Source organism: Bacteroidota bacterium, assembly GCA_013360915.1.
Classification (GTDB): Bacteria; Bacteroidota; JABWAT01; order JABWAT01; family JABWAT01; genus JABWAT01.
Genome location: JABWAT010000003.1, coordinates 1 through 204,839 on the forward strand (window position 1 = coordinate 1; position 204,839 = coordinate 204,839).

Below are 204,839 nucleotides of genomic sequence, written 5' to 3' on the forward strand. Positions count from 1 at the left end.
ATCATGAGAGCGTTGTGCTCTTCACATACAAAGGTCCGGACTTTGGTACAACCGGTCTTTTCAGGATGGTATCGGTCTGTAACAGGTTGTAACGGGGAGAGAGGGAGACGGGCTGGTAATTTTCGCTTTTCATACCAAGCGAAGATGGGTTTCTTTATTCTCTTTTTCTACTTACCCCCCAAGACCTGGGCGATGTGCATCTGGGTTTCTGCTTAAATGAGCATATAATTAACGGTTTGCATATATGTGCAATAACAGATTAGAATTACGTACCTTATCGCTTAGCATAAGGTCTTTTAGAGGCACCGACATTCGATTTACCACTTCACTTGCAATTGAAACATAAACGCTGTTGTAAGCCGTACTTCTCATTCCACGTCACTGAAACTTCTAACTCCAATCCTTGTTGTCCCATTAGTTTCTGGTATATGTATTGGACTTGGAACTTCAGTCGAGTTGAACTCTTGTTTCTGTTTCGAGCAGATTTTTCTAAAGTCGCATTCCTCACATTTACCATTACTTGGTCTCATAGGAAATTCTCCGTCAAGAATTCGATTAACAGCCCACTCTATATTTTGAATAGCAGATTCAATAGCTTCATCTGTAATCGGAACATTTACTCTATTTGGTACCTCTTCCGTATTTGGTGCTTTTAGTAAATGAACCGAACCTGTTTTCGCATTCTCTCCTAAAACTATGTCTGCTGCATAAGCATAAAGCTGAACTTGCAATGAGAGATTTATCCAGAAAAAGGGATTTAACTGTCCCTCAGGAAAATCCATTGACTTGAAATCTATTACTCTTGCTTCTAAAATATTTCCATCATTATCCTCTCGTAATAGTAAATCGATTGAACCTGTAATTAATGCTTTATCAGCTTTTAACTCAAAACGCTGCTCTAATGATCGGCTTTGCACAAAATCTTCTGGATAACCTTCTGCATAATTACCTACTAAAAGTTTTGAGGCATTTCTGGCTCTTTCATAAGGTCCTTCTCTTTCAGGATCTCTTGATGGAAACACATGTTTTAAATGAAAAACATCCTCAGCAATTTCTTCAGCTTCTTCTCGTGTCGGTGCAGTATTTGAAAAAAGTTGATGAGTCCTATTAATAGCAGTATGAGTAGTTAATCCATAACCAAATAACTCAGGTACAGCAGGACTGTAGCCGTAAATTTTACGAAATTTATACTTCATCGGACACTCTAAATAGTCCTTAATTTCTGTAAAACTTGTAGGCATTGACTCTTCGTCTATACGAGGGCGTTGTTCTACTCTCTCTATATTATCGGGTAAATTGTTTAAGTCAGTAACTATTGCAGGGTTATTAAGTCCTTGGATTCTCAGCTTATACGGACTAGGTCTTTTTTCGGTGGTTAGACCTGGTTGAATTTTACTGCCAGTTATATATAAAAATCTTTCTGCTCTAGTCAATGCGGTGTAAAATAATCTTGCTTCACCTGAATTATTGCTCTGATACAAGCCTCTGTTCAAGGCATTTTGAATTAGGTTAATCGGTAACCAGCCTCGATAACCTCGGTTGTCTCCTGGGAATCTTCTATTAACAACATCAATAATAAATACCACTGGGAATTCAAGCCCTTTCATTTTATGGACTGTCGAAATTGTAACCGCATCAGGTCTCGACATAAGCTCTACTTGGGTTGTATCATATCCAGATTCGGCTACATTTTCGAGAAAATTTAACACACTTTGGTATCTATGGCCAGTATCAATACTTACAAACACCTTTTCAACATCCAAAATAATTCCACTGAACACACCCAAATCACGCATTACTTGTTCTTGATTCTGAAACTGTGTAGTTGAAACTCTAAATGCTTCTAATAATTCATGAACTAATAATTGAGGATAGACCTTTCTTCTAGCTCCGCCAATTGGTCTATGAATTTGGTTATTCCAATCAGCTAAAATTTCTAAAAATCGATTTAAATCAGCATTTGGGAAGACGGGTAATATATTCGAATTGAAAAAATTTATTGCTTCTCTTCGTGGATATCCGGGAGACCTTAAAAGCCCCATTGAATCTCTAAGTGTTCTTGCATGAAGTCTTTCAAAAATTGACCCTTCTGCTTCGATTAGGTAATTAATATCAGCATCTGTAAGCGCATTAGTGTATTCTCGATGATATGGTGCACCACCATTTCGAGTACCACCTTGCACTGAACGCATCAATATTGCAATGTCAGATTTAGAAAGACCTCTTTCTGACCCGTCAGTTTCTATGTATTTAGTTCCAAGCAATTGATTTATTCGGTTAGCAATCCACTCAGCTTCATCTTGCTTAGTGTCAAACCAAAGGTTTCCGAAGTGCTGAATATTCCCATCGGAGTTTGAAACTGGTGCTTTATCAATTCTTGCAGTACTTAGTTCAAGCTGAATAAATCTGTCTGATGTGGAGACTATAGTACTTGTGCTTCTAAAGTTTGTAGATAGGGTATGGGTAGAGCAATTTGGGTATCTCTGGTCAAAATCAATTATGTTTCGAACATCTGCACCTCTCCAACCATAAATGGATTGATCATCGTCACCTACTACAAATAAAGAATTGAGGCGGCTGTATAATCCCCTGATTAAACGTTCTTGGGAAATATTAACATCTTGATACTCATCAACCATTAGATGCATGGCATTTTCCAGTGCTGCATTTATTTCTGGATTATTATTTTCTAGTGCTTCAACAACCAATCGAATCATTAAAGAGAAGTCAATGTATTGGTCAGAGTTTAATCTATTACCTATATTTTTAAGGCAAGAACCCAATGAGACATCTTCTAATTCAATTTCATCAAGAGATAACATTTCATCATTAGCCATCTTCCAAGCATTCGAGACTTCAGCAATGGTCTGGAACATTCTAGCATTTCTAGTATCTGCTAAAATGTTCAATCCTAATTCATAATATCTTGACAGCAAAAACAACTTCAATCGGTTCTCATCAAGTACTTCATATTGCCGATATTTCGCATTCATGGAGCCTAAAAGATTTTGGCAAAAAGCATGTATTGTTCCTATGTACATTGCTCCAACTAAAGCCACAGGTAGTCCAGCTTTTTCAAGGGCAGATGCAACTCGTCTTTTTATAGATTCAGCGGCTTTTTCTGTAAAAGTAAACGCAATTACGCTCTCTGGCTTTGCACCTTCATGAATTAGTCTGGCGATTCTGAAGGACAGAGTCCTTGATTTTCCTGATCCAGCACAAGCCAAACATAAAATTTCATTTGTGTCATCAATAACAGCATTGTATTGGTCATCAGTTAATGATAAATCAATAGCGGAATAAGTGTCTCTGAAAAGTGGCATTTAAAAATTCTTTTGTTGAAGGTGAGTCAGAATGTGTGATTTGATATTCTCAGCTTGGATTTTACTGAACTCAGGTGGTAATGCATTCCCAATCATCAATGCAATTTTTGTCCTCGGAGCATCAATTGGAAACTTATATGTCTTTGGGAATGATTGAAGCATGGAAGCTTCTCTGGCTGAAATACATCTATCTTGCTCTGGATGAAGAAAGCGACCTTTGGAAGGGTTTAAACAACCACCCGTGATTGTTGTCGAAAAATCATCCCATCTCAACCGACCATATACGTCATTAAAACCTACATTTTCTTTTTGATGACATTTTAATTGCCGGTCTTTACCTAAATCTTTCCTACTCCCACCATTTTTGGGAATATCTTTAATCAAATTCAATATTTCATCTGAGTGATTAGGAAAAATCTGATGTAATGGGTCTTTTGAGTTCTCAGGTTTTGGGAGTTTACCTATAACTTGCCTAACAGTTTTTTTCTTTTTTGTTGGTTCTGCAATTTTTAACGGTGCTAATCTAGAACCAACTAATACCAATCTTTTTCTGCTTTGAGGCACACCGTAGTCTTTAATGTTAACTATTTTCCAATCTGGTTTATAGTATCCTGCTTTTTCTAATTCTTTGAGTGCGGATTTAAATGATTTGTCAAGTGCTAAACCGGGCACATTTTCCATCATGAAAGTGTAAGGTTTTAATTCTTTCACAAATCGTACAAACTCATTAATTAGCTGATTTCTTTCGTCTTCAACAGGTTCTGGCTTATTAAGCCTTCGTATTGAACTGAATCCCTGACAAGGTGGGCAACCAGCAAGTAAATGAATCGTTTTGTTGCCAAGTTCTTTCTTAACATTCTTAGTTGAAATGTTTCTAATATCGTCAGTAATGACTTTGGTCTTTTTATGATTCAGTTTATAAGCCTTTGATGCAAGCTCATCAATTTCAAAAGCAAGCTGTGTCTGGAAACCAGCCTTGTGAAGTCCTTCGGTCAGTCCTCCAACTCCACTAAATAAATCTATTGATATCAATTTCATATGTCGAATATCGGTTTTTCTAATATGGCTTACGTTTTACGTATTGGCGATGGTGGGGCATTTGGAAAACGTCAGCCCAACACTTGCACAAATACCCAATTGAAATACAAATGTTGAATGTGCAACTGTCAGCCCCACTATTGCCAATACGATGTTAGCACTTGTTTTTATCATTTTGTTTCTGGATACCACCAGCCTTCGTGTTTACGTTTATATTCTTTCCCTCGGTCGTCGATAATTACAATCTCACAGACAAAAGGACTTTCCAAATAGTCTGCATTTCCTAAATGTGGTCTTGTTTGTTTTAAATCAAATTCTTTTGTCATTGTCGCTGAACTCACAAAGTCCATTGTCGAGCCGCTATTTTCAACTAATGTTGGAAACCATTTATTCCAATGCTCTATAGATTGCTTGATTTGGTTAGTTAAAAGTTCAGTTGGTTCGGCTATGTTCTTTAAAATGTCAACTGTCAATTTACAGCAATTAGTCTTGCGAGCCTGTTTTAATAAGTGTCCCATAAAATAGTCTTCATTTATGTAGTTCATTAAACTAATAAATGAATGTCCGAAGTTGTGAGAAACACTTTTTAAAGGTTTATGACTTGTCATTTCGTGATTTTTTATGGCCAAATAAATTCTTTCGCTTTTGGACTTTCTGGGTCAAACCATTCATCAGCAATTTCTTGAAAAATTGGTTGTCCTTTTTTGTCGGTTCTTGTTTGAATTAAATCCCCGACAGGTGCACCGTGTAAATATCTCAGTCGTCCAGTTGAGTCGAACTTAATCTTTCCGTCATTAAGCAACGCATCAAATTTTGGCCAATTCTTGATATTGTCTTTCGTTATTCTAATTCTGTCCATTGTTTATTGGTGTCGCTCTAAAATTGGTGCTAACGTTTTGCAGCTACCCGAAGGGCGGGACTATTACCACAAAACTTGATTTGAAAAACTAATGTTTGATTAACCACAAAACTGTCTTTGGAACACGAAACCCCGCCTTTTGGGTAGGTGCTGTTATGCCTAGTTATTTTATAGTTCATTGTACTTTTTGTTCGACCCTTTGCTTTTGTCTACTAGGTATTTTAAATCATTCTTATTCACTTTATTTTTTACAGCACTTTCAATGTCTATTCCAAATTCGTCACTGATATATGTGAGAAAAATAAAAATGTCGGCTATTTCGTCAGCGATTTTTTCTTTTGGAATTAGATTTATTTCTTGTTCATTTTTCCATAAAAACAATTCATTAAGTTCAGCAACTTCAATACCTAGTCCTAACAATAGGTCTTTTATTTTATGAAACTGTTTCCAATCTCTTTTTTGCCTAAATTCTATAATCAAGGCTTTTAACTCATTAATATTATTACTCATTTCTAAATTCAAATTTTTTAGACTTTAGCGCTTCTTTTGAAGGGTGTAGATTAATATTTTCTGGTAAACGAATTGTTGTCCCATTAAGTTTTTGATAGTATTCAGATTTTACTTCTGGGCTAATGTGAATTTTAAATGACTCATCAATATACAACAATCCATTGTCGTATAATTTATGTAAATCTACTCTAAGTAATAAACCATTTTTAACGTGATTTGAATTTTCGTCAAAATATGGTTGAATATGAGCCGCTTCAAGTAATTCAGGTGTTGTTTCATTTGTAATGCAGCATTTGTTTGAATATGCAGTTGTTATAATTGCTCTGAAATTTCCTTGACCCTTTCGTTCAGTTACAAGTCTTGATTTTTTTAGTTTTTCTAGTGTGGTCGGTAAAAGTTCAAATTCTTTTACCATTGATTCTGTAGCAATTTCAAGTGGATCATTTTCATTGTAGTACTTTATTTTTACAATGAATCTTGAAAAATCAATCTCATAGTTGTCTAAATCCAAAAATTTGTCATCATCATAATAGACAGCATTTGTTAATACTATACAACCAATTTCGGAATCTGTTACACTTCTTTCGTCTGAACTGTTGGAGGCTTTATACTTATCTAATCGGTCAATTAAATCCTGTTTACTTGTACAACCATTTTTGAAGCCGTATTTATTCCAAGCGTCATTAACAGACATATTTTTATACTCAACAAATTGACCATAACCACCAATTTTTCTTATTGGTGATTTCAACATAAAGTACAATTTGTCGCCACTAGCAAGGCGAGAAACATTCCATGGTGTTGGTGTCCAAAAATTAATTTCCGAATTCAATCCTTCGGTTCGGAGGAACTTAAACCATTCTATATCAGTCGGTGAAATTGCAAACATTGTCGTTTTTTATAATTAGGCATAACTCGTTTATAGCTCTCTAAAACATTCCCCAATCCGACTAATTTAGATGGCTATGGGAATGTTTAAGCCGTTCACTCACAGTAGATCAGTTTTTTCCAGAAGCCTACGAAATGAATGTCTATCCTCATGGATCGTCTGTCAAACGTATTTGTCTTTCCCGGGCATCTCATTAACTCATTTTTAACCAACCGTTAAAGTAACAGACCCTGTTCACTTTTTCAAGAGGGTTTGCAACGTGCGTCGTTTGGTAACAAACCGGTAACAGGCGGGCAGGAAAGGAAGGGGAACCGGTGAGAGTAAGAACCCTCACCGGGTGGGTAAGTGATCAGCGGCCGGAAGTGAGGCTCCCTTCCGGCTGGCAGAAGGGGTTACCGAAGCTGGTAAATTCGGGTCGAGGTGCCCGGTATTTTAATTTTCATGTTTCCGGGCAGGGTTTCTTCCCCGCCGTTCATGAGGTCGAACAGACTGGCAAAGGGGGCGGTGTCTGGTTTAATCATGGACAGATCGAGCTCCTTCGAGAGAAAGGCCGTGTTCACCACCACCAGAATCCGGTCATTGCCCGATTCCCGTAAGTACCAGTACAGATCGCCCTTCGGCGGATACTGAACGGTTTTGCCTTTGGTCAGCGCCGGGTGGTTCTTGCGCAGACTGATCAGCTTTTGGGTGTAATTGAAGATCCGGTTTTCCTGCTCGGTCCGTCCGGAGGCCGAAAAAGCATTTCGTTTATCCGACTTCCATCCACCGGGGAAATCCTCCCGGATGGTTCCGTGATCGGGTCCGCCATACAGCCCCAGTTCGGTTCCGTAGTAAATCGAGGGAACACCGCGCACGGTGAACAGAACCGACAGCGCCATCAGGAATTTATCCACATCCTTATCGGCCTGATACATGAGACGTTCCACATCGTGATTATCGAGAAACGTGAGCAGACGGTTCGGCTCGGGGTACAAAAAGTCCTGGGTGAGGGCATGGTACAGCGGCTTGGGACTTTTTTCATACGCCACCAGCCGTTTGGCCGCTCCGTAAAAGCCGAAATCGGTAACCGATTCCATGTGGGTGTCGATGGGAGACAGCGGATTTCCACCCTGGAAGACCGATACATAAACGGGATTTTCAATCCAGACTTCACCCACGATGGTGAGAGTGGGATACTCACGCTTCATGGCCTGATTCCACGCCGATTGATAGTCGAGGTAGGCATACGGATAGGTGTCTTCCCGGATGCCGTGCAGACCGGCAAACTCCACCCACCAGATGGTGTTCTGAATCAGGTAGTTGGCCATGAACGGATTCCGCTGATTCATGTCGGGCATGTAGGGAGAAAACCATCCCTGCTGTTCCACATTCCGTGACTGAACGTCGCCGTAACGGTCCACCAGATTTTCCTTCTGATGGATGGGTTTCAGATAACCCGCCTTTGAACCGTGAATCCAATCCTTAAACGGCAGATCATTCATCCACCAGTGTTCAATCCCGATGTGATTGTTCACGTGATCCACAATGATTTTCATATCCCGTTTACGGGCTTCATCGACCAGTTGCCGGTACTGGTCATTGGTTCCGTAGCGCGGGTCGATTTTATAAAAGTCGGTGGCGGCATACCCGTGATAGCTGATTTTTCCGCGGTTTTCCACCAGCGGATTGATCCAGACGGCGGTGACGCCAAGTTCCTTCATGTAATCCAGGTTGTTGATAATCCCCTGAATGTCTCCGCCATGGCGTCCGAAAGGATCTTTCCGGTCCACGCCTTCCAGCAGACCTTCCACCTGATCGTTGGAAGGATCGCCGTTGGCAAACCGGTCGGGGGTGATCAGATACACCACATCTTCACTGTTAAAGCCGGTGTAGCGCTTTTCGGGGCTTTCCCGTTTCCACAGTTCATAGTCGATGGTCACCGGTTTCTGACCCGGCTTGGTGATTTTGAACTGATACGTGCCGGGTTTAAGCGAATCGGCAATGCCGATATCGACAAACAGGTAGTTCGGGCTGTCGGCCGGGTGCACCTTCTGAACCGTCAGTCCGGGATGTGAGCTGGTTACCTCACTGCCTGCCAGGTCTTTTCCGTGAATGAGCAGCTGCAGCGGAGCCCATTTCATCCCGACCCACCAGTTCAGCGGCTCCACGCGCGAAACCGATGGTTGATTCGCCAGCAGGGAAGTGGCTGTCAGCAGTGCAAAAAGGAGAGAGGTGGTTTTCACGTGTGGTCCTTCCTTACAAAGGGGTTTACATCCGTTCGGGTGCCTGAATGCCCAGAATCCTGAATCCGTTGGCCAGCACAATCCGGGTGGCTTCGCACAATGCTAACCGTGCATCGGACAGATCCGGTTCCACCCCGATCACATAGTTCGAATGATAGAACTTATGGAATTGGGTGGCCACATCGTTCAGATAGGTGATGAGACGGTGCGGTTCGCCCGAGGTGGCGGTCATGAGAACGGTATCGGGAAACTGAAGCAGCAAACGAATCAGATCCAGTTCATCCGCATTTCCGAGCGGTGACAACTCCCGGCCGGTTTCCCAGCGGTGAAGACCGGCTTCGGCCGCCTTCCGGATAATGCCCGAAATACGGGCGTGTGCATACTGCAGGTAGAAAACCGGATTTTCGTCGGTCTCTTTCCTGGCCAGTTCCAGATCGAAATTCAGGTGCGAGCCCATGCTGCGCATCAGGAAGAAGAACCGCACCACATCGGGACCCACTTCATCGGTGAGCCAGTCGAGCGTGATAAAATTGGCCTTCCGTGTGCTCATTTTGATGATTTCATCTCCCTGAGTCACGGTAACAAACTGGTGGATCAATACCCGGATCCGGTCGGCATCGTAGCCGAGAATTTTCAGCGCCAGCAGCACATCGGGGTAGGTGGCAATGTGATCCGATCCGAACAGATCGATGACCAGATCAAATCCCCGTTCAAATTTCTGAATGTGGTAGGCGATGTCAGGCAGCCGGTAGGTGGGTTCGCCGGTGCTTTTCACCAGCACTTTATCCTGCTCGTTCCCGAAATCGGTGGTTTTAAACCAGACCGCCCCATCCTTGTCGTAAATGACGCCCTTGTCGCGCAGGCGCTGAAGGGTGGAATCGACATGACCGTTCTCGTACAGCGAATTTTCGTTGTAGTACACATCATGACCGATCCCGAGACGGGTGCATGAATTCCGGATGTCTTCAAAAATGACTTTTTCAGCCCGGTCTTTAAACGGGGTCACATCGTCTGATGACCGCAGACTGTCGCCATGATCCTGAATTATTCCGGCCGCAATGTCTTTGATGTACTCACCCTGGTAGTAATCGTCGGGGAAGGAAATGGTTTCACCCAGCAGTTCCAGGTAGCGCAGGCGGACCGAATCACCCAGCACCCGCATCTGGCGGCCGGCGTTGTTAAAATAATATTCACGGATGACTTCATAGCCAATCCACTGCATCAGGTTGGCAAGGGTATCTCCCAGCACCGCCTGGCGGCCGTGTCCGATGGTGAGCGGTCCGGTCGGGTTGGCCGATACAAACTCGACCATCGCCTTTTTACCGGCACCCACGTTGTGACGGCCATAGGCGTTCCCTGCCTGTAGCAAGTCGTTTAATTGGCGGAAATAAAAGGCAGGTTTCAGGCGGAAATTGATAAAACCAGGTCCGGCAATCTCGGGCTGATCCAATTCAGCAGACGGAATCTCCATGGCGGCGACCATTTCACGAGCCACCAGTTGCGGATTCTTCTTCTCTCTTTTTGCAATGGTAAACGCACAATTGGTCGACCAGTCGCCGTGTGCCGGGTTGTTCGGCACTTCAAAATGGACATCTCCCGGCTGATAGGCATAGCCGGTCTTCTTCAGCGCCGCCGTGACCAGATCGGACAGAAATGCTTTCACGACTGGCTCCCGGATGGAGTGATCTTAATACCCGATACCGTGTCCTCCACGCGTTCATAAGGGGCATCGGCCCATAACCGGTCCAGACCGTAGAAATCACGCGCATCCTTATAAAACACGTGAACCACCACATCGACATAGTCGAGAAGAACCCACTTCAGATTGGAATACCCTTCGGTGTGCCACGGTTCCCATCCGGCTGCCGTCAGGCTGGCATCCACCGAATCGGCAATGGCTTTCACCTGCGGATCGGATCCGGCGGTGCAAACCACAAAAAAATCGGTGATATCGGTAAGGCCTTTCAGGTGGATGATTTTTACATCTTCGGCCTTTTTATCCAGCGCAGCGGTGGCTGCTTTCAGGGCAAATTCATGGGCAACCGATACACTATCGGTTCTTTTTTGTTTCTTACTGGTTTTGATCATTCTTACTTTTTATTAAATGGGGTGAGCGACTTGAAGTCTTTGCCGATGACCACGGTCAGGTCGGCATAATATTCCCAGCTGACCTGGGTGAGTATACGGGCGGCCGGCAGTCCGAGACCATCGGCCAGCTTTTTAGCAGCAGCTTTATCGCCGATCCGGTCAATCACCACCGATTCAGCCACGTTGAACGAGGAATAATTCCCCTTATCAATCACATCGAATCCCTGCTGGCGTAAAAACGCCACCACCTGATCGGTTACCTTCGGAACCCCGTTGCCATTGAGCACCTGAATCTGAATGACCAGTTTCGGATCGATTTTTTCGGGATCCAGATCGGATGGCTGAGGAGGCTGGGTACTGAAATTCACGATCAGCATGATGATAAAAATCAGCGACAGGCTTCCCAGCACGCCGATAATGATCATCAGGGATTTGGATTGAGGTGGTTCAGGAAGAAGCGGTTCGTTCCCGGTTGGGTTCTGAATGGAGTCGTCTGGTCCGGTCATTAAAACCCATTCCAGGGAGAGTCATGCAGCCAGGAGGAGCCAAATCGGCTGTATCCGAACGGGCGGTCCCACCAGCCGGCATATCCGGCAGGAATCTGGTGATATCCAAATTGAACCGTGGTCGAAGCAGAAGGTTTCCAGGTCAGCGAGAGATTTTTGAGATACACCTGTGCGACTGAACCGGAGTAGGCGGCCGCCTGTGAACCAAACGGATCATGCATCACGCCGACATCCATTCTGAGCCAGACAGGTGAGTTGAACTGATACAGCATGGTTCCGGTGTATTCACCACCCGATACGGACCGTCCGCCACCCGACATCCACGACAGACTGTAAGAATGGTGCAGATCGAGGCGGGAGAGATCGATCACCGGCGGGCGCGATGCCTGGCTGAACAGCGACGGTCCGGTCATCACCGGGGCCGGTCTGGCCATCTGCGCAGAGACCACCGGGGCCATCAGCAGAAGTGAAATCAGAAATACCGGAATTTTCATAGATGGAATTTACGAATCAGGTCCCCGTTTTTCAATTTGCCGACCGGGGAACCGACTCAGGGCTTGCCGAAGTTCACCACCCGGAAGTGGAAGCGGTCCTGCTGACGTTCATCATCGAGACGGTATTTTCTCAGCTCGGGATGCGTGGCCAGAAATTTCCTGAATCCGGCATCCTTCGAGGCTTTCACTGCCAGCAGGGAATCGACGGGAACGCCGGCCCGGATGGCGAACAGATATTGATTGGCCTCGGCCAGCGTCATGATGTCGGCCGGTTCCTTCACCTGAATCACCTGATCGGGTACGGTGGGATGCCACATGCGGCTCTGTGTCTGAACCACCCGGTAATCCATGGCCTTTCCGGTTTCAGGGCCTGTGGCCGTCAGCACCGGTAAACCGGGGAAAATCAGACGAACCCCACGGACGGTCAGCTCATCCACCGGGACCAGCGCATACACCGGCAATTCCCTGCTCACCTGAACGCGGTCGGTAAACTCGGGTAAGGTGATCACCATGGTGGCTGTTGCACGATCGTCGGGACGGCTGAACATCGCAGCCAGGTCCGATTTCAGTTCGGCAGTCTTCTTTGCTCCCAGCCGGGAAACCACCCATTCCTCCATCAGTTCGCGCATCCGGAATACATCCGGATCGAGAAGCAGACGACCATCCTGATCGATCAGCAGGGCCCGGGCCAGAACCGCGGTGACTGAATCCACCTGGCTGAGACCGGCCGCATCCAGACCGGCGCGGCTCAGTCTGTCCTCCATTTTTGATGAAGTGATGGCGGGGATGGCGGGTGAACTGTAGAGAACCATGGAGGGTTCGCCCTGTTCACTGATAAAAAATCCGATCTGTTCGGTGGCCGATCCCAGGACCGGGGCTTTTCCCGTAGACCAGAATTCCCACAAACCGGCATGAGTCGGTTCGCCGGGTAAAAAGCGATTGGCGGGGACCGGGTGTACAGCCACCGGTTCGGGAACCGGCGCTTTTGTGCCACCGGCAAACCAGATCAGTCCGGCGGTTACCAGAACGGTGGCGGCGGCAGCCCAGCCCAGGGTAGTCCGGTTGCTTCCGGCGCGCTGTCTTCTTTCCAGTTTGTCGCTGATCTGGCTGTAGAGATAGGGGTTTTTCGGCAACCGCGAGGCCGGACCGTCCTTGACACCCAGACGGACCGTTTCAATAAAAGTCACGTAGTCCCGGCACGCACGGCAGGTTTCCAGATGAGCAGTCAGATCGGGGTCCGGCCGGGAACCCTGACCATCGGCCAGTGAGCCGAGACGCTCGGCATACGATTTACAGGGAATCATCTTCTTCATGATCGGCCGGTGACCAATAAGGTGCCAGAATGTCTTTCAGGGCCAGTCGTGCACGGTTCAGCCGTGATTTGACAGTCCCCAGTTCCAGATTTAGGACCTGAGCAATTTCCTCATAGGACAGGTCATCAAAATCGCGCAGGATGATAATGGTCCGGTGTTTTTCCGGCAGGCGCGAGAGGCCCCACTGGACCAGCTTTGTCCGTTCGCCGGCAATCACCGCCGAATCGGTTTTCAATTCGGGGTTGATCGGATCCAGTTCCATTTTTTCAAGGCTGAAAAACCGGCGGATCCGGCGTTTTCTGATTTCATCGCGGCAATGATTCACGGCAATGCGGTAAATCCAGGTTCCCAGATTCGACCGGTGTTCAAAGTGCCGGATGGAGGAATACACTTTAATAAAGATATCCTGAACCACATCATCGAGTGTATCGGGATCTGACAGAATGGAATAGACCAATCCCCGTACTTTTTCCTGGTATTGTTTCACCAGTCGCTGAAAAGCAAGGCGGTCGCCAGACTGACAGGCAATGGCCAGTTCGTAGTCCGGGGTGGCTGTCATGATCACCGGTGGTTCCAGTGCAGCCGCTCTCGTGTTGCTCATTTCATCGGTCTCCTGACTGTTCAAGTCTGCTCCTTCTGACGTCATGGATGGTTGACAGTTCCAGGGGTTATACCGGATTTCATGAGAAAGGTTTCTTAAGCAGGTTGTTTGAGCAGGTCACGCAGGGCGGGTTCCAGAGAACTGAATCTGAATGAATAGCCGGTTCCGAGGGCTTTTGCCGGTCTTACCCGCTGACTGGCGGTCAGAATCACAGCGGCCTCGCCCAGCAGAATCCGCAGGGCAAAGGCGGGCACGGGAAGCCAGGAGGGACGGCCAAGCACCCGGCCGAGGACCGAGGCAAATTCCTTAAACGGGACCGGTTCCGGGGCGGCAGCATTCAGCGGACCCGACACAGAGGGATTGTCAATGGCGTGAAAGATCAATCCGGTTTCATCTTCGACATGAATCCACGGAACATACTGCGTTCCCGGCAGAACCGGTCCGCCTGCAAAGAGTCTGAAAGGAGTCAGCAAGCTGGCCAACGCACCCGAGGCGGTATCCAGCACCACTCCCGTCCGCAAAACCACAGTCCTGATTCCGGACTTTTCGGCCGTCATGGCCAGCGATTCCCAGGCACCCGCCAATCCCGCCAGAAAGTCCTTCCCAGCCGGAGCTTCCTCATCGAGCCACAGAGGCCCCTGATCGCCATAAATCCCAACCGCCGATCCATTGATAAAGACGGCTGGTTTACTTTTCGCCAGTTTCATGGCCTCGACCAGCACCGAAGTGGTTTTCAGGCGGCTCTCAAGCAATTCCTTCTTATATGAAGGGCTCCAGCGTTTTCCAATCACCGAGGCACCGGTCAGATTAATCACGGCCGCGGCGCCCTCTATCTCCTGCGCCCAGGCATCCTTTGCCGACAGGGTCCAGGTTACCCACCTGACTTTTCCGGAAGGCCGGGGAGTGCGGCTGAGGCCAACAACTTCATATCCCAACCCGACCGCCTGCGCAGCCAACGCAGACCCGATGGCACCCGAGGCACCGGCGATCACCAGTTTTTTCAATGTGCGCTCCTTCACTTATTAAGGCTGGAATTTAATGTTACACCCATTTATCGTGGGTTGAATCACAAACGGCTTCAGAAAATATCCCGACTTTTGTTCCCTGAATCCCCAACGTCCCCGGGAAATAAAAACTGGATAAGACCATGCGAGATCTCATTGTTTCTGCCATCTTCTTTCTGTTCTCGGCCATTCTGCTTGTGGCCTATGATTCCTCTGAAAAGAAATCTTCAACCGATTCTTCCCGGTCGGTGGCTCAATCCACTAAAGAAAACAGACTTTCCAACTGATTGATTCCGGTTCAGACTCCCCGATCGGAGTGTGGCCACAGTATTTTGTGCAGCTGAAGCTGAAACCGGACCGGAATTCCGCTCTCAGCCACCCAGCCGGCCAGTTCAGCCGGATCCTGTTCTCCAAAGACCGGTGAAACCAGTACCGTCCATCGGGTCAGGTTCAGCGCTGAAACCCGTTCCAGGATCCAGTCGAAATCGGGTCGCCCGCTCACCACAAATTTAATTTCATCCCACGGAGCCAGATCCTGCACCAGTAAGTAGTCGTTGTGTTTCATCATGCCGCTGGAAGGCGTTTTAAAATCGACAATCTTGCGCACTTCACGCGGAACCCGGTTAATGGGCAGACTTCCCGAGGTTTCCAGCAGGACTTCATACCCTTTTTCGAGCAGAACCGTCATTAACCGGTACACCCCATCCTGCAGAAGGGGCTCGCCGCCGGTGATTTCGACCAGCTGGCAGGGAAAGGCCGCTATCTGATCCAGAATCTGGTCCAGTGACCGGTCATCGCCTTCATAAAAAGCATACTCCGTGTCACAGTAGGTGCACCGCAAGTGGCATTCCGTGAGCCGGATAAAAATACAGGGGCGGCCCACATGGGTGCTCTCGCCCTGAATGCTGTAATAAATTTCGTTTACTTTGAGCACGTCACGGCCACCGGATTTTCAGTTTACGTTTGGCTTCTTCCGCTGCTTTCTTTGCCGCTTCTTCTGCCTGTTTTTTGGCTGCTTCGGTGGCAGTATCGACCTGCTTCTGAACTTCCTGCTTCACTTCTTCGGTCTTTTTGGTAATTTCCTCATTGATTTTCTGACCGACGGCTTTGGCAGCCCGCAAGGCGGTCTTTTTCGGATCCGGTTTGATGGTCGGACTCAGGAACGTTCCTCCCACCAGCAGATCCACAATCACGCGGTTCTTGCTGTCAGTCACCGACTGATTGACCAGTTTGCCATATTCCGACCCGTTCAGGCCATCAGACATGCCGGGCGGAAGGAACAAGGTGACCTCATAATTGATGCTCTGATCCAAAGCCTGCCAGCCAGAGGCCTGAATTTCGGTGGAACCGGCGGTGGTATTCAGTCCATTCACGAACAGTTTTCCTTCCTTAATCTCCAGCCCGGTCTGGAAATTGGCGAGTTCCAGACGGTTCAGTTCAGGCGACTGAAGAAAGGTGGCGATGGCCGATTGAATTGGGTGCCCGGCCAGCACACCGGTCGGGATCCCGGCCGTTCCAAGAGCCGTCACCGAATTCAGCACCGGCGCAAGGGAATCGTTCAGGGCACCCTTTACGCCTAAATCACCCGACAGCGTCCCATCGAGGTAAGGACTCAATTTAACATAGGATTCAATAACCGGGAACGTGGTCAGGGCTTCATCGCTGTTCAGCCGGTCAACCCGGAAGGAAAAATCATAATCGGCGCCCATGGGTGCCTTTAATCCGATCAATCCTTCCAGAGAAATGGTTCCGCCCATAAAGGTGGCGCGGGTTCCGCTCAGCCGGATGGTCTGATCCCGGATGGTCAGCGTGGAGGTAATGCCGGTTGCCTTGATATCGAGATACCTGAACTCCCCGATTTTTGCAGAGAAGGTCGCCACAAACGCTGGCAGGACCGGCACCCTGAGTCTGGCTGTATCGGCCGGAACCGGCTGAACCTCTTCGGCCGGGGCTGCCGACAGATCGACAAAGTCACCCACCACCAGTTTTTCAGACACCAGAGATCCGTTCAGGGTTGGAATCAGCGGCTGACCTTCCGGTTTCAGAACAAATCCCAAATAGTTTTCCACCTTTGAATTCAGCAACACATCACTTTCCCCGATCCGGACCTGAAAGTTCTTCAGTTCTGCCACCGACTTGTTGATATCGAACCGTCCGTTCAGTTCACGGATGGCGCCGGGCAGATACCCCTTCTGATCAATTTTCAGATTGTTAAAAATCACCGATCCCGAGCCGTTCAGTTTTTTGGGATCCAGGGCCGGGCCTTCTATCTGAAACGACGATTGAATGGTTCCGGCCAGATCCAGTGAATCGCCCAGCGGATAAAAGGATTTGATGTCGGCGGTGTTGAGGTTTGCATTCACCCCGATTTTCACAACCGGTTCGGTAAAATTTTTCACCGAGGCATTCACGTCAAAGCGGCTGCCCGCCACGGCCCCAAGTACCTTCAGGGTGTCGAGGTTGTTTTCGGTTCCGGCCAGCAGCACATTCAGACCAGACAGGGAAGCCGGAAAGCCGGCATACTGAATGCTTCCATTCCTGAGATCAAGCCGGTAAGTGACCTGCGGAATGGCTGACCCACCGGCCAGTCCGTTCACGGTTGCCCGGAAGGAAAACGAACCACCGGCCGTCACCGAAGCGGCTTCCTTCACCAGACTGACGGGAACCAGCGAAAGCAGGGGTTTCAGTCCGATTTCTCCGGTTTCAACCACCAGATCCGTCATCCAGGTGGAATCACTCACCGATCTGACTGATCCGCTCAGATTCACATCCATGTCGTTTAACCGGAAGGCCGACCGGGAAATGGTCACCGACTTGCCATCGAGGGTTGCAGTGAGATCCTGATCCAGGGTCAGCGAAATCTGATCGGCCACCGTACCGGCTGCCAGTGAGGCGGAAAGGGATCCGACCGACAGCAGGTGTGCCAGATGAATGGCCTCCTCTTTCAGATCCAGCGACAGATCATAATCGAGGTGTTTCACCGTTACCGAGGTTTTTTCTTTCAGGTCCTCATAGACCAGACGAGCGTTTCTGATCTGCACCGATTCCAGACGGATGGCCGGAGGGGCCGCTTTCACGGTATCGGCCGGAACTGGTTCCGGAGCCACCGAGTCGGCTGCAGCGGGAATCATGGATGAGAAGTTGAACTGACCATCGGGATGACGGATAACCTGAACGGTGAGCCCTTCCAGAAGCAGTTCCTCGACCACCACCTCACCCGAAATCAGCGCCCAGACATCGACATTCACCCGGAATTCGTTCAGAGAAACAAACGGACCGGCTCCAAAGACCGGATCTTCTGAAAGTGACACTTCCTTTAAAACCACTTCAACGGTTGGGAAGACATCCAGCCCTGCTTTTCCGACCGACAAGGTTCTTCCGGTTTGTTCTTCCACCACAGGAACCACGGCTGTGCGGATTGCTTCCTCGGTCACCATCAGTTTCAGGGCTCCCAGCAACAGAGCCACCAAAACCACCGGGATCGCAACCAGTATCAGGATCCATTTTATTACAGGTTTCATTGATCAACTTCTCCCTATTCAGGTAAAAAACAAAAATACCCGATTCCCGTCTTCTTTTCCCGTTTTAAACTCACAATCCAACGGGCATCCGCGCCTGATTTGGAAGAAATGGAACCGGTGTAGTAACTTGCTTCCACAAAAAGACCCTCATGATGATACAGGACTATTCCCGTTACACACCAGATGACCAACTGGTGTGGACCACGCTTTACAACCGGCAACTGGCTCAGCTGCCAGGCCTGGCCTCTTCAGCCTTTCTCAACGGAATCCGCTCCATCGGATTTGAATCCGACGTGATTCCACGTTTTTCTCACATCAATGACGCTCTGGGGTCATCCACCGGATGGAAGATCTATGCAGTTCCCGGGCTGATTCCGAACAAGGAATTTTTTGAAGCCCTGCTGGAGTGCCGGTTTCCTGCAACCACGTGGTTCCGCCGGCCCGACCAGTTGAATTATCTTGAAGAACCCGACATGTTCCACGATGTGTTTGGTCATGTTCCGTTGTTAACCAACCACGATTTCTGCCGGTTCCTCTCGGGCCTGGCTCAAATCGCCCTGCGGCACATTGACGACGACCTGGCCATTGAACTGATTTCGAGGCTGTATTGGTACACGGTGGAATTCGGGCTGATTATGGAAGGATCCGAACTGAAAATTTACGGTTCGGGTATCTTATCATCGGCCGGAGAAAGTCAGTATTGTGTGGGACCGGTTCCGGTGCGCGTTCCTTTCGGGGTGCGGGAGATCATGGAAACCCCCTACATCAAGGACCGGTATCAGGAAAAGTATTGGGTGATTCAGTCCTATGCCCAGCTTTATGAATCCGTTCCTCTGGTCGAGCGGGAACTCGAAAACCTGCTCGCCCACCAACAGACGGCCAGGTAACAGGTTTCATTCCGTCAGAAAAAAATCAGGGCTTTTCGAGAACGGATCCGTTGGCCTTGTCTGCTTTGAGCAGCAGGATCGAAAAGACCAGCCCGAGAACTCCCAGACTTGCAAACATCAGCATGCTGGCTGTGTAGCTATGTGTGGAATCGCGTAAGTAGCCGTTGAGAAACGGAAACAGGGCCAGACCAATATTCTGAATGAATGTGGTGATTCCGAAGGCGGTGCCGGTGTAATCGCGTTTCACAATCAACGCAATGGATGGCCACATGGCCGCCGGAACCAGTACAAAGGCTCCTCCCAGCAGCACCATGGGAAAAACCGGATTCATATCAGTCAGCGCAAGCAACAGGTAAGCAGGAATCATCAGCAAGCTTCCCACAATCATGATGCTGGCGCGTTTCCCCACCCGGTCCAGAATGGTTCCCGCAAAGGGAGCAAAGACCATCGAGGCAAAAATGATCAGGGACGACATGCCGCCAGCCGTTGAGAACATGTGGAAGAAGGAACTGAAGACCTGTGAAATGAAGGAACCGTCGGTATCGGCCACCCTCGGATATCCGTATTTATCCACAAAGAAATCGGTTGAAAGGGCGGTGAAGGGAAAAACCGCCGAGTAAAACAGCACACAGAGAATGGCGATGTACCAGAAGGAAGATCCAAAGTGTTTCACTTCGCTGATGACGATTTTATCACCGGCCCCTTCTTCTTTCAGATTCAGGACTTTTTCGGCCCGGGCATCCATGAACATGTAGATCAGGTTCGATACCAATGACATCACACAGAACAAGGCTGCAGCAAACAGGGCAAAGTACGCGCCGCCAAATTCACTGGCGATCAGTTCACCGGTGTTAAAAGAAAACATGGTTCCCAGCCGGCTGATGGTCAGGGCCACCCCGAAGGAAAGCGCCAGTTCCTTGCCTTTGAACCAGCGGGCCAGCATGGCACTTTGCACCACCACCAATGGTTCAGCTCCTGCGCCAAACACCAACCGGCCGGCAATCAGGCCGGTGACCGAATCGGAAAGGGCAATGATCACACTTCCCAGCACCACAATGGCCGAAAAGATGAGGCTGGCTTTTCGTGTCCCGAGGTAATCGATCACGAATCCTGAAATGAGAACGGCGATGATCGCCGAGATGCTGTAAGCGGTGTAGAAGAACCCGACGGTGCTGCGGTCGGCACCCATCTCTTCAATCAGGCGGGGGGCAATGGCACCGATGATGTCATAGGCAAAATAACTGCCAAAGGTGATGGCAGAAATGAAAATCAGTCCGATGAAACGATACGAATTCCCGGCTGGATTTAAAAATCCGGTGGTGGATGTCATGCCTGTTGCCCTCCTGAAGAAGCGGTCAAAGATAACGGCCCCAGCCGGAGGGCGCAATGCAGGTCACCCGATCATCGCCACAGACCATCCGGACCAGGAGTTACCGGGTGTGGTGAACCAGAACGGGAAGATGAATCTGCCGGATGATTGATTCGGTGGTGCTCCCCAGCAGAACCTTGCTTAATCCGGCCCGGCCATGAGTCGTCATGGCAACCAGTTCGGGTTTCAGATCCTGAATCGCCTGAAGAATTCCTTCAACCGGATCGGTGGCCCTTGTTTCAATCCACTGAACCGTCGAACCGGTTCCGGCCAGTTCGCTTAACCAGCGGTTTTTAACATCGGGATCGGGTGCATCAAGGAATCCGGCCTCCAGCGAATCCACCGCCAGAATGGTCGTTTCGGAAGGAAAAGCCTCTGTCACCGCCTTCACCAAGGGAAAGACCAGAAACGAAGCCGGACTGTAATCGGTGGTGACCAGAATACGGGAAGGCGGAAAATGAGGGACACTGTCCGGATCCCGCATGACAATCATGGGAACCTGGGTAATCCGGATCAATCGTTCCATGGTGGAGCCCAGGAAAAATTTCTCGACCACCCCGTGGGTATGGGCCGCCAGAATGATCAGGTCGGTGCCATTTTCATTTGCCTCGCGTGCAATCTGATCGGCTGCCTTGCCTGCACGAAGACGGAAGGTGAGTTTTTTCCGCTGATCACTGGTGAGGGTCCCTGCAATTTTTTCGAATTCGGCCTGAGCCCAGTCGTTGATTTCCTTTTCCAGTTCAGGAAAGGTCACCACGCCAAAGGGATAGGAGGAACTGCCGAAGGGAAGACTGGTCAGTTCATTCACATACAGGACCGTCAGTGAGGCACCGGGTTGTGCGGCGACGGAGAGGGCGTACCGGATGACCGGCGCTGATTGGGATGAAAAATCGACCGGAACCAGCAATTTATTGATTGATTTCATGTTTCCTCCGTATTTTTTCGGTCCGGGAGCTTTCCACCTTTCCGGGTGATACACTCAGGCTCCGGAATGACTGCAATTCTTACTGCCTCAATTTATACAAACCACCGGTCACAGACCATTAATAAATCGTTATTTTTCAGGAATCCATCAACATGAGTACACAGGATAAGCCCCAGAATTCCCTCAACATTGAATTGGGAGAAAAAGAAGCAGAAGGAATCTATTCCAATCTGGCCATTATCAGTCATTCACCGGCTGAATTTGTCATCGATTTCACACGGGTGGTTCCGGGGGTTCCGAAAGCAAAAGTTTACTCCCGTATCATCATGACTCCGTCTCATGCAAAAATGCTTCTCAATGCCCTGCGGGAAAATATCGGAAAGTACGAACAGGTGTTCGGTGATATTCCCGTTCATGGCGCCCCCGATCCTGTCTCTGGCTCACACGGACGCTGGCAGGCCTGATCAGGTGAAGACCATCACACCGGCCTGAGGGAAACTCTCCCTGGTTTCGGTCTGTCGGGCTCAGTCTGTATATTGCGACCTGATGGAGGATATGGCTTCTTTTTTGCTCAGATCCCGGATCATCCAATGAACATTTTTTCGGAGATTGTTTTCTGTTCACTTTTAATGAAATAAAAAAGCCCATCCGCTGGATCGGTATTCTGGTGGCAGGCTCGGTCAGCCTTGCCTGTGACCTGAAGGAACCGGTGGGACCTACCTGGACGCTGAAAGGGGCTGCGCCTCTTTTCAACGGTGAATTCGGTGTGGCCGAAATGCTTGAATCGGCCGATTCCTCTATCCGCACAGAAAATCAGCGGATATTCTGGGTGAAATCCCTCGACCTCAATCGCACCGAACTATCCGATTCAGTTAAAGTGGATGACCGGTCCATCCGTGGCACTCAACTGCTGGATTCACTATCGCTCGATCAGTTCAAATCTGACACTCTTTCACTCAAAGGAACCGACCTGAACGCCAACCTCCAGCCGGGTACCATCAACCTGTCAACTCAGGTCACCTTTTCGAAGAACAACCTGGGTTTTTCCGGTCTGGATAATTTCGAGTATGGCATTTTCAATCCGGATCAGTCTATTTCTTTTTTTATCCGGAATACGTTCCCTTTCAACATTATTCTGACGTCGCTGACCCTTTCAAACGGCAGCGGACCCAATCCCACGTTTTTCTCCCGCACCGATACCCTCAGAATCCTGCCCGGCAGAACCCGTCAACTGTCCATTGCCATTGGCGGAAAGCGGATACAGAGCAATCTTAAGCTTGATATTGCCGGCCGGACCAATGCTCCCGGTGTGGTAACCATCGATCCCGAGGACGGATTGGAATTTTTCATCAATGGTGATGATCTCTATGTCACCGAGGCCCGCGGACGTTTCAAAACGCCCGAGTATAAATCGGAAAGAGTAACCGATGTGGGAATGGAAGATTTTCAGCCTTCTCTAATCCGGGTAGGTGCCGGTCGGATGAAGTACCGGATCAATAATCAATCTGCCATTACCGGTACCATTTTCATTACCATACCCGAAATGAAAAAAGGAACCACTGCTTTTACCGAATCCATCAATTTTCCCGGAAATGCGGTTGATACCGGCAGTTTTGTTCTCACTGGTTTTGACATCCGTCCCGATGGGTTTCCGCTCACCCCTGTCATCAGGACCCAGATCACCTATCAATTAAATACCGGTACTTCCTTCGTCACCCTGAAGGAAACCGACAGCATCGGCTATCAGTTTACCATCAGTGGCATTGAACCGGTGTATCTGGAAGGAAACTTCAATGAGAGGGCCACTTTTTCCGGATTTGATACCACGACCATCAAATGGCCACAGGATCTGAGGGATATTTCGCTTGAATTTGATGAAGCCTCTATTGTCGCGTCCATAAACAACAGCATTGGTCTGAAAGCGGAAGTGACGCCCCGGATTATCTTCACCCGTCCCTCGGGTCAGGATGATAGTCTCATGTTTTCCTCTGGTACCTTCCCGATTAAGATTGATGCGGCCACACCAGGAATACGGGTTCAGAAAACAGTGAAGTCTCTTGAACTGGCCGATGTATTGAATTTTAACCAGGTTCTGAATGCCAAACCAACACAGGTCCGGTATGGCGTGGATGCTGTGGGTGCCAGGGGAAGTAATCAGTCTGGATTTTTATATGACACCAGTTCTGTCAGCGGAAGCCTGAAAATAAAAATGCCCCTCCGCTTCAAATCGACCACCGGTTATGAAAAGGACACGCTGGCGGCTCTTGATATCCATTCAGTGAAGGGATTGCAGGAAGCCCTTCTGAGAACCGAATACAAGAACCGTCTTCCTTACAGCGTTTCCTACTCTCTTACTTTTACAGATAAGGATACGATTCCTCTGTTCAGACTTCCTGACGACAATACAGCCAATTCCTTTGTTCTCGGAGCCGCCCCTGTTGCGGCTGACAGTCCGACCCAAAAGGGAGGATATGCCATTGGGTACACCCAATCGGTATTACCAACCTCTCTTACTCATGAGCAGATACAGAAAATGGAACAGGCTGCCTTTGTCAGAATCGTTCTGAGACTGACCACCACAGCCGAAAGTGGTCCATCGGCCGGATACAGTGAAGTGCGGGAGGATGATCATTTGATTTTACGGGTTTCCGGACAGATGAAGTATAAGGTGAACGACGAATGAAACGAATTCTCATTGCTCTTTCCGTGGTCGTCGCCGTTCCGGTTTTTGCTCAAACCGGCATGCATCCTGTCTCTGCACGAAACATGGCACTCGCCGGCAGTGCCGGTATTACCATGAAGGGATGGGAAGCCGTCGGTATTAATCCCGCAGCCCTTGGACAGTATGAAGCCAGTCGTTATGTGATCGGGATTGCCCCGGCCGGAGGAATGGTCGGCAACACCAACCTGAACATTGATTTTTACAACACCTACTTTACCGGAGAGACCGTCAACGGGAAAAAGGTCCGGTATGATCTGGACAAGGGAAGCCGGAAAAAGGAGTTCCTTTCCAATTTCGACCCGGATAACACTGTTTTTGCCTCGGGAGCCGTGCAGGTTCTCGCTTTTTCGATGGATTATGCGCCCTGGGGATCCTTTGCCGTTACCTGGGGATACAAGGGAGAGGGTCACGCCCTGCTGACTCGCGGACTTTTTGACCGGATGCTGAATGGCGTGGAACCAGGCGGATCCTATGATCTGAGTGGCATGGGAGGCGAGGCGCAGATCCGTTCTGAATTTGCACTCAATTACAGCCGCTCTGTTGACGAGTGGGTAAAAATTCCCTACCTGAGCAAGCTATCTGCAGGTGCTGCGCTAAAGATTGAAAACGGGGTTACGTATCTGTCCGTTGAGAACGCCAGTCACTCCCTTTCTGTGGATCCTGAAACCAGCGAATACACCCATTCCTTTGTCTACGAAATCCGTGGAGCAGGGAATAATGATTTTTCGCGTCTGATCGATCAGACATTGGTGGATGATGAGATGCTTCCTTTCATTTCGCCCAATGCCGGATTCGGTCTGGGACTCGACCTGGGAGTCGCGGGCGAGGTGGCCGGGTGGCCGGTTTTTCTGTCTGTGACCGATATCGGCTACATCGATTGGGATAAAAACGCCACCCTGCTGACCGATAAAGAAACCATTGTTTTCACCCCGGGCTACACCAACGATGACGGAAACACCGGCAGTACTTTCGAAGTAGACACGCTGAAATCCACTTACGAGCCCATCCGGCGCAAAACATCCTTTACGTCCTACCTTCCCACGACTTTACGGATGGGAACCCGTGTGTCTCTGAACCAGTTTGCCCTGATCACAGAATACCAGAAGCAATGGAACATACCGGGTGAATTTATTGCCTACGCCGGGTATCAGCAGGGATTGAATGAAGGACCTGGAAACTCGTACATTCCACAGCTTTCTCTTGGTCTGGAATGGACGTTAAAGGGATGGTATGCCCGGCTCGGACAAGCCTTTGGGGCACGGGACGGCTATAACTTCGGACTCGGCGGTGGTTACAGTCATCCCCGGTTCAGGATCGATGCCGGAAGCGCCTATTTTCATCACCTGTTCACCGGCGACAGCCGTACCCGGCTGAGTGCCGCGATTACCAGCCAGATCTTCTTCTGATCAGGTCCGGTCCACGGCCCAAAGCATGTAAAGACCAAACAGGAAAAAGGTCACGTTGGCCACCCAGGCTGCAACCAATGGCGGGAAATCGCCGGCATAACCCATGGTTTCTGCCACCTTCGACAAAGCCAGGTAGACAAAGCAGATCAGCAGAGCCAGACCGAATTCAATGGCCAGACCCCCACGTTTCTTTCTGGAACTGAGCGGAACGCCAAACAGGACCACCACCAGGCAGGCAAACGGAAAACTGATTTTTGAATAATAGGTCACCAGATATTTATCCAGTTCGGTGAACCCCGCCCGTTTCTGCGACTCTATGTAATCATCCAGATCGGTAAAGGTCATCAGACTCAGGTTCCGGTAGTCATTCAACAGGTCACGCGGCTTGAAATTCAGGGCCAGATTGGTGACCAGCAAAAAGGATGAATCCCTCTCTCCTTTACTGAAATCCCTGAAAATTCCATTCTCGAGCACCCATTTCCGGGTGGTGTCATTCCAGATCAGTGAGCGCGCATCCCACCGGCGAAGCAGCTGAGGGCCGTCAAAATCCAGAATGGAAACTGTGTATCCCCGGTTCAGCGACCCATCATACCACCCGATACTGATCATCCGGTTTTCTGAGTCCTGGCGGATCAGATTGGCTGTCTGCCCCGAGGTGGTGTACTTTCCCAACTCCTGTGTTTCGAACTCGGCTTTCAGTTTATTGGCGCGCGGCACAATCCAACCGGAAAACCAGATCTGAAACAACATCACCGTCAGAGCAGTGACCATAAACGGCATGAGAATGCGGAGGGTTGAAATCCCCCCTGCCTTCATGGCGGTGATTTCCATCAGTCCCGTCAATCTGCCAACGGTAAAAAGAGAGGCGAGCAGCAGGGCAACCGGAATCATCAGACTGACGATTTCGGGCAGGAAATACAGATAGTACGTGGCGATCTTTCCCGCTGAAATATTGAAATCGACAAACTTGCCCAGATTTTCAATCAGGTCGATGATGATAAAAATGACCGCAAAGGCCAGAAGCGAAAACAGAATGGCCAGTAAAAACTGGCGGATCATATAGGAATCAAGCAGCCGGATCAGAAGAAACTCCTTTCCGCCGGGTTATCAAGGCCTTCAGACCAGCCCCGACCGCCTTCCAGTCGGGAAGACGCACCAGTTCAGACTCTGCAATCATGGCACGGATCAGCCAGATACCGATCAGAAGGGTGATCACATTGGCGCTCCACATGGCCACCACGGGAGGAACCACGCCACGATCGGCCAGTTTCTCGCCGCCGAGCAGGAAGATCCAGTAAATGAGGAAAAAGGCGAGACTGAGTCCGGCCCCTGCACCCACCCCTCCGCGTTTGGCCTGAATGCCCAGCGGAACCCCCACGAAGACAAACACCAGACAGGCAAGCGGAAGTGAGTACTTTTTATGGATCTCCACCAGATAATTATTGATGTCCTCGAGCAGCGATTCGCGGGTAACGGCTTCGGAATCGATATAATTCTGTAAGCGGTTTTGAACATTCAGGGCCTGATAGGTGGACACGCGGCGCTCGGCCAGGGAGAGACCAGCAAAGACCACCGACGTGGTGTCAGTTTCAATTAACCGGAACGTACCGGCCGAATCGGGCCGGATGGTGTACGGAGCACCGGAAGGTCCGGGACGGTTTCCGGGAAGAATGCCCGGTCCAGCCACTGTTTCTCCTGAAATCAGCAAGCTGGCCTGATCAATGATGCGCTGCCGGCTTTTCTCGAGCAGAACCCCCAGCGAATCGGTAACCTGGCGCATGGTGGCAATGGACATTTCTCGGTTACCCCGTGAATAACTTCCCTCGGTGGATCGCTCGAATCCGAATCCGGTTGCATCGAACAGCACTTTCTGCACACGAAATTCGACAACCCGGTAATCACCGAAGCTGACATAGTCAATTTCGTTCGACTCTCCGTTGTGCAGGGTCATGATCATGTTCCGCATGTCTTCAGAATAAGTGAAATACGCCCATTCGGCGGTGATGGTCTGCTGACGGATGGAACTGGTATAATCAAAAATGGTGACATCGTAAAGAAGGCCGGTTTCCTGGTTCACCCGGCGGGCATGGATGGAATAACCGGCAATCAGATCGGAAAACCGGCCTGGTTCAATTTCGAAAATGGGCTTTTTATTCCGGATGTCTCTGAACAGGGTTTTTGCTTTGTAATTGGCATCGGGCAGAATGGAGTCATTGAACCAGAACATCACGCCCGAAACCAGCCCGCCCAGAATCAGAACGGGAAGCATCAGCCGGAGGGGATGAACGCCGGCCGCTTTCAGTGCGGTGATTTCATGGTCCCCCGACATTTTCCCGAAAACCATCAGAATGGCAATCAGAACAGCCATTGGAACGGCCAGGACCAGCATCCATGCCAGATTCAGACCTATCAGTTCGACCAGAACAGAAAAACCGAGTCCCTTCCCAACCAGGCGGTCGAGGTATTTCATCAGGAACTGAAGCAGGAAAATGAACATGATGGTCAGGACCGAAAAGAAAAACGGTCCTGCCAGCCTGCTCATGATATGCCGGTAAATCCGAAGACCGGTCACCGCTGTGGTATCTCCTTAACCGGACGAAGCAGCAACCAGAGTCCGGTCAGAATAAACGGAACCGAAAGCCATTGACCCAGGGTAAGCCAGTCGGCCGTGAAGGCGGCCTGTTCAGGTTTAAAGGATTCAAGTACCAGACGGGCGCCGAAAACGGTGACCAGAAACCATCCGAATAAGCGGCCCGGAAGGCGGCCGACCGAGGTTCGGTAATACGCCAGTATCAGTCCGGCAAAAATGATGAGGTAAGCAAACGCTTCATACAACTGAACCGGATGTCTCGGAATGGAATCCACCCTGAGGAAAATGACTCCGAATGATCCATCGGTCGGGTGTCCGTAAATTTCGCTGTTGAAAAAGTTACCCATCCGGATGAAGAATCCGGCAAGGGCGACCACAATCACCACCCTGTCCACCAGCCAGAGAAAGGTGATCCCCGGTGTGCGGCGGGCAAACCACCACAGACCAAGCAGGATACCAATGGCAGCGCCATGGCTGGCCAGACCGCCTTCCCAAACCTTCAGAATCTCGATGGGGTGTGACAGATAATATCCCGGATCGTAAAAAAGGGTATGTCCCAGCCGGGCGCCTACGATGGTTGAAATCATCAGAACCAGCAGAATGGGGTCCATGATGCTTTCTGGTTTCTTTTCTGAAACCACCATGTTTTTCAGAAGATAAAAGCCAATTCCGAAGGACAGAACAAACATGAGACTGTACCACCGGATATCGAAGGGACCGATGGAAACCAGAACCGGAGACGCAGACCATTCAAACATGCAGAAACCTATTTAATAATGATGGAAGGCCAGTTAAAGCGTTTTTCGAGAACACGGTAGCCGGCAATGACTGTCACTGCTGCGGCAACACCCAGCACGGCCCCTCCCAGAAGATCACCGGGATAGTGGACCCCGACATAGGTCCGGGATAAACTGACTGTCATGGCAATCAGGAAATAAAAAATCCAACCGCGGGGAACCAGCCAGGTGAAAAAGGCTGCTGCCGCAAAGAAGTTGGTGGCGTGGGAGGATGGAAAGGAGTAGGACTTGGTACGGGGAACCAGCAGATTCACGTCTTCAAGAGCATTGGATGGACGGATTCTTTCCACGGTCGGTTTAATCAGAGACGAACTGACCTGATCACCGGCCGTGATAATCACCGCAATCAGCAGCAAACTCCAGAGTCCATGATACAGCTTTTGCCGCACGTAAACCACCACCAGCGCAACCACCACCAGCGCCCAAACCGGAAACCAGGTGGTCCGGTCGGTGATCAGTGGCATCAGCCAGTCGAAGAACGGATTGCTCATGCCATGATTGATGGCATAAAACATCCACGTATCTGCAGATTGAAAAAAGTCGGTCATGAAAGGACTCCCGGGGGGCAAAGGTAACAGTCACCGGTCATAAAATCATATGTGGTCCGGCAGGGTTCCGTTTGGGTTAAAAAAAAACAGTCCGCCGGAGACCCGACGGACTGCAATCGCAATCAAACGGAAGGAAGTAATCGAGGCAGGAAAGAGTTATTTGGAAGACTTGAGTTCTTTTTCAGCCTGCAGCCAGTCGGATACTTCATCTCCGGGTTGGCCGCCGCGACTGAGGAAAATTTCATACGCCCGTTCTGCAATCTGCGCGGCCGTCACGGTTTTTTTTGCGGCCGGTTTCTTTACTGTTGCGGTGGCTTTTGCCGCAGCTGGCTTTTTTTCAGCCGCTGGCTTGGTTGCAGCAGATTTGTTGGTTGCAGTCTTTTTCGGTTCAGCTTTAACCGGTTTTTCGGCCGGTGTTGTTTTTGCTTTTGCCATTTTTGCCATTCCCCTTGTGCTTAAATGGAAGCGTTTCTACTAACAAAAGTCGTGATATCTGGCTGTTTTGTCAACTCTTTTTTGTAAAATTCGTGTTAAGAAGTGGAAAGGCTTTTATTGAAGCCCATTGCAAGGACAGATCGGAAGGGGGTTTTTGGGGGTCCGGTTAACTGTTGATGATGTGCCGGTTAACCGAATGGGCAACCAGAATACAATAATCCTGAATAACATGAATGCCTTCCCGGGTGAGGGTTTCGGCCACCGCATCATTCCGGATTCCCTGCTGAAACCACACCACCGGTGGCCGTGGTGTCATGGACAGAAGATCGGGAACATGGCCCGGCAGGTGTGCCGGTGCACGAAAGATATCCACGATATCGACCGGATGAGGAATGTCGGCAAGGGTCGCATACACCGGTCTTCCCTGAATGCGGGTACCGGCCACCCGCGGATTCACGCCAACCACCTGGTAGCCCTTATCCATCAGAAACCGGAAAATCTCATTTGAAACTTCATCCGGGTCGGGTTTCACTCCCAGAACGGCGATGGTTCTGGCTGTTTTCAGTATGGTTCCTTCGTTGGTCAGATCTATCATCATGGAATCCGGACTTGGTATCATCATAAAAAGGTTTCGCGTCTGAAAAGCGTGTCAGACCAGATGATACAACGAAGTAAGACGGATGGGAATTCCCTCGAGCACTTTCAGCTCCATGCCGGTCCGGTCGAGCGGATCGAGACGATGGACAAATTCCACTTCCGGGATGACGTGGCGGGCCTGCCGGGCAAAATCGAGCAGGCCCGTGAAAGAGACGCCCTCTTCCTTCAGTCTCATCAGAACCTGATAGTCCGATGGAGTCAGCGTTGGCAGAATAACCGAAAGACGATCCACCAGACCCGTAAGGTCATCCAGAAAATTCCGGTCATGAAGAAGAAATCCGTGCCCGTTGGTAACCACGCGGACGGGCAAACCCTGTTCTCTGAAAAGACGTGCCAGGGTCATCAGGTCGTGAAGCCGGATAAAGGGTTCACCAGGTCCGGCAAATACCACTTCGGACAGGCCGGTCAGATCGGGAAGGGCCGCCAGTACCTCACTGACCGATGGTTCGTGATCCAGCCGGGTTTCATACCCATGAAGAATGGTGTCGGAGGACCGGTCACAGAAAATGCAGTTAGCTGTGCAGCGATTGGTCAGGTTGATATACAGGCGTTTCCCGATGGTAAAGGCAATCGCGGGTTTGGGCCCCGTTCCGATACCGAACAGGGAATGAACCGAGGTTCCCACGTTCCGGTTAATGTCACCCGGGGTTAAATCAAGAACCGAGGCCATGTGTTCAATGGTTGCGGTAATCATGGCTGGTTCGTTCCGCTTTCCCCGGTAGGGAACCGGGGCCAGAAAAGGTGCATCGGTTTCTGTCAGAAGCCGGTTGATGGGAATCAGCGGCAACAGGTGGCGCAGGGTCGAGTTTTTATACGTGACATTTCCGGCAAAGCTGATGTAAAAACCCGGATTCGCCAGCGCTTCCCTCAGAACGGCCTCATTGCCGCTGAAGCAATGGAAAATGCCCCTCAGTCCCGAACCTCGGTAGTCGCGGATGATATCAAGAAGGTCTTCGTCAGATTGCCGGTTGTGAAGAATAACCGGTTTGTTCAGTTCCAGAGCCAGCTGAATCTGCTGATGCAGCAGACGCTTCTGCTTTTCTTTATAGGTGATGTCCCAGTAATAATCCAGACCGATTTCACCAACGGCAACCATGGAAGGGTGATCCAGCAGGTGCCTCAGGTTTTCTGAAAGCGTTTCCTCGTCGATTTCGGCCACATCGGTCGGATGGATTCCCGCAGCGCCATACACGCCGGCATGTTCCCCGACCAGATCACGCACCTTTAAACTGGTCTCCAGATTGGTTCCCGGAACGATTATGGTTTCCACTCCGGCCAGCCGCGCACGTTCAAGAAGATCGGGAACCGGTTCGGCAAAATCTTCCCAGTACAGGTGGGCATGGGTGTCGGTGGCAGGCCAGGTGCTCATGGGGTTGAAAATACACCTTTCCCATCAGGAACCCTACCAGAACCCTGTTCTGGCCACCCTGCTATCCACAGCCATGAATAACCTGTGGATAACTTGTGACGAAAATCGACCCGGGTAACAATCCTGCTGGTATCTCATTGAAGATCAATGGAATTATGAACCCGGCATGAACCACAGGTTAAATCGTAAGTCTATTATTTACAACAACTTATCTCCCGCTCACCTAAAAGAGTCCTTTTAGTTGCTTTTTACAGGAAGCCTTCTTCAGTCCCGGCACCTGCCGGTTGGAAAATTGTGGATAACCCGGCTTGTTCCACAGTTGCTTCCATTTTTTTACGGACTGAAAAATCGAAAAGCAGGGGACAAATCCGTTATATTTGCCTGATTTTTTAAAAACGGGGAACGCCAGTGCCCAGACGTACCGATCTCACCTCAATATTACTCCTTGGAAGCGGCCCGATTGTTATTGGTCAGGGCTGCGAATTTGATTACTCGGGCACCCAGGCCTGTACCGTTCTGAAGCGGGAAGGATTCCGGGTGATTCTGGTGAACAGCAATCCGGCCACCATCATGACCGATCCCGAATTTGCCGATGCCACTTATATTGAACCTCTGACTGCCGATTTTGTCGAAAAAATCATCGAAAAGGAACGGCCTTCAGCCATACTTCCCACGATGGGGGGGCAGACCGCCCTTAATCTGGCTGTGGAACTGGCCGAGTCGGGTGTTCTTGACCGTTACGGTGTTCAATTGATCGGTGCCAACCTGAAGGCCATCAAGAAGGCCGAAAACCGGTCAGAGTTCACCCGCGCCATGGCCAATTGCGGGGTGGAAACCATTCGTGGAAAATTTGCTTACACCATGGCTGAGGCCCTTCAGATTGTCGAGGAAATCGGATTTCCGACCATTATCCGCCCCTCCTTCACACTCGGCGGAAGCGGCGGCGGCATTGCCTACAACATGGAGGAATTCCAGGAAATCGTTCACCGGGGACTTACACTGTCACCTACCTCGGAAGTGCTGATTGAAGAATCAGTCATCGGCTGGAAGGAATACGAACTCGAGGTCATGCGTGACCGCCGGGACAATGTTGTGATCGTCTGTTCCATCGAAAATGTCGATCCCATGGGAGTTCACACCGGTGATTCCATTACAGTTGCCCCGGCCCAGACCCTTACCGACAAGGAATATGAAGTGCTCCGCGATTATTCCATCCGGATCATCCGTGAAATCGGAGTGGAAACCGGCGGGTCCAACATCCAGTTCGCCGTGAATCCGGCCAATGGAGCCGTCAGGGTCATCGAAATGAATCCGCGGGTTTCCCGGTCCTCGGCTCTGGCTTCTAAGGCGACCGGTTTTCCCATCGCGAAAATTGCTGCCCGTCTGGCGGTGGGTTATACCCTCGATGAAATCCTGAATGACATCACCCGGAAAACACCCGCCTGTTTTGAGCCCACCATCGATTACACCGTGGTGAAAATTCCACGGTGGGATTTCGAAAAATTCAAATCGGTACGGCAACGGCTGGGAATCCAGATGCAATCGGTCGGAGAAGTCATGTCCTTCGGACGGACGTTTAAAGAGGCGCTTCAGAAGGCGCTCCGTTCCCTCGAAACCGGACGCCATGGTCTGGGTGCCGATGGCAAAGATGTGGTGGATATTCTGTCGCTGACGGCCCGTGAAAAGGATTTGTTCCTGAATGAACTGAAGGAAAAACTGTCGGTTCCCAACCCGCAGCGTTTGTTCTACGTTCGTTATGCACTGCTGCTTGATTTTTCCATTGCCGACATCCACCGCATAACCGGGATTGACCCCTGGTTCTTACATCAGATGTCTGAAATCGTTGAAGTTGAAAAGGCCCTTCTGTCGCTGAGCACCGGGAACCCTGCCCGCTGAAACCGGTACAACCGGAAAACCAAGGAGCACACATGAAACACGCACTTGTCCTGATCACCCTCATCAGTCTGCCGCTGACTGCGCCAGCCCAGCAGGCTGTTTCCACCGATAAAGACCGGCAGTCGGTATCGGTTACCATCTATAATAACCATATGGGAGTGGTTCGCGAAAACCGAACCCTGAACCTGCCAAAGGGAATATCTAACCTTCGGTATGAGGATGTGGCGAGCGGTATTGTCCCTCAGACCGTACGTGTGAAATCCACCGATTCAAAAGCCCCATTGTTGGTTTTCGAACAGAATTATGAGTTTGATCTCATTTCCTCCTCCCGGCTGATGGATAAATACATCGGGAAAAAGGTGAAGGTTTTCCGTCAGACAGGTGATGGAAAGGAGGAACTTGTCGACGCAACCCTGATCGCCAACAACGATGGCCCCGTATACCAGATCGGTAATGAAATTTCCCTCGGCCTTCCCGGCCGGGTGGTAGTTTCAACCATACCCGATAATTTGTATTCGAAACCCACGCTGATATGGAAATTGAATACCGAGTCAGCCGGTAAAGTGCCGGTGGAAGTTTCCTATCAGACCAACGGTATGAGCTGGTCTGCCGATTATGTACTGGTTTTAACCCAGGATGAAAAAAAACTGGACATGACCAGCTGGGTAACGCTTACTAACGAGTCGGGTACCCGTTTCGATAACGTCACCCTGCAGTTGGTAGCCGGTGAAGTGAAACGGGCAACACGCTCTTATAATCGTAGGAATGAAACGGCTTATGTGATGAAGGACGGTCTTGTAGTTTCAGCCCCTGCTTTTGAACAGGAAAATCTTTCCGATTACTATCTGTACACCCTCGATCAGCCCACCGATCTGGGGATGAATCAGACCAAACAGGTCCAGTTGTTTTCGGCAGATGGCATGGAGGTGACCAAGCGGTTCATTGTGCGGGACCTGAATCTGTACAGCGGCACCGACAGTCCCACCACACCGGCCATGGTTTCCTATGAATTTGACAACACCAGTAAGAATCAACTGGGCCGGCCGCTCCCGCAGGGAACGTTGCGCCTGTTCAAGGCAGACAGTAAAGGGCGCCAGCAATTGCTGGGCGAAGATATCATCCGGCATACACCCGATAAAGAAACCGTGAAATTTTCGGTAGGAAGTGCCTTCGATGTGGTTGCTTCTGGCAGGCAGATCAGCGTCGAAAACTTCCGGATTGGAAGCGGTCAGGTTGCTTCTTATGAAGTGTCCCTCCGTAACCGCAAAACAGAACCCGTGACCATCCGGTATTACGCACCGGTGGGAGGTGACTGGAAAATCACCAATTCCTCACACAAGTTTACCCGCGAAAGTTCTTCTGCCGCCTGGACCGATGTGCCGGTCGCTGCGGGTGAGGAAGTCACCGTCACCTTTTCAGTAGAAATTAAATATCAGTGAGCATGATCAGCAAAGACCTTCTTCAGAAAGCCAAGGCCTACGGATTCAGCGACAAGCAGATTGCTGTCCTGACCGGAAAAACCGAACTCGCCATCCGGGATGAACGGAAACAACACGGTATCATCCCCGGTTTCAAGTCGGTGGATACCTGTGCGGCCGAATTTGAGGCGCAGACTCCCTATTTCTATTCGACCTACGATGGAAACAATGAGCCGACCGCCAGTAAGAAAAAGAAGGTGATCATTCTGGGTGGCGGTCCGAACCGGATCGGACAGGGTATCGAGTTTGACTATTGCTGTGTTCACGCCGTCTTCGCCCTGAAGGAAAAAGGGTACGAAGCCATCATGATCAATTGCAACCCTGAAACGGTCTCGACCGATTATGACACCACCGACCGGTTGTACTTCGAGCCTCTCACCTTCGAGGATGTCATGAACATCATCGATTTCGAAAAGCCCGATGGAGTGATTGTAACGTTTGGCGGTCAGACACCGCTGAAACTGGCCCAGCGGCTTTATGATGCCGGAACGCCGATACTTGGGACCACCCCTGCCGGGATTGCGCTTGCGGAAGACCGCCAGCAATTCGGTGACCTGATCGACCGGCTGGGCATTCCTGTTCCAGCCTGGGGTACCGCCTTTTCCTTTGCCGAAGCCTCAGTTATTGCTGAACGGATCGGATATCCCGTTCTGGTGCGGCCTTCCTTCGTTCTTGGCGGACGGGCCATGCAGATTGTCCACTCGACCAATGAACTCGAAAATTACATGAAAATGGCCATCGAGGTCAGCGGTGAGCATCCGGTACTGATCGACCGGTTTCTCGAAAATGCCATCGAGTTCGATGTGGATGCTGTCTGTGATGGAGAAACCGTTTATATCGGCGGAATACTTGAACACATCGAGGAAGCCGGCATTCACTCGGGAGATTCCACTTCGGTACTACCGCCGCAGTTTGCCACTCAGAAACTGGATGTCATCCGGGATTACACCGAACGGATTGCCAAAGCCCTTCAGGTGGTGGGTCCGCTTAACATTCAGTTTGCCCAGCAGGGTGATCAGGTCTTCATTCTTGAAGTGAATCCGCGTGCCAGCCGTACGGTCCCGTTTGTATCGAAATCGACCGGGGTTCCTCTTGCAAAAGTGTCAGCGCGGGTCATGACCGGGGAAAAACTGAAGGACATGAAACTGCCTCCCTTCACCTACCGGGGATATGTGTCGGTGAAATCATCGGTGTTCCCGTTCAGCAAGTTTCCCAATGCCGGTGTGTTTTTAGGACCCGAGATGAGATCAACCGGTGAAGTCATGGGTATTTCGCCCAACTTTGGCGGGGCTTTTGCCAAATCTCAGCTGAGTGCCGGAAACCGGCTTCCCAAAAAAGGAAACGTGTTTATTTCGGTGAACAACCGCGACAAGGGTGACCGGCTTCTGCAGGCCATTGATGGTCTGGCCCGGTTCGGATTCAATCTGAAAGCCACAGCGGGCACCGCCAATTATCTGCGTTCACATGGGTACGAGGTGGAAACGGTTTATAAAGTGAATGAAGGCCGTCCCGACATTGTGGACATGATTAAAAACGGGGAGATTGCCATGGTGATCAATACCCCCCTCGGTGCCTCCTCCCGTTTTGATGAAAACGCCATCGGGTCTGCAGCCATTCTGCACAAAGTGCCGGTGATCACCACCATCAGCGGAGCGCAGGCCGCCGTGAAGGGAATCTACCGGACCCTCGAGGAAAACTGGGTGGTTCGTTCCATTCAGGATTATTACAGGGACTTTCAATCCGTATAAACTGAATTGAAAAAAATCCGGAAAAACTCTACTTTTCGGATGTCCTGAGGTCATTGAGGTTTTCTATGAAACTCCTTTTCCGCTTACTGGTTCTGTTTCCGGCCTTTCTGTATTTATCCTGCACAGAGGAAACCTTACTCAGAGACGATGATGACGTCATCATTACCCGGCAGGATTCCCCGTTACCACTCAGACCCGGGAATGGAATCGCGGTCATGGCCTTATCGGTTCTGTCTCCGGGAAGCGATTCAATTCAGTTTCTGAGCGGGAATTTTTCGTCGTATAACGATCCTGGTTTTAAAGAAATCCACACCGTTTACTCACCCGGAACCTACACGTTTAGTTATAACAGGGAGACCCAGATACCATCCAGTCAGCTGTCCAGGCTGGAACAAATCAGTTTCACACTCAGAAACGTAACGGTAGGGGAACACACTCTGCCCGTCCCAAATTACCAAATCCAATTTGGGGTGTTTATCCGCAACAAGGGCGTTATTCAGACTTATCGATATGCCAGAATTTATTCTGGTTCCACCATAACCATTTACGAGCACAATCAGGCTGAGCGATATATAAAAGCCTCGTTCGAAATCCGCTGCGGTGAGGTATTTCCGGGGGAAACATTACCCCGCCAGTATCACTTGCGCTCAGGTGTATTTAAGCTCTTCTTCTGATAACACACCGGCCTTTCCTGGTCTTACCTCTCAGAAAACTTTTCACTACCTTCAGTCTGGAGCCATAAATGATGGTTTTAGAGCTGGTGGAGAGTGATGCGAACAATCTGTGTTTTTCTCGGCTTACTGGGTATGTTTTTCCTGACGGCCTGCTCTCAGAATCTGTCGCTCGATGACCGGGAGGAAAACGGAACGGTCAGCGGTGTTCCTGCCACCCGTACCGGGGAAGGAACCATGGGAGCCGTTGTGGACGGGAAACGCTGGGTGGCCGGATTCTACTCACCACTTGCCAATTATGCTGCTTCTGCATCATCCACTTCTGCGGGACTGACAGTCACCGGAATCAGAGAGACCATCCTTCAGAATGGAACACAGATCATCGAAACCATCCGGTTGTATGTGAATCCGCAGGGACCGGGCACCTGGCCGATCACCACCGGGGCTGCCTCCTTTAACCGGGTTGAAACGGTTCCGGGATCAAACGGATCTTCTACCAATACAACCTTCCTGGTTCCGGATGGCCAATCAGGTACCCTGACCATTACCCGGTATGATCCTCAGTTGAAGATACTGTCGGGAAGCTTCCAATTTACTGCCTCACATGTTTTCAACGGACAGATCAGCACCATTGACGTGGACCACGGAATTTTTGATGTGATGATCAGATAACCCCGGAAGAAGCCGTCCTTCCCATTTTTATCCACTTGCGAACATCGGGACCAATTCGTACTTTTTTTTGGTCGGAACAAAATCTCTGACTCATCGTATGCCCGGGATACTTATGAAAACACTACACCTTTTCTCAATCCTGTTAATCTGCGTTCCTTTGGTTTCCTGTGACGAAGGGTCTTCATTCGGGTCGTCTGAACCAACCAAGCGAGCCATCGGATCGGGAACCTTCAAGGCCACCATCGGGTCAGAGGCCTGGTCTTCCGAGGCCGGATCTCCCTATATCTACGGCGCACTCGCCAATGACTGGCTGCTCCTCTCGGGTCAATCGGCTGATACAGTCGGTTCAGTGATTACCAAAAAGAAAATTTCCCTGTACATCCGCTTCCCAAAGACCGGAGCCTTAACGGTCGGACCGGAAACCAGTAATGTTTATGCATTGGTGACCATCTCGGAGGGATCTTCCACCCGGTATTATATGTCTGCCAGCACCAATTCAGGAACGATCACACTTACCAAGCTGGATTCCAATATCCGGTCAGCCATCGGGACCTTTTCGATTGTGGTCGTAGCAGATGGCAATCTCAGCGGGGAAAAACTCACCATCACCAATGGGTCTTTCGACATGGCCTTTCAACCCTATGCCAGTAAACTGGCGCCCATTGAATAACCCCTTCTGATGCTTTCTGAGCTCCGGACGCCAATCAGCACCTGAACAAGCCGGATTGCTCCGACCGAAACATAATCCATTTCTCTGAACTTTCCGGTGCCTTCTGACGGATTGGGATTTGATTTACTTCACAAAAACAACAAAGCACATGAAGATCTGTTAATCCTGTTTTTTGTTTTTACCAGACATGAATATCTTTAACCACCTAACCAACCGGAGAGAACTATGAAAAAATTACTTTGGCTTCCAATTTTGTTACTCAGCTTTGGTCTGACATCCTGCGAAGAATCAACCTCCTCGGACGATGACAACGGCGGAGGCGGAGGAACACAAATCGGAGCAGGGGTAGTTTCGGCCAAAATCGGGTCGGAAAGCTGGACATCTAACTCTGGCGCCTCCTATGCCTATGCTGCTTACAACAACGAATGGCTTGTCATTTATGGTCAATCCTACAAGGTCGAAGGGACCACCGTAAAGCAGAAACAGATATCCCTGTCCATCTATCAGCCCAAGACCGGAACTCGCTCCGTTGGGGTTGAAACCGGGACTGTGTATGCCACCTTAACCGTCACCGAAGGATCCAACACGAAAATCTATGTTTCTTATAAGGAAAATTCGGGTACCATCAACATGACCAAATGGGATACTTCCGGAAAAATCGCTTCGGGTACCTTCTCATTTGACGCCACCGAAGGCGGCGATCCGAACGGAACGGTCATCAGCGTAACCAACGGGTCTTTCGACGTCAAATACAATCAGTTCACCAAGAAATAACCTTTCGGAGGCCGGTTCGCCGGCCTCTTTCATTATTCCCCCTTTTCCCGAGAACGGATAGCCTGTTTCCCGTGTTTGATGAATAAACTTCTTCATTAACAGGAATTCATTGCTTATGAACACATCAAAAACAGCCCTGATCACGGGTGCCTCCGGCGGCATCGGGCTTGAACTCGCCCGGGTCCATGCCTCCAAGGGTGACCATCTGGTTCTGGTGGCACGCAGTGCCGACCGTCTTTCGGCCCTTAAATCGGAACTTGAACAAAGATGGAAGGTCAGGGTGACCTTTTTTGCAACCGATCTGTCTTTACCAGATGCGGCCCGGACGATTTATAATGAACTAAAAAATCAATCCATTTCTGTTGATTATCTGATCAACAATGCCGGTTTTGGAGAGTTTGGGTTTTTCCATGAAACCAATTGGGAACGGGAGGAAAAGATGATTCAGCTGAACATCACCACACTCACCCAGTTCACCAAGCTATTTTTAAAAGACATGGTGGCCCGCGGATCGGGACGGATTATGAATGTGGCCTCCACAGCTGCGTTTCAGCCGGGACCGACCATGGCGGTGTATTATGCCACCAAGGCCTATGTGCTCCACTTTTCAGAGGCGGTGAATAATGAGGTCCGCGACAAGGGAGTAACCGTCACTGCGCTCTGCCCGGGTCCGACAGAAAGCGGGTTCCAGGAGGCAGCCTCATTGAAGGGAAGCCGTCTGGTCAGCCTGCGTCGGTTTCCATCGTCGGAATCGGTTGCAAAGTATGGTTATAAAGCCATGATGAAAGGCAAAGCCGTTGCCATACATGGCGGACTGAATGTCCTGCTTACCTTCACGGTCCGGTTAACTCCGCGCTGGCTGATTGTCAGGCTGATCCGTTTTGTACAAGGCAAATCCACCTGAGCTCCGGACCCTGGCTTTTCCTTTGCTTTCATAAACGATTTCGCCATTTTCGGTCATGGCCCGTTTAATCTCTCAATATGTCTGTCAGTCCTGTGGGTCGGTGACCCCGAAATGGATGGGAAAATGCCCCGATTGCGGGGAATGGAACACCCTGCTTGAAGAGGTGGTCGAATCCGGCACGAAGAAGAAAACCGATTCCGCTCACCTTCATCGCCAGCCAGCCACTGCATCGGGTGGCCCGCAGCCACTGAAGTCCATCCGGTCGGTGGAAGGTGATCGCGTCCAAACCCATTTCGCCGAGTTTAACCGCGTCATGGGCGGCGGCATCATGTCGGGAAGCCTCAATCTCATCGGAGGCGATCCCGGAATCGGTAAATCCACTCTAATGATGCAAATGACCGGCTCCCTTCCCGGGGGCACAGGTCCGGTGTTGTATGTATCTGCTGAAGAGTCGGTTTTTCAGATCAAAAACCGTGCTGAACGGCTTGGTGTTGATCCCGACAACCTGTTTTTACTGGCCGAAACCAACTTGTCCCAGATTCTGGATCAATGCCGCAAACTGAATCCCGCCCTTCTGATCATCGATTCCATTCAAACTGTTTACCTGCCCGATCTGGCCAGTGCACCGGGGAGTGTTTCACAGGTGCGGGAGTGTGCTGCTGCCATCCTGACCATGGCCAAATCGGCAGGAATCACCACGTTTCTGACGGGTCATGTCACCAAGGATGGAAATCTGGCCGGACCCCGGGTACTCGAACATCTGGTCGATACGGTCCTCCAGTTCGAAGGAGACCGGAACCATCAGTTCCGGATTCTGCGTGCCCTTAAAAACCGGTATGGAAGCACCAATGAAATCGGGGTGTTTGATATGGGTCCCCGCGGTCTCACCGAAATACCCAATCCGGCCTCCTGGTTTATCTCGGAATTCAGCCGGGGAATTCCCGGGTCGGTTATCGGTGTGACCATGGAAGGCACGCGACCTCTTCTTGTGGAAATTCAATCATTGGTTACCCCCTGCAATTATGGCTTTGCGCAGCGAAACGCCAACGGTCTCGATTCCCGCCGGCTGACGATGCTGATTGCAGTCCTTGAAAAACGTCTGGGCATTCCGCTTGGAACCCAGGATATCTTCCTGAATGTGGCCAGCGGATTCCGTCTGGAAGATCCCGGTGTTGATCTGGCCGTCTGTGCAGCCATCCTGTCCTCGTTCCGCGAGTGGCCGGTGGCGCGTCAGGTCTGTCTGATTGGGGAAGTCGGTCTGGGCGGAGAGATACGGCCGGTGGCGAATCTGGATCAGCGTCTTCAGGAGGCGAGAAAGCTGGGATTCAGGCATTTGCTCACTTCACCGGGCCACTCACAAACCGAGGGTGTGGTAACCATTCATTCCATCAACGATTTATACCAGTCGCTGGATGGTTTCCTGGAACCCCTGATCTGAGAGGAATATGAAACAGATTGTCATTTCCGCTCCCGGAGGCCCCGAAGTCATTCAGTTGACGGATGCACCGGTTCCGCTTGCGGGTCCGGGTGAGGTCATGATTAAAGTCAAAGCCTCTTCCATCAATCATCTCGATATCTGGGTCCGGAAAGGCCTTCCCAGAACTCCATACCCGATTGTCCCGGGATGTGATGCTGCTGGTGTGGTGGAGGCAGTGGGTCCGGGAATCACTCATTTCAAATCGGGGGATCGTGTTTTCATTTCTCCCGGGACCAGTTGCGGCGTCTGTGAGTCCTGCAGGAACGGGATGGACAACTACTGCCGGCAGTACCACATCAGGGGAGAATCCACCCAGGGTGCTCACCGGGAGTATCTGACCGCACCGGTTCAGGATGTCTATCCGCTTCCCGACACCGTCTCTTTCGAGGAAGCAGCGGCTGCCACGCTGACCTATCTGACCGCTTGGCAAATGCTGGTCAGAAAGGGCCAGATTCAACCGGGTCAAACCTTGTTTGTCTGGGGAGCCGGGTCGGGAGTGGGAACGGCCGCCATCCAGCTGGCGAAACTCTACGGGGCCCGGGTGCTTGCAGTTGCTGCAACCGACGGGAAACGACAACGCGCTCTGGGCATTGGCGCCGATGCCGTTTATGATTCACGGGCCAGCGATATCGTTCAATGGGTAAAATCCCAGACCGGTAAATCGGGCGTGGATCTGGTTTTTGAACACACGGGAAAAATCACCCTTCCCGACAGCATTGCCATGACCCGATATGGCGGGACCATCGTTACCTGTGGAGCCACAACGGGATGGGATGCCGCAATCGATCTGAGACACATTTTCTTTCGCCAGCTTTCTCTGCTCGGTTCCACCATGGGTCCCAAGGCCGTCCTTCCCGACCTTGTTCAGCTCATCGCCGAACGGAAACTGAATCCGTGCATCGATTCAATTTACCCGCTGAGTCAGGTTCGCGAGGCCCAGGAACGAGCCGATTCCGGCCAGCAATTCGGGAAAGTGGTGATTCAGATCTGAGGGGACGGGCCAATTCTGAATACCACCATGGTGCAGTCATCACCCGGCGGATGACCTTCGCAATGACTGCTCAGGGCACCAATAATCCGTAGACAAAGATCCGATGCCGACAGTTGCCGCGTCGCCTCGCGGTGAAGCACCGATTCCACTCCCTGCAATCCAAACTCGGGTCCGTTCAGGGGTGCCGCATCGGTAATCCCATCGGAAACCAGAACCCAGTAATCACCCGGTTCGGCTGGTTCTGACAATGTTTCCAGCAATTCTTCAAACCGATCGGATCCGGCCATTCCAAGCGCCAGTCCCGACGGAATGTAGCGGTGAATGGTCTGATCGGATGCTTTCCAGCGCAGAATAGGTAAATGACCTGCTCTGCAGGCCTCTATCTGACCGGTGGATGGTTTATACTGAAGCGCTGCCAGTGTGATGAAGGATTTGCGGTTATCGGTAAAGGACAGCCGGTTGGCCTGGCAGAACAGGTCCTTCAGTGACAAGCCCGGCAGAGATACCGAGGCTGACAGAATTCCCTGGAGCCGGGTCATGATCAGACCAGCAGACACCCCTTTTCCAGCCACATCACCGAGCAAACCGATCAGGGAGTCGTTTTCAGGAACTGGTCTCAGGAAGTCATAATAATCACCGCCAACGGTACTGGCAGGCAGATAAAAACCGGCTACATCCAGACCAGGAACCACGGGAACGTGGTCGGGTAAAAGTGCCTGCTGAATATCCCGTGCCAGATCCAGTTCCCGCCTGAGCTGTTCACCCTGTATGGTTTCCTCGGTCAACCGTGCGTTTTCAATGGCCACAGCAGCAGTCCGGCCCAGCGATTCAGCAAACTCGATGTCAGCTGCATTCAGCCAGGCTTCCGAGCGTTTCTCTCCCAATGCGGCCAATCCAATCAACCGGTCTTTTACAATCAGGGGAACCAATAAATGTACCGACGAGGGGAACCATTGCCTGCCACCGGCCACCTGAACGGGAGCGACAGGGTGGCGGATGGGTTCCCTGCCAACCAGCAAATCATTGGGACTGAGCATCCCGGCAGGGATATCAGCTGACTGACCGCTTTTTGCTGCCAGCTGAAGCAGATCACCCCGAAGAATGTAAAGGCAGGCCGATTTTACCCTGAGAACATTTACATAATCTTCGGTCACAATCGAAGCCAGCCTGTCCACCTGCAACTGACCGGTAATCCGAGCCGAAAAGTCGTTAAATGCCTGGTTATAATTGATTTCATCTTTAAAAAACCAGCGGGCCATCTGCCCCCTGATCAGCTTTCCCGCCCACCAGACCACCAGGAAAATGACCACACCGCCCAGAATGAAAAATGGTCTTTCCGAAAAACCAGGTCTCGGCTGCGGATCAAACCGGATTTCCAACGTGGTAGGGGACCATCTGAAGGACATTCCATTCAGCTCAACATTGGTCACGAGATGTGCCAGCGTATAAAAACCAATAATCAGCCCGATCACGATGACCGTCATTAAAAGATAGTACTGGATGTTCCTCCGAAGAATCCGGTCAATACCAAACACACGTCCGCGAACAATGAGAATGGCGTATGTTAAGGGTACTGCAGCAGTCAGGAACAAGGCAAAAAAGACCGGTGCCCCAAACGGACCGCCCGCCAGAAAAATAAATGTCAGAACCAGTCCGAAGAGTGACCAGGCCACGGCCATCATCCGGCTGGTGAATTTGTCCATTGCCGTCGCAGAAAGGACCGAATTAAACACAATGTAGCTGATCACCACGGCCACAAAGAGGATTCTGACTGTCAGATCCACCGACTGAAAGCTGAACAGGATCATGCTGATTACCGATAACGAGATTCCGATCAGGTAATTGATCCGGTGAACACGCTTGAATTTTTTATCAGGAACCATCCACAGTTCAGCATGAACCAGCATGGGCAATCCGGTGAAAAGCAGGACGATGGACCACTGTCCCGGCAGAGGAGTATTCAGGGTAAAAGCGGCGCTGATCGAAAAAGAAAGGAGGATAAAACCCCCCGAAAACAACACAGCTCCCAAATGCGCAGGTGCCTGATAAATCACAAACAGACCAACCATCAGACAAAGGACAAACGTGATGGATACCGCCACCAGCTGAATGGGAATGCCGAAACTGACCGCCTTTACATACAAAGTCATCGGGATTCCATTACGGAGTACCCCATACTCCATAACGGTTCCTGGTGGATTTGATTTGAGGATCCGGTCTGCTTCCTGGGAGTTTCTGAAGGTTTTTCCGTTGATGCTCACAAGAACATCGCCCACCTTCATGCCGGCACGGTCACTGGCTCCGTTTTTAAATACAGCAATGACCACCACCCGGCCTTTGTCATCGCGGAAGAGATTTTCGTCGGTGCCGGTCTGGGCAATATTCCCAACCTCCAGTCCAAGCATGTTGAAAAGGAAAAAGGCCAGAACCGACAGCAGCACCGGAAAGAACCAACGGAACCTGCCGGTCAGCCAGGAGAACCAGGCAGGTGTCTGCATCGGTTCATCTGCAAGCGATCTCACTTAACAAACACCACTTTCTGTACCAGTGAACGGTTTCCGGCAGTGACTCTGATCCAGTACAACCCTGAGGACAATCCATCACCGGGAATGGTCATGGATGACCACCCGGCAGGCACTACTCCCGCATCGCGTTGCCAGACCACCCGCCCAAGAACATCGGTTAATGAGACGGTCACCTGCGAGGCCATTGGCAGACCGATTGGCAACACCGTTGCCGGATTGAACGGATTCGGGTAAGCGGGTTTCAGCATAAACTGCGTGGGGCGGCTATCCTCATCAGCGGATACCCAGGCTGTCACTGTTAATTCGATCGGAATTCTCACTTCCGGATTATTTTCTGAGTTGTTCACAATGACCAGCGTATCGTAGATGACGGGATAAGATCCTCCCACTTTTTCGACCTGAGAGGCATCGGCAGTCAGAGTCAGTTCAAGATTTCCGCCAAAGGGAATTTCGGCCGGGAATGCCGGTTCGACTGAGAAGGCCGGATGGGTAAGGGTGGCGGATGAAATCACCATCTTGTTCCGACCCGCCTCAGAAATAATCAGCTTGCGCTCACGAATGGTTGTTTCGGGTATTTCAATCAACAATGAATCCTTGTTTACCGAAATCAACGGTCCGGAAGTGAAGACGCAATCATCATCAAACTCACCAGTTTCAATATCAATCGGGCATGAACGATACGGTCCCCCGGCGAGTGTCGAGAAATCCGGATTGAATCCCAGATTTTTATAGGTATCGGCCGTGCCGACCACAAAGCCAGGGACAGACACATTTGAGAAATAGGCATTGGCCGACAGGATGAAAGCAAAGGCAGAAACCAGCCCCGGATCGGACGGACCCAAAACCGATCGACTGATGGCGATCTCAACCCCCTTCTTTTTTACACCTGCATTGTTAAAGGCATAACGGAAGGACCGATCGGGGATGGAGGCATGTGCTACGGGACCCGCAACAGCCACCGATCCATCAAGCGGAGCCCCATTGGCAGCCAGCGCCAGAATGCCGCCAACCGGGGTGTTGGTTCCCTGATAGCTTGCGAACGTAATCACCGCCTTTTGTGAGACGGCCAGAATGGAAAAGGCCAGGTCGGTTTCCATGTCCATCTTATATTTTTCGGAAGTGGCAGACAGAGTTGAATCACCCACTTGCAAAAAATGGCCGGCCCCTTTCACGTTGCCGATCTGGGTTCCTGCCGGCGCGCCCTCCCAGGCCTCTGTATTCAGAATCAGCCCCATTCCATCTCCGTTTGGATTGGATGGATCCAACACTCCTTCTATGCCGATATAGAGAGAATCATCCGTCCAGCCGAGATACAGGGCCCTCACATCTTTCCCAGGACCAAAGCCAGCGTTTTCATTCTGTTTATTGGCTATCAACCGGTACCAGGGCTCAGAGAAATCGCCATCCACCGTGAAGGATGCAATAACAGGACGCTTTTCGATGGTAAATGGCACTTCCATCAGGTTGTCCGCGGGCTGAGCATCTCCCGCAACAGTTACCGAAACCACGGCTGTATAACTTCCTTCGGTCAGCCCCTTGACGGCAGAAAACCGCACAGACCGGAAATCCTCACCAGGCACCTTGCTCAGCACAACCTGCTCCTGCCGGACCTGAGTACCTGATTTTTTAATCGTCAGGGTGACGGGCAGATTGGTGGCTGTAAAAGTCCCCTGGTTTTCAATGCGTGCAGACACCAAAACGGAATCATCTTCGAAAAAGGACTTATTCAATCCCTCCACCGATAACACAGCCGCGTCGGTCACAAAGGGTTTTTCAAAGTCGGTGGGCACCCAGATGTGGTAACTGTTGGCCTTGGTCTTGATCAGCACGCGGTTGTCATTATAGACCTGCAGGGTATCGGATGAATTTCCGGTAATATCATAAAGCTTTTTATTACCCCAGTCAAAGGCGGTAACCCATACTTCAATCGGCCATTGGCTTGAATTATTCATGGCGAAAATGACACCGGTTTTCCCGCCGATTCCATATCGCCGCATCACATACACCCGTTTGGGATCTTCTGTTGAATTCCCCGGCCAGTAAACATCGTTGCGTGCCGTCAGAATTTCATGCGAACCCGATACATAGGTTTTGCGGATGGCCATGAGTTTATTGATTTCATCCCGCAGACCATACCAGTAATAGTCCCTCCACCAGACACAGGCGTAACCCGGATGAGTGAGCAGGTGTGAGTAAATCATGGGTTTGTGACCAATCACCGGTGAATGTCCGTCTCCGGTCGGATTTCCCTGATAGTCCAGACGGTCGAAATCGTGGTTATCGACAAAAGTCACGACTCTGGTTCCCGATACACCCTGATTAACCAGGCCCCGGCCATTCAGATTTCTGACATCATAATTGTGTCCTGCATCGGACCACTCCTTATATCCGAACCTCAGATTAAAATCAAAAACCGATGCAGAGGCCTGTGAACCGGTCATTTTACTCAACCAATCTTTCAGCCGGCCTGCATCGCCATCATACAATTCGCCCACCGAAAATTTGCCCTTCATGGATCCATAATCCAGCCATTTCTTCAGGTAGTCCCAGTGAATTCCCTTTACGAAATCGAACCGGTAGCCATCCAGTCCAAGCCGTTGGGTCAGCCAATCTCCCCAGACCATCAGACTGTCACCCATCGGAAGCGGATTTCCGTGCCAGTCGTGAAGGGCATTGTCATACGCAAACGTGTTCCGGTAAAACTCGAAATAACCCCACTGAGACCCGAAAAAGTCGAAGGTATTATCCGGATTGATGGATCCGTTCGGAAACACATACTGGGCCCCCTGCCCCTTCTGACTGGAAACCCGTCCCGAGCCATTGCTCAGCGGAAAGGCGGTGAAGGTGACCCGCTGTGGCGGATTCAGGGTGCTATCCATGAAGGAATACAACGATCCGTCCCATCCGGCCGGATAGTAATTGATATAGGGATTGATTTCTGAACTTCCTCCCGACCGGTGGTTCAGTACGATGTCTGCATACACTTCAACGCCATTTTCATGCAGTCGGTCTACCGCATTTTTTAGCTGGGTGTAGCTCCCGTACCGGGTTGGTATGTAGGCCCCGAATCCCGAGGTCTGATCACCTCCGCGGGAATCAAATTCACCCAGGTCATAATAATCGTAAGGAGTGTAACCCACATCGGCACTGCCGGCATTTCCCTTGCTTAAGGGAGGTAACCAAACCGATTTGATGCCGGCCCGGGCCATTTGCGGAGCGCGCAAGGCTAGGGAGTCATACCAGGTTCCGCCGGGATAGGTATTCCAGTAGAAACCCTGCAACATGGTCGGATCCTGTGCAAATACAGGTGAGGCGATCAGTAAACTGATCAGTAGCGATTTGATCTTCATGGGAATTACCCTCTTCATCAGGCTGTTTAAGTTAATAATAGGAAACACCATTGTCTATAAAAACAAGACTCTGCCTTATTTCCGGTCCGTTTTGTTTATCAACGGAAGAATACCGACCCGGCCAAAGAAGACTTCATGCGTTCCTGTTCCGACCGGACAAAAGGTGGTGTCGGTGTTAAATGTCAGTGTATTATTCGGTCGGAAGCCCTTCCTTCTGCCGTAACAACGAATGAATGGTTCCTGTTTTTCGTTGACACCAAACTATCTTCGGACCTATTTTTGTATCACCATAGCGGATTTCCGCCAGAAAGAGACCAGATGAACATTACCCTGAAACGATTGAATGACCATTACCTGATGGAGGCAACCAATGAAACCGGTAACTCCATCCAGATGGATGCCGGACCGGGAATCGGTGGACAGGGTCTGGCTCCGCGACCGATGGAAGTGATGATCATGGCCATGGGCGGTTGCAGCACCATCGACATTGTCAGCATTCTGAAAAAAGGCCGTCAGCCGGTCGGTCAGGTGGAAGTCCGGTTAAATGCTGAAAGGGAAGCGGGCAAGGAACCGTCTCTTTTTCAAACCATTCACGCACATTATGTCATTCATGGGGCCGTGGATCCGGCTCAGGCAAAGCGTGCGGTGGACCTGTCACTGGAAAAATATTGTTCGGTGGCCAAGACTCTCGAGAAAACGGCCACAATCACCTGGTCCTTCGAAGTGGTAGCCTGATGAAACCACATTTTGAAACACGCGCCATCCGGCAGCAGACAGAACGCAGCTCCAACCGGGAACATTCAGTACCCGTTTACATGACCTCCTCGTTTGTGTTTGAAGATGCCGAACAAGCACGTGCGCTGTTTGCTGAAGAAGTTCAGGGAAACATTTATACGCGTTTTTCTAATCCGAATAACACCGAACTGATTTCAAAAATCTGCGAACTGGAACAGGCCGAGGACGGTTTGGCTGTGGCCTCGGGTATGTCGGCCATATTCACCACTCTCGGCGCTCTCCTGAAGCAGGGAGACCATATTCTGGCCTCAAAAGCCCTGTTCGGTTCCTCTCATCAGATTCTGAATCAGCTGCTTCCCAAATGGGGAATAACCACCACGTATGTGTCGCTGACCGAACCGGACAGCTGGTCTGCAGCCCTGACCCCTTCCAGCCGGCTGTTTCTTGTGGAAACGCCATCGAATCCCGGACTTGAACTGGTCGATCTGGAAAAACTCGCCACCTTCTGCAAATCCAATGCGCTGATCTCGGTGGTGGATAATTGCTTTGCAACACCATACCTGCAGCAACCGATTACCCTTGGAATTGATCTGGTCACCCATTCTGCCACCAAATTCATTGATGGTCAGGGACGTGCCATTGGCGGTCTGATTGCCGGAAGAGCCGATCTTATGAAAGACATCCGGTTCTTTGCCAGGCACACAGGGCCTTCCCTGTCTCCCTTTAATGCGTGGTTGTTTTCGAAAAGTCTCGAGACCCTGGCCATCAGAATGGACCGTCATTGCCAGTCGGCCATGACCATTGCCCGGCAACTCGAATTGGACCGGTCTGTTGAGCGTGTGATCTATCCCTTTCTCGATTCGCACCCCCAGAGCGACCTGGCCAGACGGCAGATGAAACTCGGGGGCGGAATTGTTTCTTTCATTCTCCGGGGCGGCTTACCAGCCGGACAGCAGTTTCTGAATCATCTGAAGATGATATCCCATACTGCCAATCTGGGTGATACACGAACCACCGCCACCCATCCGGCCTCCACCACTCATTCCAAACTTTCAGAAGCCGACCGTCTGGCCGTGGGCATTACTCCCGGTCTCATCAGAATTTCGGTCGGACTTGAACACCCGGATGATATTGCCGCTGATCTGTTTCAGGCACTCGGATCAATTGATCCATCATTATAAAACGCACACTCATTTGAGAGGTTATCATGGCTCCTTCCTGCCCAGTCGATCTTAAAACAGTCAATCAGACGGTGGTCCGCCTGAACGCACTCCAGATTTCAGTGATTACCATCGCCGGCCTGATTTCCGGGTGGTACGCACTTTTTCTTTTTCTTGCTGCCGATTTCGCCCTCCGCATTTCCGGTTGGAATCAGTGGTCTCCCGTGAGGTGGATCAGCTATCAGCTGGTTAACCGGCTTCAATTGCCCGACCAACCCGTGGACCGGGCCCCCAAACGGTTTGCCGCTTCGGTTGGCCTGCTCTTCTCGATCAGCATCGGTCTGACTGGTCTGGCTGGCTTGGAATGGACGGCTCTGGTACTTGGAATAGTCCTTTTGGTCTGTGCCTTGCTGGAAGCGCTTGTCAATTTTTGTGTGGGCTGCTGGGTCTATATGATGCTTATCCGGCTGCGTTTGATCCGGAATGTCACCAATCGGTCACCGGAGCCTGCCTGAGCTCTGAAGGGGTCTTCTGATGACCCGCTTTTTTTCTTTTGCCAAACCCGCGATCCCGGTTTTCTAAGTGAGGTTTTTCTTTCTCGGTGCATGTAAATTCTTATTAAAACGCGATAACAGCCATGCTTGTCCGTTTTTGTGATTTATCTAACACCGGAGTGGAATTGTAAAAAGAATTTTGTATTTTCGCGTACCGGGTCGAACTATGTGGTGAAATATGAAATATTTTTTAAGAATTCTTCCGATCTGTCTGGCCTTTGCCGGATGTGATTACGACATCGAAAAGTCCATTGCCGAATTGCAGGAGCAGAACGTCCGGTTTTATCCAACGATTATCCGGTCAGACAACCAGTTGCTGGTCGACAATACTTCTGCAAAGAGCCATATTGAAACCCTTCGGGAAAAGTACAAAATCTACGCAGTTCTTGATCAATCTTACTGGACCTGGGATGTTATGCCCGAGGCCAATCAGGAACAGACCTTTGCTGCCGGCAAGAAATTTCTTTCCAGTGTGATTAAAGCCGATAACATCGGTGAAGGACAAGCCGTCCTGCTCGAAATCCTGGTTAAATCCCATGATCACAAGGTAAAGGTTAACGGGATTAACGTGTACCGTATTAACAAGGACGGCTCCGATGCCGGATCAGTGGCCCTGTCTCCCAAGCACCCGCTTCTGAGCACCGCCAACCTGGTCGAACCAACCGACACTCCCGAATCGCGCAAGCGACTCGCTGTTAAAGCGGTTGATCTGCTTTTCAGCCTTTAACCACAGCCCCTTTTTAAAACAGAAGCCGGAAGCAGCCCTTCCGGCTTTTTTATTTTCTCCAAATCGGATGGAGGATCAGGTCTCCTTTTTGAATAAAATCGCCCCGATCAATACCTTTGCAGGTTATTTATGGGACGGGAATGAAGGACGAAATGAAAGGCCGGGTCTATTTCGAGACCTATGGCTGTCAGATGAATTTTAATGACACCGAGCTGGTGGCTGGTATTCTGGCCAAAGACCAGTATGAGGTAACCGCCGACATCAATGATGCCGACCTGATTTTTATCAATACCTGTTCGATCAGGGAACATGCCGAGCAGCGCGTGTTTTCCCGTCTGGCCAATATGCGCACGCTGAAACGTCAAAAGGGAAAAGAGTTGGTTATCGGTGTGATGGGCTGCATGGCAGAACGTCTTAAAAAACGACTGATTGAACAGGAAAAGCTGGTCGATGTGGTCGTTGGTCCGGATGCCTACCGTGATGTTCCCCGTCTGATTGAAATGGCGAAACTGGGTGAAAAGGCCATCAACACCCTTCTCTCTCTCGAGGAAACCTACGAAGACCTGACTCCGCTGAGAAGCGAAGGGGTTTCTGCCTGGCTCACCGTAATGCGTGGCTGTGATAACTTCTGCACTTTTTGTGTCGTCCCTTATACCCGCGGCCGCGAACGAAGCCGGTCCATCGAATCGGTGGTTTCCGAAATCAAGGCCATTTCTCAGGAAGGATTGATCAGGGACATCACGCTCCTTGGCCAGAACGTGAATTCATACAATGATAACGGTCGACCTTTTGCCGATCTTCTGGTTGCGGCCGCTTCGGTGGATCCGGCCATCAGAATCCGGTTTGCCACTTCCCATCCCAAGGATTTTTCCGATGAAGTGCTGACGGCGATCAGGGATCACCACAACCTGTGCAATTACATTCACATTCCGTTTCAGGCCGGATCCGACTCGATTCTGTCTGCTATGAACCGCACCTATACCCGGACGGAGTATCTTGAACTGATCGATAAGATGAAAAGCATCATTCCGGGTGTCTCTCTTTCCACCGACGTGATGGTTGGATTTCCCGGCGAAACCGATGCGGACTATGAGGACACGCTCGACATCATGAGAAAAGTCCGGTTCGATACTGCCTTTATGTTCAAGTACTCTCCGCGCGAGGGAACCAAGGCCTGGAAATTTGGCGACACGGTTCCAGAGGAAGTGAAGGCAGAGCGTCTGCAGAATCTGATTGACTTGCAGGAGCGGATCAGTTATGAAAACAACCAGGCTCGGATTGGCGGCAACGAAGAGGTCCTGGTTGAAGGTCCTGCCCCACGTGGCGAAGGGTTTCTCAGGGGAAAGACCGACACCAACATTAAATGTGTTTTTCCCGGCGAGCCTGGTATGAAACCGGGAGATTACGTCCGCGTCAGAATTACATCCGGATCGGGGCACACCCTGAAGGGAGAAGTCATCCGGGAAGAACTAATACATGCGTAACACACCGTTTTTTCCGGTTTATCTTCTGGCGGTCTTCCTTGCATTACCTGCCTTTACCGGTTTTACCCAAACCGACACGGTTCACATTCGTCCACTGGTTGAATTGATCGATCTGGGTCGTTCCGGTGAAGTGAAAGTGATTCTTCCAACCCTGACGGCCGATCATCCGGCCGACCCGGGAATCCGGTTTCTGAATGCGGTTTTCGATCCCGATGCAGACCGTGCTGTCCAGGTTTTCAGGGAGGTGGTCCGTGATTTTCCATCTACCTATGCTGGCGAAGCTTCCGCCCGGCGGCTGGTCTTATACTATACCATTACCGGAAATCAGACTGAACAAAACCGTTACCGAGAATACTTGAAGAGCAGAGGATTGCCCGCCGAGGCAACCGCAGTCCGTCCCGTCAGTGTGGCAACCCCGGCACCGGCCAAGGCAAAGACCCCAGTCAAGGGTAAGGATCCGGTACCTGTAAAAGCTGATCCGGTACCCCCTCCCGTTGTTTCTGCACCGCCCGCCGAAAAATCAGACCCGCTCCCCACTGTGAATCCAAAGGGACATTTCTTTATTCAGGTGGGAGCATTTGCTCTTCAGAACCAGGCCAACAAGGGCCTGAAAGATGCTGAAAAGGCTGGTTTTAAGGGGAAGGTGAAAAAGGAAATCACCAACAATCGCATTTACTATAAAGTCAGGCTCGGCCCGTATGATACACAGGCCGCTGCCCGTCAAGTCTTACCCGCCATATCCAAAAAACTTGGATTAAACGGATTTGTCGTAGAAGAATAGCAGCCGGGATTCCGGTTACCATTCTTCCCGACATGGAAAGGTTCTTATGATCTCGGTTGACGAAATCAAAGCCCGGTTCGATATCATCGGGCAATCTGCAAAACTGCACGACATTCTGAAAGTGATCCCCCAGGTGGCGCGCACCGATATTTCGGTTCTGGTCACAGGTGAGAGCGGCACCGGTAAGGAAGTGATCGCCCATGCCATTCATGGACTCTCGGGCCGGGCCAGTGAAAAGCTGCTGATTGTCAATTGCGGCGCCATTCCTGAGGGCATCCTTGAATCTGAACTGTTCGGGCATGAAAAGGGTGCCTTTACCGGGGCAATCGAAGCTCGGAAGGGTTATTTCGAACTTGCGAACAACGGAACCCTTTTCCTCGATGAAATCGGTGACATGCCTTTGGGTGTTCAGGTAAAAATTCTCAGGGTCCTCGAAAGTGGTGAGTATATGCGGGTGGGCGGGGCGTCTGTCAAGCGAACCGATGTACGCATCATTGCTGCCACAAACAAAGACCTGCTTCACGAAGTACAATCCCGACGGTTCCGCGAGGACCTTTATTACCGGCTGAAGGCCGTTCAGCTGCATCTGCCGGCCCTTCATGAACGCCGCGAGGACATTCCCCTGTTATTCCGGTCTTTCTGGCAGGAGTTTGCCAGACGGTATAATATCACGCCCGCCGGAATCACCCCAGAGGCCGTCACTCTGCTGGTGAATTATCATTGGCCGGGAAACATCAGGGAATTACGGAATCTGACCGAAAGCCTTCTGGTGCTCGATGGCAGCCGTCCTGTGGACGAGACCGTGATCAGACGTTACCTGACCACTCAATCTGCACCTTCCATGTCGCGGCTTCCGGTGGTCACCGACCGGCATCAGCCAGAAAAAATCGAAATTGAATATCTGTACCGGATGATGGCCGACCTGAAAACCGAATTGATGGATATCAAAAACCTTCTCAGGCATCTTACCCTTACCGCACAGGCTCCCGCACCGGTTGGGACTCCCCTGATGGTGGATCCGTTTCCGGGGAAATTGTTACCTGCGTCGGCCTCATCGGGAGGCTTCGCTGATTACCAGCTGGAACGGGACCATGACCAGGCCGATGACAAGGAGGATCCGACCCTTTCCCTTTCTGATCTGGAGCGGCGTGCCGTTGAGGATGCGTTAAACCGGCATCAGGGAAACCGGCGGAAGGCAGCAGAGGAGCTTCAGATTTCTGAACGGACGCTGTACCGAAAAATCAAGGAATACGGTCTGGACCACTGAGGTAAAAAAAAATCCCGGTCTGGCCGGGATTTTTTTTACATCCACATTCTGATCGATGCCAGCGACCACTGATACAGAGGTTGCCAGTACAACCCGAGCAGGATGGTGGGGACTGCAAGGGCCAGGGTAAGAACAAGTGCGGGCAACGGAATGGACACCGGCTGATCATTGTTTTCAAGCGGTGCCTTCAGGAACATCATCTTAGCAATTTTGAAATAATAAAAGGCCGATATCACCGAGTTCACTACTGCAACAATGGCCAGCCAGAAGTACAGATTTCCCTCCTGAAGAACGGCCACAAACAGCAGGAATTTCCCTGCAAAGCCAACCGTGCCGGGAATTCCAACCAGAGAGGCCAGAAAAATCACCATGGATACACCAAGTACCGGATTCCGGTAACCGAATCCCTTCCAATCCTCCATGTCATAGGATCCGACCGAATCTCCGATGAGCATGGCCACATAGAAAACGCCCAGGTTCATGATCATGTAATAGGCCAGGTAGAATAACATGGCCGCCTGACCCGAGTCGGTCAGCAGGATGACACCCATGAGAATGTAACCGGCGTGGGCAATGGACGAATAGGCCAGAAGGCGTTTTACATTGAGCTGCCACAAGGCAGTAAGGTTTCCAAGGGACATGGTCAGAACAGCCATGGAACCCAGAATGGTGACCCAATCAACTGTCAGAATGGCGGTGTAACCATCCTCGGTATCATATCCGAAAAAGGCGGTCTTAAAAAACCGGAGGAGCAGGGCAAATCCGGCCGCTTTGGGAGCCACCGACAGAAAGGCGGCCACTGGCGTCGGTGCCCCTTCATAGGCATCGGGGGACCAGAAGTGGAAAGGAACCGCAGCAATTTTGAAGCCCAATCCGGCCAGAATCATCAGGGCAGCCAGGGTAAGGGTTACGGGATCAATTATTGATTCGGGACTCCGGAAATAATCATTGATTCCGGTAAAGGACAACGTTCCGGTCATGCCATAGAACAGAGAAATCCCATACAGCATAATCCCGCTGGAAACAGCGCCATAGATGACGTATTTAAGTCCCGCTTCATTGGAGGCCCGGTTTTCCTTCAGGTAAGAAACCAGCACGTAGGAAGACAGGGAAACCAATTCCATGGAAACAACCATCATCAGCAGGTTGGTTGCCCCGGACATAAGCATCAGACCCAGAACGAGGCCGATCAGAACCATCATGAATTCGCCGATACGGCGATTGTTTCGTTCCAGCTCGGCTGAATGGAGGGTTGCATAGGCTGTGATAATACCGGCGATCAGGAAAATGGCCTTGAAAAAGACCGCATACTCATCCACCGCAATCATATCAGCAAAAACCGGCATGGGGAACAGAGCCTGTGCCGGAAGCAGGACCAGGGCAGCCAGAAAAACGAGAATGGTTGCCCAGACCGTCACCTTATGGCTGTTGCGAGGAAGAACCACATCGAGGACCAGGACCAGCATGAGACCAACCGCCACCGTCAGTTCAGGACGAAGTACCAGGGTGTGGGAAACGAGTGTCTGAATCAGCGCATCAATTGACATAAATGGTAAGATCCCTTACAGTTTGGTCATGGAAGATCCAGCCGACCGAACCCAATCATTGAGTTGATTGACCGAAGCCGACATCAGATCGGTGACGAAGGAAGGCCAGACGCCAACCAGCAATATTGCAACAGCCAGCGTGACCAGCATGGTGGTTTCACGTGAGGACAAGTCCGAAAAGCCTGCATAGTCTTCTTTTACCGGACCTGTGTAGACACGCTGATAAGCCCACAGATAATAAATAGCGGTGATCAGCATCCCCAGGGTGGAGACCATGGCCAGATTCCGTGTTACGGGATCGCTGTAGCTGCCCATAAAGACCAGCGCCTCTGCCACAAATCCGCTGAGGGCCGGCAGTCCGAGTGAGGCCATAAAGGCAAACAAGGCGAAGCCGGTGTAACGGGGCATTGGTTTTCCAAGACCACCAAATCCATCAATATCGCGGTGATGAGCGCGATCATAAACCACACCAACCACCAGGAAGAGCATGGCGGAAATCAGTCCATGTGAAAACATTTGCAAAACCGCGCCTGTCATCCCCTCGGTGGTCAGGGAAGCCATTCCGAGCAGAACAAAACCCATGTGGGAAACCGAGGAATATGCAATCAGCTTTTTCAGATCGGTCTGTCCCATGGCAGCCAGGGCACCGTACAAAATGTTGATCACGCCGAGAAATCCGATGGTCCAGGCATACATCACCACCTGATCGGGAAAAAACGGAAAGGCCACGCGGGCAAGTCCGTAGGTTCCCATTTTAAGCAGAATACCAGCCAGAATCACAGAAATCGGAGTCGGGGCTTCCACGTGGGCATCGGGAAGCCAGGTGTGAAACGGAACCATTGGTATTTTGACGGCAAAACCGATAAACATGAGAACGAATGCGGCTGTCCTCCAGGATTCCACCGTCAGCAGGCTGCCGGGAAGAAGGTTGGCCGGATCCATCATGGTGATCATGTTGAATGTGTGAATCTGAAGGGATGGATGGGCATCGGGGTTAACCGCTGTACCGAAGTAGAACAGAATCACCACAAGAAGCATGAGCAGGGAACCGATGAAGGTGTACAGGAAAAACTTGATGGCGGCATATTCCCGGCGGGGACCTCCCCAGATTCCGATGAGGAAGTACATGGGGATGAGCATCATTTCCCAGAACAGGTAGAACAGAAAGAAGTCGAGAGCAACAAAAACCCCTGTCATGGCGGCTACCAGGATCAGGTAGGAAATAAAGTATCCCTTGATGTGTTTGGTAATCGACCAGGATGAAATCACACCAACAAATCCGATCAGGGCCGACATTATCAGCAGGGTAACGGAAAGTCCGTCGATGCCAAGGGTATAATTGATCTGAAGGAACCCGTAACTTCCGGCATAAACCGAAATCCACTGATAATTCTCCACAAACTGATAGGTGGAGGCATCATTCACCCCAACCCGGGTCAGGTCAAAGCCAGCCAGAATCCAGCCAACCAGAATCAATTGAAGACCGGTAGCGACCAGAGAGGTCCACCGGAACACGGCCACCTGGGTTTTCGGAATGAAAACCAGCAGAAGGGCTACAATGAGCGGAATAAAAATGAGCAGACTAAGCATGTAAAATCCGGCGTCTTATGACAAAATACCCTTCATGACAAAAAAGATGACCAGACCCGTCAGGGCCAGGGCCACGTAGGTCTGAACACGGCCCGACTGGAACTTCCGGGTTACCAGGCCAGCAAAACCGGCCACTATACCCGCCAGGTTAACCAGCATATCAATGACGAACGTATCGAAGAAGGCAGAAACCTTGGCCAACAGAATGTTTCCCCGGATGACGGTTACTTCATACACTTCATCAAAGTACCATTTGTTCAGGGAAAAGCGGTATAACGGGCCCAGTTTATCAGCCAGTTTATCTGGATCCACTGCCTTTTTCATATACATCAGCCAGGCAATCACCAGTCCGGTCAGGGCCAGGAGAACAGAGGAAATAACGGTGGTCCAGTGAACATGATGAGTGGCCTCCTGCAGCTGAGCCAGCCAACCAGTCCCATCCACAGCGGGAACCACCGAAACAGGCGTTACGATGAGGGACATGAACCAGCCGGTTGCCCCGTCAAGCGGATTCAGGCTGAAAACCGGGAAAAGCGACATGACAGAGAGAACCACAAGAGGAATCCACATAACCGGTGGCACCTCATGAGCATGATCATACAATTTCTGGTTCCTGGGTTCACCAAAAAAGACCATGAAAACCTGACGACCCATGTAAAAGGCAGTGAGCAGAGCCGCTGCAAGACCAAAACCGGGGACGATAAATGCCCACGAACCCGTCAGTTCCGCCCAGGCCAGTCCACCGGCCAGAATCGCATCTTTGGAAAGAAATCCGGTGAACAAAGGAAGGCCTGCCAGAGCTGCGGTGGCAACCAGATAGGTTGCAAAAGTGATGGGCAATTTTTTCCGGAGACCCCCCATCTGACGGATATCCTGCTCGTGATGGAGGGCATGAATGATGGCTCCCGATCCTAAAAAGAGACAGGCTTTGAAAAACGCATGAGTAAACAGGTGGAACAGAGCCGCGCTGTAGGCACCAACCCCCAGTCCCATGATCATGTAACCCAGCTGAGAAACCGTGGAGTAGGCCAGAATCCGTTTAATATCATTCTGGGTCAGCGCCATGGTTGCGGCCATAAAGGCAGTGAATCCGCCGACCACTGCAATGACGATCTGGGCATCCGGGGTCAGAATCGGGAATATTCTTCCGACAAAGTACACACCTGCAGCCACCATCGTTGCGGCGTGGATCAATGCAGAAACCGGCGTGGGGCCTTCCATGGCATCTGGCAGCCAGACATGCAGAGGAAACTGAGCCGATTTGCCCACGGCACCCAGAAACAAAAGCACACCGCCGGCGGTCAGCCAGAACTCTCCGAGTCCGAAACGACCAGCCTGAATGTTGGCAGCAATTTCTGAAAGGTTGACGGTTTGAAACTGGCTCCAGAGAATCAGAATCCCCAGCCACATACCGATATCGCCAATCCGGTTGGTAACAAAGGCCTTCGTTGAGGCCGCAGCAGCTTCGGGTTTTTTATACCAGAAACCAATGAGCAGGTAGGATGAAAGACCAACCAGTTCCCAGCTCATGTACATGGTGAAAAGATTATCGGAAAGAACAATTCCCAACATGGAAAAGGTAAACAGTCCCAGATAGGCGAAATAGGTTCCGTACCGTTCTTCCCCGTGCATGTATCCGATCGAATACAAGTGAACAAGGAAAGAGATAAGGGTTACCATGGTCAGGGTCAGCGCCGAGAGGTTATCGACCAGAACGCCGATGGAAAGTGACCACTCCGGACCCAGTGACAGCCAGGTAAAAGCGGCGGAATAAGAGAGGTCAGGATGTCCTTCTGAAAGGAAATGAACCGACACGGCCAGAGAAAGCAGAAAGGCGATACCCAGCAGGGCCGTGGACAGCCAGTCACCCTGACGTGGAAGCACCCGCTGACCGGCGATCAAAAGGCCATAACTTACCAGAGGCAGCACCAGAACCAGCAGTGAAAGGGACAGAATTATGGAGTCAGTCATTCAGTTATTCCTTCAGCTGATCAATCTCGTCAAGGTTGACGGTACGGTAGTTGGCATACACATTCAGAATAATAGCAAGGGCAATGGCGGCTTCTGCAGCAGCCAGCAGGATGATAAAGATGGCCATCATCTGCCCATCCAGATTCGAGTTAAACCGGGAAAAGGCCACCAGATTAATGTTGGCCGCATTCAGAATCAGTTCGATTCCCATCAGGACCACCACCGTATTCCGGCGGGTCATCACTCCAAAAACACCGAGGGAAAACAGCACGGCACTCAGAGTGAGAAAATGTTGTAAGGTAAGTGATTCCATACCGGTCTATTTTTCCTCCGTTTCAGGACGGTCTTTACGTGCAATGTAGGAGGCGCCGATAACCGCAATCAGCAGAACAATTGCAATCACCTCAAAAGGCAGAATGTAATCGGTGATTCCCAGGTAGCCCAGTCTTTCAACCGTGGTATTCCAGGCAGCGGGAGGAGCCTCGGTCCAGACGCCAGAGATCCACACCACATACAGCAGACTCAGAAGAACCACCAGGGCAACCAGCAATCCCGGAATAAAATTGAAGACATCTGTTTTCAGGCTCATCATGGTGATTTTATTGGTCAGCATCACCCCGAACAGCAGCAGTGTCAGGATTCCGCCCACATAGACCATGATCTGGGTAACCGCCAGAAAGTCGGCATTCAGGATGACGTAAATTCCGGCCACCCCAAGGAAGGTCGCCAGCAGAGAAAAGGCGGAGTAAATGATATTTTTCGAAAAAACAGTGGCGGTGGCGGAAACCACGATCAGGACGGCAAAAAACCAGAATATCGCGGTGATCATGCTTTTCCTCCTGCCGGGTCGGCCGGGGGGGCCGGTTTTGCTGCAGCAGCGGCCGCAGCAGCAGCCTTTTTGGCAGCCTGTTCTGCATTCCAGGCCTCGAGCTCGGCTTTCTTTTCTGCAATCTGTTCCGGTGTATGATTACTGAACTGATAGATGTGATCGCGGAAATCGTAGGCAGAGTAATCGTAAACCTTGGTCATCGTCAGACATTCGGTAGGGCACGGCCAGGTACAGAGTCCGCAAAACATACACTTCGACATATCAATGTCGAATTTCTCGACCCACAGACGTTTCTTCTGTGTTTCCTTAACCGTTTCCACATCCTTATCAAGGCGTTTGAAGGACACGATTTCGATGCAGCTGACCGGACAGGCATTGGCACACTGGTTACATCCGATGCAATCATCGAAATGATTGTGAAGCCGGTACCGGCCGGTATCGGGTACCGGTATGGATTTCTTCGGATACTCGATGGTTACAATATGTCCGGGCTGAACCATTTCCTTTGCTGTCAGACCCAGTCCGATCAGCGTGGTTTTCACTCCCCGTACGATATCAGAAAAATATCCCATTCACCCCTCTTCTCTCAATTCAGAATAAAAATTTCCCAGGCTGCCTGACCAATCAGACAGGCAAAGGAAATGGGAATCAGTACCTTCCAGCACAGATACATGAGCTGATCCACCCGGAACCGCGGAAGGGTCCAGCGAAGCCAGATCTGCAGGAATACAAAAAACAGCGATTTGGTAATCATCCAGAAAATGCCCCAGACCGGTCCCGGATTGGTTCCCCACGGGGTCAGCCAGCCGCCGAGGAACAGCGACACTGCAATACCCGAAACAATAAACATGTTACCATACTCGGCCAGGAAAAACATGGCGAATTTCATTCCTGAGTATTCGGTATGATAACCGGCCACCAATTCCGATTCGGCCTCTGGCAAATCGAAGGGAGTCCGGTTCACTTCGGCAAGCGAGGCGATCAGATAAATGATGAACGCAACAAAAAGGAAAGGAGAGGACCAGAAATGACCAAACCACCACCCGGTCTGATCGGAAACAATGGTGGTCATATTCAGTGAACCCACAGCCACCACGGCGGTTAGGACGGCCAGTCCGGCGGGAATTTCATAGGAAACAATCTGAGCCGTTGAACGGACTGCACCGTAAAGCGACCATTTGTTATTTGAGCCCCAGCCAGCCATCAGCAGACCGGCCACCACCAGCGAACTGATGGCCAGGATATAGAAAATGCCCACATTCAGGTCGGCCCCCACAAATCCATCGGACCAGGGAAGGGCTGCCAATGCAGAATATGTACCTACAAAAACCAGGATCGGCGCCACCACGAACAGTATTTTGTCGGCCGCTTTCGGGACAATGTCTTCTTTCTGAATCAGTTTCAGAATATCAGCCGTGGTCTGGAACAGACCAAAAGGCCCTGTTTCAACCGGACCCATTCGATTCTGAATCACAGCCGAAATTTTCCGCTCGGCATAAACCGCCATCAGGGCAAAGACAATCAGAAACAAAAGAGGAAGCACGGCTGCCACAATGGGAATCAGCAGACTATCGGGCGCCAGCCCAAGCCACTCGTTCAGGGCCTGAAGATTCAGGGTATATTTAACCAGATCATGCATAGAATAAATTGATTATCGGTTAGCGGTCCACTTCACCCAATACAATATCAATGGAACCAAGGATTGCCACGATATCGGACACCATGATTCCCTTAGACAAGGCCGGCAGCACCGCCAGATTGACAAAACAGGGTGATTTTACTTTTACCCTGAATGGCTTGGTTCCCCCGTCGGAAATAATATAAAAACCAAGCTCTCCTCTCGGATTTTCAGCCCGTACATAGACTTCGCCGACCGGTGGTTTAATTCGCCGGGGAACCGCTGCCTGCACATCGCTTGTATCGTCAACAGGGAATTTGTCAATGGCCTGTTCAATGATTCTCAGCGACTGTTCAATTTCGAGGGCTCTGATGTGATACCGGTCCCAGCAATCGCCGACCTTCCCCATTTCACCATGGCCAACGGGAATCTCGAATTCAAATTCGGGATAGATGGAATATGGATCGTTTTTCCGGAGATCCCACTTCACACCCGATCCGCGCAGAACGGGACCGGTGCAGTTGTAATTAATCGCAACCTCGGCAGGAAGCACACCCACGTAGGCGGTCCGGTTAATGAAAATGTGGTTTCCGGTCAGAAGCGTATTCAGATCCTTCATCTTGGGCCGGAAGTACCGGATAAAGTCTGAAATTTTCTGCTGGAATCCGGCAGGAAAATCACGGGCCACTCCACCGGGCCACATATAATTGTATAACATCCGGGCGCCGGTGAGTTCCTCGAACAGATTCAGGATGATTTCCCGGTCACGGAATGTCCAGAGAAATGGTGTGACGGCCCCGATATCGGCACCAAAGGTTCCGATGGCCACCAGATGAGAAGCAATTCTCTGTAATTCTGCGGTGATCACCCGGATAAACTCGACTTTCCGGGGAACCTCGATGGACATCAGTTTTTCAACACCCAGCACGAAGGCATGGTTGTTGTTCATAGAGGCCAGGTAATCCAACCTGTCGGTAAACGGGATTATCATGGGATAGGTCAGTTCTTCACCATGCTTTTCAAAACACCGGTGCAGATAGCCGATATGCGGGGTGATGCGTTTCACCACTTCACCATCGGTGACCAGTTCCAACCGCAAAACCCCGTGTGTCGACGGGTGTTGCGGACCCATATTCATGATCATTTCTTCAGTGTGCAGGTGATGCACGGACTGATTCTCACTCATGCTGGTTCTTGACCTCAGTTGAAATTAAAAGGGAACCCTGATCCCGTGATAGTATTCCTGCGTCTGGTAATCCTTCCTTAACGGATGTCCTTCCCAATCATCGGGAAGCAGGATCCGGCGCAGATCCGGATGAAACTCAAAACGGATTCCGTACAGATCAAAAGCTTCGCGCTCGTGCCAGTTTGCGGCTTTATAGATGTGTTCAATGGTCGGGACGGACGGATTTTCCCTCGGCAGCATCACCTTCACCACCAGCCAGTGCCCGTGGGTCATGCTGGTCAGGTGATAAACCACACCCAGATCTTTCCCTGCGCCATAATCCACACCAGAGAGACAGGCCAGTGAATCAAAGGCCAGATCTTTCTCATCTCTGAGAAAATAGAGAATATCTTCAATCCAGAGCGGATCAACCTGAATCCATGGCTGCAGACCCGTTTCGTCGGTTTTCAGAATCCGGGAAGCAATTTCACCGGAAGCCAGCCGTTCAAAAATTTCAGACGGTTTCATTTTTTTTCACCAGGGACTGGTTTCTGATTTTTTCCTGCAGAAGCATGAGTCCGCCGATCAGCGCTTCGGGCCGGGGAGGACAACCGGGAATATACACATCGACCGGAATGACTCTGCTGACACTTTTCACCACATGGTATCCGTGCTGCCAGTAAGGACCACCCGAATTGGAACAGGAACCCATTGAAATCACATACTTCGGTTCTGGCATCTGTTCATACAGCCGCTTCACGCGTTCGGCCATTTTAAACGTCACCGTTCCGGCCACAATCATGACGTCTGATTGCCGGGGAGACGGGCGGGGAATAATTCCGAACCGGTCGAGATCGTAATTGGATGCCATGGTGGCCATCATTTCGATGGCGCAGCAGGCCAGACCAAATCCCATGGGCCACATGGATGACAGACGGGCCCAGTTGAGCACGTTCTCGGCGCTGGTAATAACCACGCCACCCTGATCAAATTGTTTATCCAGCAATCCCATCGGGCGCTCCTTCCTCTCTGCCTGCTGATGCCTGCTCCTGCTGACGAAGCTGACGTGCTTTGATTTCCTTTCCTTCCAGAGTTGGAATCACGGGTTTAGGCCGGACCCAGTCCAGATCTCCTTTGGACCATTCGTAAAGCATTCCCACTACCAGAATCCCCATGAAAATGAATCCGGTTACAAAACCGTAAACTCCAAACGACTGATAGACCGTCGCCCAGGGAAACAGGAAAATGACTTCCACATCGAACAGAATGAAGATAAGGGCCACCACATAAAACCGGATGTTGAACTGAACCCAGGAAGAACCGACCGGTTCCTCGCCGCATTCATAAGAAGTCAGTTTTTCCGGTGTAGGCTTGTGTGGCCGGATTAAACGGGAAGTGAGAAAACCGATTACCACAAAAAGGAAACCGGTGATCATAAAGATCAGAACATAACCAAACTGTGAAATTTCCATGGCGGGCTGTATTAGTCGGATTCGGTTAGCTGGTGATGAGCGTGCCGGAATTCCTGTTGGGATGGATCACTTTTAATGAAATCCATGGTCTGGTGAAGTGCATCAATGAATTTATCAAAATCTTCCTGATAGAGGAAAACCTTGTGTTTTTCATAGTCGGTTTCGCCGACCCTCTTGCTTTCAGTGATGGTGATATATTGTTCGGAAGACTTGGTTGATTTGACGTCGAAAAAGTAAGTTCTCTTTCCGGCGCGAACCCGTTGGGTATACAATTCGGTGCGGTTTTCCACTGCTTCTCCTCCCGGCTGATGCGCAACACACGGCGTTTTTGGGCGCTCAAAATTACGTGTATACCCGGGAAAATCAAACCGGACCATATACTCCAATAAACTTTTAATTCGCCCGCAGGAGCAGGAGGAAGCAATCAGCGGCCGAGTTTCAGCCGGAAGGTGGCCACGACCTGGGCCGGATCGAGGGGATCGGTGAGTGTCACCAGACGGCGTGGTAACCGTCCGAGTTTTCGGACCTCGGGCAAATCGGCTTTCCTGACGACCATGGCCAGAACCGCCCTGGTATTGTGGTCGATGATGTGTTTTGCCAGGTCCATAAAAGAATCACCGGTAACGGAGTAATTAAAAAGAATGCCATCAATCCAGTCGGCATACTCCTGAAGGAAACCGGTCGATTCCGGAGTCATGTCCATGGCGATGAATGAAAAATCATCACCCAGATGGCCTTTCAACTCGGTTTCAAGCGCCGCTTCTTTTCCAAAAAGTACCAGCATTTTTCTCATACCAGCCAATGGTTGCAAGAGTTATGCCAGTGCCCCCTGAAGCGGTTTCCTTACGATTGGCCCGATCTGAGAGTTACCTTTTTTCCGTTTGTTACCTTTCTTCCTCCAGAATCTGATTGGCCGTTTCCCTGATCAGCCTGCAGGCCGCCACGATGTGTCTTTCGGAGACGCGGGATTGGCCAGGCACCAGGCGCAGAATCAAACGGCCCTCCAACCGCGTGTGTGTGAAATACAACTGCCCGCTGCCATTCACCCGGTTCATGAGCTTTTCACTCAGCCGGTCATTTTCCTCCGGACGGTCCACACCGGAGGGCTCCCACCGGAAGGGAACCAGATTAAACCGGACCGGCATCACCACACGAAAGTCGGGTTGTGATCCGACCCACTCCGCAATCTGTTTTCCCAGCAACAGATGACCCCGCAGATAAGAACGGATTCCGCTGGCTCCGTAGGATCTCAGGACCATCCAAAGTTTCAGGGATCTGAAACGCCTTCCAAGCTGAACCGACCAGTCAGAATAATTCCGGGCTGTGCCATGAACCGGGGTCCGCAGATAGTCGGGAATCACCGACAGAGAATGGACCAGATGTTCAGCATCCCGGACCAGCAGCACCGAACAGTCAAAATTGGTCAGCATCCATTTGTGCGGATTAAAAACAAAACTGTCAGCCCGGTCCAGACCCGTCTTCATCCAGCCAAACTCGGGCAACGCAAGCAAACTTCCTGCATACGCTGCATCGACATGCAGCCAGAGATTTTCGCGTCTGCAGATGGTTGCAATGGCATCTACCGGATCCACCGCCATGATCCCCGTGGTCCCGATGGTTGCCACCACAGCCAGCGGCACTTTCCCCGCCTTCCGGTCTTCCGCCACCATTTCCTCAAGTGCCCGTGGGTCCATTTCATAGCGTTCATTGGTGGCGACCTTCCGGAATCCGTCTGAACCAATCCCTGCCAGCCGGACCGCCTTTTCTGCCGATGAATGGGTCTGTGAAGTTCCGTAAACGACCATCCGCTGGCCCGAAAAGCCGTTCTGATTCACAGACTCAGCCTTTTCTCTGGCAGCAATCAGGGCAGCCAGCGTGGAGGATGAGGCTGAATCCTGAATCACCCCCTCCCACTCATCCGGAAATCCAAACCAGTTTCTGATCCAGTTGATAACGGTGGTTTCAAGTTCAGTGGCGGCCGGTGAAGTATCCCATAGCATGCATTGGGCTCCAAGGGTGGCGGTAATCATTTCGGCCAGTACCGAGGGATAGCTGGTATTGGCCGGAAAGTAGGCCATGAACATCGGATGTTGCCAATGAGTCATTCCGGGAAGCAGATGATCACGGAAGTCGGCAAAAACCGAATCGAAAGAATCACCCTCTTCCGGAACGGTGCCTGGGAATCTGCTGGCAATGTCACCCGGCTTCAGACCCACAGGCTTTACCGGGAGCGATTCGATGGTTTCATAATAATCGGCCATCCAGTCGGCCAGCTGATGGGCGTGTTTTCTGAATTCGTCGTTTGTCATGACTTTCCTTCACTCTGAGGATCTGAAAATTAACCGAACCGACAGGAAAGGACAACCCGTCCTTCTGAAAAGAAGCTCTGGAAGCAGCAGAAGAATGGGAATGGGCTTCAGAAAGGAAATCGAAAAAGGGCAGAAAAGCTGGAATCGCGGGGGTGGGGAAAAAACCGGCTCCCTTCCGGCTTAAGCGAAAGGGAGCCATTCGGTTCGGTCAGTAGCCGTCTTCGACTGCATAGCCACGAACAGCCGCGTAGTCTTTCAGTTTGTCAAAAAGCATTTTCCGGCCACGGTGCAGACGGCTGCGAACGGTTCCCACCGGACAGCCAACCATATCGGCGATTTCCTCATACGTCTGTCCTTCCATGTCACATAAGATCACTACTGTTCGGAAATCGGGGGGCAGGGATTGCAAGGCACGGGTGACATCGTCATCCAGAAGGTCTCCAAACAACTGATCTTCCAGATTGTTCGGATCCACCGACTCATCACGGACCGAGTTGAAGTAATCCTTCACCTCATCATAATCAATCTTATTCGGCTCCTTAGCCATCTTCCGGTACTTGTTGATGAAGGAATTCTTCAGAATCCGGAACAGCCAGGCTTTCATGTTTGTGCCTTTTTCGAAGCTGTCGTAAAACCGGTAGGCTTTGAGCATGGTTTCCTGAACCAGATCACGAGCATCCTCTTCATCTGCCGTCAGACGCAGAGCAAAATTGTACAAAGCCGGGGTATAGGGAACCACCACCGCTTCAAAATCGCGTTGTTTTCCCATCCAGTTGTCTGTTGTCAGTGTTGCCAGTACAGGGGCCATGGTCCCTCCTTCAGGACGTTTCGTTCAAAACGTTCACAAGATGTTCAAACTATACATTTTTGTCAAGATTGCCGTTGGCCGTTAAGTTAAATTAACTCAGAAAAAGCGGTTCTGCTGGAACTTTTTGCGCAAAACAGACAATCCGCGGACTTTTGGTTAAATTATTTAATGAATTGTTGACGATTTCCTGACTTTTTTAAAGACGGTTCTGCTTGTTCCGGTGTTCCGCTGATTCCGATTGATTTCGGGGTAAAAAAAAAGTTACTTCGTTCCGGTTACCGGGTTTAACAGCGTTCACCCGACGATGAGGTTTTTGTTTGGCCCTTCTTTCCAACCTGCACTGGTTCAGGGTTCCTGAGTTTTCCTCGGCTGATGATCAGCGCCGGGCACGGATTATTTTCTACTTCAGTGTGGTGATTATCCTGGCCTCCGTGATTCCGGGCATCCATAATTATATCAGGAAAAGCTACGCCACTGCCATTGTCCTGTTTTCCTTTCCGCTTTTCATCAGTTTTGCCGTTTTTTTTCTTTATCTGAAACGACTGGCACTTGCCGCCCATGCCCTCTCCTATGGATTGCTCGTTTTTGCCTTTCTGCTGGTGGTGACCGGTGAGGGCATCTACGATATTTCGGTCCTCACTTACCCGGCTTGTCTGATTGTCGGTGGATTGATTCTTTCAAACCGGGCCTTTTTCGTCTATCTCCTGGTGGCTCTTTTCAGCGTCTGGGGGTTCTGGATGCTCGAAATCAATGGTTACCTGCTTACCAAATTCGCAAACAAGGTCACCATAACCAGTCTGATCGACGTCTGGATTATTCTCATCGTGGTCGGATTGGCCATCCGGTTTTATATACGGGATATCGACCGGGCCTTTTCACGCCTGAGGGAGCAAGAGGAGCAGCTACGTGAGTCGGAATCCAGGTTCAGAATGCTGTTTGAACGTTCACCCGATGTGATCATGCTGGTAGATTCTGATCACCGGATTCTTCTGATGAACCGCGGGGATACCAACTCCATAACGGGTTCCCTGCTGACGGATTGGGTTCATCCTGATCACCGCGAAGCGCTCATCCGCCAGCTGTCGAGTGGCCGGGCTGTGTCTCTTGAAGCTCAGAGCATCCGCAACCAGTGGTATCGGCTGCGGCTTCAGCCCATGGGAAGTCCATCGGAAAGTATACTCATTATTGCCACGGATATTTCAGAAACCCGTCGCCTGCTTGCCGAACGCGAACAACTCGAAACTCAGTTCCGGCAGGCCCAGAAACTGGAAAGTCTCGGACAACTCGCCGGAGGCATTTCTCATGATTTTAATAACCTGCTTTCGGTTATTATTACCCACGCCGACGGCCTGGACCGGTTCCGTGATCAGCCGGAAAAGCTGAAGACCAAAACAGAGGCCATCCTGAAAGCAGCCGACCGGGGGGCGGCTCTCGTCAGACAGATTCTGACCTTTGCCCGCAAATCGGATCTGAAGCTCACCGATACCAACCTGAATTCACTCGTTCTTGAAATTGTTCATTTACTTGAAGAGACCTTTCCAAAAACCATTGCCATCCGGATTGCCGAAGACCCCACACTTCCCATTCTGAAAACCGATTCAAATCAGATCCACCAGGTACTGATGAACCTGTGTGTCAATGCCCGCGATGCCATGAGCGGATCAGGAACACTGTCCATTGAAACCAGACATGTTCAGGCCACCCCGCCCGGCGGAACCCTGACTTCCTGTGCCCTGCTGACGATTTCAGATACCGGATCCGGAATGCCGGCCGAGGTCAGACAACGGATATTTGAACCGTTTTTTACCACCAAAGCCAGAGACAAAGGCACCGGACTCGGGTTGGCCGTTGTATATGGCATCGTCAAGGCTCATCAGGGATGGATTGAAGTGGATTCTGCTGAAGGCCACGGCACCACCTTTCGTATCTTTTTACCGGCCCCGACCGGACAGCAGGGCTCTGAAGGAGTGCGTGAAGCCGGAAGACAAACCTCAGATGACTGGAAAGGAAAACGGATTTTACTGGCCGAAGCAGATTCAGATCTGCGGATCGTACAGGAAGGAGCCCTTTCCGAAAAAGGGGCGAGGGTCGTAACCACGGGGAATGGCCAGGATGCATTGACTCTGTACAGCACCAGCCGCGAGCCCATTGACCTGGTGATGACGAATTATAACCTGCCCGGACTTTCGGGGTTGGAACTGATCCGGCAAATCAGACTGCTGAATCCCGACCAGACCATTCTTCTATCTACGGGAACCACCGACAACGAGGTTTATGTGCAGGTGGCCGATAACCACATTCCGGTGCTACTGAAACCATTCAGCCCACTGAAGCTCATCACCACCATCGATGGGTTGTTTCAGGCTCCTTCTTCAGACTCTCCTGCCAGCTGACGGTACAACTCCAGATACTTCCCGGCCGATCGTTCCCAGGAAAAATCGGCGGTCATGCCATTGGTCTGAATCTGTCGCCATTCACCCGGATTGTAATAGACCAGCAAGGCACGCCGGATTGCATCGAGCAAGGCCTCGGGGTGCGGATTGCTGAAGGAAAATCCGTTCCCGTTCTTCTTACCTGAAAGCAGAGATTCACCCCAGTCGATGATGGTATCGGCAAGTCCGCCCGTTTTTCTGACAATGGGAACCGTGCCGTAACGCAGGCTGTAAATCTGATTCAATCCGCAGGGCTCATACAACGATGGCATCAGAAATACATCAGAGGCTGCTTCAATCAGGTGAGACAGCTGATTATCATAACCCAGGTGAACCGATAACTTTTCTGGATACTGGTACTGAAAATCCTTGAACCGTTTTTCAATACCCGGATCCCCGCTGCCCAGAATAATCATCTGAAGGTTCATGGTCATGAGCTGCGGCATGAGTTTTTCGACCAGATGAAATCCTTTTTGGGAAACCATCCGTGATATCATACCGATGAGCGGAACGCCTGGCTGGGCTGGTAACCGCACCATTTCCTGCAGTTCCTTCTTGATCTGCTGTTTGCGGTCCAGGGTGCTCAGCGTGTAATTGACGGGTAAAAGAGGGTCAATGGCGGGATCCCAGATATCATAATCGGCCCCATTCAGAATGCCGACCAAATCGGGTTTCCGCACCTGGAGAATGCCATCGAATCCGGAACCGAATTCGGGAGTCAGGATTTCCTGAGCATAAGTCTCGCTGACAGTGGTGATTTTATCAGCATTCAGCAATCCGACCTTCAGAAAGCTGAACATGCCATAAAACTCATAATCACCGCCCGGATAGAAATGATCGTAGCTCAGGCCCGCTTTATTTACGGTCTCGGAACCAAACTTTCCTGGGTAGCCGATGTTATGAATGGTCAGAACCGAACGGGTCTCTGCAAAAAAAGGATCGTTGGCATACTTCGTCTTCAGATAAAGTGGCAACAAACCCGTGGGCCAGTCGTTGGCATGGATGATGTCAGGCTTCCATTTCAGCCGCTTCATCATTTCCATCACACCCATGTTGAACACAATAAACCGTTCGTTTTCATCAGGATCATTGGTATAGATCCACCGGTTATCGTGAGCGTGTGCGCAGTAAATAAAATTCACTTTGACCGTGGTTCCCGGCAGGGTCCCCTGGTACAGGTGCGCCTCGCATTGTTTTCCGTTCGACTGAACCGGGAGTTCGCCCACCTTCCAGTTATACTTCAGCTTAAACACATCATCCGAGATCATTGAATATTTCGGAAGAAACAACTGAACTTCGCAGCCCAGTTTTTCGAGTACCTTTGGAAGGGCCCCGATCACATCGCCCAACCCGCCGGCCTTCGCATACGGCACGGCTTCTGAAGCACACAGGGCGATTTTTAACTTTTTCATCTGATTGATTCCTTTATTTCCATCCCCTCAGCCCATCACCGCCCTTACATCGAGCGCCCAGGCTCCCTGTCCCGGTTCGAGAACCAGCAGCGGATTGATTTCAAGTTCGCTGATTTCGGGGAAGTCGGCACCGATCTGTGATAACCTCACAATCACGTCAATGGCCGCATTCCAGTCACCCGGTTTTACCGACCGCCATCCGTTTAATCGTTTCCCGGCCAGAGTCGACGCAAGCAGTTCGACGGCTTGTTGCCGGTTTACCGGCGCAATTCCCACGGCCACATCCTTCAACAGTTCCACTTCAACGCCACCCGATCCGACCACAATGACCGGTCCGAACTGTGGATCATGACGGACGCCAACCAGCAACTCATGGCCTTTTTCCATCATCTTCTGAACCAGAATTCCGTCTATCCGGACATCGGGTTTAATGAGCGTCACTGTTTTTACAATCATATCATATGCTTCAGAGACCGCCTCGGGTGTCTGAAGATTGGTCACCACACCACCCACTTCGGTCTTGTGGGTAAAGTCGGGAGATACCAGTTTCAGCACCACCGGATATCCGACCGAGTTGGCCTTGCTGACAGCCGCCTTGGCGGTTGTTACCAGATGGTCGGGCGGGATGGGAATGCTGTATGATTTCATGAGATTTTTAAAATGATGATGGTTGACCGCATGCTGTGCCGCCAGATGGTCTATTCCTGATAAGGCTTCACCGGCCAGAGGTCCGCGATCGAGCCACCGGGCCCGATCGAGCATGGCTTTTAAGGTAGAGCCCATCCGCTCGGGAAAGGTAAAATTGGGAATTTTGCGCTGGCTCAGGATTTCCACTGCTTTCTGGATGGAAACATGACCCATCAGCGAACAGAGAACCGGTTTTTTGTGAACCATCGACACCTCACCGATCACCTCGGCAAGACTCTCGGGCAGAAACCAGTCCTGTGGGGCTGAAATGACCACAGCAGCATCCACGGTCGGATCGGAGAGCAGGGCATCCAGTGCGATGGCATAGGTTCCGGGTCCCGATCCCGCAAGAATATCAACCGGATTGTTGATGCTTCCCGCCGCCGGCAGCCGGGGTTTCAGAAACGCACGGGTTTCATCGGTGAGCGGGGCAAGTTTAAGTCCGTTCTGTTCAAGATTATCCACGGCCATGATGGCTGGTCCGCCGGCATTTGTCAGCACCGCAACCCGGTTTCCGCGGGGCAGGGGCTGCCAGGCAAGTGCACGGGCCCAATCAAACAATTGTTCCATGGTTTCGGCCATCAGGACGCCCGACCGGGCAAAGGCGGCACGGTAAGCGTCGGAGCGTCCGGCCAGAGAACCCGTATGCGAAGCAACGGCTTTGGCTCCCCCTTCGCCGGTTCCGCCCTTCAGAACCACAACGGGTTTTTTCCGTGCTGCTTCCTCGGCAATGGCCATGAATTCCCGTCCCTGACTCACCCCTTCCACATAAGCAGAAATCACCCGGGTTTGCGGATCACTGACCATGGAAGCGATCATTTCGCGTTCATTCACATCAATCTGATTTCCCAGGCTGACGATGCGGGAAAAACCGATACCCGCTCCCAGGGACCAGTCGATCACCGCAGCCACCATGGCTCCGGATTGAGACGTGAATCCGATTTCACCGGCAGCCGGCATTCCCATGATAAAGGTTGAGTTCAGGGGTGAATGTGTATCGATAGTACCAATACAATTCGGCCCGATCAGTCTGATGCCCGCTTTATCTGCAATGGCCTTAAGTTCCTGCTCCTTTTGTTTTCCCTCTGGTCCGGTTTCTGCAAATCCGCCGCTGGTAACAATGACATGCCGCACCCCCCGCTTGCCGCATTGAGTAATCATGTCGGCTACCTGACCGGCTGGTACCACAATGACGGCCAGATCAACCGGATCGGGCACTTTCAGCACCGATGGGTAACATTCCAGGCCCAGAATATCGGTTGCGTTGGCATTAACTGGGTAAATGGCCCCTTTGAATTTGTATCTGATCAGGTTTCTGACCACTCCGTAACCCAGCTTGTGCGGATCGCGGGAGGCACCAATAACAGCCACCCCTTTGGGTTTGAAAAAGGATTCAAGCATACGGGCTCCCCGGCAGCATGTTTACCATGATTTCGTTCATACTTTAAAGTTGTAATAATCGGTTTGGCAGCGATCGTAACCAGTTCCTGAAGAGTAATCACCCGCCCACTTACCATCTGCCATTTTTCTGAGAGCATCTGCCAGCACATCAATCTCCTCGCGGGTATTGTACAGACCGATGGTTGCACGTACGGCACCCGGAACTCTCGTTTCCTCGCCCTTCAGCATCCTCTCCCGGAGGCCAGCGGTTTCTTCCTCTGTCAGACCAAGCAGGCGGGTCAGAAGGGGATGCGCACAAAAGCAACCGTTCCGGGTGGCAATGGCATACTCATTATTCAGAATCACCGAGACCAGATCGTGTGCAAGATTGCTCAGGTTAAACGTCAGCACGCCACTTTTCCGGTCGGCCGACTCAGGACCATACAGCGTCAGTCCCGGAATGGCACGTAAAACATCCATGGCATACACGGTCAGTTCACGTTCATGTTCGCGGACGGTTTCCATTCCGATTTCAGAGAGGTAGTTCAGTGCCGCGCCCACAGCAATGGCCCCGGCAATGTTGGGGGTTCCGCCCTGATGCCGGTCGGGTGATGCAGCAAACAACACATCCGTGCCGGTCACAAACCGCACGGTTCCTCCACCGGGAAGGTAGGGCTCGGCGGCATCGAACAGATCACGCGGACCGAAGAGAAATCCGCTTCCCATGGGTGCATAGGCTTTATGTCCGGCAGCAGCCAGCAGATCGATGTGTTCCGGATGGTCATTGGGTTTCACATCTATTTTATCATGTGCAATCAGCTGGGCCGCATCCACCAGAATAAGAGCGCCCGCTTCATGAGCCATCCTCGCAATGCGATGAATATCAGGGAAATAACCCGTCACGTTTGAACAACCGGTCACAGCCACCAGTCGGATACGGTGTTTCTTCAGCTGCTGTGCCAGATCCTGATAGTCGAGACTTCCATCCTCCGCATGAACATCCACATGCAGAACCGGTCCACGTTTCCGGTGTGGCAGATCATTGGAATGATGTTCCATCAGGGTGGTCAGCGTGGTCCCGTCAAGATGGGAGACCATGTGGGCCGCCATATCGAGGGCCTGTGTGGTGTTCTGAGTGAATAAAATGCAGTTCTGAGAGGGATTGCCGCCAATAAACTGGAAAATGATCTCGGATACATGATCGAACAACTCGGTCGACACCTGGCTGAGGTGGTGATGTCCCCGGTGAACATTGGCATAATATCCGGAAAGGAATTGGTGGTACTTATCCAGAACCGGCTGAGGGGCATGGGTTGAAGCCCCGTGGTCCATGTAGATCAGTGGTTGATCGCCCGTCCGGCCGGTAACCGGAAAGCGAAGGCGGGTGACAGGAAAGTCGGATCGGATTTCTGAAAAGGTCTTCATCGGTTTGGGTCAGTTGCCGGGAAGCACGGTCAGCATGGCCGTCTGAACCGAAGCAAGCCATTGCTTCACCGTTTGCTGTTTGGTTTCGGGGCCGAAACGGCCTGTTAATTCCGACAGATACCGGTCGGATAGCGGTGCACGAAGGGAAGGTTCCACCTGTGCCAGGTTCCAAAGAAAAATACAGTAATGATCGATCAGGTGCCGGTTCCTGCTATCTGAAATATTGAAATCAACCGACATCTGTCTGGAAAACGCATACAAGGGAAAGGAAGGAGCATACTGCAGAATACGGCCATTTTTCATGCGGTAGCGGTAGGCCGGCACCGCCAGTCTGAAATGAATATCATCGACCAGGCCCTGCATATTCATGACCTGGAAAAAAATGCGCCTGACCGAAGCACCGGTTTGTTTCAGCGAACCGGCAAACCGGGGAATCTGGCAAAGTATGGTGGTTACTGCTTCGATGGCCTCCTGCCGGGTCTCATCATCCAACGCTGCTCCTTCCGTCACAAGAGCCTGAAACAGGTCTGACGTCCACAGGGACCATTCATCGTCGGGCGGTAAGGGCGGCCCCAAATCGGGATCGGCAGTGAATGAAACGCCGGCCAGCGGCATCAGTTGCCGGGTAAATTCATGAAAACCATCCAGATAGACCCTGAAATGATCATCCTGAAGTCGGTTCAGCAGAGCGGCATCGGCGGTCGGATTCAGAGGGCGTTCCCGGTGCGACCGGATGGCCGGGGGCTGACGCTGAAAAACGGACCGGGTGAACATGTTCCTCCTGATAGCAGTCCGTCAATATACAAAGGCTTTGTCTGATCTTCCACAGATCAGAAAAGTCGGCCCGGAATGTTTTTTTCCGCTCAGATGTTCTGTGCGTTATGTCGTTATCTATCAACCCTTCATTCACCTGGCGGATTCCGTTCATCTCACTTGGCCTGTCGGTCTTGGCCACCGGCTGTTCGGATGCTCAGGAGGTCTCCATGAAACCCCACCACTCTCCGGACGGTTTTCTTAACAACTACCCGCATGCCGGAAAAACGTTTGCCGACTTTCTGAAGTGGTCATGGGACCGGACCAGCCCTGAACCGGTAACCTTTCCTCTGACCGCAAACAATCCGGAATTTCTGAAATCAAACCGGACTGAAACCTCCCTGACCTGGGTGGGTCATTCAACCTTCCTCCTGCAGTGGGAAGGCCTGAATATTCTGACTGATCCTCACTTCACGGAACGCGCCTCGCCGGTCAGTTTTGCCGGTCCGAAGCGCCATACCCCTGCCGGGTTGTCCCTCGATCAGCTTCCAGACATCGATGTGGTTATTATCAGTCATGATCATTATGATCACCTTGATCTTAAATCGGTGCAAAGGCTGTATGAACGCCAGAAAGCCCGGCCACCCGTTTTTCTCGTTCCGCTCAGACTGAAGGACTGGTTTGCAGACAATGGTATTCCGGTTGCAGATGAACTGGACTGGTGGGATTTCCGGCAGGTTTCCGGACTCCGGTTTCATTGTGTCCCGGTTCAGCATTTTTCCGGTCGCAGTCTGACCAACCGGAATTCAACTCTCTGGTGCGGATGGGTAATTGAATCCACCAGCGGAAACCGTGTTTTCTTTGCCGGGGATACTGGTTATTCTAACGATTTTAAAGACATCAGAAACCGGCTGGGCGACATGACCCTGTCTCTCATTCCGGTGGGTGCTTATGATCCACGGTGGTTTATGCAATCGATGCATGTCAATCCGGAAGAGGCCGTTCAGATTCATGAGGATGTCGGGTCGGCTTACTCGGTCGGAATGCATTGGGGAACGTTCATTCTAACCGATGAACCCATGACTGAACCGCCAGCACGGCTGGCCGGAGCCATGAAGGCGAAAGGTCTGAATCCTGCCGCCTTTACTGTCATGCAACATGGTGAAACCCGTCACCTCAACGATCTGTTTTCGACAAAACCGGCTGCTGTTGCCGAACAGGACCCCTGATTGATGAAGAATCCCGTTTTTTCTCTGCTGACCCTTCTGCTGTTTGCCCTGGGTTGTGAACAACCCCGGCCCGGGCCGGTTTCTGAATCGGCTCCCTCAGAGCCAGATAACCGTCCGGTGGTGCTTTGTCTGGGAAATTCGCTGACGGCTGCCTATGGTCTTGATCTTTCGGATGGATGGGTGGCCCTTCTGCAGAAACGGGTCGACTCGCTGGGATTGGGTTACCGGCTGATCAATGCCGGTGTCAGCGGAGAGACTACCTCTGGTCTCCGCTCACGAATGGGTTGGATGCTTCAGGGAAATATCCACACGGTCATTGTGGAAAGTGGTGCAAACGATGGGCTCCGGGGCACCGAACTGACCACAACCCGGGACAATCTGTCGGCCATTATTGATACCATCCGGGTGTTCAATCCGGCAGCCACTGTTATTCTGGCCGGCATGCTGGTTCCCCCAAACATGGGTCCTGATTACTCTGAACGTTTCCGGAAAATGTATCCCGGACTGGCCAGAGAGAAAAACGTTCTGCTCATTCCCTATTTTCTCGATGGGGTGGGAGGAAATCCCGATCTGAACCTGCCTGATGGAATCCATCCGAACCAGAAGGGCCAGAAAGTAGTCGCCGAAACCGTCTGGAAAGTGCTCGGTCCGGTTCTGCAGGCTCAGCCGCCACTGGTTGGCGGAATGAGCGCCAGTTCATCTCCATCAGAAACAGGTACGACCTCCGTCAGATAATCCTGGTTCAGTGCAGACCGGCAGCTGGTCCGGTACTTTTCAAGCTGGGGGAACTGCCGGTACACCTCCTCCAGAACATCCGAGGTGGTGGCGCCTTCTCTGACATCCACTTTCAGCATGGGAACGCCGGCGGCATCCTGCATGGAGGCAAAAAACCGGATGGTTACTTTCACGCTTTCACTCCTTTTGCCTTGCTTCTGCTTTCTCTGAATTGCTTTCTGAACCGGATGGCCAGCGACAACAGCGTTAATCCCGAATTCACATTCCGTTCCAGACGGTAGCGGGCCAGCTCAACATCACTCGTCGCCAGATCCAGATTTAAAACCGACCAGGCTAACATCATCGCCTGCCGCTGACCAGCCAGGTCGGGCCGGTTCCATTCATTGACAGGCACCCCCGAACGACTTCTCAATGCATCCTGCAGGAACCGTAGCAAAGCCGCCAGCATCAGCAAAACCTGATCTTTTCCGCCCGATTCCCAGTCCTGAAATTCCTTGTAAAGCGCCGGAAGATTGCCGGTTACCATGGCCTGAAGAAACGGATCCAACCGGGAATCGGCATCGGAAACCGGTGACGCCGCTGCGGCAAGCAGGGATTCCAGGCTGCGGCCTTCCTGCGAAGCGAGGACCCGCGCGGCCGACGGATCCACCGACCTGCTTAACAGAAACGTCAGGCGATCGGCGGCGGTCAGCGGGGTCATGCTCAGACGCTGACACCGCGACAGGATCGTGGGCAGCAGATCAGTGGTCGCAGGAGCCAGCAGAATAAAGAAAGTACCATCCGGTGGTTCTTCAAGTGTTTTCAGAAAGGCATTGGCAGCCTCTTTGCGTAAACGGTCCGCACCAAACAGAATAATGACCTGGCGGTTCGATTCGAAAGTGGACCGGCTGGTAATGCGCCCGATGTCGCGGATCGAGCTGATCAGAATATCGGCTGTATCGGGGTAATCACAACGGATGATCGGATCGGTGGCAAGTGCCTGAATCCAGTTACGGATGTCTTCGTTGTTTGTTGAACCGGTGGTGGGAAATACGAAATGCAGATCCGGATGGGTCAGGTGGTCATTTTTCTGACAGGCCAAACAGGTTCCGCAGGGCTGACCATTTTCAGCAAAGCATAAAATCTGTTTGGCAATGCGCAGCGCCAGCGCCTGTAACAAACCGTCATCAGGACCCGTGAGTAACAGACTGTGGGGAATCCGGTTGCTGGCGCCCGCCCGCCCGATGGCTTCGAGGACTGTTTGCTGTCCGGGTAAATCCTCGGGTCGGATGAGCATCTTTCCTGTCAGAAAAAGGTCAGCATGTTATACGGATCGTTTCCATCCTTTACAATGCCGAAAAAGGCATCCTGAAGGGATCGGGTCACCGGGAAGGTTCCGGTTCCGACATTGACTTTATCCACCGAGCGGATGGGACAGACTTCGGCAGCCGTTCCGGTAAAGAACAATTCATCTGCGGTATAAAGCATCCCGCGAGGCACTTCCGTCTCAATCACCGTCAATCCCTTATCACGAGCCAGACGGATGATCAGGTTCCGGGTTATTCCGATAAGAATCGAGGATCCGACCGGCGGGGTGTAAATCACACCGTCTTTAACCACAAACAGGTTGGCTCCCGAGGCTTCCGACACCATTCCATGAACATCGAGCATGATCGCATCGGCATACCCCAACCGGACGGCATCAATTTTTGCAAGCTGTGCGTTCATGTAGCCGCCACCTGCTTTGGCGATTCCCGGCAAGGTGTTCCCCGAAATCCGGTTCCAGGATGAAACCATCACATCCACACCGTTGGTCAGGGAATCCTGCCCGAGGTAGGCACCCCATTCCCAGATAGCAATTGCCACATCAACCGGACTCTGGAGCGGATTAACGCCCAGTTCACCGAAGCCCCTGTACACCACCGGACGGATATAGCAGGCTTCAAGGCCATTGGCCAGAATGGTTTCGATGGCAGCCCGGTTTAACTGCTCCACATTGTAGGGGATCTCGGTCCGGTAAATCCGTGCGCTGTCGATAAGCCGGCGCATGTGCGCATCAAGGGCAAGCACCGCCTTCCCTTTTGCCGTTTTATAGCTGCGGATTCCTTCAAAGAAAGAAGAGCCGTAATGAACCACATGAGAAAGCACATGGATTTGTGCGTCGTGCCAGGGAACCTGTTTCCCGTTCATCCAGATTGAGGTAAGCGGTTTCATCGGAGGGCCTCTTTAAAAATGCGTGAAATGGTTTAATTTTACCGGATTTTCCGGTCTGAATCAAACCAAAACAGGTCGGAAGGGCTAAAAAGTTGATCGGACCGTGCCCGGGAATTGCTTCTCAGACCAAACGAATTCCGGCAGCCGTTACCGCCAGAAGGACCGATCGGTTTCTGATCAGAGCCAGACTGGCTTGAATGTCATCGGAAAAACGGCGGTCACTGTCAGCATGTCTGACCACCTGACGGATGGCCTTGTGAGCGGCTTCCACTCCTCGTCCCGGCCGCACCGGCTGTCTGAAATCGAGGGCCTGCGCCGCACAGAGCAATTCGATGGCCAGTACCGTTTCGGTATTCTGCAGCACCCGGTATAATTTCAGCGCACCCACACTGCCCATTGACACATGGTCCTCCTGCCCGAGCGAAGTTGGAATGGAATCGACCGAGGCCGGATGGGCCAGAACCTTGTTTTCTGAAACGAGGGAAGCCGAGGTGTATTGAGGAATCATAAAACCCGAGTTAATTCCGGTATCCTGCATCAGCAGTTTCGGCAGTCCGTCGGGACCTTCGAGCAGCAGATATTGCCGCCGCTCAGAAATACTGGCAAGCTCGGCCAGGGCAATGGCACAATAATCGATGGGCAACGCCAGCGGCTGACCGTGAAAATTCCCACCCGATATGACCGTGGCCGAATCAAAAATTAGCGGATTATCAGTTGCCGAATTGATTTCCGTTTCAAGGATTTCCACCGAATGGGCAATGGCATGACGGCTGGCACCGTGTACCTGCGGAACACACCGCAGCGAATACGGATCCTGAACCTTCGGACAGTTTTCATGCGATTTCAGAATTTCGGACCGATCCATCAATGACCGGATATTTGAAGCCGTTTCAATCTGACCTTTGTGCGGTCTTAATTCATGAATACGCGGATCAAAGGGTCGGATGCTGCCCCGGTAAGCCTCAAGAGACATGGCAGCCAGCAGATCGGCCATCCTTAGCAGATAGCGGGATTCCATCAGGACATAGGCCAGATAGCCAGACATCAGTTGGGTGCCATTGATCAGCGCCAATCCTTCCTTTGATTGCAGCCGGATGGGCTCAAGACCGTTCAGCGACAGCAGGGCCTGCGCAGGAAGTGTTCCTCCATCCACCCACACCTGACCCATTCCCATCAGCGGAAGAACCAGATGAGCAAGCGGAGACAGATCGCCGCTGGCTCCCACCGAGCCCTGAGAGGGTATGACCGGAATCCAGCCCCGATTAAGAAAAAGCATCAGCCGCTCGAGGGTCTCGAGGCGGATTCCCGAATAACCAAGTGCAAGAGAATTGATCTTGATCAGCATCATCAGCCGGACCACCTGAACCGGAACCGGGTCTCCGACCCCGACCGCGTGGGAAACAATCAGGTTTTCCTGTAATTTTTCCAGCTGATCAACCGGAATCTGAACCTGACACAACTTGCCAAAGCCAGTATTGATCCCATAGAAGGGCTCGTTCAGACCCTCGATCTGTTCAACAGTTTCGCGGGATCGGGCAATCCGTTTCCGGGCTTTCTGTGACAGGTCGACCTGCAGCTGATGCCGGGTAAAAGCCTCGAGGTCGTCCAGGGTCAGCGGACGCTCTCCGATGGAAAGAGGAGAAGGGGTCTTCATGGATTTTTTCTTTTAAATGGACAAGGCCCGGTGTAAATACCTCACCCGATGGCATCGCGTCGCCGGCGGGCCAGATCTGCCTGCCAGTGATTCAATGTAGATAAAATGGCAATGGCCTTTTCGTAACTTTTCACTGCATCATGATCGTGTTTCATGGCCAGCTGACAGTCAGCCAGCACCCGCCAGGCAATGCCTTCCATTTCGGGAATCTGACTTTTCGAGGCCAGACTGAGTGCCGACCGGGCTTGCTTATCGGCCGGTGACACATCACGCGCAATCAGGTAAGCCTGGGCCCTCAGAATGTACAACTGGGGACGCAGATAATTGAACTGTGACCGGTCCACCAGACCAAATGCCTCATCGACCAGATGGTGAGCATGTGCGGTATCACCACTCTCGAGAGCAAACTGTGCCTTCTGAACCAGAACCCGGGCACTGACCAGCGGACTTCCGATTTCGGATGCAATTTTCCATGCCTCTGCCAGATAGCCGCCTGCCTCGGAGCCACGACCGGATTCCAGCCTCATTTTAGCCAGGTTGTACAGAGCCAATGCTTCCGATTCCCGGTCACCGATGGATCTGGAAATATCCAGTCGTTTTCTGAAAAGATCATCTCCCTTATTCAGGTCACCGGTTCGGTAGAAGATTTCACCCAGATTGCTGTAGACCATTCCGGTTTCACGCTTGGGTGATGATTTCAGAAGAATGTCGAGGGCTTCTTCTCCTGCCCGGATGCTTCGCTCATAATCGCCCAGAATGCGATAGATCCAGCATTCTTCACCCAGAAGCATGCCGTAAAGCGATACGTTTCCGGAAATCAGTTTTTTGGCACGGGTGAGTAAATTCAGGGCATCGCCATAGGCTGCGCGGTAGCTGTGAATCTGCGCCATCAGCAGCAGGTTATAAGCGGCACCATACTGATTTCCCCGGGCTTCCATCAGTTTTGCCGATTTGGTCAGCCGCTTGAACGCTTCATCGTTGCGGCCCAGATACTGAAGAATCTCTCCTTCCTTCTGTACCATGTCGGCGAAATTGGCATCATTCCGCTGAATTTTAGCAATTTCCCGCGCACGTGAGAAAAAGAGAAAGGCGGTTTCGTAATCGTAAACCTGTTTGGCCTGAACGGCGCAATCCAATGCATACCGGTACGACTTGTCCCACTCGGCAGCCAGATAGTAATGATCGGCCAGATGGGAGATATCCTTCTCGCTTCCCGTTCGTTTCTCGAGCATGTCGGCTACCTGCCGGTGATATCCCCGGCGCTTTTTCATGCTCATTGCATTATACACCACCGACCGGACCATCGGGTGTGAGAAGTGATAAACACCGGTATGTGAGGCAGTGGCAGAATCTGCAATCACATTTTTAAATTTCAGCGCATCAACCAGCGACTGGACGTGATACTCATTCCGCCCGGACATCCAGCCGATCTGGTCATGGTGAATTTCAAACCCAAGCACGGAAAGAAAACGGGTGAATTCCATTTCCTCTCTGGTCAGACTCGAGAGTTCTCCCAATACGATATCCTGAATGGTGGTGGGGATATCGAACCCCTCCTGAGTTTGTCCTTTTTCAATTTTTCTGATCAGTCTGGGACTGGCTACCAGATACTTGGCCAACTCCACTATATAAAGCGGATTTCCCTTCGAAATCTGGTAAATGAACTCCACCCCTTTTGGTGGCAAGCGCCGGAAAAACCGGAATTCATGACAGAAGGCCGCCGTTTCTTCAAGCGTAAACGGCTGAAGACGGTGAAACCGGATGGAAGGCTGATTCCGGAGTTCGTAAAACAATTCCCTCATGGACTGAGGGTAGCGCGGATTCTCGAAATCAATTTCACGGGCCGTGATCAGAATAAAAATGGATTTGGAAGCAATGCTTCCCGACAGATAGCGAAGAAAATTCCAACTTCCGGCATCGGCATCGTGAAAATCCTCAAACCAGATAACGAGGGGTCCCGTTTCTGCAACCAGATCGAGGAATCGGATCAGGCTGTCAAACAGAGCAAAGTCATAATGCTGCCCGGGCGTGCTGAAGTCCATCCGGGTAAGCCGTTCGGCATCCAGTTCGGGCATGATCTGATAGATTTCCCTGATGTCAACCCCGCTTAACCGGTTCAGAAGATCATAAAACCGGTCCTGGTTCTGATGAAGAAAACGGGAAAGGGCGCGTCTGATCAGGTGATGCGGTGGCGGAATCCGGGCATGGTGCGCCATTCCGAGCAACAGGGTTGGATCAAAGTTTTCGCGGACATCAGACAGAAACTGACTGATCAGCTTGGTCTTTCCAATTCCGGCCTGTCCCTCAATGAAAAGAATGCTTCCCTTCGATACCAGAGATTCCCTGAACTGACGGTTCAGCAAATCCAGATCGGCCTGCCGGCGGATGATTTTGCTCTTCATCGGGAAAAAATACGTCTCGGGAAGGGCCCCGCCCGTATCGACAATCGGAGTCCGCAGTTTTTTCGATTTGCTGAACAGCTGACGGGCTCTGAAGTAGACGGTTTCGAGGGGTTCGCCCGCCGAGCGGGAAATGGCCGATGCGGCATTCAGTTTCACTGTCACCGGTTTACCATCGGACCCGGTACCCACTTCCACCGGGGTGGCGGTGATGGTCTGCACCAATTCACCGACCTGGTCGGGACCGGTATGATCATACAGAATAAACTCATCACCAGCCAGCCGGAACAGTTTTGTTCCCTTTGGTTTCCGGTTTATCAGCCACAGGGCAACCTTCTCAATGGCCTGGTCGCCGGTTGAAGAGCCGTATTTCAGGTTCAGGTTTCCAAGTCCCTTGATGTCAATAATCACAAAGGCAGCCGATTGAATGCCGGTATCGGCCAGTCCGGTCTGGCTGAGCAGATCCAGAAATTCAGTCCGGCCGGGCAGGCTGGCTGCCAGTGGGGTGTCGGTTTGGGTAGCGGTCATGTGGATTATCCCTGAAGTTCCGCCTGCAGTTTTTCAGTTCTTTCCTGAAGTTTCAGCGCGTTGAGCATTTCATCAATGTGTCCATCCATAAAATCCTGCAGTGAGTAAAGGGTCAGACCAATCCGGTGATCAGTAACCCGTCCCTGAGGAAAATTATAGGTGCGGATTTTTGCACTGCGGTCTCCGGTGGATACCAGACTTTTCCGCTCGGCGGCAATCCGTGCCTGTTGTTCGGCCAGAGCCTGCTCATACAATCTTGCTCTCAGCACTTTCCAGGCTTTTTCCTTGTTCTTAATCTGTGAATTTTCGTCCTGGCACGAAACCACCAGTCCGGTCGGAATATGGGTAAGGCGGATGGCGGTTTCAACTTTATTTACATTCTGTCCTCCCGATCCGCTCGCACGAAACACATCGGTCCGCACATCGGCCGGGTTTATATCAATATCGACTTCATCGACTTCGGGAAGAACCGCCACGGTGGCCGCAGAGGTATGAATCCGCCCGCTGGCCTCGGTTTTCGGCACACGCTGAACGCGGTGAACGCCCGATTCAAATTTCATGGTACCGTAAACGCCGTCTCCATCGAGACCGAAAACCACTTCCTTTAAACCATTCAATCCGGTGTAACCAATATCAACCACATCGATTTTCCAACCACGACGATCGGCATAGCGGGTGTACATTCTGAACAGATCCGCAGCAAAAAGTCCCGCCTCATCGCCACCGGTTCCTGCCCGGATTTCCACGATGGCAGGATGGGAATCCTCTTTATCCCTTGGAATCAAAGCGGTTTTAAGTTCTTCTTCGAGCCGGCTGGCCGTTTCGTTTGCGCCGGTGAGTTCATCCTGAGCCAACTGACGCATTTCACGGTCTGTTTCGGTACGGATCATGGTCTGAAGATCCTGAACAGCCTGCATGGCTTTCTGGTACCGGGTCCATGCCCCGACCACCGGATCAAGTTCACGGAGCTCGCGGCTGAGACTCCGGTAGCGATTCTGGTCACCGATCACTGCCGGATCGGTGAGCATGCCGGTTACTTTCACGCGCCGGAGCTCCAGATCGGTCAGCCGGCGTTGCATCGACTCAGTCAGCATCAGGCCGCCGCTTTCATCCGGTACCGGCGGGTATAGGCGTTTTCTGTGTCGGTCTTCAGATCGTAGGGTTCCATTCCCAGGGCCGACCGAAGCGCAACCAGCGCCACTTCCAGTTGTGAATCATCGGGTTCCTTGGTAGTGATGTACTGCAGCCACAAACCCGGTAAAGTCAGAAACCGTCCCCAAACGGTGCCGGTATTCCGGGCGGTGAATTTGATGATTTCGTAGGCGATACCTGCAATGACCGGAATAAAGGGCAGATGACTGGCCAGGCGCACAGGCAAACTCAGCGACCCAAGCCACCAGATGAGCAGCGTGTCGATCACTGCAAAGGCCAGAATACTGGTCAGCATCACCACCAGCAAAAAGGAGGTTCCGCAACGAGGGTGCAGGGTGGGAAACCCCTTTGCCATTCCCAATGACACCGATCGCTGCTCTTCAAAGGCAAAAATGGATTTGTGTTCCGCCCCATGATACTGAAACAACCTGAACACATCGGGAATCAGCGAAATGCCCCACATATACAGCAGAAGCAACGTCACACGGAATCCGCCGCTCACGAGATTAAATGTCACGGCCTGCTGGTCAAGCGAAAACAACCACGAGGTCAGAAGCAACGGCCCCGCAAAAAACAGGGCGACCGCCAGTACCAGAGAAAATGCAATGGTTGCCACGGCTCCCCAGTCGGTCTTTGCCGGCCCAGTATCGGCTTTCGTGGCCTTTCCCTCGGCCACATCGGCCGACCAGTTGAGGAACTTCATGCCCAGAACCAACATTTCAAACAGACCCGCCGCCCCTCTGATCACCGGAATACGCCCCCATCGGGTCCGCTCGGCCAGACTGACAAACGGTTCCCTCCGGACCAGAATATCCCCGTCGGGTGTCCGCACTGCTGCAGCCACGGCACCGGGCGCACGCATCATCACGCCTTCAATAATGGCCTGTCCACCGACCGTTAAGGGTTTCTCCGGATCATATTCATAGGGAAGCCGGACGGGTTGCGGATCATTGGCCGTCAGGCTGGTCGCCTGAATAACCGTAACAGATTGAGGGTCCATAATTTGAAAATAAAGATTAATCCGATGACTACCAATGAAATCAGGACTTTCAGCCAAAGGGTAAGCGGCGTGCCATGATAGTGGAAAAACACCATAAACCAGGCAGGAACCATGACCAGAGCCGTGCGGAACAGAAAGCCGGTTCCAATGCTGAATGGTCGGGTTTTCAGTGACATCCATGCCATCATCAGTGCCATAACCAGATAGCAGAGAAACACCGTGGCAGCCGACCCGGCTATTCCGGCCACCGGCAACAGAAACAGGTTCCCGGCAAGGGTGATGATTACCCCGGATACCATGATGATCAGGATGGCCCCCGATCGTTTTTCAAGAAACAATCCATAGGAAAAAAACACGTAAATCCCATTAAAAACATAGGCCAGAACCACCCAGGGAACCACAACCAGACCCGACCAGTAGGCCGGGGGAATCAGATGGTAGCCGGCAATGGAAACCACCAGCACATCATCCATAAAAAACGCCAGAAGAAATCCGGAAACAAGCAACCCGATGAGCAATACCCTGAACAATCCCGACAAGGACTCACCAAAGGTGGGCTTTTTGCTTTCCTGCAGGAAGAATGGCGTCCAGGCCATGCTGAACATCTGGACAATCAGAAACATGAACAATCCCAGTTTATGACCAGCCGAATAGTATCCGACCAGATCCTGATTCGTCAATGAAACGGGACCAGACCAATTCCGGATGGTTTCCTGACTCAGATTCTGAATAAACAATCGGTCTGCCACTTCGTTAAACATGGTACCGAAGCCGGTTGGAATGAGCGGGACCGAAAAAACCAGCACCGGCCACAATTCTTTCCATCCCAGATTCAGACGGCCGGCCAGATGATCCCTCGTCAGCCAAAGGGTCACCGCAAGCGTAAATAACGAGGCCAGAGCATTGGCATAAAACACACCTTCAATGCCCGTTTTAAATCCGACAAGGAAAATCACATTTCCGGTCAGGTTTATAAGCACATTCATCAGCTTGACCAGAGAGAAGGCCAGACTCCGGTTTTCCAGACGCAATTGGTTAAAGGGAATCATGGCCAGTGCATCCAGGGTAAGGATGATGAGAACCCAGGGAAGCAGTTTGAAGGACTCTGACGGAAATTCCAGCAGCGTCAGCAGTGCCCCGTGACCCGCCAGCAGCACCAGACTGAAGGAAACCGAGACCATCAGCAGAACCAACTGAAGAGAAACAAACAGGGAGGATCGTTCGCTGCCACTCCGGTCCGCGGCAAAGCGCAGATATCCCTGGGGCAGTCCGAACTGAAAGAGAATATTCAAGAAGGCAATCAGCGAAAACCAGGTGCTCACCACCCCAAAATCGGCAGGAAGGAACAGCTGGGTGTAAAATGGCGTCAGCAGAAAATTAAGAAACCGGGCACCAATGGTACTGATTCCGTAGACAGCCGATTCCTTTGCAAGCCGGCGGACGGCTCCGCTCATTGCGGCCTTTCGTCTGCAAATACCCGGACAGCCAGATGGTAACTGCGTGCACCGAATCCGGAAATGGCTCCCATGCATACCGGACTGAGCAGGGAAGTATGACGGAAAGATTCACGTGCAAACACATTGCTCAGGTGTACCTCGATGGCAGGGATTTTCACGGCACTGATGGCATCGCGGATGGCAATGGAGGTATGGGTATAGGCGCCGGCATTGATTACCAGCCCATCGGCTTCCTTCTGGAATGCCTGATGAATGGCATCGACCAGATCACCCTCATGGTTACTCTGAACAAAAATAAAGTCAATCTCGGGAAACGCCTGTCTGATTTCATCATTGATCTGTTTCAGCGTCTGGGAACCATAAATTCCGGGCTCCCGTTCACCCAGCAGGTTCAGGTTGGGCCCGTTGATCACAAAAAGTTTCTTTTTCATCTTGTCCCTGTATTTCAAAACCTGTAAAAATAGGCTCCTCTGACCGAAGAACCCATTTTTGGTGTGTATCTTGCAACCAACCAATGATCATTTTTAAAACCAATTATATCCGGTAATCCGGCGATAAGTATGACCCACCGTTTTTCCTTTCTGATTTTCCTTGGTTTTCTGGCGCTGCTCCCCGTGTCACTGACCGCCCAAAAGGCCAGTGATGTGGTCCGGTTTTCGGTTACCTCTGCCACGCTTTCCGGGCAGGAGCTGACGGTCTCTCTGCAAGCCACCATCACCGAACCCTGGCACCTCTATTCGACTCAGATTGCAGAAGGCGGACCCGTACCGACTTCTTTTGAACTGGTGTCGGCGGGCCGGGTAACGCGGGTAACCGAATCGGAAGCCATCCGGGCGTTTGACCCGAATTTTAACATGGAAACAGGATGGTTTGCCCAAACGGCGCGCTTTACGGTTACCGCACAGGTCGACTCAGTCAAAGCCGGTTATCTGCTTAAGGCCAGGTTTATGGTTTGTAACGAAAGCCTTTGTCTGCCCCCGGTCCGCGTACAGATTCCCGTTCAGATAACCGCCACCGGAGCAAAATCCCCGAAATCGCTTCCGGCGGCCGCTCCGGCAAAACTGGCCGAACCAACGATTCCGGTGGTCATCGCGGCAGAGCCCAAAACAGAAGCAATTACTCCAGATACGACCACCAGAACACCGGTTCTGGCTGGCACCCAGGTTCAGGGACTGTCTCTCTGGGCCTTTCTGCTGCTCGCCATGTCGGTAGGGGCCCTCACACTCCTGACTCCCTGCGTATTCCCGATGATTCCCATCACCGTATCCTATTTCACCAAACGCCAGGAAGGCGGAGGGGTCCATCCGGTCCGGGATGCGTTCTTTTTCATGGTCGGAATCGTTCTCACGTTTACCCTTCTGGGCATGATGCTGGCCATTCTGTTCGGAGCCTCCGGTCTGAATCAGTTTGCAACCAATCCGTGGATCAATCTGGGCGTGGCCCTGTTATTTGTCTTCTTTGCATTGAACCTGTTTGGTCTGTTCGAAATCGGACTTCCGTCCTCCTGGCAAACCCGGCTGACGTCTTCTTCTTCGGGTGGCGGATTCACTGGCCTGATTCTGATGGCGCTTACCTTCACCGTTACCAGCTTTACCTGTACCATGCCCTTCGTCGGAACCATTCTGGTATCGGCTGCTCAGGGTGATTGGTTTTTCCCGGCAGTCGGGATGATGGCATTCAGTCTGGTTTTCAGCATTCCGTTCTTTTTACTGGCCATTTTCCCAAGCTGGATTGCCAAACTGCCCCGGTCTGGCAACTGGATGCTGTCTGTCAAGGTACTGATGGGGTTTCTTGAACTGGCCGCCGCCGTGAAGTTTTTCTCCAATGCCGATCTGGTCTGGCAGGCCGAGTGGCTCACCCGCGACCGGTTTCTGGCTGTCTGGGCGGCCATCATGCTGATTTCGGGCTTGTATGTACTCGGTGTTTTCCGAATGGCCCATGAATCACTCACCGGCGATGGTCTTCACCCGGTCCGGGTGCTGATTGCTCTGTTTTTCTTTTATTTTTTCGTGGATTTTTCGGCTGGCATTTTCGGGAAACCGCTCGGTGAACTCGATGCCTTCCTGCCTCCCCGTGACTACGGTCAGCAGGCTGGATGGATTAACTCACGATCGGGAAATCCTTCACAGGAAGTCTGGTATGAAAATCTGGAGAGCGGACTGGCCGAGGCCCGCCGGCAGGGAAAGCCGGTCTTCATTGATTTTACCGGTTACACCTGCACCAACTGCCGCTGGATGGAGCAGAACATTTTTACCCGTCCCGAAATAGCAGAGGAATTTAAAAACTTTGTTCTGATTAAACTTTACACCGATGGGGAAGGGGCCACCTACGAGGCCAATCAGACTTATCAGGAAACGACTTTCGGAACGGTTGCCCTTCCTCTTTATGCCGTCATGACCCCCGATCAGACCATTCTGGGCCGTTTTGAAGGCATGACAAGAAATCCGCAGGAGTTTAAGGAATTTTTGGAACAGGCACGCGCAGGAAAGTAACCGTTCATGTCCCCATTGAAAAACCTTAAAACCCGTCTCTCCTTCATCCGCCCCGACCATTTGTTTCAGGCCGGATTGATTTTTCTGAGTGTGTTCCTGGGCACCATTGCGGCTGACTGGAATGAAAACCGCAAAGAAGAGGCCCGTACCACCGATTTTCTGGTAAGATTATCCGAAGAACTCTCCGACAACCAGAAACGGATCGATTCATCAATGGTGTACCATTCCCGGTTCAGCAAACTGTCCGATAGTCTGTTTCATCTGCTGGCAGAAAAAAAGATTCCTTCAAGGTTCATCGAATATGGCGGAACCAGCAAAATTCCCGGATGGAAGGGTACCGGTTTTGCTGGCCTCGATCACTCCATTTATCAATCGGGTTACCTCAGCGGAGTGGTATCAAACCTTCCTCTGGATTTGCTGACCCAGCTTTCCAGGCTTCAGAAAGCTCAGGAAAGCTATAAGAAGTTTACCGAAGAGCTGTTTCAACGGATAGTCAATGTAAAAATGGATACCGAAACCAGTGAGTGGGTCATCCTTCTCAACTTCATGGGTGGTGACCTCTTAGCCCTCGAAAAACGGATTTCCGGACTGAATCAGGATGTACTTTCCCGCATCCGGACCGAGTTGGAACGCCGGTAATTCCTACCCCGGTTTTGCTTACGCTGTTTCCTTATTTAATTTTATTCCAGTTATCCATTAATTTTTTAATGAATCCGGAGCTCTCATGCCCAATTTATCTGCCCGGGAATCCTGGGGAACCCGCTTTGGTCTGATTTTCGCCGTAGCGGGAAATGCCATCGGACTCGGAAATTTCCTTCGTTTCCCAGTTCAGGCTGCCGAAAATGGTGGCGGTTCCTTCATGATTCCCTATATCATTGCCTTCCTGCTGATCGGTATTCCGCTTATGTGGATGGAATGGACCATTGGTCGGTACGGAGGTCGGTATGGCCATGGGACCACGCCCGGTATGTTTGCCCGGTTATGGAACCATCCGGCCGCCAAATACCTGGGGGTTCTCGGTCTGATCATCCCTTTTATTGTTCTCACCTACTATGTTTTTATTGAATCCTGGACATTTGCCTATTCGGTTTTCTCTCTGACCGGCCTGTTTGGTGACTACATGGTAGTCAATGGCGGATCCTCTTCCGAGTTGTCTCTTATGAAGGATTTTCTTCTTGGCTATACCGGCCAGCAGCATGATCCCTTTTTCTGGGGTATCGGTATGGCGGCTATTTTTCTTGGTATTACTCTTGTCGCCAACTTTTGGATTTTATACAAGGGCCTCTCGGGCGGAATTGAATGGTTTGCCAAATGGGCGCTTCCCACCTTGTTCATTTTCGCCATCATTCTGGTTATCCGCATTTTCACCCTCGATCAGATTCCCGGCAGCAACGGAACCGTCTGGCAGGGATTGGGGTACATCTGGAATCCCGATTATTCACGGCTGGGCGATGTGAACGTCTGGCTGGCCGCAGCCGGTCAGATCTTTTTCACCCTCTCTGTCGGAATGGGAACGATTCATACCTATGCTTCCTATCTGCGCAGCAAGGAAGACATCGCCCTGAATGGTCTTGCCACCGGAATGACCAATGAGTTTGCAGAAATTGTTCTCGGTGTCTGCATTGCCATCCCGGTTGCCGTTTTGTTTTTCGGACTTTCCGAGACCATCACCATTGCACAGGGAGGATCGTTTAACCTTGGATTCGTTTCCATGTCGGTGATTTTCAATCACATCGAATTCGGGCCCTTTTTCGGTTTCATCTGGTTCTTCCTTCTGTTTTTTGCCGGAATCACTTCATCGGTTGCCATGGGGCAGCCCATTGTTACCTTCCTTCAGGAAGAACTGAAATGGTCCCATCGCAAATCGGTCACCGCCCTTCTTGTGCTGACCGTCGGTTGTGTGATTCCTGTGCTTCTGTTCTCTCAGTATGGCTACCTGGATGAACTCGATTTCTGGGCAGGAACCTTCCTGCTGGTTCTTTTCGGAACCATCGAATGCATACTGCTTGCCTGGGTCTTTGGTATGGATAAAACCTGGGCCGAGATGAACCTGGGTGCCGCCATCACCATTCCGCGCATTTTTTACTTCATTATTAAATGGGTCACTCCGCTTTTCCTGATCGCCCTGCTGGCTGTCTGGTTTTTCAACAGCGCCTGGGGTATTCTCATCTTCGCCAACGAGGACAATCCGGATAAAATTGCAGCGGCCATCGGTGCCCGTCTTTTCATCGTTGTTATTTTCGTTGCCTTTTCTTTCCTGGTTTACCGCTCCTGGAAATCGGGCACTCATCGGGAGTTAAAATGATCACCCTGTTTCAGAACACAAGCGATCTTACCACAGCCGGTCTTATTTTCATGCTGGTTGTGTGGAGCCTGACCATCGGATTTACCATCTACTGTTTCATCCGGATTCTAAAAATCGGCAACAAGCTTCCGGCTGATACACCGGGTCAGGACGAATAACCTGCCGATGAAATGATCTGCTGCCCCACTCTGCATTCCAGACAGCGCTTGGGGCGGCAGTATTCATCATCCAGCCGGAGCAATCCCCAATGTGTTGAGAAACTGGTTCCCGCCGGATCAAAAACCGACCGGAGACCTGAATCCCGGGCAATGTGCTGCCGGTGCGAATGACTGTCACACAAATCAAGAATACTTCTCTGAATGTCGGGTCTCTGGTGATCCCGTGCCCACAGATACAATACCGGAAACCAGGTGTTAAACAGCACCGACTCCCGTCTTTCCTTCCCGATGGTCCCCCCGAACCGATCTTCGGGTACCAGCAACTCATCCAACTGATTAAACAACCGTCGTTTATCCGAGGTCATCATCAGGGCGGCATCCAGCGTCAGAAGCAACGGTTTCAGAAATCCGGTCTGCAGATATCTGGTCACCAGACCCGCTGCCGCCTGTAACCGGCCGGCCGGCTGATTGGCTGCCCGGACCGATCGGGTCCGCCAGGTAGTACTGCTCGTTTTTTTCAACAGAGGGCGGGGTGACCGTGGCAATTCACTGACGGAAGGAGCCAGATCCGCCATCCATAACCAATCTGAAAGTAGTTGTGCGGGAGGATCTTCAGAACCTGAGGGCCAATCGCAAAACGGCGTGTTTTTGGCCAGTTCTTCCATGGCCAGCTGATTGTGAGGATATCCCAGTGCCCGGAACAATCCTTCATATAACAACTGATCCCAGATCTCCCGCTTGCCGGCTGTGTACCGGTAATCAGCCAGCAACTCGCGTTTTCTCGACTCGTAACGGGCCAGCTTGGTCAGAAAAGACCGATGCCCCAATTCCTGTATCCAGGCGCTCAAGACGGGCTCGGTTCCGATCAGCTGGGGCTGGCAGGGGAAGTTCCTGGTAAAATTCAGTCGATCAGCAGCCGTCAGCACAGTCAGAATATCCCTGAGGGTATATTTGGGGGTCAGGACCACCTGCGGGACTCTGATTCCTGGTAAGGCAGGAACAGAATCGTACCCGGGCCGGTTTTCATATACCAGATGCATAATGGTGCCAGAAAAGGCCGGATCGTTGTGGTGATTGTGATGAAACCAGTCTTCTGAACGGACGTGCATTTCGACATCACCCGTCAGACGCTGATCACTGATTAAGAGGGTCGCTCCCGTAAAGTCGGGCCCGGAAGAGGTAGCCGGCTGGCCTGGATCCAGAATGATGACCGGTTGACCGGTCGAAGTGTGTAGCGGTTTTCCGAATAAATAACCAGAAACCCAGAAGCGGTATAAATACCGTTCAGGAAAAAGTGGCGCTGTCATGTTAGTACCCCGGGATCAAGGTTTCCCGAAGGTACTCAATCAAACGGTGATAGTAAACCGGACCTTGTTAATAGCAGCGACGTAATCGCCGGTTCGTTTGGCAACCGATGCACGGAAATTCTCATCCCGGGAGGCATACAGAATATCCCGGCCAACGTTTATCAGCACCCCGCGCCGGTATTTATCAAGACTGTTGGCCAGTGTTTCCTTCAGGTCACCACCCTGTGCACCAATTCCCGGAATCAGAAATACCATATCCGGAACACGATTTCTGATGGATTTCAGTTGATCGGACCTCGTGGCACCTGTGACGATTCCAAGGTTTCCGTGTTTATTCCATGCAGAGGCCTGATCGATCACCGATTCATAAAGCGACCGGCCATCATCCAATCGTTGTACCTGGAAATCGGCCGAACCCGGATTGCTGGTCAGAGCAAGCAGGAAAGCGCCCTTACCCGGCCGCCTGATAAATGGTTCCACCGAATCGGTTCCCATGTAAGGACTGACGGTAATGGAATCGAATGCGAATTCATCCAGATAGGTCGAGGCCCATTTCTCTGACGAATTGCCAATATCACCAACCTTGGCGTCGGCGATGGTAACCACACCGGAGGGAATGACCGACAGAACCCGCCGCATGGTGCTCCATCCCCGTTCACCCAGAGCCGCAAAAAAAGCGATATTCAGTTTATAGGCACAGACAGAAGAGGCCGATTCCTCGATAACAGCCTTGCAGAATTCAAAGACAGGATCCTCCGTCTCGAGAAGATGATGGGGAATTTTCTCCAGATCAGGATCCAGCCCCAGACAGAGCAGACTGTTCGAATTCAGAATCGATTGATTCAGCTTCTGGCTGTAGGGTATCATGATATCACCCTATCGGCTGAATGCTGTCGAACCGTGTATAGGGTCTCAGGGCCGGCGGAATGAGAACCGATCCGTCGGCTTGCTGATTGTTCTCCAGCAAACTCACCATCAGCCGGGAAGTCGCCAGACCCGATCCATTCAGCGTATGCACATACTCAGGTTTGGCATTGGCATCCCGCTTAAATCGAATGTTGGCCCGTCTGGCCTGAAAATCTTCAAAGTTGGAGCAGGAAGAGGCTTCGAGGTATTTGTTTTCGGCCGGCGACCAGACTTCAACATCGTAACACTTGGCTGCATTGAAACTCAGATCTCCGCTGCAAAGCAATAAAATCCGGTAGGGAACACCCAGCGATTTCAGAATCCCTTCCACATTCCCGACCATCGATTCCAGTTCGTCATAACTGGTGGCCGGATCTGCAAACTTGACCAATTCAACCTTATTGAACTGATGAACCCGAAGAAATCCCTTCGTGTCTTTTCCATAACTGCCGGCCTCGCGACGGAAGCAGGCCGAGTACCCGCAATACTTCACCGGCAGGGAGGCACCCTTCAGGGTTTCATCCCGCAGCAGGTTGGTGATCGGAACTTCAGCCGTTGGAATCAGATACAATCCGTCCAGACCAATGGTATACATGTCTTCAGCGAATTTTGGAAGTTGCCCGGTTCCTCTCATCGAGGCTTCATTCACCACAAATGGAGGAAACACCTCGGTGTAACCGTTCTGGCCGGTGTGGGTGTCGAGGAAAAAGTTAATCAGGGCTCTTTCAAGCGCAGCACCTTTTCCTATGTAGACCGGAAAACCGGAACCTGAAATTTTTGCACCCCGTTCAAAATCCAGAATACCCAGTTTCTTCCCCAGTTCCAGATGGTCCAGCGGTTTGAATGAACCGTCAAAACGACCGGTATCCCAACGCCTGACCTCCACATTATCAGCGGCCGACCGGCCCGGTGGTACCGAGTCATGGGGTGCATTGGGCGTGTAAATAAGAAGTTCTTCAATCCGGGTCTCAACGGTGGCCAATTCCGCATCCAGGTCCTTGATCCGGTCGGAAACCACCTTCATTTCCGCAATCAGTTCATCAGCCGGCTGTCCCTGTTTCTTCCGGGCGGCAATCTCGGCAGTTGCCTTATTCCGGTCGGCTTTTAACTGCTCAACCATCTGAAGAATGTCTTTCCTGCGTGTATCGGCGGAAAGCACCTGATCCACAACAGTGGGGTCGGCCAGCTTACTGGCGATTTTGGCTTTATATCGGTCCGGATTTTCCCGGATCAGTTTAAGATCGAGCATGGTTATACCAATCCTGCTATTTGAAGTTGTTGTTTCAGGCGGATGAGGCCTTCTCTCGTGGTTGAAAATTTCATTCCCAGCTCCGATTCGGCCTTCAGAACAATCAGACCCGAATTCAAGGGCCGGGGAGCGGGCTGATTCAGATCACTGGTCACCACCGGACTGATCAGGGAGCGGTCATAGCCGAACACATCGGCCAATTCAAGGGCAAAATCAAAACGACTGCCAATGTCACGGCCAGCCGCGTTATAAATTCCATTCACCGAGCGTTCCACCCCACGGTAAATGGCCTCTGCCAGGTCATCAACCAGCGTGGAATTTCCAATCTGGTCGGTGACAATTCTGACCGGACGGCCCGATTTGAGTTCATTTACCAGCCACAAGGCAAAATTGCTCTTGGTTCCGATTCCGTAGCCGTAAACCACCATTGTTCTGAAAATGATGTGAGCGATACCGGCTGACAGAACTTCGTTTTCGCTCGCCAGTTTCGATTTTCCATAATAAGATAACGGATTGACTCGCTGTTCCTCCGTATAGGGACCCTGCCGGCCATCAAAGACGTAATCCGTCGAGACATGAACCAGTCTGATCCCCAGACTTTTGCTCATTTCAGCCAGATACCGGACCCCATCCACATTGATTTTCCAGCAGGATTCGCGGTCGGTTTCACATTTGTCCACATGAGTCATGGCCGCACAATTGATGATTACGTCCGGCTCAAAATTCCGGACCACCTCGTGGACCGATTTCCGGTCGGTGATATCCAGAAAGGAAAATCCGCAGCTGACGGTTTTCAGGTGAAGGGATTCCGACTTGTGAGTGGCCATCACATCATAGTCCGGATTGGAAGCAAACAGCGCAGTGACTTTTTGTCCCAGCAATCCATTGGCCCCGGTTATCAGAATGCATTTTGCAGTGGTCAAAGTAAGGCTCCGTTCAGTCGGATATGTTCCGCTTTTCTTGAAAAATTCTCTTTTGCAGCTGCCAGCGCAGCCAGATTCAGCGCCTTGATCGCCGATGATTTCACCTGCTGAGTCCGGACCAGTCCGGCCGAAAAGACCGGACCGAACACATGTCCGCAGCCTGCAGACTGCTGATCGGGATGAACGGCGGGAGGTCTCAGAATCAGGCTTTGAATCTGACCCAGAATCCGTTCCCAGATTACCACACCCCGGCTTCCGCGGGTTACCACCATAAAACGGGCTTTCCCTTCAAGAAGGGCCATCCGGATCAGTCCTTTTTCTGTGGTTCCGGCCGAAAAGAACAATTGCTGAAGTTCACGCTGATTCACCTGAATGGCATCCACCGAATCAAACAATGTTTGCAGATCCTCCTTCACACGGTCCTCTCCCAGACGGGACCGTTTGAAAAACGAGCCCGGCAGCATTTGCAGATCGGCATAAATGAAGGCCGACGGATAGTAGGCCCTGATCTGTTTCAAATCGCTGACCGACAAGTCCTGTGGGGTTTCCACTGACAGATAAATCAGATCAGTCTCCGCCGGAATGGAAAGCTCTATGGCCGGATCAGCCACTGTTACCGGCTCATCCAACCAATCCCCCGACTCCCATTTCCGGTGAATAAACCGGGTGGGAACCTCCGGGTGACTGTCCATGAAATCAAACCCCGTAAAGGGAAGATAGTCTTTCACCTGACTGATGGCCCGACGGGTTTCCTGATCGGCCGGGATCACCGGAACCACCCGGTCTCCTGCTTTCAGAACCGAGTTAAATGCAAAGAGCGACAGCAGGGCAGAACCCGGTTCCGGAAGTCCCTCAGATACTGTTGTTGAATGGTTGACCCAGGTCCACTGGCTTAATAAACTGATCAGCATTGTGTTAAGTCCGGCAAAAATAACCCCCTGTGAAACGATTTGGAATTGCCCGGCCACGAATTTGAAACAACCCGATTTCCTTTTCGGGTTCATTCGTGGTAAATTTACAGGTTGAAAACGCTGTGGATAACCTACGGAAAAAGCGTGAACACGATGTGGAAATCCGCCGGAATCCAAAGTGGGTTCCTCCGTACTGACCTGATCATCTGAATAACCCGCCCGGCCGGTGTGGATAAAAAACCGGACAATATGGGTTAAACAACCATCGGGACCGCCACCGGCTGGAGTTATCCACTTGTTAACAGCCCCAAGCGATAACATCAAACAGATTTTCAATCTTTATCTGTATATTGGAAGGACAACCTCACCGATGAAATTCAAGGTCAATTCCGGACTGCTTCTCAAAGCTCTCAACAAAGTCAACAGCGTTGTTCCTGCAAAAACCCCGCTTCCCATTCTCGAAAATATCCTGTTCAAACTATCCGGAAACCGGCTAAGCCTGTCAGCTACTGACCTGGAAGTTTCCATGCTGACTGAAATTGCAGTCACCGGTGAAAAGGATGGATTGGTAGCCATTCCCGCAAAACGACTGATTGACACACTGAAGGCCTTGCCCGATACCTCCCTTGCTTTTGACGTCAATGATCAGAATCAGATCACTTTCAGCACCGACCGCGGAACGTATAAACTTTCTGGTGAAAATGGTCTCGATTTTCCGGCCATTGCCTCTATTTCAGGCGGAACCAGCATGTCCATTGACAGCAAGCAGCTGGCACGGATGATCAACCACACTCTTTTTGCTGTTTCTTCAGATGAACTGCGGCCGGCCATGATGGGCGTTTTGTTCCAGTTTCATGCCGACGAGTTCAAAACCGTGGCCACCGATGGTCACCGGCTGGTGGCCTTTTCCTTTAAAGGTCTCGCCATTGATGAACCAAGAACCATCATTGTTCCTTCAAAAGCCCTCAATATTCTGCTGAAGAACATTGAAGGTCCGACCATTCCGGTACGTGTGGATGACAAATTTGTCTCCTTTGAACTGGAAAGTGGTATTTTGGTTTCCCGTCTGATCAAGGAGAACTACCCGAATTACGAGGCGGTCATCCCATCAGAAAACAACCGTACTCTTGTGATTTCGAATGTGGAACTTAAATCGGCTGTTAAGCGGGTCTCGTTGTTTTCAAACTCAAGTACCCACCAGATCCGGTTTGCCATGTCGGATCAGCCTCTGAAAATCACAGGCGAAGATTACGATCAGGGCCGTTCGGCTGTTGAATCGGTTCCTTCTCTGTTCACCGGTGAATCACTCGAAATCGGATTTAATGCCAACTACATCCAGGATATTCTCGATCATATCGAAACCGATGAAGTTCGTTTTGAATTTTCGGGTCCCACCCGTGCTTCCGTTATCTTACCGGCAGAACAACTTGAAAATGAACACCTGCTCATGCTGGTCATGCCGGTACGGATCAATAACTGACCCTGAATGTTTATCAGGCGACTGGAGGTCCGTACTTTCCGGAATCACCGCCAAACATCACTTGAATTCGATTCTCCTGTAAACCTGATCGTTGGAAACAACGGTCAGGGAAAAACCAACCTTCTTGATGCCATTTACCTGTCGGCATTGACAAAATCCTTTCAGGTAAGTTCCGATCTGCACTGCATCATGCACGGAGCGGACGGATATCTCGTCTCACAGGAAACAAACGATGAAGCCGGGCGGTCCTATCACATCCAGGTCCGCATGGACAGGCTGGAAGGAAAAACCTGCTTTCTTCACAAGGAACGGCTTCAGGGATCCTCAGACCTTATCGGGTTGATACCAACCGTACTTCTGACTCTGGAAGACCGGTTTATCACCATGGGAAGTCCGGCCGATCGCCGGAAATTCATCGACGGAATTCTCTATCAGGTTTCACCCGCCTATATCGATCATTCACGTAAGTACAGGCGTGCACTCAGACAGCGGAATGATCTGCTCGTGTCGGGTTCAAGAAATACCCCTTCCTGGTCCGACCTGCTAGATTCCTGGACTGATGAACTGATCACCTACGCAGTTTCCATTGTTTCCAGAAGGCTCGATCTGGTCAGAGAACTGAACGATCGTCTTGCATCCTTGTTTGAAGAAGACCTTTCCGGATTCGAAAAGCCAGAACTGAATTACCTCTGTGAAGGAATCAGAGAACCGGATCCCGCTTCTCTCATCGATCAGTACCGATCGGTTTTCCGCGATCTGAAGGGTGAAGAGGCTGCGCGGCAGGTTACGCTGGCTGGTCCGCACCGTGATGACATGGGAATAACCTTCAATGGACAGGATGTCCGGTATTTTGCTTCCCAGGGCCAGCACAAGCATCTGCTTCTCATGCTTAAAATGGCTTCCTTTTTTTATCTGAAGGAGAAGAAGTCAGAAACTCCCCTCCTGTTGCTCGATGATATGTTTTCTGAACTGGATTCGTCACGGCTTTCTGTGTTCAGTCGGTTTCTCCCGCGGTTCGGACAGGTTTTTGTGACCATGACCAACCGTGAACTGCTTCCGGTTGATTCACCTTTTTCCATTTTCACCGTTTCAGAGGGTACAGTTACCAGACAATGAGATCACACATCGGAAAACTGTTTCATATAAGCGACTGGCTGAATTTGTTCCGCTCGGGAACCCGCGCCGGCCAGCACATGAAGAAGTACGATGTGATTGTTCAATGGGAATCGGTTGTTGGCCGGTCCATTGCGGCAGTGGCCAAACCGGAGCGGATTGAAAAGCACGTACTTACCCTCCGCGTTCAGCATGCCGTCTGGCGGCAGGAACTGCTTTTCAGAAAGAATGAACTGATCGGACAGATCAACACATACTTCGGCGAAAACATTGTAAAAGATATCATTTTTCGGTAAATTTGCAGGTTATTTAACAGAAGAAAATCGCAACACCGCCTATGTCCCAATCCGAAGCTACCCTGGCCCCACAGATCGAATATGGTGCCGATAATATAACCGTCCTTAAGGGACTCGAAGCAGTCCGTAAACGGCCGGCCATGTACATTGGTGATGTGGGGGTCCGCGGGCTGCACCATCTGGTCTATGAAGTGGTGGATAATTCCATCGATGAAGCGCTGGCCGGATACTGTAACCGGATTCTGGTGACGATCCATCCCGGAAATTCCATCACCGTTGAAGACAACGGCCGTGGCATTCCGGTCGAAATTCACAAGGAAGAGGGTAAACCGGCCATTGAAGTGGTCATGACCGTTCTTCATGCCGGTGGAAAATTCGACAAGGATTCATACAAGGTTTCAGGCGGACTTCATGGCGTGGGTGTATCCTGTGTGAATGCCCTTTCTGAAAAACTTGTGGCCACTGTTCATCGGGATGGTCAGATTTACCAGATGGAATTCATGCGCGGAGTGACGCAGGGAAGTCTGAAAAACCTGGGCTCCACAGATAAACGCGGAACCATTGTTCACTTTGTCCCCGATGAGGAAATATTTCGTGAGCGGATCTATCACTCCGAAATCCTGACCGAACGTCTGCGTGAACTTGCCTTCCTGAATCCCGGTGTGGAAATCGTCTTTACCGATGAGCGTGAAGCCGAGGTGGTTTCCGAAGTGTTTCTCTACAACGGTGGACTGGTTGAATTTGTCAAATACCTCGATGAAAACCGTCAGACGAGGATGAAAGAACCGGTTACCATCAATGGTGAGAAGGACAATGTACAGGTTAGCATTGCTTTCCAGTATAACGACTCATTTAACGAAAATGTCTATTCCTACGTTAACAACATCAACACTCATGAGGGGGGAACCCATATTACCGGGTTCCGGAAAGCCCTGACCCGTACGCTGAATGCGTATGCCATGAAAAATGAGCTGATGAAAAACGCCAAAATCTCACTGACCGGTGATGATTTCCGCGAAGGTCTTACAGGTATTGTATCGGTCAAGGTTCCTGAGCCTCAGTTCGAAGGCCAGACCAAGACCAAACTGGGAAACTCAGAAGTCCAATCCATTGTGGAGACCATGGTCAACGACCGGTTATCCGAGTTTCTCGAGATGAATCCTTCGGTTGGAAGAATGATTCTGGACAAGGTGATCCTCGCAGCCCAGGCCCGGGAAGCAGCCCGAAAAGCCCGTGAACTGACCCGCCGTAAAACGGCACTGGACAGCTCTACCCTGCCTGGTAAACTCGCAGACTGTTCGAACAGCAATCCGGAAGAAACCGAATTATTTATCGTTGAGGGTGATTCGGCTGGCGGATCTGCCAAAATGGGACGGGACCGTCGTTTTCAGGCCATCCTTCCCCTGAAGGGTAAAATTCTGAATGTTGAAAAATCCAGATTGGATAAAATTCTTGAAAATGAAGAGATCCGGAATATCGTTACAGCCATGGGTACAAGCATCGGGGCTGATGAATTCGATATCAGCAAACTCAGATATCACAAACTGATTATTATGACCGATGCCGATGTCGATGGTGCTCACATCCGTACCCTGCTACTGACGTTCCTGTTCCGCTACTTCCGCGATCTCATCATCCGCGGCCATATTTACATTGCTGAACCTCCGCTGTATAAGGTGAAAAAAGGAAAACGGGAAGCCTATGCCTGGACCGAGGAAGAACGGGACCAGGTGGTTGCTGAGTATACCGGTGAATCAGGCCGGGATAGCTCCCTGACCATTTCACGGTTTAAAGGACTTGGTGAAATGAATCCCGAACAATTGTGGGAAACCACCATGAACCCCGAAACCCGGACTCTGCAGCTTGTGACCATGGAAAACGCCGCAGAAGCCGACCATATTTTTACCGTTCTCATGGGCGATCAGGTTGAACCCAGACGGGCCTTTATTGAAAAAAATGCCCGTTACGTAAGAAACCTGGATATCTGACCCACCCATCTTATCAGAACTGATTGACTATTGATTATGGCATCTAACGACCGTATACGACCAAACCAGATTGTCGAGGAAATGAAACTTTCCTACCTCGACTATTCCATGTCGGTAATTGTTTCAAGAGCGCTTCCCGATGTGAGGGACGGATTGAAACCTGTTCACCGCCGGGTTCTGTTCGGAATGAATGAACTGAGCATGGGTGCGGGCAGGGCCTTTAAGAAGTCGGCCCGTCTGGTCGGAGAAGTGCTCGGTAAGTATCACCCGCATGGTGACAGTGCAGTTTATGACTCTCTGGTACGGATGGCCCAGGAATTCTCCATGCGCTATCCCCTGGTCGATGGTCAGGGTAACTTTGGTTCGATCGATGGTGATGCCCCGGCGGCCATGCGGTATACTGAAGTAAGAATGAAACGCATGGCAGAGGAAATGCTGCGGGATCTGGATAAGGAGACGGTTGATTTTCAATCCAACTTCGATGATTCGCTGGAAGAACCCAAAGTACTGCCCAGTGCCGTTCCAAATCTGTTGGTGAACGGATCTTCTGGAATTGCGGTCGGAATGGCCACCAATATTCCTCCTCATAATCTGGGAGAAGTGGTGAATGCCCTTCTTGCCATGATCGACAATCCAGAAATAGAACTGCTCGATCTGATGGATCTGGTAAAGGCACCCGATTTTCCTACGGGTGGAATCATTTATGGGATGGCCGGTGTGCGTGAGGCGTACCGGAGCGGACGTGGCCGGTGTGTGATCCGGGCTAAAGCTTCCTTTGAAACCAAACCCAATGGTCGCGAATCCATCATTATTCATGAAATTCCATTCATGACCAATAAGGCCTCCATCATTGAAAAGATTGCCGAACTGGTCAAGGATAAGAAAGTAGAAGGTATTTCCGATATCCGGGATGAATCGGACCGTGAAGGGATGCGCGTGGTTATCGATCTTAAGAAAGATGCCATGGGAACGGTCGTCCTGAATCAATTGTATAAATACACCCAGTTGCAGAATACGTTTGGTATCATCATGCTGGCACTGGTTGGAGGCATTCCAAGGGTGCTCAGTCTGAAAGAGGTGCTTCGTCACTACCTCGATCACCGGATGGATGTGGTGATTCGTCGCACCCGTTTTGAACTGAAGCAGGCCGAGGCACGTGCCCATATTCTGGAAGGTCTGAAAATTGCGCTGGATCATCTGGATGAAGTGATCAGCCTGATCCGCTCCTCACCCGATACCGAAACTGCACAATCTGGTCTGATGACCAACTTTGGTCTGAGTGAAATTCAGGCAAAAGCCATTCTGGAAATGAGATTACAAAGACTTACCGGTCTTGAACGCCAGAAAATTGAGGATGAATATCAGGAACTCCTTAAACTGATCGAAAAATTACGTTCAATTCTCGATTCTGAACTCCTGAGACTTCAAATTATCCGCGAAGAGCTTAATGAAGTTCGTGAAAAGTATGCCGATGAACGCCGAAGTGAGATTGTTCAGGCTGATGATGAAATAGATATGGAAGATCTGATCGCTGATGATCAGGTGGTGGTGACCCTTTCCAATCAGGGCTTTATCAAGCGGGTTGCTATCGGAGAGTACCGGGCTCAGGGACGCGGAGGTCGCGGAATCACCGCCGCTGCTATCGGCGATGATGATTACATGGCCCACATGATGGCGACAACCAATCATCAGTGGCTGATGTTTTTCACCAACCTTGGCCGGTGTTACTGGTTAAAAACCTGGGTGATTCCAGAGGGCAGCCGCCAAAGCCGCGGCCGTTCCATTGCAAACCTGCTCAATATGTTACCCGGAGAGAAGGTTGCTGCATTTATTGCCGTTCGCGGATTCGATCAGGGTGGCTTTATCATGAAGTGTACCCGCAAGGGAATTGTGAAGAAAACCGAGCTCGAAGCTTACAGCAATGTCAGAAAGGGCGGGATCATTGCAGTTAACATCCGCGAGGATGATGAACTGATCGAAGCCAGGCTGACCTCAGGTACCGATCAGGTGATTCTGGGATCACGCTTTGGAAAGTCGATCCGTTTTGAAGAATCAGATGTGCGTGACATGGGCAGAAATGCCACCGGTGTGAAAGGAATGACACTCGAGGACGGAGATGAGGTGGTCGGTATGGTAACCACCGGCAGTCCCGATATTTCACTGCTGGTTGTGACCGAAAAAGGACTGGGAAAACGGTCCCCACTCGATGAATACCGTGTCCAGACCCGGGGAGGAAAGGGAATCCTGACCGTCAAGACCACCGATAAGAATGGAAAAATGGTCGCCATCCGCGAAGTGGATGATACCAAGGATCTGATGATTATCACCACTCAGGGGACCATCATCAGGCAGGCCTGTTCAGAATTACGAGATATGGGACGGAATACCCAGGGTGTGCGGCTTATTCGTCTGAACGAAGGCGACACCATTGCTGCGGTTGAAGTCGTTGATCATGAAGAATTGATAGATGATCAAACCCCCTCCGCTTAAGCAGTCTTTACCAGATTCGTTAAAATAAAAAAGCCCGGTTTAGCCGGGCTTTTTTGTTGATCAGATAGTCCGGGAAGGCTTACACATCGTAGTAGTAAGCGAATTCGATCGGATGCGGATACAGGGAAGCAGGTTTTACTTCCTTTTCCATCTTGTAAGAGATCCAGTGCTTAACCACATCCTCGGGGAATACTCCGCCGCGGGTTAGCCAGTCATGGCTGGCTTCGAGGTTTTTAAGCGCCTCATACAGAGAAGCAGGTGTGGAAGGAACATTGGCCAGTTCTTCCGGCTTCATATCATAGATATCCTTATCGAGCGGATCACCCGGGTGAATCTTATTGATCACGCCATCAATACCGGCCATGGCCATGGCAGCAAAGGCCAGGTAGGGATTACAGCTCGGATCCGGACAACGGAACTCGATCCGTTTTGCCTTGGCGGAAGCTCCTGTGACAGGAATCCGGATGGAGGCAGAACGGTTCCGTTGTGAATAGGCCAGGTTTACTGGTGCTTCATAGCCGGGAACCAGACGGTGATATGAGTTCAGGGTCGGATTGGTCAGGGCCAGAAGGGCAGGAGCATGTTTCAGAATTCCGCCGATATAATAGAGGGCGGTTTCAGAAAGATTTCCGTAACCATTTCCGAAGAAGAGGTTTTTGCCATCTTTCCACAAGGACTGGTGACAGTGCATTCCAGATCCGTTGTCACCCTGAATGGGTTTGGGCATGAAGGTAACGGACTTGCCATTCTGGTAAGCCACGTTTTTGATCACATACTTGAATGTGCTGAGGTTATCTGCACACTTGGTCAATGTATTGAACCGGATACCGATTTCACATTGACCCGCAGAGGCCACTTCGTGATGAAGAACTTCAACAGTCAGACCAACACTTTCGAGAACATTGGACATGGCCATCCGCAAATCAGCCAGTTTATCCTTCGGAGCAACAGGAACATACCCTTCCTTCACCCGGTTTTTGTAACCCAGGTTGGGTCCTTCATCGCGTCCGGTGTTCCAGGCTGCCTCAAAAGAATCTACATTGTAATAGCTGTAGTTACCGGATACATCGTAACGAACGTCATCAAAGACGAAAAATTCTGCTTCGGGTCCAAAGAAGATGGTATCAGCGATTCCGGTAGAACGAATGTAGGCTTCTGCTTTTTCGGCAATACCGCGGGTACAGCGATCGTAGCGCTCGCGGGTGAGCGGATCGTAAATATCGCAGTAAAGTGACAGGGTGGTTTCGGCGTAGAACGGATCGATAAAGGCCGATTCCGGATCCGGGATCATGAGCATGTCAGACTCATGAATGGATTTCCATCCGCGGATGGAAGATCCGTCGAAAGGTTTTCCTTCAGTGAAGGTCTCTTCCGAGAACATGCTGACGGGATAGGTGATGTGTTGAAGACTGCCGATAAAGTCCATGAACTTGAAGTCAATAAACTTCACGTTATGGTCTTTAATGGTGGCCATTACTTTTGCAATGGCTTCGTTCTTACTCATGGAGTTCTCCTTTTGTTTTGATTAAACAATCATTCCGGGAGAGGGATCACTGTACTTTCCTTCATCGTGGAAAGGACGATACTGGTTTTTGTGCCATGTACGCCGTCCCATGATTGAATTTTGCTCAGCAGCCACTCAATTTCTGAGGTATTTCTCACTTTGATCTTGAGCAGATGGCTTCCTTCACCGGTAACCGAATGACATTCAGTGATATGCTCAGTTTCCTTTACCTTTTCAGTGAAACTGTCATAGTACTTGCTGCCATCCACATTTACTGCAATAAATGCTGTGATGTCGAAACCAAGTCGTTTGGCATCCAGAATGACCGAGTACCCTTTAATGATACCCTTGTCTGTCATCTTCTTCATCCGTTCACTGACGGCCGGCAGGGACAGGCCCACTTCCGCTGCAATCTCGTTACGGCGCCGGCGTCCGTTTTCCATCAGAATCTGAAGAATCTTCAGATCGATACTGTCCAACTTTTCTACCATAGTTTCTTCCTGCAAAAATATTAATAAAGTTATCGTTGATCAAGAATGCTGCTTAAAAAATTAAGGAAATAATCAGAAACCCTTAAAAAAATACTGATTTCGCAATAAATATCAGGAAATCAAAGGACCAGCATGCATAACTCAGCAACGTGAAATTACGAAAAAAAGTAAGTCCAATGAACCTGTTATGTTAAAAAAGTTAATAAAAGGATAGATGAGTGTGGCTTTTTTCCCAACCAATCACAGTGGTCTACCTGAAGTCTGATGGCCCAGCAGAATGGCTCCTTCCCGGAATGTGGAAAACTGGTGGAAAAACGACCGATCCTTGAGAATCTCGGGTAAAAAAGAGGATTGAAAAAGATAATATTCTGCATATAAATTATTTAAAAACAGTTACTTACAGAAATTTTTGACAATGGGGAAAACTTTATCCGACCCTTCTCTTCAATGGGGATAAAATGTTGAAATTCGGTCGCTCTGCTCTAATTTTGCTCCCCGGATTCATATCCGGTATTCGCTCGTTGATTTCTTTCCTTTACTCTGCCAACATGATCAGTATGGTTTATTCACCCGATGCGCGGGAAATCTGGAACAAGTGTCTGAAAGGCATCCGCAGTGATGTTTCTGCACAGGCGTTCAAAACCTGGTTTGAACCAATCACAGCTGTCAACCTGGTGGGTAACGAACTGATCATACAGGTTCCCAGTAAGTTTCATTATGAATGGCTGGAATCGAACTTTCTGAATACCATCCGGAAAAGCATTACCCACACACTGGGAGCCTCGGCAGTATTAAAGTATCAGATTGCACAGGAAGATTCCGGACCCGATCCACTTCCCGATCCGGTTCGCACATCCGTTCAGCAGGAACCAACAGGCAAACGGCCGTCTTCTGCCGATAAGCCGGTCCGTCCGGAGGCCCCTGCTGTGGGTGACTCGATCGATTCCAATCTCAATCCACGCCACACTTTTGATTCTTTCATCAAGGGAGACAGCAATCAACTGGCAAGGGCGGCCGCCTTTGCCGTTTCAGATAACCCAGGTGGCAACAGTTTCAATCCACTCTTTATATATGGAGGGGTTGGACTGGGCAAGACCCACTTGCTGCAAGCCATCGGTAACCGGGTTAAACACCATAAACCTAATAAGAAGGTGGTTTACCTGTCCTCTGAACGGTTCACAATAGATTTTGTGAATGCCATTCAGAACAACCGGGTGAGTGAGTTTACAACCTTCTACAGGGGGGTTGATCTGCTTCTGATGGATGATGTTCAGTTTTTTTCGGGTAAGGAAAAAACCCAGGAAGAATTCTTCCACATCTTTAATACCCTTCATCAAAGCGGACGGCAGATCGTTCTGACCAGTGACCGGCCGCCAAAGGACATGAAGTTTTTTGAAGAACGGTTACTCAGCCGGTTTCAATGGGGACTGGCAGCCGACATTCAACCGCCTGACCTCGAGACCCGTATCGCGATTCTTCATCATAAAAGCCGTGAACAGGATTTTACCCTCGAACCGGAAATTATTGAATACATCGCCCTTAATGTCACCAACAATGTCAGACAACTGGAAGGATGTCTGGTAAAGTTAATTGCCCAATCAAGTCTCACCCATGCGACCATCACACTGGCCATGGCCCGGGATACCCTGCGTGATATTATCAAACCCTCAAAAATCAATTTGTCAATTGAGGCGATTCAGCGGATTGTCAGTGAGTACTTCGGGATTCCTGATGACCTGCTCAGAGATTCAACCCGAAAACAGGAAATTGTTCGGGCCCGCCAGATTGCCATGTATCTGGCAAAAGAATTTACCCAATCCAGCCTGAAAACCATTGGTCTGCATTTCGGACGGCGTGATCATACCACCGTCATTCATGCCTGTGAGTCGGTGCAGAATCAGGCAGAAACAAACGATAAATACCGCCGGACGCTGGATGACATCCGCCGGAAAATTGAAATGAGTCTCTGAGTGGCAGGCAACAGGCGCTTTTTTATTGGCATTGCAGGAAGCATCGGGTCGGGCAAATCATCGATTACCACGTTGCTGGCAAAACAGTACGGTTTCCGTCCTTTTTTCGAATCGGTGGATGACAATCCCTATCTCGAAGATTTCTACAATGACATGTCGAGATGGTCGTTCCATCTTCAGATTTACTTTCTATCCTCCCGTTTTCGTCAGCAGAATCAGCTGGCAGGGTCAAAAGAGTCCATCATCATGGATCGGACCATCTATGAGGACGCAGAAATCTTTGCCAGAAACCTGTATGAAATCGGCAAGATGGATGAGCGGGATTATCAGAATTATCTGGCAATATACAGAGAAATGACCTCCTTTCTCGAGATTCCCGATCTGCTGGTTTATCTGAGGGCCTCGGTTCCAACCCTGGTCAGGCAGATACAGAAACGGGGTAGGGACTACGAATCGGCGATCTCTATCGACTACCTCAACCGATTGAATTCATTGTATGAAGACTGGATTGCCCGGTACTCCATGGGGCCCAAGCTGATCATTGAAACAGATGATCTCGACTTTGTGAACCGGGCCGAAGATTTTGGAGTTGTACTTCAGATGATAGACCGCCGCCTGAACAATCTGTTTGGATGAATGCACTCAGACTTGCATCAGGATAGATAAAAATCTAAATTTGCGGTTCTTTAAAATTTAATGGTGGGGACCTTTAGTTATGAAACGGACTTTTCAGCCAAGTAACCGGAAGCGTAAAAACAAGCATGGATTCCGGTCACGGATGGCCTCAAAAAATGGTCGGTTGGTGTTGAAGCGCCGGCGTGCAAAAGGAAGAAAGCGTCTGACCGTCAGCGATTCGTTCTGATTTATCTGAGTGCCTGAAGCCAGGGAGTCAAAGGGACTCTACCGCTCACGGGTAATCAGAGGAAAAGACCGGTTAACGGCCATTTATGAAAATGGATCCGTCTTCCGGTCCTCATCAGTCCTGGTCCGGTTCCTGTTAGAACCCAACCGGTATCAGCCACAGGAACCCGTTCAGGTGGCATTTACCATCTCTCGCCGGGTTGGCAATGCGGTCCGGAGAAACCAGATCCGCAGATGGATGCGCGAGTCCATCCGGCTCCGGTTTTCTGAGCTGCAGCGGATTCCCGTTCCTGTGGACAATACCCTGTCAATTGTACTTTCCTACCGGAGTGTGACAGGTACCAGTCCCGGATGGAAAGAAATTCAATCATCGGTAGAATCGGTTGTGGGCCGTCTGGTGGCACTTGGTGAAAAAGGTTTTTCTGCTCGTCATTAAAGGATACCAGGCAATTATATCGCCATGGCTTCCTGCTTCCTGTCGGTTTGTTCCCACCTGTTCAGTTTACACGAGTCTTGCAATTGAGAAATACGGTGCCTGGAAAGGAAGTCTGCTGGGCTTCAGGCGAATCCTGAAATGCCATCCTTTCCATCCCGGAGGTTTTGACCCCCTTCCCTGATCTTGGAGATTTATGGATCGTCAACAAGTTATTGGTCTGGTTTTAATTACCGTCATCTTCATCGGTTGGTTTTACTGGTCCTATGAACAGCAAAGGGACTATGTCAGCCGGACTCCGGCTCAGGTTACCGATTCCACGGTTGTGGCTGAACAGAAACCGGTTCAGATCCAACCCGAGCAACCCCAAACCAACCAGGTAACCACCGATACCAGCCGGTTTGTACCTGTGACTGGCCCGGAGACGCTGACAGTGATCACCAAAGAGTACACTGCCAAATTGTCCCGGGATGGCGCACGTCTGACCAGCTTTAAAGTCAACCACTATCTCGAAAACGGGTCTCCCGCTGAATTGCTTCCGGGCGGAGCAGGTCACGGACTGAATTATCAGCTGCAACTGGCTGATGGCGCTTTGCTGCAAACTCAATCCCTGACTTTTCAGGTATCGGGAAGTGACAGCCTGTTTCAGCTGAATTCTCCAGGTGATTCGGTTACCATTCGCTTTGAATCTAAGACTCGTGCCGGGGAAATCATCGGAATGGTGTATCGTTTCTATGGTTCCGGCTTCAGAATCGGACATCAGCTCTACCTGAGCGGATGGCAGAATGGGCTTGCGGCACAACAGATCCAACTGCAATGGAAAGATGGACTTCGCCTGACCGAACCTGATAAAACTGTGGAAGCTTCTTCGGCAGAGGCCATGTTCAGATCAGACGAAGACAATGACTATCTGAATGCCACCGCCACCGATGAAGATGAAGAACTCATCTATCCCAAAGCGTTTAACTGGTCTTCTATCAGAACCAAATACTTCGCTGTGGCCATTCTGAATACCGATCAGAAGGCTGGCTCCGTGCGGCTGACCGGCCGAACTTATAATGACAAGAACGGTCACCCCGAGGAAAAGTATACCATGGTTCACTTTTTCTCCTATCAGCGTGAATCCTACTTCAGTAAAACCTCGACCATTTTCCTGACGCCGCTTGATTACTATTACCTGAAGGGACTGGATCTTGAACTTCACAACATCATGTCTCTGGGTTTACCTTATCTGGTAAAGCCGATTTCTGAATATTTCATTTTACCGCTATTTATCTTCCTTCATGACTGGATTCCTTCCTGGGGTCTTGTCATCATCGTCTTTACTATCCTGATCAAAATTCTCCTTTATCCACTGACCGAAAGTCAGACAGCCGGATTTAAAAAAATGGCTGAAGTGGCTCCTAAAATGAAGGAAATACAGGATAAGTACTCCAACGATAAGGAGCGAATGCAGCAGGAAATGCTGAAATTGTACCGTGAACACGGGTACAATCCGCTGGGAGGCTGTCTGCCACTGCTTCTGCAAATGCCCATTCTGTTTGCGCTCTATATCGTCTTCGCAAATGCCATCGAGTTTCGTCAGGCTGAATTCCTCTGGATTTCGGATCTGAGTCTGCCCGATGTTCTGGTGCCATTGCCATTCCATATTCCGATTTATGGTGCTCATATCTCCTTGTTTGCTTTGCTGGTCGCTTGTTCACAAATCTGGCAAATGAAACTTCAGCCCCAGACAAACAAGGAACAGGCTGCCATTATGATGTGGGTATTTCCGATCATGATGTTATTGATATTCAATAACTTATCCTCTGGTCTGAACATGTACTACTTCCTGTTTAACCTGCTGACGATCGCACAAACCTGGTTCTTCAACCGTCGTCAATCCAGCTTGCTGGAATCAGGAGCCTCTGATAAAAAACCAGGATGAGACCCACCGATGATCTGATTGCAGCACTGGCCACACCACCGGGTTATGCCGGCCTGGCTGTGATCAGAGTATCGGGACCTGGTTCCATCGAAAAGGTGGCTGGCTTTCTTACCCAGCCTGGTCTTGAAAAAGCTGCAGGTAACACCCTTCATTATTCAAAATTCGCCGGCCACGATAAACAGATCATTGATGAGGTGATCTGCGCCGTTTTCCGTTCCCCCAAAAGTTTTACCACCGAGGATACAGTTGAAATTTCCTGCCATGGGGGACCTGTCCTGTATCAGGCTATTCTCCAGGAATTGTTTAGATCAGGAGTCCGGCCGGCTGACCCGGGTGAGTTCACCCAACGTGCTTACCTCAATGGCCGGATTGATCTGGCCCAGGCCGAGGCCATCGCCGATCTGATTCATTCATCCACCCAACTGTCTCGTCAGGCATCGCTGTATCAACTTTCAGGATCCTATTCAAAAAAGCTGGCCTCTCTGAGAGCTCAGCTGATTCATCTCATTTCTCTTCTTGAACTCGAATTGGATTTTTCAGAGGAGGATGTTGAGTTTGCTTCGCGGGAGGATCTGCTTTCCAGAATTGATGATACCACCGCTTATCTTTCCAATCTGATGGAAAGTTATCTGGTCGGACGGATCATCCGTGATGGGATCCGGCTGGTCATCGCCGGGAAACCCAATGCCGGCAAATCGACGTTATTGAACACACTGACCGGCGAGGATCGGGCTATTGTGACGGACATACCAGGAACCACACGGGATACACTCGATGTGCAGCTCTCACTGGGTGGTCTTCGGTTTATTGTAACGGACACAGCTGGCTTAAGAGAAACCACTGACATTGTTGAACGTCTTGGCGTGGAACGGACCCATGAGGCAATCCGGCAGGCGGCTGTTCTGATCTATCTGATCGACAACGGAGTCGGTCCGGATGAAAATGAGCGGGCTTTTATAAATCAGTTGAAGCAGGACCATCCGCAGATGTCCGTTTTAGTGGTGGCCAGCAAGAGTGATCAGCCAGGGGCGATTCTCTTTGACCGGGATTGTCAGATCAGCGCACGAACGGGAGAGGGAATGGAAGTGCTTACCTCTCTTCTGATCAGGACGGCCACCGGAGATCGTCCGCTGGATGCTGCGGCTGAATCGGTAACCAATGCCCGTCACTTTCATGCCATGGAAGCAGCCAGCCGCCATCTGACCGAAGCAAAGCATGCCATTCAAATGTCGGTCAGTCCGGACTTTATATCTGCGGATATCCGTCGGGCGATCAACTGTATCGGAGAGATCACCGGCGAGGTGACAACAGATGAGATTCTTGGTCATATCTTTTCGTCGTTTTGTATAGGGAAGTAAGCAGGGTGTTTGTAGTAGACGAAACTTACGATGTCATTGTAGTTGGCGGAGGCCATGCCGGTTGTGAGGCAGCCTGGGCTTCAGCCAGAATGGGTTTGAACACCCTGATGGTAACCATGAATCTGAATACCATTGCTCAGATGTCCTGCAATCCGGCCATCGGAGGAACCGCCAAGGGTCATCTCGTCAGAGAAATCGATGCCCTGGGTGGTGTGATGGGCCGGGTCATTGATCAGACAGGAATTCAGTTCAGAATGCTGAACCGCAGCAAAGGACCAGCGGTCTGGTCTCCGCGAGCCCAGGCAGATCGGACGGCCTACGCAATCACCATGAGAAAACTACTCGAAACGCTCCCCAGCCTTTCGTTCAGGCAGGATTCGGTTCATGATCTGATCATTGAGGACCGGCGGGTTACCGGTATCAGAACCACACTTGGAGTGACAATCCGAGCCCGGGCGGTTGTGCTGACGACGGGTACTTTCATGAACGGATTGATGCATATCGGATTAAAAAACCTGCACGGAGGCAGGAGTGGGGAAGCTTCGAGTACCGGCATTACCGAGACTTTGGTGAATCATGGATTTGTCTTTGGCCGTCTGAAAACAGGCACTCCTCCCCGGATTGACAGCCGGTCAGTGGACTACAGCAAAGTCGAAGCTCAGCCCGGGGACACACCGCCCTCTCCCTTTTCATTCTATTCGTCGGGTATCACGCAGCCGCAAATCGACATGTACATGACGCGTACCACCGAGGAAACCCATTCCGTTTTAAAAACCGGCTTTGATGAAAGTCCCATGTTTACCGGACGGATTCAGGGAATCGGTCCGCGTTACTGTCCGTCGATTGAGGACAAGATCAATCGGTTTGCCGACAAAGAATCACATCAGTTGTTTCTGGAGCCGGAAGGAATCGGCACCAACGAAATGTATATCAATGGTTTCTCGACCTCCTTACCCGAACCGGTACAGTACCAGGCACTGCGCACCATTCCGGGTCTTGAGAAAGTGAAAATGATCAGACCGGGTTATGCCATCGAGTATGATTATTTTCCGCCGTATCAGATTCGGGTCAGCACCGAAACAAAAACCATCAGGGGGCTTTTCTTCGCCGGTCAGATTAATGGTACCAGCGGATACGAAGAGGCTGCCGCCCAGGGACTCGTGGCCGGAATCAACGCGGGTCTTTATTGCAGGAACGCAGACCCCTTCGTTCTGAAACGAAGTGAAGCCTACATGGGAGTGCTCATGGATGATCTGGTCAGCAAGGGGACCGACGAACCTTACCGGATGTTTACCAGCCGGGCCGAACACCGCATTGCTCTTCGTCAGGACAATGCAGATCGCCGGCTGATGGAAATGGGATATCAGCTTGGACTGGTGGATGAGTGGAAGTACAAAAGAATGGTCTCCAAACGGACCTTCATTCAGGAACTATTTCAGCTTTCACAACGGATTGCCGTCACACCGGCACAGGTTAACACGTATCTGGAGCGGTGCGGATCCACTCCGATTGAACAAAAAGTGAAACTTTCCGACTTATTAAAGCGTCCGGAAGTCGATTTGGCGGAAATATCCTCTCAAGTTCAAGAAATACAAGTACTTATGACGAATTTCGACCATTCGGAAAGCTATTTGCCGGATGCTGAAATTGAGATAAAATACGAGGGCTATCTGAAGCGGGAATTGGAGCAGATTGAAAAGGTTCATCAGATGGATGGCTATCCCATTCCCGATAAAATGAACTATGATTCCATCAAATCTCTGTCTACGGAAGGTCGCGAAAAACTGAAACGCATGAAACCAGAAACCATTGGTCAGGCCAGCCGGATACCGGGAGTGACCGCCTCTGATGTAAGTGTGTTGCTGATTTATCTGAGGCATTAAATGGTTCCACGTGAAACGTTTTTACAATGGGCTGAATCAGAACGAAAGTGGCTGGAACTCTTTGCTGACCGTAACCAGCTGTCCTTGACAGTTGAACAAGTGGATCAACTTCTTCGCTATGGCGCCGGACTCAGAGAAATCAATCAGATTCATAATCTGGTCTCGCGGAAGGACGAAGAGGGAATCATCAGGCGCCATATCGCTCACGCTCTTACCATCCTGTATTATTGTACCATACCCGATGATGGTTCCCTGGCTGACTGGGGGAGCGGGGGAGGGATTCCCGGTATCCCCCTTTCCATTTGCCTGCCCCGACAATCGGTTGCACTGATCGACAGTATTCAGAAGAAATCAGATGCACAGCAGGAGATGATTCAGTACCTGGGGTTAACCAATTGCAAAGCAATCCGTGGCCGGATTGAAGAGCTAGGAAGTCATTACCCAGCCAAGGTGGTGGTGGCCAGGGCTGTTGCAGATCTGACCGACTTATTTAAGTGGGGCAAGACGTGGATGGCCACCCAGACCCAACAGTTTATTCTGCTGAAGGGAACGACCTTCACCGAAGAGTTGAAACAATTACCCATGGCATCGAAGCAATTGATTGAGGATATCCGACTTCATTCCATTGATCTGTTCGGACATGAAGAAATCGGAGAGAACAAACTCGTGGCTGAAATATGGATAAAAAAACACAAGATCAACTGATCCTCCAACTGGGTCGGCTGGCAACCGAAACCACGTCTGAAGAGTGGCCAGACTGGTGTCTGGAATCCAATGAATCCATCCTTCAGTATCAGCTTGCAGACTACCATCGGATGGTGACGAGTCTCGAACCAGTCATTCCTTTACTATCCAGACTGATTGATCGGGCCGTTTCCATACTGGGAAACGGAGGGTCAGTAATTTATGCAGGAGCCGGTACATCGGGAAGATTGGGTGTACTGGATTCGTCTGAATGTCCACCTACATTCGGGGTTCCGCCGACAATGGTCAGAGGAGTCATCGCCGGAGGAGACCGTGCACTAAGATCATCGGTCGAAGGAGCGGAGGATAATCGGGAACAGGCCCGGGTTGATTATCAATCATCCTCGATCAGACCAGAGGACCTGGTAATCGGAATAACCGCTTCCAGCAGAACACCGTGGGTACTTGAGTTCCTCATGGCCCATAAGGAAGTGGGCGGGATGACCGGACTTCTTGTATGCAATACAACAGAATTAAGCGCCTACAGCTATGTGGATCATCTGTTGCCTCTTCAGGCAGGAAATGAGATGATAACGGGCTCTACCCGTCTGAAATCAGGCACGCTGACTAAAATGGTGCTGAATCTCTTTTCTTCCATCACTTTTATCCGCCTGGGAAAAACCTACAAAAACAGAATGGTTGATCTGGTAGCAGTGAATGAAAAGCTGAAAGCACGGGCAGTAAAGACCATGATGGAACTGACCGCTTTGCCAGCAGACGAATGCAGAACCTACCTGGAACGATCAGATTTCCAACTCAAAACAGCGTTGGTTTGCCACCAGAGAAAGGTAATTCCGACTGTCGCCAGAGAGCTGATCGAAAAGGACCCTCTCGTTTTATACCATTCATGAATCCGCTTCTATCCGATGTTTCACGTGAAACGATAAAGGCCATTGGTCCTGCAGTTGGGAATCAGGAAATCGGATTACCCGAATCGTCTGCAGCAGCCTTTTACCTTCATCATCTGTATCTATCCGGAGAGGGAAGGCTTCTGGTTGTTGTTCCATCCGACAATCAGATACAGGCTTTCCGGGATGATTTGGAGAGCATCGATGCCAATCTGGTTGTGTTTCATTACGAAGAATTCAATTGGGAACGCGTCTATTCTGAAGAAAATGAGATACGCTTACTGAGTGAGCGGGTTGAAACCCTGCGTTTATTACAGGAAACCAAACGGGCGATTATCTTTCTTTCTGCCCGTTCCCTGGTGCAGAAGGTCCCCCCACCAAAAGACTTTTTTACCAAACAGATCCAAATAAAGGCAGGAATGGTTCATTCATGGGAGCCGTTTCTGCAGAAACTGGAGGGTCTTTCGTATCAACGGGAAACCATCGTAACCAGACCGGGAGACTATGCGGTAAGGGGCGGGTTGGTGGATGTGTTCAGTTTTGGTCAGGAAGCACCGGTCCGTATTGACTTCTTCGGGGATGTGGTGGAGTCCATCCGCTTGTTCGATCCCAGGACACAATTAAGTCTGCAGCCCGTATCCACCACCACCATCTATCCGGGATACAGCCAGTCAAGAGGATTGAAAAGTCAGGTGTGTTTGTTTGATTACCTCCAATCGGATGATCGGATTGCCTTTGTAAATGAAACCGATTGCCGGTCTTTGGTGGGAGAGGTAAAAAAGAGCGGAGGGATCGATGCCACGGGAACACCAGTCCAGGTGTCCTCCTGGGAGGAACTCGCTTCCTATTTTGATTTCTTTCCTGTTTTCCGGTTTCGCTGGCCGGTTGAACACCCCTCTGTGAAGGTACAATCGAGCCTTTCGGTTGGAGAAAAAACGTTCCAGGCCAGGGTGGCGGAATATGTACAAAGCGGATACCGGGTGCTGGTTTCTTATGATTTGCCCTCACAGGAAGAACGGATAAGGACGCTGCTGGCCGGACTTGGTCTGGAACAACGCGTAACGCTCGTTAAGCCTTCCTTTCATGAGGGCTTTGAACTGCCCGACAGTAAACTGTTGTTGCTGGCCGAACATCAGGTGTTCGACCGGTACCGGCGACCTTCAGCCCGTCATCAGATCAGAATCAGAAATGAGTTTAAAATTCAGAATCTCTCAGAGATAAGACGGGGAGATTTTGTGGTCCATGAGGACCATGGGATTGGAAAATTCATTGGCCTGACGAAGATCCGTATCGGTGACCGGGAGAATGAGGTGATCCGTATCGAGTTTCAGAACAGGGATGTGCTGTTTCTGAATGTGAAAATGGTCGATAAAATCGCCCGGTACCGGTCAAGAGAAGCCGGGATCACCGAGCTGAATAAGCTGGGGGCTCCGGAATGGGAGCGAAAACGCCAGCAAACCAGAAACAAAATCAAAGAATATGCCCGCGAACTGATCGGGTTGTATGCCAAACGGAAGCAAAGCAAAGGGTACTCGTTTGGTCCCCGAACGGCCTGGTCCGCTGAATTGGAAGCGTCTTTTATGTATGAAGACACTCCCGATCAGGAAAAGGCATGGAAGGAAGTGGCCGCCGACATGGAGAACGAAAGTCCAATGGACAGGCTGATATGCGGGGATGTGGGTTTCGGAAAAACAGAAATCGCAGTACGTGCAGCCTTTAAAGCCGTACAGGATACCAAACAGGTGGCTGTGCTCGTTCCAACCACCATTCTGGCCGAACAACATGTTCAGACCTTCAGGAAACGCATGAGTGCCTTTCCGGTCCGGGTGGATGTAATGTCCAGGTTCAGAACATCACGGGAACTGAAGGAAATTAAAGAGCAACTGGCAGCAGGAAAAATAGATATCATCATCGGGACGACCAGCCTGCTTGGAAGCGAAGTGGCCTTCAAGGACCTGGGGCTGCTGATTATCGATGAAGAGCATCGGTTCGGGGTCAAGGAAAAGGAACGGATTAAAAGTCTCAAAACGAACGTCGATATACTATCTCTCAGTGCGACACCCATTCCCCGGACCATGCAGCTGAGCATGATGGGGGCCCGGGATCTTTCCCTGATTGCAACTCCACCAGTGAACAGAAGACCGATCAGGGTATCGGTTGAACCGTTTGCCGAGGATAAAATCAAAACCATCGTTCTGCAGGAACTGAACCGAGGCGGGCAGGTCTTCTTCATTCACAACCGGGTGAAAAGCATTTATGCCATGGCAAACTTTTTAAAACGGCTGCTTCCACGCATCCGGATTCAGGTGGCCCATGGAAAAATGACCGGCCGGGAGCTGGAAGACATCATGCATGCTTTTGTGAGCAGGGAAATCGACGTCCTTCTTTCCACCAATATTGTAGAAAGCGGAGTGGATATCCCCAACGCCAACACCATCATCATAAATCGTGCTGACCGGTTTGGCCTGGCTGAGCTGTATCAGTTGAAAGGTCGGGTGGGTCGTTCCACCACGCAGGGATACTGTTATCTGTTGATTCCACCTATGACTTTACTCAAAAAGGACTCCATTCGCCGGTTACTGACCATCGAGGAGTTTTCTGATCTTGGGAGCGGGTTCAATGTGGCGATGAGAGACCTGGATCTGCGCGGCAGCGGAAACATACTTGGAATGGAACAATCGGGATTTACTGAGACCATGGGATTAGAACTGTATCACCAGTTGCTGGAAGATGCAGTTGAAGAATTAAAAGATGAGGAATTTTCCGATTTGTTTGCCCGTCAACCCAAGCGATTGATTGTCAGAGAAGTGGTGGTTGAGTCATGGGTATCTGGTCAGCTCCCTGAAACCTATATTGACGAGCCAGCCCTTCGGTTTGATGTTTACAAGCGGCTTTCCCGTTCAACCCAACCAGAACAGATTTCAGAACTTGAAGCAGAAATGAATGACCGGTTTGGCCAGCCTCCCATTGAGGCAAAAGTATTGGTATGGGAAACCCGGATCCGGTTGGCAGGACAGAAAATCGGAGCTGTTAAAATCGCTCTTCAGCATGATCAGATGCAGCTTCAGTTCCCGCCTGCCGACCATCGGTTTTTCAAAAACGGATACTTTGAACAACTACTGAATAAATTAACAGTTGTAACCTACCCACATACCTTCACCGATCAGAAGGGAATACTCACGCTTGGAATCAGAGTACCCGAATGGAAGGGCCTTGCCCCCGAAAAGTGGTTCGGCAAGGCTTATGACCTCCTGAGCGGCCTTCAGGTGGTCTAACTCCCGCGAGAATTGATTTGAATACAATGGCAAAAAACAGTCATAAGTATATATTATTAAATAACTTATGAATCATTTTGGCTTGCTGAGAATTTAACAGATTATCAGTCCCCTCCCGGTACCCCACATTTAATCTACTCTGATCACGTCACTTTTTAGTCAGTGAGAGCGTTTGGAAAAGCGCCCGGCCCCTCCATCCGATTTGTATTGACTTTACTATTGAAAAGTGGGATTTTAGCGCTTAGTGGGTCAAAGTGGCGAAAAATGTCAAATTCTGTGAAACAATATGGGTTCATGGGGGAATACCACTATTCCCTCGACAGCAAGGGCCGGGTAAGTCTGCCGCAACGATTGCGGAAGAATTTACCGGGTGATACTGTCTTTGTGATCACCCGCGGATTTGATCAATGTTTGCTGCTGTATCCCCATTCCACCTGGCAGGACATTTCTGAAAAGCTTTCCCAATTCAGTTACATCGCATCCCCCGACAACCGGGCCTTTATCAGGATCTTTCTTTCCTGGGCCAATGAATTGGAACTGGATAGTCAGTACCGGTTGAACATTCCTCAACGACACCTTGACTTCGCCCACATTACCACTGAGTCGGTTATCCTTGGATTGATGGACAAGATCGAACTCTGGAATCCGGACCGCTATCAGGAATACCTGTCAAAGACCGGTGCTGATTACGAGACCATCGCCGGGAAAATCATGGGACTCTGATGGAGTACCATGAGCCGGTATTGTTACAACCGGCCATCGGACTTCTGGTTACCAATCCGGACGGAGTCTATGTGGATGGCACGCTCGGTGGCGGAGGCCACAGTTTTCACCTTTTACAGTCGGCCGGACCTGAGTGTCGCTGCATTGGGTTTGATGTGGATCCTGTCGCCATTGCCTTTGCTTCAGCTCGGTTGAAAACGTTCGGAAGCAGGTTTACGGCCATTCAATCAAATACGGCCCTGATGGAAGAGGGTTTGTACCGGCTGGGCATCAGAAAGGTGGATGGTATTCTTCTGGACCTTGGCGTTTCCTCTCGTCAATTGGATGACGAATCCAAGGGATTCACTTTCAGAAAAGATACCAGATTGGATTTAAGACTGGATCCTTCTTTACCGGAAACGGCAGAAAGCTGGATCAACACCCGGTCTTTTGAAGAAATAGACCGGGTATTACGCGAGAATGGAGAAGAGCCATATTCGCGCAAAGTGGCATCGGCCATTATTAAGGCCCGGGAAAAAGGTCCGGTTCTTTCTACCGGGGCCCTGACCGACATTATTGATACAGTCATCTTTCCGGATAAGCGGAAGAAAACCTATGCAAGGGTTTTTCAGGCGATCCGGATGGAGATTAACAAGGAAATGGACCGCTTAAAAGAGATGCTGCAGGCAGGCACCGGACTGCTGAAGCCGGGCGGGAGACTGGTGGTGATCAGTTACCACTCTCTTGAGGACCGGATGGTTAAAACATGGTTCAGGGACCGTGAAAATCCATGTACCTGTCCACCCGGATTACCGGTTTGTATCTGTGGTAAAAAACCAGAACTGAAGGTGTTGACCCGTAAAGCGGTGATGCCTGATGATGAAGAATTGAAAACCAATCCAAGATCGAGAAGTGCCCGGTTAAGGGCTGCAGAAAAATGTTAGCGGGTATCGGACGCTGGTGAAAACAGTCATTGCAAAAGTCGAGAAAGCCCATCCAATGATGGTGGTCGGACTGGTTGGGGTGGTCACCCTGATCCTGGTGATTTACATCAGCAATATCCTGTCGGTGAGAAGTTTGCTGGACCGGAATACACAGCTGACCGATAGTCTGGCCATCCAGAAAATCCGCACAGATCATTTACTGACTGAAACCAATCTGCTTGAATCGGTGGAGCGGATACAGGCCATGGCGCAAAAGGAATTCCGGATGGCGACTCCGGCCAGACCGCCGATGATCATACAGGTTCCGGCTGAAGAGATTAATCTGCTGCGGGGTGATCAGAAATGATACCTGTTCAGGGCCTGAACCGATTCTTTTTCATCAGCATGGGGCTGATGATCCTCTTTGTCATTCTGGTCATCCGATTGTTCTGGGTGCAAGTCATTGAAGGAACCCGTTACCGCGAAATCGGGCAGAAGCAATACCAGGAACGGTTTGTCGTAAAGGCCAACCGCGGTGTGATCTACGATCGGTCCGGTGTTCCTCTGGTTACCAATCAGATTCAGTATAGTTTCGGGGTTGATCCATACATGACCAGTCCGGAAGAGGCACCCCTGATTGCACGCCGGTTCAGCAAGGTCTTCGGAAAATCCTACAGTGGGTATCTGGCGAAGATCAGACAGAAAACAAATTTTGTGTGGCTGGAACGGGGAGTGTCACCCGATCAGCGTGACCGGTTGGCGTTACAGAATTTCAATTCAGTGGTTGAGGTAAAGGAACCCACCAGACTCTACCGTTACAATGAGCGCGCCGGTCAGTTACTTGGATTTACCAACATTGACAACAAGGGAATCAGCGGGTTGGAATTGTTTCATGATTCGCACATCCGGGGACGGGATGGTTTTGTGGTGATGCAGCGTGACGGAAGGGGGCGCCGGGTGCCATCGCCTGATTATGCCCGGCAGGATCCGGTCAATGGGAAATCGGTGGAATTGACTGTAGATGTAGTCACGCAAAGTATTGTGGATGAAGAACTTATACAGGGTGTAAAATCGGCCGGAGGAACTGGTGGAGTGGCCATTTTTATGGTTCCGCAAACCGGAGAAATCGTGGCGATGTCACACTATCCGCCCATCAATCCGAACCGGCCAGAGAAAATTGATATGAAAGATGCCCGTCTGAGGGCAGTTACCGATGTTTTTGAGCCAGGTTCAACCTTTAAGGTGGTAACAGCCGCAGCTGCGTATGAATATGGAATCAGACGAAGCTCTGATTGGCTGAATGCAGAGAACGGAACGTGGTTGTACAAAGGAGAGAAAGTCATTGACCATGAACGACTTGGACGCATCACCTTCAAGGAGGCGATCATCCATTCAAGCAATGTGGGAATGGCAAAAACAGGGTTGATGCTCGGAGAAGAACGATTCTATAAAATAGCCCGGAATTTCGGTTTCGGAATGGAAACAGGAATCGATCTTCCCGGAGAGATTGCCGGAACATTGAAGCAGCCCCTTGAATGGTCGGGGATCTCACTTCCCTGGATGTCCTTTGGTTATGAAGTCCTGGTAACGCCGGTCCAGATGCTGAACGCCTATGCCGCCGTGGCCAACCGAGGAAGACTGATGCGGCCATTCGTGGTCCGGAAAATCACAGGTCCTGATGGAACCGTGGTGCTGGAAAACCGACCCTCGGCCATCAGGCAGGTCATCTCGGCCTCCACTGTCGATACACTCGTTCCAGCCCTGAGTGCAGTGGTTTCAGAAGGAACCGCAAAGCTGGCCGATATAAAGCCGCTATCAATTGCAGGAAAAACAGGAACCGCCAAGAAAGTGTCTTCCACCGGACAGTATGAAAAATCCTACATGGCTTCATTCGTCGGGTTTTTCCCGGCCGAGCGTCCCATTCTGGCAGGAATCGTCATTCTGGATTCCCCATCAAAGGGATATTACGGAGGTGCGGTCAGTGCTCCCATTTTCGGGCGGATTGCACAAAGGATCATCGGATCGAGCAAGTGGCTGGATCAGACACCGGTTCTTCTGGCTGCCGGAGCCGATACCCTGAAGGGGAGACGGCTGGTGCCGGATGTGAAATATAAAAGCGTGAGTTCGGCCCAGGTATTGCTTGCCGATCAGGGATGGGATGTAGAACTGATTGGAAATGGAAAATGGATCATTGGGCAAACACCGGCGGCCGACAGTCTGGTGGATGAGGATGAAACCTTATACCTGAAAACCGGAACGGCCGAATCGCGTTCTCTACCCGCCGTCGCAGGCATTCCGCTCAGAGAAGCGGTGGGAAAATTGCAAACCCATGGATATAACGTACGGGTGGCCGGGTCGGGAGCGGTTCAGCGGGCCACACCAGCGAAATCGGATCGGAAAATGGTTACGCTGACCGGGAAATCGGCTCCCTCTCCAGGAGGTGCACAATGAAAATGCTGCACGACTTACTATCCGATCTGGCGTTGACAGACCGGGACCGGGTTCCGGATGTGGAAGTGACCGGAATAGAGATTGATTCCAGACGGGTACGAACGGGAACCATTTTTATTGCCAGACCCGGGCAGAAGGGTAATGGTGCCGATTTTGCCCTGGATGCCATTAAAAAAGGGGCTGTTCTGATCATCAGTGAAACCAGCTGTCCCGATCAGGAACTGGTCTCAAAATGGATCACGGTTCCCAATGCCGCCATTACTTTTGCCGACTGTTCCCGTTGGTTTCACGGATATGCTGACCGCGAATTGCAGCTGATCGGAATCACCGGAACCAACGGAAAAACCACCACGTCCTTTCTGGTTCGTCACATCATTGAGGAAAGCGGCATTTTCTGTTCTGTACTGGGAACGACCGGAGCGTATTGGCTGGACAAGTACGAAAACTTAAGTCACACCACGCCGGAAGCCCCGGTTCTTCAGACCTATTTCAGAAAATTTTCTGATGATGGCTGTTCCATGGTAAGCATGGAAGTGTCGAGCCATTCTCTGAGCCTTGAGCGGGTACATGGTCTGCAGTTTAAAGTGGCTGCCTTTACCAACCTTACCCATGATCACCTTGATTTCCACAAGACCATGGATGCGTACGCACTGGCAAAGGCGAGGTTATTCAGAATGGTGGCTCCGGATGGTCTGGCGGTTCTGAATGCAGATGATCCGTATTCAGAGAAAATGATTCATTTGCTGAAAATTCCGGTACTTACTTATGGCATCACCGGCGGAGCGGATCTGAAGGGTCGCATTAAATCGGCTTCCATCACCGGTCAGGTACTGACTGTGACTTACAGGGGAATTCCTTATCAGCTTCAGTTTCCGTTGCCCGGGCGTTTCAATGCCTATAATGCGCTGGCGGCCATTGGTTGTGCCATCGGTGCAGGCATCCCGGTTGAAGAGGCAATTGGCTATCTGGAAACCGCAAAACCGGTTCCGGGGCGGTTCGAATTGGTTACGGTTCCCGGAAAGCAGGTGACCGGCGTGGTCGATTACAGTCACACGCCCGACTCACTGGAGAAAATTTTGCAGGCGATCCGGGATATCCGCACCCCCGATCAGACGGTTATTACCGTTGTGGGTTGCGGCGGGGACCGGGACAAGACCAAAAGACCCGTGATGGCTGAAGTCGCCTGCCGGTTATCTGATCAGGTGCTGATCACCAGCGACAATCCCCGGACGGAGGATCCGGAAAGCATCATTCATGACATGGTAAATGGGCTGCGTGCCAGCAATTTCAGAACGGTAACCGACCGGAGACAGGCCATCAAAACCGCCATCGGTCTTGCCAAACCCGGATCTATCATATTGGTTGCTGGTAAAGGACATGAAACCTATCAGGAAATCAACGGTGTCCGCCACCCGTTTGATGACCGGCTGGTGTTCAGAGAGGAACTTGAATATGCCTGAAGGCCGGCTGCTGAAAATAGACGACTTCCACCGGACCGGGGGTGAATGGAAAAACCAATTCCGCCCGCAGACACTGACCACTTCAGTCATTGATAGCCGTGAAGTGGTCCCAGGATCGGTATTCTTTGCATTCCGGGGTGAAAAAACCGATGGCCACCAGTTTATTCCAAAGGCCATTGAGTCGGGTGCAGCCATTGTGGTTTACAGTGACCCGGCATCGGACCGGCAATTCTTAGGATCTGATTGTTTGGGAATCCGGACCGATCAGGTTCTGAACTATTTACAGGATCTGGCTGCCAGAGTGGTCAGAAGAAGCAAGATACCGGTGATCGCCATTACCGGTAGCAATGGAAAGACAACGACCAAGGATCTGGTTTCAGCCGTTCTTTCCTCAAAGTTCAAGGTTCATCGCAATTATAAAAACCTGAATAATCATCTGGGTGTTCCGCTGACCATTCTGGGCCTGAATGCAGAACATGAAATTCTGGTTCTTGAGATGGGAATGAATCATGCCGGAGAAATTGCCCGTTTGTGCGAGATTGCAGATCCCACACATGGATTAATTACCAATATCGGCACGGCCCACATCGAGAATCTGGGCACCCAGGAAGGAATTGCCCGGGCCAAAGGCGAGCTGTTCGTTCATCTGACCAACCGGAAGGGATTTGCCTTCATCAATGCAGATGACCCCTTTCTTCTGAAACTGATGGCTGGCCGGACGGCGCAATCGCTGTTTTTTGGCATTAACAACAAGGAAGCCTCGGTGAGAGCCCGCGATCTGGTTCTGACCCCGGAGAATACGTGGTCATTCAGCTGGGTTGATCAGAAATCCAGAAAATCCGGGCAGGTTAACCTGCAAATTCCCGGAAGACACATGGTTATGAATGCACTGGCTGCTGTGGCTGTGGGGATCAAATTCGGAATCAGGCCCGAGGACATTTCCTCCTCTCTGAATGGGGCTGCTGCGCAGGATAAACGGATGCAACTGGTCCGGGTTGGTGACCGGCAATTGCTGATAGACTGTTACAATGCCAATCCGGATTCCATGAAGGCCGGATTGCAATCCTTTCAGGAATTGATGGCACCGGGTCGGAAAATCGTGGTTCTTGGCGACATGTATGAACTGGGCCATTTGTCTGATCATCTGCATGATGAAGTCGGCAGCTTTTTAAAGACACTTGCGTTCGATGGTGTCATTACCGTCGGGAAGCAATCGGCACGAATCGGTGCCATGCTGAAAAAATACCCCGCCAGTCTGGGCGTTCATCACTTTGAAACCCGTGAACAGGTCATGGGTTGGCTTGAGTCGACCCTGAAACCGGGTGATGCTGTCTATCTGAAAGCATCTCGGGGAATGAAATTAGAACAAATCAGTGACTTTTTAATCGAAACCTATACCGCAGGAGCCAATTAATGCTGTACTGGCTGGCAAGCTGGATCAACGATGTGTATTCCCCTCCCGGATTTGATGTATTCCGGTTTATCACATTCCGGGCCGGACTGGCTGCGCTGACCGCACTGGTGATCGGATTGTGGCTGGGACCCAAATTCATTGCATTGCTCAGAAAAATGCAGATTGGGGAAGAGATCACCAGAGACGGACCGCAAAGCCATTTCTCTAAGGCTGGAACACCAACCATGGGCGGTCTGATCGTTCTTTCCTCGATTCTGGCGGGTACCATTCTCTGGTCCGATCTGACCAACCTGTATGTCTGGCTGATCATACTTGCGATTGTCTGGATGGGAGTGGTTGGATTCATTGATGATTACATGAAATGCATCCTGAAATATCCGAAAGGATTGATTGCCCGCTATAAAATCATGGGACAAACCGGATTGGGGCTGGTCATCGGATTGATTCTGTACTTTGATCCGGTGTTTTCGCAAAGTCTGACTCTGACGACGATTCCATTTTTCAAGGATGCCACGCTCGATTACGGTTGGTTGTACATTCCGGTGGTGATTTTCATTATAACGGCGGTATCGAATGCGGTGAATCTGACTGACGGGTTGGATGGACTGGCAATTGGAGTGACAGCCATCGTCATGGTACCGTTGGCACTGATGGCCTATTTCTCTGGAAACGTAAAATTTGCCGATTATCTCGACATCATTTATCTGCCCGGATCTGGTGAACTCACCATTGTCTCTGTGGCCATTATTGGTGCTTCGCTGGCCTTTTTATGGTATAACTCGAATCCGGCACAGGTCTTTATGGGAGACACCGGAAGCCTTGCGCTGGGCGGCGCGATCGGAGTTCTTGCCATTCTGATCAAAAAGGAATTGTTCCTTCCGTTGCTGGCGGGTGTGTTTTTTATGGAAACGGTGTCGGTGATTATTCAGCGGGTGTATTTTAAATATACAAAGCGAAAATATGGTGAAGGCCGGCGTGTCTTCCGGATGGCACCCATCCACCATCACTTTGAACTGCTCGGGTGGCCCGAAACCAAAATTGTGACCCGATTCTGGATTATAGCCATTTTATTGGCCCTATTAACTCTTTCGCTGTTAAAGTTGCGGTAAGCATGACAACCTTTAAACCCTTGCAAAACAAGAAAATCACGGTGATTGGTGCAGCAAGAAGTGGTCTTGGTGCAGCCTTATTTCTGAAGACGAAGGGAAACCAGGTCTTTGTTTCTGATTTCGGAAAACCCTCTGACCTCGATGAAGCACGATCCATTCTGGAGGCCAACGGAATCGGATTGGAAACAGGCGGTCACTCTGAACGTGTGTATCAGGCTGATTGTCTGGTAATATCGCCTGGTGTAAAAAGCAACGCACCGGTGGTTCACGAGGCCCTTAACCGACACATTCCGGTCATCAGTGAAATCGAAGCCGGTTATCAATTTTTCCCCCATCCCATTATTGCCATCACCGGCACCAATGGGAAGACAACAACCACAGCCCTGACAGGCCACTTGCTAACTGTTGCCGGTCACCGTCCCCTGGTGGCCGGCAACATTGGAATTGCCTTCACGTCCACGTGGGAACAATGGGAATCCGTAAAAAAAGGGGTGATTGAAGTCTCCAGCTTCCAGCTTGATCACATCGCTGATTTTTCTCCGGCCACATCCATGATTCTGAACATCACGCCCGATCATGCAGACCGGTATCAGACCTTTAATCATTATGCCCGTTCCAAATTCAGAATCACAGAAAATCAGGGGCCCGGTCAATTGTTCATCTACAATGCCGACAACGATGTGATTGCCCCCTATCTGAATGAAGTGCAGGCACAAAAATGGCCCTTTTCTGTAAAGAAACCCCTTCACTTCGGCTGCTGGCTTGAAGGAAACCGCATCATGATGCAGACCAATGGGAAAGCCATTGATCTGATCGGAACCCAGGAATTGCTTATTCCCGGAATTCACAATGTGGCCAATGCAATGGCTGCCTCCCTGGCGGCGGCCAGAGAAGGCGTTTCTCCCGGGGTGATTGCAGAAGGACTGAGAACCTTTAAGGGTGTTCATCACCGGATCGAGTTTATCAGAACCTGGAACGGATTGTCCTTTTACAATGATTCAAAAGCCACCAATACCGATTCGGTGAAAGTTGCACTCGAGAGCTTTCCCGGAAACATCATCCTCCTTGCCGGGGGCCAGGATCCGGGGAATGATTACAATGACCTGCTTCCGCTGGTAAAAGAACGGGTGAAGACGATTATTGCCATCGGTGAGTCCGCAGAAAAGGTGACGCGGTCCTTTACAGGAACAGTTCCGGTTATTCAGGGCGGAATGGATCTGGAAAGATCCCTGAACGAAGCAGTCAGGGTGTCAAAACCCGGTGATGTGGTGCTGTTGAGTCCGGCCTGCAAAAGTTTCGATATGTTTAAAAATTATGAGCACCGGGGTGACGTGTTCCGTCAACTGGTACTGGATCTGAAATGAATCAGGCAGCCGTAACCCCACAACGGGCCGATATGGTCCTTTTCCTCATCGTCGTGGCCTTACTGGGGTTTGGCACGCTGGCCGTGTATTCGGCTTCCTCCTCCATGGCCTTTGTCCAGGCCGATTCGACCGAGTACTATCTGTTTCGTCACCTGATGAAGGTGGTTGCGGGAATTGCGCTGATCTTCTTTCTGAGCAAGATCGATTATCACATCATTCTTCAATACTCCAAACCGCTGATCCTGACGGCCGTGATCATTCTGCTGATTACGCTGATTGCGGGAGGAGAAAAGAAAGGGGCCACCCGTTGGCTCGAGCTGGGTCCGATCAGTTTTCAGCCATCTGAACTGGCCAAGTGGGCGCTGATCCTTCACCTGGCCACGCTGCTTCCCAGAAAAGCCGAGGTGATAAACGATTTTGGAAAGGGAATTCTTCCCATTCTCACCTGGGCTGGTCCGCTGATTCTGCTCATAGCCATTCAACCGAATTTTTCGACGGCAATGGTTCTGGTAATGATAACCGTGTCGATGATGATTCTGGCCAATCTGAAAATAAAATATCTGCTCACGCTGGCAGCGGTGGTAATTCCGGCCGGAATTCTCTACGTCATTATGTCCCCCTACCGGTTAAACCGGATCCAAATGTTTTTGAGCGGACATGAGGATTCGAACTATCAATTGGCCCAGGCCCTGATTGCGTTGGGGAATGGCGGATTGTTCGGGGTGGGAATCGGTGAATCGAAGCAACGCGATTTCTTCCTTCCGGAACCGTTTAACGATTTCATTCTGCCCATCATTGGAGAAGAATACGGATTTATCGGTGTGATTGTGTTGTTGGCGGCGTTCTGGTATCTGCTGGTCAGGGGAATCAGAATCACCAAACGGGCGCCGGATCCACAGGGTTTTTATCTGGCAGCCGGGATTGTGATCACCATTACACTGTATGCCATTATCAACACCGGGGTAACCTGTGGCTTGTTTCCAACAACCGGACTTCCCATGCCATTTATCAGTTATGGGGGAACCAGTATCCTGTTCAGCTGTGCTGCCGTTGGAATCCTGTTAAATATTTCGAAGCAGGCCGTTACTGAAAAACCACCCGAGGAGGATGACGAATGAAAATCCTCATGTCGGGCGGCGGAACCGGCGGACACGTTTTTCCGGGGATCGCCATCGCAGAAGCCATCAGGCAGATAATGCCGGAAAGTGAGATCGTGTTTGCAGGTACCAGCCGGGGACCTGAATCGACGGTGGTTCCCAAGTATGGCTTTGAGTTCAGAACCATCCGGATATCGGGATTCAACCGAAGCAACTGGAAAAAGAACCTGACCTTTCCGATCGAATTAATGAAAGGCCTCCTGGATAGCTGGCGGATTCTGCGTGCCGAAAAACCCGATGCGGTGGTGGCAACGGGTGGCTATGTCTGCGGACCGGTGACCTGGCTGGCTCAAAGGATGGGAATACCCACCTTTGTCCAGGAACAGAACGCCTATGCTGGCTTTACCTCCCGTTTATTGGGCAGGGGTGCAACAAGAACCTTTATTACCTATGATATCAGCCGCAGACAATTTCCCTCGGCCATTCAGGATAGAATCCGTTGTTACGGGAATCCGGTACGTCAGTCCTTTCCAAAGGTCGGTAAACCGGAAGCAGCCCGATCCTTTGGTCTGTCGGGAAAGAAGAGGGTGATTTTAGTAATCGGCGGATCTCTGGGCGCAAAAAGCATCAATCTGGCGGTTCAATCCTGTTATCAGTATTGGTTATCGGAAGGTTGGGAACTGATCTGGCAAACCGGAAAATCGGGGGTGGATCTGCCCGAACTTTCCATCGATTCCATGGGGTCGGTCTGGCGTCAGCCGTTTATTGACCGGATGGGTGAAGCGTATCAGGCAGCAGACCTGGTGATTTCAAGAGCCGGGGCGACTTCTCTTGCAGAGATTACTGTTTTCGGAAAGCCGTCGGTTCTGGTTCCGTACCCCTGGGCTGCGGACGATCATCAGACTGCCAATGCCAAAGTGCTGGAAGCAGCAGGAGCAGCGGTGCTCATCCCGGATCAGCGGGCAGACAGTGACCTGCGGGATACGGTGATCCGACTTATCAGCCAGAAGGGTCAGCTTGAGAAAATGAGTGCGGCCTCCCTGAAAGCAGGTCAGCCAGATGCAGCCAAACAGATTGCACAGGAAATTATCACAGTGTTAAACCGGGAAACCTGATGGAAACGAAACGAACCTATAAACGCCGGCTGGATAGCCTTTACCACTACCTGGCCATGTATGTGACCGGTCTGTTGGTCTATATTCTTTTTAAAGGCCGGATCGAGGAAGGCTCCTTCACCTTTTTGCTTTCCGACCCGATTCTGATCCTGTTTACCGGTATTCTGCTTTTTGTCATGCTTTATCTGATCTGGTCGGTGATTGAATCGAAGGAAATTGTTCTGTCCGATCAGTCCTTTATTTACCGGACCCGGTTCAGAGAAGTCATCTATCCGGTTACCGACATTCTTTGGATGAAAGCCGGATTTGAAAAGGGACAAGATCATGAAACCAGGGGTGGAATTATCCGGATGAAGGTAAGAAGCCGCAGGTCCCCGCTGGTAATCAGACCACGTAATTATGAACGGTCGGAAGATCTTAGGAAGGATCTGGCCGAATTGAGGAAAAAAGTAAAGGCAATTACTGTATGATGGGTTCGAGACGTCCGCTTTTCGGACAGTTCCGGCGTTTGCATTTTATCGGCATTGGCGGAATCGGGATGAGCGGAATTGCTGAAATTCTGCTGAATAAGGGATTTCAGGTGACCGGCAGTGACCTGAGTTCTTCAGGCATTACCGATAATCTGGCCTCTTTGGGTGCCACTATTTTTAACGGGCATAAGGCTTCCCACGTTCATGGAGCCGATGCGGTGGTTTATACCTCGGCCTTGCAGCCTGACAATCCGGAACTGGTGGAAGCTCAGCGTCTGAAAATTCCGGTCATCCGCCGGGCAGAAATGCTGGCTGAACTGATGCGGATGAAATCGGGTATCGGCATCGCCGGTACTCACGGAAAAACCACCACCACCAGTATGGTTGGCATGGTTCTTACCGAAGGACAACTGGATCCGACCGTGATTGTGGGCGGAGTGGTCAACAATTTCAATTCGAATGCAAAGGTGGGTCAGGGTGACTTTATTGTTGTGGAAGCCGATGAGTTTGATCGCAGTTTTCTAAAACTGACGGCCACCATCGCCGTTATCACCAACATTGAAGAAGAGCATCTTGATATCTATACCACCGGTCTGGCCGAAATTCAGGATGCCTTTGTTCAGTTTGCCAATACTGTTCCGTTTTACGGACTGGTGGTCTGTTGCCTGGATGAACCCCATGTCCAATCGATTCTGCCGCGGATCAGCCGCCGGGTACTCACTTATGGATTCTCGAATCAGGCCGACCTGAGAGCCTTTGATGTGGAAGTGGACGGAGCAACTACCACTTTCCGGGTGGAATACCGGAAAAAGGAACTCGGGTCTATCAAACTTCAATTACCCGGCATGCACAATGTGAAAAACGCGCTTGCGGCCATCGGGGTCGGATTGGAACTGGAAGTGCCGTTTCCGTCCATCGCTGCCGGTCTGGAAAAACTCGGTGGAATCGGCCGGCGGTTTCAGATCAGATATGATAAGGATTTCATGGTGGTTGATGACTATGCCCACCATCCGAGCGAAGTGGCCGCGACCCTCCGTGCAGCCAAATCGGGATGGAAAAACCGGCGGATTGTATCGGTGTTTCAACCCCACCTTTACTCGCGCACCCGCGATTTTCACGAAGAATTCGGGCGGGTGTTCCTCGAGTCTGATGTGGTGCTGGTAACCGATGTGTATGGTTCCAGAGAAACTCCGATTGAAGGGGTGACAGCTGCCCTTGTGGTCGATTCTGCCTCAATGTTCGGACACCGGCAGATCAGACACGTGCCAAAAGCAGACCTGATCAGCACGGTACAGAGTGTTTGTGAACCGGGAGATGTGCTCATTTTCATGGGCGCCGGTGACATTTCGAAATTATGTGCCAACTGGGTGGCAGGACTGTAATGTACCATCTCGACGAACTCGCCAAAGCATTTCAGGGAGAAATCAGGCTAAGCGAACCGCTGGCTCATTACTCCAGCCTGAAACTGGGCGGGCCAGCCGATGTTTTTCTGCTGCCAAAATCCAGGAACGATGTGGTCGAGGCAGTCCGGTGGATCAATAAATACCGGTACCAGCATTACATTCTTGGGTATGGCACCAACGTACTTATCAGTGATTCCGGATTTCGTGGCGTGGTTGTCCGGATTGCCGACCAGCTGACCGACATCCGGTTTGAAGGGAAGGAGGTCTATGCCGAAGCCGGTGCCAGCTTGCCGTTACTGGTTCTTGAAACGCTGAAACAGGGTCTTGCGGGACTGGAATCGCTTGGGGGCGTTCCGGGAACAGTCGGTGGGGCCCTGCTGATGAATGCAGGTGCGTACGGTTCCGAAATATTTGATGTGGTAAAAACCGTTGATGTTGTCCGGGGTACCCGGCTGATGACACTGAAGCGTGAAGAGGTCCGGTTTGAATACCGAAAAACCAACCTGGATCATGATTTCATTCTGGGAACCCTGCTGGTATTGAAGCAGGGAGACCGGGAAGCTCTGATGGAGCGCCGGAAGGAATTGCTGAAAAAACGTCGGGACACTCAGCCCCTGGAGTTACCGAATGCGGGATCCATTTTTAAAAATCCTCCTGGTCAGTATGCCGGCCAGCTGATCGAAAGCTGCGGACTGAAAGGGTACCGGATAGGCGGGGTTTCTGTATCGGAAAAACACGCCAATTTTCTGGTAAATGACCAGAGCGGGACGGCGGAGGATCTGATCCGCCTGATAGAATATGTTACCAGGATTGTCTATGAAAAACATGGCATCCGGTTAGAAATGGAAGTAAAAAAGATTGGATTTGATCAGTGAGCAAACCCATTAAAAAGCGGTTGATTCTGCTGGGTGGTGTATTGGCCGCTGGTCTGCTGCTGTTAATGGTGGCCTGGTTCTGGAAGAACCGGCTCCCGCTCACCGATTTTGTCGTGGAGGGGAATCAGGAAGTTTCCACCAGGCAAATTATTGAACAGACCGGTTTAAAAAAGGGTGTCAGGCTGTCGTCGGTGAATCTGTTGGCTGTTCAGACCCGGTTAAAGCGGCTTCCCTGGGTCGAATCGGCAACTGCTGTGGTCGAATTCCCAACAGCAGTTCGGATCACCATTACCGAGCGCACGCCGGTTGCACGGGTCTTTGGTGCCTGGGAAGGTTATATCGACCGGTATGGTCATGGCATGCCTCTGTCTGCAACACGGGTTTTCGACCTTCCCCTGCTGGGAGAAATCAGAAAATCGGACTTTGATGGCAAGTATGGAAAAACACTGAATGCCGATATACGGATTCTGGCAAAAACGCTGGACAGAAGCAGACGTCAGTTACCGGCACTGTATCATGAACTATCCGATTTCAGGCTGACGGGAACACATGGAACGCTGGTGCTCTATACCACTCATGCACAGGTGCCGGTATACGTGGTGACCAAAAACCTGGGTGATCAGCTGGTTTCGCTGAGGGCCTTCTGGAAACAGGTGGTATCGGTAACGGGTCCGGATGCGTTTCAGTACATCGATTTACGGAATCACGGGGTTATTACAACTAAGGAACGGGGCTAAGGATCGGAATAGCTATGAAAGAAAAAATTGTGGTTGGTCTCGATATCGGGACAACAAAAATATGCGCGATTGTCGGAAAGCTGGATGAGAACGGATCCATCAATATTCTTGGAATCGGAAAAGCGCCTTCTGAAGGATTGAACCGTGGGGTGGTTGCCAACATTGATAAAACAGTCAAATCAATTCAGGCTGCCATTTCGGATGCCCAGAACGCCAGCGGAATGGAGATCAAATCGGTCACCGTTGGGATTGCCGGGGATCATATTCAGAGTTTCCATAGTCGGGGAGTGGTTACCATTGCCAATCCCGACCATGAGGTTACCGAAAAGGATGTGAACCGCCTCCTGGCCGATACCCGTAAGATTGCATTGCCATCCGACCGGCAGATTATTCACGTGATTCCGCAGGAATTTATCATTGACGGTCAGGATGGAGTCATCGATCCGGTGGGAATGACGGGAATCCGCATGGAAGCCAACGTTCATATCATCACGGGTCTGGTCACCGCCATCCGGAACATCGAAAAATGTGTTCAGAAGGCCGGTTTACAGGTCGATGACATTGTACTGGAACCCATCGCCTCATCCATGTCGGTTTTGTCGCCCGAAGAGAAGGAAGTGGGCGTGGCCCTTCTCGATATCGGTGGAGGAACCACCGATCTGGCCATCTTCGAGGACAAGACCATCCGGAAGACATCGGTTATTGCCCTGGCTGGTCAGAAGGTGACCGATGACATCCGGCATGGCCTGGGAATTCTGCAGCATCAGGCTGAATTCCTGAAAGTGAATTATGGAATCACTCATATTTCAGAATTGGTGGCCGATGAAAAACTGCTGATTGAGGGCATTTCCGGCCGGCCGCCGAAAGAAGTGCAGCGAAGCACGCTGTGCCAGATTATTCAGCCTCGCATGGAAGAAATTCTGGAAATTGTCCGTGATGAGATTCAGGCCAGCGGATATGGCCGGAAATTATCGGCTGGTCTGGTGATAACCGGAGGCGGGGCCATGATTCTCGGTATTGCGACTCTGGCACGTGAACTGACCGGTCTGGATGTGAAAATCGGAATTCCCACCGGCCTGGATGGCGGATTGGTCCGCGAGGTGGAAAATCCCATGTATGCCACCAGTGTGGGACTGGTGATTCACGGGTTGACAGCCGGCAAAGCCTCCCAGATTATCAGCCGGAACGGTTTGAATGAAATTGAAAGCAGCCTGGAGACCGAAGAGGAAAAGCCGGAAGTTACCGATAAACAGAAGGGAACCGGCAAAGGCGCGGAAATCATCGATAAGATGAAAAACTGGTTTAAAGATTTATAAGCAGGGAGTTTACCATGATTACCGATATTATTGATATCAGCGAAAAAGGCGCCAAAATCAAAGTGGTTGGCGTTGGCGGAGGCGGTGGAAACGCGGTGAATAACATGGTGGAACGTGGGATCACCAATGTGGATTTCATTGCCTGCAACACCGACATACAAGCCTTGGGCAAATCGCTTGCCCGCTACAAAGTCCAGATCGGAAAAACCAGTACCCGCGGACTGGGTGCCGGTGGCGATCCCGAGCGCGGACGGGAAGCCTGTGAAGAAGACCGGGAAGAAATTGCTGCGCTTCTGAACGGAGCCGACATGGTCTTTATCACGGCCGGTATGGGTGGCGGAACCGGAACCGGTGCTGCACCAGTGGTGGCTCAGGTGGCCCGTTCACTCGGAGCGTTAACAGTGGGAGTCGTTACCCGTCCATTTACGTGGGAAGGTGTCCGCCGGAAGAACCAGGCCGATCGCGGCATTGAAGAATTGAGAAAATACCTCGATACCCTGGTGATTATTCCCAATGGCAGGCTCATGGCCATCGTTGAAAAAAATGTGTCCTTGCCCGAAGCCTTCAACATTGCCAATAACGTTTTGTATGATGCCGCAAAGGGTATCTCGGATCTGATCAACATCGCCGGACTGGTGAACGTCGATTTTGCCGATGTAAGATCAGTCATGAGCAACATGGGTGATGCGCTGATGGGAATCGGCCGTGCCTCGGGTGAAAACCGGGCCATTGAAGCGGCCCAGAGTGCCATTTCATCACCGTTACTCGACGGAGTGAACATTGCAGGTTCTCAGGGTGTTCTGGTCAACATTACCGGCGGAAAAAACATCTCGCTGTATGAAGTGAATGATGCCAACATGCTGATTTCGCAGGCAGCAGGGGAAGACGCCAACGTCATCTTTGGTGCGGTGATCGATGAATCGCTCGAGGATGAAATCATCGTGACGGTCATTGCTACCGGGTTTAATCACCGGAAGGAGAAATTCAATGCTTCTCCCGCGGTTCAGCATACCGTTCCTGTGGCTACCACTCAAAGTGCGCAACCCATTCAACAAACACCAGTACATCCCAAAGAGCCGGCACCGATTATTCCGATTGGGACAACCGGTGAGCTGAAGCCCAAACGGGCAGAATTGCCCGGACAGGAATCACTGCCGTTCAACGAACAGAAGCATGGTTATTCGGGAACTGAAAATCTGGTTTACCGGAACACCCCGACTTATGAACGGAAAGGGATTGATATCTCGCGGGCCAATAATCCTGAAGAGAGAAAAGAGCGGATTTCGAAGGAAGATCCTGAAAAACCAGCCTTTTTACGCAGAATCATGGATTGATTTTTAGGGAGGAGACGGCTGTCAGGACCCGGTTTTACCTGACGGGCCTCTGAGAAAACGAAAGGTCGTCTGTCCCAACCGGGACTTCTGGTAGAGGAGTTTGCATCCGGACTTAGTGCAGAAAAACAGCTTGACGGGGCTGAGACGGGATTAAAACCGGCCAGCCCCGTTTTTGTTTTTATCAGGATGGCGTGTTCACCATTCTGAACCGGTTGGCGATCCATCCGGCAAAATCATCACCATCATTCAGCGCGGGTACCAGACGAAGTGTTTCGCCGCCTTTTTCCTTCCAGGTGGCTTCCGCCCGGATTGAAAGCTCTTCCAGGGTTTCCAGACAGTCTGCCGTGAAGGCAGGGGAGAACACCACCACATGCCGGATTCCCCGGGCGGGAAGATCGGTCAGCAAATCATCCAGATAGGGACGAATCCATTCGGTACGGCCAAGGCGTGATTGGAATCCGACCGAAAACTGAGACGGTTCCAGTGACAGATCTTTTGCAAGAGCCAATGCTGTCTGAACGCAGGCGGCACGGTAACACCAGGACCGGTCGGTTGAGGTGCAGCAGGACTCGGTTTGATGACAAATGCCGGGTGACTCACTTTTTTTCAGTTGCCTGAGGGGTATTCCGTGGAAGGAAAAAATCACATGATCCCACGGTGCCGCTTCAAGAGTGACACGTCCGCGGGCGGCTACCATCCGGATATAATCAGGTGAGCTGAAAAAGGGCGGTAGCACTGTCAGAACCGGAGGGTCCCATAACCGGGCGGCCTCTTCATACACATGAGACATGGCGCTTCCCGAGGAAGCAGCGGCATACTGGGGAAACAGGGGAAGCACCACCACCTCACGGATACCCTCTCTGGAAAAGGCCTCCATCGCCAGCCGGACAGACGGATTCCCGTAACGCATGGCCAGGCGAACCTGCACAGACGGATCTGTGGAGGTTAACAGGGACTCCACTTTTCTTCTCAGATTTTCAGAAAAGACCAGTAGCGGACTTCCTTGCGGTGTCCAGATTTGCTGATAAGCATGAGCAGATCGGGCAGGACGGAAGGGGAGGATGGCCAGGTAAACAATCAGATACCGAAGCAGGGCAGGCACATCTATCACACGCGGGTCGGTAAGAAACTGCCGCAGGTACCGGCGGACAGAGACCGTATCGGGGGAATCGGGTGTACCCAGATTCAGAAGAAGAAGTCCGGTTTTTTTTATCATGACCGCAGGAACACGAAAATAGGGAGGCCCGATTCCCGAGGGTCAGAACAGGCGACGGGCAATGGCTTCCGAGCTGCGGGTCTCGCGGACGACGACTTCGATGGCTTTCAGGTTTTTATGGATGGAAAGGATATTCCTTAACACTTCACAAATGTAATGAGCGATGTTTTCGGCGGTGGTGTACCCCTTGAAAACCACGTGCTTCATGGAGGAAGATTTCAGAAAATCCCGGACCAGCTCATCCTTATCATCCACCAGAAAGGAATGATCCCATTTATCGATGATGTGTTTAACAGCCGTTTTCAGATCATCGTAATCGAGCACCATTCCCTGATCGTTTTTGGTTCCTTCAAGGATGATTTCCATTTCGTAGGAGTGACCGTGAATATTCTGACAGCCGCGGTTATGATAGGGAAGCCGGTGACCCATTTCCCAGGTGAAGGTTTTCGAAATGCGGAAGGTATCCATTCGGTATCCTGATTGGTTTGCTTAAAATTACACCCGAATCAGATGATGATCAATGGCCGGGAGCCATTAACCGCAGCGGCACCTGGAATATGAGTGATGGCCAGCGCACTTTTAAGGCGTGAACTGTCCAGAGTCAGGTTGGATTGTCTGGCCGGGATTCCGGTAAACTCACCGATGGACCCACTCCGGATCTGCTGCGCAGGAAGTCCGAGCTTTTTTGCAAGCGTGACCGCCAGTGAATACCGGTCGGTGGAATCATCCGCTCCCAGATGATAAAGACCAAAGGGAACTGCCTTGCCGGCCATGTCATTGATCAGTGAGGCAGCCACCGGGGCAGGTACCGCACTCCGGAACTCATCGGAAAAGGCGGTAATCGTTTTTCCGGCTTGAAGATCCCTCAGGAGTGAGTCGGTATATCCCCGGGTTCCGTCGGCCGATAAACCCAGTAGCAGAGAGGGCCGAACGGTCCATTGCCGATGTGAAACGGACAGACTGACCGATTCTGCATGTGCCTTGGAGTGTCCGTACACGTGAACAGGATCAGGGAAGTCCTCTTCGGTATATCCTCCCCGGTCACCCCGGAAAACCATGTCGGTACTGATGAGCAGAAACGGGCATTTCAGTTGGTTGGCCACCATTGCGAAACGGGCCGTCAGAGTCACATTCGATTGCCGGGCATGAACAGGATCCAGTTCACAGCGGGCAGCAGAGGATTCCGCTGCACAATGAATCAGCCAGTCCGGCTTTAATTCCCCAATCCGGCTGAACAGCTCCTCGGGCGTGTCCTGGTCGCTGGTGACAATGGAAGGAATACCCGCGAGAGGTTTCCTGGTCACGCGGATCACTTCCCAGCCGCGCAATCGGGCATCCTGGTAAATCCATCCGCCCAACAGACCGGTTGCTCCGGTCAGTAACAGACGTGGCATGATCAGAATACAGGAGACTGGTAAGATTGAATCATTTTCCGGACGGATTCCTCGAACCGGCGGTTGATGCGGAACCGGATGGTCACTTCCTCGCCGGCGTAGTCTGTCGATTGAACCTCGGCGATGGTATGAAGGTGTGCAATCGCCTGACCTGCCGTGACAGGAAACCGGGCTGTGAGGCTGACATAGCCTGCTTCGAGCGTCTGGAGAATCCGCTCACGAAGTTCGGGAATGTTGATTCCGCGCCAGGCACTGACAAATACCGAGTCTGGGTACTCTCTCCGCACCTGACGGAGCAGATCGGGGTCGTTCACCTGATCAATTTTGTTAAAGACCATGAGAACGGGTTTCAGATCAATTCCGATTTCGCGAAGGGTGTCCTGGACAGCGAATATGTGCTCATGAAAGTTGGGATGTGAGACATCGACCAGATGAATGAGCAGGTCGGCCTGTCTGACTTCCTCGAGGGTACTGCGGAAGGAAGCCACCAGATGATGAGGAAGTTTTCTGATGAAACCGACCGTATCGGTGATCAGCAGCCGCTTATTTCCTGCCAGAACGGTCAGTCGAGTGGTTGAATCGAGCGTGGCAAACAGCCGGTCTTCCACATGAACGGTGGCATGGGTAAGCATGTTCATCAGGGTGGATTTACCTGCGTTGGTGTAGCCGACCAGAGTCAGCTGATCAATTTCGGACCGGCCCTTCCGCTGGGTCTCCTTCTGGGTCTGAATCCGCTGAAGCTTTTCCTTCAGGGTGACCACCCGGGTGCGGATCAGACGACGGTCTGTCTCGATCTGGGTTTCTCCGGGTCCCTTCGTTCCGATCCCTCCCTTTTGTTTACTCAGGTGAGTCCACATGCGGGTCAGACGGGGAAGCAGGTACTCGAGCTGGGCCACTTCGACCTGCGTTTTTGATTCGCTGGTGCGGGCATTGGAGGCAAAAATATCGAGGATCAGGCCTGTGCGGTCAATAACCTTGCACTGCAGGTGGTTTTCAAGATTCCGGATCTGTCTGGGTGACAGTTCCTCATCGAAAATGACAATATCGGACCGGCGTTCTTCCTTCAGGGCCACCAGTTCTTCCAGTTTTCCTTTACCGATGTAAAAAGCAGAATCAGGAGTGGGCCTGGCCTGAATCACCCGGTCGGTCACCATGGCACCGGCGGTATCGGCCAGACGTTCCAATTCATCGAGGTTTTCCCGGACTTCATCGGGAGGGGTATCGGCAAGCTGGATGCCGACGAGGATGGCAGATTCTTTATCGGGTTGTGTGTTCAGATAGGCCAAATTATCACTTTCCCCGATTTATTTCTGCCGCACCGGTTCGGGTTGCCGGGCCGACTGGCTGCGAAGGCTGCGTTGTTCAATCACCTGATCGAACAATTTCATGTAACGTGCCGGCATGGTAAAACTGATCTTCTTTAATCCATCCTGTCGCTGGACCAGCAAAGTCACCCGGGTCAGAAAGCCATGGGTGTGAAAGTAGTAATCGCGGATCGCTCTGATCGGAATGTCACGCGTTGGAAACCACGGATGGGTCACAATGTGTGTGTGGGTAACCGAGAGCTGCACGCCAAACCAGCCGGCAACAAAAAACAGAAGGGCGTTCAGTCCGAAAAAGAGGGCCGGAATCAGATAGGCAGACTCGGGGATGAAAACCGATACGCCGATAAACATGAAGGCAAAAACAACCAGTGAACTGGAGAAAAAGGGCAGTCCGTAGAGCAATCCGCAACTCCAGCTGAAAACAACCGGGGCCTGACGGGACCGACGGTAGAGTAAATACAGCAGCATGCCGGATGCAAGTCCCAGCAAAACAAGGTTCAGGATGTTAATCTGAGCGGTACTCATAAACGGATGGATAGACGAATGTAAAATTTTTCTCCGGATGGGTCAACGACGACCACGGGAGAGAATCATCTCCAGGAGCAGTAACAACAGAACGGCAATAAAAATGCCTGCAGAAAGAAAACGGGGTGAAGCGGCGGTCAGCAGGGGAAACGGATCGGCGGGTTGCCAGCGGATGGCCTCTTCAGGTGAATCGGCCTGACGGATGGCCGGTGCATTGAAACCGGTAATACCGGTCAGACGATCGCCCGACCAGATGGTAAGCGTACCGGGTCTGGTGATCATGGCCGGGTGAATGTTTCCGCCGGACAGCGTGCCCGGACCCGGAATCCATTCCTGATCGAGAAACCGGAAACGGATTCCCGCCGCCGCAACGGGAACCGGAAATGGTATCCCGGTCCGGACGGGATGAGCAAAAAATCCATCCCGGGTCGAAGCGGTTGGCTGAAGGGCCGTCAATGCGTGAAGCAGGGCCGACAGGGCCCAGGCCGGGACCGGCTCAGGTCCGGTGAACGGATTCACATGAAAAATCAGTACCTGTCTGCCTGCCCGTGTGTACAGACTCATTACCGGTTCCCTGTTGGTGCCGGTGAGCAGTGGACGCAAACCCTGAACGGGTCGTATGGTGACCAGACCGTTCAGGAGCCGGTCCGGATCGGCCGGATCCTTCCGGTCAAGGTAGCTGAGAAAGGGATGATCGGTGTACCGGTCGGCCATGACCTGCATACCCGGATTCACGGTGGAAGAGAGACCAATTGATTGCAGGCTTTCGGTTATGGATCCGGGTTGCGAGAAGTCGGGTATCCAGATGGCTGCCGGATGGTCGGCCATGATTCCAGACCAGCGCGACGAAGTAATGATCAGCAGACGATCCTTTCCCAGATCGGCACTCCGTGCGGAAAGGACCAGCGGAAAACCGGCCGATAGGGAAGCTTGCTGCAACCGGCTGGTATTCAGCGCGGCCAGTTCCCGACCAGAAAGAACAACCACCTGAAGGGTTTCCGGAAGGTAAAAGCCCCCGGACCAATGGTTATCCGGTTCGAAATCGGGGTGTTTGAGCTGAACGGAAAGGGTGTGCCATCCGCGCCGGTTGACAGTAACCGGCACCGTGAGACTGGCCGTCGGGCCGGTTAAGGTAAGGGGCACCGTCCGGATAAGCAGGCCATTGACCAGCACATCGGCTTCCGCGCGGGTCTCTTCCCCGGTTGGATTCAGGATATCAATCCGGACCTGATTCGGTTGCCGGGTTTGCCACCACCCGGATGGCAGAGATACGCCGGAAATTCCCAGATTGCCAGTGATTCCGGGCGTTTCATAAAGGATCACGTCAGAACCGGAAGGTAGCCGGTCCATCAGAGAGGGCAGAACCGGCGAGCCCACTGAACTGATCAGAAGCGACGGACCGGAGGTATCAATTGCGGGAACACCCTGAAACCACCAGGGCTGCAGCAGGCGGGAAGGCTGATAGCCGTTCAGAGAATCCGTTGTGAAAAACCTTGTGGAAGGCTGCTCGCGGCTGAGCGTTTCGAGCCACTGCTGCAAACCGGTTTTCTGGGCAGGGGTTGCAGAGGAAAACCCGGGTCCCCAATCGAGAATAACCGACCGGTAAACCGGCTGCTCATCACTTCCCGATTGCAGAAAGGGTTGGGCAAAGGCGAGTGCCAGCAGCAGCAGTATCAGAATCCGCAAAGCCAGCAACAGCCACTCAGCCAGCTTCAGGGTCCGGATGGAAGAAGCCTCCAGTTGCCGGAACAGAAACAAGGAAGAGACCCTGACCACCGGCCGGCGGTTGCGGTTCCAGAGAAAAATGAGAAGGGGAATGGCAGCTGCGGCCAATCCGGCCAGAAAGATCGGATTCAGAAAATTCATAGACAGGGGTGAAAATACGCAATACGGGTCCGATCATAAATTGAAATTGCCCCCGTCTTCCCGGATATTTCGTCATGGTCAGGTCTTTTCTGCTCCTGTTATTGTTTCTTCTCCCCCACAGCATCCCCGCACAGGTAAAAACCCGGCAGGATCCGTTCTCGCCATTTACCATGCAGGTGGCCAACGGTCCGACCGTGGCGCTGGTACTTTCCGGCGGCGGGTCCCGTGGAATTTTTCAGGTGGGCGTGCTGAAAGCCATCGAGGAAGCGGGGATTCCCGTCGATATGATTGTGGGAACATCCATGGGAAGTATCGTGGGCGGCTTGTATGCCGCCGGTTATTCCATTGGTGAACTCGACAGTCTTGCAAGAAACCTGGACTGGAACCAGCTGCTTTCCCTGGAAGGGGACTATCAGCGATCGGATGTATTCCTCGACTACAAATCGCTTTACGACCGGACCCAGATCACACTGGAACTTGAAAACTGGCGTCCGCGGATTCCAACCGCCGTTATTTCCGGTCAGAAACTGACCACCCGGCTCAATGATCTGACGCTGGCTGGACCTTATTACCCGGCCTCCACTTTCCGGAAGCTTCGTGTTCCGTTCTACTCGGTTTCCACCAATCTGAAAAACGGGAAAAAGTATATCTTCAGCGAGGGAAATCTGGTTGAAGCCATGCGGTCGAGCATGGCCTTTCCGCTGCTTTTTCTTGCGTACGAACTCGACGGCAATCAGCTGATCGACGGGGGCGTGCTGAGCAATATTCCGGTGGATGTGGCACGGGAAGCCGGGGCAGACATTGTCATTACGGCCAACACCACGGGCAGCCTCAACACCGAGGAAGTAAAAGCACCCTGGCAAACGGTCGATCGGGTTACCTCCATTATGATGAAACTGTCGAACCAGATTCAGCTCAGCCGGTCCGATGTGGTGATCAGTATGAGTCTGGATGAGGTTGAAGGATTCGACTTCACCAGGGTCGATACGGTGATTCAGGACGGATACCTGCAGGCAGCGAAGGTGACCGGGTTGATCGATACACTCATACGGGCCCGAACGCTCCGGGCCGGACCTCCGGTGGATCGGATTGTGGTCCCTCCGGTTCTTCAGAACCTGGTTTCCGATTCCCTGCCCGAAGCAGGGACCCCGCTGCAGTCGGTTATCAGAAAGCTTTCTACCTCTGGCTGGGTTCACCGGTATGAGGTGAACGGATCCGATTCGGGCACAGTGGTTACGCTCGTTCCATTTCCGGTGATTCAGGCATTCAGTTTTCACGGTGTTAACCTTCTGCCGGACCGGTGGTTTCAGAACCGGTTCGATGCGCTGACCAATCAGCCCGTCAATTACTTTGAACTGCTTTCAACCCTGAGGTCGGTGGTCAGCACTTACAAAAAGAGCGGATTCTACCTTGCCCGGATCGATTCGTTCCGGTATGAACCCGAAACCGGCCGCCTTCACACCTATATCAACGAAGGCGTTATTTCTGACGTGGCCGTGACGGGAAACAAAGTCACCCGCAAATCCTACATCACCCGCGAAGCCAGTCTCGATCGCCGTGCCCTGTTTCACCGGGAAGAAATCAAATCCTCACTCGACAATCTGACCGCCACCGATCTGTTTTATCAGGCCAGCCTGCTGACCGATCAGACCACCCGCGGAAATCGCATTACCTTCAGGGTGCATGAAAAGCCCTCCCTGTTTCTTCGCGCCGGAATCAGTGCAACCGAAACCTACAATACCCAGTATTTCCTGAATCTGCGCAATGAAAACATGCTGGGCGAAGGTTCCAAACTCGGCATGACTCTGGCTGGCGGTGACCGGAATGGTCAGATTTCAGGACAGTGGAGAACCGACCGGCTTCTGGACAGCTACTTTTCCTCAGAAGTCACCATCTGGGCCGATATCCTGAATGTAACGGTTAACAGTTACCGGTTTTCGGTCCCGGGTTCCGGGAATCGTTCCGGATTCAGTGAGCGGGGAGAGTTTCAGCGTGAGTCGGCCGGACTGAGAACCATGATCGGCCGGCAGTTTGCCAAATTCGGGGAGATCCGGCTCGATCTTCACCGAAAATATTCAGCCATCAGCCTTCTTCGTGGTCTCTCAAATGATGCCACCTTTTCCAACGCAGGAAACCATTTGAACATTCTGCGCCTTCAGACCGTATTTGATAACCGCGACTCACCCGTCATATCGACCGGCGGGCAGTTTCTGGATTTCTATTATGAGACATCGAATGCCGAGTTTGGCAGCGATGTTTCATACTCGAAAATGGCGGCAAGACTCGAAACCACCTTTCCGTTTCTTCCCCGGGTGACGCTGACTCCCCGGATGGAACTTGGCAGTGCCGATATCGGGTTGCCTGTACAGGAGTTTTTCTACGCAGGAGGAGGACGTTCCTTTTACGGGTTCCGGGATTTTGATCTGTATGGCAGACAACTCATGATGAGTCATCTGGAAATGCGATGGTACACACCCACCACGTTTATCTTCGATGTCATTCTGCATGCCCGGTATGATCTTGGGAACGCCTGGCAGCGGATCGAAGCCATTAAGGTTTCCCAGATGAACCATGGCGTGGGTGGCGGAATTACGCTGAGCACCCCGCTGGGACCCATCAGTCTGTCGGCTGGCCGGGCCTTTAAACTGTACAAGGAACCCAATGCCGGAATCGGTTGGGGTCCGCTGTTTTTTTATTTCAGTCTGGGAAATCCCACCCTTTCGCTGTTCTGATAACTTGATGCCCGGCAAATGAATGTGTCGGGTTTATTTCGTAACTTTCCACCGGATTGGTTCCATTTTTCCGGCAATCAGATAACCCAACTATGAAAATCGATTTAATTCTCAACGTCAGTCTGCCCAGTGTGGCGCTTCACAGCGACCCCGATCGGGCATTGACTCTGATGAAGGAGAATCATGTCAGAAGTCTGCCGGTTATTGCTCAGGACCGGTATGAGGGGATGGTGTCGGATGAACGCATTCTCGAGCATCTGAAAGGAAAGGGCGGAAAGTCACGTCCCGATTCTCTGGCCTCCCTCATTGACCGGGGCTCGGTGCATCTGACGTTGGATGCCCACGTGGGCGAGGCCATCCGGATGTTTTCTGAAACCAGTCATGATGTGCTGCCGGTTCTGGGATCGAATCAGGCACTGGTGGGATGTGTGCTCGAAAAAGAACTGATGGACTTTGCAGGAGAGCTGCTGTCGGTCTACGAAAAGGGCAGCACGCTGGAAGTCCGGTTTAACGGTCACGATTTCTCTCTGACCGAGGTTGTCAGGCTGATTGAGGAAAACCAGGCCAGGATCATGTCGCTGAACAGCCTTCCCGGCGCACCGGGCGCAGACCGGCATCATATCGAAATCAAAGTCAACGTTCTCGATGGTTCCCGTGTCCGTGCTGCACTCAGCCGTGCCGGTTATTCGGTCCGTCTGCTTGGTGAAGAAGAAGATCTGGAGGATCGGGATTTCCGGGACCGGATTGAAGAACTCATGAAATTTATAGAACCCTGAACTGAACACTTGATACGTCATTCCATTTTCCCCAGTCTGAAAACCAGCCTTGTCATCGCGCTGCTTGTGCTGTTTCCCGTCGCCGGTTTTTCCGATGGCGTGCGTTGGATTCCCCCCGACCGGGCTGAACTGGATACCATCCTGAACCTGATGTACAACATGGAAGTTGTGGCGGCCGAGAAACGGCTGGCCGACTGGAAAAGCAAGTATCCACACCGTCCCGAGGGCTATTTCCTCGATGGAATGATTCTCTGGATTCAGGTCTTTGTCGACATCAGAAATCCGTTTCTCGACAATGAATTCCAGAAGAAGATGGATGAGGTGATCGATAAATGCGACCAGATTGAAAAGAACGCAGACAGCCTGTCCATGGTGGCCCGGTATTATAAAAGCGGGGCCATCGGTTTCAAAGCACAGTTGTATGGTCTGCGGGATGACTGGTTCATGGCCGCCCGTTACGGCATTTCGGCTCTGGATGGAATCACAGAATCACTTGAAGGAAAATTCGCGAATATTGATGCACGGTACGGGGCCGGATTGTATTATTACTACGCCGAGTTTCTGCCCGACCGGTATCCCATCATCAAACCCCTGCTGTGGTTTTATCCATCAGGAGATAAAAAGCGCGGACTCGAGTTGCTGCAGTCGGTCGCTGACAGCGGCATGTTTGCCAACGTGGAAGCCCAGTACAGCCTGGGCATGATCAGTTACTTCTACGAAAAGAACTATGCTAAGGCGATCAAGGTCTTTGCCAACCTGAATAACCGGTTCCCCAAAAACTCGCGGTATCTCTTCTACCGCGGACAGCTTGCCTATCAGATGGGCGACTACCAGCAGGCCGATTCCTGCATGGCCGTGATGGAAGGACGTATTCTGGCCAACCGTCCGTTTTACTACACCCATCAGCTTCGGTACATCTATTACATCCGCGGCATGATTGCCGAGTATTCAAACCGGCCGACCATGGCATACAGTTTTTATCAGGAAGCACTGGCTCCCGTCGATGCCGGTATTCACAAGGAAACCGAGCATTATTACGTCTACTGCCTGCTTCGAAGCGCCAACATGCTCATCAAGATGGGCTACCCGGAAGAAGCGAAACCCCGCTTTTACGAGGTGCTGCGGACCCCCGAATACTCCAACAGTCATCGTCGTGCACGTGAAGGCCTTGCAGAACTCGGCGTCCCCGAAGATACCATCCGGGTCCGGACTGCTCAGACTCCTCCGGCATCCTCCTCTTCCAACTAGAACAGTCAGACCTGGCACGGACCTCGGACCGGTGCCCGGTGAACTGATCCCGGCAGCCACTATCCTGCTGCCGGCCCTCCGGTCCTGATCCGGAACATCGCACCCTTTCCCTGAAATGACGGCAAAAAAAAAATCCGGCTCATCGCCGGATTTTCAGAGTTAACAGGATCCAGACTCAGATCATCTTTTTCGGATCGACCCATTCATTGTACTGAGCATCGGTGAGCAGTCCGAGAGAGAGAGCGGCCTCTTTCAGGGTGGTTCCTTCATGATGGGCCTTTTTGGCAATCTTGGCAGCATTGTCGTATCCGATGTGCGGATTCAGAGCCGTGACCAGCATGAGGGATTTTTCCATATTTTCCCGCAGTTTATCCACATTAGGTTCGATTCCGTACGCACAATTGTGCTCGAAGGAATCACAGGCATCGCCGAGCAGCTGCAGCGATTCCATCACGTTGTGCAGAATCACCGGCTTGAACACATTCAGCTCGAAATTACCCTGACTGGAAGCAAATCCGACCGCAGCGTCATTGCCAAACACCTGCACACATACCATGGTCATGGCTTCCGATTGGGTTGGGTTCACCTTACCCGGCATGATGGAAGATCCCGGCTCATTTTCAGGAATCAGCAGTTCGCCGATGCCTGCACGCGGACCCGATGCCAGCCAGCGGATGTCATTGGCAATCTTCATCAGACCGGTGGCGAGGGCTTTGAGTGCGCCATGAAAGTAAGCCAGTTGCTCATGTCCGGCCAGGCCCTGGAACTTGTTCGGATTGGGGCGGAATTTCAGTCCGGTCAGCGTTGTCAGTTCGTCGCTGACCATTTTATCGAAATTTTTCGGTGCATTCAGACCGGTTCCCACCGCGGTTCCGCCAATGGCGAGATCGAGCAGAGAATCTTTAGCCTGGTTGATTTGTGCCAACGCTACTTTCATCTGAGCCACATAGCCCGAAAATTCCTGACCCAGGGTTACCGGAGTGGCATCCTGCAGGTGAGTACGACCAATCTTGATAATAGAGTCGAACTCGGCCTGTTTCTTTTCGAACACCCGGATGAGGCTTTCCAGACGGGGAATCAGGTGACTTTCGGTAAACCGGGCCACGGCCACATGCATGGCAGTGGGGAACACATCGTTCGAGGATTGTGACTTATTTACCGTGTCGTTGGCGTGTACCGGTTTTTTGGCTCCCAGCGGTGCGCCGAGGATTTCGTTGGCCCGGTTGGCAATCACTTCATTGGCGTTCATGTTGGTCTGAGTACCCGAACCAGTCTGGTAAATTTTCAGCGGGAAGTGCTCGTTAAACTTACCGGCAATGATTTCGTCGCAGGCCTGGATCACGGCGTCATACACGGGTTTTTCCAGCTTGCCGATTTTAAAATTGACGATGGCACAGGCCTTTTTTACCATCACCAGCGAATAGATGAATTCGGGGTGAAAGGTCGTGGTGCCAATCTTGAAGTTCTGTAAAGACCGTTGGGTCTGGGCTCCCCAATACCGGCTGTTTTCTACCTGGATATCGCCCATGGAGTCGGATTCGGTGCGAAAAGACATGGTTTCTCCTGCTGTTTATTTGAAAATCAGACAAAATTAACCGCAGAGCCGGACAATGTCATGAAAACAACCGCTCTGTCTGGGATTTCTAACGAGGAATTAAGAACGGCCGTTTTGGTGTTCTGATTCCCTGATACGGGGATTAGTCGGTTCCGCTGCTCTTTTTATGCGTCGCCATCCCGGTGTTCAGCTTCCAACATTTAACCTTCTGAAAGCAATCGAATGAGTAAAGTGTTTTTTCTGACCTTGATTTTTGGCATGACGGCTGGTGTTTCCTGGATGGTTACCGCGTCTTCCTCTGGTGTTACCGGCCGTACACAAAAAAACGGAGACGGCTGTGATTGCCATGGCAGCAATGTTAATCCGTCGGTTCAGGTCCTCATTTCCGGACCGGATCAGCTGAAGGTGGGAGAAACCGGAAATTATTCCGTGGCCATCAGTGGCGGACCGTTGGTGCGGGCAGGGGTCAATGTGGCAGCCTCAGCCGGGACCCTTGCAGCAGGCTCCGGATTGAAGAAGGTGGGTTCGGAACTGACTCACAGCACACCGAAGGCACCGGCTTCAGGAATCGTCACTTTCGACTTTCTGTATACAGCCCCGTCAACGGCCTCACAAATCACCCTGTTTGCGACCGGTAACAGTGTGAATTTTACCGGAGGAACCGGTGGTGATTCCTGGAACCACAGCCCGGGAAAAACGGTCGACGTGGTGACCAATACTTCGGTGGATGACCGTCAGCCCTCAGACTTTACACTTGGGTCCAATTACCCGAATCCGTTCAATCCATCCACCACCATCCCATTTACTTTACAGACACCCGGAGTGGTGAAATTGTGGATCCGGGATGTGCAGGGTCGTGCCATTGGTGAGCCCGATACCCGTTATTTCACTTCAGGATCCCATACCTGGCAGGTGGATCTGCGTGATCTTCCCAGCGGAACCTATCTCTATACCCTTGCCGTGAATGGCCGCACCGACACCCGCCGAATGACGTTGGTGAAGTAGGGAAAGCAGTCAGGGACCGGAAATCAGAATTTCTCCCTCTCCGCCGGACCTTCAGCTATCCCTTCGGTCGAATCACCCGGAGACCGAATTGAGGTCTATTCATGATTCGATCCCCTCATGATCAGATAACCGGGAATCGGTTTTTTTTAATCTCTACTCACCAATCACTGATTCCGTTCCCCGGTCAGCACGTCGACTCCGCCAAGGACCAGGCCGAAGGCTGATCGTTGTAACGGCAAACCACATTTAACTCTTTTCGCTCAATCAGGAAACCGACCCTTTCAGGCGTCCTGTTGTCCGGGTCCTTCCCCACACAGCCCCACAGTCCCTAACACTGCCAACTCCCCCTGTCCTGTCCGATACAGGAAATGAAAAATGGGTATATCCGGTTATTAAATCGCTCATTCAATCATGATTTCTGGCAGACAATAACGGCCGGGCCTGCTGTTTTCCTGAATGGAAAAACGGACAAAACGGTAGATTAAAATACAAGTAGAAGCAACTACAAATCTGATGTTTTGACAAAAAATAAATATTTTAAATAAAAGCACAGGATCATGAGAGCAATATTACTTCTTTTTGTTTTGTCAGTGGCCGGTTTTCCTGCATGGGCCGGGGGAATTATTGAGTACAAGTCAGATCTGACGTTAGAGATCAACAAATATGGTGAGGGTCGTTTTGATGCCAGTCTGACACAGAAGGCATCGACCCGATTTGAAAAATCGGACGTTAAAAGAATACAACCCTTTCAGTTGGAAGTCCCGTATTATAGCTCCCGATATACGTTTAAAGCAGAGCTGAATAACTGGTCAGTCAATTCAGGTTCTATTAGAAAGTACACTGAAGATCCGTCTGATAGCTTTCTTTCAGACGGACTTAAAATTTTTGTTGAGTCACCCGAAGAGGTTGCCAACCAACAGAATGAGTTCAGTTATGAGCTAACCTATCATATCAGTGATTCCGGATTTATACCGATGGTTGTTGTGCCAAAAAGATATGACAGGGTATTGTTTAGTTACACGGTTATTCATCCGGCCAACATGGACGTGTCGTTTAATATTACGCCCCTGGTTGACAGTCTTAAGTGGGAAGTCGTGCGGAAGAATGATAAAAAAGTTCAGTTAATCATTCATGCCAGGAACCTGTCTGCAGAGACACGGGTCGAATGGCCATTTAATAATCAGTTGGCTTTTGTTCATACAGAACTGACTGCGAATGGCAGACCGGTTAATCCGGTGACTCCGCGGGCCTTCACCAAATGGTATCTGACAGGATTAAAAAAGAGAACGACAGACGACCCGCGCAACACGGACCAGATGGATTCGTTATCAAGGTGGATAGGGTTTAAAGAGGATACATTAAAGTCTGCCTATGAGTTTATCACCACAAAGGTTCGGTATATGGCAGACATGTCTGGCGGACATTCACATTATCCTCATTCAATTTCCCATATTATAAGAAGAGGCTATGGAGATTGTAAGGACAAGGCCTGGTTGTTGTATAATGCTGGAAGATTAACTGGAAAAAAGGTTTTTCTTGCATTGGTTAACACTGATCCGATGCCACCATTAAAGTCTGTAAGTGTGAACCAGTTTAACCACATGATCAACGCAGTTTTGAATGAGGATGGAAGTTACCAGTTTATTGATGGGACAGCCAGACATCTTCGTTACGGACAAATACCCGGATCACTGGAAGGCAAGCAGGTGTTGGTGCTGAATCCCGATAAACCGGAAATTGTTACTGTTCCATACAATGACGCCTCCAGTTCTCTGTCTTTTTCATTTACAGGCCACATAGATTCACTGAAATCGGTACCCGGAACCGTGTTGCTTGGATCTGAATACCAAAGACGGGTGAAATTATTGATGGAAACCAAACAAATGCGGGATAGTCCCGACCTGGTAGGTTTCATTTTGGATAAGCCATTAAGAAGTCTGACCTTCTCAAATCTGAAAATACAGGACAGCCTGGATAAGCCGATTGCATTGCAGGCCAATCTCAGTTCCATCCTGGTTCAATCAAAAACAAAAACATATTATCCGGTTAATCAGTTTACTGTCTTTGACGTGGGAATTGCTGATCGGATAAAGGACAGTCTTGATTTATTCCTGTCGGTACCCTCCTCCATATCAATCACCTATCATCTGATTGACCCCTATCAATCAATGGCCATGAAGGATTCTGTTTCCATTGTAAACGAAATCTTTACCTTTCATGCTCGAATACAGAGTGGGAATGGCCGTGTATCGTTGAACCAGGAGATCCGGTTTCGGAAAGACCATGTGCCTGTAGCCCAAAAACAAGAATTTTTGGCAGCGACCAATCAGTTTTTTAAACTAAGAAAGCGACTTTTTACTCAACAGAGGATCCTTCCGTGAAAAAATATTCTTACATTCTTGCGATTCTTTTTGGCATATTCCTGTCTGCCTGTACTTCATCAAAACCATTCTACGCACTTAATCCTCCGGGCAAGTTGAGTGATAGCACTGGTTTAGTGTCTATGGGCAAGCTAATGGAACTTTATCCGAATGATGACGGTGTGTTTTTGTCCTACCGGAACATTCTTGAGGTTACTGCTACAAAAAACTTTATAGGGGGTGAATTTTCTCATGAAAGAAGGAGGTATGTTGAACGGTCATACATGATTCTGAATCCGACTAACGAAGCACTTTCCACCTTCATATTTCGTGAAGGAACAGATAAATTATTGATGGTCAGTCTGAAAATTACCCATCCGGATGGGACCATTGAAAGAGTTGGAATGTCTCTTCTGAAAAAGGAAAAGGATGCAAATGGAAGCATGGTATATAAATACGCGTATCCAAATGTTCAAAAAGGTACGGTAGTTCAGGAGCATTTTTCCTATTTAAAAAATGATATGCAGTCGGCGATTTTCAGGGATCTGGTAGAGTCAGAATTTGTGTTTACCTCTGAGTTTCCGATTCTGGATTACACTTTTTGTTTTTCATATCCATCCTGGTGGAAGGTGGCCTATAAACGACAGAATATTCCTGCCTCCTCTGTGTCTACACAGGTAGATGAGAAGAAAGATCAGATCAATACCACCTTTCGATTGAATTCCATACCAGCCTGGGTCAATGAGCCCTATTCTCCATATCGACGGGAGATGGTGCCTTCTCTGAAAATCAAGGTTATTGAGTGTGGTTTATATATTGACGCTGGTAATTTTGCCTCTCCCAAGGACTGGGAATCGGTCTCTGATTTTTATAAGGAATATGCTGTAAATGAAAACTTCCTGTTTAATCTTTTTCTTTCAAATAGTGTGAAGGGAATGACAGCGAAGGCTAATAGTCCGCATGAAAAGGCAAGGGCCATACTGACGCATATAAGAAATACGATTACGGTTGAATCGGGAAACCAGTGGAAAGATTTCAGCGATGTATTGAATTCAAAAAAGGGTAATCCAATGAACATTACCGGACTTACTCAGTCGCTGCTTCGTGAGGCGGGAATACGGTCAGACTTTATTATGATTTATGATCGGTCCAATGGTTCCTATGATGATTCCTATATAAATTTTTTTGAATTTGAAGTACCCGCATTAAGAGTTTTTGTTGAATCGGATACCCTTTATTCAATACCCTATATGAAACAATTTCCTTATCTGTTTCTTCCTGATAATCTGAGTGATCAACCAGCATTGATTGTTCGTAAGAAGGAAAATTCCTTTTCTTCAAAGGCACCTACAAGGGCTGCAGCAATTGCTACAAAAGAAACGAAGGGAAAAACGGAGGAGCTGATGATCAGAATTCCGGAAAATGAAATTATTCAAAATGAAATACTTCAGAAATCCAATCTTACTATTAACGAGGAAGGTTCTGTTAAAGTCAGTGAGTCTTTTCGTTTCTCCGGATCACCGGCTGTTGAATTTCGCGGCGAAATAGAAGATCTGAAAAAATATGAGGTAAATCAGAAAATCCTCGAAAAATTCTCCATTAGAACCGAAAACACTTCAAATATTGTACCGAAGATTACCAATCTTACAGAAGCAGACTCCTCCTTAATAGTTGAGTTTGAGTACTCCGTTGAGAATCTGACAACCATCACACCCGAGGAAGTGTTGGTTCAGCTGGACGAATTAATTTCACCCATTTCAATTAAACGTTTTTCATTGGACAATGAAAAACGTGTTTTGCCGATCAGCATTACCTATCCCTTCTCTTATCGCAGGGAAATAAACATCAGTGTTCCGGAAGGCTGGACGCTGCAGAATAAAATTGAAAACGCCAGTGTCTCGAATGAATTTGGAGAACTGAATCTGAATGGATTGGCAACAGAAAAGGCACAAAGTTTACAGTACAACCTTATAATCCGTAAAAGCAATCAACCCAGCGAGAAGTATCCCGATCTGAAAAAGTTGCTTAGTCCGGATGAACGGTTTCATCCTGGCACGTTTATCTATTCAAATTCGCTTTGATTCAATTAAACTGAGCGATTCAACTCACCCATGATTCCGTGGGCAGGCCGTTTCTTTCATTTGGCTGAATGTTTCAACAAAAAACGCCCCTCGGGGCGTTTTTTATACAGAGATTCTGAACCGGTCAACGTTTTTCAGGCAGTAACAAGTAACAACTTTTAACTTCTGCTTTTAACTGTTAACTGGAAAAAACCCTTGTCCCCTCTATATCCGTCAGCGCCGGACTTTCAGAACCTCATCCTTGTGGCTTCGAGGGGTCATTGAGCGAAGTCGAAATGCAGCTACCGGATTCGGCACTCGGGGTCCGGGTTTTTACTTCCCCTTCCCAACCAGCATTCCTGCAGCAACAGCCACCCGCTCCCCGTCGAGGGCGGCGGATACGATACCGCCGGCATACCCGGCCCCTTCGCCGCAGGGAAAGAGATTCACCAGCTCGGGATGCGATAACAAGTCAGGATCGCGCGGAACCCGGATGGGAGAACTGGTCCGGCTTTCTGTGGCCACCAGTAACGCATCACCCGACCCATAACCGGGCATCTGAGCGTCGAAATATTTCAATGCTGCCTTCAGCCGGGCCGAAATCGCCGCCGGCAGGAGCGCATTCAGATCGGCGGATGTCAGGCCGGGAATGTAGGAAGTAGCCGGGAGGCTGGCGGATACTTTACCAGAAAAGAAGTCGGTCACCCGCTGACCCGGGGCCTGCTGGGTGCCACCGGCTGCCCGGAAACACGCCTGTTCCACCATCCGCTGAAAGTCCAGTCCGGCAAAAACACCGGTAAATCCGGCTGCGGCCCAATCGGATTCATCGACAGGAACCACCATGCCCGAATTGGCAAACTTCGAATCGCGGCGCGACATGGACATGCCATTCACCACAATCTCGCCCGGACTGGTGGCCGCCGGAATGATAATTCCCCCCGGACACATGCAGAAGGAATACACACCACGTCCATCCACCTGATGAACCAGACTGTAACTGGCAGCCGGTAACGCCGGGTGACGCGAGGTTTGGCATTTATATTGAACCCGGTCGATCAGCGATTGGGAATGCTCGATCCGGACGCCGAGTGCATACGGCTTGGCTTCAATGGCGATGCCCAATTCCGCCAGCAGTGTGAAAATGTCCCGGGCGGAGTGACCGGTGGCAAGAATGACCGCCTCACCGGTGAATTCACCGCCATCCGCTGTGTGCACACCAGCCAGCCGGTCTCCCTTCCGGATGAGTCCGGTTACCCGGGTGTTAAAATGAATCTCGCCCCCATGCGATAAAATCGATTCCCGGATGGCTGCCACCACACCGGGCAGTTTGTTCGATCCGATGTGCGGATGGGCATCCACCAGAATATCGGGGGTGGCGCCATGGGCGACCAGCACTTCCAGCACCTTACGGATGTTGCCTCGTTTGTCCGACCGCGTGTATAATTTCCCGTCGGAATACGCGCCGGCGCCGCCTTCGCCAAAACAGTAATTGCTATCCGGATTCACGGTATTAAACTGTTGGATGGCCCGCAGATCCTTCCGGCGGCTGCGGACGTCGGAACCCCGTTCAAGCACGATGGGCCGGATGCCCTGCTCAAGCAGGTTCAAAGCCGCAAACATCCCGGCCGGACCGAATCCGATCACAATAACCCGGGGCGCTGAATGAACCTCGCGGTACACGGGCATGAAATCGGGATTCCAGTCGACCACTTCATCGAGGGCCACCGAGACTTTCAGACGGAAAACGGGTTGACGGCTTCTGGCATCGAGCGAGCGTTTGCGGATGTGCCAGGAGGTGATCCGGCTGGTTGGAACCTGGAGAGCGCCGGCCACCTGCCGGTGGATCCGGTCCCGGTTGTCGATATCATCGGGTGAAACCGCCAGTTCCAGTTCGCGGATCATGGAATCAACGAATGATAGGCGTGCTGATGGAAATAGGCCAGTTGCCGCCGGTTGCTGAACCAATCCAGACTGGTGCGTACGATCGTCCGCTTCACATCCTGCCGGGTGATTTTCACCGTGCCGCCGGTGAACAGGCCGCAATTGCGATCGATGGCCGCCAGGGTCTGATTGGCCATGTGCAGCGGCCAGAGGCAGAACAGACGGATCTGCCGCTCCATCCGTGGCACTGCCAGCGTGTAATCGAGGGCATTCAGCAGGTGCTTTCTGGCCAGGTTACGCAACTCCTCAATCACCCCATGAATGGCGGGATGGTTGGGCTGATCACGCAACAGCTCGGGGGTCAGTCCGTGCGAAGACAGAACGGTGAGCGGCAGGTAACACCATCCGCGCTGCAGATCGGTGTTGTAATCCTTGATGATGTTGGTGAGCTGAAGACCAATGCCGAAGGAAATGGCCCGCTGTTCCATGGTCTGGCGACGGCTGGCATCGAGCGCCGGCATGAATTGCACAAACAGATTGGTCAGCAGAACGCCCACCGTACCGGCCACGTAATAGCAGTATTCTTCCAGTTCGGCCACATCGCGCAGGGCGGTAATGGAATCCCGTTTAACCTGAAAGGTCTGAAATTTTCCCATGCCCCGGATCATTTCCTCGATGGAGGGCACCATGGCCACTCGGATTCCGTCGGAAAGCGTTTGATAAACGGCCAGGACGCGGTGAACCGACCAGGTAAGTTCCTCATCGGGACCATCGGTGTGATACGGTTCAAAGGCATCGCGGATGGGATCGACGGAAACCGGTTCCCGGAGCGATTTCAGGAACAGGGCAAGCAATTCCTGTTTCCGGTCGGCGGGCAGCTCGGGATGATCCTCGATGGTATCGGCGATGCGGCAGAGCAGGTACGCCAGCAGGATGGCTTTGAATTTCTCACCCGACAGAATGGAAATCACCAACGCGAACGTGCGCGACACCTTGGGAAGCATCGATCGGCAATATCGGTAATCGGCTGTGTACGTTGTGGACATCGTTCTTTAGTTAAAAGTTACGGGTTAAAAGTTAAGAGAACAGAAATCATAGATCAGTGATCAGCCCTTCGACTTTGCCTGGTCACTGAGCACCGTCGAAGTGCTGGGACCAAAATTAATAAAACCCGGACCCCGAGTGCCGAATCCGGTGGCTGCATTTCGACTTCGCTCAATGACCCCTCGAAGCCACAAGGATGAGGTTCTGAAAGTCCGGCACTGACGGATATCGAGGCGACAAGGGTTTTTCCAGAAAACAGGTGTTAACGGACCCAAAGGTGGTCATTTACCCTTATTAAGTTGGGGAATGGTCCGTTTGGTGGTCGTCGATAAACGGAGGCACGGCTCGGATACACCGTTTTTCACCGGACGTTTCGAGTGCCTCAACGTCCGGATTTTTCCAATCACCATTCACTACTCACCAATCTCCAATCTCCTTTCCCCAAAAATACACCCCGGTACCGGCATTGGAAAAAGGGCGGCGGTTCCTGCATCTTTAAGTCATGACTCCCAGCCCGTTTTTCGAGATCATGTCGGCGTGGTGCCGGCAGTTACAGCAATCCATTTGCAGCGCATTGGAACAGGCCGATGGCCGGGGCCGGTTTGGCTCCGATTCGTGGTCACATACCTCTGGCGGGGGCGGATTGACCCGCGTGCTCGAGCGGGGGGCCGTGATTGAAAAAGGGGGCGTGAACACCAGTGCGGTGACGGGCGAACTGCCACCCTCCATTGCCCGCCGTCTCAACCTGGAATCGGTTCCCTTTGCCGCCTGTGGCATTTCACTGGTGATCCACCCGGAAAGTCCGTTCGTTCCCACCATACACGCCAATTACCGGTACTTCGAACTCCCCGGTGATCGATGGTGGTTCGGCGGCGGATGCGATCTGACGCCCTGGTATGCCGAGGAGGAGGATATCCGGCATTTTCACCGCACCCTTCGTGCCGTTTGTGACCGGTATGATCCGGACTGGTATCCCCGCTACAAGCAGCAGTGCGATGCGTACTTCACCATCCGACACCGGAAGGAGACCCGCGGTGCCGGCGGACTGTTCTTCGATGATCTCACCGGGGACCGGGACCGGCTCTTCGCCTGGATCGGTGAATTGGGTGCCTCATTTACGGAAAGCTACCTGCCCATCCTTCACCGCCGGAAGAACCACCCGGTGACGGATGCCAACCGGCATTTTCACGAACTCATGCGCGGACGCTACGTGGAATTCAATCTGGTGTACGACAAGGGCACGCTGTTCGGGTTGGAAACCAATGGCCGGGTAGAAAGCATTTTAATGAGTCTGCCGCCCCGTGTGCGGTGGGAGTATCACTATCAGCCGGAACCGGGCTCTCCCGAGGCCAATCGCGCACACCTGCTCATCCCCCGCGATTGGGTGTAAAAATGGCCCGAACAAGCTGATTTACCTGTTTTCGGCAGAACAGATTACAGAAATTCCAGACATGAATTCCAAATTTTCAAGGCTCGTTTTCCAGAAATTAGTGGATTGGTTGCAAATAAAAAGGGAAGGACCATGAGGGTGGATGTCGCTGTCTCTGCTTCAATGGCCGGGGGGGCCGGTGAACGCTTCCAGGGTGGTGTGATTTTCTACGACGGAACCCACCGCCTGCCCATGGGAACCGTTGCCGGCAAACCCGTCTGGGCCATGCCGGTGGCCATGATGTGGGAGAGGTAGGGATGGCGGATGTGAAGCTACATTAAAAATATTGTACCATAATTATAATACAGATTCATTAATTTTTGGAAAGAATTTGAGGACCTCCAATGAAATCTTCTCAACGTCTTTGGACAAGAGATGAATTAATCCAAGCCATTTCACTGTATGTAAAAATTCCATTTGGAAAATTACATCACCGAAATCCTGAAATAATTTCGTTAGCAAAGAAAATTGATCGGACACCGGGATCAGTATCCTACAAACTCGTGAATTTGGCTAGTCTTGACCCCACCTTAAAATTACGTGGAATAAAAGGGGCTTCTAACGCAAGCAAACTTGATAAAGAAGTGTGGGACGAATTTTATGGTAGATGGGAAATTCTTGCTCAATTCGATTTTGAATTAAATAGGGAAATCAAAGCATCACCATCAAGTCAGGATATCCTCACAATACCACTTGAAGGAAAGGAAAAGGAATCCCTTGTTAGGGTACGAGTAAATCAACAATTTTTTAGAAAAATGGTTTTAGCAGCCTACGATGGTTCGTGTTGTATTACAGGTATCAATCACCCATCCTTATTGGTTGCTGGGCATATTAGCCCCTGGGGAGATGATGAAAAAAACAGGATGAATCCAAGAAACGGAATTGCAATTAATGCACTTCATGATCGGGCCTTTGAGTTTGGACTGCTAACAATTTTACCGGATTACTCTATTCGAGTTTCTGGAGAAATAAAAGAATTGTATGATGGAGAGACCATCGATTCCTTTTTTAAACCATTTGATGGCAAAAAAATCAGAGAACCTCAGCGGTTTCCACCCGACCCAGAATTTTTATACTACCACTCCACCCAAAAATTTATACAATGAACATCTTGGTTGAGTATTTATACCGGGACGCTACCAATACCAAGCAATTCGGCTCCGTGGTGTTTACCAACCCGGAAGGATTGGATTTACAAACCATCCGGGAACGGATGAGAAAATCCCTGATTGATGGTGAGTATTTTTATCCCGACCGGGTCGGCATTCGGCTGATTTATGCGTATGCCTGGGACCCGGAAATTGACCACACATGGTATGAATTTGAAAATGTGTCGCACACGGATTCCGCACCCACAGACCCACGCACTGCAGACCAGTTTCTGCTGGAACTGACATCCAGCCACCCGGGCTTTTGAAGCCAGCGAAAACTCCGCCCGCAAACTTTACGTCTTCTTCTCATTCTGGTCATCCTTCCGACAACTAACAGACAGACCTTTGCCGGCGGCGGAACCCTGATTGACCTGCAGAGGTTTTTGCAATCGGTCACCAGCAGCCGGATGTCAGACACATGCGCATTCTTTTTATCAGCAAATTCAATTGGCAGGATGCCAGTCCCATGGCAACCATTTCCACCCTGTCCTCCTGGTCACTCGCTCAAACCGGCATTCCGGTGACGCTTCTGATTCAGGATGATCAGCCCGGTGATACGCAAAAAATACTGAAGGATCGTTTCGGCCTGGACTCCATCCCGGGTTATCAGATCCGGCTGTTCCAGAGGAAGAAGACGTTGTTCGGGAAAAATGATGCGTTTTACCGGTATGTCAACGAGGTGATTGCCGGTGAACTGAAGCTGACCCGTGATCTGGTGATTATCACCCGCAACACCAATCTGCTTCCGCGTCTGGTTCCGTATGCCCTGGACAGGCGCATCACGCTTCTGTTCGAAACACACGGCTATCACGGGACCAAAACCCTTCCCGGGCTTCCTCCCCGTCCCAGAGGGGGCGTTCTGTCTGCAGACAGTCAGTACGGGATGACTGAACGGCTGTTTCTGAATCATTTTCACGGACTGATCTGCATCACGTCGCCGCAGCAGGCGTTGTACCAGTCCGATGGGTATCATCTGCCGTCGGTTGTGCTGCCGCTGGGTTCGCCCGGGGTGGATGGTATCGTGCTTCAGCGGCCGGCCGAACGGGCCTATCAGCAAAAACGGTTGGTCTATGCCGGCCGGTACACACCGCATCTGTCGGTCTCGGTCCTGTTCGAAGCCCTCAGCCATGTACGCGATCTGGGAATCCGGTTTACCTGGCTGGGACTGAAGCCAGACGACTTTCCGGTGGTGGAAAAGTGGGTGAAGACCTGGCATCTCGAAGCGGTGGTGGATCTGAAACCCTGGATGTCGCATGCAGACATGCGGACCTACCTGATGACGGAAGCGTCTGTGGGACTGGCGGCCTATTCAAACACCTTCCGGTCGGCAGCAGTGACATCGCCCAGCAAAGTGTTCGATTACTTTTCCTGCGGCCTTCCGGTCATTGCTCCCGATCTTCCCACGCTGGCGGATGTTCTTGAGTCGGGAGTGAGCGGGCAGTTGTACACTCCTGATTCCGTCACCAGTCTGGAATCCGCCATCCGCACCGTCTTTCAGTCAGAAAGAGACTATGAGAGATTGCGGGACGGATCGCTGCGGTCGGCCGGTCAGTATGCCTGGTTGGCCCGGAGTCAAAGACTCATTGACTTTGCCCGGTCGGTAAGGACGCAGAAGAAGCAGTGATCACCGGAGCACAGACTGATGCACCGGTTACAGGAGTGGATCTTCTTTTCGCTGAAACCATACAGGTCCGTTCGGTACCTGCCAGGTATTGGTATTGTCGATGCCATCCGTTACCTTTCCTGCCATGCAACCACAAGACCTGTCTCCCTGGCTGTTTTGGGACACTGATCGTTCCCGGGTGGATCTTACCCTTCATCGTTCCTATGTGATTGAACGGGTATTGGAATATGGGCTTTGGGAGGATTGGAAGAAAATCCGGCAGCATTACGGCGACCAGACGATTCTGGAAACTGCCCTGAATGCCCGGTCGCTGAGCGGTAAATCCAGGGCCTTTATTTGTTCAGTTTACGGGGGCTCTCCCGATCAATTCCGATGTTATACACTTCAACAATCCAACCCGATACACTGGAATGACCAGGAATATTTGTTTCAGAAAACAGAAGGCATGAGAACCGTTGTCTTAAGGCTTCCTGATTCTGTTGAACTAACGGATTTCGACATCACCATGATCCTTGCAACGAGACTGTATGAAGAAGGAAGATTGTCAGCTGGTCAGGCTGCTGAGTTGGCAGGAATCACAAAACGCTCGTTTATTGAATTACTCGGCACGTACAAGGTATCGGCTTTTAGTACCTCAGCTGAAGACTTGCGGTCAGACATAAATAATGACTGAAAACCATCCGGCTACTTTGTAAAAACCCCATCGACCTTCCCCCCTCCACAACCTTTTCCCGTTTCCATCCGTATACCCGGCTATTTTTCTTAAGAAGAGAGGGCCTGCCATGCTGGCTGCGTATCGTGAACGGTATTGTGAACCCGGGCAGGTGGGAGTTGCTGAACGGCCTGTGAAGGAGCCCGGTCCGGGAGAGATCCGGTGCCGGGTGGTGGTGACAACGGTAAACCGGTCCGATGTGGCGCTGGTGACCGGGCGTCCGGCGGTGATGCGGCTGATGGCTGGTCTGAACCGTCCGCGACGACCCATTCCGGGAACCGATTTCGCCGGTGTGGTTGAGAAAGTGGGTCCGCAGGTCACCCGGTTCCGGGTAGGAGACCGCGTGGTGGGGTTTGAAGACAACGGATGTTCCTCGCAGGCAGAGTTTCTGATTCTGGGTCCGTCGGCTCCGGTAGCCCACATTCCGCTGGGAATCTCGTATGAATCGGCCGTGGCGGGCATGGAGGGCGGTCATTACGCCATCAATTTCCTCAATAAAGTCCATCTGCAGGCGGGTCAGTCGGCTCTGGTGTACGGGGCGAGTGGTGCCATTGGTTCTGCCTTGGTTCAATTGCTGAAACCGGTGGGCGTGCGGGTGACGGCCGTGTGCGGGCCGGATGGTCTGGAAGCCGTCGGATCTCTGAAGCCGGATGATCTGCTGAACCATCAGGAAACCAACCTGACCGATCTGCCTTACCGGTATGATTATATCTTCGATGCCGTGGGGAAACGCACCTTCGGCGAACTGAAATCCCTGCTGAAACCGGGCGGCATTTATATCTCTTCTGAACTCGGTCCGGGCGGTCAGAATCTGTTTCTTCCGCTGATCACCAGAATCGGCGGAGGCCGGCGGGTGGTCTTTCCGTTTCCTTCCGACATTCCGCATTCCTTAAACCTGCTTTGTCAGGAACTGGCGGCCGGCCGTTACCATCCCCTCATTGACCGGGAGTATCCGATTAGCCAGGTGGGTTCAGCCTATGACTACGTGGCCTCGGGCCGCAAGCTGGGATCGGTTCTGTTGCGCATGAGCGGCGAGCTCTGAAACAGGGGACCGGTCCGGTCTTCCGTCTTTCAACCCGGGGGACAGGCGTCCTGCCCACATTTCATTACCTTCGGCTATCCGGTCTGTGCGTTCTTATCGGCCGGCACAATGGAACCCGGTTCCGGTTTTTGCTACCTTCGGGCAGACATGTCTGAGTCCACACTGTTCGAAACCACCGAGTCGCCGGTTCCCGGCGGATCTCCGCTTCCCGACCGGCTGCGTCCGGAAACCCTCGATGACATCATCGGTCAGCAGCATCTGATCGGACCCGACGGACCCATCCGGCGGCTGATCGGGGCCGGGGACTGCCCATCCATGATTTTCTGGGGTCCGCCCGGCGTGGGAAAAACCACGCTGGCGCTGGCCATTGCCCGTGAATTGCGCTACCGGTTCGAGCGGCTCTCGGCCATTGAAGCCGGCGTGAAGGAAGTGCGCGAGGTGATTCAGCGGGCGTCCATGCGGAAACGGTCGGGTGAACGGACGATGGTCTTTATCGATGAAATCCACCGGTTTAATAAAAACCAGCAGGATGCGCTGCTGCACGCGGTGGAAACCGGCATCATCAGTCTGACGGGAGCGACCACCGAGAATCCATCCTTTGAAGTGAATCCGGCGCTGATTTCCCGCTGCCAGGTGTACCGGCTGACGCTGCTGTCGCCGGATGAAATCAGACAGGTGGCCGAGCGTGCCTTTGAAAAAGACGAGCTGTTTGCCGGCATGACCGTGACCGTGGAGGATTGGGATGCGCTCTTCAGGCTGGCGGCCGGGGATGCCCGAACGGCCCTGCGCGCCATTGAACTGGCCTTTCCGCTCGCCTGGCAACCGGGACTGAAGCAGGTTCATCTCACACGGGAGGTTTTCGAAAAGGCGCTTCTGCAGAAAACCCCGCAGTATGACAAGTCGGGCGATAACCATTACGACACCATCTCGGCCTTTATCAAATCCATGCGGGGTTCCGATCCGGATGCCGCCCTGTTCTGGATGGCTAAAATGATTGAAGCCGGGGAAGATCCCCGTTTCATTGCGCGCCGGATGGTGGTGTTTGCCAGTGAGGATGTGGGCAATGCCGATCCCTTTGCCCTTACACTGGCGGTGTCGGTGTTTCAGGCAGTGGAACTGATCGGTATGCCCGAGGCGCGGATCAATCTGTCACAGGGCGTTACCTACCTGGCCAGCTGCCCGAAGTCCAACTCGGCTTACCTTGCGATTGATGCCGCACTTTCGGAAATTCGCAGCGGCGTACCCACCACGGTTCCGCTTCACTTACGGAATGCGCCCACCCGCCTGATGAAGGAGGAGGGATTCGGCAGCGGGTATGAGTATCCGCATTCGTATGACCATCATTTTGTACACGCATCCTACTTTCCGCCCGGTTATACCCCAAAACCCTTTTATCAGCCGGGTGAATACGGGAAGGAAAAAACATTTGCAGAACGGCTGGCCTGGCTCTGGAAAACCCGGTATCAGCCTAAAAGAAAGGATTAATCCATGAAAGCGGCTCTTGGTGTCGACATCGGCGGCACGTCTATCAAACTGGCCCTGGTGTCTGAATCCGGCGAGATTCTCGACCAGACCTCGGTTCTGACTTACGGTGACAAGGATCCGGATGTGACGGTTGGTCAGATCTCGGATTATTTCCGTGATGTGAAAACCCGGTTTCCTTCGGTTCGTGTGGTGGGAACCGGAATCGGGGTGCCGGGTACTGTGGCGCTCGATGGTGGTACGGTTTCCTTCCCGCCCAATCTGAAAGGATGGGGAATTGTGCGGCTGGGTGATATGGTGGCCGAAGCCACCGGTCTGCCGGCTTTTGTGGAAAACGATGCCAACGTGGCGGCGCTTGGTGAAGGAATTTACGGCGCCGGTATGGATGTGCCGAGTTTTGTCATGGTGACACTCGGAACCGGTGTGGGCGGCGGAATCGTCATCGATAAAAAAATCTACCGCGGGGTGTTCGGGGCAGCCGGCGAAATCGGCCATATTTCCATCGATCACAACGGACCGACCTGTAACTGCAGCAACAAAGGCTGCCTGGAACGTTACATCGGTCAGCGATATATCATCGATTACGCCATGGAAATCAAGGACAAGTATCATTCCTCGCCGGTTCACGACATTCTGGCCGAACGTGCGCTGGAAGTGAAGGATCTTGCTCATCTGGCAGTCCGCGGCGATGAACTGGCAATCACCGTCCTGAACCGGACGGGACATCTGCTGGGCGTGGGGCTGACTTCGATCATGCACATTCTTGATATCCGCACGTTTATTATCGGTGGCGGTGTGGCCGGTGCCGGTGACCATATTTTCCGTCCGGCCGAGCATTATGTAAAAAGTCATGCCCTGGCTCCTATGCGGTCTGCTTTTAAAATGATACCGGCCAGTCTGGGCAATCAGGCAGGTGTGCTGGGGGCTGCTGGTCTGGTGTTTAAAAGCTGATGAGCGCCGTCCCAGACCTGATCGGCCGGTATGCTGCCGGTCCCGATGAACTGGTAAAGCTGGTGGCGACCCTTCCCGATGGTTCGGTCGATTACCGCCCGGCACCCGGCAAGTGGACCATACGGGAAATTCTGGTTCATCTGGCGGAAGCCGAAGCAGTTGGATTCACCCGGATCCGCCGGGCCATTGCAGAACCGGGATCAGCAGTGTTTGCCTACGATCAGGATGCCTGGGCCCGCGAGGCGGATTATGCCCATCAGGATATCAACCTGGCCCTGACGCTGTTTAACGCCCTGCGCGATTCAACCGTGGAGGTTCTGAAATCATTGCCAGCCGAGGCTTTCAGCCGTACGATTGAGCATCCCGAGCGCGGAACCATGACATTAACGGCTGTGCTCGACTTGTACATCCGGCATGTGACCGTTCACCTCAGTCAGATCCGGCGCAATCTGGATTCCTTTTCCACCCGCTGATCATGACCGGACGACTTTCCCTTGTTCTGGCCGGCCTGCTGCTGGTTCTTCAAAGTCAGGCTCAGGAAGTCACCGGTTCCGCACCGGCTCTTAACGATTCGCTTTTCGTTCCACCCGATTCACTCTCACTGGCTGCTGCCGATTCGGCGGTTGCCCCGGCGGGACTCGATACGGTGGTCGTGTATCAGTCCGCCGATTCCATCTGGTTTTCCTTCGGGACCAAAACCATGGACATGTACGGACCTTCCACCCTGACTTACGGGGCCGTCAATCTGGAAGCCAACCGGATCAATATCGACTGGACAACCTCCATGCTCACGGCAGACGGTGCACCCGATTCATCCGGGGCAACGGCTGGTTACCCCGAATTCACCGATTCGGGTGAAGAGTACCGTGGAACCCGCGTCTACTACCATTTTAAAACGAAAAAAGGCCGGGTCCTGACCGGGAAAACCGAGATGGGGGATGGCTTTTACCGGGGTGATCAGATTAAGAAAGTGACGCCCGGCGTGTTGTTCGTCGCTGATGGCATTTATACCACCTGTGACCGCGACGAACCGCATTTCCATTTCTGGGGCGAGGAAATGAAACTGCTCATCCGCGATAAAATCATTGCACGGCCGGTGGTGCTGAAAGTGAATGAAGTGCCGGTCTTTGCACTTCCCTTTGCCATTTTGCCCAACCGGACCGGCCGTCAGTCAGGGATTATTCCGCCCGCATACGGCGAATCGGCCATCCGTGGTATTTTCCTGCGGGGGGGCGGTTATTACTGGGCGCTGAGTGATTACACCGATCTGGCGCTGACCGGGGATCTGTATTCGAAGGGCGGATACAATCTCTATTCCGATTTTTCCTACAACAAGCGGTATGATTTTTACGGATCACTCCAGGCTGGCTACACAAAGGACATTGCCGGAGAAACCAGTGATCCCGACTATTCCGAATCGGATGGATACAAACTGTACTGGAATCACCATCAGGAGTTCAATCCGTACCAGCAGCTCGATGCCAATGTGAATTTCTCGAGCGACAACTATCTGCGCCGGACATCCTTTAAACCCGATGAACTGGTGACGCAGGAAATCATTTCCAACGCCAACTACTCCCATAAATTTGAAGATTCACCCTGGAGTGCCAACGTCGGATTTTCGCGGAACCAGAATATCATCACCAAAGAGTATTACCAGACGTTCCCGACCGTGCAGATTTACCGTCAGTCCACCACCCCTTTCCGGGACCCCGACAAACCCGCCAGCCAGCAATCCTGGTACGAACGGATCACCCTCGGTTACAACGGTTTCTTCACCAACCGGAATCAGAAAGTGTTCAACCGGACCGATTCGACCTATCAATCCACCATGGATAACGGAATCCGGCATTCGCCATCCATCAACATTCCGTTTTCTCTCGGACCGTATGTGACCATTAATCCGTCCTTTTCCTACGCCGAATACTGGTATTTCCGGACCATAGAAAAGAAACTGGATCCGACCACCAATCAGTTCCTGACTGAGAAAAAGGAAGGCTTTGCTTCTGCACGGACTTTCTCGACCGGCGTGTCGGCATCCACCCGTTTGTATGGAATCATTCAGCCGCAATTCGGGTCCGTTACCGGATTCCGTCACGTGCTGCAGCCGACCATGGGATTTACCTACACGCCCGATTTTTCCGATCCGTACTGGGGCTATTACAAAACCGTTTCTGATACAGCCGGCCGTCAGCTGACGTATTCGCAGTTTGAAGGCAGCATCATCGGCGGACCGGGTCGCGGAAAAACACAATCGCTGGCCTTCGGATTGGGAAATACATTCGAAATGAAACTGAAGGGCAAGCCCGATGAAAACGGAAAAGCAGGCAAGGATGAAGTGATCCAGCTGATCCGGTATCTGAATCTGTCTTCGGCTTATAATTTTGCAGCCGACTCGCTCAACTGGTCGAACCTGTCGGTTTCAGCCGGAACGTCCATCGGGTCGCTGAGTCTGCAGTATTCAAGTTCTTACACGCCTTATTACTATGCCACCTCGGTGAATGCGTTGGGGCAGCCGGTGGATCGGCTGACGCGGTTCACCCTGTGGGAAAAGAACGAAGGAATTCTTCGGTCGGTCAGTCAGTTTTTCTCTTTCAGTTATTCGTATTCAGCCGAGAAGAAGAAGAACACCGACCGTCTCAGTTACCAGAAGGAAACCGATGAAACCAATCCGCTGCGTGCACCGGTTTCACCTGCTGAAGAACGCCGGCGTCAGTTGAGAAACGTTGATTTTGATATTCCCTGGAATGTGTCGCTGAACGGCTCTTACAGCATCAGCACACCGAGTCCGTCGGTAAAGTCGAAAAATGCGTTTGTAACCGGTTCGCTCGATTTCTCCCTGACCGATAACTGGAAAATGGGATTCGATGGCGGTTACGATCTGATTAACGACGAGTTCACCGTTCCCCGGATTACCGTGTTCCGGGATCTGCATTGCTGGTCCATGGATTTTACCTGGGTTCCTTCGGGCAGTTACAGTTACTACATGCTGAATATTCACGTGAAAGCACCTCAGCTTCAGGATATTTCGGTGAAGAAGTCAGAGTATTACTATGACTATTACTAAGTCCGTTCCTGGGTTGCTGATGGTTGCGGCGGGGCTTACCGGCTGCGCCTTGCTCGAAGATTCCACTGGTTCGGCCGTTGTGAAACAGGCAAAGCCGGTTCAGACGCAGGAAATCCGCCCGGAACCGGGGGAACAGGTTCTGACTTTTTTACTGGCTGGAGATGCCGGTACGGGAAATGCCCATCAGCACCGTGTGGCAGCCGGCATGGCGAAAGTGGCCCGGGAATATCCTGCAGGCGGTGTACTCTACCTGGGTGATAATTTCTATGAATTTGGTGTGACCAGCGTGACGGACAGCCAATGGGAGTCCGCCTTTACCGACGTTTACACCGACCCGGCGCTTCAGATTCCCTTTTATGCAGTGCTGGGAAACCACGATTATATTCTGAATGAGCAGGCCCAGGTGGAGTATTCTTCCCGGAATCCCCGGTGGATCATGCCGGATCGTTACTACACCCGTACGGTGGCGATTCAGCCGGGTGACAGTGTGCGCCTGATCGGTCTGGATACGAATCTTCTTCTGGATGAGACGGATACCACGCAGCAGCTGTCCTGGCTCGATTCCGTTTTAACCAGCAGTCCGGTTCGCTATCAGGTGGTTTTTGCACACCATCCGCTTTACACCGGCGGTGAGCATGGCGACAATGCTGTACTTCAAAAAATGCTGTCCCGCCGACTCGAAAAGGCCGGAGTGCTTCTGTATGCAACTGGGCACGACCATCATCTCGAGGTGATGGATCCGCAACCCACCGTCTGGCACGTCATCTCGGGCGCAGCCGGAAAAAGCCGCTCGGTGACCTGGTCCGCCCGGACCCGCTTTGCGGCCACCAATCTTGGTTTCATGACCCTTCATCTGTCGGATTCCCGTGCCTGGATTCAGGTGTACGATGCCGATGGAAACCGGTTGTACTCGGAATTGCTGTCTACGAAGATGTCAGGGCTACGTCCCTTTTAGGGATCTTGTCGAATCTGTTTTTTCTACGGAGATGTCAGGGCTACGCCCCTCCAAAATCGTTGGAGCCGGTTGTTTTTGCATTTCAGCCGGGTAGCGGAGACATCCCGGTTGCAGCTAATAGCATTCGGAGGAATTGGAGCCGCGTAGCGGTGACATCTTCGTAGCCAATGGTCCGAACAGAGGAAGAGGAAGAGCCGCATAGCGGTAACCTCTGCATTGAAATCCCGATTGCCTCCGGCTGGTGGTTTTGGCCGGAATTATATCCCTCAGGTTGGAAATCAGTTTCTACGAAGATGTCAGGGCTACGCCCCTTTTAGGGGTCATGCCGAATGTGTTTTTTCTACGAAGATGTCAGGGCAACGCCCCTCCAAAATCGTTGGAGCCGGTTGTTTTTGCATTTCAGCCGTGTAGCGGAGACATCCCGGTTGCAGCAAATAGCATTCGGAGGAATTGGAGCCGCGTAGCGGTGACATCTTCGTAGCCAATGGTCCGAACAGAGGAAGAGAAGAGCCGTATAGCGGTAACCTCCGTATTGAAATCCCGATTGCCTCCGGCTGGTGGTTTTGGCCGGAATTATATCCCTCAGGTTGGAAATAAGTTGTCCTGTCCACGCCCCTGACCATTTAAAAACGCCCCTCCATCTGACCCGCCTTTTGTTCCCCCTCATCACAGTTCATACTTTAGGTCTGAACGGAAGCCCTGATTTTTTCTGTTCCCCGGGGAGGAGAATGTTCCCGGAAGGTTCAGGATACTGGCTGTAAGCAACCGGCCGGCCTCCTTCTCACAGACCAATTTTAAGTTTCCGGATTTAACCTTTCAGTCCCTTTTAAAATGAACAATCTTCTCCTTCGTCTCTTCGTAGCGGCCTTGTGCATCTCCGCTTCCGTATCGCTTTCGGCACAGCCCGCTGAAAACCTCCGTTTCGAACGATTCACCATCGAAAACGGACTGGCTTCCAATTGGGTCACGGCCATTACTCAGGACACCGATGGTTATATCTGGGTCGGAACTGCTTCCGGATTAAGCCGCTTTGATGGCTATGACTTTGTAACCTACCGGAACATTCCCGGTAACCCGCATTCCCTTTCAAACAACCGGGTGAATGTACTCCACGTTGACCCGTCCGGTCTGATCTGGGTGGGCACTCAGAACGGACTGAGCCGGTTTGATCCGGTCAACGGGGACTTTCTGAATTATTATCATCGTCCGGGGAATCCGGCGTCACTTCCCGGTAACTCGATCAGTGCCATTCATGAAACTGCTTCCGGAAAACTCTGGATCGGAACCGATCAGGGTTTGGCTGAACTGGATCCGGAAACCGGATCGGTGATCAGTGAATGGTCATCGCCAGCAAATGCAAATTCGTTAACGGGGGTAACCATCAGCTCCATCTCGGCCGATCAGGACGGACTTCTCTGGATCGGATCGAGAAACAGGGGATTAATCACGTTTGACAGTCATACCAAAACCCCCCGGTTCCTGAGCGACGAAAATCCGACAGTAGCGACGTTTCCTTCCCGGAATGTATCAAAAGTAAAGGTGAGCTCAACAGGGGACATCTGGGTTGGGTTCATGCCGAACCATGGACTCATGCGGTACAATCCAACCACGGCCACATCCGTCTTCTACCAGTACCACAAGAAGGATCAGCCGGAGTTCTGGAATGTCATTTCGGATATCATGGAATCGGAAGACCAGACCATCTGGGTGACAACCTATAATCAGTCTGCCTATATGGGCCTTCATAAATTCAATGAGAAAACCGGGCTGTTTACCAGGTATACTTACCAACCCAACAACCCCACCAGCTTAACCTGGGGCTATTGTGAATCCGTTTTCGAAGACAAAGACAATAACCTGTGGGTGGGAACCTCGCGTGGCCTGAACAAGGCCGACCGCAACCGCTGGCAGATGGGAATGATGAATGTGGATCCCGATAATCCGTTCGATTTTGTAAATAACTTTTACGCCATCGAAGAAGTGAAAGAAGATGTCTTATGGCTGGGTCTGGATGGGACTGGTTTTATTGAATGGGACCGGAAAACGAACATCAAAAAGAAAATAGAAAGAACCGATCCGAGATCGGGAGATGGCCGGGTGTTCGCCATTCGGAAAGATCTGGATGGCAATGTCTGGTTCGGATACCGGGGACAGGGGTGTGCCAGGTACCATCCGAAAACCGGGAAACTCGAAAAGTTTATCAATGAACCGGGCAATCCGGAAAGTCTGATCGGGAACATTGTTTCCGACATCCTCATTGACCGGAAGAACACGGTATGGATTGCGACTTCAAGCGGGCTGAGCCGCTACAACCGCACAACGGGTACGTTTACCAATTGGCAGGCAGATGGTTCACCGGAAGGATTGAGTGGTAATTCACTGTTTTCACTGTTCGAAGACAGCCGGGGAGCCATCTGGATCGGAACCCGGGAAATGCAGTATGATCCCAGGGCCACGTTTCCCTCCGGATTAATCAGGTATGATCCGGAGACCAACCGGTTCCGAACCTACCGGAATGCACCGGGAGATCCGGGCAGTCTCAGCAGTGACGCGGTTTACTGTGTCAATGAGGATCCGGAAGGGAACATCTGGGTCGGAACCAACAACGGCTTGAATAAGCTCGATTCAGCCGGCAACCAGTTTACCGTCTTTCATGATGCCGATGGGTTGCCCGACCCCAACATTGTGGGAATCCTGGTTGATCATAAAGGGCTGCTCTGGCTGAGCACACTGAAAGGCATTTCACGATTTGATCCGGTAAAAAAATCCTTCCGGAATTTTACGATGGAGGATGGAATTCAGGCGTACCGGTTTAACGACAACTCGCGTTTTAAAACCAGTCGCGGTGAATTGATTTTTGGAGGTGTGGCCGGGATAAACCTGATCAATCCATCCGGGATTTCTGGTGAAAAGGTGATTCCGAAAGTATTAATCACCCGGTTCTTAAAACAAAACATGCCGGTCCGTTTCGAAAAAACAGAGAGTCAAACCGCCACCATTGACCTTGCCTGGGACGATAATTCCATCGGGTTCGAATTTGTGGCCATCAATTACCGTTCCGCACAGCAAACCCGGTATGAGTACAAATTGGAGGGACTGGAAAACGAATGGGTTCAGGCCGGAACCAGACGGTACGTGAATTACACGCATTTACCTGCAGGAAATTATACGTTCAGGGTCCGTGCGGTGAATGCAGAAGGCGTTTACTCTGATACGGATGCGGTCATGGAAATCCGGATTACTCCGCCCTTCTGGCGGACCTGGTGGGCTTACAGTATCTATGCGTTCCTCTTTTTTGGCGCGGTCTTTCTGATAGACCGGTATCAGCGTCAGCGCCTGGTCCGGCTGGAACGCGAAAAGGTGCGTGACCGGGAAATTGAACAGGCCAGGGAAATCGAAAAAGCATACACCACCCTGAAATCGACTCAGGCCCAGCTTATCCAATCCGAAAAAATGGCTTCGCTGGGTGAACTGACAGCGGGAATTGCGCATGAGATTCAGAATCCGCTCAACTTCGTGAACAATTTCTCCGAAATAAGCAATGAACTGATGGAGGAAATGCAATCTGAACTGGAAAAGGGCGATCTGGAGGAAGCAAAGGCCCTGTCAGCGGACATCCGGATAAATCTTGAAAAAATCTCCCACCATGGAAAACGGGCCAGCGGTATTGTGAAAGGCATGCTGGAACATTCCCGCTCCGCAACCGGTGAACGGACCCTGACTGATGTGAACAACCTGGCTGAAGAATATCTGCGGCTGTCATTCCATGGATTGCGGGCGAAAGACAAATCCTTTAACGCTGAATTCCGGACGGATCTGGATGCCACCTTGCCAGCCATGAATCTGGTTGCACAGGATATCGGTCGGGTATTACTTAATATCATTAACAATGCATTCTACGCCGTTCACGAGAAATCAAAGGCAGATATTAATGGGTATAAGCCGGAAGTGACTGTTCAAACCCGACTGAAAACCAATCACTTCGAAATCCGGATTTCTGATAATGGAAAGGGTATTCCTGGTGAAATACGGGATAAAATTTTTCAGCCCTTTTTTACCACCAAACCCACGGGACAAGGTACCGGTCTGGGATTGAGTCTGAGCTATGATATTGTGAAAGCACATGGGGGTGAGATAAAACTGGAAACAAGAGAGGGCGAGGGAAGTGAGTTTATTATTCTTTTTCCCGCTGTCTGAATCACGGATTAAACCGATTAAAGGATTGCCCGGATTTATAAAATGGCAGAAGAACTGAAGTACAGAGAAATAACAGAAAAAATCATTGGAGCTTCATTTGAGGTTCATAAGTTTCTTGGAAATGGATTTCAGGAAGTCATTTACCAAAGAGCTTTAGCATGGGAGTTTTCTCAGGCCGGATTGGAATATGCAAGAGAAATTGAACAGGAAATATTTTATAAAAGGCTTACCGAACCGATTGGGACCAGAAGAGCAGATTTTATTGTAGAAGGTAAAGTCCTGGTAGAATTAAAAGCCATTATCGAATAGGAAGACGTACATCTGGCTCAGGTTCTGAATTATTTAAAGGCGTACAAACTGGAAGTCGGATTGTTAATCAATTTTGGCAGCAAAAGCCTGACATTTAAAAGGCTTGTTCTATGAGGATGGTTTCGGTGCAATCCACTCATCCGTGTAAATCCGCGATTCAGACGAGTGATGATAGTGTGAAAGCGTATAGAGGGGAATGCCGCCGGTGACCTGCGTTTGCCGAAGGTCCGGAATCTGGATTGGTGAATAGATAATTCCGGTTGTTTTGAAATAAACGAGATGGCCGTTGGTTAATTCAGCTCTTTTTTCCCTGCTCAGACAATTCCATCCACCGAAGAAATTTTTCCTCGAGCTGGTTATCCAGTTCCTCAATCCGGTTGGAAATCTCCATCAGCTTCTTATAATCCGATTCGCCGCAGAGATGTAACTGTTCGGTCAGGCTGGCTTTTTCATCTTCGATGGATTGAATATCCCGGTCGAGTTGTTCCAGTTCCCGGGTTTCCTTGTAGGACAGTTTCCCTGATTTGGTGGCCGGGGAGGTGGGTTTTGCCGGTGCTTTTGGTTTGGTTGCAACGGTGGATGACTGCTCGTTTTCGCGGGCTTCCTTTTTATCGAGGTAGGCCGAGTAATTTCCCGGGTAAGTTTTAATCACGCCGCCGGGTTCGAACGCCAGGATCGTATCGACGGTTTTATCGAGAAACGACCGGTCGTGGGAAACCACCAGCAGACATCCGCCAAAATTCTGCAGATAATTTTCGAGTGCACCAAGTGTATCCAGATCGAAATCGTTGGTGGGTTCATCAAGCAGCAGCACATTCGGATTCCGCATGAGCAGCCGAAGCAGGGACAGCCGGCGTCGTTCACCCCCCGAAAGGGTATCCACCTTTGCATGATGCTGATTCGGGGAAAACAAAAACTGATCGAGCAGATCTTTGGCGGTCAGATAGCGGTCGCGGCCAACCCCCACATCGATGTATTCGGCAATCTCCTTCAGCGACCCGATAACCGTCTGCCCCGACTGCAAATCATCAATTTCCTGCCGGAACCAGGCGAGGTTGACTGTTTGTCCGATTTTTAACGTGCCAGTATCGGGAGGAAGCACACCAGCCAGGACTTTCAGCAGGGTGGTCTTCCCGCTTCCGTTCGGACCAATGATGCCAATCCGGTCTCCCGGTGAGGTGACAAGGGTGAAAGATTTGAAGAGGAGTTTTTCCCCAAGGGACTTACCGATGTTGATGGCATCAATAACTTTGGCACCCAGAAACTGATTTCCCAGCTCGATTTTGATTTTCTTCTCTTCGGGTGGTTTTGGGGCCGCCTGCATGGAGGCAATCCAGTCGATGCGGCTTTTCTGTTTCGTCCGGCGTGCGCGGGCACCCCGCTGCAACCAGGCCAGTTCGGTTCGCAGCTTATTCCGCAGATGATCCTGGGCGGCTTCTTCGGCTTCCAGAACGGCTTCTTTCCGCTCGAGAAACTGTTCGTAATTACCCGGATAGTGAATGATCGATTGCCGGTCCAGTTCGAGAATGCGGTTACTGACGGCATCGAGAAAATACCGGTCGTGGGTGATGAGCAGCAAAGCCCGTGGTGACTGCTGAAGCACATCCTGAAGCCATTGCACGGTATCCGCATCCAGATGGTTGGTGGGCTCATCCAGAATGAGCAGGTCGGGATCGGAAAGCAGAACCTGTGCCAGGGCAATCCGCTTGCGCTGCCCGCCCGAAAGCGTGGTCACATCGGCCGAGAAGTCAGTGACACCCAGCCGGTGAAGCATTTCGCGTGCCTGCTGTTCCAGATTCCAGCCACCAGTGGCGTCGAGATCATGGGCCAGTACGGCCAGACGGTCGGTGTCGGGACTGGTCGAGTGGGCAATCTGATCATATTCTTTTAACAGCCGGTACTGATCGGGACGGGCCATGAGTACCGTATCGAGCGGATTGGCGTGCCGGTCGAAGGAAGGAAGCTGAGGAAGATACCGGAACCGGGCCGATTTGTTAAATACCACCTGACCGGTATCGGGTTGTTCCTCGCCGGCGATGATCCGAAGCAGGGTGGTTTTTCCGGCTCCGTTTCGCCCGATAATTCCCACCCGGTCTCCGTCATCCAATCCGAAGGAGACATTTTCGAACAACAGGCGGTTGTGGTAAGATTTTGCGAGCTGGTTACAGGTAAAAATCGGCATCGGGCAAAGATCAGGTGCCCGGGGACGGTTTCAAACCGGTAACCACTTTACTTACCGGGGCAGCCGGGTGTAATCGGGGTATCTGGGTTCGTAAATAAACGTGCGCAGCCAGGATTCCGGGTCAGCCGGTTCTTTCACGCGGGCCAGCCGTTTTCTGAAAAGAAACCGGGTCACCGCCAGTGCAATGTGGAAGGAGACTTCTCTGATTCGGGTCAGGGTGGGATACAACCGTCCTTCTGACCGTTCCTGGTCGGTCACCAGTTCGGAAAGCGCATGAGCTGCGATCAGAAACGTTTCATTGGGAATCCGGCTGGCAGCCGTCACCACTGCCGCCAGTCCGACTGCCGGGAAGATGTAAGCGTTGTTTCCCTGTCCGGGATACCGGGTTTTTCCATCGATGGTGACCGGATCGAACGGACTTCCGCTGGCAAAAATGGCCCGTCCGCCCGACCAGCCATACGCCTGTTCAGCCGTGCATTCTGCATGGGAAGTCGGATTGGAAAGCGCAAAAATCACCGGCCTGTCATTGATTGCAGCCATGGCTTCAATCACCTCGCGGGTAAAGGATCCTCCCTGACCCGAGGCACCGATGAGAATGGTGGGTTTTAACAACCGGATGGCCGTCAGCAGGTCAGCAGTAAACTCGCCCGTATGTGCGAAAAAGGCCTTGTGTCCGCCGATGCCTTCCCGGCCGGTAACGACCAGCCCTTTCGAATCGACAAACCAGCAATGGGTCTTTGCTTCCGGTTCCGGCATGCCGTCTTCCTTCAGAGCGTCCACGATCAGATGTCCGATTCCCGTGGCAGCTTCACCGGCGCCGAGGAACAGAATGCGGTGGTCGGCCAGACGGGTCCGGGTTTCCTTCAGAGCGGCAAAGACACCGGCCACCGCCACACTGGCTGTACCCTGTATATCATCATTGAAGCAGGAAATGCGGTCTTCATACGCTTCCAGCAACCGGAACGCATTCAGGTTTGCAAAATCCTCGAATTGAATCAGCGCTTTGGGATACACTTCCTGCACGGCCCAGACGAATTCATCAATCAGATCATCGTATTCCTGACCGCGGATCCGTTCCTCTTTCAGTCCGAGATAGAGGGGCTCATTCAGCAGTCTGGGATTGTTGGTTCCCACATCGATAATAATGGGCAGATTGTGTCCCGGGTGGATACCGGCCAATGCAGTATAAAGGGCCATTTTCCCCACCGGAATCCCGATACCGCCAAGACCCAGGTCGCCAAGTCCGAGAATGCGCTCCCCATCGGTTACCACAATGACCCGGACATCCTTGCGCGGCCAGTTCTGAAGAATCTGTTTAAACCGGCCCTTGTCCCGCTTGGAAAGCTGAAGTCCCATAGGCCGGCGGAAAATATGCAGGTACTCAGAACAGGCCTGTCCGACGGTTGGTGTGTAAATGATGGGCATCAGTTCTTCCAGGTGGTCCATCAGCAACCGGTAAAACAGAGTCTCATTCCGTTCCTGCAGGGTCACCAGAAAAATGTACTTTTCCAGATTGGTCGATTTTTTCCGGATGTTATTGATGGCCCGCTGAGTCTGGCCCTCAATGGTGCTGACGATGGGAGGCAACAGACCACGAAGGTTGAGCAAATCGCGCTCTTCTTCGGTAAAGGCGGTTCCTTTGCTGAACCAGGGATGATGAAGCAGATCGTACCCGGTGGGTAGATCGGAAAGACGGGAGACCTGATCGGGAAACTGATGCATGCCGTACATGATTTGTCATCCTTTTGTAAAACCAAAAGGTAGGCAATCAGTCAATGAATGGAAACAGGGAAAAGCGCTTTTTTAAAAGAATTAATGTGATGGAAAGCGGAATGCTCAGGCTTTTTCCCACAGCAACCGGCTGTGAACCGGGGCCGTCAGGGCCAGGTGGCGATCGGCCCAGTACCAGTTGTGCGATGCATCCGGATCGAGAACATGGGTGGGAAGTTCGTTCCGGTAACCGGCTTTATCGAGCTGATACAGCAGGTGAAGCGCCCGATCCCGGTTTCCGTCGGGTTCGCGGTTAACGCAGGTGATCAGGAACTTCAGGTCGGGTCTTTTCCGGGATCGGGCCAGCTGGGTCAGCAGGTTCGATGCATTGTACTCAAGTGCCAGCGGAATGGAAAATGGTTTCCCGAAGGCGGGTTCAAACATGGTGGATTCCGTCCAGGTCTTATCGGGACCGCCGCCTCCGCGCGGATCGCGGAAATTCAGCCACATGTGGGTGCCATCAAAAGAACCGGCGGTGTGAAACAGATCCGGATGGCGAAGGACCAGCTGAACCGCCGTGTACCCACCGAGAGAAAATCCATCGGTTCCCCGGTGATAGGGACCGGGAAGCGTGCGGAAACGGTGATCCACCCAGGGAATCAGGTCCCTGATCAGGTAATCTTCGAAACGGCCGGTTCCGATCCCTTCCCGTCCGCTGGCCAGGGCCGGATGAGAGAAATTGACACCCAATCCGGGAATGTGATTATCCAGACTGCCCATCCCGGGCATGACCACCAGAAGCGGCTTCATTTTACCGGTGCGGATGAGTTCATCGAGCACGTCACGCACATTCCGTCCCTGACGCGATCCATCCTGCTTGCGGTTGATCCATTCGCTTTCATGGTTTCTGAAAAGGTACAAAACCGGAAACCGCTGATCCAGATTTTCATAGCCGACCGGGAAATAAACATAGACCGTCCGGGAAAGTCCCAGACTCTTCGAGGGAACCACAAATTTTTTCAGCACCGACCGGCGGAAAATCAGCTGGTACAGGCGGTCAGGATCGGAGCGGATCAGGAATGCAGATTTCACAGGTTGGTAAAAGCCCGGGGCGGAAACAATGACTCTGAATTGATGGTTTAGTATCTAACGGTATTAAAGCCCGGAACATGGTCTGTTCATTGACCGGGCCGGCAAGATACGATGGAGAGTGACGATGAAAAAATGGTTGATCCTTCCGGCCGGATTCATTCTGTTTCTGATGGGTTGTTCCGCAGACAAACCGGTGGATATGGATGCCTGGCAACGGGAACATTACGGATTTATCATCCGTACCTCGGGGCAGATGGTGAGTAAACTGGGAGATACCAATGTGGTCTTCATCGATACGCGCCGCTTCACCGATTTTGAGGAAGCCCGGATTCCGGGTGCGTTTCCTGCCGACGAACGCGGAGGAACCGCCCGCCTGACACTGGCCATGCTCGACACATCAAAGACGGTGGTGGTCTATTGCGGAACCTCGGTCTGTGATACCAAACTGTTTCCGGTTCTGGCTGAAATGAACTTCAGGAAGGTGATTTATCTGTCGGATGGATTCGGTGGCTGGATTTACAACGGTTTCCCGGTGGAACGCGGATTCCCGGCTCTGCAATAGTCTGCCGGTCAGGGAAGAAACAAGGCGCCCGCCGAGCCCACCCAGGTGCGGTTTTTATTAAAATCGACACCCATCATGGCCCCCTTTGATACCCGCACCAGAAAGTTGCTGCACACGTAACCCTCCCCATCGGGCAGAAACATCACACGGACTTCCAGTTTGGCAGGATCATCCAGTGTTTCGAGAATGGGTTCGTACGCCACTTTTTCCTGCAGAATGTAATCATGACGGTCCGCTTCCGGTATGGAACGGATGTCGTCTGCCGTGATGGTCACTTTGACCCCTGTACCCGCGAAGGAAAAGAGAGGTTTCAGCACATACCGGCTCAGATCCAGATCCTGCCAGGGAGCTTCATCGAGAAACCAGCAGGCCGGAACCGACGGATGCTGCAAAAGCGGAAGCAGAAATTTCGAAATGCGGTAATACCAGTTGGGATGAGTGATCCAGGTCAGATGGTCCACCGTTCCGAAATCGATGGGGGACTGAAGCCCTTTCCGGTCCAGTTCATCGAAAATAACCCGGTTATACACCCGGCTAAGTGGATTCCATTTTTCATCAGCTTTGTAAACGTAACGGTTTCCGTCTCTTTTAACAGACAACAGATCCACAATCCTGATTCCGGTGAGTTGACGGGTCAGGTGAAAATCGATGAAGGTTTTCTGTCGGTCCGGATCAATTTCGAGCAGAACGGTCTCCTCTGGTGACTGGCCGCCGGTGAGCGTCCGGGTCAGGAGTTGCTGATAGCGATCTTCGGTCATTCCATCGGGCAGAATGGAAACATCGGTCATGCCCGAATAGGTTTTCAGATGCCGGCCCAGGCCCAGCTGGAATGCGTAAAGGGAAGGGAATCCCTGCAGTTCAATCAGTTTTGGCACCAAGGCACCCTCCTGCCGGGTGATGGCAAAATCCACCTGAACAAAGTGCGGTTTCCCTTCCGGACCGGGAACCCGGTAGTGCGGGGGAATGGCGCGATCGGTCAGGGACTGAATGGCGGGGGAAAGCGATTGATACAGCAGATCGGTGGCATCACTGATGAGACGACGGGTCAGCTCCCGGTCGAAGAAAACCGGGGTTTCGCAGATGTGGAAGGCAATGGGTGAACCAAAGTCGGCTTCCATGTCTGCCACAAAACGCTGGTAGCGTTGCTGGCTGAATCCGGAAATAAATGAATGCCGCCGGTCCTGTACCATCAGACAGGTAATCCGGTGTGGGTTTCGCGAACGATGTACTGCACCAGTTTTGCAAAATCTCCACCCGACTCCTTGTGGGCCTGAAGCTGACGTTCGGCCCCGGTTCCGTTCGAGATCATTTTATGGATGTACATCAGGTCTTTGCGGCAACCGAGTTCCTCGGCGGCTTCAGCCACAAACTCAATCAGTTCATACAGCAGTTCCACAGTGGGCACTTCCATGGTCTTGCCAAAATCAATCATGTTTCCGCGGATGCCGTAACGGGCCGCCCGCCATTTGTTTTCCATGATGAAGTCGCGACGATACATGCGCCAGCCAATGTTCTTCGTCCGCATTTTCCACAGGGTGAGGCAGAGTGACTGAATCAGAGCGGTCAGTGCAATGGTTTCATCCACCCGCATCTGAACATCGGCCACCCGGAATTCCAGCGTTGGGAAAAACGGATGCGGACGGACATCCCACCAGATTTTCTTGGCGTTATCAATGGAATTCACCTTCACCAGGGTGTCAACATAATTGGCAAAATCCCAGTGAGTCGGGAAATAGTCGGGAATTCCGGTCCGGGGAAATTTATCGAACACCTTGGTCCGGTAGCTCATCAGGCCGGTTTCTCGTCCGATCCAGAAGGGTGAATTGGTCGAAAGCGCCAGAATGTGAGGGAGAAAATATCTCACTTCGTTCATCAGCTGAATGGCCGTCTGCTTGTCGCTGATTCCCACATGAACGTGAAGACCGAAAATCAGATTGCTTCGTGCAACAATCTGCATGTCTTCCACAATTTTCAGGTACCGGCTGTCGGGGTGAATATCCTGATCCTTCCAGTGACTGAAGGGATGGGTTCCCGAGGCTGCAATTTCGAGCCCCTGTGCCCGTGCCAGTTTCGAAATTTCGCTGCGGAGCGAAACGATTTCCTGCCGGGCTTCGCTGGTGGTTTTGCAGATGTGGGTTCCCACTTCGACCACCGACATGTGCATTTCGGGTTTGATCTTCTCCTGAAGGATCATCTTCCCATCTTCGAAAATTTCCGAAATGCTCGATTTCAGTTCACCCGATACCGGGTCCACAATCATGAACTCTTCTTCGATTCCCAGTGTAAAATCGGGACGTTCTAACATGGTATCCTCTTCGCGGATTGGTTCACTTCTTTGCGGATCGGGTTGATTTGGTTTTTGCTGCCGGTTTCCGGCCAACAGGACCGAGCACCTGCTGCCACGGAGTCGGGTAGTCGGGTTGGCGGTTGCTTTCGGCAAGATCGGTCAGGAAGCGGGTCATGGTCCCGACAATCCACTCAAAATTGGGTTCGGTCACCGACTTGATATCGGCATCTGGTGCCGGATTCATGAAATCGATGGCGTAGGGAATGCCATCCCGGACTGCAAACTCAACGGTATTGAGGTCGTAACCCAGAACGGTGCAGAGTTTAAGCACATCGGCAGAAATACGTTTCTTCAGGGCAGGAGTGAGTTTGGATGGATCGGCATGGTAGCGCAGGTGATGCGGATTCCGGGGTTCATATGGCATGATGTGGACATACTGCCGGCCAACCCCGTAACAACGGTAATAACTGTCGAACTCGATGGCCTCCTGCAGCATCATGACCACCTGTCCCGTGGTCTCATACACCGACCAGAACTCCTCCCGGTCATGTATCTTGTACACATCGCGCCAGCCGCCGCCATCATAGGGCTTCATGAACAGGGGAAATCCCAGATAGGAAAAAATGCCCTCCCAGTCGAGCGGATACATGAGATTGCGGAATGAGGTTTCCTGCGTGTTGCTCGGACGTTCTTTCGAGGGAATCAGGACTGTTTTCGGGACAGCAACTCCCACTTTCTCGGCAAGGGTGCAGTTAATGAACTTGTCATCGGCCGACCACCAGAACGGATTGTTGATCACAAAACTCCCGGTGAGTGCTGCATTTTTCAGCATGGACCGGTAGAAGGGAACATCCTGTGAAATACGGTCCACAATGAGGTCGTACTTCATGGGCACTGACACCTGCTGATGCCCCAGCTGCATCACTTCGGCGCGGATCGCCGGATGGTTCTGTTTATTGATGGAATCGGCCAGGGCAAATGGAAAGGTGTTTTCCATGCCAAACAAAATGCCAACGGTTTTCATAGGTGCCCTCTGAATCAGATGGCAGGCAAAATATTAAAAGAAAGTTAGAAAATAAACGGGATGGGGAAGGAATCGGGGAACCGGCGACGGTTCCCCAGAGGTATCAATCAGAAGGTGTAGGAAAGACCGAGACCGATCACTTCCTTGAACTGCACAGACCGGCCGATGGTGCCATCGTCTTTCTGCAGAACGATGTCGTCATCGTACATCAGGGTGGTGCTGATACTGGCAGAGAGGTACGTGTTGATTTTCATAGAGATCAGGTTTTCCCAGTTCACATCGATGTACTGCAATTTCTCATAGGAAGAGAAGAGGTTCAGTTTCGTCAGCAGTGAAACATTTTCCATGAGGGTTTCGGTGTATTTGGCATTCAGGTAGGCACCAAATTCATACAAGGCATTGTCGCCCGGATCGACCCCGTAGGCACCGGCTTTGGCAAGTACATCATCCAGCACATAGGTGGCTTTTCCGGTGGCAGGAGTGATAAACACCGACAGATTGGGAAGCGGCACATAATCAAAACCAATGGCCAGATTCACATACCCGGGTGACATGAAGCGGGAAACAAAGGATTTGGTTTCAATTCCGGCTTTGGTTTCATACTTAAATCCGGCATCGAACTGGGTCTTCAGTTCCAGAAGACCGGTCAGGTTCCATTGATCATTCAGTTTGCGACCGATTTTTGACTGAAGGGTCAGTTTATCCTCGGCCTTTCTGAAATCCTTTTCCCCCTGTTTAACCAATCCGTAGGCGACATCGATGTAGTTGTTCCAGGTGAAATTGTCGGTTACCTGATCGAGGGAAAGGTTAAAGTATGCGGTGGTGGAAATGGCATTTTCTCCCCCGCCGGCCCAGTTGTTAAATCCGGTTTGCGAAAAATTCAGACCGGTGGTTCCTTTCGAAGCGAAGGGACCGATGGTCTGTGCATTCAGCTGGACAAGGGTGAACAGGAAAAACAGGGTAAGCGTCAGTCGTGTTTTCATGGGTTACTCTGGTTTGGTGAAGTGGTTAAAGTTGACGGCAATCCAATGGTTAACATCCTCGAGGCAATTCATGGAAATTTCATGCTGAAAGGTGTACTCACGGTATTCATGAGTAAAGCCGAGGCGTTTGAGTGTCTCAGAAGCAGAGCGCCCTTCCGACACAGGAATAACCGGATCCATGCTTCCGTGTGTCTGAATGATGCGGATGGATGAATATCCGGGGTCTGGCACAGCGGGAGAGAAGGAAGAGACCAGCCGCCCGCTGAATCCGATCACTCCCCTGATCAGCGACGGTTGTCTTAAGGCCACGCCAAAACTCATAATGGTGCCCTGACTGAACCCCATCATCACCACCGGTCGGCGGAAGGTCTTCCCGATTTCTTCGATGGCGGCCGTCAGTTCGGTTAAAGTGGCGGCCGCTTCTTCCGGATTGATCCGTACTCCCTGAGGGGTGAAATCTATCGGAAACCAGGCATAACCACCCCAGGGAAGTTCATGCGGGGCCCTCAGGCTGAGAAGATGAAATCCGGGGAACAGCGCATGGCGCATGGAAAATAAATCTTCCTCGTGGCTGCCGTATCCGTGCAGCATGACCAGCACCGGACCGTCGGGCACTTTCGCGGATGGATGTTCAATATACCGGTAAGGAATTCTGAGAGGCATGGCTGCAAAAGTAATCGACGGGCAAATCTAATGCAGTTGTAATACCGCTAAAAGCGGTTCTATCAGGATTTTATTATTTTTGTAACCAGTTGGTTGCTTAAAAACCGACACGTAATCCCGATAAAAACAGAAGGTTGTTATGAGAAAATATTTGCTGATTTCCGGACTGTCGGTTCTGGTTCTCCTGCCCGGCTGCCTTTCCACCAATCTGTTCGTGGATATCAATCAACTTCAGACCGATCTGGTCGATATCGGTCCGATCACCCCGGAAGCTTTCCCGGAAGATGATGCGGTCACGTTACTGAATGAAACCACGGTGAATGTCTCTCTTGTCACCGGAGCAAGGTTCACACGCCCCGAGACCGAAGTCACCTACCACACAGTGCGAAAAATTTTCAGAAACCTGAGTGCCTATTCCAGCATTTCCCTCCAGCTTGACAATGATGACATTTTAAAATCGGTGGGTGCCCGCGTGATCAATCCGGATGGTACCATCGTGGTGGTTCAGGATGCAGATATCGTAAAAGTCTCCTATGAGGCGGGTGTGGGGATGGACAAAGAAAAGGGAAATTCGATAAAAATCACCTTTCCGGGCCTGCGTGAAAATTCAATGATTGAGTACTTCTATGTGGTGAATAACAGTGCCTTCTTCAGTACCGCCCGATGGGATATTCAGGAGTACGAACCGGTTTTAAAAAACGACTATAAACTGATTGCTCCACGTATCATGATCATTCCAAAGGAAAATGATGGGTATGGATGGACCTGGAGGTTTAAGGCATACAATTTCCAATTGGATGATCCGGTTCAGACCAATCTGGCCAACCCAAGCGGAAACCTCAATGACGCAAAAGTGATGTATCACTGGTCCGTGAAAAATGTTCCCGCCTTCCGGCCCGATCCCAACATGCCCGATCATTCCATGTACCGCGGTTATCTGCGTTTTGCCGATTTTGACTGGTCCGATTGGAATGTGATTGCAAAAGAGTATCTGGAATACTACTACAAGGACCGCCTGCAGGCAACCGATTCTGTGAAAAAGCTTACCAGTTCGCTGGTGGCCGGAAAGAAATCGGATGAGGAAAAAATTCAGTCATTGTATGACTATGCACAGGGACTCCGGTACGAAGCCATTCCGTTAGGAGAGCGTGGATTCCGGCCAGCATTGCCAGCTGATGTGATCCGGCTCGGATACGGGGATTGCAAGGACAAATCCACCCTCCTGATCACCATGCTGAGAGAGCTGGGTTATAAAGCCGAACCGGTGCTGGTTCTGACCATGGATGAAGGCCGGATGGACCCGAATTTCCCTTCAATGCGGTTTAATCACATGATTGCCAAAGCAGAAACCAGGGCAGGGAAGGTTCTGTGGCTCGATCCTACCATGCGGTATGCCCGCCTGGATGATCTCCGGTGGGATTGCGAGGATATCAATGTGCTGGTTCTTCACGATAACAAGACCGCCACGATTGAGCGGACCCCGGGCAGTATCAGCCGGGACAATATCACCACCATCAACCAGGTGGTCACCATTGATAACAGCGATTCCCTTCAGTTCGATGTGGAAATGATTTACAGGGGAGAGCGTAATCATGGCAGACGGAATCAATTTAAGGATTATTCGGCGTTGGATCTGGAGAAATACTGCAAATCGATGATGGGAGATGATTTCCTGAACATCCGGTTGCTGAAGGTATCACACGGCCCGCTTGATTCGATTCATCAGGATTTTGCTCTCCGCTTTTCGTTTAAAACCTCTGCTGCCATCAGCCGGCAGGGTGATCTGGTCTTTGTTCATACCGATCCCTTTGAACTGATTGATAAAACCAGCTGGCTCAGCAAGGATAAACGCAAATACCCCATCGAGTTTGCCTACCCGTACATTCTCCGGAAAAACATCACCGTGAATTTTCCGGATAAACGATATAAACTGAGAACCCTTCCGGAGGCCTATCAGAAATCAACCGATCATCTGGCATATAAAAAAGTCTTCACACAACCCTCCGCCGGACAGTTAGTTTCTTCAGAGGAGTTTGAACTGAAGGGAATCGTGATCAATCCGCGTTACTATTCAGACGTAAAGCAGTTTTACGAAGGCACCAAATCGAAAATGAAGGAAAAGGTCATTTTCACCTACCAGTAAGGTTTAAAGACAGTCCCGGTATCTCCTGTGAAGGGGGCCGGGACTTCGATTTTACCTGCCAATAGCGTTTTTTGACAAGTTAAGACACCCTTCCGACAAGCCAGAAAATTTTTCTGGGTAGCTTCGTCTTTACAAACATGAAGACCAGCCTCCTCTATCTCACCCTTTTACTGACCGGTCTGACCACCGTTCAGGCCGAAGAATGGAAACAGATTGTTTCCCTGCGGGGAGACTGGAAGTTTTCACTGGGCGATGATGCTTCCTGGGCCAGTCCGTCCTTAAGCGATGATCACTGGAATTCCATCCGGGTTCCGGGCAGCTGGGAAAATCAGGGATTCGAGGGATACGATGGTTATGCCTGGTACCGGGTGAAGGTTACCATCCCCGAACGCAAGTCACCACGGCCGCTTTATCTGCATCTCGGTTACATTGATGACGCCAGCGAGGTGTATCTAAACGGAATTCTGATCGGCAAATCGGGTGAATTCCCTCCGGGATTCAATTCTTCCTTCAACAATTTCCAGCGCTATTACATCCACCCGGAACTCCTGCGCTCGGGTCAGGAGCAGGTGATTGCCATTCGTGTGTACGACGGGGCATTGAGTGGCGGAATCAGTCATGGCAGGATCGGCATTTTCGAACTGAATGATGCCCCTGAGCTGAATGTCAACATGGCCGGCCGGTGGAAATTCACACCCGGAGACAGCCCAGACTACCGTGATGAGCTTTTTGATGAGGGTCCGTGGTCCTCGGTTTGGGTTCCTTCTGCGTGGGAAACCCAGGGATTCCGGGGTTACGATGGTTATGGCTGGTACCGGATCCGGTTTAAGGTTCCGGAATATCTGCTCGATCAGCCGCTGGTGCTTCTGCTCGGAAAAATTGATGATGTGGATGAAGCCTGGGTGAATGGCTGTTTTGTGGGCCGGACCGGTCGTCTGGGACCCGGATCCGATTTTTATCAGGAATACCGTGAATTGCGGGCCTACCTGATGCCTCCCGGTACCTTTACCAACGGTGTCAATGTTCTGGCGGTTCGTGTGTATGACAATCTGCTCAATGGCGGAATCTACGAAGGGCCGATTGGTCTTATTTCGCTCGACCGGTACCGCGACTGGGAAAAGAGCCAGCGGACCACCAGCTCTCCCGTGGAGTATCTGCCCGCAAACAACTGATTCTTGTTTCTGGCTATTCCCCGATCACCCTGACCGATTCAATACGATCCCCCGGTTCCAATTCATCTGCAACACTCAATCCGGATACCACTTCCGCCCAGATGGTGTAACGTCCGTCCAGATGGGGAGTTGGTGAATGAATGATGAAAAACTGACACCCTTCTGTATCCTTCCCGGCCGAAGCCATTCCAACCTTTCCGGCCTGTGAATAGCGGATCTGGCTGAATTCGCTTCTGAGTACAAATCCCGGACCACCCGAGCCATCCCCGCGCGGATCTCCGCCCTGTATCACGAAATCCGGAACCAGACGATGGAAATAAATCCCGTTGAAAAATCCGGTACGGACCAGTCGCAGCATGGCCAGAACGGTCATGGGGGCCTCCTCGGGAAGCAGTTTCATCCGGATGGTTCCTTTCGATGTCTTCCAGTCGAGGAACAGTGGTTTTTGCAAACCAGTCAGACCCGCAAGATCAACGGCCGGCATGGCCTGCTGCAGCGGACGAGGTCCCGGCTTCTGATTCAAAGCTTCACGGGCCGCCCTGGCAACAACCGGTGAAGAATGAGACGTCCAACGGGTCAGCAAGTCGGCGGCAGCAGGGGTTCCGAGCTGGCGGGTGAGTGAGATCAGTCCCAGCAACGCCTCAACCCCATCGGCGGAGTTGGTTTTATCGAAGCAGGATCCGATGTCCGGTTCAAGTCCCTCGTAGCGGAAGGCGGGGTTGGTGAGCAGGTCCGATGCAAAAGATACCAGGGACAGGTCGGCCGTGGCCAACCAGGATCGCAGCATGGCCCGGATGGTCAGGGTATCCACCTGGCCTTTCCGGATCTGATCGGTGAGAATCTGAGCGGCCGGGGTGCGGATTGCCGGATCGGAGGCCCTGGTAAGTTCCGTCAGACGCGCTGTTGATCCCGGCACCGGAAGATAGCCGAGAAGAACGGCCTGAAACCCTCTTAGAAACGGATTCGGAAGCGTGGATAGCCTGCCGATCAGTGAATCGGGACCGTGACCAAACTGGCAGGCGGTGATCATCCATTCAATATCCCGGTATCCGGGAACCGGCGACGAAAGCGCCATCCGTTCATAAACCACCGACCGTAGCCGTCTCCAGGCATCCGAGGTCACTTTTGTGCTGTCGGTGGTCCTCAGGGTTTGTGCCAGCGATACCTGAACCCATGAAGTCGGGAAAAGGGTCAGACGTTTCAGCCGCTCGGCATCTGAGATATCAAGAAAGGCGGCTTTTGAAAGCAACACCCTGGCTGCTGCCTGCAAAACACCGGGATCGGTCTCGGTGGTGATCAGCCGTCTGGCGGCTGCAAGACCGGTGGAATCGGGGAACCGCCGGAACACCTGAATGGCCCGGTTCCGGTTCAGCGGGTCGGCATCGTAGGTCCACGGTTCGAGAGTGGCAGCCAGCGAGGCATCGGGCAACGGACTGCGGATTCCTCTGGAAAGTGCATAAAGCACCATGGAGTGATCGGAAGGGGAGAGAGACATTCTGAGCAGAAGGTTTCCGTCGGCAATCTGAACCGGAGCCAACGGACCCCGGGTGGCCATCCGGAAAAGAACACGGGCATGCAGCGCGGGATCGGTCAGCAAGGCGGAATCCCGCAGGGCCAGATAAAGCCTCTGGGTGATGACCTGACCGATCGCCAACCCCAGTTCCGCCCGTGAAACGGGATGGGAATCGTTCCTGAGAGCTTCAATCATGGGAATTAGTGCAGAAGAATCCCCGGTCTGCCCAGCCGCCAGATAGGCCATCCCCCGCACATCGGCTGAAGGATCCTGAAACAGGTCGGTCACCAGCGCCAGATCACCTCGGTTCTGAACCGAGGCCAGGGCCTGCAGAGCCCGCCGGCGGATCAATGAATCGGAATCACTTAAATACGGGAGAAAGGTGTGCCCCGGTGACCGCAAGTCCTGATGCCGGATAATGGATTGAATCCGGTAATCGGTCAGTGGAATCTGGCCCTGTCCGGCCCACCACCAACCCGTCAGAACACACAGACTAATAAGAAACTTCATACGGTCCCTTTCCATCAATCATCAGTTGGTCTCCCTTGTTTAACCGCTTGCCGCGTCTGGTTTCGGTTTCACCGTTCAGCAGAACGTATCCGCCCTGAATGAGAATTTTCGCCTCTCCGCCACTCGAGACCAACTGCATGAATTTCATGTACTGCTGCAATGTGGGGCGGTTGTCATGTGTGTTTTTTCCGGGTGTATTCATAATCTTCAGATAAACTTAGTATTTTAAACATCAGCGTGTCAATCAAACCGGACTCATTCAGGACTATTCATCATGGATTTTCAACTCGACCTGATCATTATTATCGGATACATGCTGTTGGTGCTGGCCATTGGATTGTGGGTCGGACGGAAGGAAAAAACCTCTGCCGACTATTTCCTGGCCGGCCGGTCCTCTCCATGGTGGGCCATCGGGGCCTCTCTTTTTGCAGCCAATATCTCCTCTGAACATTTTATCGGACTGGCCGGGGCCGGGGCTCATTCCGGACTGGCTGTCGGACATTTTGAATGGCTGGCCAGTCTGATTCTGCTGCTGCTTGCCTGGGTCTTTGTTCCGTTTTATCTGAGCTCGAAGGTTTTTACAGTCCCTGAATTTCTCGAAAAACGGTTCGATTCCCGTTCCCGGACCTACCTCGCCACCGTTTCCATCATTGGCTATGTCCTTACCAAAATTTCAGTCACCCTGTATGCCGGCGGAATTGTTCTGAAATACGTCTTCGGCTGGGATATGATGATGGCTGCCATCATTCTGGTGGTCGTGACGGGAATTTATACAGTTCTGGGCGGATTAAAGTCGGTCATTTACACCGATGTGGTTCAGACCGTGATGCTGATCGCCGGGGCCGCCCTGCTGACCACCCTTGGCCTGATTCAGGTAGGTGGCTGGTCTGGTCTGGAATCCCGCCTGGATGCCTCCTTTTTTGACATGTGGAAACCGCTCGAAGATCCTGACTTCCCGTGGACGGGTATCCTGTTCGGAGCGCCGATTCTGGGAATCTGGTACTGGTGCTCCGATCAGTTCATCGTGCAAAGGGTGCTGAGCGCAAACAACATCCCCATTGCACAGCGCGGAGCCATCATGGCAGGTTTTCTGAAACTGTTGCCGGTTTTCATTCTGGTCCTTCCCGGTCTGATTGCCCGTGCACTGAATCCGACCATCGATGGTGATACGGCCTATCCGTGGCTGGTAAAGGAATTGCTTCCTGTTGGCCTCCGCGGATTGGTAATGGCTGCCCTGCTGGCTGCCCTTATGTCGTCCCTGGCCAGCTGCTTCAATTCAGCCTCCACGTTGTTTACCATCGACTTTTATAAGCGGATCCGCCCGGATGCACCCGAGAAAAAACTGATTCTGGTGGGAAGACTGGCCACAGTGGCCCTGGTCGGACTGGGGATTCTGTGGGTTCCGCTGATTCCCTATATTTCAAGCAAGGTGTATATCTATCTGCAAAGCGTGCAGGCGTATATTTCGCCTCCCATTGCGGCCGTTTTCCTGATCGGAATTTTCTGGCCCCGGTCGAACGCATCGGGTGCATTTGCCGCCCTGCTGACTGGTCTGGTGGTAGGTTTTGCCCGTCTGATTCTTGAATTGCTGCAGCCGGATCTGGGTATGTTCAACGGATTCATCACCATGAACTTCCTGCACTTTGCCGTGATGCTGTTTGTGCTCAGCTCCGGGGTGCTCGTTCTGGTCTCGCTGGCTACTGCCAAACCTGATCCGAAGGTAATCGGGTCGCTCACCTGGGCAGGCCGGAGTCAGGATCGGGTGACGCTAACGCGGGGATTGCCCGAAACCACCAACATAGTCATGTCGGTGGTTCTGGTTCTGCTGGTTCTGATCGGGTGGTTCTGGTTCAGCTGATTCTAGCGGCCGTTCAGATCATGGAATACGATTCCAGTGATCACCTTCGGATAGAAAAAGGTTGATTTCTGGGGCATCACGTGCCCCGAATTACAGACATTCACAACGCTCGAAACCGGGGTCGGGTTCATCAGAAAGGCCATCTCGGCTTTTCCGTTTCGGATCATGCCCACCGATTCATCCCAATCCTTTGAATAAATCAGGTTGGTTTGCATGTCCTGCGCCTCCTGAGTGATTCCGAGATATTTCCGCAGAATAATCTGGTGCAGGACACTGACATCCAGTTCCTTCAGATCGGTGGGCAGGTTCTGATCCTCGAAATGTGAAAAATCTCCGCGGAATTCCAGGCCCGAAAACCGAAGGGTCTCTCCCTTTGCTGGCTGAACCAGTCCAAACCGGCCGGTCTTCCGCTGCCTGATAAATCCCTTCAGATCATTTTCAGATCCGAATTCATAAACGGCAAACGCTTCCTCAAGCCGACCGGCCAGCGATGTGATCACCGGAACCGGCAGGCTGTGGACCAGCCGGTGAGTGGGGTAGACGACCAGATCGGGATCATCCATGTTGGTAAAATACGCCATCACAAAATTGTAGGCTTCCGATCCGGTGTGAGCAGGATTGGCCGAAGCCCGTTCCTCCGCATAAGCCAGCGCGGTTTCATACCGGTGATGACCATCGGCAATGTACAATTTCTGGTCGGTGAAGTAGGCCTGAATCCGGTCCAGAACCGCCGCATTCTTCAGGCGCCAGATCCGGTTGGTGGTTCCCTGATAGTCCACCACCTCCATAAACGGAAGATCATCGCGTGTCTCCGACATCCATTCATCGAGAGAAAGGGACGGATCACGGTACAGTACGAAGATGGGCGAAAAGTTGGCGGCGGTTTTTCTGAACAGATTCAGCCGGTCCGATTTGGCCTTGGGAAGGGTTCGTTCATGAGGCATCACCACCTGAGCAGAGAAAGGTTCGGTCTTCAGCCTGGCAATAAAACCTTTTCTGGTGACTTCCTTTCCGTCCTTAGTGGTGAAAGTCTGATCGTACAGGTAAATGGCCGGTCGCTCGTCCGTCAGCAAGACCTGCTGCTGACGCCACTGGGTCCAACGCTCGGCAGCGATGTCGTACCGGTTTTCCTCCATGGGCAGTTCCAGGCGGATGGCGTTCTGCGGATGCCGGTCATACAGGGACTGGTGAAGGGTCGGATTGACCACGTCATACGGGGGACAGGTGATTGCTTCATAATCCACACGGATCGGATTGTATACGACTCCGCGGAAAGGTTGAACGATGGCCATGTTTCCTCCTTCAATTTTTCATAAATTTAACGATAGAAACGTCCGGTTCATAAATAACCGGGTCACATAGAAATTGCCAATAAGGGCAATACATAATATAGATTTTCTATATTGTCGAATCTTTCCGACCTTTGAAGAAAAAAGGAGCACATCATGGCCAGGCAAACAACCACCAACGCAATCGGTCTGGATAAGGCAAAAAGTGAAAAACTGATCAGCAGTCTGAATGATCTGCTGGCCGCCTACCAGGTTATCTATATGAATACGCGGGGCTTTCACTGGAATGTGAAGGGTCCTCAGTTCTTCGAACTGCACCTGAAGTTTGAGGAATTGTACAATGCTCACCTGCTCAAAGTCGATGAAGTGGCCGAGCGGATCCTGACGCTGGGCGGCGTTCCGATTCACACATTTTCCGACGCTGTGAAATTGTCGGGTGTCAAGGAATCCAGAGGAATCTCTGATGGTCAGAAGGCGGTAAAAATCAGTCTGGAAGGTCTTTCCTGGCTGATCAGTCACCAGCGTGATCTGCAGAAAATGGCTCAGGATGCAGGAGATGAGGGAACCGCGGCCCTGATGGGAGATTACATCCGTGAACAGGAAAAACTGGTCTGGATGTACTCGGCTTACCTGAATTAAGGGCTTTCCGGAATTAACCGGAGCAGAAACACTGTTCCGGACATCAAACATCAGGATTTCTCCATGTCAAAAGACATTGTCGTCATCGGCGCCGGTTTTGCCGGCTTAACCACCGCAGCACTATTGGGACAGGCTGGCTACCGGGTAACCCTGCTGGAGAAAAACAGCACGCCCGGCGGCCGGGCCCGTTCCTGGTCCGATCAGGGGTATACGTTTGACATGGGTCCTTCCTGGTATTGGATGCCCGAGGTATTTGAAAACCTGTATGCCCGTTTCGGAAAGACGACATCCGATTTCTACGACCTGGTCCGCCTGGATCCCGGCTACCGGGTTTACTTTGGTGAAAAGGACTTCATTGATGTACCTGCCGGCATGAATGAACTGGAACAGCTGTTCGATCAGCTCGAGCCAGGGTCCGTTCCCCGGTTGCGATCCTTTCTTGCTCAGGCCGAACAAAAGTACAGGACAGGGATGAGTGATTTTGTCTTCCGTCCCTCGCTTTCCATCACCGAATTCATGGATTTCCGGCTGATCCGTGAGGCGTTCCGCATTCAGATTTTCAGATCACTCCGCCGGCATGTCAGGGAACTGTTTCACCATCCGCGTCTGATCACCCTGCTCGAGTTTCCGGTGCTGTTTCTGGGTGCCACTCCTTCGAACACCCCGGCGCTTTACAGCATGATGAATTATGCCGATCTGGTTCTTGGTACCTGGTATCCCATGGGCGGAATGGGAAAAATCGTGGATGCGCTGGTTCAGCTGTGCCATGAAAACGGAGTGGATATCCGGCTCAATGAACCGGTTCAGAAACTGGAAACCAATGGGAAGACTGTCACTGCTGTGGTGACCAGTTCGGCCCGATATACCCCGTCTCTGGTCGTGTCTGGAGCCGATTACCATCACACCGATCAGCAATTGCTGCCAGAGGAGTCAGCAGGTTATACACCTTCCTACTGGGAATCCAGAGTGATGTCCCCTTCCAGTTTGTTGTTCTACATCGGTCTGAACCGGAAACTGGATGGGGTGATTCATCATACCCTGTTTTTTGATGAGTCCTTCGATGCCCATGCCGACGATATTTATACCTCGCCTGCCTGGCCAAAGCGCCCGCTGTTTTACACATCGGCTGCCTCGGTTACCGACCCGGCAGTGGCCCCTCCCGGCGGAGAAGCGCTGGTTATTCTGATCCCGCTGGCCCCCGGTCTGCAGGACAGTGAAATGGAAAGAGAACGTCAGTACCAGATTGTCATGGATCGGTTCGAAAGTCTGACCGGGCAGAAAATCAGAGATCATGTGGTCACAAAACGCAGCTATGCCATGACGGACTTTTCGCGGGATTATCATTCCTTCAAAGGAAATGCCTACGGATTGGCTAACACCCTCTCCCAAACGGCCATTTTGAAGCCCAGACTCCGGTCGGCAAAGCTCAGAAATCTCTTTTTCACCGGCCAGCTGACGGTTCCGGGACCCGGTGTGCCTCCCAGCCTGATTTCGGGGCAGGTGGTGGCCGGTCTGATAGAAAAAGAATACCCGATCTGATGTCTTCCGGACCCCTTTTTACCGGTTTGTGCGGATTATTTTGCCCTTTGACCGCATTTAAACAATAACCTATTGCGTCGGTTCAATAATCTGATTAATTTCGGCCCATTAAAAAAGGATTAGAGGAGGCCATGGCCATCCATCTCTGCCGACGACGATTGGTCCGAAGTCAGACTGTTCCGGAGTTTCCGGAATGAGCCCTTCGTCTGTTTTACAGATAGTCCACTGGATCCTTCCCGGTTTCTTTTTCCTGTTACCTGCCACCCAATTTTCCATTCAGACATGATACATCCACATACCGAACTCCGGTTCATATCACCGGAAGTGGGATATGGCGTTTTTGCCACCCGGTTTATTCCCAGAGGAACCGTTCTCTGGACACTCTGCAGGCTTGACCGGGTTTTTACTCCGGATGATATTTCGATGCTGCCAGAAAACTATCTCGAAATTCTGGCCCGTTACAGCTATGTGAATTCTGCCGGGAACGTGGTCCTGTGCTGGGATTTCGGCCGTTACCTGAACCATTCCTGCAATGCCAACATGCTTCCCCTGAATCATGAGGTTGAGATAGCCATCCGCGATATCCAGTCCGGGGAGGAAATCACCTGCGAATACGGAACCTGCAATATTGGCAATGATCTGAACTGTCAGTGCGGATCGGCCGAATGCCGAAGCGTGATCCGGGGAGAAGACGTGCTGACCTACAGTTCGGTCTGGCGTGAAAAAGTTCGGGCTGCTATGGCACATTTCCACGAAATTGAACAGCCCCTCCTTCCTTTCATCCGCGAACAGGAACAGTTCCTCAAGCAGGTGACCGGTGTCGAGGATATTCCCGATCAGGCCGATTTCTACTATGCAGTAAAAATTGCAGCTCCCGGTAACTACCAGCAGGGTCCGTGGCGCCTGCCAGCCATTACCAACCATTCCAAAACCGGCACATGATTCATCCCTCCACCCGGCTACAGTTCATCAGTCAGGCGGTCGGATTCGGGGTCGTGGCCACTGAACGGATTCCGAAGGGCACGGTCACATGGGTTCAGGATCCTCTGGATCGGGTGTTCTCCCCTGATGAAATCAGGACCTTGCCCGAAGCGGTCCTGCCTGGTCTGGATCGCTTTACCTTCAGAAATTCAGAGGGAGACCTGGTGCTGTGCTGGGATACAGCCCGGTACATGAATCATAGCTGCTCGCCGACATGCATGGGAACCGATTACGGATTTGAGCTGGCGGTCAGAGATATTTTACCCGGCGAGGAACTGTCGGTGGACTATGCCAGTTTTCACATGGCAGAAAACGATGAATTCCAATGCTTGTGCGGGGCCCCGGGCTGCAGGGGATTCATACTTCAGAAGGATGTGACCGTCCTGGCCGATCAATGGTCCGATCAGTTTCTGAAAGCCTGCTCGGCTGCAAGGTCGGTTCCGCAACCACTCCTGTCCCTTTTTCCGGCTAACCGGGTTCCCCTGTTTCTTGAAGATCCCTCTTTCAGCTGGCCGGCAGGCCTTCGGTCAGGTACCGGATCTTAATCTTCACGATTTCCAGAAAACTGTCACACCGCTGACGGGTATCGAGTTCCACGGTGATCCATCGGGTAACGGCCATCTGGGCGTCATCGGCAACCAGCAGTTTGTGTTCATCCAGAATGGCACTGTGTGAGCGGATATCAGATAAATGAAGGGTACTCAGACTGACCGACCCTTCCAGCAGACCGGGTAACAAATGAAGGGCCGCGGCCACTTTATTCCGCCGGGCCGAATACCGGGGAACCCAACCCCAGGTCGTTCCGTAATAATACAGATCCTCGTAGCAATCGAGTTTTTCCATCAGATGACCACGAACATATTCCAAAACCGGCTTCTGGTCGTCCCGGAGTAATTCATACATTTCCGAAAACAGAGGCGGCTCCTGCTTGCGCTTAAACGGGTTGGTTGGACGGGCAACTTTCATCTGGAATCCGGATTTGGTTTAATGTGTTCTGCAAAGGTCGTATTTTAAAGGATTTTTTACGAGTTACTATGTCAACTGAACCGTTCAGTCAGGACCTGATCACTGTCAGGGGTGCCAGAGAGCATAACCTGAAGAATATCAATGTGGATATTCCCCGTGATCAGCTGGTGGTCATTACCGGGCTTTCCGGTTCGGGAAAGTCCTCGCTGGCCTTCGATACCATCTATGCCGAGGGGCAGCGACGGTTCATGGAGTCCCTGTCGGCTTACGCACGTCAGTTCATGGGTGTGCTGGAACGACCCGATGTCGATTATATCGACGGTCTTTCCCCGGTGATCTCCATCGACCAGAAAACCACCTCGAGAAATCCGCGATCAACGGTGGGAACCATCACCGAAATCTATGACTTTCTCCGGCTCCTTTTTGCCCGGATCGGTGAAGCCAGTTGTTACCAGTGCGGCCGGCCGGTTCTTCGTCAGACCTCCGATCAGATCATCGACCGGATCCTTCAGGACTACCATAACAAAAAAATTCTGATTTTGGCTCCGGTTGTCCGCGGACGCAAGGGTCACTACCGCGAACTGTTCGAAAAATTCAGCCGCGATGGCTTCACCCGCGTCCGGGTGGATGGCGAAATGCAGGAGCTGACTCCTGGCCTGAAAGCAGACCGGTATAAAATTCATGATATCGAACTGGTGGTGGACCGGCTGTCTGTTTCAGAAACGGGGGTCCGTTTCCGGTTGGCGGACAGCATTGAGAAGGCGCTCGATCTGGGGGGTGGAAATCTGATCATCCACGAAGCCGATTCGAAATCGGATTCCTTCCTGAGTCTGCATTACTCCTGCAGCCATTGCAACATATCCTATGAAGAACCAGCGCCGAATCTGTTCTCATTTAACAGTCCCTATGGTGCCTGTCCCCGCTGTGAAGGGCTGGGAACCATGCATGAAATTGACCGACAGGCCGTCATTCCGGATGCTGGATTGACCATTAACGAAGAAGCGATCGCACCGCTCGGAAAAGTCAGACCCATCTACGCCTTTCAGGTGATTGAAGGGCTGGCCTCTCATTACGGCTTTACGCTCGATACCCCCATCCGTTCTATCCCGGCAGAGGCTCTCGATATCATTCTCTCGGGCGGAAAGAATAAAAAGGTACCCGTCCGGATCAATGGCCGGGTTTATCAGCAGCGGTGGGATGGGGTTTATAAGATGATCACCCAGGCCTATTATGAATCCTCCAGTGATGACATCAAAGAATGGGCGGAAGCCTTCCTGAAAGATACAGTTTGTCCCGACTGTAACGGGTCCCGGCTGAAGAAGGAAAGTCTGGCCATCCGGATCGGGGGCAAAAACATTTACGAACTGTCTGTGATGGATCTCGGTGGATTTTTCAGGCAGATGGATTCGCTTACCCTGACCAAAAGGCAATTGGAAATCGGGCACCAGGTAATCAAGGAAATCAGGGACCGAACCCGCTTTCTGCTCGATGTCGGACTTGGTTACCTTACTCTGGAACGATCGGCAAAGACGTTATCGGGCGGAGAGGCACAGCGGATCAGGCTCGCCTCCCAGATCGGAAGCCAATTGGTTGGCGTTCTTTATATTCTGGATGAACCGTCGATTGGTCTTCACCAGCGGGATAATCACAAACTCATCGATTCCCTGAAATCCCTGAGGGATCTGGGCAATTCGGTGGTGGTGATTGAACACGACAAGGACATGATCCGTGAATCTGACTTTGTTATTGATATCGGACCCGGGGCGGGAGAGCATGGCGGTCATGTGATCGATCAGGCTCCGCCCGCCCGCCTGAATCCTGACAATCTGACGGCCTCTTACCTGACCGGACGAAAGCGGATTCGGGTACCCGATGAGCGTCGGCCAGGCAACGGTAAGTATATCCGCCTGACGGGTGCCACCGGACATAACCTCCGATCGGTCCATCTGTCCCTGCCGCTGGGAATGCTGGTCGGAATTACCGGGGTTTCCGGATCGGGTAAATCGTCGCTGATCAATGAAACCCTGTATCCGATTCTGAGCCGGCACTTTTTCCGGTCCAAAGCTCAGCCACTTCCTTATGAGACGATAGAAGGTCTTCAGCACATAGACAAGGTTATTGATATCGACCAATCTCCCATCGGGCGCACCCCCCGGTCCAATCCGGCCACCTACACGGGATTGTTTGCCCCCATCCGTGACCTGTTCACCAACTTACCTGAATCGAAAATCAGAGGATACAAAGCCGGGCGGTTTTCCTTCAATGTTAAGGGGGGTCGTTGTGAGACCTGTGAGGGCGATGGAATCAGGAAGATTCAGATGAACTTCCTGCCCGATGTGTATGTGCCCTGCGAGACCTGCAAAGGGAAGCGTTACAATCATGAAACACTGGAAGTGCTGTATAAAGGAAAGTCCATTGCGGATGTGCTTGGCATGACAGTGGAAGATGCGTTGAGTTTCTTCGATGCGGTTCCGGCCATCCGCAGAAAGCTGAAAACCCTTCACGAGGTGGGAATGGGATATATCCGCCTGGGTCAGCAGGCCACCACGTTATCGGGGGGTGAGGCGCAGCGCGTGAAACTCTCGACCGAATTATCACGTGTAAGTACCGGGAACACCCTTTACATTCTCGATGAACCCACCACCGGGCTGCATTTTGAAGACATCAGGATGCTGCTTGAGGTTCTGAATGATCTGGTGAACCGGGGAAACACCGTGGTGGTGATCGAACACAATCTCGATGTGATCAAGGTTTGTGACTGGCTGATTGACCTTGGTCCTGAAGGCGGGCAGGGCGGGGGGCTGATTCTGTCGGAAGGAACCCCGGAAACCGTTGCATCGCAGAAGGGATCTCACACCGGAAAATACCTCAGTCTTGAACTGAAAGAGTCCCGGTTGTAACTTAAGGGGCACTTTGAATTAAATAAGTGAAGCCAGATTGAAGCAATTCAGTAAATATGTAGGAATCGGAATGGTGGCCGCCGGAGTGGAGTGGGTGCTGTTCTACTTCCTTCTGCAGACCCACCTTCAGTATCTGCTGGCTTTTCTGATGGCCTTTGCGGTCTCTACCACCTTTCACTATTATCTGACCATCCGGTTTGTGTTTACCGAAAGCCGTTTCATGCGCCGCCAGGAAATCACAATGGTTTTCGTGGTGGCTGCCATTGGTCTGGCCATCAATACCATATCGCTGATGGTGTTTGTGCAGTTCTTCCTTTTTGAAAAGATGTTTTCGAAAGTACTGGCAACCGGCACTGCCTTCTCCTGGAATTATCTGGCCAGAAAACACCTCGTCTTTGCTTCTTCCGGCTCCCGTCGCCCGTCTCCTGCCGACATGGAATAATATTTTTTTCCTGCGCTCTTGACAATAAAAAATCTTTGAAATAACTTTGCAGTCCCTTCACGAAAAGGCTCTTGAGTTGGAGACGACGGAGAGAGCCGGAGCGAGGGTGGGTTC

Annotated in this window: 174 protein-coding genes and 1 pseudogene; 92 read left to right on the forward strand and 83 right to left on the reverse strand. The window is 51.3% G+C overall.

The annotated features are described in order from the left end of the window. Window positions 1-368: 368 nt before the first annotated feature. The 14 genes from HUU10_06315 to HUU10_06380 all read right to left on the reverse strand — a co-directional run bounded on the left by HUU10_06315 (window position 369) and on the right by HUU10_06380 (window position 14,862). Window positions 369-3,323 (reverse strand): ATP-dependent helicase, encoded by a 2,955-nt coding sequence (locus HUU10_06315; GenBank protein ID NUQ81207.1) that lies wholly within the window; start codon window positions 3,321-3,323, stop codon window positions 369-371. Then, window positions 3,324-4,361, reverse strand: coding sequence for a DNA cytosine methyltransferase (locus HUU10_06320; GenBank protein NUQ81208.1), 1,038 nt, complete (start codon window positions 4,359-4,361; stop codon window positions 3,324-3,326). 170 nt (window positions 4,362-4,531) lie between these two features. Continuing rightward, complete coding sequence (locus HUU10_06325) at window positions 4,532-4,990, reverse strand: hypothetical protein (protein ID NUQ81209.1); 459 nt, start codon at window positions 4,988-4,990, stop codon at window positions 4,532-4,534. Continuing rightward, window positions 4,981-5,220 carry a hypothetical protein gene (locus HUU10_06330; GenBank protein ID NUQ81210.1) on the reverse strand — a complete coding sequence of 80 codons (240 nt, stop codon included), beginning with the start codon at window positions 5,218-5,220 and terminating at the stop codon, window positions 4,981-4,983. The genes HUU10_06325 and HUU10_06330 overlap by 10 nt, the downstream gene beginning before the upstream one ends. A 168-nt stretch (window positions 5,221-5,388) precedes the next feature. Then, the gene (locus tag HUU10_06335) at window positions 5,389-5,730 is read right to left on the reverse strand and encodes a nucleotide pyrophosphohydrolase (GenBank protein ID NUQ81211.1); all 342 of its coding nucleotides are present in this window, start codon (window positions 5,728-5,730) and stop codon (window positions 5,389-5,391) included. Next, window positions 5,723-6,619: an HNH endonuclease gene (locus HUU10_06340; GenBank protein NUQ81212.1), complete on the reverse strand. Its 897-nt coding sequence runs from the start codon at window positions 6,617-6,619 to the stop codon at window positions 5,723-5,725. Before HUU10_06340 ends, HUU10_06335 begins: the two co-directional genes overlap by 8 nt. 392 nt (window positions 6,620-7,011) lie before the next feature. Further along, on the reverse strand, window positions 7,012-8,841 hold the full coding sequence (locus tag HUU10_06345; GenBank protein ID NUQ81213.1) for a cyclomaltodextrinase N-terminal domain-containing protein: 1,830 nt from the start codon (window positions 8,839-8,841) through the stop codon (window positions 7,012-7,014). A gap of 25 nt (window positions 8,842-8,866) precedes the next feature. Beyond that, window positions 8,867-10,504, reverse strand: coding sequence for an arginine--tRNA ligase (locus HUU10_06350; GenBank protein ID NUQ81214.1), 1,638 nt, complete (start codon window positions 10,502-10,504; stop codon window positions 8,867-8,869). Beyond that, complete coding sequence (gene rsfS, locus HUU10_06355; GenBank protein NUQ81215.1) at window positions 10,501-10,929, reverse strand: ribosome silencing factor; 429 nt, start codon at window positions 10,927-10,929, stop codon at window positions 10,501-10,503. The genes HUU10_06350 and rsfS overlap by 4 nt, the downstream gene beginning before the upstream one ends. A gap of 2 nt (window positions 10,930-10,931) precedes the next feature. Then, the gene (locus HUU10_06360; protein NUQ81216.1) at window positions 10,932-11,435 is read right to left on the reverse strand and encodes a LytR C-terminal domain-containing protein; all 504 of its coding nucleotides are present in this window, start codon (window positions 11,433-11,435) and stop codon (window positions 10,932-10,934) included. Then, window positions 11,435-11,929 carry a hypothetical protein gene (locus HUU10_06365; protein NUQ81217.1) on the reverse strand — a complete coding sequence of 165 codons (495 nt, stop codon included), beginning with the start codon at window positions 11,927-11,929 and terminating at the stop codon, window positions 11,435-11,437. Before HUU10_06365 ends, HUU10_06360 begins: the two co-directional genes overlap by 1 nt. Window positions 11,930-11,985: 56 nt before the next feature. Further along, window positions 11,986-13,242, reverse strand: coding sequence for a hypothetical protein (locus HUU10_06370; protein NUQ81218.1), 1,257 nt, complete (start codon window positions 13,240-13,242; stop codon window positions 11,986-11,988). Continuing rightward, window positions 13,220-13,867, reverse strand: coding sequence for a sigma-70 family RNA polymerase sigma factor (locus HUU10_06375; protein ID NUQ81219.1), 648 nt, complete (start codon window positions 13,865-13,867; stop codon window positions 13,220-13,222). Before HUU10_06375 ends, HUU10_06370 begins: the two co-directional genes overlap by 23 nt. Window positions 13,868-13,938: 71 nt before the next feature. Next, window positions 13,939-14,862 (reverse strand): TIGR01777 family protein, encoded by a 924-nt coding sequence (locus HUU10_06380; GenBank protein NUQ81220.1) that lies wholly within the window; start codon window positions 14,860-14,862, stop codon window positions 13,939-13,941. Window positions 14,863-14,990: 128 nt separating this feature from the next. Between HUU10_06380 and HUU10_06385 the strand changes: the two genes are divergently transcribed. Continuing rightward, entirely contained in the window at window positions 14,991-15,134 is a 144-nt protein-coding gene (locus HUU10_06385) for a hypothetical protein (GenBank protein ID NUQ81221.1), read from the forward strand. 11 nt (window positions 15,135-15,145) lie between these two features. On the opposite strand, the gene HUU10_06390 is transcribed toward HUU10_06385, so the two are convergent. Both HUU10_06390 and HUU10_06395 read right to left on the reverse strand, forming a co-directional pair. Beyond that, window positions 15,146-15,781: a radical SAM protein gene (locus HUU10_06390; protein NUQ81222.1), complete on the reverse strand. Its 636-nt coding sequence runs from the start codon at window positions 15,779-15,781 to the stop codon at window positions 15,146-15,148. 1 nt (window position 15,782) lies between these two features. Beyond that, a complete protein-coding gene (locus tag HUU10_06395) occupies window positions 15,783-18,368 on the reverse strand; it encodes an AsmA family protein (GenBank protein ID NUQ81223.1) in 2,586 nt (861 codons plus the stop codon). A 152-nt stretch (window positions 18,369-18,520) separates the two neighbouring features. Between HUU10_06395 and HUU10_06400 the strand changes: the two genes are divergently transcribed. After that, window positions 18,521-19,255, forward strand: coding sequence for a phenylalanine 4-monooxygenase (locus HUU10_06400; GenBank protein ID NUQ81224.1), 735 nt, complete (start codon window positions 18,521-18,523; stop codon window positions 19,253-19,255). 25 nt (window positions 19,256-19,280) lie between these two features. Here HUU10_06400 and HUU10_06405 read toward each other — a convergent pair whose 3' ends face one another. Together HUU10_06405 and HUU10_06410 are read right to left on the reverse strand one after the other, a co-directional pair. Next, window positions 19,281-20,585, reverse strand: a complete 1,305-nt coding sequence (locus HUU10_06405) for an MFS transporter (protein ID NUQ81225.1) — start codon at window positions 20,583-20,585, stop codon at window positions 19,281-19,283. 100 nt (window positions 20,586-20,685) lie between these two features. After that, window positions 20,686-21,549 carry a universal stress protein gene (locus tag HUU10_06410; protein ID NUQ81226.1) on the reverse strand — a complete coding sequence of 288 codons (864 nt, stop codon included), beginning with the start codon at window positions 21,547-21,549 and terminating at the stop codon, window positions 20,686-20,688. A 152-nt stretch (window positions 21,550-21,701) separates the two neighbouring features. Between HUU10_06410 and HUU10_06415 the strand changes: the two genes are divergently transcribed. The 3 genes from HUU10_06415 (at window position 21,702) to HUU10_06425 (ending at window position 25,677) form a co-directional block, all read left to right on the forward strand. Beyond that, a complete protein-coding gene (locus HUU10_06415; GenBank protein ID NUQ81227.1) occupies window positions 21,702-22,013 on the forward strand; it encodes a DUF3467 domain-containing protein in 312 nt (103 codons plus the stop codon). A 203-nt stretch (window positions 22,014-22,216) separates the two neighbouring features. Beyond that, entirely contained in the window at window positions 22,217-24,232 is a 2,016-nt protein-coding gene (locus tag HUU10_06420) for a hypothetical protein (GenBank protein ID NUQ81228.1), read from the forward strand. Continuing rightward, complete coding sequence (locus HUU10_06425) at window positions 24,229-25,677, forward strand: hypothetical protein (protein ID NUQ81229.1); 1,449 nt, start codon at window positions 24,229-24,231, stop codon at window positions 25,675-25,677. Before HUU10_06420 ends, HUU10_06425 begins: the two co-directional genes overlap by 4 nt. On the opposite strand, the gene HUU10_06430 is transcribed toward HUU10_06425, so the two are convergent. From HUU10_06430 to HUU10_06460, 7 genes are all read right to left on the reverse strand, one after another. Then, window positions 25,678-26,736: a YjgP/YjgQ family permease gene (locus HUU10_06430; GenBank protein ID NUQ81230.1), complete on the reverse strand. Its 1,059-nt coding sequence runs from the start codon at window positions 26,734-26,736 to the stop codon at window positions 25,678-25,680. Between the two features lie 7 nt (window positions 26,737-26,743). Then, window positions 26,744-28,249, reverse strand: a complete 1,506-nt coding sequence (locus HUU10_06435; protein ID NUQ81231.1) for a YjgP/YjgQ family permease — start codon at window positions 28,247-28,249, stop codon at window positions 26,744-26,746. Further along, window positions 28,246-29,025, reverse strand: a complete 780-nt coding sequence (gene lgt / locus HUU10_06440) for a prolipoprotein diacylglyceryl transferase (GenBank protein NUQ81232.1) — start codon at window positions 29,023-29,025, stop codon at window positions 28,246-28,248. The genes HUU10_06435 and lgt overlap by 4 nt, the downstream gene beginning before the upstream one ends. 8 nt (window positions 29,026-29,033) lie before the next feature. After that, window positions 29,034-29,612 (reverse strand): phosphatase PAP2 family protein, encoded by a 579-nt coding sequence (locus HUU10_06445; GenBank protein ID NUQ81233.1) that lies wholly within the window; start codon window positions 29,610-29,612, stop codon window positions 29,034-29,036. 156 nt (window positions 29,613-29,768) lie between these two features. Beyond that, window positions 29,769-30,047 (reverse strand): DUF2934 domain-containing protein, encoded by a 279-nt coding sequence (locus HUU10_06450; protein ID NUQ81234.1) that lies wholly within the window; start codon window positions 30,045-30,047, stop codon window positions 29,769-29,771. A 166-nt stretch (window positions 30,048-30,213) separates the two neighbouring features. Continuing rightward, window positions 30,214-30,642, reverse strand: coding sequence for a CoA-binding protein (locus HUU10_06455; protein ID NUQ81235.1), 429 nt, complete (start codon window positions 30,640-30,642; stop codon window positions 30,214-30,216). A 54-nt stretch (window positions 30,643-30,696) separates the two neighbouring features. Continuing rightward, the gene (locus tag HUU10_06460; protein NUQ81236.1) at window positions 30,697-32,073 is read right to left on the reverse strand and encodes a YchF/TatD family DNA exonuclease; all 1,377 of its coding nucleotides are present in this window, start codon (window positions 32,071-32,073) and stop codon (window positions 30,697-30,699) included. 408 nt (window positions 32,074-32,481) lie between these two features. Here HUU10_06460 and carB (HUU10_06465) point away from each other — a divergent pair, with 408 nt between their 5' ends. The 10 genes from carB (HUU10_06465) (at window position 32,482) to HUU10_06510 (ending at window position 43,354) form a co-directional block, all read left to right on the forward strand. Further along, on the forward strand, window positions 32,482-33,969 hold the full coding sequence (carB, locus tag HUU10_06465; protein ID NUQ81237.1) for a carbamoyl-phosphate synthase large subunit: 1,488 nt from the start codon (window positions 32,482-32,484) through the stop codon (window positions 33,967-33,969). Between the two features lie 32 nt (window positions 33,970-34,001). Then, the gene (locus HUU10_06470; protein NUQ81238.1) at window positions 34,002-35,408 is read left to right on the forward strand and encodes a DUF4139 domain-containing protein; all 1,407 of its coding nucleotides are present in this window, start codon (window positions 34,002-34,004) and stop codon (window positions 35,406-35,408) included. Between the two features lie 2 nt (window positions 35,409-35,410). Continuing rightward, entirely contained in the window at window positions 35,411-37,195 is a 1,785-nt protein-coding gene (gene carB / locus HUU10_06475) for a carbamoyl-phosphate synthase large subunit (GenBank protein ID NUQ81239.1), read from the forward strand. 65 nt (window positions 37,196-37,260) lie between these two features. After that, window positions 37,261-37,869: a hypothetical protein gene (locus HUU10_06480; GenBank protein NUQ81240.1), complete on the forward strand. Its 609-nt coding sequence runs from the start codon at window positions 37,261-37,263 to the stop codon at window positions 37,867-37,869. A 96-nt stretch (window positions 37,870-37,965) separates the two neighbouring features. Then, window positions 37,966-38,538, forward strand: a complete 573-nt coding sequence (locus HUU10_06485) for a hypothetical protein (GenBank protein ID NUQ81241.1) — start codon at window positions 37,966-37,968, stop codon at window positions 38,536-38,538. 112 nt (window positions 38,539-38,650) lie between these two features. Next, a complete protein-coding gene (locus HUU10_06490; protein NUQ81242.1) occupies window positions 38,651-39,208 on the forward strand; it encodes a hypothetical protein in 558 nt (185 codons plus the stop codon). A 225-nt stretch (window positions 39,209-39,433) separates the two neighbouring features. Then, window positions 39,434-39,982, forward strand: a complete 549-nt coding sequence (locus HUU10_06495; GenBank protein NUQ81243.1) for a hypothetical protein — start codon at window positions 39,434-39,436, stop codon at window positions 39,980-39,982. A 115-nt stretch (window positions 39,983-40,097) separates the two neighbouring features. Further along, entirely contained in the window at window positions 40,098-40,886 is a 789-nt protein-coding gene (locus HUU10_06500) for an SDR family oxidoreductase (GenBank protein ID NUQ81244.1), read from the forward strand. Window positions 40,887-40,941: 55 nt separating this feature from the next. Further along, window positions 40,942-42,324: a DNA repair protein RadA gene (gene radA / locus HUU10_06505; GenBank protein NUQ81245.1), complete on the forward strand. Its 1,383-nt coding sequence runs from the start codon at window positions 40,942-40,944 to the stop codon at window positions 42,322-42,324. Between the two features lie 7 nt (window positions 42,325-42,331). Then, window positions 42,332-43,354, forward strand: a complete 1,023-nt coding sequence (locus HUU10_06510; protein NUQ81246.1) for a zinc-binding dehydrogenase — start codon at window positions 42,332-42,334, stop codon at window positions 43,352-43,354. Here HUU10_06510 and HUU10_06515 read toward each other — a convergent pair. Further along, the gene (locus HUU10_06515; GenBank protein ID NUQ81247.1) at window positions 43,345-45,876 is read right to left on the reverse strand and encodes a SpoIIE family protein phosphatase; all 2,532 of its coding nucleotides are present in this window, start codon (window positions 45,874-45,876) and stop codon (window positions 43,345-43,347) included. The two genes, HUU10_06510 and HUU10_06515, sit on opposite strands and share 10 nt — an antisense overlap. Beyond that, complete coding sequence (locus tag HUU10_06520; protein ID NUQ81248.1) at window positions 45,873-49,229, reverse strand: DUF1939 domain-containing protein; 3,357 nt, start codon at window positions 49,227-49,229, stop codon at window positions 45,873-45,875. The genes HUU10_06515 and HUU10_06520 overlap by 4 nt, the downstream gene beginning before the upstream one ends. A 318-nt stretch (window positions 49,230-49,547) precedes the next feature. Between HUU10_06520 and HUU10_06525 the strand changes: the two genes are divergently transcribed. The 7 genes from HUU10_06525 to HUU10_06555 all read left to right on the forward strand — a co-directional run bounded on the left by HUU10_06525 (window position 49,548) and on the right by HUU10_06555 (window position 55,937). Then, window positions 49,548-49,964: an OsmC family protein gene (locus HUU10_06525; GenBank protein NUQ81249.1), complete on the forward strand. Its 417-nt coding sequence runs from the start codon at window positions 49,548-49,550 to the stop codon at window positions 49,962-49,964. Then, entirely contained in the window at window positions 49,964-51,145 is a 1,182-nt protein-coding gene (locus HUU10_06530) for an aminotransferase class I/II-fold pyridoxal phosphate-dependent enzyme (GenBank protein NUQ81250.1), read from the forward strand. Before HUU10_06525 ends, HUU10_06530 begins: the two co-directional genes overlap by 1 nt. Window positions 51,146-51,171: 26 nt before the next feature. Then, a complete protein-coding gene (locus HUU10_06535; protein NUQ81251.1) occupies window positions 51,172-51,639 on the forward strand; it encodes a DUF4395 domain-containing protein in 468 nt (155 codons plus the stop codon). A 217-nt stretch (window positions 51,640-51,856) separates the two neighbouring features. After that, window positions 51,857-52,405 carry a hypothetical protein gene (locus tag HUU10_06540; protein NUQ81252.1) on the forward strand — a complete coding sequence of 183 codons (549 nt, stop codon included), beginning with the start codon at window positions 51,857-51,859 and terminating at the stop codon, window positions 52,403-52,405. 152 nt (window positions 52,406-52,557) lie between these two features. Beyond that, on the forward strand, window positions 52,558-53,889 hold the full coding sequence (gene miaB, locus HUU10_06545; protein ID NUQ81253.1) for a tRNA (N6-isopentenyl adenosine(37)-C2)-methylthiotransferase MiaB: 1,332 nt from the start codon (window positions 52,558-52,560) through the stop codon (window positions 53,887-53,889). Beyond that, window positions 53,882-54,670: an SPOR domain-containing protein gene (locus HUU10_06550; GenBank protein ID NUQ81254.1), complete on the forward strand. Its 789-nt coding sequence runs from the start codon at window positions 53,882-53,884 to the stop codon at window positions 54,668-54,670. The genes miaB and HUU10_06550 overlap by 8 nt, the downstream gene beginning before the upstream one ends. Window positions 54,671-54,716: 46 nt before the next feature. After that, complete coding sequence (locus HUU10_06555) at window positions 54,717-55,937, forward strand: sigma-54-dependent Fis family transcriptional regulator (protein ID NUQ81255.1); 1,221 nt, start codon at window positions 54,717-54,719, stop codon at window positions 55,935-55,937. 35 nt (window positions 55,938-55,972) lie between these two features. Here the strand turns inward: HUU10_06555 and HUU10_06560 are convergent, their stop codons facing one another. From HUU10_06560 to HUU10_06630, 15 genes are all read right to left on the reverse strand, one after another. Next, window positions 55,973-57,484: an NADH-quinone oxidoreductase subunit N gene (locus tag HUU10_06560; protein NUQ81256.1), complete on the reverse strand. Its 1,512-nt coding sequence runs from the start codon at window positions 57,482-57,484 to the stop codon at window positions 55,973-55,975. Window positions 57,485-57,499: 15 nt separating this feature from the next. Next, complete coding sequence (locus HUU10_06565) at window positions 57,500-59,074, reverse strand: NADH-quinone oxidoreductase subunit M (protein NUQ81257.1); 1,575 nt, start codon at window positions 59,072-59,074, stop codon at window positions 57,500-57,502. A 15-nt stretch (window positions 59,075-59,089) separates the two neighbouring features. Continuing rightward, the gene (gene nuoL, locus HUU10_06570) at window positions 59,090-61,045 is read right to left on the reverse strand and encodes an NADH-quinone oxidoreductase subunit L (GenBank protein NUQ81258.1); all 1,956 of its coding nucleotides are present in this window, start codon (window positions 61,043-61,045) and stop codon (window positions 59,090-59,092) included. Window positions 61,046-61,049: 4 nt separating this feature from the next. After that, window positions 61,050-61,358, reverse strand: a complete 309-nt coding sequence (gene nuoK / locus HUU10_06575) for an NADH-quinone oxidoreductase subunit NuoK (GenBank protein ID NUQ81259.1) — start codon at window positions 61,356-61,358, stop codon at window positions 61,050-61,052. 6 nt (window positions 61,359-61,364) lie between these two features. Continuing rightward, entirely contained in the window at window positions 61,365-61,874 is a 510-nt protein-coding gene (locus HUU10_06580) for an NADH-quinone oxidoreductase subunit J (GenBank protein NUQ81260.1), read from the reverse strand. Then, window positions 61,871-62,446: a 4Fe-4S binding protein gene (locus HUU10_06585; GenBank protein ID NUQ81261.1), complete on the reverse strand. Its 576-nt coding sequence runs from the start codon at window positions 62,444-62,446 to the stop codon at window positions 61,871-61,873. The genes HUU10_06580 and HUU10_06585 overlap by 4 nt, the downstream gene beginning before the upstream one ends. Before the next feature lie 14 nt (window positions 62,447-62,460). Next, window positions 62,461-63,513 (reverse strand): NADH-quinone oxidoreductase subunit NuoH, encoded by a 1,053-nt coding sequence (gene nuoH / locus HUU10_06590; GenBank protein NUQ81262.1) that lies wholly within the window; start codon window positions 63,511-63,513, stop codon window positions 62,461-62,463. A 19-nt stretch (window positions 63,514-63,532) separates the two neighbouring features. Continuing rightward, window positions 63,533-64,678 carry an NADH-quinone oxidoreductase subunit D gene (locus HUU10_06595; protein NUQ81263.1) on the reverse strand — a complete coding sequence of 382 codons (1,146 nt, stop codon included), beginning with the start codon at window positions 64,676-64,678 and terminating at the stop codon, window positions 63,533-63,535. Between the two features lie 24 nt (window positions 64,679-64,702). Continuing rightward, window positions 64,703-65,185 carry an NADH-quinone oxidoreductase subunit C gene (locus tag HUU10_06600; protein NUQ81264.1) on the reverse strand — a complete coding sequence of 161 codons (483 nt, stop codon included), beginning with the start codon at window positions 65,183-65,185 and terminating at the stop codon, window positions 64,703-64,705. After that, window positions 65,172-65,669: an NADH-quinone oxidoreductase subunit NuoB gene (gene nuoB / locus HUU10_06605; protein NUQ81265.1), complete on the reverse strand. Its 498-nt coding sequence runs from the start codon at window positions 65,667-65,669 to the stop codon at window positions 65,172-65,174. Before nuoB ends, HUU10_06600 begins: the two co-directional genes overlap by 14 nt. Further along, window positions 65,653-66,129, reverse strand: coding sequence for an NADH-quinone oxidoreductase subunit A (locus HUU10_06610; protein ID NUQ81266.1), 477 nt, complete (start codon window positions 66,127-66,129; stop codon window positions 65,653-65,655). Before HUU10_06610 ends, nuoB begins: the two co-directional genes overlap by 17 nt. Window positions 66,130-66,140: 11 nt before the next feature. Further along, the gene (locus tag HUU10_06615; GenBank protein NUQ81267.1) at window positions 66,141-66,506 is read right to left on the reverse strand and encodes a DUF3276 family protein; all 366 of its coding nucleotides are present in this window, start codon (window positions 66,504-66,506) and stop codon (window positions 66,141-66,143) included. 47 nt (window positions 66,507-66,553) lie between these two features. Beyond that, entirely contained in the window at window positions 66,554-66,913 is a 360-nt protein-coding gene (locus HUU10_06620) for a hypothetical protein (protein NUQ81268.1), read from the reverse strand. 100 nt (window positions 66,914-67,013) lie between these two features. Continuing rightward, window positions 67,014-68,438, reverse strand: a complete 1,425-nt coding sequence (locus HUU10_06625) for an aspartate aminotransferase family protein (protein ID NUQ81269.1) — start codon at window positions 68,436-68,438, stop codon at window positions 67,014-67,016. A gap of 208 nt (window positions 68,439-68,646) precedes the next feature. Continuing rightward, window positions 68,647-69,246: a sigma-70 family RNA polymerase sigma factor gene (locus tag HUU10_06630; protein NUQ81270.1), complete on the reverse strand. Its 600-nt coding sequence runs from the start codon at window positions 69,244-69,246 to the stop codon at window positions 68,647-68,649. 317 nt (window positions 69,247-69,563) lie between these two features. Between HUU10_06630 and HUU10_06635 the strand changes: the two genes are divergently transcribed. Further along, window positions 69,564-71,639, forward strand: a complete 2,076-nt coding sequence (locus HUU10_06635; protein ID NUQ81271.1) for a response regulator — start codon at window positions 69,564-69,566, stop codon at window positions 71,637-71,639. Here HUU10_06635 and glgA read toward each other — a convergent pair. The 4 genes from glgA to HUU10_06655 are packed head-to-tail and all read right to left on the reverse strand — an operon-like array spanning window position 71,606 to window position 77,356. After that, entirely contained in the window at window positions 71,606-73,090 is a 1,485-nt protein-coding gene (gene glgA / locus HUU10_06640) for a glycogen synthase GlgA (protein ID NUQ81272.1), read from the reverse strand. The genes HUU10_06635 and glgA overlap by 34 nt on opposite strands. 27 nt (window positions 73,091-73,117) lie before the next feature. Beyond that, window positions 73,118-75,178, reverse strand: coding sequence for an acetate--CoA ligase family protein (locus HUU10_06645; GenBank protein NUQ81273.1), 2,061 nt, complete (start codon window positions 75,176-75,178; stop codon window positions 73,118-73,120). Between the two features lie 36 nt (window positions 75,179-75,214). Beyond that, entirely contained in the window at window positions 75,215-76,582 is a 1,368-nt protein-coding gene (locus HUU10_06650; GenBank protein ID NUQ81274.1) for an aminotransferase class V-fold PLP-dependent enzyme, read from the reverse strand. 9 nt (window positions 76,583-76,591) lie between these two features. Beyond that, window positions 76,592-77,356, reverse strand: coding sequence for a hypothetical protein (locus tag HUU10_06655; GenBank protein ID NUQ81275.1), 765 nt, complete (start codon window positions 77,354-77,356; stop codon window positions 76,592-76,594). Window positions 77,357-77,463: 107 nt separating this feature from the next. On the opposite strand from HUU10_06655, the gene HUU10_06660 reads away from it, so the two are divergent. Together HUU10_06660 and HUU10_06665 are read left to right on the forward strand one after the other, a co-directional pair. Next, window positions 77,464-78,564, forward strand: coding sequence for an MBL fold metallo-hydrolase (locus tag HUU10_06660; GenBank protein ID NUQ81276.1), 1,101 nt, complete (start codon window positions 77,464-77,466; stop codon window positions 78,562-78,564). A 3-nt stretch (window positions 78,565-78,567) separates the two neighbouring features. After that, entirely contained in the window at window positions 78,568-79,299 is a 732-nt protein-coding gene (locus HUU10_06665) for an arylesterase (protein NUQ81277.1), read from the forward strand. On the opposite strand, the gene HUU10_06670 is transcribed toward HUU10_06665, so the two are convergent. The 9 genes from HUU10_06670 to aroQ all read right to left on the reverse strand — a co-directional run bounded on the left by HUU10_06670 (window position 79,227) and on the right by aroQ (window position 90,113). Continuing rightward, complete coding sequence (locus HUU10_06670) at window positions 79,227-79,472, reverse strand: MoaD/ThiS family protein (GenBank protein ID NUQ81278.1); 246 nt, start codon at window positions 79,470-79,472, stop codon at window positions 79,227-79,229. The two genes, HUU10_06665 and HUU10_06670, sit on opposite strands and share 73 nt — an antisense overlap. Beyond that, window positions 79,469-80,575 carry a hypothetical protein gene (locus HUU10_06675; GenBank protein ID NUQ81279.1) on the reverse strand — a complete coding sequence of 369 codons (1,107 nt, stop codon included), beginning with the start codon at window positions 80,573-80,575 and terminating at the stop codon, window positions 79,469-79,471. The genes HUU10_06670 and HUU10_06675 overlap by 4 nt, the downstream gene beginning before the upstream one ends. 8 nt (window positions 80,576-80,583) lie before the next feature. Then, complete coding sequence (locus HUU10_06680) at window positions 80,584-81,492, reverse strand: branched-chain amino acid transaminase (GenBank protein NUQ81280.1); 909 nt, start codon at window positions 81,490-81,492, stop codon at window positions 80,584-80,586. Window positions 81,493-81,613: 121 nt separating this feature from the next. After that, on the reverse strand, window positions 81,614-83,146 hold the full coding sequence (gene hutH / locus HUU10_06685) for a histidine ammonia-lyase (GenBank protein NUQ81281.1): 1,533 nt from the start codon (window positions 83,144-83,146) through the stop codon (window positions 81,614-81,616). Between the two features lie 41 nt (window positions 83,147-83,187). Beyond that, complete coding sequence (locus HUU10_06690) at window positions 83,188-86,073, reverse strand: AAA family ATPase (protein NUQ81282.1); 2,886 nt, start codon at window positions 86,071-86,073, stop codon at window positions 83,188-83,190. Between the two features lie 5 nt (window positions 86,074-86,078). Continuing rightward, window positions 86,079-87,152, reverse strand: a complete 1,074-nt coding sequence (gene prfA, locus HUU10_06695) for a peptide chain release factor 1 (protein NUQ81283.1) — start codon at window positions 87,150-87,152, stop codon at window positions 86,079-86,081. 14 nt (window positions 87,153-87,166) lie between these two features. Further along, the gene (locus HUU10_06700) at window positions 87,167-88,225 is read right to left on the reverse strand and encodes a DUF1385 domain-containing protein (GenBank protein ID NUQ81284.1); all 1,059 of its coding nucleotides are present in this window, start codon (window positions 88,223-88,225) and stop codon (window positions 87,167-87,169) included. Next, window positions 88,183-89,679, reverse strand: coding sequence for an oligosaccharide flippase family protein (locus HUU10_06705; protein ID NUQ81285.1), 1,497 nt, complete (start codon window positions 89,677-89,679; stop codon window positions 88,183-88,185). Before HUU10_06705 ends, HUU10_06700 begins: the two co-directional genes overlap by 43 nt. Further along, entirely contained in the window at window positions 89,676-90,113 is a 438-nt protein-coding gene (gene aroQ, locus HUU10_06710) for a type II 3-dehydroquinate dehydratase (protein ID NUQ81286.1), read from the reverse strand. Before aroQ ends, HUU10_06705 begins: the two co-directional genes overlap by 4 nt. Window positions 90,114-90,242: 129 nt before the next feature. On the opposite strand from aroQ, the gene HUU10_06715 reads away from it, so the two are divergent. The 4 genes from HUU10_06715 (at window position 90,243) to HUU10_06730 (ending at window position 94,637) form a co-directional block, all read left to right on the forward strand. Beyond that, window positions 90,243-92,174 carry a thioredoxin family protein gene (locus HUU10_06715; GenBank protein NUQ81287.1) on the forward strand — a complete coding sequence of 644 codons (1,932 nt, stop codon included), beginning with the start codon at window positions 90,243-90,245 and terminating at the stop codon, window positions 92,172-92,174. Window positions 92,175-92,180: 6 nt separating this feature from the next. Then, window positions 92,181-92,813: a hypothetical protein gene (locus tag HUU10_06720; protein ID NUQ81288.1), complete on the forward strand. Its 633-nt coding sequence runs from the start codon at window positions 92,181-92,183 to the stop codon at window positions 92,811-92,813. Between the two features lie 85 nt (window positions 92,814-92,898). After that, window positions 92,899-94,479: a sodium-dependent transporter gene (locus HUU10_06725; protein ID NUQ81289.1), complete on the forward strand. Its 1,581-nt coding sequence runs from the start codon at window positions 92,899-92,901 to the stop codon at window positions 94,477-94,479. Next, a complete protein-coding gene (locus HUU10_06730; protein ID NUQ81290.1) occupies window positions 94,476-94,637 on the forward strand; it encodes a hypothetical protein in 162 nt (53 codons plus the stop codon). Before HUU10_06725 ends, HUU10_06730 begins: the two co-directional genes overlap by 4 nt. Here HUU10_06730 and HUU10_06735 read toward each other — a convergent pair. From HUU10_06735 to HUU10_06755, 5 genes are read right to left on the reverse strand one after another with little or no spacing between them, the layout of a single operon-like run. Continuing rightward, window positions 94,625-95,944 carry a DUF2851 family protein gene (locus tag HUU10_06735; protein NUQ81291.1) on the reverse strand — a complete coding sequence of 440 codons (1,320 nt, stop codon included), beginning with the start codon at window positions 95,942-95,944 and terminating at the stop codon, window positions 94,625-94,627. The two genes, HUU10_06730 and HUU10_06735, sit on opposite strands and share 13 nt — an antisense overlap. 39 nt (window positions 95,945-95,983) lie before the next feature. Next, on the reverse strand, window positions 95,984-96,811 hold the full coding sequence (gene pyrF / locus HUU10_06740; GenBank protein NUQ81292.1) for an orotidine-5'-phosphate decarboxylase: 828 nt from the start codon (window positions 96,809-96,811) through the stop codon (window positions 95,984-95,986). Window positions 96,812-96,815: 4 nt separating this feature from the next. Next, a complete protein-coding gene (gene serS, locus HUU10_06745) occupies window positions 96,816-98,099 on the reverse strand; it encodes a serine--tRNA ligase (protein ID NUQ81293.1) in 1,284 nt (427 codons plus the stop codon). A gap of 2 nt (window positions 98,100-98,101) precedes the next feature. Further along, a complete protein-coding gene (rfbD, locus tag HUU10_06750) occupies window positions 98,102-99,022 on the reverse strand; it encodes a dTDP-4-dehydrorhamnose reductase (GenBank protein NUQ81294.1) in 921 nt (306 codons plus the stop codon). Continuing rightward, the gene (locus HUU10_06755) at window positions 99,019-99,933 is read right to left on the reverse strand and encodes a hypothetical protein (GenBank protein NUQ81295.1); all 915 of its coding nucleotides are present in this window, start codon (window positions 99,931-99,933) and stop codon (window positions 99,019-99,021) included. Before HUU10_06755 ends, rfbD begins: the two co-directional genes overlap by 4 nt. A 370-nt stretch (window positions 99,934-100,303) precedes the next feature. Between HUU10_06755 and dnaN the strand changes: the two genes are divergently transcribed. Genes dnaN through gyrA form a run of 5 tightly spaced genes read left to right on the forward strand, consistent with a single transcriptional unit; the run spans window position 100,304 to window position 107,300 of the window. Further along, window positions 100,304-101,413, forward strand: coding sequence for a DNA polymerase III subunit beta (gene dnaN, locus HUU10_06760; protein ID NUQ81296.1), 1,110 nt, complete (start codon window positions 100,304-100,306; stop codon window positions 101,411-101,413). Window positions 101,414-101,419: 6 nt separating this feature from the next. Continuing rightward, a complete protein-coding gene (locus HUU10_06765; GenBank protein NUQ81297.1) occupies window positions 101,420-102,529 on the forward strand; it encodes a DNA replication/repair protein RecF in 1,110 nt (369 codons plus the stop codon). Next, window positions 102,526-102,822, forward strand: coding sequence for a DUF721 domain-containing protein (locus HUU10_06770; GenBank protein ID NUQ81298.1), 297 nt, complete (start codon window positions 102,526-102,528; stop codon window positions 102,820-102,822). The genes HUU10_06765 and HUU10_06770 overlap by 4 nt, the downstream gene beginning before the upstream one ends. A 41-nt stretch (window positions 102,823-102,863) precedes the next feature. Continuing rightward, a complete protein-coding gene (gene gyrB / locus HUU10_06775) occupies window positions 102,864-104,810 on the forward strand; it encodes a DNA topoisomerase (ATP-hydrolyzing) subunit B (GenBank protein ID NUQ81299.1) in 1,947 nt (648 codons plus the stop codon). Window positions 104,811-104,846: 36 nt separating this feature from the next. Continuing rightward, window positions 104,847-107,300, forward strand: coding sequence for a DNA gyrase subunit A (gene gyrA, locus HUU10_06780; protein NUQ81300.1), 2,454 nt, complete (start codon window positions 104,847-104,849; stop codon window positions 107,298-107,300). A 79-nt stretch (window positions 107,301-107,379) separates the two neighbouring features. Here the strand turns inward: gyrA and glnA are convergent, their stop codons facing one another. Then, a complete protein-coding gene (gene glnA / locus HUU10_06785) occupies window positions 107,380-108,804 on the reverse strand; it encodes a type I glutamate--ammonia ligase (protein ID NUQ81301.1) in 1,425 nt (474 codons plus the stop codon). Between the two features lie 29 nt (window positions 108,805-108,833). Then, a complete protein-coding gene (locus HUU10_06790) occupies window positions 108,834-109,295 on the reverse strand; it encodes an Lrp/AsnC family transcriptional regulator (protein ID NUQ81302.1) in 462 nt (153 codons plus the stop codon). Between the two features lie 557 nt (window positions 109,296-109,852). On the opposite strand from HUU10_06790, the gene dnaA reads away from it, so the two are divergent. The 27 genes from dnaA (at window position 109,853) to ftsZ (ending at window position 140,364) form a co-directional block, all read left to right on the forward strand. Further along, window positions 109,853-111,265, forward strand: a complete 1,413-nt coding sequence (gene dnaA / locus HUU10_06795) for a chromosomal replication initiator protein DnaA (GenBank protein ID NUQ81303.1) — start codon at window positions 109,853-109,855, stop codon at window positions 111,263-111,265. Between the two features lie 24 nt (window positions 111,266-111,289). After that, window positions 111,290-111,901: a deoxynucleoside kinase gene (locus HUU10_06800; GenBank protein NUQ81304.1), complete on the forward strand. Its 612-nt coding sequence runs from the start codon at window positions 111,290-111,292 to the stop codon at window positions 111,899-111,901. 79 nt (window positions 111,902-111,980) lie between these two features. Beyond that, window positions 111,981-112,127: a 50S ribosomal protein L34 gene (rpmH, locus tag HUU10_06805; GenBank protein NUQ81305.1), complete on the forward strand. Its 147-nt coding sequence runs from the start codon at window positions 111,981-111,983 to the stop codon at window positions 112,125-112,127. A gap of 9 nt (window positions 112,128-112,136) precedes the next feature. Further along, window positions 112,137-112,562 (forward strand): ribonuclease P protein component, encoded by a 426-nt coding sequence (gene rnpA / locus HUU10_06810; GenBank protein NUQ81306.1) that lies wholly within the window; start codon window positions 112,137-112,139, stop codon window positions 112,560-112,562. Then, complete coding sequence (gene yidD, locus HUU10_06815; GenBank protein NUQ81307.1) at window positions 112,534-112,743, forward strand: membrane protein insertion efficiency factor YidD; 210 nt, start codon at window positions 112,534-112,536, stop codon at window positions 112,741-112,743. The genes rnpA and yidD overlap by 29 nt, the downstream gene beginning before the upstream one ends. A 12-nt stretch (window positions 112,744-112,755) precedes the next feature. Continuing rightward, a complete protein-coding gene (gene yidC / locus HUU10_06820; protein ID NUQ81308.1) occupies window positions 112,756-114,486 on the forward strand; it encodes a membrane protein insertase YidC in 1,731 nt (576 codons plus the stop codon). Continuing rightward, the gene (mnmE, locus tag HUU10_06825; protein ID NUQ81309.1) at window positions 114,483-115,844 is read left to right on the forward strand and encodes a tRNA uridine-5-carboxymethylaminomethyl(34) synthesis GTPase MnmE; all 1,362 of its coding nucleotides are present in this window, start codon (window positions 114,483-114,485) and stop codon (window positions 115,842-115,844) included. Before yidC ends, mnmE begins: the two co-directional genes overlap by 4 nt. Before the next feature lie 5 nt (window positions 115,845-115,849). After that, window positions 115,850-117,727: a tRNA uridine-5-carboxymethylaminomethyl(34) synthesis enzyme MnmG gene (gene mnmG / locus HUU10_06830; protein ID NUQ81310.1), complete on the forward strand. Its 1,878-nt coding sequence runs from the start codon at window positions 115,850-115,852 to the stop codon at window positions 117,725-117,727. After that, window positions 117,728-118,432 (forward strand): 16S rRNA (guanine(527)-N(7))-methyltransferase RsmG, encoded by a 705-nt coding sequence (gene rsmG, locus HUU10_06835; GenBank protein ID NUQ81311.1) that lies wholly within the window; start codon window positions 117,728-117,730, stop codon window positions 118,430-118,432. Then, window positions 118,405-119,322, forward strand: a complete 918-nt coding sequence (locus HUU10_06840; protein ID NUQ81312.1) for an N-acetylmuramic acid 6-phosphate etherase — start codon at window positions 118,405-118,407, stop codon at window positions 119,320-119,322. The genes rsmG and HUU10_06840 overlap by 28 nt, the downstream gene beginning before the upstream one ends. Then, on the forward strand, window positions 119,319-122,594 hold the full coding sequence (gene mfd, locus HUU10_06845; GenBank protein ID NUQ81313.1) for a transcription-repair coupling factor: 3,276 nt from the start codon (window positions 119,319-119,321) through the stop codon (window positions 122,592-122,594). Before HUU10_06840 ends, mfd begins: the two co-directional genes overlap by 4 nt. Before the next feature lie 264 nt (window positions 122,595-122,858). Next, window positions 122,859-123,317 (forward strand): division/cell wall cluster transcriptional repressor MraZ, encoded by a 459-nt coding sequence (gene mraZ / locus HUU10_06850; protein NUQ81314.1) that lies wholly within the window; start codon window positions 122,859-122,861, stop codon window positions 123,315-123,317. Beyond that, entirely contained in the window at window positions 123,317-124,240 is a 924-nt protein-coding gene (rsmH, locus tag HUU10_06855; GenBank protein NUQ81315.1) for a 16S rRNA (cytosine(1402)-N(4))-methyltransferase RsmH, read from the forward strand. Before mraZ ends, rsmH begins: the two co-directional genes overlap by 1 nt. A gap of 16 nt (window positions 124,241-124,256) precedes the next feature. Beyond that, window positions 124,257-124,586, forward strand: coding sequence for a cell division protein FtsL (locus HUU10_06860; protein ID NUQ81316.1), 330 nt, complete (start codon window positions 124,257-124,259; stop codon window positions 124,584-124,586). Then, on the forward strand, window positions 124,583-126,670 hold the full coding sequence (locus tag HUU10_06865) for a PASTA domain-containing protein (GenBank protein NUQ81317.1): 2,088 nt from the start codon (window positions 124,583-124,585) through the stop codon (window positions 126,668-126,670). The genes HUU10_06860 and HUU10_06865 overlap by 4 nt, the downstream gene beginning before the upstream one ends. Further along, window positions 126,667-128,130 carry a UDP-N-acetylmuramoyl-L-alanyl-D-glutamate--2,6-diaminopimelate ligase gene (locus HUU10_06870; GenBank protein NUQ81318.1) on the forward strand — a complete coding sequence of 488 codons (1,464 nt, stop codon included), beginning with the start codon at window positions 126,667-126,669 and terminating at the stop codon, window positions 128,128-128,130. Before HUU10_06865 ends, HUU10_06870 begins: the two co-directional genes overlap by 4 nt. Next, complete coding sequence (locus HUU10_06875) at window positions 128,123-129,544, forward strand: UDP-N-acetylmuramoyl-tripeptide--D-alanyl-D-alanine ligase (protein NUQ81319.1); 1,422 nt, start codon at window positions 128,123-128,125, stop codon at window positions 129,542-129,544. The genes HUU10_06870 and HUU10_06875 overlap by 8 nt, the downstream gene beginning before the upstream one ends. Continuing rightward, complete coding sequence (locus tag HUU10_06880; protein NUQ81320.1) at window positions 129,544-130,653, forward strand: phospho-N-acetylmuramoyl-pentapeptide-transferase; 1,110 nt, start codon at window positions 129,544-129,546, stop codon at window positions 130,651-130,653. Before HUU10_06875 ends, HUU10_06880 begins: the two co-directional genes overlap by 1 nt. Before the next feature lie 2 nt (window positions 130,654-130,655). Then, window positions 130,656-132,017: a UDP-N-acetylmuramoyl-L-alanine--D-glutamate ligase gene (murD, locus tag HUU10_06885; GenBank protein NUQ81321.1), complete on the forward strand. Its 1,362-nt coding sequence runs from the start codon at window positions 130,656-130,658 to the stop codon at window positions 132,015-132,017. After that, window positions 132,014-133,135, forward strand: a complete 1,122-nt coding sequence (gene ftsW, locus HUU10_06890) for a putative lipid II flippase FtsW (GenBank protein ID NUQ81322.1) — start codon at window positions 132,014-132,016, stop codon at window positions 133,133-133,135. The genes murD and ftsW overlap by 4 nt, the downstream gene beginning before the upstream one ends. Further along, a complete protein-coding gene (murG, locus tag HUU10_06895; protein ID NUQ81323.1) occupies window positions 133,132-134,229 on the forward strand; it encodes an undecaprenyldiphospho-muramoylpentapeptide beta-N-acetylglucosaminyltransferase in 1,098 nt (365 codons plus the stop codon). The genes ftsW and murG overlap by 4 nt, the downstream gene beginning before the upstream one ends. After that, entirely contained in the window at window positions 134,229-134,699 is a 471-nt protein-coding gene (locus tag HUU10_06900) for a hypothetical protein (protein NUQ81324.1), read from the forward strand. The genes murG and HUU10_06900 overlap by 1 nt, the downstream gene beginning before the upstream one ends. Beyond that, window positions 134,699-136,081, forward strand: coding sequence for a UDP-N-acetylmuramate--L-alanine ligase (locus HUU10_06905; GenBank protein ID NUQ81325.1), 1,383 nt, complete (start codon window positions 134,699-134,701; stop codon window positions 136,079-136,081). Before HUU10_06900 ends, HUU10_06905 begins: the two co-directional genes overlap by 1 nt. Then, window positions 136,081-136,977: a UDP-N-acetylmuramate dehydrogenase gene (murB, locus tag HUU10_06910; protein NUQ81326.1), complete on the forward strand. Its 897-nt coding sequence runs from the start codon at window positions 136,081-136,083 to the stop codon at window positions 136,975-136,977. Before HUU10_06905 ends, murB begins: the two co-directional genes overlap by 1 nt. Further along, entirely contained in the window at window positions 136,974-137,714 is a 741-nt protein-coding gene (locus tag HUU10_06915) for an FtsQ-type POTRA domain-containing protein (GenBank protein NUQ81327.1), read from the forward strand. Before murB ends, HUU10_06915 begins: the two co-directional genes overlap by 4 nt. 14 nt (window positions 137,715-137,728) lie before the next feature. Continuing rightward, window positions 137,729-139,030 (forward strand): cell division protein FtsA, encoded by a 1,302-nt coding sequence (gene ftsA, locus HUU10_06920; GenBank protein ID NUQ81328.1) that lies wholly within the window; start codon window positions 137,729-137,731, stop codon window positions 139,028-139,030. Between the two features lie 14 nt (window positions 139,031-139,044). Further along, a complete protein-coding gene (gene ftsZ / locus HUU10_06925) occupies window positions 139,045-140,364 on the forward strand; it encodes a cell division protein FtsZ (protein ID NUQ81329.1) in 1,320 nt (439 codons plus the stop codon). A 181-nt stretch (window positions 140,365-140,545) separates the two neighbouring features. Here ftsZ and hemH read toward each other — a convergent pair whose 3' ends face one another. Genes hemH through HUU10_06955 form a run of 6 tightly spaced genes read right to left on the reverse strand, consistent with a single transcriptional unit; the run spans window position 140,546 to window position 146,690 of the window. Then, window positions 140,546-141,580: a ferrochelatase gene (gene hemH, locus HUU10_06930; protein NUQ81330.1), complete on the reverse strand. Its 1,035-nt coding sequence runs from the start codon at window positions 141,578-141,580 to the stop codon at window positions 140,546-140,548. A gap of 42 nt (window positions 141,581-141,622) precedes the next feature. Continuing rightward, entirely contained in the window at window positions 141,623-142,048 is a 426-nt protein-coding gene (gene queD, locus HUU10_06935; GenBank protein NUQ81331.1) for a 6-carboxytetrahydropterin synthase QueD, read from the reverse strand. 38 nt (window positions 142,049-142,086) lie between these two features. Next, window positions 142,087-142,974: a sugar nucleotide-binding protein gene (locus tag HUU10_06940; GenBank protein NUQ81332.1), complete on the reverse strand. Its 888-nt coding sequence runs from the start codon at window positions 142,972-142,974 to the stop codon at window positions 142,087-142,089. A 2-nt stretch (window positions 142,975-142,976) separates the two neighbouring features. After that, on the reverse strand, window positions 142,977-144,278 hold the full coding sequence (gene hflX, locus HUU10_06945) for a GTPase HflX (GenBank protein NUQ81333.1): 1,302 nt from the start codon (window positions 144,276-144,278) through the stop codon (window positions 142,977-142,979). Then, window positions 144,279-144,824: a hypothetical protein gene (locus HUU10_06950; GenBank protein NUQ81334.1), complete on the reverse strand. Its 546-nt coding sequence runs from the start codon at window positions 144,822-144,824 to the stop codon at window positions 144,279-144,281. Window positions 144,825-144,866: 42 nt separating this feature from the next. Beyond that, window positions 144,867-146,690, reverse strand: coding sequence for a BatA domain-containing protein (locus tag HUU10_06955; protein NUQ81335.1), 1,824 nt, complete (start codon window positions 146,688-146,690; stop codon window positions 144,867-144,869). A gap of 74 nt (window positions 146,691-146,764) precedes the next feature. Here HUU10_06955 and HUU10_06960 point away from each other — a divergent pair, with 74 nt between their 5' ends. The 3 genes from HUU10_06960 (at window position 146,765) to HUU10_06970 (ending at window position 151,446) form a co-directional block, all read left to right on the forward strand. Beyond that, a complete protein-coding gene (locus HUU10_06960) occupies window positions 146,765-149,422 on the forward strand; it encodes a patatin-like phospholipase family protein (GenBank protein NUQ81336.1) in 2,658 nt (885 codons plus the stop codon). A gap of 92 nt (window positions 149,423-149,514) precedes the next feature. Then, window positions 149,515-150,198, forward strand: coding sequence for a CBS domain-containing protein (locus tag HUU10_06965; protein ID NUQ81337.1), 684 nt, complete (start codon window positions 149,515-149,517; stop codon window positions 150,196-150,198). 9 nt (window positions 150,199-150,207) lie between these two features. Next, on the forward strand, window positions 150,208-151,446 hold the full coding sequence (locus HUU10_06970) for a hypothetical protein (GenBank protein ID NUQ81338.1): 1,239 nt from the start codon (window positions 150,208-150,210) through the stop codon (window positions 151,444-151,446). Between the two features lie 175 nt (window positions 151,447-151,621). Here HUU10_06970 and fumC read toward each other — a convergent pair whose 3' ends face one another. Next, window positions 151,622-153,001, reverse strand: a complete 1,380-nt coding sequence (fumC, locus tag HUU10_06975; GenBank protein ID NUQ81339.1) for a class II fumarate hydratase — start codon at window positions 152,999-153,001, stop codon at window positions 151,622-151,624. Between the two features lie 222 nt (window positions 153,002-153,223). On the opposite strand from fumC, the gene HUU10_06980 reads away from it, so the two are divergent. The 3 genes from HUU10_06980 to HUU10_06990 all read left to right on the forward strand — a co-directional run bounded on the left by HUU10_06980 (window position 153,224) and on the right by HUU10_06990 (window position 158,447). Then, window positions 153,224-154,006 (forward strand): T9SS type A sorting domain-containing protein, encoded by a 783-nt coding sequence (locus tag HUU10_06980; GenBank protein NUQ81340.1) that lies wholly within the window; start codon window positions 153,224-153,226, stop codon window positions 154,004-154,006. Between the two features lie 557 nt (window positions 154,007-154,563). After that, on the forward strand, window positions 154,564-156,387 hold the full coding sequence (locus HUU10_06985) for a hypothetical protein (protein NUQ81341.1): 1,824 nt from the start codon (window positions 154,564-154,566) through the stop codon (window positions 156,385-156,387). 263 nt (window positions 156,388-156,650) lie between these two features. Continuing rightward, window positions 156,651-158,447: a DUF3858 domain-containing protein gene (locus HUU10_06990; GenBank protein ID NUQ81342.1), complete on the forward strand. Its 1,797-nt coding sequence runs from the start codon at window positions 156,651-156,653 to the stop codon at window positions 158,445-158,447. Between the two features lie 312 nt (window positions 158,448-158,759). Here HUU10_06990 and HUU10_06995 read toward each other — a convergent pair whose 3' ends face one another. Continuing rightward, window positions 158,760-160,328 (reverse strand): FAD-dependent oxidoreductase, encoded by a 1,569-nt coding sequence (locus tag HUU10_06995; GenBank protein NUQ81343.1) that lies wholly within the window; start codon window positions 160,326-160,328, stop codon window positions 158,760-158,762. Next, window positions 160,325-161,353, reverse strand: coding sequence for a phytoene/squalene synthase family protein (locus HUU10_07000; GenBank protein ID NUQ81344.1), 1,029 nt, complete (start codon window positions 161,351-161,353; stop codon window positions 160,325-160,327). The genes HUU10_06995 and HUU10_07000 overlap by 4 nt, the downstream gene beginning before the upstream one ends. A 500-nt stretch (window positions 161,354-161,853) precedes the next feature. Here HUU10_07000 and hemF point away from each other — a divergent pair, with 500 nt between their 5' ends. The 15 genes and pseudogenes from hemF (at window position 161,854) to HUU10_07075 (ending at window position 178,384) form a co-directional block, all read left to right on the forward strand. Then, entirely contained in the window at window positions 161,854-162,741 is an 888-nt protein-coding gene (hemF, locus tag HUU10_07005; GenBank protein ID NUQ81345.1) for an oxygen-dependent coproporphyrinogen oxidase, read from the forward strand. 132 nt (window positions 162,742-162,873) lie between these two features. Further along, window positions 162,874-163,035, forward strand: a complete 162-nt coding sequence (locus HUU10_07010; GenBank protein ID NUQ81346.1) for a hypothetical protein — start codon at window positions 162,874-162,876, stop codon at window positions 163,033-163,035. A gap of 89 nt (window positions 163,036-163,124) precedes the next feature. After that, complete coding sequence (locus HUU10_07015) at window positions 163,125-163,886, forward strand: HNH endonuclease (protein NUQ81347.1); 762 nt, start codon at window positions 163,125-163,127, stop codon at window positions 163,884-163,886. Further along, the gene (locus HUU10_07020; GenBank protein ID NUQ81348.1) at window positions 163,883-164,197 is read left to right on the forward strand and encodes a hypothetical protein; all 315 of its coding nucleotides are present in this window, start codon (window positions 163,883-163,885) and stop codon (window positions 164,195-164,197) included. Before HUU10_07015 ends, HUU10_07020 begins: the two co-directional genes overlap by 4 nt. Window positions 164,198-164,349: 152 nt before the next feature. Continuing rightward, window positions 164,350-165,555 (forward strand): glycosyltransferase, encoded by a 1,206-nt coding sequence (locus HUU10_07025; protein ID NUQ81349.1) that lies wholly within the window; start codon window positions 164,350-164,352, stop codon window positions 165,553-165,555. 18 nt (window positions 165,556-165,573) lie between these two features. Beyond that, the gene (locus HUU10_07030; protein ID NUQ81350.1) at window positions 165,574-165,723 is read left to right on the forward strand and encodes a hypothetical protein; all 150 of its coding nucleotides are present in this window, start codon (window positions 165,574-165,576) and stop codon (window positions 165,721-165,723) included. A 277-nt stretch (window positions 165,724-166,000) separates the two neighbouring features. Continuing rightward, the gene (locus HUU10_07035) at window positions 166,001-166,228 is read left to right on the forward strand and encodes a UPF0175 family protein (GenBank protein ID NUQ81351.1); all 228 of its coding nucleotides are present in this window, start codon (window positions 166,001-166,003) and stop codon (window positions 166,226-166,228) included. A 109-nt stretch (window positions 166,229-166,337) separates the two neighbouring features. Further along, window positions 166,338-167,309 carry an NAD(P)-dependent alcohol dehydrogenase gene (locus HUU10_07040; GenBank protein ID NUQ81352.1) on the forward strand — a complete coding sequence of 324 codons (972 nt, stop codon included), beginning with the start codon at window positions 166,338-166,340 and terminating at the stop codon, window positions 167,307-167,309. Window positions 167,310-167,456: 147 nt separating this feature from the next. After that, the gene (locus HUU10_07045) at window positions 167,457-168,794 is read left to right on the forward strand and encodes a replication-associated recombination protein A (protein NUQ81353.1); all 1,338 of its coding nucleotides are present in this window, start codon (window positions 167,457-167,459) and stop codon (window positions 168,792-168,794) included. 3 nt (window positions 168,795-168,797) lie between these two features. Beyond that, window positions 168,798-169,742, forward strand: coding sequence for an ROK family protein (locus HUU10_07050; protein NUQ81354.1), 945 nt, complete (start codon window positions 168,798-168,800; stop codon window positions 169,740-169,742). Next, the gene (locus HUU10_07055) at window positions 169,742-170,215 is read left to right on the forward strand and encodes a DinB family protein (protein ID NUQ81355.1); all 474 of its coding nucleotides are present in this window, start codon (window positions 169,742-169,744) and stop codon (window positions 170,213-170,215) included. Before HUU10_07050 ends, HUU10_07055 begins: the two co-directional genes overlap by 1 nt. Before the next feature lie 2 nt (window positions 170,216-170,217). After that, on the forward strand, window positions 170,218-172,809 hold the full coding sequence (locus tag HUU10_07060) for an LPS-assembly protein LptD (GenBank protein ID NUQ81356.1): 2,592 nt from the start codon (window positions 170,218-170,220) through the stop codon (window positions 172,807-172,809). Further along, window positions 172,796-173,764: a metallophosphoesterase gene (locus HUU10_07065; GenBank protein NUQ81357.1), complete on the forward strand. Its 969-nt coding sequence runs from the start codon at window positions 172,796-172,798 to the stop codon at window positions 173,762-173,764. Before HUU10_07060 ends, HUU10_07065 begins: the two co-directional genes overlap by 14 nt. 831 nt (window positions 173,765-174,595) lie before the next feature. Further along, window positions 174,596-177,961 carry a GHKL domain-containing protein gene (locus HUU10_07070; protein ID NUQ81358.1) on the forward strand — a complete coding sequence of 1,122 codons (3,366 nt, stop codon included), beginning with the start codon at window positions 174,596-174,598 and terminating at the stop codon, window positions 177,959-177,961. 42 nt (window positions 177,962-178,003) lie between these two features. Further along, window positions 178,004-178,384, forward strand: a pseudogene (locus HUU10_07075) (GxxExxY protein). A 181-nt stretch (window positions 178,385-178,565) separates the two neighbouring features. Here the strand turns inward: HUU10_07075 and HUU10_07080 are convergent. The 3 genes from HUU10_07080 to HUU10_07090 form a co-directional block, all read right to left on the reverse strand. Further along, on the reverse strand, window positions 178,566-180,452 hold the full coding sequence (locus tag HUU10_07080; GenBank protein ID NUQ81359.1) for an ABC-F family ATP-binding cassette domain-containing protein: 1,887 nt from the start codon (window positions 180,450-180,452) through the stop codon (window positions 178,566-178,568). Window positions 180,453-180,503: 51 nt separating this feature from the next. Next, window positions 180,504-182,174, reverse strand: coding sequence for an NAD-dependent malic enzyme (locus HUU10_07085; GenBank protein ID NUQ81360.1), 1,671 nt, complete (start codon window positions 182,172-182,174; stop codon window positions 180,504-180,506). A 114-nt stretch (window positions 182,175-182,288) separates the two neighbouring features. After that, the gene (locus HUU10_07090) at window positions 182,289-183,254 is read right to left on the reverse strand and encodes an esterase (protein NUQ81361.1); all 966 of its coding nucleotides are present in this window, start codon (window positions 183,252-183,254) and stop codon (window positions 182,289-182,291) included. Between the two features lie 124 nt (window positions 183,255-183,378). Between HUU10_07090 and HUU10_07095 the strand changes: the two genes are divergently transcribed. Then, on the forward strand, window positions 183,379-183,816 hold the full coding sequence (locus tag HUU10_07095) for a rhodanese-like domain-containing protein (GenBank protein ID NUQ81362.1): 438 nt from the start codon (window positions 183,379-183,381) through the stop codon (window positions 183,814-183,816). Window positions 183,817-183,824: 8 nt separating this feature from the next. On the opposite strand, the gene HUU10_07100 is transcribed toward HUU10_07095, so the two are convergent. The 5 genes from HUU10_07100 to HUU10_07120 all read right to left on the reverse strand — a co-directional run bounded on the left by HUU10_07100 (window position 183,825) and on the right by HUU10_07120 (window position 188,773). Next, window positions 183,825-185,006 (reverse strand): hypothetical protein, encoded by a 1,182-nt coding sequence (locus HUU10_07100; protein ID NUQ81363.1) that lies wholly within the window; start codon window positions 185,004-185,006, stop codon window positions 183,825-183,827. Then, window positions 185,006-186,121, reverse strand: a complete 1,116-nt coding sequence (locus HUU10_07105) for a carboxylate-amine ligase (protein NUQ81364.1) — start codon at window positions 186,119-186,121, stop codon at window positions 185,006-185,008. The genes HUU10_07100 and HUU10_07105 overlap by 1 nt, the downstream gene beginning before the upstream one ends. Before the next feature lie 22 nt (window positions 186,122-186,143). Beyond that, window positions 186,144-187,127, reverse strand: coding sequence for a hypothetical protein (locus tag HUU10_07110; GenBank protein ID NUQ81365.1), 984 nt, complete (start codon window positions 187,125-187,127; stop codon window positions 186,144-186,146). Between the two features lie 107 nt (window positions 187,128-187,234). Next, window positions 187,235-188,110 carry a DUF3078 domain-containing protein gene (locus HUU10_07115; protein NUQ81366.1) on the reverse strand — a complete coding sequence of 292 codons (876 nt, stop codon included), beginning with the start codon at window positions 188,108-188,110 and terminating at the stop codon, window positions 187,235-187,237. A 3-nt stretch (window positions 188,111-188,113) separates the two neighbouring features. Further along, the gene (locus HUU10_07120; GenBank protein ID NUQ81367.1) at window positions 188,114-188,773 is read right to left on the reverse strand and encodes a hypothetical protein; all 660 of its coding nucleotides are present in this window, start codon (window positions 188,771-188,773) and stop codon (window positions 188,114-188,116) included. Window positions 188,774-188,912: 139 nt separating this feature from the next. Between HUU10_07120 and HUU10_07125 the strand changes: the two genes are divergently transcribed. Together HUU10_07125 and HUU10_07130 are read left to right on the forward strand one after the other, a co-directional pair. After that, a complete protein-coding gene (locus tag HUU10_07125) occupies window positions 188,913-190,916 on the forward strand; it encodes a DUF3857 domain-containing transglutaminase family protein (GenBank protein NUQ81368.1) in 2,004 nt (667 codons plus the stop codon). A gap of 137 nt (window positions 190,917-191,053) precedes the next feature. Beyond that, entirely contained in the window at window positions 191,054-192,088 is a 1,035-nt protein-coding gene (locus HUU10_07130; protein ID NUQ81369.1) for a glycoside hydrolase, read from the forward strand. Window positions 192,089-192,101: 13 nt separating this feature from the next. On the opposite strand, the gene HUU10_07135 is transcribed toward HUU10_07130, so the two are convergent. Next, window positions 192,102-194,111 (reverse strand): peptidylprolyl isomerase, encoded by a 2,010-nt coding sequence (locus HUU10_07135; GenBank protein ID NUQ81370.1) that lies wholly within the window; start codon window positions 194,109-194,111, stop codon window positions 192,102-192,104. Next, window positions 194,095-194,313: an RNA-binding S4 domain-containing protein gene (locus HUU10_07140; protein NUQ81371.1), complete on the reverse strand. Its 219-nt coding sequence runs from the start codon at window positions 194,311-194,313 to the stop codon at window positions 194,095-194,097. Before HUU10_07140 ends, HUU10_07135 begins: the two co-directional genes overlap by 17 nt. Before the next feature lie 72 nt (window positions 194,314-194,385). Here HUU10_07140 and HUU10_07145 point away from each other — a divergent pair, with 72 nt between their 5' ends. Beyond that, window positions 194,386-195,969 carry a sodium/solute symporter gene (locus tag HUU10_07145; protein NUQ81372.1) on the forward strand — a complete coding sequence of 528 codons (1,584 nt, stop codon included), beginning with the start codon at window positions 194,386-194,388 and terminating at the stop codon, window positions 195,967-195,969. Between the two features lie 2 nt (window positions 195,970-195,971). On the opposite strand, the gene HUU10_07150 is transcribed toward HUU10_07145, so the two are convergent. After that, window positions 195,972-197,261, reverse strand: coding sequence for a DUF1015 domain-containing protein (locus tag HUU10_07150; GenBank protein ID NUQ81373.1), 1,290 nt, complete (start codon window positions 197,259-197,261; stop codon window positions 195,972-195,974). Between the two features lie 153 nt (window positions 197,262-197,414). Between HUU10_07150 and HUU10_07155 the strand changes: the two genes are divergently transcribed. The 4 genes from HUU10_07155 to HUU10_07170 all read left to right on the forward strand — a co-directional run bounded on the left by HUU10_07155 (window position 197,415) and on the right by HUU10_07170 (window position 200,962). Further along, window positions 197,415-197,897 carry a DNA starvation/stationary phase protection protein gene (locus HUU10_07155; GenBank protein NUQ81374.1) on the forward strand — a complete coding sequence of 161 codons (483 nt, stop codon included), beginning with the start codon at window positions 197,415-197,417 and terminating at the stop codon, window positions 197,895-197,897. Between the two features lie 63 nt (window positions 197,898-197,960). Beyond that, window positions 197,961-199,436 (forward strand): phytoene desaturase, encoded by a 1,476-nt coding sequence (gene crtI, locus HUU10_07160; GenBank protein NUQ81375.1) that lies wholly within the window; start codon window positions 197,961-197,963, stop codon window positions 199,434-199,436. A gap of 282 nt (window positions 199,437-199,718) precedes the next feature. Beyond that, on the forward strand, window positions 199,719-200,378 hold the full coding sequence (locus HUU10_07165) for an SET domain-containing protein (protein ID NUQ81376.1): 660 nt from the start codon (window positions 199,719-199,721) through the stop codon (window positions 200,376-200,378). Further along, on the forward strand, window positions 200,375-200,962 hold the full coding sequence (locus tag HUU10_07170; GenBank protein ID NUQ81377.1) for an SET domain-containing protein-lysine N-methyltransferase: 588 nt from the start codon (window positions 200,375-200,377) through the stop codon (window positions 200,960-200,962). Before HUU10_07165 ends, HUU10_07170 begins: the two co-directional genes overlap by 4 nt. Here HUU10_07170 and HUU10_07175 read toward each other — a convergent pair. Continuing rightward, entirely contained in the window at window positions 200,922-201,383 is a 462-nt protein-coding gene (locus tag HUU10_07175; GenBank protein NUQ81378.1) for a DUF3788 family protein, read from the reverse strand. The two genes, HUU10_07170 and HUU10_07175, sit on opposite strands and share 41 nt — an antisense overlap. 68 nt (window positions 201,384-201,451) lie before the next feature. On the opposite strand from HUU10_07175, the gene uvrA reads away from it, so the two are divergent. After that, window positions 201,452-204,283: an excinuclease ABC subunit UvrA gene (gene uvrA / locus HUU10_07180; protein NUQ81379.1), complete on the forward strand. Its 2,832-nt coding sequence runs from the start codon at window positions 201,452-201,454 to the stop codon at window positions 204,281-204,283. Between the two features lie 70 nt (window positions 204,284-204,353). After that, a complete protein-coding gene (locus tag HUU10_07185) occupies window positions 204,354-204,725 on the forward strand; it encodes a GtrA family protein (protein ID NUQ81380.1) in 372 nt (123 codons plus the stop codon). Window positions 204,726-204,839 lie beyond the last annotated feature (114 nt).

Excerpts from the sequence above, each read along its gene's own strand:
- HUU10_06315 (NUQ81207.1), bottom strand. The coding sequence starts at position 3,323 with ATGCCACTTTTCAGAGACACTTATTCCGCTATTGATTTATCATTAACT.
- HUU10_06320 (NUQ81208.1), bottom strand. The coding sequence starts at position 4,361 with ATGAAATTGATATCAATAGATTTATTTAGTGGAGTTGGAGGACTGACC.
- HUU10_06330 (NUQ81210.1), bottom strand. The coding sequence starts at position 5,220 with ATGGACAGAATTAGAATAACGAAAGACAATATCAAGAATTGGCCAAAA.
- HUU10_06335 (NUQ81211.1), bottom strand. The coding sequence starts at position 5,730 with ATGAGTAATAATATTAATGAGTTAAAAGCCTTGATTATAGAATTTAGG.
- HUU10_06340 (NUQ81212.1), bottom strand. The coding sequence starts at position 6,619 with ATGTTTGCAATTTCACCGACTGATATAGAATGGTTTAAGTTCCTCCGA.
- rsfS (NUQ81215.1), bottom strand. The coding sequence starts at position 10,929 with ATGATCAAAACCAGTAAGAAACAAAAAAGAACCGATAGTGTATCGGTT.
- HUU10_06360 (NUQ81216.1), bottom strand. The coding sequence starts at position 11,435 with ATGACCGGACCAGACGACTCCATTCAGAACCCAACCGGGAACGAACCG.
- HUU10_06365 (NUQ81217.1), bottom strand. The coding sequence starts at position 11,929 with ATGAAAATTCCGGTATTTCTGATTTCACTTCTGCTGATGGCCCCGGTG.
- HUU10_06370 (NUQ81218.1), bottom strand. The coding sequence starts at position 13,242 with ATGAAGAAGATGATTCCCTGTAAATCGTATGCCGAGCGTCTCGGCTCA.
- HUU10_06385 (NUQ81221.1), top strand. The coding sequence starts at position 14,991 with ATGCGAGATCTCATTGTTTCTGCCATCTTCTTTCTGTTCTCGGCCATT.
- HUU10_06395 (NUQ81223.1), bottom strand. The coding sequence starts at position 18,368 with ATGAAACCTGTAATAAAATGGATCCTGATACTGGTTGCGATCCCGGTG.
- HUU10_06400 (NUQ81224.1), top strand. The coding sequence starts at position 18,521 with ATGATACAGGACTATTCCCGTTACACACCAGATGACCAACTGGTGTGG.
- HUU10_06405 (NUQ81225.1), bottom strand. The coding sequence starts at position 20,585 with ATGACATCCACCACCGGATTTTTAAATCCAGCCGGGAATTCGTATCGT.
- HUU10_06410 (NUQ81226.1), bottom strand. The coding sequence starts at position 21,549 with ATGAAATCAATCAATAAATTGCTGGTTCCGGTCGATTTTTCATCCCAA.
- HUU10_06415 (NUQ81227.1), top strand. The coding sequence starts at position 21,702 with ATGAGTACACAGGATAAGCCCCAGAATTCCCTCAACATTGAATTGGGA.
- HUU10_06425 (NUQ81229.1), top strand. The coding sequence starts at position 24,229 with ATGAAACGAATTCTCATTGCTCTTTCCGTGGTCGTCGCCGTTCCGGTT.
- HUU10_06430 (NUQ81230.1), bottom strand. The coding sequence starts at position 26,736 with ATGATCCGCCAGTTTTTACTGGCCATTCTGTTTTCGCTTCTGGCCTTT.
- lgt (NUQ81232.1), bottom strand. The coding sequence starts at position 29,025 with ATGTTTGAATGGTCTGCGTCTCCGGTTCTGGTTTCCATCGGTCCCTTC.
- HUU10_06445 (NUQ81233.1), bottom strand. The coding sequence starts at position 29,612 with ATGACCGACTTTTTTCAATCTGCAGATACGTGGATGTTTTATGCCATC.
- HUU10_06450 (NUQ81234.1), bottom strand. The coding sequence starts at position 30,047 with ATGGCAAAAGCAAAAACAACACCGGCCGAAAAACCGGTTAAAGCTGAA.
- HUU10_06455 (NUQ81235.1), bottom strand. The coding sequence starts at position 30,642 with ATGATAGATCTGACCAACGAAGGAACCATACTGAAAACAGCCAGAACC.
- HUU10_06460 (NUQ81236.1), bottom strand. The coding sequence starts at position 32,073 with ATGAGCACCTGGCCTGCCACCGACACCCATGCCCACCTGTACTGGGAA.
- HUU10_06470 (NUQ81238.1), top strand. The coding sequence starts at position 34,002 with ATGAAACACGCACTTGTCCTGATCACCCTCATCAGTCTGCCGCTGACT.
- carB (NUQ81239.1), top strand. The coding sequence starts at position 35,411 with ATGATCAGCAAAGACCTTCTTCAGAAAGCCAAGGCCTACGGATTCAGC.
- HUU10_06480 (NUQ81240.1), top strand. The coding sequence starts at position 37,261 with ATGAAACTCCTTTTCCGCTTACTGGTTCTGTTTCCGGCCTTTCTGTAT.
- HUU10_06485 (NUQ81241.1), top strand. The coding sequence starts at position 37,966 with ATGCGAACAATCTGTGTTTTTCTCGGCTTACTGGGTATGTTTTTCCTG.
- HUU10_06490 (NUQ81242.1), top strand. The coding sequence starts at position 38,651 with ATGAAAACACTACACCTTTTCTCAATCCTGTTAATCTGCGTTCCTTTG.
- HUU10_06495 (NUQ81243.1), top strand. The coding sequence starts at position 39,434 with ATGAAAAAATTACTTTGGCTTCCAATTTTGTTACTCAGCTTTGGTCTG.
- HUU10_06500 (NUQ81244.1), top strand. The coding sequence starts at position 40,098 with ATGAACACATCAAAAACAGCCCTGATCACGGGTGCCTCCGGCGGCATC.
- radA (NUQ81245.1), top strand. The coding sequence starts at position 40,942 with ATGGCCCGTTTAATCTCTCAATATGTCTGTCAGTCCTGTGGGTCGGTG.
- HUU10_06510 (NUQ81246.1), top strand. The coding sequence starts at position 42,332 with ATGAAACAGATTGTCATTTCCGCTCCCGGAGGCCCCGAAGTCATTCAG.
- HUU10_06520 (NUQ81248.1), bottom strand. The coding sequence starts at position 49,229 with ATGAAGATCAAATCGCTACTGATCAGTTTACTGATCGCCTCACCTGTA.
- HUU10_06525 (NUQ81249.1), top strand. The coding sequence starts at position 49,548 with ATGAACATTACCCTGAAACGATTGAATGACCATTACCTGATGGAGGCA.
- HUU10_06530 (NUQ81250.1), top strand. The coding sequence starts at position 49,964 with ATGAAACCACATTTTGAAACACGCGCCATCCGGCAGCAGACAGAACGC.
- HUU10_06535 (NUQ81251.1), top strand. The coding sequence starts at position 51,172 with ATGGCTCCTTCCTGCCCAGTCGATCTTAAAACAGTCAATCAGACGGTG.
- HUU10_06540 (NUQ81252.1), top strand. The coding sequence starts at position 51,857 with ATGAAATATTTTTTAAGAATTCTTCCGATCTGTCTGGCCTTTGCCGGA.
- miaB (NUQ81253.1), top strand. The coding sequence starts at position 52,558 with ATGAAAGGCCGGGTCTATTTCGAGACCTATGGCTGTCAGATGAATTTT.
- HUU10_06550 (NUQ81254.1), top strand. The coding sequence starts at position 53,882 with ATGCGTAACACACCGTTTTTTCCGGTTTATCTTCTGGCGGTCTTCCTT.
- HUU10_06555 (NUQ81255.1), top strand. The coding sequence starts at position 54,717 with ATGATCTCGGTTGACGAAATCAAAGCCCGGTTCGATATCATCGGGCAA.
- HUU10_06560 (NUQ81256.1), bottom strand. The coding sequence starts at position 57,484 with ATGTCAATTGATGCGCTGATTCAGACACTCGTTTCCCACACCCTGGTA.
- HUU10_06565 (NUQ81257.1), bottom strand. The coding sequence starts at position 59,074 with ATGCTTAGTCTGCTCATTTTTATTCCGCTCATTGTAGCCCTTCTGCTG.
- nuoL (NUQ81258.1), bottom strand. The coding sequence starts at position 61,045 with ATGACTGACTCCATAATTCTGTCCCTTTCACTGCTGGTTCTGGTGCTG.
- nuoK (NUQ81259.1), bottom strand. The coding sequence starts at position 61,358 with ATGGAATCACTTACCTTACAACATTTTCTCACTCTGAGTGCCGTGCTG.
- HUU10_06580 (NUQ81260.1), bottom strand. The coding sequence starts at position 61,874 with ATGATCACCGCGATATTCTGGTTTTTTGCCGTCCTGATCGTGGTTTCC.
- HUU10_06585 (NUQ81261.1), bottom strand. The coding sequence starts at position 62,446 with ATGGGATATTTTTCTGATATCGTACGGGGAGTGAAAACCACGCTGATC.
- nuoH (NUQ81262.1), bottom strand. The coding sequence starts at position 63,513 with ATGCATGATCTGGTTAAATATACCCTGAATCTTCAGGCCCTGAACGAG.
- HUU10_06595 (NUQ81263.1), bottom strand. The coding sequence starts at position 64,678 with ATGAGTGAGAATCAGTCCGTGCATCACCTGCACACTGAAGAAATGATC.
- HUU10_06600 (NUQ81264.1), bottom strand. The coding sequence starts at position 65,185 with ATGAAACCGTCTGAAATTTTTGAACGGCTGGCTTCCGGTGAAATTGCT.
- nuoB (NUQ81265.1), bottom strand. The coding sequence starts at position 65,669 with ATGGGATTGCTGGATAAACAATTTGATCAGGGTGGCGTGGTTATTACC.
- HUU10_06610 (NUQ81266.1), bottom strand. The coding sequence starts at position 66,129 with ATGGAAATTTCACAGTTTGGTTATGTTCTGATCTTTATGATCACCGGT.
- HUU10_06615 (NUQ81267.1), bottom strand. The coding sequence starts at position 66,506 with ATGGTCCGGTTTGATTTTCCCGGGTATACACGTAATTTTGAGCGCCCA.
- HUU10_06620 (NUQ81268.1), bottom strand. The coding sequence starts at position 66,913 with ATGCTGGTACTTTTTGGAAAAGAAGCGGCGCTTGAAACCGAGTTGAAA.
- HUU10_06625 (NUQ81269.1), bottom strand. The coding sequence starts at position 68,438 with ATGACAAACGACGAATTCAGAAAACACGCCCATCAGCTGGCCGACTGG.
- HUU10_06630 (NUQ81270.1), bottom strand. The coding sequence starts at position 69,246 with ATGGCCCCTGTACTGGCAACACTGACAACAGACAACTGGATGGGAAAA.
- glgA (NUQ81272.1), bottom strand. The coding sequence starts at position 73,090 with ATGAAAAAGTTAAAAATCGCCCTGTGTGCTTCAGAAGCCGTGCCGTAT.
- HUU10_06645 (NUQ81273.1), bottom strand. The coding sequence starts at position 75,178 with ATGCTTGAATCCTTTTTCAAACCCAAAGGGGTGGCTGTTATTGGTGCC.
- HUU10_06650 (NUQ81274.1), bottom strand. The coding sequence starts at position 76,582 with ATGAAGACCTTTTCAGAAATCCGATCCGACTTTCCTGTCACCCGCCTT.
- HUU10_06655 (NUQ81275.1), bottom strand. The coding sequence starts at position 77,356 with ATGTTCACCCGGTCCGTTTTTCAGCGTCAGCCCCCGGCCATCCGGTCG.
- HUU10_06660 (NUQ81276.1), top strand. The coding sequence starts at position 77,464 with ATGTCGTTATCTATCAACCCTTCATTCACCTGGCGGATTCCGTTCATC.
- HUU10_06665 (NUQ81277.1), top strand. The coding sequence starts at position 78,568 with ATGAAGAATCCCGTTTTTTCTCTGCTGACCCTTCTGCTGTTTGCCCTG.
- HUU10_06675 (NUQ81279.1), bottom strand. The coding sequence starts at position 80,575 with ATGCTCATCCGACCCGAGGATTTACCCGGACAGCAAACAGTCCTCGAA.
- HUU10_06680 (NUQ81280.1), bottom strand. The coding sequence starts at position 81,492 with ATGAAACCGCTTACCTCAATCTGGATGAACGGGAAACAGGTTCCCTGG.
- hutH (NUQ81281.1), bottom strand. The coding sequence starts at position 83,146 with ATGAAGACCCCTTCTCCTCTTTCCATCGGAGAGCGTCCGCTGACCCTG.
- HUU10_06690 (NUQ81282.1), bottom strand. The coding sequence starts at position 86,073 with ATGACCGCTACCCAAACCGACACCCCACTGGCAGCCAGCCTGCCCGGC.
- prfA (NUQ81283.1), bottom strand. The coding sequence starts at position 87,152 with ATGCAACGCCGGCTGACCGATCTGGAGCTCCGGCGCGTGAAAGTAACC.
- HUU10_06700 (NUQ81284.1), bottom strand. The coding sequence starts at position 88,225 with ATGGACCCTCAATCTGTTACGGTTATTCAGGCGACCAGCCTGACGGCC.
- HUU10_06705 (NUQ81285.1), bottom strand. The coding sequence starts at position 89,679 with ATGAGCGGAGCCGTCCGCCGGCTTGCAAAGGAATCGGCTGTCTACGGA.
- aroQ (NUQ81286.1), bottom strand. The coding sequence starts at position 90,113 with ATGAAAAAGAAACTTTTTGTGATCAACGGGCCCAACCTGAACCTGCTG.
- HUU10_06715 (NUQ81287.1), top strand. The coding sequence starts at position 90,243 with ATGACCCACCGTTTTTCCTTTCTGATTTTCCTTGGTTTTCTGGCGCTG.
- HUU10_06720 (NUQ81288.1), top strand. The coding sequence starts at position 92,181 with ATGTCCCCATTGAAAAACCTTAAAACCCGTCTCTCCTTCATCCGCCCC.
- HUU10_06725 (NUQ81289.1), top strand. The coding sequence starts at position 92,899 with ATGCCCAATTTATCTGCCCGGGAATCCTGGGGAACCCGCTTTGGTCTG.
- HUU10_06730 (NUQ81290.1), top strand. The coding sequence starts at position 94,476 with ATGATCACCCTGTTTCAGAACACAAGCGATCTTACCACAGCCGGTCTT.
- HUU10_06735 (NUQ81291.1), bottom strand. The coding sequence starts at position 95,944 with ATGACAGCGCCACTTTTTCCTGAACGGTATTTATACCGCTTCTGGGTT.
- pyrF (NUQ81292.1), bottom strand. The coding sequence starts at position 96,811 with ATGATACCCTACAGCCAGAAGCTGAATCAATCGATTCTGAATTCGAAC.
- serS (NUQ81293.1), bottom strand. The coding sequence starts at position 98,099 with ATGCTCGATCTTAAACTGATCCGGGAAAATCCGGACCGATATAAAGCC.
- HUU10_06755 (NUQ81295.1), bottom strand. The coding sequence starts at position 99,933 with ATGCTGATCAGTTTATTAAGCCAGTGGACCTGGGTCAACCATTCAACA.
- dnaN (NUQ81296.1), top strand. The coding sequence starts at position 100,304 with ATGAAATTCAAGGTCAATTCCGGACTGCTTCTCAAAGCTCTCAACAAA.
- HUU10_06765 (NUQ81297.1), top strand. The coding sequence starts at position 101,420 with ATGTTTATCAGGCGACTGGAGGTCCGTACTTTCCGGAATCACCGCCAA.
- HUU10_06770 (NUQ81298.1), top strand. The coding sequence starts at position 102,526 with ATGAGATCACACATCGGAAAACTGTTTCATATAAGCGACTGGCTGAAT.
- gyrB (NUQ81299.1), top strand. The coding sequence starts at position 102,864 with ATGTCCCAATCCGAAGCTACCCTGGCCCCACAGATCGAATATGGTGCC.
- gyrA (NUQ81300.1), top strand. The coding sequence starts at position 104,847 with ATGGCATCTAACGACCGTATACGACCAAACCAGATTGTCGAGGAAATG.
- glnA (NUQ81301.1), bottom strand. The coding sequence starts at position 108,804 with ATGAGTAAGAACGAAGCCATTGCAAAAGTAATGGCCACCATTAAAGAC.
- HUU10_06790 (NUQ81302.1), bottom strand. The coding sequence starts at position 109,295 with ATGGTAGAAAAGTTGGACAGTATCGATCTGAAGATTCTTCAGATTCTG.
- dnaA (NUQ81303.1), top strand. The coding sequence starts at position 109,853 with ATGGTTTATTCACCCGATGCGCGGGAAATCTGGAACAAGTGTCTGAAA.
- rpmH (NUQ81305.1), top strand. The coding sequence starts at position 111,981 with ATGAAACGGACTTTTCAGCCAAGTAACCGGAAGCGTAAAAACAAGCAT.
- yidC (NUQ81308.1), top strand. The coding sequence starts at position 112,756 with ATGGATCGTCAACAAGTTATTGGTCTGGTTTTAATTACCGTCATCTTC.
- mnmE (NUQ81309.1), top strand. The coding sequence starts at position 114,483 with ATGAGACCCACCGATGATCTGATTGCAGCACTGGCCACACCACCGGGT.
- rsmG (NUQ81311.1), top strand. The coding sequence starts at position 117,728 with ATGGTTCCACGTGAAACGTTTTTACAATGGGCTGAATCAGAACGAAAG.
- HUU10_06840 (NUQ81312.1), top strand. The coding sequence starts at position 118,405 with ATGGATAAAAAAACACAAGATCAACTGATCCTCCAACTGGGTCGGCTG.
- mfd (NUQ81313.1), top strand. The coding sequence starts at position 119,319 with ATGAATCCGCTTCTATCCGATGTTTCACGTGAAACGATAAAGGCCATT.
- mraZ (NUQ81314.1), top strand. The coding sequence starts at position 122,859 with ATGTCAAATTCTGTGAAACAATATGGGTTCATGGGGGAATACCACTAT.
- rsmH (NUQ81315.1), top strand. The coding sequence starts at position 123,317 with ATGGAGTACCATGAGCCGGTATTGTTACAACCGGCCATCGGACTTCTG.
- HUU10_06865 (NUQ81317.1), top strand. The coding sequence starts at position 124,583 with ATGATACCTGTTCAGGGCCTGAACCGATTCTTTTTCATCAGCATGGGG.
- HUU10_06870 (NUQ81318.1), top strand. The coding sequence starts at position 126,667 with ATGAAAATGCTGCACGACTTACTATCCGATCTGGCGTTGACAGACCGG.
- HUU10_06875 (NUQ81319.1), top strand. The coding sequence starts at position 128,123 with ATGCCTGAAGGCCGGCTGCTGAAAATAGACGACTTCCACCGGACCGGG.
- HUU10_06880 (NUQ81320.1), top strand. The coding sequence starts at position 129,544 with ATGCTGTACTGGCTGGCAAGCTGGATCAACGATGTGTATTCCCCTCCC.
- murD (NUQ81321.1), top strand. The coding sequence starts at position 130,656 with ATGACAACCTTTAAACCCTTGCAAAACAAGAAAATCACGGTGATTGGT.
- ftsW (NUQ81322.1), top strand. The coding sequence starts at position 132,014 with ATGAATCAGGCAGCCGTAACCCCACAACGGGCCGATATGGTCCTTTTC.
- murG (NUQ81323.1), top strand. The coding sequence starts at position 133,132 with ATGAAAATCCTCATGTCGGGCGGCGGAACCGGCGGACACGTTTTTCCG.
- HUU10_06900 (NUQ81324.1), top strand. The coding sequence starts at position 134,229 with ATGGAAACGAAACGAACCTATAAACGCCGGCTGGATAGCCTTTACCAC.
- HUU10_06905 (NUQ81325.1), top strand. The coding sequence starts at position 134,699 with ATGGGTTCGAGACGTCCGCTTTTCGGACAGTTCCGGCGTTTGCATTTT.
- murB (NUQ81326.1), top strand. The coding sequence starts at position 136,081 with ATGTACCATCTCGACGAACTCGCCAAAGCATTTCAGGGAGAAATCAGG.
- ftsA (NUQ81328.1), top strand. The coding sequence starts at position 137,729 with ATGAAAGAAAAAATTGTGGTTGGTCTCGATATCGGGACAACAAAAATA.
- ftsZ (NUQ81329.1), top strand. The coding sequence starts at position 139,045 with ATGATTACCGATATTATTGATATCAGCGAAAAAGGCGCCAAAATCAAA.
- hemH (NUQ81330.1), bottom strand. The coding sequence starts at position 141,580 with ATGATAAAAAAAACCGGACTTCTTCTTCTGAATCTGGGTACACCCGAT.
- queD (NUQ81331.1), bottom strand. The coding sequence starts at position 142,048 with ATGGATACCTTCCGCATTTCGAAAACCTTCACCTGGGAAATGGGTCAC.
- HUU10_06940 (NUQ81332.1), bottom strand. The coding sequence starts at position 142,974 with ATGCCACGTCTGTTACTGACCGGAGCAACCGGTCTGTTGGGCGGATGG.
- HUU10_06950 (NUQ81334.1), bottom strand. The coding sequence starts at position 144,824 with ATGAGTACCGCTCAGATTAACATCCTGAACCTTGTTTTGCTGGGACTT.
- HUU10_06955 (NUQ81335.1), bottom strand. The coding sequence starts at position 146,690 with ATGAATTTTCTGAATCCGATCTTTCTGGCCGGATTGGCCGCAGCTGCC.
- HUU10_06960 (NUQ81336.1), top strand. The coding sequence starts at position 146,765 with ATGGTCAGGTCTTTTCTGCTCCTGTTATTGTTTCTTCTCCCCCACAGC.
- HUU10_06965 (NUQ81337.1), top strand. The coding sequence starts at position 149,515 with ATGAAAATCGATTTAATTCTCAACGTCAGTCTGCCCAGTGTGGCGCTT.
- fumC (NUQ81339.1), bottom strand. The coding sequence starts at position 153,001 with ATGTCTTTTCGCACCGAATCCGACTCCATGGGCGATATCCAGGTAGAA.
- HUU10_06980 (NUQ81340.1), top strand. The coding sequence starts at position 153,224 with ATGAGTAAAGTGTTTTTTCTGACCTTGATTTTTGGCATGACGGCTGGT.
- HUU10_06985 (NUQ81341.1), top strand. The coding sequence starts at position 154,564 with ATGAGAGCAATATTACTTCTTTTTGTTTTGTCAGTGGCCGGTTTTCCT.
- HUU10_06990 (NUQ81342.1), top strand. The coding sequence starts at position 156,651 with ATGATTCTGAATCCGACTAACGAAGCACTTTCCACCTTCATATTTCGT.
- HUU10_06995 (NUQ81343.1), bottom strand. The coding sequence starts at position 160,328 with ATGATCCGCGAACTGGAACTGGCGGTTTCACCCGATGATATCGACAAC.
- HUU10_07000 (NUQ81344.1), bottom strand. The coding sequence starts at position 161,353 with ATGTCCACAACGTACACAGCCGATTACCGATATTGCCGATCGATGCTT.
- hemF (NUQ81345.1), top strand. The coding sequence starts at position 161,854 with ATGACTCCCAGCCCGTTTTTCGAGATCATGTCGGCGTGGTGCCGGCAG.
- HUU10_07010 (NUQ81346.1), top strand. The coding sequence starts at position 162,874 with ATGAGGGTGGATGTCGCTGTCTCTGCTTCAATGGCCGGGGGGGCCGGT.
- HUU10_07015 (NUQ81347.1), top strand. The coding sequence starts at position 163,125 with ATGAAATCTTCTCAACGTCTTTGGACAAGAGATGAATTAATCCAAGCC.
- HUU10_07020 (NUQ81348.1), top strand. The coding sequence starts at position 163,883 with ATGAACATCTTGGTTGAGTATTTATACCGGGACGCTACCAATACCAAG.
- HUU10_07025 (NUQ81349.1), top strand. The coding sequence starts at position 164,350 with ATGCGCATTCTTTTTATCAGCAAATTCAATTGGCAGGATGCCAGTCCC.
- HUU10_07030 (NUQ81350.1), top strand. The coding sequence starts at position 165,574 with ATGCACCGGTTACAGGAGTGGATCTTCTTTTCGCTGAAACCATACAGG.
- HUU10_07035 (NUQ81351.1), top strand. The coding sequence starts at position 166,001 with ATGAGAACCGTTGTCTTAAGGCTTCCTGATTCTGTTGAACTAACGGAT.
- HUU10_07040 (NUQ81352.1), top strand. The coding sequence starts at position 166,338 with ATGCTGGCTGCGTATCGTGAACGGTATTGTGAACCCGGGCAGGTGGGA.
- HUU10_07045 (NUQ81353.1), top strand. The coding sequence starts at position 167,457 with ATGTCTGAGTCCACACTGTTCGAAACCACCGAGTCGCCGGTTCCCGGC.
- HUU10_07050 (NUQ81354.1), top strand. The coding sequence starts at position 168,798 with ATGAAAGCGGCTCTTGGTGTCGACATCGGCGGCACGTCTATCAAACTG.
- HUU10_07055 (NUQ81355.1), top strand. The coding sequence starts at position 169,742 with ATGAGCGCCGTCCCAGACCTGATCGGCCGGTATGCTGCCGGTCCCGAT.
- HUU10_07060 (NUQ81356.1), top strand. The coding sequence starts at position 170,218 with ATGACCGGACGACTTTCCCTTGTTCTGGCCGGCCTGCTGCTGGTTCTT.
- HUU10_07065 (NUQ81357.1), top strand. The coding sequence starts at position 172,796 with ATGACTATTACTAAGTCCGTTCCTGGGTTGCTGATGGTTGCGGCGGGG.
- HUU10_07070 (NUQ81358.1), top strand. The coding sequence starts at position 174,596 with ATGAACAATCTTCTCCTTCGTCTCTTCGTAGCGGCCTTGTGCATCTCC.
- HUU10_07080 (NUQ81359.1), bottom strand. The coding sequence starts at position 180,452 with ATGCCGATTTTTACCTGTAACCAGCTCGCAAAATCTTACCACAACCGC.
- HUU10_07085 (NUQ81360.1), bottom strand. The coding sequence starts at position 182,174 with ATGCATCAGTTTCCCGATCAGGTCTCCCGTCTTTCCGATCTACCCACC.
- HUU10_07095 (NUQ81362.1), top strand. The coding sequence starts at position 183,379 with ATGAAAAAATGGTTGATCCTTCCGGCCGGATTCATTCTGTTTCTGATG.
- HUU10_07100 (NUQ81363.1), bottom strand. The coding sequence starts at position 185,006 with ATGGTACAGGACCGGCGGCATTCATTTATTTCCGGATTCAGCCAGCAA.
- HUU10_07105 (NUQ81364.1), bottom strand. The coding sequence starts at position 186,121 with ATGTTAGAACGTCCCGATTTTACACTGGGAATCGAAGAAGAGTTCATG.
- HUU10_07110 (NUQ81365.1), bottom strand. The coding sequence starts at position 187,127 with ATGAAAACCGTTGGCATTTTGTTTGGCATGGAAAACACCTTTCCATTT.
- HUU10_07115 (NUQ81366.1), bottom strand. The coding sequence starts at position 188,110 with ATGAAAACACGACTGACGCTTACCCTGTTTTTCCTGTTCACCCTTGTC.
- HUU10_07120 (NUQ81367.1), bottom strand. The coding sequence starts at position 188,773 with ATGCCTCTCAGAATTCCTTACCGGTATATTGAACATCCATCCGCGAAA.
- HUU10_07125 (NUQ81368.1), top strand. The coding sequence starts at position 188,913 with ATGAGAAAATATTTGCTGATTTCCGGACTGTCGGTTCTGGTTCTCCTG.
- HUU10_07130 (NUQ81369.1), top strand. The coding sequence starts at position 191,054 with ATGAAGACCAGCCTCCTCTATCTCACCCTTTTACTGACCGGTCTGACC.
- HUU10_07135 (NUQ81370.1), bottom strand. The coding sequence starts at position 194,111 with ATGAAGTTTCTTATTAGTCTGTGTGTTCTGACGGGTTGGTGGTGGGCC.
- HUU10_07140 (NUQ81371.1), bottom strand. The coding sequence starts at position 194,313 with ATGAATACACCCGGAAAAAACACACATGACAACCGCCCCACATTGCAG.
- HUU10_07145 (NUQ81372.1), top strand. The coding sequence starts at position 194,386 with ATGGATTTTCAACTCGACCTGATCATTATTATCGGATACATGCTGTTG.
- HUU10_07150 (NUQ81373.1), bottom strand. The coding sequence starts at position 197,261 with ATGGCCATCGTTCAACCTTTCCGCGGAGTCGTATACAATCCGATCCGT.
- HUU10_07155 (NUQ81374.1), top strand. The coding sequence starts at position 197,415 with ATGGCCAGGCAAACAACCACCAACGCAATCGGTCTGGATAAGGCAAAA.
- crtI (NUQ81375.1), top strand. The coding sequence starts at position 197,961 with ATGTCAAAAGACATTGTCGTCATCGGCGCCGGTTTTGCCGGCTTAACC.
- HUU10_07165 (NUQ81376.1), top strand. The coding sequence starts at position 199,719 with ATGATACATCCACATACCGAACTCCGGTTCATATCACCGGAAGTGGGA.
- HUU10_07170 (NUQ81377.1), top strand. The coding sequence starts at position 200,375 with ATGATTCATCCCTCCACCCGGCTACAGTTCATCAGTCAGGCGGTCGGA.
- HUU10_07175 (NUQ81378.1), bottom strand. The coding sequence starts at position 201,383 with ATGAAAGTTGCCCGTCCAACCAACCCGTTTAAGCGCAAGCAGGAGCCG.
- uvrA (NUQ81379.1), top strand. The coding sequence starts at position 201,452 with ATGTCAACTGAACCGTTCAGTCAGGACCTGATCACTGTCAGGGGTGCC.
- HUU10_07185 (NUQ81380.1), top strand. The coding sequence starts at position 204,354 with ATGGTGGCCGCCGGAGTGGAGTGGGTGCTGTTCTACTTCCTTCTGCAG.